Source organism: Rhizobacter sp. Root1238, assembly GCF_001425825.1.
Taxonomy (GTDB): Bacteria; Pseudomonadota; Gammaproteobacteria; order Burkholderiales; family Burkholderiaceae_C; genus Rhizobacter.
This window is the reverse complement of sequence record NZ_LMDM01000050.1, coordinates 1-179,056: the sequence shown is the minus strand read 5'-3', so window position 1 is coordinate 179,056 and position 179,056 is coordinate 1. Positions and strand designations below refer to the sequence as shown.

The 179,056-nt window shown below is 69.4% G+C and carries 172 protein-coding genes, 2 tRNA genes, 1 pseudogene and 1 riboswitch; of the genes and pseudogenes, 81 read left to right on the top strand and 94 right to left on the bottom strand.

Annotated elements, in window-relative coordinates; translation table 11 throughout:
• Window positions 1-132 precede the first annotated feature (132 nt).
• The 4 genes from argJ to ASC98_RS29125 all read right to left on the bottom strand — a co-directional run bounded on the left by argJ (window position 133) and on the right by ASC98_RS29125 (window position 6,048).
• A complete protein-coding gene (argJ, locus tag ASC98_RS29140) occupies window positions 133-1,362 on the bottom strand; it encodes a bifunctional glutamate N-acetyltransferase/amino-acid acetyltransferase ArgJ (protein ID WP_056805940.1) in 1,230 nt (409 codons plus the stop codon).
• Between the two features lie 9 nt (window positions 1,363-1,371).
• The gene (locus tag ASC98_RS29135; protein ID WP_056805937.1) at window positions 1,372-1,974 is read right to left on the bottom strand and encodes a GNAT family N-acetyltransferase; all 603 of its coding nucleotides are present in this window, start codon (window positions 1,972-1,974) and stop codon (window positions 1,372-1,374) included.
• A 150-nt stretch (window positions 1,975-2,124) separates the two neighbouring features.
• The gene (gene secA / locus ASC98_RS29130) at window positions 2,125-4,881 is read right to left on the bottom strand and encodes a preprotein translocase subunit SecA (RefSeq protein ID WP_056820629.1); all 2,757 of its coding nucleotides are present in this window, start codon (window positions 4,879-4,881) and stop codon (window positions 2,125-2,127) included.
• Between the two features lie 204 nt (window positions 4,882-5,085).
• Window positions 5,086-6,048 carry a M23 family metallopeptidase gene (locus tag ASC98_RS29125; protein WP_082542102.1) on the bottom strand — a complete coding sequence of 321 codons (963 nt, stop codon included), beginning with the start codon at window positions 6,046-6,048 and terminating at the stop codon, window positions 5,086-5,088.
• A gap of 16 nt (window positions 6,049-6,064) precedes the next feature.
• Here ASC98_RS29125 and ASC98_RS29960 point away from each other — a divergent pair, with 16 nt between their 5' ends.
• Window positions 6,065-6,382, top strand: coding sequence for a DciA family protein (locus tag ASC98_RS29960; RefSeq protein WP_156151584.1), 318 nt, complete (start codon window positions 6,065-6,067; stop codon window positions 6,380-6,382).
• 69 nt (window positions 6,383-6,451) lie between these two features.
• Here ASC98_RS29960 and ASC98_RS29120 read toward each other — a convergent pair.
• From ASC98_RS29120 to petA, 6 genes are all read right to left on the bottom strand, one after another.
• A tRNA-Thr gene (locus ASC98_RS29120) sits at window positions 6,452-6,527 on the bottom strand.
• Between the two features lie 13 nt (window positions 6,528-6,540).
• Window positions 6,541-7,083, bottom strand: a complete 543-nt coding sequence (locus tag ASC98_RS29115) for a ClpXP protease specificity-enhancing factor (protein ID WP_056805927.1) — start codon at window positions 7,081-7,083, stop codon at window positions 6,541-6,543.
• Between the two features lie 21 nt (window positions 7,084-7,104).
• Complete coding sequence (locus ASC98_RS29110) at window positions 7,105-7,716, bottom strand: glutathione S-transferase N-terminal domain-containing protein (protein WP_047500858.1); 612 nt, start codon at window positions 7,714-7,716, stop codon at window positions 7,105-7,107.
• Window positions 7,717-7,835: 119 nt separating this feature from the next.
• Entirely contained in the window at window positions 7,836-8,609 is a 774-nt protein-coding gene (locus ASC98_RS29105) for a cytochrome c1 (protein ID WP_056805924.1), read from the bottom strand.
• Between the two features lie 19 nt (window positions 8,610-8,628).
• The gene (locus tag ASC98_RS29100; protein WP_056805920.1) at window positions 8,629-10,029 is read right to left on the bottom strand and encodes a cytochrome bc complex cytochrome b subunit; all 1,401 of its coding nucleotides are present in this window, start codon (window positions 10,027-10,029) and stop codon (window positions 8,629-8,631) included.
• A 27-nt stretch (window positions 10,030-10,056) separates the two neighbouring features.
• Window positions 10,057-10,719 carry a ubiquinol-cytochrome c reductase iron-sulfur subunit gene (gene petA / locus ASC98_RS29095; RefSeq protein ID WP_082542103.1) on the bottom strand — a complete coding sequence of 221 codons (663 nt, stop codon included), beginning with the start codon at window positions 10,717-10,719 and terminating at the stop codon, window positions 10,057-10,059.
• Between the two features lie 187 nt (window positions 10,720-10,906).
• Here petA and mscL point away from each other — a divergent pair, with 187 nt between their 5' ends.
• Window positions 10,907-11,335, top strand: a complete 429-nt coding sequence (gene mscL, locus ASC98_RS29090; RefSeq protein WP_056805912.1) for a large conductance mechanosensitive channel protein MscL — start codon at window positions 10,907-10,909, stop codon at window positions 11,333-11,335.
• Window positions 11,336-11,496: 161 nt separating this feature from the next.
• Window positions 11,497-14,163, top strand: a complete 2,667-nt coding sequence (locus ASC98_RS29085) for a DUF1631 family protein (protein ID WP_056805909.1) — start codon at window positions 11,497-11,499, stop codon at window positions 14,161-14,163.
• Between the two features lie 60 nt (window positions 14,164-14,223).
• On the opposite strand, the gene pdxA is transcribed toward ASC98_RS29085, so the two are convergent.
• Entirely contained in the window at window positions 14,224-15,225 is a 1,002-nt protein-coding gene (gene pdxA, locus ASC98_RS29080) for a 4-hydroxythreonine-4-phosphate dehydrogenase PdxA (protein ID WP_056805906.1), read from the bottom strand.
• Window positions 15,226-15,251: 26 nt separating this feature from the next.
• Window positions 15,252-16,019, bottom strand: coding sequence for a Crp/Fnr family transcriptional regulator (locus tag ASC98_RS29075; RefSeq protein ID WP_056805904.1), 768 nt, complete (start codon window positions 16,017-16,019; stop codon window positions 15,252-15,254).
• Between ASC98_RS29075 and ASC98_RS29070 the strand changes: the two genes are divergently transcribed.
• Both ASC98_RS29070 and ASC98_RS29065 read left to right on the top strand, forming a co-directional pair.
• Window positions 16,020-16,490: a BLUF domain-containing protein gene (locus ASC98_RS29070; RefSeq protein ID WP_082542104.1), complete on the top strand. Its 471-nt coding sequence runs from the start codon at window positions 16,020-16,022 to the stop codon at window positions 16,488-16,490. It abuts the gene before it with no gap.
• Between the two features lie 192 nt (window positions 16,491-16,682).
• Complete coding sequence (locus tag ASC98_RS29065) at window positions 16,683-19,631, top strand: GH92 family glycosyl hydrolase (RefSeq protein ID WP_157598092.1); 2,949 nt, start codon at window positions 16,683-16,685, stop codon at window positions 19,629-19,631.
• Here the strand turns inward: ASC98_RS29065 and ASC98_RS29060 are convergent, their stop codons facing one another.
• Complete coding sequence (locus ASC98_RS29060; RefSeq protein WP_056805895.1) at window positions 19,632-20,393, bottom strand: Nif3-like dinuclear metal center hexameric protein; 762 nt, start codon at window positions 20,391-20,393, stop codon at window positions 19,632-19,634.
• Between the two features lie 17 nt (window positions 20,394-20,410).
• Here ASC98_RS29060 and ASC98_RS29055 point away from each other — a divergent pair, with 17 nt between their 5' ends.
• Window positions 20,411-21,586, top strand: coding sequence for a trypsin-like peptidase domain-containing protein (locus tag ASC98_RS29055; protein ID WP_056805891.1), 1,176 nt, complete (start codon window positions 20,411-20,413; stop codon window positions 21,584-21,586).
• Here the strand turns inward: ASC98_RS29055 and ASC98_RS29050 are convergent.
• From ASC98_RS29050 to ASC98_RS28975, 16 genes are all read right to left on the bottom strand, one after another.
• On the bottom strand, window positions 21,570-22,559 hold the full coding sequence (locus ASC98_RS29050) for a hypothetical protein (protein ID WP_056805888.1): 990 nt from the start codon (window positions 22,557-22,559) through the stop codon (window positions 21,570-21,572). The two genes, ASC98_RS29055 and ASC98_RS29050, sit on opposite strands and share 17 nt — an antisense overlap.
• 18 nt (window positions 22,560-22,577) lie before the next feature.
• Entirely contained in the window at window positions 22,578-23,366 is a 789-nt protein-coding gene (gene tatC, locus ASC98_RS29045) for a twin-arginine translocase subunit TatC (protein ID WP_056820627.1), read from the bottom strand.
• Window positions 23,367-23,412: 46 nt separating this feature from the next.
• Entirely contained in the window at window positions 23,413-23,901 is a 489-nt protein-coding gene (tatB, locus tag ASC98_RS29040; RefSeq protein WP_056805881.1) for a Sec-independent protein translocase protein TatB, read from the bottom strand.
• Window positions 23,902-23,947: 46 nt separating this feature from the next.
• Entirely contained in the window at window positions 23,948-24,190 is a 243-nt protein-coding gene (tatA, locus tag ASC98_RS29035) for a Sec-independent protein translocase subunit TatA (protein ID WP_056805879.1), read from the bottom strand.
• A gap of 45 nt (window positions 24,191-24,235) precedes the next feature.
• Entirely contained in the window at window positions 24,236-24,586 is a 351-nt protein-coding gene (locus ASC98_RS29030; protein WP_056805876.1) for a histidine triad nucleotide-binding protein, read from the bottom strand.
• Window positions 24,583-24,972 carry a hypothetical protein gene (locus ASC98_RS29025; protein ID WP_056805873.1) on the bottom strand — a complete coding sequence of 130 codons (390 nt, stop codon included), beginning with the start codon at window positions 24,970-24,972 and terminating at the stop codon, window positions 24,583-24,585. Before ASC98_RS29025 ends, ASC98_RS29030 begins: the two co-directional genes overlap by 4 nt.
• Window positions 24,969-25,349: a phosphoribosyl-ATP diphosphatase gene (locus tag ASC98_RS29020; RefSeq protein WP_369820467.1), complete on the bottom strand. Its 381-nt coding sequence runs from the start codon at window positions 25,347-25,349 to the stop codon at window positions 24,969-24,971. Before ASC98_RS29020 ends, ASC98_RS29025 begins: the two co-directional genes overlap by 4 nt.
• Entirely contained in the window at window positions 25,346-25,735 is a 390-nt protein-coding gene (gene hisI / locus ASC98_RS29015; RefSeq protein ID WP_056805870.1) for a phosphoribosyl-AMP cyclohydrolase, read from the bottom strand. The genes ASC98_RS29020 and hisI overlap by 4 nt, the downstream gene beginning before the upstream one ends.
• Window positions 25,732-26,181, bottom strand: a complete 450-nt coding sequence (locus ASC98_RS29010; RefSeq protein WP_056805867.1) for an NUDIX domain-containing protein — start codon at window positions 26,179-26,181, stop codon at window positions 25,732-25,734. The genes hisI and ASC98_RS29010 overlap by 4 nt, the downstream gene beginning before the upstream one ends.
• On the bottom strand, window positions 26,178-27,056 hold the full coding sequence (locus ASC98_RS29005) for an ATP-binding protein (protein ID WP_056805865.1): 879 nt from the start codon (window positions 27,054-27,056) through the stop codon (window positions 26,178-26,180). Before ASC98_RS29005 ends, ASC98_RS29010 begins: the two co-directional genes overlap by 4 nt.
• A gap of 74 nt (window positions 27,057-27,130) precedes the next feature.
• Window positions 27,131-29,956: a PAS domain-containing protein gene (locus tag ASC98_RS29000; protein WP_056820624.1), complete on the bottom strand. Its 2,826-nt coding sequence runs from the start codon at window positions 29,954-29,956 to the stop codon at window positions 27,131-27,133.
• Window positions 29,957-30,007: 51 nt separating this feature from the next.
• Entirely contained in the window at window positions 30,008-30,685 is a 678-nt protein-coding gene (gene pdeM, locus ASC98_RS28995) for a ligase-associated DNA damage response endonuclease PdeM (RefSeq protein ID WP_056805858.1), read from the bottom strand.
• Window positions 30,686-30,717: 32 nt separating this feature from the next.
• Window positions 30,718-31,374 (bottom strand): nucleoid occlusion factor SlmA, encoded by a 657-nt coding sequence (gene slmA, locus ASC98_RS28990; RefSeq protein WP_056805974.1) that lies wholly within the window; start codon window positions 31,372-31,374, stop codon window positions 30,718-30,720.
• Between the two features lie 17 nt (window positions 31,375-31,391).
• The gene (locus tag ASC98_RS28985) at window positions 31,392-32,093 is read right to left on the bottom strand and encodes a pyrimidine 5'-nucleotidase (RefSeq protein WP_056805855.1); all 702 of its coding nucleotides are present in this window, start codon (window positions 32,091-32,093) and stop codon (window positions 31,392-31,394) included.
• Entirely contained in the window at window positions 32,090-32,476 is a 387-nt protein-coding gene (gene cueR / locus ASC98_RS28980; RefSeq protein WP_056805852.1) for a Cu(I)-responsive transcriptional regulator, read from the bottom strand. Before cueR ends, ASC98_RS28985 begins: the two co-directional genes overlap by 4 nt.
• Window positions 32,473-34,653 carry a cation-translocating P-type ATPase gene (locus ASC98_RS28975; RefSeq protein ID WP_056805848.1) on the bottom strand — a complete coding sequence of 727 codons (2,181 nt, stop codon included), beginning with the start codon at window positions 34,651-34,653 and terminating at the stop codon, window positions 32,473-32,475. The genes cueR and ASC98_RS28975 overlap by 4 nt, the downstream gene beginning before the upstream one ends.
• Window positions 34,654-34,783: 130 nt before the next feature.
• On the opposite strand from ASC98_RS28975, the gene ASC98_RS28970 reads away from it, so the two are divergent.
• Window positions 34,784-34,975 (top strand): heavy-metal-associated domain-containing protein, encoded by a 192-nt coding sequence (locus tag ASC98_RS28970; RefSeq protein WP_056805845.1) that lies wholly within the window; start codon window positions 34,784-34,786, stop codon window positions 34,973-34,975.
• A 21-nt stretch (window positions 34,976-34,996) separates the two neighbouring features.
• Here ASC98_RS28970 and argB read toward each other — a convergent pair whose 3' ends face one another.
• Window positions 34,997-35,929: an acetylglutamate kinase gene (argB, locus tag ASC98_RS28965; protein WP_056805842.1), complete on the bottom strand. Its 933-nt coding sequence runs from the start codon at window positions 35,927-35,929 to the stop codon at window positions 34,997-34,999.
• 61 nt (window positions 35,930-35,990) lie between these two features.
• Entirely contained in the window at window positions 35,991-36,428 is a 438-nt protein-coding gene (locus ASC98_RS28960) for a Cd(II)/Pb(II)-responsive transcriptional regulator (RefSeq protein ID WP_056805839.1), read from the bottom strand.
• Window positions 36,429-36,501: 73 nt separating this feature from the next.
• On the opposite strand from ASC98_RS28960, the gene ASC98_RS28955 reads away from it, so the two are divergent.
• Both ASC98_RS28955 and ASC98_RS28950 read left to right on the top strand, forming a co-directional pair.
• A complete protein-coding gene (locus ASC98_RS28955) occupies window positions 36,502-37,212 on the top strand; it encodes a cation transporter (protein WP_056805836.1) in 711 nt (236 codons plus the stop codon).
• Window positions 37,213-37,288: 76 nt separating this feature from the next.
• Window positions 37,289-38,134 carry a tetratricopeptide repeat protein gene (locus tag ASC98_RS28950; protein WP_157598094.1) on the top strand — a complete coding sequence of 282 codons (846 nt, stop codon included), beginning with the start codon at window positions 37,289-37,291 and terminating at the stop codon, window positions 38,132-38,134.
• A 21-nt stretch (window positions 38,135-38,155) separates the two neighbouring features.
• Here the strand turns inward: ASC98_RS28950 and ASC98_RS28945 are convergent, their stop codons facing one another.
• The 3 genes from ASC98_RS28945 to ASC98_RS28935 all read right to left on the bottom strand — a co-directional run bounded on the left by ASC98_RS28945 (window position 38,156) and on the right by ASC98_RS28935 (window position 42,399).
• On the bottom strand, window positions 38,156-38,890 hold the full coding sequence (locus ASC98_RS28945) for a class I SAM-dependent methyltransferase (protein ID WP_056805830.1): 735 nt from the start codon (window positions 38,888-38,890) through the stop codon (window positions 38,156-38,158).
• Window positions 38,891-38,975: 85 nt separating this feature from the next.
• Window positions 38,976-41,558, bottom strand: coding sequence for a CHASE domain-containing protein (locus ASC98_RS28940; protein WP_056805827.1), 2,583 nt, complete (start codon window positions 41,556-41,558; stop codon window positions 38,976-38,978).
• A 37-nt stretch (window positions 41,559-41,595) separates the two neighbouring features.
• A complete protein-coding gene (locus ASC98_RS28935) occupies window positions 41,596-42,399 on the bottom strand; it encodes an ABC transporter substrate-binding protein (protein ID WP_056805824.1) in 804 nt (267 codons plus the stop codon).
• A gap of 162 nt (window positions 42,400-42,561) precedes the next feature.
• Between ASC98_RS28935 and ASC98_RS32030 the strand changes: the two genes are divergently transcribed.
• Both ASC98_RS32030 and ASC98_RS28925 read left to right on the top strand, forming a co-directional pair.
• Complete coding sequence (locus ASC98_RS32030) at window positions 42,562-43,740, top strand: acyltransferase (protein WP_056805972.1); 1,179 nt, start codon at window positions 42,562-42,564, stop codon at window positions 43,738-43,740.
• Window positions 43,737-44,960: a cytochrome-c peroxidase gene (locus ASC98_RS28925; protein ID WP_056805821.1), complete on the top strand. Its 1,224-nt coding sequence runs from the start codon at window positions 43,737-43,739 to the stop codon at window positions 44,958-44,960. The genes ASC98_RS32030 and ASC98_RS28925 overlap by 4 nt, the downstream gene beginning before the upstream one ends.
• A 2-nt stretch (window positions 44,961-44,962) precedes the next feature.
• Here ASC98_RS28925 and acpA read toward each other — a convergent pair whose 3' ends face one another.
• Window positions 44,963-46,603 carry an acid phosphatase gene (acpA, locus tag ASC98_RS28920; protein WP_056805819.1) on the bottom strand — a complete coding sequence of 547 codons (1,641 nt, stop codon included), beginning with the start codon at window positions 46,601-46,603 and terminating at the stop codon, window positions 44,963-44,965.
• A gap of 43 nt (window positions 46,604-46,646) precedes the next feature.
• Window positions 46,647-48,041, bottom strand: coding sequence for an FAD-containing oxidoreductase (locus ASC98_RS28915; protein ID WP_056820621.1), 1,395 nt, complete (start codon window positions 48,039-48,041; stop codon window positions 46,647-46,649).
• 306 nt (window positions 48,042-48,347) lie between these two features.
• Between ASC98_RS28915 and ASC98_RS28910 the strand changes: the two genes are divergently transcribed.
• From ASC98_RS28910 to ASC98_RS28885, 6 genes are all read left to right on the top strand, one after another.
• Entirely contained in the window at window positions 48,348-49,490 is a 1,143-nt protein-coding gene (locus ASC98_RS28910) for a hypothetical protein (protein ID WP_056805813.1), read from the top strand.
• A gap of 13 nt (window positions 49,491-49,503) precedes the next feature.
• Window positions 49,504-50,505, top strand: coding sequence for a hypothetical protein (locus ASC98_RS28905; RefSeq protein ID WP_056805811.1), 1,002 nt, complete (start codon window positions 49,504-49,506; stop codon window positions 50,503-50,505).
• Entirely contained in the window at window positions 50,498-51,298 is an 801-nt protein-coding gene (locus ASC98_RS28900) for an SDR family oxidoreductase (RefSeq protein WP_056805808.1), read from the top strand. Before ASC98_RS28905 ends, ASC98_RS28900 begins: the two co-directional genes overlap by 8 nt.
• A 68-nt stretch (window positions 51,299-51,366) precedes the next feature.
• Window positions 51,367-52,467, top strand: coding sequence for a phosphotransferase family protein (locus tag ASC98_RS30950; RefSeq protein WP_056805806.1), 1,101 nt, complete (start codon window positions 51,367-51,369; stop codon window positions 52,465-52,467).
• The gene (locus ASC98_RS28890; RefSeq protein ID WP_056805803.1) at window positions 52,464-53,798 is read left to right on the top strand and encodes an MFS transporter; all 1,335 of its coding nucleotides are present in this window, start codon (window positions 52,464-52,466) and stop codon (window positions 53,796-53,798) included. Before ASC98_RS30950 ends, ASC98_RS28890 begins: the two co-directional genes overlap by 4 nt.
• 64 nt (window positions 53,799-53,862) lie before the next feature.
• Complete coding sequence (locus ASC98_RS28885) at window positions 53,863-54,786, top strand: nucleotidyltransferase domain-containing protein (protein ID WP_056805800.1); 924 nt, start codon at window positions 53,863-53,865, stop codon at window positions 54,784-54,786.
• On the opposite strand, the gene ASC98_RS28880 is transcribed toward ASC98_RS28885, so the two are convergent.
• A complete protein-coding gene (locus tag ASC98_RS28880; protein ID WP_056805798.1) occupies window positions 54,736-56,733 on the bottom strand; it encodes an SDR family oxidoreductase in 1,998 nt (665 codons plus the stop codon). The genes ASC98_RS28885 and ASC98_RS28880 overlap by 51 nt on opposite strands.
• 216 nt (window positions 56,734-56,949) lie before the next feature.
• Here ASC98_RS28880 and ASC98_RS28875 point away from each other — a divergent pair, with 216 nt between their 5' ends.
• Window positions 56,950-57,489, top strand: coding sequence for a phasin family protein (locus tag ASC98_RS28875; protein WP_056805795.1), 540 nt, complete (start codon window positions 56,950-56,952; stop codon window positions 57,487-57,489).
• A gap of 50 nt (window positions 57,490-57,539) precedes the next feature.
• Here the strand turns inward: ASC98_RS28875 and ASC98_RS28870 are convergent, their stop codons facing one another.
• Window positions 57,540-58,202 carry a hypothetical protein gene (locus ASC98_RS28870; protein ID WP_157598098.1) on the bottom strand — a complete coding sequence of 221 codons (663 nt, stop codon included), beginning with the start codon at window positions 58,200-58,202 and terminating at the stop codon, window positions 57,540-57,542.
• 284 nt (window positions 58,203-58,486) lie between these two features.
• Complete coding sequence (locus ASC98_RS28860) at window positions 58,487-58,969, bottom strand: YqaA family protein (protein WP_056805785.1); 483 nt, start codon at window positions 58,967-58,969, stop codon at window positions 58,487-58,489.
• A gap of 65 nt (window positions 58,970-59,034) precedes the next feature.
• On the opposite strand from ASC98_RS28860, the gene dusB reads away from it, so the two are divergent.
• The 8 genes from dusB (at window position 59,035) to ASC98_RS28820 (ending at window position 66,207) form a co-directional block, all read left to right on the top strand.
• Complete coding sequence (dusB, locus tag ASC98_RS28855) at window positions 59,035-60,093, top strand: tRNA dihydrouridine synthase DusB (RefSeq protein ID WP_056805782.1); 1,059 nt, start codon at window positions 59,035-59,037, stop codon at window positions 60,091-60,093.
• Window positions 60,090-60,326: a Fis family transcriptional regulator gene (locus tag ASC98_RS28850; protein WP_047500781.1), complete on the top strand. Its 237-nt coding sequence runs from the start codon at window positions 60,090-60,092 to the stop codon at window positions 60,324-60,326. Before dusB ends, ASC98_RS28850 begins: the two co-directional genes overlap by 4 nt.
• A gap of 22 nt (window positions 60,327-60,348) precedes the next feature.
• Window positions 60,349-61,932, top strand: a complete 1,584-nt coding sequence (purH, locus tag ASC98_RS28845; RefSeq protein ID WP_056820619.1) for a bifunctional phosphoribosylaminoimidazolecarboxamide formyltransferase/IMP cyclohydrolase — start codon at window positions 60,349-60,351, stop codon at window positions 61,930-61,932.
• Window positions 61,933-62,035: 103 nt separating this feature from the next.
• On the top strand, window positions 62,036-62,656 hold the full coding sequence (locus ASC98_RS28840; protein WP_056805776.1) for a 1-acyl-sn-glycerol-3-phosphate acyltransferase: 621 nt from the start codon (window positions 62,036-62,038) through the stop codon (window positions 62,654-62,656).
• On the top strand, window positions 62,656-63,624 hold the full coding sequence (locus ASC98_RS28835; protein WP_056805773.1) for a phosphatidate cytidylyltransferase: 969 nt from the start codon (window positions 62,656-62,658) through the stop codon (window positions 63,622-63,624). The genes ASC98_RS28840 and ASC98_RS28835 overlap by 1 nt, the downstream gene beginning before the upstream one ends.
• Window positions 63,625-63,636: 12 nt before the next feature.
• On the top strand, window positions 63,637-64,185 hold the full coding sequence (ruvC, locus tag ASC98_RS28830) for a crossover junction endodeoxyribonuclease RuvC (protein ID WP_056805769.1): 549 nt from the start codon (window positions 63,637-63,639) through the stop codon (window positions 64,183-64,185).
• A gap of 11 nt (window positions 64,186-64,196) precedes the next feature.
• Window positions 64,197-65,429, top strand: a complete 1,233-nt coding sequence (locus tag ASC98_RS28825; RefSeq protein ID WP_157604871.1) for an alpha/beta fold hydrolase — start codon at window positions 64,197-64,199, stop codon at window positions 65,427-65,429.
• Window positions 65,430-65,477: 48 nt separating this feature from the next.
• Window positions 65,478-65,647, top strand: a riboswitch (FMN riboswitch).
• A gap of 80 nt (window positions 65,648-65,727) precedes the next feature.
• A complete protein-coding gene (locus ASC98_RS28820; protein ID WP_056805763.1) occupies window positions 65,728-66,207 on the top strand; it encodes a 6,7-dimethyl-8-ribityllumazine synthase in 480 nt (159 codons plus the stop codon).
• Window positions 66,208-66,213: 6 nt separating this feature from the next.
• Here the strand turns inward: ASC98_RS28820 and ASC98_RS28815 are convergent, their stop codons facing one another.
• Together ASC98_RS28815 and ASC98_RS28810 are read right to left on the bottom strand one after the other, a co-directional pair.
• Complete coding sequence (locus ASC98_RS28815) at window positions 66,214-66,552, bottom strand: hypothetical protein (RefSeq protein ID WP_056805759.1); 339 nt, start codon at window positions 66,550-66,552, stop codon at window positions 66,214-66,216.
• Between the two features lie 11 nt (window positions 66,553-66,563).
• Entirely contained in the window at window positions 66,564-67,082 is a 519-nt protein-coding gene (locus ASC98_RS28810) for a hypothetical protein (RefSeq protein ID WP_056805756.1), read from the bottom strand.
• 230 nt (window positions 67,083-67,312) lie between these two features.
• Here ASC98_RS28810 and ASC98_RS28805 point away from each other — a divergent pair, with 230 nt between their 5' ends.
• Window positions 67,313-68,755, top strand: a complete 1,443-nt coding sequence (locus tag ASC98_RS28805; protein WP_056805971.1) for a DHA2 family efflux MFS transporter permease subunit — start codon at window positions 67,313-67,315, stop codon at window positions 68,753-68,755.
• Between the two features lie 35 nt (window positions 68,756-68,790).
• On the opposite strand, the gene ASC98_RS28800 is transcribed toward ASC98_RS28805, so the two are convergent.
• From ASC98_RS28800 to ASC98_RS28780, 5 genes are all read right to left on the bottom strand, one after another.
• On the bottom strand, window positions 68,791-69,237 hold the full coding sequence (locus tag ASC98_RS28800) for a hypothetical protein (protein ID WP_056805753.1): 447 nt from the start codon (window positions 69,235-69,237) through the stop codon (window positions 68,791-68,793).
• Between the two features lie 160 nt (window positions 69,238-69,397).
• Entirely contained in the window at window positions 69,398-70,738 is a 1,341-nt protein-coding gene (gene argG, locus ASC98_RS28795; RefSeq protein WP_056805750.1) for an argininosuccinate synthase, read from the bottom strand.
• Window positions 70,739-70,849: 111 nt separating this feature from the next.
• Entirely contained in the window at window positions 70,850-71,203 is a 354-nt protein-coding gene (locus ASC98_RS28790) for a DUF4288 domain-containing protein (protein ID WP_082542107.1), read from the bottom strand.
• Window positions 71,181-72,161, bottom strand: coding sequence for an RHS repeat domain-containing protein (locus tag ASC98_RS28785; RefSeq protein ID WP_056805743.1), 981 nt, complete (start codon window positions 72,159-72,161; stop codon window positions 71,181-71,183). Before ASC98_RS28785 ends, ASC98_RS28790 begins: the two co-directional genes overlap by 23 nt.
• 123 nt (window positions 72,162-72,284) lie before the next feature.
• On the bottom strand, window positions 72,285-73,307 hold the full coding sequence (locus tag ASC98_RS28780; RefSeq protein ID WP_056805739.1) for a methionine synthase: 1,023 nt from the start codon (window positions 73,305-73,307) through the stop codon (window positions 72,285-72,287).
• A 164-nt stretch (window positions 73,308-73,471) separates the two neighbouring features.
• On the opposite strand from ASC98_RS28780, the gene ASC98_RS28775 reads away from it, so the two are divergent.
• The 3 genes from ASC98_RS28775 (at window position 73,472) to ASC98_RS28765 (ending at window position 77,327) form a co-directional block, all read left to right on the top strand.
• Window positions 73,472-75,949, top strand: a complete 2,478-nt coding sequence (locus ASC98_RS28775; protein ID WP_056805965.1) for a membrane-bound PQQ-dependent dehydrogenase, glucose/quinate/shikimate family — start codon at window positions 73,472-73,474, stop codon at window positions 75,947-75,949.
• Between the two features lie 23 nt (window positions 75,950-75,972).
• Window positions 75,973-76,326, top strand: coding sequence for an FKBP-type peptidyl-prolyl cis-trans isomerase (locus ASC98_RS28770; protein WP_157598134.1), 354 nt, complete (start codon window positions 75,973-75,975; stop codon window positions 76,324-76,326).
• 86 nt (window positions 76,327-76,412) lie between these two features.
• A complete protein-coding gene (locus ASC98_RS28765; protein WP_056805733.1) occupies window positions 76,413-77,327 on the top strand; it encodes a transglutaminase family protein in 915 nt (304 codons plus the stop codon).
• Window positions 77,328-77,345: 18 nt separating this feature from the next.
• Here ASC98_RS28765 and ASC98_RS28760 read toward each other — a convergent pair whose 3' ends face one another.
• From ASC98_RS28760 to ASC98_RS32075, 3 genes are read right to left on the bottom strand one after another with little or no spacing between them, the layout of a single operon-like run.
• On the bottom strand, window positions 77,346-77,930 hold the full coding sequence (locus ASC98_RS28760) for a hemerythrin domain-containing protein (protein WP_082542109.1): 585 nt from the start codon (window positions 77,928-77,930) through the stop codon (window positions 77,346-77,348).
• A 44-nt stretch (window positions 77,931-77,974) separates the two neighbouring features.
• Window positions 77,975-86,788: a GH36-type glycosyl hydrolase domain-containing protein gene (locus ASC98_RS28755; protein WP_056805730.1), complete on the bottom strand. Its 8,814-nt coding sequence runs from the start codon at window positions 86,786-86,788 to the stop codon at window positions 77,975-77,977.
• A 34-nt stretch (window positions 86,789-86,822) separates the two neighbouring features.
• Window positions 86,823-86,945: a hypothetical protein gene (locus ASC98_RS32075; RefSeq protein ID WP_255358684.1), complete on the bottom strand. Its 123-nt coding sequence runs from the start codon at window positions 86,943-86,945 to the stop codon at window positions 86,823-86,825.
• Between the two features lie 383 nt (window positions 86,946-87,328).
• Here ASC98_RS32075 and ASC98_RS28750 point away from each other — a divergent pair, with 383 nt between their 5' ends.
• Complete coding sequence (locus ASC98_RS28750) at window positions 87,329-87,730, top strand: response regulator transcription factor (RefSeq protein ID WP_047584703.1); 402 nt, start codon at window positions 87,329-87,331, stop codon at window positions 87,728-87,730.
• Window positions 87,731-87,837: 107 nt separating this feature from the next.
• Here the strand turns inward: ASC98_RS28750 and ASC98_RS28745 are convergent, their stop codons facing one another.
• The gene (locus ASC98_RS28745; protein WP_056805727.1) at window positions 87,838-88,470 is read right to left on the bottom strand and encodes a response regulator transcription factor; all 633 of its coding nucleotides are present in this window, start codon (window positions 88,468-88,470) and stop codon (window positions 87,838-87,840) included.
• A gap of 59 nt (window positions 88,471-88,529) precedes the next feature.
• On the opposite strand from ASC98_RS28745, the gene ASC98_RS28740 reads away from it, so the two are divergent.
• From ASC98_RS28740 to ASC98_RS28705, 9 genes are all read left to right on the top strand, one after another.
• On the top strand, window positions 88,530-89,873 hold the full coding sequence (locus ASC98_RS28740; protein ID WP_056805723.1) for a CHASE3 domain-containing protein: 1,344 nt from the start codon (window positions 88,530-88,532) through the stop codon (window positions 89,871-89,873).
• Between the two features lie 134 nt (window positions 89,874-90,007).
• On the top strand, window positions 90,008-90,175 hold the full coding sequence (locus tag ASC98_RS29955) for a DUF1328 domain-containing protein (protein WP_047500752.1): 168 nt from the start codon (window positions 90,008-90,010) through the stop codon (window positions 90,173-90,175).
• Window positions 90,176-90,255: 80 nt separating this feature from the next.
• Window positions 90,256-90,654 carry a DUF883 family protein gene (locus ASC98_RS28735; protein ID WP_056805720.1) on the top strand — a complete coding sequence of 133 codons (399 nt, stop codon included), beginning with the start codon at window positions 90,256-90,258 and terminating at the stop codon, window positions 90,652-90,654.
• Between the two features lie 107 nt (window positions 90,655-90,761).
• Window positions 90,762-91,145 carry a hypothetical protein gene (locus ASC98_RS28730; RefSeq protein WP_056805717.1) on the top strand — a complete coding sequence of 128 codons (384 nt, stop codon included), beginning with the start codon at window positions 90,762-90,764 and terminating at the stop codon, window positions 91,143-91,145.
• A complete protein-coding gene (locus tag ASC98_RS31415) occupies window positions 91,142-91,762 on the top strand; it encodes a hypothetical protein (protein WP_056805713.1) in 621 nt (206 codons plus the stop codon). Before ASC98_RS28730 ends, ASC98_RS31415 begins: the two co-directional genes overlap by 4 nt.
• Window positions 91,763-91,954: 192 nt before the next feature.
• On the top strand, window positions 91,955-92,134 hold the full coding sequence (locus ASC98_RS28720; protein ID WP_047584709.1) for a DUF1328 family protein: 180 nt from the start codon (window positions 91,955-91,957) through the stop codon (window positions 92,132-92,134).
• 109 nt (window positions 92,135-92,243) lie between these two features.
• A complete protein-coding gene (locus ASC98_RS28715) occupies window positions 92,244-92,558 on the top strand; it encodes a BON domain-containing protein (protein ID WP_056805712.1) in 315 nt (104 codons plus the stop codon).
• A 108-nt stretch (window positions 92,559-92,666) separates the two neighbouring features.
• Entirely contained in the window at window positions 92,667-93,896 is a 1,230-nt protein-coding gene (locus ASC98_RS28710) for an AI-2E family transporter (RefSeq protein ID WP_056805709.1), read from the top strand.
• Window positions 93,897-93,901: 5 nt separating this feature from the next.
• The gene (locus ASC98_RS28705; protein WP_056805707.1) at window positions 93,902-94,864 is read left to right on the top strand and encodes a YihY/virulence factor BrkB family protein; all 963 of its coding nucleotides are present in this window, start codon (window positions 93,902-93,904) and stop codon (window positions 94,862-94,864) included.
• Here ASC98_RS28705 and ASC98_RS29950 read toward each other — a convergent pair.
• The 4 genes from ASC98_RS29950 to orn all read right to left on the bottom strand — a co-directional run bounded on the left by ASC98_RS29950 (window position 94,777) and on the right by orn (window position 98,704).
• Window positions 94,777-95,226 (bottom strand): hypothetical protein, encoded by a 450-nt coding sequence (locus ASC98_RS29950; protein WP_082552792.1) that lies wholly within the window; start codon window positions 95,224-95,226, stop codon window positions 94,777-94,779. The genes ASC98_RS28705 and ASC98_RS29950 overlap by 88 nt on opposite strands.
• Window positions 95,217-95,558 carry a hypothetical protein gene (locus ASC98_RS28700; protein WP_157604848.1) on the bottom strand — a complete coding sequence of 114 codons (342 nt, stop codon included), beginning with the start codon at window positions 95,556-95,558 and terminating at the stop codon, window positions 95,217-95,219. Before ASC98_RS28700 ends, ASC98_RS29950 begins: the two co-directional genes overlap by 10 nt.
• 577 nt (window positions 95,559-96,135) lie before the next feature.
• Window positions 96,136-97,734: a DEAD/DEAH box helicase gene (locus ASC98_RS28695; RefSeq protein ID WP_056805698.1), complete on the bottom strand. Its 1,599-nt coding sequence runs from the start codon at window positions 97,732-97,734 to the stop codon at window positions 96,136-96,138.
• A gap of 403 nt (window positions 97,735-98,137) precedes the next feature.
• Window positions 98,138-98,704: an oligoribonuclease gene (gene orn / locus ASC98_RS28690; protein ID WP_056805695.1), complete on the bottom strand. Its 567-nt coding sequence runs from the start codon at window positions 98,702-98,704 to the stop codon at window positions 98,138-98,140.
• A 53-nt stretch (window positions 98,705-98,757) separates the two neighbouring features.
• Here orn and ASC98_RS28685 point away from each other — a divergent pair, with 53 nt between their 5' ends.
• Genes ASC98_RS28685 through rsgA form a run of 3 tightly spaced genes read left to right on the top strand, consistent with a single transcriptional unit; the run spans window position 98,758 to window position 101,267 of the window.
• Window positions 98,758-100,029 carry a M48 family metallopeptidase gene (locus ASC98_RS28685; RefSeq protein ID WP_056805692.1) on the top strand — a complete coding sequence of 424 codons (1,272 nt, stop codon included), beginning with the start codon at window positions 98,758-98,760 and terminating at the stop codon, window positions 100,027-100,029.
• Window positions 100,030-100,032: 3 nt separating this feature from the next.
• The gene (locus ASC98_RS28680; RefSeq protein WP_056805688.1) at window positions 100,033-100,365 is read left to right on the top strand and encodes a 4a-hydroxytetrahydrobiopterin dehydratase; all 333 of its coding nucleotides are present in this window, start codon (window positions 100,033-100,035) and stop codon (window positions 100,363-100,365) included.
• Complete coding sequence (gene rsgA, locus ASC98_RS28675; protein WP_056805686.1) at window positions 100,362-101,267, top strand: ribosome small subunit-dependent GTPase A; 906 nt, start codon at window positions 100,362-100,364, stop codon at window positions 101,265-101,267. The genes ASC98_RS28680 and rsgA overlap by 4 nt, the downstream gene beginning before the upstream one ends.
• Before the next feature lie 11 nt (window positions 101,268-101,278).
• Here the strand turns inward: rsgA and ASC98_RS28670 are convergent, their stop codons facing one another.
• The 6 genes from ASC98_RS28670 to rpsP all read right to left on the bottom strand — a co-directional run bounded on the left by ASC98_RS28670 (window position 101,279) and on the right by rpsP (window position 105,299).
• A complete protein-coding gene (locus ASC98_RS28670) occupies window positions 101,279-102,268 on the bottom strand; it encodes a CobD/CbiB family protein (RefSeq protein ID WP_056805683.1) in 990 nt (329 codons plus the stop codon).
• Window positions 102,269-102,293: 25 nt separating this feature from the next.
• Window positions 102,294-102,977, bottom strand: a complete 684-nt coding sequence (locus tag ASC98_RS28665) for a CoA pyrophosphatase (RefSeq protein WP_157598100.1) — start codon at window positions 102,975-102,977, stop codon at window positions 102,294-102,296.
• A 220-nt stretch (window positions 102,978-103,197) separates the two neighbouring features.
• Window positions 103,198-103,551, bottom strand: coding sequence for a 50S ribosomal protein L19 (gene rplS / locus ASC98_RS28660; protein ID WP_047584729.1), 354 nt, complete (start codon window positions 103,549-103,551; stop codon window positions 103,198-103,200).
• A 97-nt stretch (window positions 103,552-103,648) separates the two neighbouring features.
• Complete coding sequence (gene trmD, locus ASC98_RS28655; protein WP_056805676.1) at window positions 103,649-104,407, bottom strand: tRNA (guanosine(37)-N1)-methyltransferase TrmD; 759 nt, start codon at window positions 104,405-104,407, stop codon at window positions 103,649-103,651.
• A 9-nt stretch (window positions 104,408-104,416) separates the two neighbouring features.
• On the bottom strand, window positions 104,417-104,980 hold the full coding sequence (rimM, locus tag ASC98_RS28650; RefSeq protein WP_200953075.1) for a ribosome maturation factor RimM: 564 nt from the start codon (window positions 104,978-104,980) through the stop codon (window positions 104,417-104,419).
• Window positions 104,981-105,029: 49 nt separating this feature from the next.
• Window positions 105,030-105,299: a 30S ribosomal protein S16 gene (rpsP, locus tag ASC98_RS28645; RefSeq protein ID WP_056805674.1), complete on the bottom strand. Its 270-nt coding sequence runs from the start codon at window positions 105,297-105,299 to the stop codon at window positions 105,030-105,032.
• A gap of 154 nt (window positions 105,300-105,453) precedes the next feature.
• Here rpsP and ASC98_RS28640 point away from each other — a divergent pair, with 154 nt between their 5' ends.
• The gene (locus tag ASC98_RS28640) at window positions 105,454-105,996 is read left to right on the top strand and encodes a GNAT family N-acetyltransferase (RefSeq protein ID WP_056805671.1); all 543 of its coding nucleotides are present in this window, start codon (window positions 105,454-105,456) and stop codon (window positions 105,994-105,996) included.
• A complete protein-coding gene (locus tag ASC98_RS28635) occupies window positions 105,993-106,436 on the top strand; it encodes an NINE protein (RefSeq protein WP_056805668.1) in 444 nt (147 codons plus the stop codon). The genes ASC98_RS28640 and ASC98_RS28635 overlap by 4 nt, the downstream gene beginning before the upstream one ends.
• A 9-nt stretch (window positions 106,437-106,445) precedes the next feature.
• Here the strand turns inward: ASC98_RS28635 and ASC98_RS28630 are convergent, their stop codons facing one another.
• The 11 genes from ASC98_RS28630 to murJ all read right to left on the bottom strand — a co-directional run bounded on the left by ASC98_RS28630 (window position 106,446) and on the right by murJ (window position 116,325).
• Window positions 106,446-107,462, bottom strand: coding sequence for an inorganic phosphate transporter (locus tag ASC98_RS28630; RefSeq protein WP_056805666.1), 1,017 nt, complete (start codon window positions 107,460-107,462; stop codon window positions 106,446-106,448).
• Between the two features lie 16 nt (window positions 107,463-107,478).
• Window positions 107,479-108,126, bottom strand: coding sequence for a DUF47 domain-containing protein (locus ASC98_RS28625; protein ID WP_056805661.1), 648 nt, complete (start codon window positions 108,124-108,126; stop codon window positions 107,479-107,481).
• Between the two features lie 78 nt (window positions 108,127-108,204).
• On the bottom strand, window positions 108,205-108,879 hold the full coding sequence (locus tag ASC98_RS28620) for a deoxynucleoside kinase (RefSeq protein ID WP_235581435.1): 675 nt from the start codon (window positions 108,877-108,879) through the stop codon (window positions 108,205-108,207).
• A complete protein-coding gene (locus ASC98_RS28615; RefSeq protein WP_056805658.1) occupies window positions 108,876-109,229 on the bottom strand; it encodes a DMT family protein in 354 nt (117 codons plus the stop codon). Before ASC98_RS28615 ends, ASC98_RS28620 begins: the two co-directional genes overlap by 4 nt.
• On the bottom strand, window positions 109,226-109,726 hold the full coding sequence (folK, locus tag ASC98_RS28610) for a 2-amino-4-hydroxy-6-hydroxymethyldihydropteridine diphosphokinase (RefSeq protein ID WP_056805956.1): 501 nt from the start codon (window positions 109,724-109,726) through the stop codon (window positions 109,226-109,228). Before folK ends, ASC98_RS28615 begins: the two co-directional genes overlap by 4 nt.
• Entirely contained in the window at window positions 109,713-111,323 is a 1,611-nt protein-coding gene (gene pcnB / locus ASC98_RS28605; protein ID WP_056805655.1) for a polynucleotide adenylyltransferase PcnB, read from the bottom strand. The genes folK and pcnB overlap by 14 nt, the downstream gene beginning before the upstream one ends.
• Window positions 111,320-111,991 (bottom strand): HAD family phosphatase, encoded by a 672-nt coding sequence (locus ASC98_RS28600; RefSeq protein ID WP_056805652.1) that lies wholly within the window; start codon window positions 111,989-111,991, stop codon window positions 111,320-111,322. Before ASC98_RS28600 ends, pcnB begins: the two co-directional genes overlap by 4 nt.
• Entirely contained in the window at window positions 111,988-112,662 is a 675-nt protein-coding gene (hda, locus tag ASC98_RS28595) for a DnaA regulatory inactivator Hda (RefSeq protein ID WP_056805649.1), read from the bottom strand. Before hda ends, ASC98_RS28600 begins: the two co-directional genes overlap by 4 nt.
• 7 nt (window positions 112,663-112,669) lie before the next feature.
• Complete coding sequence (locus ASC98_RS28590) at window positions 112,670-113,731, bottom strand: AI-2E family transporter (protein ID WP_056805647.1); 1,062 nt, start codon at window positions 113,729-113,731, stop codon at window positions 112,670-112,672.
• A 135-nt stretch (window positions 113,732-113,866) separates the two neighbouring features.
• Window positions 113,867-114,736, bottom strand: coding sequence for a SirB1 family protein (locus ASC98_RS28585; protein ID WP_056820614.1), 870 nt, complete (start codon window positions 114,734-114,736; stop codon window positions 113,867-113,869).
• Between the two features lie 32 nt (window positions 114,737-114,768).
• On the bottom strand, window positions 114,769-116,325 hold the full coding sequence (gene murJ / locus ASC98_RS28580; protein ID WP_056820611.1) for a murein biosynthesis integral membrane protein MurJ: 1,557 nt from the start codon (window positions 116,323-116,325) through the stop codon (window positions 114,769-114,771).
• A gap of 125 nt (window positions 116,326-116,450) precedes the next feature.
• On the opposite strand from murJ, the gene rpsT reads away from it, so the two are divergent.
• Complete coding sequence (gene rpsT, locus ASC98_RS28575) at window positions 116,451-116,744, top strand: 30S ribosomal protein S20 (protein WP_047500675.1); 294 nt, start codon at window positions 116,451-116,453, stop codon at window positions 116,742-116,744.
• A gap of 91 nt (window positions 116,745-116,835) precedes the next feature.
• Here rpsT and ASC98_RS28570 read toward each other — a convergent pair whose 3' ends face one another.
• On the bottom strand, window positions 116,836-117,189 hold the full coding sequence (locus ASC98_RS28570; protein WP_056805635.1) for a DUF3579 domain-containing protein: 354 nt from the start codon (window positions 117,187-117,189) through the stop codon (window positions 116,836-116,838).
• A 222-nt stretch (window positions 117,190-117,411) separates the two neighbouring features.
• Here ASC98_RS28570 and ASC98_RS28565 point away from each other — a divergent pair, with 222 nt between their 5' ends.
• From ASC98_RS28565 to ASC98_RS28535, 7 genes and pseudogenes are all read left to right on the top strand, one after another.
• Complete coding sequence (locus tag ASC98_RS28565; RefSeq protein WP_056805632.1) at window positions 117,412-118,632, top strand: aspartate aminotransferase family protein; 1,221 nt, start codon at window positions 117,412-117,414, stop codon at window positions 118,630-118,632.
• A complete protein-coding gene (gene argF / locus ASC98_RS28560; protein WP_056805629.1) occupies window positions 118,629-119,561 on the top strand; it encodes an ornithine carbamoyltransferase in 933 nt (310 codons plus the stop codon). The genes ASC98_RS28565 and argF overlap by 4 nt, the downstream gene beginning before the upstream one ends.
• 28 nt (window positions 119,562-119,589) lie before the next feature.
• A complete protein-coding gene (locus tag ASC98_RS28555) occupies window positions 119,590-120,333 on the top strand; it encodes a metallophosphoesterase (protein WP_056805625.1) in 744 nt (247 codons plus the stop codon).
• On the top strand, window positions 120,323-121,798 hold the full coding sequence (locus ASC98_RS28550; RefSeq protein ID WP_056805621.1) for a bifunctional serine/threonine-protein kinase/universal stress protein: 1,476 nt from the start codon (window positions 120,323-120,325) through the stop codon (window positions 121,796-121,798). Before ASC98_RS28555 ends, ASC98_RS28550 begins: the two co-directional genes overlap by 11 nt.
• Complete coding sequence (locus tag ASC98_RS28545) at window positions 121,795-122,703, top strand: polysaccharide deacetylase family protein (protein WP_056805619.1); 909 nt, start codon at window positions 121,795-121,797, stop codon at window positions 122,701-122,703. The genes ASC98_RS28550 and ASC98_RS28545 overlap by 4 nt, the downstream gene beginning before the upstream one ends.
• 61 nt (window positions 122,704-122,764) lie before the next feature.
• Window positions 122,765-122,937 (top strand): annotated as a pseudogene (locus ASC98_RS32025) (Fic family protein); the annotation flags it as partial.
• 284 nt (window positions 122,938-123,221) lie between these two features.
• The gene (locus tag ASC98_RS28535; protein ID WP_056805614.1) at window positions 123,222-125,030 is read left to right on the top strand and encodes a hypothetical protein; all 1,809 of its coding nucleotides are present in this window, start codon (window positions 123,222-123,224) and stop codon (window positions 125,028-125,030) included.
• 12 nt (window positions 125,031-125,042) lie between these two features.
• On the opposite strand, the gene ASC98_RS28530 is transcribed toward ASC98_RS28535, so the two are convergent.
• A complete protein-coding gene (locus ASC98_RS28530; RefSeq protein ID WP_056805612.1) occupies window positions 125,043-126,674 on the bottom strand; it encodes an MFS transporter in 1,632 nt (543 codons plus the stop codon).
• Between the two features lie 103 nt (window positions 126,675-126,777).
• On the opposite strand from ASC98_RS28530, the gene ASC98_RS28525 reads away from it, so the two are divergent.
• A complete protein-coding gene (locus ASC98_RS28525) occupies window positions 126,778-129,675 on the top strand; it encodes a C1 family peptidase (RefSeq protein WP_056805609.1) in 2,898 nt (965 codons plus the stop codon).
• Between the two features lie 87 nt (window positions 129,676-129,762).
• The gene (locus tag ASC98_RS28520) at window positions 129,763-130,857 is read left to right on the top strand and encodes a catalase family protein (RefSeq protein WP_056805952.1); all 1,095 of its coding nucleotides are present in this window, start codon (window positions 129,763-129,765) and stop codon (window positions 130,855-130,857) included.
• Between the two features lie 15 nt (window positions 130,858-130,872).
• On the opposite strand, the gene ASC98_RS28515 is transcribed toward ASC98_RS28520, so the two are convergent.
• The 7 genes from ASC98_RS28515 to ASC98_RS28485 are packed head-to-tail and all read right to left on the bottom strand — an operon-like array spanning window position 130,873 to window position 138,622.
• Window positions 130,873-131,268, bottom strand: a complete 396-nt coding sequence (locus tag ASC98_RS28515) for a RidA family protein (protein WP_056805607.1) — start codon at window positions 131,266-131,268, stop codon at window positions 130,873-130,875.
• Window positions 131,265-132,872 (bottom strand): AMP-binding protein, encoded by a 1,608-nt coding sequence (locus ASC98_RS28510; protein ID WP_056805604.1) that lies wholly within the window; start codon window positions 132,870-132,872, stop codon window positions 131,265-131,267. Before ASC98_RS28510 ends, ASC98_RS28515 begins: the two co-directional genes overlap by 4 nt.
• Window positions 132,873-134,015 (bottom strand): acyl-CoA dehydrogenase family protein, encoded by a 1,143-nt coding sequence (locus tag ASC98_RS28505; protein ID WP_056805601.1) that lies wholly within the window; start codon window positions 134,013-134,015, stop codon window positions 132,873-132,875. It lies immediately after the preceding gene.
• Window positions 134,015-134,866 carry an enoyl-CoA hydratase family protein gene (locus tag ASC98_RS28500; RefSeq protein WP_056805598.1) on the bottom strand — a complete coding sequence of 284 codons (852 nt, stop codon included), beginning with the start codon at window positions 134,864-134,866 and terminating at the stop codon, window positions 134,015-134,017. The genes ASC98_RS28505 and ASC98_RS28500 overlap by 1 nt, the downstream gene beginning before the upstream one ends.
• A complete protein-coding gene (locus ASC98_RS28495) occupies window positions 134,863-135,426 on the bottom strand; it encodes a MarR family winged helix-turn-helix transcriptional regulator (RefSeq protein ID WP_056805595.1) in 564 nt (187 codons plus the stop codon). Before ASC98_RS28495 ends, ASC98_RS28500 begins: the two co-directional genes overlap by 4 nt.
• A complete protein-coding gene (locus tag ASC98_RS28490) occupies window positions 135,426-136,262 on the bottom strand; it encodes an SDR family NAD(P)-dependent oxidoreductase (protein ID WP_056805592.1) in 837 nt (278 codons plus the stop codon). The genes ASC98_RS28495 and ASC98_RS28490 overlap by 1 nt, the downstream gene beginning before the upstream one ends.
• A 5-nt stretch (window positions 136,263-136,267) precedes the next feature.
• Complete coding sequence (locus tag ASC98_RS28485) at window positions 136,268-138,622, bottom strand: bifunctional salicylyl-CoA 5-hydroxylase/oxidoreductase (protein ID WP_056820608.1); 2,355 nt, start codon at window positions 138,620-138,622, stop codon at window positions 136,268-136,270.
• A 151-nt stretch (window positions 138,623-138,773) separates the two neighbouring features.
• On the opposite strand from ASC98_RS28485, the gene kynB reads away from it, so the two are divergent.
• Genes kynB through ASC98_RS28465 form a run of 4 tightly spaced genes read left to right on the top strand, consistent with a single transcriptional unit; the run spans window position 138,774 to window position 142,046 of the window.
• Complete coding sequence (gene kynB / locus ASC98_RS28480; RefSeq protein ID WP_056805586.1) at window positions 138,774-139,397, top strand: arylformamidase; 624 nt, start codon at window positions 138,774-138,776, stop codon at window positions 139,395-139,397.
• Between the two features lie 11 nt (window positions 139,398-139,408).
• Entirely contained in the window at window positions 139,409-140,695 is a 1,287-nt protein-coding gene (kynU, locus tag ASC98_RS28475; RefSeq protein ID WP_056805582.1) for a kynureninase, read from the top strand.
• Window positions 140,692-141,570, top strand: a complete 879-nt coding sequence (gene kynA / locus ASC98_RS28470; RefSeq protein ID WP_056805579.1) for a tryptophan 2,3-dioxygenase — start codon at window positions 140,692-140,694, stop codon at window positions 141,568-141,570. The genes kynU and kynA overlap by 4 nt, the downstream gene beginning before the upstream one ends.
• A 20-nt stretch (window positions 141,571-141,590) precedes the next feature.
• Window positions 141,591-142,046: a VOC family protein gene (locus ASC98_RS28465; protein ID WP_056805950.1), complete on the top strand. Its 456-nt coding sequence runs from the start codon at window positions 141,591-141,593 to the stop codon at window positions 142,044-142,046.
• Between the two features lie 12 nt (window positions 142,047-142,058).
• Here the strand turns inward: ASC98_RS28465 and ASC98_RS28460 are convergent, their stop codons facing one another.
• Window positions 142,059-142,505 (bottom strand): hypothetical protein, encoded by a 447-nt coding sequence (locus ASC98_RS28460; RefSeq protein WP_056805576.1) that lies wholly within the window; start codon window positions 142,503-142,505, stop codon window positions 142,059-142,061.
• Between the two features lie 326 nt (window positions 142,506-142,831).
• Here ASC98_RS28460 and ASC98_RS29945 point away from each other — a divergent pair, with 326 nt between their 5' ends.
• Entirely contained in the window at window positions 142,832-143,773 is a 942-nt protein-coding gene (locus tag ASC98_RS29945; protein ID WP_082542111.1) for an RHS repeat-associated core domain-containing protein, read from the top strand.
• Window positions 143,774-143,781: 8 nt separating this feature from the next.
• Complete coding sequence (locus ASC98_RS29940; protein ID WP_082542112.1) at window positions 143,782-144,354, top strand: ankyrin repeat domain-containing protein; 573 nt, start codon at window positions 143,782-143,784, stop codon at window positions 144,352-144,354.
• Window positions 144,355-144,545: 191 nt separating this feature from the next.
• On the opposite strand, the gene ASC98_RS28450 is transcribed toward ASC98_RS29940, so the two are convergent.
• The 3 genes from ASC98_RS28450 to hmgA form a co-directional block, all read right to left on the bottom strand.
• Window positions 144,546-146,045 carry a Do family serine endopeptidase gene (locus ASC98_RS28450; protein WP_056805570.1) on the bottom strand — a complete coding sequence of 500 codons (1,500 nt, stop codon included), beginning with the start codon at window positions 146,043-146,045 and terminating at the stop codon, window positions 144,546-144,548.
• A gap of 96 nt (window positions 146,046-146,141) precedes the next feature.
• A complete protein-coding gene (gene fahA / locus ASC98_RS28445; RefSeq protein WP_056805567.1) occupies window positions 146,142-147,470 on the bottom strand; it encodes a fumarylacetoacetase in 1,329 nt (442 codons plus the stop codon).
• Window positions 147,467-148,768, bottom strand: a complete 1,302-nt coding sequence (hmgA, locus tag ASC98_RS28440) for a homogentisate 1,2-dioxygenase (RefSeq protein WP_056805564.1) — start codon at window positions 148,766-148,768, stop codon at window positions 147,467-147,469. The genes fahA and hmgA overlap by 4 nt, the downstream gene beginning before the upstream one ends.
• 84 nt (window positions 148,769-148,852) lie before the next feature.
• Here hmgA and ASC98_RS28435 point away from each other — a divergent pair, with 84 nt between their 5' ends.
• Both ASC98_RS28435 and ASC98_RS28430 read left to right on the top strand, forming a co-directional pair.
• Window positions 148,853-149,620 carry an IclR family transcriptional regulator gene (locus ASC98_RS28435; RefSeq protein ID WP_157598101.1) on the top strand — a complete coding sequence of 256 codons (768 nt, stop codon included), beginning with the start codon at window positions 148,853-148,855 and terminating at the stop codon, window positions 149,618-149,620.
• 31 nt (window positions 149,621-149,651) lie between these two features.
• Window positions 149,652-151,187 (top strand): S41 family peptidase, encoded by a 1,536-nt coding sequence (locus ASC98_RS28430; protein ID WP_082542113.1) that lies wholly within the window; start codon window positions 149,652-149,654, stop codon window positions 151,185-151,187.
• On the opposite strand, the gene ASC98_RS28425 is transcribed toward ASC98_RS28430, so the two are convergent.
• From ASC98_RS28425 to ASC98_RS28410, 4 genes are read right to left on the bottom strand one after another with little or no spacing between them, the layout of a single operon-like run.
• Complete coding sequence (locus ASC98_RS28425; RefSeq protein WP_056805555.1) at window positions 151,171-152,379, bottom strand: alpha/beta fold hydrolase; 1,209 nt, start codon at window positions 152,377-152,379, stop codon at window positions 151,171-151,173. The two genes, ASC98_RS28430 and ASC98_RS28425, sit on opposite strands and share 17 nt — an antisense overlap.
• Before the next feature lie 23 nt (window positions 152,380-152,402).
• Entirely contained in the window at window positions 152,403-153,815 is a 1,413-nt protein-coding gene (gene pcaB / locus ASC98_RS28420; protein WP_056805552.1) for a 3-carboxy-cis,cis-muconate cycloisomerase, read from the bottom strand.
• Between the two features lie 13 nt (window positions 153,816-153,828).
• A complete protein-coding gene (locus ASC98_RS28415) occupies window positions 153,829-154,590 on the bottom strand; it encodes a SapC family protein (protein WP_056805549.1) in 762 nt (253 codons plus the stop codon).
• Entirely contained in the window at window positions 154,587-155,888 is a 1,302-nt protein-coding gene (locus tag ASC98_RS28410) for a hemolysin family protein (RefSeq protein ID WP_056805547.1), read from the bottom strand. The genes ASC98_RS28415 and ASC98_RS28410 overlap by 4 nt, the downstream gene beginning before the upstream one ends.
• Window positions 155,889-155,998: 110 nt before the next feature.
• Between ASC98_RS28410 and ASC98_RS28405 the strand changes: the two genes are divergently transcribed.
• The 3 genes from ASC98_RS28405 (at window position 155,999) to ASC98_RS28395 (ending at window position 157,340) form a co-directional block, all read left to right on the top strand.
• Window positions 155,999-156,844: a symmetrical bis(5'-nucleosyl)-tetraphosphatase gene (locus tag ASC98_RS28405; RefSeq protein ID WP_056805545.1), complete on the top strand. Its 846-nt coding sequence runs from the start codon at window positions 155,999-156,001 to the stop codon at window positions 156,842-156,844.
• A gap of 42 nt (window positions 156,845-156,886) precedes the next feature.
• A tRNA-Ser gene (locus tag ASC98_RS28400) sits at window positions 156,887-156,974 on the top strand.
• Window positions 156,975-157,025: 51 nt separating this feature from the next.
• The gene (locus tag ASC98_RS28395; protein ID WP_056805541.1) at window positions 157,026-157,340 is read left to right on the top strand and encodes a hypothetical protein; all 315 of its coding nucleotides are present in this window, start codon (window positions 157,026-157,028) and stop codon (window positions 157,338-157,340) included.
• Between the two features lie 22 nt (window positions 157,341-157,362).
• Here ASC98_RS28395 and ASC98_RS28390 read toward each other — a convergent pair whose 3' ends face one another.
• Complete coding sequence (locus tag ASC98_RS28390) at window positions 157,363-157,722, bottom strand: hypothetical protein (RefSeq protein ID WP_056805538.1); 360 nt, start codon at window positions 157,720-157,722, stop codon at window positions 157,363-157,365.
• A gap of 185 nt (window positions 157,723-157,907) precedes the next feature.
• On the opposite strand from ASC98_RS28390, the gene ASC98_RS28385 reads away from it, so the two are divergent.
• On the top strand, window positions 157,908-158,246 hold the full coding sequence (locus tag ASC98_RS28385) for a hypothetical protein (protein ID WP_056805535.1): 339 nt from the start codon (window positions 157,908-157,910) through the stop codon (window positions 158,244-158,246).
• A gap of 12 nt (window positions 158,247-158,258) precedes the next feature.
• Here the strand turns inward: ASC98_RS28385 and ASC98_RS28380 are convergent, their stop codons facing one another.
• The 5 genes from ASC98_RS28380 to ASC98_RS28360 form a co-directional block, all read right to left on the bottom strand.
• The gene (locus ASC98_RS28380) at window positions 158,259-159,323 is read right to left on the bottom strand and encodes a sugar-binding protein (RefSeq protein ID WP_056820605.1); all 1,065 of its coding nucleotides are present in this window, start codon (window positions 159,321-159,323) and stop codon (window positions 158,259-158,261) included.
• Window positions 159,324-159,540: 217 nt separating this feature from the next.
• On the bottom strand, window positions 159,541-160,125 hold the full coding sequence (locus ASC98_RS28375; protein ID WP_056805527.1) for an outer membrane beta-barrel protein: 585 nt from the start codon (window positions 160,123-160,125) through the stop codon (window positions 159,541-159,543).
• Between the two features lie 43 nt (window positions 160,126-160,168).
• Window positions 160,169-160,744 carry a chlorite dismutase family protein gene (locus ASC98_RS28370; protein ID WP_369820468.1) on the bottom strand — a complete coding sequence of 192 codons (576 nt, stop codon included), beginning with the start codon at window positions 160,742-160,744 and terminating at the stop codon, window positions 160,169-160,171.
• Window positions 160,741-161,013: a hypothetical protein gene (locus tag ASC98_RS28365; protein ID WP_056805524.1), complete on the bottom strand. Its 273-nt coding sequence runs from the start codon at window positions 161,011-161,013 to the stop codon at window positions 160,741-160,743. Before ASC98_RS28365 ends, ASC98_RS28370 begins: the two co-directional genes overlap by 4 nt.
• Window positions 161,014-161,115: 102 nt before the next feature.
• Window positions 161,116-161,565, bottom strand: coding sequence for a DUF2726 domain-containing protein (locus ASC98_RS28360; RefSeq protein WP_056805520.1), 450 nt, complete (start codon window positions 161,563-161,565; stop codon window positions 161,116-161,118).
• 262 nt (window positions 161,566-161,827) lie between these two features.
• On the opposite strand from ASC98_RS28360, the gene ASC98_RS28355 reads away from it, so the two are divergent.
• Genes ASC98_RS28355 through ASC98_RS28290 form a run of 14 tightly spaced genes read left to right on the top strand, consistent with a single transcriptional unit; the run spans window position 161,828 to window position 178,880 of the window.
• Window positions 161,828-162,829 (top strand): EpsD family peptidyl-prolyl cis-trans isomerase, encoded by a 1,002-nt coding sequence (locus tag ASC98_RS28355; RefSeq protein WP_082542116.1) that lies wholly within the window; start codon window positions 161,828-161,830, stop codon window positions 162,827-162,829.
• Window positions 162,830-162,849: 20 nt separating this feature from the next.
• Window positions 162,850-163,749, top strand: coding sequence for a polysaccharide export protein EpsE (gene epsE, locus ASC98_RS28350; protein ID WP_082542150.1), 900 nt, complete (start codon window positions 162,850-162,852; stop codon window positions 163,747-163,749).
• A gap of 39 nt (window positions 163,750-163,788) precedes the next feature.
• Window positions 163,789-165,246 carry a chain length determinant protein EpsF gene (epsF, locus tag ASC98_RS28345; RefSeq protein WP_056805516.1) on the top strand — a complete coding sequence of 486 codons (1,458 nt, stop codon included), beginning with the start codon at window positions 163,789-163,791 and terminating at the stop codon, window positions 165,244-165,246.
• Between the two features lie 12 nt (window positions 165,247-165,258).
• Window positions 165,259-166,206: a polysaccharide biosynthesis tyrosine autokinase gene (locus ASC98_RS28340; RefSeq protein WP_235581433.1), complete on the top strand. Its 948-nt coding sequence runs from the start codon at window positions 165,259-165,261 to the stop codon at window positions 166,204-166,206.
• Window position 166,207: 1 nt separating this feature from the next.
• A complete protein-coding gene (gene xrtB / locus ASC98_RS28335) occupies window positions 166,208-167,134 on the top strand; it encodes an exosortase B (protein ID WP_235581432.1) in 927 nt (308 codons plus the stop codon).
• A 56-nt stretch (window positions 167,135-167,190) separates the two neighbouring features.
• Complete coding sequence (epsI, locus tag ASC98_RS28330; protein ID WP_162249318.1) at window positions 167,191-167,931, top strand: exosortase-associated protein EpsI, B-type; 741 nt, start codon at window positions 167,191-167,193, stop codon at window positions 167,929-167,931.
• A gap of 32 nt (window positions 167,932-167,963) precedes the next feature.
• Window positions 167,964-168,929 (top strand): glycosyltransferase family 2 protein, encoded by a 966-nt coding sequence (locus ASC98_RS28325; protein WP_056805505.1) that lies wholly within the window; start codon window positions 167,964-167,966, stop codon window positions 168,927-168,929.
• A 10-nt stretch (window positions 168,930-168,939) separates the two neighbouring features.
• Window positions 168,940-170,274, top strand: a complete 1,335-nt coding sequence (locus ASC98_RS28320) for a hypothetical protein (protein ID WP_056820604.1) — start codon at window positions 168,940-168,942, stop codon at window positions 170,272-170,274.
• Window positions 170,261-171,589 (top strand): glycosyltransferase family 4 protein, encoded by a 1,329-nt coding sequence (locus ASC98_RS28315; protein WP_162249319.1) that lies wholly within the window; start codon window positions 170,261-170,263, stop codon window positions 171,587-171,589. The genes ASC98_RS28320 and ASC98_RS28315 overlap by 14 nt, the downstream gene beginning before the upstream one ends.
• Window positions 171,590-171,618: 29 nt before the next feature.
• Entirely contained in the window at window positions 171,619-174,318 is a 2,700-nt protein-coding gene (locus ASC98_RS28310) for an oligosaccharide flippase family protein (RefSeq protein ID WP_162252911.1), read from the top strand.
• 3 nt (window positions 174,319-174,321) lie between these two features.
• On the top strand, window positions 174,322-175,416 hold the full coding sequence (locus ASC98_RS28305) for a glycoside hydrolase family 99-like domain-containing protein (RefSeq protein WP_056805494.1): 1,095 nt from the start codon (window positions 174,322-174,324) through the stop codon (window positions 175,414-175,416).
• Window positions 175,400-176,563: a glycosyltransferase gene (locus ASC98_RS28300; RefSeq protein ID WP_082542118.1), complete on the top strand. Its 1,164-nt coding sequence runs from the start codon at window positions 175,400-175,402 to the stop codon at window positions 176,561-176,563. The genes ASC98_RS28305 and ASC98_RS28300 overlap by 17 nt, the downstream gene beginning before the upstream one ends.
• Window positions 176,563-177,744, top strand: a complete 1,182-nt coding sequence (locus ASC98_RS28295; protein WP_082542119.1) for a glycosyltransferase family 1 protein — start codon at window positions 176,563-176,565, stop codon at window positions 177,742-177,744. Before ASC98_RS28300 ends, ASC98_RS28295 begins: the two co-directional genes overlap by 1 nt.
• A complete protein-coding gene (locus ASC98_RS28290) occupies window positions 177,741-178,880 on the top strand; it encodes a DUF1972 domain-containing protein (RefSeq protein WP_056805485.1) in 1,140 nt (379 codons plus the stop codon). Before ASC98_RS28295 ends, ASC98_RS28290 begins: the two co-directional genes overlap by 4 nt.
• The last annotated feature ends 176 nt before the right edge of the window (window positions 178,881-179,056 follow it).

Below are 179,056 nucleotides of genomic sequence, written 5' to 3'. Positions count from 1 at the left end.
TTCGGCGACGGGCCATGAAGCCAGCCAGCGGAGGGAAGTCCTCGGCCCCCGGGGGGCCGAGGACCGCCCCCGACGGCGCGCCACAGCCTCCCCACCCGTGCCTTTGCCCCAAGCAAGAAACCCGAAGCCAAATCAACTTCTGTAGTCGGCGTTGATCTTCACGTAGTCGTAGCTCAGGTCGCAGGTCCACACCGTCGCCGAAGCCACCCCGCGGTTCAGCACCACCCGCACGTCGATCTCGCTCTGCTTCATCACGCGCTGGCCGTCTTCCTCGCGGTAGCTCGGGTTGCGCCCGCCCTGCTTCGCGACGTGCACGTCGTCGAGGAACAGGTCGATCTTGGTCTGGTCGAGATCGGCGATGCCGGCATAGCCCACCGCCGCGAGAATGCGCCCCAGGTTCGGGTCGCTCGCGAAGAACGCCGTCTTGACCAGCGGCGAGTGCGCGATCGCATACGCCACCTGCTGGCACTCGGCCTCGCTGCCGCCGGCATCGACCTGCACCGTGATGAACTTGGTCGCGCCCTCGCCGTCGCGCACGATCGCCTGCGCGAGCTGCTGCGCCACGCTGACCAGCGCCTCGCGCAAGGCCGCGCCTTCCGCGCTGTCGACGCTCGTGATCGGCGCATGCCCGGCCTGCCCGGTCGCGACGACGACGAATGAATCGTTGGTCGACGTGTCGCCGTCGATCGTGATGCGGTTGAACGACAGGTCGGCCGCTTCGCGCACCAGCGACTGCATCAGCGTCGGCGCGATCACGGCGTCGGTCGCGACGAAGCTCAGCATCGTCGCCATGTTCGGACGGATCATCCCGGCACCCTTGCTGATGCCGGTCACGGTGACCGTCTTGCCGCCAATCTGCAGCTGGCGCGACGCCGCCTTCGGCAGCGTGTCGGTCGTCATGATGGCCTCCGCCGCGACGCCCCAGTTGTCTTCCTTCAGGTCGGCCAGCGCCGCCGGCAACCCGGCCTCGATGCGGTCGTTCGGCAGCGGCTCCATGATCACGCCGGTCGAGAACGGCAGCACCTGCTCGGGCGCCAGCTCCAGGTGGCGCGCCAAGGCCACGCAGGTCGAGAACGCACGCACCAGGCCGTCTTCGCCGGTGCCCGCATTCGCGTTGCCGGTGTTGATCACGATCGCGCGCGGGCCGGTGCCGCTCGCCAGGTGCTTGCGGCACAGCTGCACCGGCGCGGCACAGAAACGATTGCTGGTGAAGACACCGGCCACCTGCGAGCCCTCGGCCAGCGTGATCACGCTGAGGTCGCGGCGGTTGGCCTTGCGCACGCCCGCCATCGTGATGCCGAGCTTGACGCCGGGAACGGGGTGCAGGGTCTTCGGATCGGGGGCGCTCAGGTTGACAGGCATGGCAGTCTTTCAGTCGGGCAGCGGGTGAGGGAATGCATTGTAGAAAGAGGCGATGTCGTCATGAAGTCTCGCCAGCACGACCTGGTCGCACAGCGCGCCGCTTTCGTCGCGCTCATAGGCACGCAGCAGGCCCTCGCGCTTCATGCCCAGGCGCTCGGCCAGCGCGATCGAGCGGCGGTTGCGCGCGTCGCACCAGGCCTCGATGCGCATCACGCCCAGGTCGAACGCCAGCTGCATCAGCGCCGCGCCGGCTTCGTGCATCAGCCCACGCCCGGCCTGGCGCGAATCGGCCACGTAGCCGATCTGGCAGCGCGGCACGTCGAACTCGAAACTGTGCAGGTCGAGGTTGCCGACCAATGCACCGGTGCTGCGGTCGAACGCGAAGTAGATCAGGCACTCGCCGGCCGCGACGCGCTCCGCATTGCGCCTGCAGAAGCGCTCGGCCGTGGCCGCGGTGAACGCCACCTGGCCCCACGCGATGTAGCGCAGCTCGCCGAGCGACGCATTGACGCTCTCCATCACGACGGCCGCATGCGCCTCGCGCGGATGCTCCAGCCGCAGCCGCGGGGTGAACAGCTCCTTCGGCGCGCCTTGCAGCGTGCTTTCATTCATCAACAGAACCCCAAAACAAGAACGGAGCCCGAAGGCTCCGCTCATCGCATCAAACGGTCAAGACCCAGCGGCCGCCGTGGAACCGGCTTGGCCGGGCCACCGGCGGCGCCCCCTCGATGGGGAGGCGCGCAGCGCCTCGGGGGTGGGCCCTCAGGCCAGCTTGCCGTGGCACAGCTTGTACTTCTTGCCGCTGCCGCACGGGCACGGGTCGTTGCGGCCGACCGGCGGGATGCCGTTCGCCACCATCTGCGCGAAGCGCGTGGCATCGGGCTCCTGCGACACGCTGCCGTCTTCGTTCGGGTGCGTGTAGGTCACGTTGCTGATCGCCTCGGCGCGCTCCTCGATCGCCTCGGCCGCCTGCGCGACCTGCTCCTGCGTCTGCACGCGCACCGTCATCAGGATGCGGGTCACGTCCATCTTGACGATGTCGAGCAGCTGGCTGAACAGCTCGAAGGCCTCGCGCTTGTACTCCTGCTTCGGGTTCTTCTGCGCGTAGCCGCGCAGGTGGATGCCCTGGCGCAGGTAGTCGAGCGCCGCCAGGTGCTCGCGCCAGTGCTGGTCGATCTGCTGCAGCAGGATCATCCGTTCGAACGGGATGAACTGCTCGGCACCGACGATCGCGAGCTTGGCCGCGAACGACTCGTGGCCGGCCTTCACCACCATCTCGACGATCTCGTCGTCGGTGATCGCCTGGCTTTTCTCGACATGCGCCTTCAACGGCACCTCGAGCTGCCATTCGTCGCGCAGCGTCTTCTCGAGCGCATCGAGGTCCCACTGCTCCTCGACGCTCTCGGCCGGCACGTAGGTGCGCACCACGTCGGTCAGCGTGCTTTCGCGCAGGCTGGCCACCTGCGCGTCGAGCTGCGGCGCCTCGAGGATGTCGTTGCGCTGCTGGTAGATCACCTTGCGCTGGTCGTTCGACACGTCGTCGTACTCCAGCAGCTGCTTGCGCACGTCGAAGTTGCGCGCCTCGACCTTGCGCTGCGCGCTCTCGATGCTGCGCGTGACGATACCGGCCTCGATCGCCTCGCCCTCGGGCATCTTCAGGCGGTCCATGATCGCGCGCACGCGGTCGCCGGCGAAGATGCGCATCAGCGGGTCTTCGAGCGACAGGTAGAAGCGCGACGAACCCGGGTCGCCCTGGCGGCCCGAACGGCCGCGCAGCTGGTTGTCGATGCGCCGCGATTCATGCCGCTCGGTCGCGATGATGCGCAGGCCGCCAGCCGCCTTGACCTGGTCGTGCAGGCCCTGCCATTCGCTCTTCAGCGTTTCCGCGCGCGCAAGCTTGTCGGCTTCGGCGACGCCCTCGTCGGCTTCGATCAGCTGGATCTGCTTCTCGACGCTGCCGCCCAGCACGATGTCGGTGCCGCGGCCGGCCATGTTGGTCGCGATCGTGATCACGCCCGGACGCCCGGCCTGCGCGACGATCTCGGCTTCCTTCGCGTGCTGCTTGGCGTTCAGCACCTGGTGCGGCAACTGCGCCTTCTGCAGCAGGCCGGAGATCAGCTCCGAGTTCTCGATCGAGGTCGTGCCCACCAGCACCGGCTGGCCGCGCTTGACGCAGTCGCGGATGTCGTCGATGACGGCGTTGAACTTCTCCTTGTTGGTCTTGTAGACCAGGTCGAGTTCGTCCTTGCGCACCGTCGGCTTGTTCGGCGGGACGATCACCGTTTCCAGGTTGTAGATCTCCTGGAATTCGTAGGCCTCGGTGTCGGCCGTGCCGGTCATGCCCGACAGCTTGCCGTACATGCGGAAGTAGTTCTGGAAGGTGATCGACGCGAGCGTCTGGTTCTCGCTCTGGATGTCGACACCTTCCTTGGCCTCGACCGCCTGGTGCAGGCCGTCGGACCAGCGGCGGCCCGTCATCAGCCGGCCGGTGAACTCGTCGACGATGATCACCTCGCCGTCCTGCACCACGTAGTGCTGGTCGCGGTTGTACAGGTGGCGCGCGCGCAATGCGGCGTACACGTGGTGCATCAGCGTGATGTTCTGCGGGTCGTACAGGCTCGCGCCCTCGACCAGCAGGCCGGCCTCGCGCAGGATGCGCTCGGCATTCTCGTGGCCGTCTTCGGTCAGGAAGACCTGGTGGGTCTTCTCGTCGACGGTGAAGTCGCCCGGCTCGATCACGCCTTCGCCGGTGCGCAGGTCGAGCTCGCCGATCTGCTTCTTCAGCTGCGGCACGACGGCGTTGATGCGCACGTAGAGCTCGGTGTGGTCTTCGGCCTGGCCGCTGATGATCAGCGGCGTGCGCGCTTCGTCGATCAGGATCGAATCCACTTCGTCGACGATGGCATACGACAGGCCGCGCTGCACGCGGTCGGCCGTCTCGTAGACCATGTTGTCGCGCAGGTAGTCGAAGCCGTATTCGTTGTTGGTGCCGTAGGTGACGTCGGCCGCGTAGGCGGCCTGCTTCTCTTCGCGCGACATCTGCGGCAGGTTGATGCCGACCGAGAGGCCGAGGAAGTTGTACAGCCGGCCCATCCATTCGGCGTCGCGGCGGGCCAGGTAGTCGTTCACCGTCACCAGGTGCACGCCCTTGCCGGTCAGCGCATTCAGGTAGACCGGCAGCGTCGCCATCAGCGTCTTGCCTTCGCCGGTGCGCATTTCGGCGATCTTGCCGTTGTGCAGCGACATGCCGCCGATCAGCTGCACGTCGAAGTGGCGCATCTTCAGCACCCGCTTGCCGCCTTCGCGGGCGACCGCAAAGGCCTCGGGCAGCAGCGCGTCGAGCGTTTCGCCCTTCGCGTGGCGTTCCTTGAACTCGACCGTCTTGGCCTTCAGCGCCTCGTCGCTGAGCTGCTCGAACTGCGGCTCCAGCGCATTGATCTGCTGCACAACCTGCCGGTACTGCTTGAGCAGTCGGTCGTTGCGGCTACCGAAAATCTGGGTGAGAAGCTTGGGCAACATGCAGCGTCAGGGGTTGGTACGGGAAGGCAGCCGCGGCCTCTCGCGATACCTTGCGATCGGGCCGACTTCTTGGATGCTGGGGTGAGCTGAGGGTGCGGCCCGCGTTTGCAAGTTCACAAACCTGCAAGCCCGGCGCACGATCAGCGAAAGCGGCGGATTTTACGGCAAGCGGCCGTCGGCAGCGTGGCCGGAGTGCTTGCCGCCTCAGCGCCGGGCAGCGCCCTTCGCAGCCGCCGTGGTGCCGGCCCGCGCCCCGCCGGCCAGGAATTTCGCCGGGTCCTGCGGCACGCCCTCGACCAGCACCTCGAAGTGCAGGTGCGGGCCGGTCGAGCGGCCGGTGGTGCCGACGTAGGCCACGACCTGGCCGCGCCGGACCAGGTCGCCGGTCTTGACCGCGATGCGCGAGGTGTGCGCGTAGCGGGTCACCAGCCCGTTGCCGTGGTCGATCTCGAGCAGGTTGCCGTAGGCCGGGTGGACGTCGGTGGAGCGCACCACGCCGCCGGCGGCCGCCATGATGGGAGTTCCGACGTCGGTCGGGAAATCGAGGCCGGTGTGCAGCGCGGCACGCCCGGTGAACGGGTCGGTGCGGAAGCCGAAGCCCGAGCCGACCTGCACGTCGATCGGGCGGCTGTTGGGCACCATCAGCTGCTGCATGCGCTGCTCGAACAGCCGCGACTCGACCATCGTGAACAGGTCGGTGCTCTGCTCGGCCGCCTCGTCGAGCGACGACACCATGCCGTTCAACTGGTCGAACGACGGGGTGCGGGCCGGCACGAAGGGTCCGCCCTGCCCACCGGACACCGCGGCCGGCACGATCTGTTTCAACTCTTCCGGTTTCATACCGGCCAGGCCCGAGACCCGCTCGCCCATCGCTTCGAGCTTGATCAGCTTGGCCTGCATCTCGCCGACCTTCTGCGCCATCGCGTCGAGGTTCTCGCGGACGAAGCGGTCGCGCTGCGCGAATTCGTCGCGCACCACCAGCCGGACGATCTGGCTGACCACCGGCCAGCCTTCGCGGGCGGCCTTCAGGAACACCACGTGGTAGATGGTGCCGGACAACAGCATCAGCACGATGGCCAGCCCCAGCAGGGCACCGAAGGCCTGGAACCGGTTGAAGCGCAACACACGCGTTCGGGCCAGGGTGCCGTGCGTGATCAGGATCTGCATCGCTAAACTCCTTGCGGTGAAACCGAAGACATCCCCGGTCACCCCCAACGCCTTGCGCATCGAAGAGGCCCTGAGCCGAAGTGCGCCTCTGGCTCACTTGCAGCGCTTGCTGCAGGAGTCGAATGCACGCTTCGATGCGGTACGAAACTGTTTGCCACCCACACTGGCCCTGCATGTGAAGCCCGGACCGGTCGACGATGAGGGCTGGTCGCTGCTTGCGGCCAACTCTGCGGTCGCCTCGAAGCTGCGCCAGCTGCAACCCCGGATGGAGCAAGCGCTCCAGGCCCGGGGCTGGCAGGTTACTGCAATACGTGTGAAGGTTCAATCAACCTGAGGCCCGACGTGTGTCAGGGGGTTGATGAAGAAATGTGTCTGGCCTAGACCACTCGGGCCAGATCGATGGTGGTGCCCCCGGCAGGAATCGAACCCGCGACCTTCGGTTTACAAAACCGCTGCTCTACCAGCTGAGCTACAAGGGCTGAGGCGGGGATTCTATTTGATGCGCTTGAGCGCCGGACGCGGCCCGCCACCGCCGGCCGGCGGTTCGGGCGGTTTGTCTTCCTCGGACTCGCCCGCCGGTGCCGCAGCCGCCGGCTCGGCCGTGCCTTCGGTGGTGGCCAGGCGCAGCCCGCCACCCGCCGGGCGATCGGCCGGTGCGGCGTCATCCGACGCGCCGGCCGTCTCGGACGCCGATTCGCTGGGCATCGGGAAGGCCATGCCCTGCCCGTTCTCGCGCGCATAGATCGCGATCACATGGTCCACCGGCACCGCGATCTCGCGTGCGATGCCGCCGAAACGCGCCTTGAACTCGATCAGCTCGTTGCCCAGCTTCAGGGCCGTGGTGGCCTCGAAGCTGACGTTGAGCACGATCTCGTTGTTCTTCACGTACTCGGCCGGCACGTGCACGCCCCGGTCGACGAACACCGCGAGGTACGGGGTGAACCCGTTGTCGGTGCACCAGTCGTGCAGCGCACGGATCAGGTACGGGCGGGTCGATGAGCCGGCGTTGCCCGGTGCCATGGGAGTGGAGGCCATGCTGAGCGTTCAGTCACGCAATCACTTGCGCATCACCTTCTCGGACGGCGTCAGCGCCTCGATGTAGGCCGGGCGCGAGAAGATGCGCTCGGCGTACTTCAGCAGCGGCACCGCGTTCTTCGACATGTCGATGCCATAGTAGTCCAGGCGCCACAGCAGCGGTGCGATGGCCACGTCGAGCATCGAGAAGTCGTCGCCCAGCATGTACTTGTTCTTCAGGAAGATCGGCGCGAGCTGCGTCAGGCGGTCGCGGATCTGCGCGCGCGCCTTCTCCAGCTGCTTGTCGTTCGGCTTCAGGCCGCGCGACTCGAGCACGTTGACGTGCGCGAACAGCTCCTTCTCGAAGTTCAGCAGGAACAGCCGCACGCGGGCGCGCGCGACCGGATCGCCCGGCATCAGCTGCGGGTGCGGGAAGCGCTCGTCGATGTACTCGTTGATGATGTGCGACTCGTACAGGATGAGGTCGCGTTCGACGAGGATCGGCACCTCGTTGTACGGATTCATCAGCGCGATGTCTTCGGGCTTGGCGAAGAGATCGACGTCGCGAATCTCGAAATCCATGCCCTTTTCGAACAGGACGAAACGGCAACGATGCGAGTAAGGGCAGGTCGTTCCGGAGTAAAGCACCATCATGGTGGTGGCTCCTTGAAGCAGAGGTCAAACAAAACACAAGACGCAGCAGGCACGCCGTCGGGCTGCCGCTGCGTCGTCGACCCGGGCCGTCGTGCAGCCCGGGGCGCGAAATCACATCGTTATTTCACGTCTTTCCAGTAAACCGCGTTCAGGCGCCAGGCGATGACGACGAACACGGAGAGGAACAGCAGCACCCAGACGCCGACGCGAATGCGCTGGCCCTGGGCTGGCTCTCCCATCCACTGAAGGTAGGCGACGAGGTCGGCGACGGCCTCGTCGTAATCGTTGGCGCTCAGCTTGCCGGGCGTCACCTGCTCGAAGCCGGCGAAGCGATGCGTCGACCTCGCCTCGTCGTGCGGGTCTTTCTCTTCGACGAACTTCGCGACCCGCTGGCCCTGCAATTCCCACAGCGCATGCGGCATCGCGACGCTCGGGAAGGCCAGGTTGTTCCAGCCGGTCGCCTTGGTGTCGTCGCGGTAGTAGCTGCGCAGGTAGGTGTACAGGTAGTCGGCGCCCGAGCCCTTGCCGATGTCGGCGCGCGAACGGGCGATCACCGACAGGTCGGGCGGCAGCGCGCCGAACCAGTCCTTGGCCTGCTTCGGGTCGAGCGAGGTCTTCATCGTGTCGCCGACCTTGTCGGTCGCGAACAGCAGGTTGGCCTTGATCTGCGCTTCGGTCAGCCCGATGTCGCGCATGCGGTTGTAGCGCATGAACGCCGCCGAATGGCAGTTCAGGCAGTAGTTGACGAACAGCTTCGCGCCGTTCTGCAGCGCCGCCAGGTCGGTCGTCTTGGCCACCGGGAACTGGTCCCAGGCCACACCGCCTTCGGAAGCGCGCGCCGCCCCGCCCGCCAGGGCCAGGCTCGCCAGCAGCGTGAGAAGGAGTTTCTTCATGGTGTTGTCTCCAGGTCTCTCAGTGGGCGTGGAAGGTCACGCGGTCGGGCACGGGCTTGAAGGTGCCCAGCTGGCTCCACCACGGCATCAGCAGGAAGAAGCCGAAGTACAGCAGCGTGCCCACCTGCGACACGTAGTTGCCGACTTCCGACGGCGGCTGCACCCCCAGGTAGCCCAGGATCAGGAAGAACACGACGAAGACGCCGTAGACGATCTTGTGCCAATCGGGGCGGTAGCGGATCGACTTCACCGGGCTGTGGTCCAGCCACGGCAGGAAGAACAGGATGATGACCGCACCGCCCATCACGACGACACCCCAGAACTTGGCATCGAACACGTTCAGCAGCGCCACCGCGATGACCGCCGCGACCACCATCGCCAGCTTGGCCGCACCGCCGAACTTGCCTTTCAGCAGGGCCGCGACGGTGGCCACCGCGATGATGCCGGACAGCACCTGCACCATCAGCGTCGTGGTGGCGCGCAGCATCGAGTAGAACGGCGTGAAGTACCAGACCGGGGCGATGTGCGCCGGCGTCTTCAGCGGGTCGGCCGGGATGAAGTTGTTGTACTCGAGGAAGTAGCCGCCGAATTCGGGCGCGAAGAACACCACCGCGCTGAAGATCAGCAGGAAGCCGGCGACGCCGAAGATGTCGTGCACCGAGTAGTACGGGTGCGACGGGATGCCGTCCAGCGGATGGCCGTCGGGGCCGCGCTTGGCCTTGATCTCGATGCCGTCGGGATTGTTCGAACCCACTTCGTGCAGCGCGATCAGGTGGGCCGCCACCAGGCCGAGCAGCACCAGCGGCACCGCGATCACGTGGAAGCTGAAGAAGCGGTTCAGCGTCGCGTCGCTGACGACGTAGTCGCCGCGGATCAGCAGCGCCAGGTCGGGGCCGACGAAGGGCACGGCGGCGAACAGGTTCACGATGACCTGCGCGCCCCAGTACGACATCTGGCCCCACGGCAGCAGGTAGCCCATGAAGGCCTCGGCCATCAGGCACAGGAAGATCGCGCAACCGAAGATCCAGACCAGCTCGCGCGGCTTGCGGTAGCTGCCGTACATCAGCCCGCGGAACATGTGCAGGTAGACGACGATGAAGAACGCCGAGGCACCGGTGGAGTGCATGTAGCGGATCAGCCAGCCCCACGGCACGTCGCGCATGATGTACTCGACCGATGCGAAGGCAAGCGCCGCATCGGGCTTGTAGTGCATCACGAGGAAGATGCCGGTGACGATCTGGATCACCAGGACCAGCATCGCGAGCGAGCCGAAGAAGTACCAGAAGTTGAAGTTCTTCGGCGCGTAGTACTGCCCCCACTGCTCGTTCCACATCTTCGTGGCGGGGAAGCGGTTGTCGACCCAGGTCATGAGCTTGACGCCCACGGACGCATTGGCGGGCGCTTGCTTGAATTCAGCCATGTCGTTGTTCTCCGGGGTGCTCGGGGCTCAGGCCTTCTTGTCTTCGCCGATCAACAGCCTGGCGTCGGACAAGTACATGTGCGGCGGCACTTCGAGGTTGTCGGGTGCGGGCTTGTTCTTGTAGACGCGGCCGGCCATGTCGAAGGTCGACCCGTGGCACGGGCACAGGAAGCCGCCGGTCCAGTCGGCGGGCAGCGACGGCTGGGCGCCGGCCTGGAACTTGTCGCTCGGCGAGCAGCCGAGGTGCGAGCAGATGCCCACCACCACCAGCACCTCGGGCTTGCGCGAGCGGGCCTCGTTGCGGGCGTACTCGGGGGTCAGCTCGTCGGGCTTGCGCTGCGAATTCGGGTCGGCAAGCTGTGCGTCGTTCTTCGGCAGCATGGCAAGCTGCTCGGACGTGCGGCGGACGATCCACACCGGCTTGCCGCGCCATTCGACGGTCTTCTTCTCGCCCGGCTTCAGGTCGCTGATGTCGACCTCGACGGCCGCGCCGGCGGCACGTGCCCGCTCGGACGGCTGGAAGGTGCTGACGAACGGGACGGCGGCTGCGACGCCCCCGACCGCGCCGGCGCCACAGGCGATGGCCACCCAGGTGCGACGGCCTTGATCGACCTGGTGCTCACCATGGTGTGAAGCACCTTGCTGGCCACTTTGCTCACTGCTCTCTGAACGACCTTGCTTGTCACTCATTGGGGGTCCTCGGCTTGCGACTTCTAGTCACGGGCAACCGAGAATTCTAGCGGACGTGTCAACCCCCTCGCCCGGCGGCGCGGGGTCTGCGCCACTGCGGGCGGACCCTCATTGACGCCGGTTTCGGCTTGACATCCGGCATTGCTGGTCAATACTCCCGCGCAATACCGAAAAACAGGAGCACCCCATGGGATTCGCCACCGAATTCAAGGCTTTCGCGATGAAGGGCAATGTCGTCGACCTCGCGGTCGGCGTCATCATCGGCGCGGCCTTCGGCAAGATCGTCGATTCCATCGTCAAGGACCTGATCATGCCGGTGATCGGCCGACTGATCGGCGGGCTCGATTTTTCGAACTATTTCCTGATGCTGGCCAATCCGCCGGCCGACTTCAAGGGCCCGCAGACTTACGAGGCGCTGACAAAGGCCGGCGTTCCGTTGTTCGCCTACGGCAATTTCATCACCGTCGCGCTCAACTTCCTGATCCTGGCCGTGATCATCTTCGTGATGGTCAAGCAGATCAACCGCCTGAAGCACGAAGCCCCGGCGGCGGCGCCGGCAGCCGTGCCCGAAGACGTGCAGCTGCTGCGCGAGATCCGCGATGCGCTGAAGAAGTGAACGTTCGCGCCGCGGGGCGTGAAATGCTCCCCGCCGGCCAACGTCGCCACGCCGCAACGCGGCGCGTGCCCCCTTCGTTTGGGCTCATACTTGGCGGTATCTCCGTCCGGACCACCCGTCCGGCGGTTTCGCCCCGGTCCGCCCATCGGCCCTGTCCGTAGATGAATCCGATCGATCCACGTTCGCAAGCGGCGTTCGACGCCGCCATCAGCCACCTGAAGACGACCACCGCGGCGGTGGCGGACCGCGTGTCGACCCACCTGGGCACGCTGGCTTCGGCGGCGATGCGGATCTACGAACGCGACATCCTGATCACCGCGCAGCTCGACCTGCGCCGCCACATGAGCACCTTCGTGCTGGTGTTCGGCGACACCCTCAGCAAGCGCGTGACGCGCGAGCTGAGCCCGAACCGCGAGAGCGGCCGCAGTCTCGCCGAGACCGACTGGATGTCGCTCAGCATCGTCGGCGACGCCGAGATGGAAGAGCAGATGTCGGCCGACCGCATCAGCCAGGCCATCACCCACGCCTGCGAATGGGAGCTGCGCGACATGGCGGCCTACACCGGTTCGCTGCTGGGCATCGGCCGCGCCGACCAGGAGCGCAACCCGCTGCGCGGCGAAGTGATGGGCGCCGCGGTGTTCCGCGCGATCGAATCGGTGTCGAACGAGCGCGAGACGCGCAAGGTGCTGGCGCGCGAGATGAGCCTCGCGCTCGCGCGCGCGATGCCCACCTGCTACGGAGACATCCTGAAGGACTTCCGCGCCCGCGGCGTGCAGCCGGTCAGCCTGTCGGTGCGCGGCGTCGAAGGCCCCGGCAACGAGCTGGCGCGCGACCGCGTCAACTCCGGCTACGCAACGCTGCGCGACACCGGCTCGTCCGGCAGCGGCAACCTGTACAGCCCGACCACGATGACCGGCGACTTCGACAGCGGCCAGGGCGGCCTGCCCGGCCGCGGTCCGGGCGGCGGCTCGGGTGGCGGCTCGACGCGCGGCGGCTTCGGCGGACCGGGTGCCGGCGGTGGTGGGCCCCATGCCGGTGTCGGCACCGTCGGCCGCCCCGGCACCGGCACGCTCGGCCGCGATGCCGCCGGCCGCGGCAGCCAGAGCTTCGGCAACCCGAACGCCGGTGCCGGCCGCTTCACGCCGCGCCCCGGCGTCAGCGCGCAGGCCGATGCCGAGCTGATGTCGCTGATCCGCCGGCTGACCTTCCTGGCGACCCGCCCGGGCGACCTGGGCGGGCCGACCGGCGGCGGCCTGCACACCGGCTCGCCGGGGCTCGGACGCGCGAGCGCGCTCGGCAGCCTGAGCGGCGCCGCCACCGGCAGCGGCGGCCTGAACGAGGGCTTGTCGGGCCTGATGGCGGTCAACGTGATCCGCCAGCACCGCGACGAGCTGCGCCAGGCCTCGACCGGCTCGCTCGATCACATGGTGATCGACGTGGTCGGCAGCCTGTTCGACCAGATCCTGTCCGACCCGCGCGTGCCGCCGCAGATGGCGCGCCAGATCGCCCGCCTGCAGTTGCCGGTGCTGCGCGTCGCGCTGGCCGACCCGAGCTTCTTCTCGTCGCGCAAGCACCCGGTGCGCCGCTTCGTGAACCGCATCGCGTCGCTCGCGGTCGCGTTCGACGACCTCGACGACGGCGCCGGCAAGCAGTTCATGGCCCGGGTGCGCGACCTGGTGCAGGAGATCGTGCAGGGCGACTTCGACCAGATCGACCTGTACACCGCCAAGCTCGGCGCGCTCGAGACCTTCATCGCGCAGCAGGCCAAGGAAGAGGTGCAGGCGAATGCGTCGGCGGTGACGCTGGTCGACGCGAAGGAATCCGACCTGCGCGTGCAACAGCGCTACATGCTGCAGCTGCAGGCCGCGCTGAACCCGATGGCCTTGCCGGACTACCTGCGCAACTTCCTGGCCCAGGTGTGGAGCCAGGCGCTCGCGCAGGCCACCAAGTCGCACGGCGCCAACTCAGAGCTGGTGCAGCGCCTGAAGCGCGCCGGCCGCGACCTGGTGATGAGCGTGCAGCCGAAGGGCTCGCCGGCGATGCGCAAGAAGTTCCTGATGCAGCTGCCGCCGCTGATGAAGGACCTCAACGAAGGCATGGCGCTGATCGGCTGGCCTGACGCGGCGCAGAAGGAGTTCTTCAGCAAGCTGCTGCCGGCGCATGCCGATTCGCTGAAGGGCCAGCCGCTGACGGAGCTCGAATACAACCTGCTGGCCAAGCAGCTCGAAGGCGTGTTCAACACCGCGCTGCCGGAGCCCGACGGCCTGCTGCGCGACGTGCCGATGTCCAGCATGGGCGCCGCGCCGATCGAACCGCACTTCTCGCCGGACGAAGCCAAGCGCATCGGCCTGGTGCAGGAGAGCGCGATCGACTGGTCGGGCAGCGTCGACATCGACCTCTCCGCCGACACCGGTCCGGACACCGAGCCGGGCGCCGGCGGCGGCGACACGCAGCCGGGGCCGCTGCACGTCGGCGGCGTCGACATCGACCTCGACCTGTCGTCCGAGCCGGCCGAGCCGTCGCAGGGCGTGCAGCTGATGGACCATGTGAAGCTCGGCTTCGCGTACCAGATGCACCTGAACGACCAGTGGCAGAAGGTGCGGCTGAGCTACGTGAGCCCGGGGCGTGCGTTCTTCGTGTTCACCCGCGGCAAGCGCCATCACGAGACGGTGTCGCTGACCTCGCGAATGCTCGCGCGCATGTGCGAGACCGGGCGCTTCAAGGCCTTCGAGCAGGCCTACCTGATGGAGCGCGCGACCGCGCGGGCGCGCAAGCAGCTGGCGGCGCTGTCGGCTTCGTCTTCCGGGGCGCCGACCACGCGGCATTGACGTAGCCCGGATGCCAATCCGGGATCGCGTCAGCACCATCGACCCGGATTGGCATCCGGGCTACGAGAGTCGGCGCGCCATCTGCAACGCGGCCAGCAGGCTCGATGCATCGGCCCGGCCGGTGCCGGCGATGTCGAATGCCGTGCCGTGATCGGGGCTGGTGCGCACGAACGGCAGCCCGAGCGTCACGTTGACGCCTTGTTCGACACCGAGGTACTTGACCGGGATCAATCCGTGGTCGTGCGTCATCGCGATCACCAGGTCGAACTCGCCGCGGCGCGCGCGCATGAACACCGTGTCGGGCGCGAACGGGCCGCTCGCGTCGATGCCTTCGGCGCGCGCCGCGTCGATGGCCGGGCGGATGATGCGGATCTCTTCATCGCCAAACAGGCCGCCCTCCCCCGCATGCGGATTCAGCCCGGCCACCGCGATGCGCGGCGACGACAGGCCCCAGCGTGCAGCAGCCTGCTGCGAGATGCGCAGCGTCTGCAGCACCGCGTCGAAGGTCACCGCATCGATCGCGCGCCGCAGCGACAGGTGGATGGTCACCAGCACCGTTCGCAGCTCTTCGTTGGCCAGCATCATGCGCACCGGCGGCAGCGGCGCGCCAGCCTCGACCGACAGCGCCTGCAGCATCTCGGTGTGCCCCGGGAACGCGACGCCGGCGGCCGACAGCGCCTCCTTGTGGATCGGCGCGGTGACGATGGCCGCGATCTCCGCGCCGCGCGCCAGCCGCACCGCGTGCTCGATGCAGCGCGCCGCCGCCGCGCCGGCGCGCGCATCGACCTGCCCGATCGGTGCCGCCATCAGGTCGGCCGGCAGCCCGGGCGGCAGCAGCACCGGGATGCAGCCCGGCGGCGCCTCGAGCGCATCGGCGGCACGCTCGATCACCGCCACCGCCAGCCCGCCGCCAGTCGACGCGACCGCACGGCGCTGCACCGCCACGTCGCCGATCACGAAGCAGCCGGCCGCCTGCGGCAGGCGAAACAGCTTCGCGATGATCTCGGGGCCGATGCCGCAGGCATCGCCCTGCGTCAATGCGATCGGTGCACGGGTCGTCATTCCGAGGTGCCTTTCAGGTCAGCGATTCAGATCAGCGGCCGCGGCGACAGCTTGCCATCGCCGTACAGGTCGGCGAGGCGCTCCAGCGCCCGCACGTCGGTCAGGAACAGCTGCCCATTCTCGATGCGGTGCAGCCCCTGGCGCTGCAGCTTGCGCAAGGTCTTGTTGGTGTGCACCAGCGACAGCCCGAGTGCATCGGCGACATGCTGCTGCGTCAGCGGAAACGGCACGCCGTTGACCCCGGCGTCCGGCATCAGCGCGGCCGCACGACGGAACAGGTGCACCAGCAGCGTCGCGACGCGCTCGGCCGCGCTGCGACGGCCGACCGACAGCAGGTTGTCGTCGACCAGCGCCTCTTCGTGCGCGGCCAGCCAGGTGACCGCGAAGCCGAGCCGCGGCGTGTGCTGGTGCAGCGACCACAGCGCATCGCGCTCGAACACGCACAGCCACGCTTCGCCCAGCGCCTCGACGCCGTGCACCGCGGCATCGGTCATCTTCTGCTGCACGCCGATGAAGTCGCCCGGCAGCAGGAAGTTCAGGATCTGCCGGCGGCCGTCGCTCAGCGTCTTGTAGCGGAAGGCCCAGCCGGAAAACAGCGTGAACAGCGGCGCGTCGGTCGACCCCTCGTCGATGATGCTGGCACCGCTGTCGCGCCGCAGCTCGCGGTGCTTCAACGACTGGATCAGTGCCAGTTCGTCGGGCGCCGCCGCCACGAACAGCGGCAGCACGCGCAACGGGCAATCGCTGCACGGAACACGCACCGCACTGCGCTGCAGTGCTGTGTCAATTGACATGTGTGTGGCCCTCCGCGGCCGCTAGATTGGAGGCTTTGGCCTCTTGTGATCGCTATCGCCCCGTCGTCCGCCCCGTCGTCCGTGTACCGCGTCCTCTACCTCAGCCATCTCGCGCCCGGTCGGGACTTCTCGGTGGTTGCACGGATTCTGCACGTGTCCCGTGAACGCAACCAGCAGCTCGGCATCAGCGGCGTGCTGGTGTTCGATGGCGCGCGCTTCTGCCAGCTGATCGAAGGTCCGCGCCCGCAGATCGTCTCGCTGGCGCAACGCATCCAGGCCGATCCGCGCCACACCGGCTACCGCGTGCTGTTCGAAGGCGAGGACGGCAGCGCGCGCCTGCTGCCGCGCTGGCGCACCGGCTACTGCGAACCCGACGCGCTCGACGTGTTCGAGGACGACGAGCGCCTCGGTGCCGGCCGGGCCCTGGGCACGTTCATGCAATGCGTGCCGGGCTGGGACCTGGTGTCCTGAATCGAGGGCCTGTTTCGCTCGCTGCGCTGACTCCTGCGCGGGAATCTCCCGTCGGGCCGTCGCGGGCCTGCCCCTACGCTGCACAGCCAGGGTGCCTCCAGAGCAAGAAGTAGACGTGTGGCAGTTTCGTGCGGACGTCGTCGCACGCCAGGCTCGCTGTGCATCGGTCCCCGCGCGACTGAGGAGACAAGAGTGCAACACGATCGTTCAACACCGCGGCGGCGCTTCGCCCTGCGGTCGGGATGGCTTGCCGCCCTGCTGGTGGCAGGCTGCGGCGGTGGCGGTGGCAACAGCGGCGGGCATGACGATGCCGCGATGACGGCGGCGCGGGCCCCGACGGAAGCCGCTCAGGCGGCCGACGTCAACCTGCTGCCGCTGGTCAACCCGTTCGTCGGCACGAAGATCGGCAACCCGAACCCGGACAACCAGGGCACCGGCGGCGCGGTCGGCAACACCTTCCCCGGCGCGACGCTGCCCTTCGGCATGGTGCAGTACAGCCCCGACACCGGCTACGGCGAGTTCTACGGCTTCGGCGGCTACAACTACGACAAGGGCGTGATCCAGGGCATCAGCCTGATCCACTCCAGCGGCACCGGCTGCTCGATCCAGCAGGACATCTCGATGCTGCCCATCGTCGGCAACATCGCGAGTTCGCCGGGCACGCACATCGAGAACTACCAGGTCGGCTTCTCGCATGCCAACGAGCAGGCGGTGCCGGGCTCGTACCGCGTCGGGCTGAACAACGGCGTCAATGCCGAGCTCACCGTCACGAAGCGCACCGGTGCCGGCCGCTTCACCTGGCCCGCCACCAACGACGCGACGATGATCCTGAACATCGGCCGCAACGGCGTCGGCGCGCGCAGTGCGCAGCTGGAGATCGTCGGCACCGACTCGGTCCAGGGCTTCGTCGAGACCGGCGGCGTGTGCGGCGGCGGCGGCTACTTCGTCTACTTCCACGGCCAGTTCGACAAGCCCTTCGCCAGCTTCGGCACCTACCAGGGCGACACCGTGACGCCCGGCTCGCGCACCGCGGCGCGCGCGCAGAACAACGGCGGCTGGGTCAAGTTCGCCGGCGGCGGGCAGGTGAAGCTGCGCATCGGCGTCTCGTACGTCAGCACCGCGAACGCGAAGCTGAACATGCAGACCGAGAACCCCGCCTGGGACTTCGACGGGCTCAAGAGCGCGGCGCAGGCGACCTGGAACGCGACGCTGAACAAGGTGCAGGTCACCGGCGGCTCGACCGACGACCGCACCAAGTTCTACAGCGCGCTGTACCACTCGCTGCTGCACCCCAACCTGTTCAGCGACGTCAACGGCCAGTACATCGGCTTCGACAACAAGACCTACACCGCGACCGGCTGGGACAAGTACGCCACCTTCTCCGGCTGGGACATCTACCGCTCGCAGGTGCAGCTGATCGGCTGGCTCGCGCCGAAGGAGGCGAGCGACATGGCGCAGTCGATGGTGGTCGACGCCGAGAAGGGCGGGGGCGGCTATCCGAAGTGGCCGACCGCGAACGACGACACCTGCGTGATGGTGGGCGATGCCGGCGCGGTGATCGTCGCCAACCTGTACGCCTTCGGCGGCCGCAGCTTCGACACCGCCGCCGCGCTGCGCTACATGGAGCAGGGCGCGACGCAGCCCGGCACCCGTTCGCGCAACTGCGAGACGCGCCCGGGGCTGGCCGACTACCTGGGCCATGGCTACATCCCGATCGAGACGCCGAACCTGTGGGGCGCAGCTGCGTCGGCCGAAGAGTACGCGCTGGCCGATTCGGCGATCGCGCAGTTCGCCGGCGCGCTCGGCGACACCGCCAGGCGCGACAAGTACCTCACGCAGGCGCAGATGTGGAAGCCGCTGTACTCCAAGGTCAGCGGCTACATCCACCCGCGCACCGCGGGCGGCAGCTTCAAGAGCGGGTTCACGCGCACCGACGGCGCCGGCTTCGTCGAAGGCGACTCGGCGCAATACACCTGGATGGTGCCGCAGAACTACCGCGGGCTGTTCGACCGCATGGGCGGCAACGCGGCCGCCATCGCGCGGCTGGACGAGCACTTCACGCAACTCGATTCGGGGCCGAACAGCCCGTACGCCTTCATGGGCAACGAGCCGGAACACGGCACGCCGTGGGCCTATGCCTTCGCCGGCGCGCCGTACAAGTCGCAGGCGGTGGTGCGGCGCATCCTGAACGACCTGTACAAGACCGGCCCGGACGGCCTGACCGGCAACGACGACCTGGGCGCCACCTCGGCCTGGTACGTGTGGGGCGCGCTCGGGCTGTACCCGGAGATCCCGGGCCTCGGCGGCTTCGTGCTCGGCAGCCCGCTGTTCCCGAGCACCGCGGTGCGCATGGGCAACGGCCGCACGCTGACGATCAACGCGTCGAACGCCGGCGCGAACGGCACCTACGTGCAGAGCCTGAAGGTGAACGGCGCCACGTCGACGCGCACCTGGCTGGCGCTGTCGCAGCTGGACGCCGACACCACGCTGGACTATGTGCTGGGCGCCAGCGCCAACACCGCGTGGGGCAGCGCCGCGGCCGATGCGCCGCCGTCGTTCGACGCGCCACGCACCACGACCAACGCGAGCGGCTTCTTCTCGGACTTCGAAGCCGGCATCGCGCAGCCCGACTGGAACGACACCGCCGACTTCCAGGCCAACGTCGGCGGCTTCTGCTGCGGGCTGGCCGGGATGGAGACCTCGACGCGGCGCGAGAACATCGCGCACAGCGGCAGCACGGCGCTGATGTACTCGGGCAACGACACCGACGCGACGCGCTCGTTCTCGTACAACAAGGTGTTCGACGTGCGGATCCCGGTGACCGCCAGCACGACGCTGTCGTACTGGATCTATCCGCAGGGCTCGGCGCCCAACAGCGCGTTCGTCGCGGTCGACCTGATCTTCACCGACGGCAGCAGCCTGCGCGATTCGGGCGCGACCGACCAGAACGGCGTGCGGGTGCATCCGGAGTTCCAGGGCCGTGGCGGCCGGCTCGCCGGCAACACCTGGAACGAGGTGCGCTCGAACATCGGCCAGTGGGCGGCGGGGCGCACGATCGCACGCATCCTGGTGGCCTACGACCGCCCCGACGCGACCGGCACGTTCCGCGGTTTCGTCGACGACCTCCGCGTCGCGCCCTGATCAGGCGGGGTTGTCGATCTCGATGAACTCGTGCGCGAGGCCGAATTTCTCGGCCACGTGCGCGGCCAGCGCAGGCGCTCCAAAGCGCTCGCTGGCGTGGTGCCCGCAGGCGAAGAAGGCGACGCCGGTCTCGCGTGCCAGGTGCGCCTGCGGTTCCGAGATCTCGCCGGTGACGTAGGCATCGGCGCCGGCGGCGATCGCGGCTTCGAAATAGCCCTGGGCGCCGCCGGTGCACCACGCGACGCGCCGGATCGGGCGGCCTCCTCCAGAGACGCCCGGGTCGACGACCACCGGCGCGCGGTTCAATCGCAGCGAGAGCAGCGCGGTCAGCGCCGGCACCGTCAGCGGCTGCGCCGGGCTGCCGATCCAGCCCAGGTCCTGGTCGCCGAAGCGGCCGTCGGCCATGAAGTTCAGCCGCACGCCGAACTGCGCGTTGTTGCCGAACTGCGGGTGCGCGTCCAGCGGCAGGTGGTAGGCCAGCAGGTTGACCTGGGCCGCCAGCAGCCGCTCGATGCGTGCCTTCAGCCAGCCGGTGATGCGGCCGTCATGGCCCTTCCAGAACAGCCCGTGGTGCACCAGCAGCGCATCGGCGCCACGCTCGATCGCCGCCTCGATGAAGGCCCGGCTCGCGGTGACGCCCGACACCAGCTTGCGCACCTCGGGTTTGCCCTCGATCTGCAGACCGTTCGGCCCATAATCGCGGAAGCGGCCCACGTCCAGCAGCGTGTTCAGGTAGGACTCGATTTCGGAGCGTGCGGCCATGACACAGGACCCTGTTGATGCGCAAGACGTGGCTGATTTTCTCCCAGGCCGTGACGGTGGCCGTGGCCGTGCTGTTCGTGGTCGCGACGCTGAAGCCGGACTGGGTGCGCCGCCAGCCCGGCAACGGCATGCCGAGCATCGTGTCGATCAGCCAGGCGCCGGCGCTCCAGAACGTGTCGCTGCCGCCCGGCGGCGTCCCCAGCTACAGCGGCGCGGCACGGCGCGCGTCGCCGGCCGTCGTCAGCATCACCGCCAGCAAGGCGCCGGCGCGCAACCCGCATGGCGAGGACCCGTGGTTCAAGTTCTTCTTCGGTGAGGGCGCGCAACAGCGCGAACAGCCGCAGGTCGGCCTCGGCTCCGGCGTGATCGTGTCGCCCGAGGGCTACCTGCTGACCAACAACCATGTCGTCGAAGGCGCCGACGACATCGAGGTGCAGCTGGTCGACGCGCGCCGCGCGAAGGCCAAGGTGGTCGGCAGCGATCCCGACACCGACGTCGCGGTGCTGAAGATCACGCTCGACAAGCTGCCGGTGATCGCGTTCGGCAGCGCCGAGACACTGCAGGTCGGCGACGTGGTGCTGGCCATCGGCAACCCGTTCGGCGTCGGCCAGACGGTCACGTCGGGCATCGTCAGCGCGCTCGGCCGCAACCAGCTCGGCATCAACACCTTCGAGAACTTCATCCAGACCGATGCGGCGATCAACCCCGGCAACTCGGGCGGTGCACTGGTCGACACCAACGGCAACCTGCTGGGCATCAACACCGCGATCTACTCGCGCAGCGGCGGCAGCCTGGGCATCGGCTTCGCGATCCCCGAGACGACCGCGCGCCAGGTGATGGAAGGCCTGATCCGCGACGGCCAGGTCACTCGCGGCTGGATCGGCGTCGAGCCGCGCGACCTGACGCCCGAGATCGCCGAGACCTTCAACCTGCCGATCAAGGAAGGCGTGCTGATCACCGGCGTGCTGCAGAACGGCCCGGCCGCGACCGGCGGCCTGCGCCCTGGCGACGTGGTCGTCAAGGTGGCCGAGACGCCGGTGAGCAACACGGTGCAGCTGCTGGCCGCGGTGGCCGCGCTGAAGCCGAAGGAAACCGCGCAGATCGGCGTGCAGCGCGGCGACAAGGCGCTCGAGATCAGCGTGATGGTGGCGCAGCGGCCGCGCGGCAGGGCACAGGTCAGGCGCGAAGAATGATCGCTGTCCGGGGCTGCTCAACACCGGGTGACCAGTTGCTCCAGTCGGTCGAGTGGACCCCCGCGCCGAACGCCGGAAACTGCGCACCGCGCCGGCGTTGCTCGACCCGGCGTCCGCGATCCGCCTGAAAAGGCTCCCGCGACACCGGCACGATGGTCGGGATGGTCCTGCGCAGTGCCCAGTAGCTCTCCAACACGGTTTCATCCTGTGTTTCGAGGTACTGCACCTTCAGTGAATCGCACCGATGCAAGTCAGCACGCTTCGACTCATCGGAGCAGAACATGCGGTCCACCCGGTGCCCCTCGCTCAGGTCGATCGACCCCACGCGGAACTCCGGCCGGTCCAGGAGCAGGCACGCCAGGCGTTCCTGCAAGAAGATCTTCAGCGCGACCGGCCGTCCGCCCCGTGCCGGGTAGGTCGTCGCGGCGTTCAAGTCGGCCGCGAGCTGATTGGCGTCGTCTTCGCAGCACTTCCACAGTTGCTGCGCAAGCTCCAGCCACTTGCGCCAGAACACGGGCTTCGCGATGAAGTAGTTCGAGAAAACCGTGTGGCGCGACCTGACGACCCGTGTTCTCAGGTCGATGCCCAGGCCGATGCTGTCGACAAACCGTTGACTCGCATCCAGCAGGCCCGCACAGGTCGCGTCGCCCTGCTCGAACGCGTTCAGGAAAAACGCACCATGGTCCCAGAAAGGCGAAAGGAGCATGACGTCCTCGGCATCGCCCACCACGTTGAGCAACTCGATGACCTGCTGGCCGTTGACGCCAGTCTTCTCGGCAAAACGTGGCGACAGGAATCCGTACCACGCACCTTCCTGCAGTGTGTTCGACTGAAGGAATTTGAGAATGGGCCAGAACTCCAGCCAATCCGGCCGCTCGCTCGCGGTGTTGTCCAGCGGAATGAACTCAGGCTCGACCCGACGTCGGGAAGCCTCGTCGTAATGGATCTGGTAGACGAACGCAGTCCGGCTCATCGATGTCAAGTTCCCGACCTAGGCCTTGGAGGTCGTCTCGTCCTCGGGCGCCCGCGTGTGCTTGATGAAGATCACCGAGGCCCAGATGCCGACCTCGTACAGGATGCACATCGGAATCGCGAGCGCGAGTTGCGAGACGATGTCCGGCGGCGTCACGACGGCTGCGACGATGAAGGCCAGCACGATGAAGTAGGCACGGAAGGCCTTCAACTTCTCGAGCGACACGATGCCCATGCGGGCCAGCACGACGACGACGATCGGCACCTCGAACGCAGCGCCGAACGCGACGAACATCGTCAGCACGAAGCTCAGGTAGGCCTCGATGTCCGGTGCCGCTGTGATGCTCTTCGGCGCGAAGCTCTGGATGAACGCGAACACCTTGCCGAACACGAAGAAGTAGCAGAACGCGACGCCGAAGAAGAACAGCAGCGTGCTCGAGATCACCAGCGGCAGCACCAGCTTCTTCTCGTGCGTGTACAGCCCCGGCGCGACGAAGGCCCACACCTGGTACAGCACCACCGGCAGCGCCACCAGGAAGGCCGCCATCAGCGTGATCTTCAGCGGCACCAGGAACGGCGAGATCACGTTGGTCGCGATCAGCTTGCCGCCGGCCGGCAGCGCCATCACCAGCGGATGCGCCAGCAGGTCGTACAGCGCCGCCGGGCCGGGGTAGACCGCGAGGATGCCGAAGCACACGCCGATCGCGATCACCGCGCGGATCAGGCGGTCGCGCAGTTCGATCAGGTGCGTGACGAAGGGCTGCTCGGTGCCTTCCAGCTCATCGCGGCCGTCGCTGTTCAACTTCATGGGAGGGATTCAGGTTCGCGGGCCGAGGGAGTTCAGGCCGCAGGGTTCAGGCCGACGAGCGCGGCGGGCGGAAGCGTGCGACACGCGCCGCACCCGACTGCGCCTTGTTGCGCACGCCAGTGCGCTGCTTGTACCACTGCGGCGTCGCGCCGCGCTTCAGGCGCCAGTTCTTCTTCGGGTGCTTGTACTGCGGTGGCGGCGGTTCCCAGCCGAGGTGCTGGCCGCTGTCCGGCGTCGAAGCCGCATCGCCGGGGGCATCCCAGGCGCTGGCCATGTCGGCGCGCGTCTGGTGGATCTCGTTCGAGACCGTCTGCTCGACGTTGCGGGCCGCGTCCTCGAACTCGCCCTTCATCTTCTTGAGCTCTTCGAGCTCGATCGAGCGGTTGACCTCGGCCTTGACGTCGGCCACATACCGCTGCGCCTTGCCGAGCAGGTGGCCGACGGTGCGGGCGACCTTCGGCAGCCGCTCGGGCCCGATGACGATCAGCGCCACGGCGCCGATCAGCGCGATCTTGTCGAAACCGAAATCGATCATGCGGTCGTCATCCGACGGGCCAGCCCGAGCCGGCCTCGGATGCTCATCACGATTTGGTCTTCGCTTCGACGTCGACGGTGTTCGGATCGACGGCCTTCTGGCCGACCTGTTGCGATGGCGGCACGACCTCGCCATTGGCGCTGGTCGTCGAACCGTCCTTCATGCCGTCCTTGAAGCCCTTGACGGCGCCACCCAGGTCGCTGCCGATGTTCTTGAGCTTCTTGGTGCCGAACACCAGGACCACGATCACCAGCACGATGAGCCAGTGCCAGATGCTGAACGAACCCATGAGTCTTCTCCTGCGGGAAATAGCGGATTCTAGGGGGTCGGGGGATCACCCTTTGGCCCACGGCCTGGGTCCGCCGACGACATGCATGTGCAAATGTGGCACTTCCTGCCCGCCATCGACGCCGGTGTTGATCACGGTGCGAAAACCGTTGACGGCGCCCTGCTCGCGCGCGAGCTTCGGGGCCAGCGCGAGCATCTTGCCGAGCAGCGCCTGGTGCTGCTCGGGCACGGTGTCGTACAGCGATGCCAGGTGCGCCTTCGGCACGATCAGGAAGTGGACCGGCGCCCACGGCGCGATGTCGTGGAAGGCGATCAGTTCATCGTCTTCGAAGACCCTGCGGCTCGGAATCTGCCCGGCCGAGATCTTGCAGAAGATGCAGTTCGGGTCATGGCTCATGGCGCGGGCACCGGCATCGGCGTGTTCGAGTTCAGGTTCACCCAGCCGCGCACGACGCGGTACAGGAACCAGATCGAGATGATGGCCCAGGCGATCCATCCGGGGACCAGGAACAGGAACCACAGCGGCAGCGTGACGACGTACAGCACGGCGGCCCAGATCACCGAGCGGATGCGCCAGCGGAAGTGCGATTCCTGCCAGCTGCCGGCGGCTTCGTCCTTCTTCACCAGGTCGAGGATGAAGGCGACGATCAGCAGCACCGGCGTGACCTGCGCGCCGGGCAGCACGGCGGCCACCGCGACGATCGCATGCAGCGCGTAGCTGATGTGGCCGATGTTCTTCAGCGAGCGCTGGCTGTCGGAAAGCTGGGTCACGACATCGTTCATGTTCCGTCCGCCTCTCGGGTTTGCAACTTGCGCGCGGCGAATTCCTCCAGGCCCGACAGGCCTTCGCGCCGCTCCAGCTCGGCCAGCACGTCGGCGGGCGTCAGCCCGAACGCGCTGAGCGCGAGCATCGAATGGAACCACAGGTCGGCGACCTCGTAGACGATCTTCTGGCGGTCGCCGTCCTTGGCGGCCATCACCGTCTCGGTGGCCTCTTCGCCGATCTTCTTCAGGATCGCATCGGTGCCCTTGTGGAACAGCCGGGCGACGTAGCTCTTGTCCGGATCGCCCTGGCGGCGCGACTCGATCACCGCCGCCAGGCGGGCGAGCGTGTCGTTGCCGTTGCGCGCGGCGTTCACCTCGGTCTTCACGTCCGTCATTTGTAGATGGTCCCCGGGTCTTTCAAGACCGGCTCGACGGTCTGCCAGGCGCCGTCCTTGTAAAGCTGGAAGAAGCAGCTGTGACGGCCGGTGTGGCAGGCGATGCCGGGGGTGTGGCCCTGCTGCGTCACCTTCAGCAGCAGCACGTCGTTGTCGCAATCGAGGCGCATCTCGTGCACCTGCTGCACATGCCCGCTTTCCTCGCCCTTGTGCCACAGCCGCTGGCGCGAGCGGCTGTAATAGACCGCCTCGCCGAGCTCGGCGGTGCGGGCCAGCGCCTCGCGGTTCATGAACGCGAACATCAGCACGTCGTTGCTGCCGACCTCCTGCGCGATCACCGGCAGCAGGCCCTGGGCATCCCACTTGATCTCGTCGAGCCAGCTCATCGGGCGAGTGTATCTGTGGCGCAAGTCGGTCCGGAGAAACCGCGTTCCTCGGCGAACCAGGCCAACACCGGCACGGTGCCGGGCAGCACCGGCTGCACCTGCACCGGCAGGTCCTGCCAGGCCATCTGCTGGCGCTCGCGCATCTCGAACTCGCCGGTCCACGCGAAGACCTTGCAGAAGTGCAGCCGCACGCGCGCATGCGGGTAGTCCATCAGCTCGATCTTCCACGGCTGCACCGGCCCGATCGTGATGCCGATCTCTTCATGCAACTCGCGGCGCAGCGCCTGTTCGACGCTCTCGCCGGCTTCCAGCTTGCCGCCGGGAAATTCCCAGTAGCCCGCATACACCTTGCCCTCGGGCCGGCTGGTCAGCAGGAAGCGGCCGTCGGCATCGATCAGCACGCCAACGGCAACGTCGACCGGCGTGCGCTCGTCTGCGCCGCTCATGAAGCGTGCCGCCCGGCGTAGTCTTTCGCGAACTGGAACGCGACGCGCCCCGAGCGCGACCCGCGTTCCAGCGCCCACACCAGCGAAGGCTGCCGAGCCGCGGCGATCTCGTCTTCGCCGACGCCGAAGCCACGCAGCCACTGCGCGACGATCGCGAGGTACTCGTCCTGGCTGAACGGATAGAAGCTGACCCACAGCCCGAAGCGTTCGCTGAGCGAGATCTTCTCTTCGATCACCTCGCCGGGATGGACCTCGCCGTCCTCGGTGTGCTGGTACGTGAGGTTCTCCTTCATGTACTCGGGCAGCAGGTGGCGGCGGTTGCTGGTCGCGTAGATCAGCAGGTTGTCCGATGCCTGCGAGACCGAGCCGTCGAGGATGGACTTGAGCGCCTTGTAGCCGGGCTCGCCTTCGTCGAAGCTGAGGTCGTCGCAGAACACGACGAAGCGTTCGGGCCGCTCGGCGACCAGGTCGACGATGTCGGGCAGGTCGACGAGGTCCGCCTTGTCGACCTCGATCAAGCGGAGTCCGCGATCGGAAAATTCGTTCAGGCAGGCCTTGATCAGCGAGCTCTTGCCGGTGCCGCGCGCCCCGGTCAGCAGCACGTTGTTGGCGGCATGCCCGGCCACGAACTGCGCGGTGTTGCGCAGCAGCCGCTCCTTCTGCGGCTCGACCTCGACCAGCTCCGACAGGCGCACCTGCGCCACGTGCCGAACCGGCAGCAACTGCCCGGAGGCGCCGCGCCGGCGGTAGCGGAACGCGATCGACGCCGACCAGTCGGGCGCAACCAGCGGCTGCGGCAGCACCGACTCCAGCCGGGTGAGCAGCGCATCGGCGCGTTGGATCAATTGCAGCAACGTGTCGGGAGCGAAAGACATGCAAGACCGCCGGGTCTACCGGCACCAAGGCTGGAACGGGCCGCCAGTGTAGCGGTCGCGTTTTGGCGCCCGGATCAGCCCCGCCCGGCAACCACGGCGGAACGCGGCGCACACCGGTACGTCCCTCGCCCGGCCGACTTGGCCTCGTACAAGGCCTTGTCCGCCAGCGCCATCAGCGCCCCCTCGGTGCTGTCGTCGCCTTCGTAGAACGAGATGCCGATGCTCGTCGTGACACTCAGCGAATGCCCCAGCACCTGCTGCTCCGCCGCGATCGCCGCGAGGATCTTGCGGGCCAGGAAGTGCGGCTCGTCCACCGTGTTCAGCCCTTCGAGGATCACGACGAACTCGTCGCCGGCCAGCCGCGCCACCGTGTCGGTCTTGCGGACGCTGGCCAGGAGCCGCTGCCCGAAGGTCTTCAGCACCTCGTCGCCACCGGCATGGCCCAGCGTGTCGTTGATGCCCTTGAACTTGTCGATGTCCATGAACATCAGCGCCATCGGCCGTCCGCTGCGGCGGCAGCGCGACATCGCCTCCGAAAAGCGTTCCTCGAACTGCCGCCGGTTGGCCAGTCCCGTCAGCGCATCGACCCGCGCCAGCGTCTGCAGCTTGCGCTCGAGTTCCTTCTGCGCCGACACGTCGTTCGTCAGGCTGTACACGCCGATCACCCGGCCCTGCTCGTCGCGGTGCGGCAAATAGTTGACCTGGAAGTGCCGCGGCCCCTGCCCCAGCACCGCCACCGTCTCGAACTGCACCGTCTCGCCGCGCAGCGCGCGCTCGATCTGGCGCTGCCGCAGGGCCATCACCTTCGGCGGCAGCACGTCCTGCATGCGCCGGCCCATCGCGGCGGCCACCGGGATGCCGGTCCAGGCCTCGAACACCGGGTTGCAGAACTGGAAGCGCAGGTCGGTGTCGACATACGTGATCAACGCCGGCACGTTGTCGGTGATCGTGCGCAGCCGCGCCTCGCTCGCGGCCAGTTGCGCCTGCGCCTGGTGGCGCTCGGTGATGTCCATCACCATGCCGTAGACACCGGCGACGCTGCCGTCCGGCCGCCGCTCGGGCACGTACTCGACCAGGTGATGGTGCTCGCCGCCGAGCCAGGGACCGTGCCGCTCGTAGCGCACGCGCTCGCCGCGCAGCGCGGCCGCGATGTGCTCTGCAATGACACCGAACGCGTCCGCGCCCAGCACGTCCTGCATGCGCTCGCCGATCATCGCCTTCGGGTCGAGGCCGGCCATCGGCAGGTAGCGGGCATTGGCGAACTGGTAGCGCAGGTCGGCGTCGACATGGAACACCAGCGCCGGCAGGTTGTCCGACACCATCTGCAGCCGGCGCTCGCTGCGCGCCAGGCGCTGCGCCAGCGGCAGCACATGCGAGCGCAACAGCCAGGCGCCCACCAGCACCAGCGCCGCCAGCAGGCCCGTCAGCAGGTGCAGCCGCGAGCGGATGTAGCTGAACAGCTCGCCGCTGTCGGTCTTGACCACCAGGCCCAGGTTGAGGCCTCGCAGCGGCGCATAGCCGGCCTGCACCGGCACGTCGCGCAGGTCCTTCACCGAATCGGTTCCGGTCATGCCGAGCAGGGCCTTCGAGATCGGCAGATAGGGCTGGCCGTCCTGCCGGTACATCGCGATGTGGCGGCCCGCCTCGTAGAAGCGGCTCGGCAGGCAGACCGCGTCGTCCTCGATGCGTGCGCACAGCAGCGCGTCGGTCGAATCGTCGTGGTGCTGCAGGTCGTACAGCAGCCCGGTCAGCACGCCCAGCCGGCGCTCCAGCACCAGGCCGCCGACGCGCGCTCCGTTGCGCTCGACCGGCAGTTCGCTGTGCAGCACCAGCCCGTCGTCCCACAGCAGCGTCGAATGGCCGTCGCCCAGCGGCAGCGCCACCGGCGCCTCGCGCAGCCGCGCCGAACCCGCCTCCAGCAACGCCTCGCCTCGCCCGTTCTGCACGCGCAAGGCGCTGAAATCCTGGCCCAGCACGCTGGCCGCCAGCTCGCGCAGGTCGTCGAAGGCCAGCGCATCGGTCGGCTTCACCGCCAGCTGCGCGAGCGAGCGCTGCAGCGCGAGCTGCCGCGACACGCTTTCGGCGATCTCCATCTCCTGCTTCAGGCTGTGCGCGAACGCGCCGGCATGGCCGCGTGCCGCGGTCTCGAGGCCCTCGGCCACCGTCATCTTGTAGGCGCGCTGCATCAGCGCGAAACCGGCCACGCCGGACACCACGGCGACGATGCCGAGCACGCCGACCGCGGTGCGGGTGATGCGATCCTCGGGTCGCTCGGCCACGGCGTCGGCCGCGTCGCCGGCCAGCAGGCTCGACCACAGCGCCGCGCCCAGCACCACCAGCATCGCCATCACCGCCGCCGACATGCTGTTGAACGACAGCAGCTTGTACATCGCCTCCAGGTCGAGCACGTAGCCGGTGAGCGCCGACAGGCCGACCGCGAGCGTGCCGTACACGCTGCACGACACCAGCAGGCCGCGCCAGCGCACGCCTGGCCTGTGCTGCAGCCACAGCGCCAGGCCGGCGAACAGGAAGCCGAGGCAGGAGTTCGGCGCCAGGCGTCCGGGGTGCGATGAGGCCGGCTGCAGCGCGCGGTGCAGCGCCGGCATGTCGATGCCGAGGTCGATGCCGCCCAGTTGCTCGGCCATCACCAGCACGGGCAGCAGCATCAGCAACGCGGCACACCACGCCAGCCGGCGCGACGGCACGCGCGGGCCGCTCCACAGCGCGACCGCCGCCACCAGGCCGAGCAGGCCGGCGTTGAAGCTGGCCGGCACCGCGTTCACGAACAGGCGAGCCAGCTCGACGCGACCGCTGAGCACGCCGGCCATCACGCACAGGCCGACGCCCGCCAGCCACAGGGCGGCGAGACGATGGAACGGCACCCGGGGAAGGATCGGCATGGCGGCAACGATGCGCCGCCCGATGCGGAGCTTTGCCGGATATCGGCCGACTCAGCCGGGTTCTTGAGCGGCCGGCGGTTGCGGCGGCAGCGGCAGCACGGCCTGCTCGGCCACCGCGAAGACCCGCTCGCCGGGCGCCGGCCGGATCGTCTTCAGCCCGGTGAACGCACCGAAGGCCGGCAGCACGCCGACCCGCTCGCCGAACCAGAAGCACGGCAGCCGCACATGGTCGCGGGGCCGTCCGCCGAGCACGATGCCCGGGTGCAGGTGACCGGCCAGCACGTAGCCGTCGTCGCGCGCAACGGGGTGGTGGCACAGTGCCAGCCCGCCGAGCCGCAGCGGCTCGTCGACGACGTCGATCCGGGCCCAGGCAGGCGGATCGCCGGCGTGGGCATCGTGGTTGCCGCGCACCAGCGTCAGATGCAGATCCGCATGCCGCTCGCGCCAGCGCGCGAGCGCCTCCAGCGTCGAGGCCGCGTGCGCATGCACGGAGTGCAGGAAATCGCCGAGGAACACGATGCGCCGCGCGCCGTGCTGCTCGACCAGTCCGGTCAGCCGCGACAGCGTTTCGCCGGTCGTGGCCTCCGGCACCGGCACGCCGAGCCTTCGGAACGACACCGCCTTGCCGAGGTGGGCATCGGCCACCAGCAGCGCGTGCTGCGCCGGCCACCAGGCGGCCTTCTGCGGCAGCAATGCGAGGCGCTGGCCGCCGACATCGGTCGTGACCATCGATCAGGGAAGGAAGAGGGAAAAGGCCGGCGTCAGCCGACCAGCAGGCGCAGCGCGGCGTCCAGGTGCTCGGTCGGCACGCGCTTGAAGCCGGAGCGCGCATAGCGCTGCAGGCGGCCGACCGCGAAGCCGGTCAGCACCGAGGACTGCGCATTCGCGTCGACGGTCGGCGTCGACGAGCCGGCCGCTTCGGCGGCGCTGCGCAGGCTCTGGCGCAGCTGCGATTCGATGCGGTCGAAGAACTGGTTCATGCGGGCGACGAGGCGCTCGTTCTCGAACACCAGCGCATCGCCGACCATCACGCGCGTCATGCCGGGGTTCTTCTCGCCGAACTGCAGCAGCACCGTGAGGATCTTCTGGGCCTGCACCTGGCCGCTCGTCTCGCGCTCGGTGATCTGGTTGACCAGCGTGAACACGCTCTGTTCGATGAACTCGATCAGGCCTTCGAACATCTGCGCCTTGCTCGCGAAATGGCGGTACAGCGCCGCTTCGGAGACATCGAGCTTGCCGGCCAGCGCGGCCGTCGTGATGCGGTCGGCGCCCGGCTGTTCGAGCATGTGGGCCAGCGTCTGCAGGATCTGCACGCGGCGCTCGCCGGGCTTCGGGCGCTTGCGGCCCGCCGGTTCGGCCACCGCGTCGGCTGCCACCTCGGGACTGGTGTCTTCGGGGATGGCAGGGGTGTCGGTCATCGCGGCGGTCGGAGTTGTCACAGGGAGAGGAGCTTGTTCAGCGATTGAATTCTTGCATACACATAGGGGGGCTTTCGGCAAGGGTGAACGCCAACTTCTGTGCTGTTGTTCGCAACTTTGGCCGTCTTCAGGTAGCGCTGCATCCAGACCGCGCGCATGCCGATGCGGTGTGCCGCCTTCTGGTGGGCCAGCGTGTCCTCGACCAGCACGCAGCGCCGCGGCGCCACCTTCAGCCGCACCGCGACGCGCCGCAGCATGCGCGCATCCGGTTTCGGCCGCAGGTCGCCGAACATCGTCATCTCGTCGATGCTGACCAGGCCATCGAAGCAGTCCGCGAGGCCGAGCGCCCGCAGCACGCGCAACGCGTAGGACCGTGGCGCGTTCGTCAGCAGGACCTTGCGGCCGCGCAGCCGGCGCAGCGCGGCGCGGTCGTGCGCATGGGTGCGCAGGCGGTCCTCGAGGCCTGGCAGCCGGTGCGTCTCCTCGAGAAAGTGGCTCGCGTTCACGCCGTGGTGGCGCACCAGGCCGAGCAGCGTGGCGCCGTAGCGGTCCCAGTACTGCTGGCGCAGCGCCGAGGCCTCGCCCGGCGCCAGCCCGAGGTGCGACACGATGTAGTCGTTCATCGCCTGGTTGGTCGGGCCGAACGCTGCGTGGGACGCGTCATGCAGCGTGTTGTCGAGATCGAACAACCACACCCGCGCCGATCGGCGTCCGCTCATTCGGCCAGCTCGTCGAGGATCGGGCAATCGGGCCGCTGGTCGCCGTGGCAGCAGCTCGCCAGGCTCGACAGCGTGCGCTTCATCGCCTCCATCTCGGCGATGCGGCGGTCGAGGTCGGCCATGTGGTCCAGCGCGATGCGCTTCACGTCGCCGCTCGCACGCCGGCGGTTCTGCCACAGCTTCAGCAGCTCGCCGATCTCGGCCATGCCGAAGCCGAGGTCGCGGGCGCGCCGGATGAAGCGCAGCGTGTGCACCTCCTTGTCGCCGTACTGCCGGTAGCCGGCATCGGTGCGGCCGACCTGCGGCAACAGCCCCAGCGATTCGTAGTGCCGCACCATCTTCGCCGACACGCCCGAGCGTTGTGCCGCTTCACCGATGTTCATCGTGCCACTCCCTTCCAGCGCCGCAACAGCAGCGCATTGCCGACCACGCTGACGCTGCTGAACGCCATCGCCGCGCCGGCGATCACCGGGTTCAGCAGCCCGAAGGCGGCCAGCGGGATGCCGACCACGTTGTAGATGAAGGCCCAGAACAGGTTCTGGCGGATCTTGCGTTGCGTCAGCCGCGCGATCTCGAGCGCATCGGCGACCAGGCGCGCATCGCCGCGCATCAGCGTGATGCCGGCCGCCTGCATCGCGACGTCGGTGCCGCTGCCCATCGCGATGCCGACGTCGGCCGCCGCCAGCGCCGGCGCATCGTTGATGCCGTCGCCGACCATCGCGACGCGTGCACCGCCGCGGCGCAGCGCCTCGACCAGCGCGGCCTTGTCCTGCGGCAGCAGCGCGGCATGCACGTCGGCCGCGTCGATGCCGAGTTCGCGCGCCAGCTTCGCCGCCGCGCCGGCGCTGTCGCCGGTCAGCAGCAGGCAGCGCACGTCGAGCGACTGCAGCTGGCGCACCGCGTCGGTCGCGCTCGGCTTCGCGGCGTCGCCGAACGCCAGCAGGCCGCGCAGCCGCGGCACCGGCGCGGCCTCGGCCAGCCACGAGACGGTGCGGCCGTCGAGCTGCAGCGCGTCGGCCCGGGCCTGCAGCGGCGAGACGTCGATGCCGCGCTCGCCCATGAAGCGGCTGCTGCCGAGCAGCAGCGTGCGCCCGCCGACCTCACCCGACAGCCCGCGGCCGGCGACGCTGCGCACGCCGCTGGCCGGCGCGATGGCCAGCCCGTCGTGCCGCGCCGCCGCGAGCACGGCCGCAGCCAGCGTGTGCTCGCTGCCGGCCTGCAGCGCCGCGCTGTCGGCGAGCAGTGCGCGCGCATCGCCATCGGCCGGCTCGCAGGCGACCAGCGCCGGGCGGCCTTCGGTCAGCGTGCCGGTCTTGTCGAACGCGACGATGTCGACCTGGCGTGCGCGCTCCAACGCCTCGGCATCCTTGATCAGGATGCCGCGCCGTGCCGCGACGCCAGTGCCGGCCATCAACGCGGCCGGCGTCGCGAGGCCGAGCGCGCACGGGCAGGCGATCACCAGCACCGCGACGGCGTTCAGCACCGCCGGCTCCCACGCCCCGGTCGCCAGGCCCCAGCCGAGCAGCGTGACGGCCGCCAGCACCAGCACCACCGGCACGAACACCGCACTGACCCGGTCGACCAGCTGCTGGATCGGCGCCTTCTTCGCCTGCGCCGACTCGACCAGGTGGACGATGCGCGACAACGCCGATTCGGCACCGAGCGTGGTCGCCCGCAGCAGCAGCAGGCCTTCGCCGTTGACCGACCCGCCGATCACCCGCCCGCCCGGCTGGCGCAGCACCGGCAGGGCCTCGCCGGTGATCAGCGATTCGTCGACATGGCTCTCGCCTTCGAGCAGCTCGCCGTCGACCGGCACGCGTTCGCCGGCCCGCACGACGACGAGGTCGCCGACCCGCAGCTGCGCGATCGGCAGGTCGCTTTCGGTGCCGTCGCGGCGCACGCGCGCCGTCTGCGGCCGCAGTGCGTTCAGGGCCCGGATCGCATCGGTGGCCTGCCGCTTGGCACGCTGCTCCAGCCACTTGCCGAGCAGCACCAGCGTGATCACCACCGCCGACGCCTCGAAATACAGGTGCCCGTGTCCGCCGTGCGCCCACAGCTGCTGCAGGCTGAGGCCGAACGCCGCCGAGGTGCCGAGCGCCACCAGCAGGTCCATGTTGCCGGTGCGCGCGCGCAGTGCCTTCCAGCCGGCGCGGTAGAAGCGCGCGCCGAGCACGAACTGCACCGGCGCGGCCAGCAGCAGCTGCAGCAGGCCGGGCAGCATCGCGTCGATGCCGGCGAGCGACAGCAGCATCGGCAGCACCAGGGGCAGCGACAACATGGCGGCGGCGATCACCGGCCAGGCCGGTACCGCGGCGGCCGGCGCTTCGTCTTCCTCGTGCACGTGGGCCGCATAGCCCGCCTTCTCGACCGCCGCCAGCAGCACCGCGGCATCGTCGACGCTGGTCTGCACCTCGGCGCGCTCGGTCGCCAGGTTGACGGTGGCCGACACGACGCCGGGCACGCGCTGCAGCGCTTTCTCGACACGCGCGACGCACGACGCGCAGGTCATGCCGTCGATGCCGAGGGACAGGGAATGGGGGGCGATGCCGGTCGTGTTCATGACGCGACTGTCAACCTTACCATCATGGTAATGTCAAGGCCTTGCCGGCCGTGGGGCTTCGCGGTGCGGCTTGACCTTGCCACGGTGGCAAGCTTCACAGTGAATCCATCAAACCACCACGGAGAACCCCATGATCGAGTTCCAGGTCGACGGCATGAGTTGCGGCCATTGCGTCAAGGCGGTGACGCAGGCGCTGAAGGACGCCGATCCCCATGCGCTGGTGGTGGTGAACCTCGCGGAGCACACCGTCGAGGTCGAATCGGCATCGGACCGGTCGCTGCTCGCGGCGGCGCTGACCGAGGCGGGCTACCCGCCCAAGTAGCCTCCATTCCGCGCCACGAACTCAGTGGCTCCGGATCATCGTGCCGTAGGCCTGCTCGGTCAGGATTTCCAGCAGCATCGCGTGCGGCACGCGGCCGTCGATGATGTGCACGGTGTTGACGCCGTTCTTCGCCGCGTCGAGGGCCGACGCGATCTTCGGCAGCATGCCGCCGCTGATGGTGCCGTCGGCGAACAGCTCGTCGATCTCGCGCGCCGACAGGTTGGTCAGCAGCTTGCCCTGCTTGTCGAGCACGCCGGGGATGTTGGTCAGCATCAGCAGCTTCTCGGCCTTCAGCACCTCGGCCAGCTTGCCGGCGACCACGTCGGCATTGATGTTGTAGTTCTCGTTCTCCGAGCCGAAGCCGAGCGGCGAGATCACCGGGATGAACTGGTCGTCCTGCAGCGCCTTGACGACCGACGGGTCGATCGACTCGATCTCGCCGACCTGGCCGACGTCGTGCACCTTGGTCGGGTCGTCGCGGTCGACCATCTTCAGCTTGTGCGCGCGGATCAGCCCGCCGTCGCGCCCGGTCAGGCCGACGGCCTTGCCGCCGACCGCATTGATCAGCCCGACGATGTCCTGCTGCACCTGGCCGGCCAGCACCCACTCGACCACTTCCATGGTCTCCTCGTCGGTGACGCGCATGCCCTGGATGAAGGTGCCCTTCTTGCCGATCTTGGCCAGCGCATCCTCGATCTGCGGCCCGCCGCCGTGCACCACCACCGGGTTGATGCCGACCAGCTTCAGCAGCACCACGTCTTCGGCGAAATCCTGCTGCAGCGCCGGATCGGTCATCGCGTTGCCGCCGTACTTGATGACCATGGTCTTGCCATGGAACTTCTGGATGTACGGCAGCGCCTGGGCCAGGATCTCCGCCTTGTCGCGCGGGGCGATGTGCGTCAGATCGGGGTTGGCGTGGCCTTGGGGCTTGTTGGCAGGGGGCTCGTTGTTCATGGAGGGCCTTCGTGGAGACGACCGCCACGGGTCGTCGCGGCGCGAATTGTAGGGGTCATCACTAGGTCGTGTGCACGCCGCGCCCGGTCGGCGGCACACCGCCCGGCGCGTCCTTCGACAAGGCCATCACGATGCCGCACAGCTCGTGCATGCGCTGCGGGCCGCACACCTGCGTCAGCAGTTCCAACTGGCGCTCCAGCACCTGCAGGCTGGCCAGCCGTTCGCGCACATGCGCCAGGTGGCCTTCGATCACCGCGTCGACCTTCGAGCAATCGGCCTGCGGGTGGTCGAGGAACTCCAGCAGCGGCCGCACCTCGTCCAGGCTCATGTCCAGCGACCGGCAGTTGCGAATGAAGCGCAGCCGTTGCACTTCGGCCTCGGTGTAGCGCCGGTAGTTGTTGCCACCGCGCGCCGGCGCGGGCAGCAGGCCGGCCTTCTCGTAGTGCCGGATCGTGTCGACCGGCACGCCGGTGGCTTCAGATACATCCTTGATGCGCATGGGGACTTGACCTTGGAGGGACTCCAGGCTTTCGACTGTGCCACAGCGCTTTCGCTCGGCCTCCCCATTTCCCATGTCACGACATTGCTGCGACCACGACCACGCGCATGCGCATGCCCATGCCCCCTCCGACGACGCGGGCCACGGCCACGGCCATTCCCACGACCACCTGCCCACCGGCCCGGTGTCGGCCGCCTACCGCCGCGTGCTGTGGGTCGCGCTGGTGCTGAATGCCGGCATGGCGGTGCTGGAGATCGGCGGCGGCCTGCATGCCGATTCGGCCTCGCTGCTGGCCGATGCGGCCGACTTCTTCGGCGATGCCGTCAACTACGGTCTGAGCCTGGTCGCGCTCGGCATGGCGGCCATCTGGCGCCCGCGCGTCGCCTGGTTCAAGGGCTCGACGATGGCGGTCTACGGCGCCGCCGTGCTGGGGCTGGCGCTGTGGCACGCATGGCATGGCGCGTCGCCGGCGCCGGCCACGATGGGCTGGATCGGCGCGCTGGCGCTGGCGGTGAACCTGGGCGTCGCGCTGCTGCTCTACCGCTTCCGCGAGGGCGACGCCAACATGCGCTCGGTGTGGCTGTGCAGCCGCAACGATGCGATCGGCAATGCCGCGGTGCTGCTGGCCGCCGTCGGCGTGTTCGGCACCGGCACGATGTGGCCCGATGTCGTGGTCGCGCTGCTGATGGCCGGCCTCGGGCTGCAAAGCGGCATCGCGGTGATGCGGCATGCCCGGGTCGAGCTGCGGCACGCCGACCGGGCGTTGCCGAAACAGGCCTTGTGACCCGCCGCATCGACCCCCATCTACCGGCCGCAAGCCTCTTTACCGAGGTCCTCTTGAAAGAGAAAGGCAAACGGACATGAAACGACTTCTTGCCATGCTGGCCTTCGTGGCCATGGGTCTGGCGTCGGCCGCGGCGTTCGCGCTGCCGACCGTCACCGAGGTGCAGGCCGAGGTGCAGAAGGGCAACTACGCCCAGGCCGAGACGCTGATGCGCGACGTCGTGGCCGCCAAGCCCGGCAGCGCGAAGGCGCACTACGTCTACGCCGAGATCCTCGCGCACAACAAGCGCTACGAGTTCGCGCTGCAGGAGGCGCGCCTCGCGCAGCAGCTCGACCCGGCGATCGGCTTCACGCAGCCGGACAAGTTCAGGAGCTTCGAGCAGCTGCTGGAGCGCGAACAGCGCGGCACCACCGCGGCCGGCGGCGGCAATTCGGCGGGCACCGCGGTACAGGCGCCGCGCCAGGCGCCGGCTCCGCGCGCCGCCGAACGCAGCAGCGGCCTCCCCGGCTGGATCTGGGGCGCCGGCTTCGCGGTGATCGCGGTGCTGCTGTGGCGCATGTTCAGCGCCCGCCGCGCGCAGCCGATGTCGCCCGCCTACGCCGGCGGCATGCCGACCGGCGGCTACGGCCCGAACTACAGCCCGATGGGCGGCGGCACCGGCAGCGGCATGCTGGGCACCGGCCTGGCAGCGGCCGGCGGTTTCGCGGCCGGCATGCTGGCCGAGAAGATGCTCGACGGCCACCGCGACGGCGGCTCGTCGTCGTCGAACGCCGCGTCGGACGGCGGCCTGTCGCCGGGCTACTTCGACAACGGCGCGGCCGATGAACTGTCGAACCGCTCGGTCGACTTCGGCTCCGGCGGGGATTGGGACAGCGGTGGTGGTGGCGGAGGCTCCGACGGCGGCGGGTCCGACGGCTGGTGATGAGCCGTGGCCGTCACCCCGTCATCTGGCGGGCTTGACGAAGCGCAGCGCGAACCGGTCGGCCGGCTCTTTCATGTCGAAGAAGGCCTGATCGCGCGGATCGGCCGGGTTGCGCAGGAAATCGCTGTCGGCTTCGAACACGAAGCCGGCCGCCTCGATCTCCTGCCGCACCAGCTGCTCGTCGATGCGGTGCAGGCGCTTCGCGTCGGCCACGCCGGTGCCGGCCTTCGCCGCATGGTCGACCAGCACCAGGTGGCCGCCCGGCTTCAGCGCGTCGAACATCGCGCGGTTCAGCCGGGGCCGGTCGACCGGCGAGTACGCGATGTCGTGGTACGACAGCACCAGCGTCACCAGGTCGACCCGCGGCGCATCGGCGGGGAACAGGTCTTCGAAGGGCCGCACCAGCACGCCGACCTGCGGCTGCGGATGCGCGGCCAGCCGCTTGTCGAGCACCGGCCGGGACTGCGTCACCTGCGACCAGACCTTGCCCTGCGGTCCGACCGCCAAGGCCATCAGCTGCGTCGTGTAGCCACCACCGGCCGACACGTCCAGCACCGACATGCCCGGCTTCGCCTGCGCGAAACGCAGCAGGCCGATCGGCTGGCGGCCGGCGTCCGCCTTGCGGTCGTCGTCGGTGCGCAGCGGGCTGGCGAGCAGCGCCTGCAGGTCCGCATCCGTCTGGGCCGAGGCCGGCCAGGGAGAGAGCAGCGCGAGCGCCGTGGCCAGCACAGCACCGCGAATCCAGTCGTGACGCATCGGACGCTCCTTCGAATGAGGACTGCATTCTGGCGTCGCCGGCCGGGCCGCACCGGCGAGGGGGCATGCCCCGCGTGCGGCGGCGTCAGCCCTCCACCGGGTTCAGCACCGCATGCACGATGCCGCCCAGCTGCTCCAGCGTGTACTCCTTCTGCATCAGCCCCTTGATTCCAGCCTGCTGCGCCGCGCTGCGCATCTCGTCGGAGATGAAGCCCGAGCTGATGACCACCGGCAGGTCGGCGCGGATGCGCCCGATCTCGGCCGCGAGCTCCATGCCGGTCAGCTCCGGCATGTTGTAGTCGGTCACCACCAGGTCGTAGGCCACGGGATCGCGCTGCAGCAGCGCCGCCGCCTCGCGCGGCTGGTCGATGCCGGTCACGCGGTAGCCGGCCCGCTGCAGCAGGCTCTCGACCATCAGCAGCATCGCCGGGTCGTCGTCGACCACCAGCACGTGCTGCCCTCGCCCGACCGGCACCGGCGCCGGCGCGCCGGCCGCATCGACCCGCTGCGGCCGGTGCGGCAACAGCGGGAAGTAGAGATGGAAGGTGCTGCCGCGCCCCGGCTCGCTCTCGACGTCGATCGCGCCGGCATGCGCCGTCATGATGCCGTGCACCACCGACAGCCCGAGGCCGGTGCCCTGCCCGACCCGCTTGGTGGTGAAGAACGGCTCGAACACCCGCGCCCGCGTGGCCTCGTCCATGCCGACGCCGTTGTCGGACACCCACAGGTGCGCACAAGGCCCCGGCGCCAGGTCGCCCAGGCGTTGCGCCTCGTCGGCATCGATGCGGCGTTCGTCCAGCCCGATCGTGATGCGCCCGCTGCTGCCCTGCAGCGCATGCCAGGCGTTGGTGCACAGGTTCAGCAGGATCTGCTGCACGTGCGTGGCATCGGCGCTGACGAACAGCGGCCGCTCCTCCAGCGCCAGCGCCAGCTCCACGGTGGCCGGCAGCGTCGAGCGCAGCAGCGCGATCGACTCCTCGATCATCGGCCGCATCGGCTGGCTCACCAGCTCGTGCGGCTGCATGCGGCTGAACGCGAGGATCTTCTGCACCAGGCTGCGCGCGCGCACGCCGGCCATCTCGATCTGCTTCAGCGGCGGCGTCGCGCCATGGGTGTCGTCGAGCCGGTCGCGCGCCAGCGAGACGTTGCCGAGGATCGCCGCGAGGATGTTGTTGAAGTCGTGCGCGATGCCGCCGGCCAGCGTGCCGATGGCCTCCATCTTCTGCGACTCGCGCAGCTGCGCCTCGAGCAGCACGCGCTTCGCCTCGGCCTGCTTGTGCTCGCTGATGTCGGTCACCATGCCGAGCGAGCCGACATAGTGGTCGGCCTCGTCGAACACCGGCGTGATCGACATCGACACCCACAGCGGCTGCCCTTCGCTGCGGTGCATGCGCAGCTCCACCGTCTCGACGGTGCCGGGCGGCCGGCTCGCCAGCGCCTCGGGCGCCAGCCGCGCGGCCGGGTCGTCGACGAATTCGGCGAGCGGCCGGTCGAGCATGTCGGTGGCGCCTTGCCCGAGCAGGCGCAGCAGCTTCGGGTTGACGAAGGACAGGCGGCCCGGCGCATCGATGAGCCAGATGCCTTCGTTCGCCGTCTCGACGATGCGGCGGTAGCGCCGTTCGCTGTCGCGCAGCTCGCGCGTCATCACGCGGGCCACGCTGTAGGCGCGCATGCGCCCGGTGGTCAGCTGCCAGGTCAGCGCGGCCAGCAGCAGGCTCAGCCCGATGCCGGCCACCGCGATGATGCGGGCCGACTCGCGGTGGTGGCGTGCCTCGAACTCCGGCGTGCTGCGCACCTGCACCGTCCAGCTCTGGCCGGCCACGCCGATGTACTCCTGCGCTTCGAAGCGCGCCGGCTGCCGGTCGGCCTCCGCGCCGACCGAGCGGTACATCAGCGCATCGTCGCGCGGCTCGACGCCGTCGTAGACGCGCAGGTCCAGCCCCGGCGTCGACTCGCCGTACAGGCTGGACATCAGGTCGCCGATGCGAAAGCCGGCCCACACCCAGGCCACGACGCTGCGCCGCCGCGCGGCCACGCTGTCTGCAGGCTGCCCGGGCGCGTACAGCGGCAGCAGCATCAGGAAGCCGTACTGCGGCGCGTGGTCGGGCTCGGTCACCAGCCGGATGCGGCCGGTGATCGCGACGCTGCCGGAATCGCGCGCCTTGTCGAGCGCGGCGCGGCGCGACGGGTCGGTGGAGATGTCGTAGCCGAGCGCGGACAGGCTGCGGCCGTCCGCCGGCGCGATGAACGTGACCGGCACATAGCTCGCGCGCGGTCCGGGCGGGCGGACCTCGTAGAACGGGATGCCGGACCGGCGCTGCGCCGTTTCGTGCGCCGCGAGGTCGGGGCCTTGCACCAGCGGCCCGTAGGCGATCGCCTGCAGGCCGTTGAAGTCGACGCCGACCAGCAGCGCGTCGACATAGCGGTCGAAGCGAGCGCGGTCGACCGAGCCGCTCGCGAGGAACAGGCCCTGCACGCCGCGCAGCATCTGCTCGAAGGCGGCCATGCGCTGCTCGATGCGGCTGGTGGCCTGGCGCAACCCGAAGTCGAAGCTCGCGCGCAATGCGGCGGCCTCGGACGCGCGCTCATGGCGCCATGCCAGCGCGGTGACCGTCAGCGAGACGGCCGCGACCAGCAGCGACATCAGCAGCGGAAAGGCTCTCTTCACGCCGGGTCCGAACGAAGTGACGTGGAGGCCGTCATTTCTAGAAGTGCGTCATCGTGCGCGCCAACTCGGCCGGGAAGTACTTCTCGAAGATGCGCTGCATGCTGCCGTCGGCGCGCATCTCGTCGACCAGCGCGCGCCAGGCCTGCTGCTGCGCCGGCGACAGCGACCGCTTCGACATGATCAACCCGTGCGGCACCGCCGGATCGTCGAACTCGACGATGCGCGTCTGCGCGCGGATCGTGCCCTGCTGCACCGTCGGGTAGTCGAAGGGCTCGATGATCATCGCCTGCACGCGGTTGTCGAGCAGCACCTGGTACAGCGGCTCGAGGCTGGACGCATGGTTCACGCGGCCCTGCGCATCGAGCGCGTCGACCAGGCGGTTGGCGGTCGGGCTGTAGCGGAAGCTGCGGATCACGCCGAGCCTGAGCTTCGGGTCGCGCTCGAAATCGGCCAGCGCGGCGACGTTCGCATCCCGGCGCACCAGCAGGTAGTACTTGTTCGACACGTACCACGCGAAGGCGGCGAACTGCTCGCGCGCCGGGTTGGTGATGCCCGACAGGCTGAAGTCGAGCGCGCCGCCTTCGATCAGCTGCCAGATGCGGGCGCGCGGCAGCACCGAGACGCTGAACTTGCAGCCGCTGCGGCGCGCCAGTTCGTCGGCGATGTCCTTGTCGATGCCCTCGCCGGTGACGCCCGAATAGAGCAGGCCGTGCTCGTGCAGCGCGAGGCTCATCGGGCGCAGGCATTCGGGCTTGTCGGCGGCAACGGCCGGCAAGGCCGCCCCGAGGGCGACCGCCAGGGTCCAGGCTTGCGCGCGCAGCCATGTCGACAACTTCAGCATGCGGTGAAACCCCCTGGGGGCGCAGCATAGCCCGGCATCGCGGTGCCCGGTCCGGGGAGTTGCCGCCAGGCCCGGGAAAATCCCACACTGGGGATGCCGTCGGCGCCGCGGCAGCGGCAGAATCGCCGGCGTCCGACGCACACGCCCCCGCTCGCCTTCCGCATGACCGCCACCGTTTCCACTTCGCCGCACCCCACCCGCCAGCCCGGTCTCGACACGCTGCGGGCGCTGGCCATCCTGCTGGTCTTCGCGTACCACTACCGCGTGTTCGTCAGCGGCCATAACACCTTCGGCTGGGCGAGTGCGGTCGGCTGGACCGGCGTCGACCTGTTCTTCGTGCTCAGCGGCTACCTGATCGCCAGCCAGCTGATGGGCGGCATGCTGCACGGGCGAACGTTGTCGCTCGGCGCGTTCTACCTGCGACGCGCGCTGCGCACGCTGCCGGCTTTCTGGGTCGTGCTGGGGCTGTACTTCCTGTTCCCGGCCGTGATGGGTGGACGCGAGCCGCCGCCGCTGTGGCGCTTCCTGACGTTCACGCAGAACTTCGACCTGCAGCCGGGCACCGCGTTCTCGCATGCGTGGTCGCTGTGCATCGAAGAGCAGTTCTACCTGGTGCTGCCGCTGGCGCTGCTCGGGCTGATGCGCCGGCGGCAGCGGCTCGCACTCGCCTGGGCCCTGCTGGCCTCGCTGGTCGTCGCGGCGATCGCATGGCGCAGCGTGCTGTGGCTGCAGTACGGGCGCGAGGCCGGCGGCGCGATCGAGGGCTACTACCCGAACGTCTACTACGCGACGCTGTGCCGCTTCGACGAATTCCTGCCGGGCGTCGCGCTGGCGCTGCTGAAGCACGGGCACCCGGCCACCTGGGCCCGGCTGATGCCGCATGGCCGGGCGCTGTTCGCGGTGGGCGCCACGGCGACGCTGGCGGTGCTGTGGGCGGCGCTGAACTTCTACGAGATCCCCGGCTACGGCTACGGCTACGCGATGAGCGGCTTCGGCTACTCGCTGGTGGCGATGGCGTTTGCGCTGCTGCTGCTCGGCGCGCTGGCCGACGGCTCGCCGCTGCAGCGGCTGCGCATCCCCGGGGCGGCGCCGCTCGCGCTGTGGTCGTATGCGCTGTACCTGACGCACAAGCCGATCGCGGTGATCGTGAACCGGCTGATCAAGCCCTGGGGTCTGCCCGAGCCGCTGCACGTGGCGCTGGTCGCGCTGGCCTGCCTGGCGGGCGGCTGGCTGCTGTACCGCGCAGTCGAAACCCCGTTCATGCGCTGGCGCGATCGGCGCTGGCCGCGGCATTTCGATGTCGCGCCGCGCGCCACGGCGGCGCTGCCGAGCACGCCATGACGCTGCAGCGCCTCGGCCTCGCGCTGCTGCTGGCCGCCGCCGTGCCGCCCGGCCTGCCCCCGGCGCAAGCCGCCGAGGCCTACGCGATGCAGGCCGCGCGCCAACCCGATTTCGGGCAGATGCAGCGGCTCGGCCGCACGATGTTCTTCGACCCCGCGCTGTCGGCGTCGGGCGAACAGAGCTGCGCAAGCTGCCACGACCCGGCCTCGGCCTATGGCCCGCCGAACGGCAAGCCGGTGCAGCCGGGCGGGCGCGACGGGCAGGCGCTGGGTTTTCGCGCGACGCCGTCGCTGCGCTACCTGCAGAACGTGCCGCCGTTCACCGAGCATCGCTTCGACGACGACGTCGACGAGAGCGTTGACCAGGGCCCGGCCGGCGGCCACGACTGGGACGGCCGCGCGGCCACGGTGCACGAGCAATCGGGCCTCGCGCTGCTGTCGCCGAACGAGATGGCGAATGCGGATGCCGCGGCGGTGGTCGAGCGGTTGCGGCGCGCGCCGTACGCCGGCGAATTCCGCGCGACCTTCGGCGCCGATGCGCTCGACGCGGTGGAGCCGGCCTTTCAATGGGCGCTGCTGGCACTGGAGATGTTCCAGCAGGACGCGGCGCAGTTCCATCCGTACAGCAGCAAGTACGACGCGGTGCTGCGCGGCCGCGCGCGCCTGACGCCGCAGGAGGCGCGCGGCCTCGCGCTGTTCAACGACGAGGCCAAGGGCAACTGCGCGTCATGCCACCCGAGCGCGGTCAGCGCGACGACCGGCGCGTTCCCGGCCTTCACCGACCACGGCCACATCGTCGTCGGCGTGCCGCGCAACCGCGACCTGCCGGCGAACCGCGACCCGGCGTTCTTCGATCTCGGTTTGTGCGGGCCGGAGCGGCACGACCTGGCGGCAAGCCGCGAGCACTGCGGCGCGTTCCGCACGCCGACGCTGCGCAACGTGGCGCTGCGGCAGGCCTTCTTCCACAACGGTGTGCTGCACTCGCTGGACGAGGTGATGCGCTTCTACGTGACGCGCGACCTGGAACCGCAACGCTGGTTCGGCCGCGGCGCGGGCGGCCAGGTCGAGCCGTACGACGACCTGCCGGGCGCGCTGAAGGAGAACGTCAACACCGATCCGCCGTTCGATCGGGTCGCCGGGGACAAGCCGGCGCTCGATGCGCAGGAGATCGCGGACGTGATCGCGTTCCTGAAGACATTGACGGACGGATATGCGCCCTGACGTCAGTCCAGCTTCAACGCCCCTGTCAGGTCCCCCATCGCCGCCGACCCGTTCTTCGCGAGCCCCTCGTCGCGCATCTTCAACCCCGGCAGCGTCTCCAGCTGCCAGCGCCGCGTGATGAAGCGCAGGATCGAGCCGGTGTCGTATGGCGTGTGGTCGACGAAGCCCTTCTTCGCCCACGGCGACACGATGATCGCCGGGATGCGCGAGCCCGGGCCCCAGAGGTCGCCCTTCGGCACCGGCGCGTGGTCCCAGAAGCCGCCGTTCTCGTCGTAGGTCACGACCACCAGCATGTGCTTCCACTGCGGGCTCTGCTGCAGCTGGCCGATCAGGTCGGCGATGTGCTGGTCGCCCGAGGCCACATCGGCATACCCCGCGTGCTGGTTCAGGTTGCCCTGCGGCTTGTAGAACGTCACCGGCGGCAGCGTGCCCGCCGCCGCATCCTTCAGGAAGCTCTCGTCGAAATCCTTCAGGTGCGCGCGTCGGTAGGCGGCCCTCGCCGGATCGGTCGGGTCGACCGTCGCGTAGTAGTTGAACGGCTGGTGGTGCGTCTGGAAGCCGATCGGCGGTGCATAGATGATCTTGCGCGCCACCGCCGCCGGCTGGCGGCCTTCGGCGGTCGCCGCATTCCACGCGCCGCCGTACCAGGCCCAGTCGACGCCCTTGCGGTCGAGCATGTCGCCGATCGTCAACTGCGTCTGCGGCGGCAAGGTGTTGGCCTTGCCGGCATCGGCCAGCAGGTCGCTGCCGGTTGCGGCGGGCGGCACGCCGCTCGGCTGGTAGGCCGGTTGCATCGTGTTGACGGCGTAGTACTGGCCGTCGCCCGCGTAGTTGGCCGGCGTCAGGTTGCTGCTGTTGACGTACTTCGGCGGCCCGGCGATCGCCGACGACGGCGAATCCGGCCGCGTCGTCAGCTTCGCGCTCCAGCGGCCATCGGGAAGCCGGTCCACCACCGAGATCGAGCCCTTGGCCGGCGACTGTTCGGCCCCCGGGTACACCGGCACGCAGGCGCACACCAGGTACTGGTGGTTCAGGAACGAGCCTCCGAACGCGCCCATGTAGAAGCGGTCGGCCAGCACGTACTGCTGCGCGATCTGCCACAGCCGCATGCGGCTGCCGTCGTAGTAGCCCATCGCGAGCCCGCCGCCATCGGCCCAGGCGGCGAACTTGTCGTTGCGCCCGCCGTTGATCTGCATCTGGTTCTCGAAGAAGCGGTGGTACAGGTCGCGCGTGATCACGTCCTGGCCGACCTTCACGCCGCTGCCCTGGTAGCCGGCCTCGGCATCGATCTGGAACGGCTTGTTGTCCTGGTTCGCCGTCGCGCCCTGCGCCAGCGTCACCGCCTGGCCGGCGGCGGTGACGCCGCCCCAGGTCTGCGGCAGCTTCGGCAGCGCCAGGTCGCTGTCGCGCTCGGTCTGCGGCTGCCACGCGCTGCGCGACGACGGATTGACGCCGGGGATGCCGTCGGCGCCGGGGTACAGGCCGTACAAGGTGTCGAACGCGCGGTTCTCCGCAAAGATCACGACCACCGTGCGGATGCTGTCCTGCAGCTTCGCTTCGGCGGCGGGGCTGCCCGCCGGGGGCTGGGTGCCGCAGGCGGCCAGCGATGCCGCCAGGGCGATGACGGTGGCTCGGATCTTCATCGGTCGCTCTCCTGGTTGTTCTTCGAGGGAGCGCCATCATCCGTCATTTCTCGAGCGGCTTCAGCTGCTGCAACAAGGTCGGGATCAGCTCGCTGACGGTCGGGTGGATGTGCACCGCGCGCGCGATCACCGTGTACGGCGCATTGGCCGCCATCACGTCGAGCAGCGAATGCACGATCTCGTCGCCGTCGATGCACAACAGCGACGTGCCGAGGATGCGTTCGGTCTGCGCATCCACCAGCACCTTCATGAAGCCCTGCGTCTCGCCGCGCTCCTTCGCACGGCCGACGCGCGTCATCGGCATCGTGCCGACCAGCGCCTCGCGGCCGCTCGCCCGCACCTCGGCCTCGGTCAGGCCGACCCGACCGAGCGGCGGATCGATGAACAGCGCATAGGCCGGGATGCGGTCGCTGACGCGGCGCGGGTCGTCGTCCAGCAGGTTGGCGGCGACGATCTCGTGGTCGTTGTACGAGGTGTGCGTGAACGCGCCGCGGCCGTTGCAGTCGCCCATCGCCCAGATGCCCGGCACGCTGGTGCGCAGCTGGTCGTCGACCTCGATGAAGCCGCGCGCATCGCAGGCCACGCCGGCCTGTTCGAGCCCGAGGTCGTCGGTGTTCGGCCTGCGGCCCACCGCCACCAGCAGGTGGCTGCCGTTCAGTTCGCGCGGACGGCCGTCCTGCGTGATGCCGAGCCGGATGCCGCCGTCGGCCGCGCGGGCCAGCGTGAAATCGCGCGCCATCGTCAGCACCTCGATGCCCTCGCGTTCGAGGATCGCGCGGATCTCGGCCGACACCTCCGGGTCCTCGCGCGACACCAGGCGCCCGCCGTGCTCCAGCACCGTGACGCGTGCGCCGAAGCGGCGGTGCATCTGCGCGAACTCCAGCCCGATGTAGCTGCCGCCGATCACCAGCAGGTGCTCCGGCACCACGTCGAGCGCCATCATCGAGGTGTTGGTCAGCACCGGCACCTCGCCGATGCCGGGCCAGTCGGGCAGCGACGCGCGCCCGCCGGTGTTGATGAAGATCTTCGGCGCCTCGAGCACGTCGTCGCCGACCTGGACGCGGTGCGGCGCGACGAAGCGCGCATGGCCCCACAGCAGCGTCAGGTTCTCCATGCCGCCGAGCCACGACGACAGCGACGCGACCGACTGCGCGACGATCGCGTCCTTGCGCGCCTTCACCGCCTTCATGTCGACGCGCACCGGGCCGTCGATCACGACGCCGTAGTCGGCCGCGCGCCGCGCGACATGGGCGGTGCGCGCGCTCGCCACCAGCGTCTTGGTCGGGATGCAGCCGTCGTTGACGCAGGTGCCGCCGAGGTGCTCGCGCTCGACCAGCGCCGTCTTCATGCCGGCGGCACACAGCTTCGCGGCGAGGAACGGGCCGGCCTGGCCGCTGCCGATCACGATGGCATCGAATGGGCGTGCAGTGCGTGTCATGGGGGTTCTCCGGGACGGTGGACATCAGCGTGCCGCGCATCATGCGCCGGCATCGAAGCAGCAGCGACTGAGTCGGGTTCGCGACAGCAAACTGACAGCCCTTTTCTCGGCAGGGCGCTTGACCCGTCATGGCCGGCTCCTTAGACTTCGCGGCCCAGGGACCGAAAGAATTCTTTCGACCCACGCCAGCCGGCCGCCTGTCTTGCGGCACACGACTCCCACTCGGAGACGCTTCCCCTCTCGCTCCCCTTCAACCGGGCCTCGGCTGCCCTTGCCGCCGAGGAACATTGCGTCTTCGAGGCCTGCGTGGACACGAGTCGTCATCGGCTGCTCGACAGCCAGTTCCAGCTTCACAGCGCGTTCGGCGATGCGTGGTTCTTCGACCGCATCGCGCGCTCGTACGAACCCGCGCCGATCGAGCCCTGCGCCACGCCGGCGCTCGACATCCGCGTGCACCACGCGAGCGCGGCCGAACTGGTCGACGCGGCGGCCGACTGGCCGGGGCAAGCGCGCTTCCACCGCTCGCTGAACTACCCGCACTGGAACCTCGAAGGCCCGGCCGATCCAGGGGCCCGTCACGGGACCAGTCACGGGACCGGCGCGATCCACCTGCCCGGCGAAGGCATGCTGTTCCGCCACGACGCGCAGCGCGCCTGCCTCGACGTGCACATCGACCCGATGCACGCGCTGCGCTCCAGCGAGCTGATCTTCCATGCCGCGCGCAACCTGACGCTGTGGCGGCGCGGGCCGCGCTTCGCACCGATGCTGCACGCGAGCGCGGTGGTGCTCGACGGCGCGGCCTGGCTGTTCCTCGGCGGCAAGGGGGCCGGCAAGTCGACGCTGTTCATCGACATGGTGCTGCGGCACGGCGCGCGGCCACTGGCGAACGACCGGGTGCTGCTCGACGCCGACGACGGCCGCAGCGTGTGGTCGTGGCCCAGCTACCTGTCGTACTGCGAGGGCACCATCGTCGACTACCCCGAGCTGCGGCGCATCTTCGACGCCGGGCTGCGCGACCTGCAGCGCCGCCACCTCGACGCCGGCCAGACCTGCGACCGCGCGCTGTACCGGCGCAGCTACGAGCAGCAGCACAAGCGCATCGTCGCACCCTGCCTGCTGGCCGAGGTGCTGGGCACGCTCTATGTGCCGCGCGCGCCGCTGGCCGGCGTGGTGCGGGCCACGCTCGAACCCGGCCATGCCGCGGGCATCACGCTGCATTCGGTGGGCAGCACCGCCGGCCTGCAGCAGGCCGACATCGCCGATGCGCTGTTCCCGGCCGACGACCCCGACTTCCCGTGCTGGCACGGCGACACCCACGGCCTCGCGCAACGGCCCGAACCGGCCGCCGCGGCGCTCGGCTGGCTGCGTGCCGCCGGCGTGCCCTGGCTCGAACTCACGCTCGACCCGGTCTGCGGCAAGCCGGGGCTGCGAAAACTTCTCGATCGATGAAAGGGAACACGACATGACCTGCAGAGAGCTGCCCGTGGATTTCAGCTTCACCGACACCGAGCGCAGCGCGCTGGTGCGGCGGCTCGAATCGATCCGCGTCAACCCGTACAAGGCCTACGAGGCCTTCCGCCACGAGATCTGCATGCTGGTCGCGAGCGACCCCCATGTCGCGCGCTTCCGCGATTTCATGGAGGCGCGGCGGCGCGTGTCGGCCTACGAGCGGCCGTTCGTGTTCGTCGCGAACTGCCCTATCGACAGCGTGCTGCCCGAGCTCGGCAACGTCGATCCGGTGGCCGACAAGCACGCGAAGAAGCGCAGCTTCGTCGCCGAAGGCTTCCTGCAGCTGCATGCCGACGTGGCCGGCGAGCACCCGATCTCGTACCTCAACGTCAACGACGGCGATGTCTTCCAGGACATCTTCCCGAAGGCGTCGCTGAGCGACTCGCAATCGCAGAAGGCGCTCGGCCCGATCCATTTCCACAAGGACCTGGCGAACCATTTCGTGCGCCCCGACCTGGTCAACATCCTGTCGCTGCGCAGTTGCGACGACAACGAGATCTGGACCACCTTCGTCGCCAACCGCGATGTCCTCGCCGCGCTCGACAGGAACACGCTCGCGGTGCTGCGCGAGGGCGCGTTCTACACCCCGTTCGACGACCTGTCGATGATGGGCGGCAACGTGGCGCTGGGCAGGGCCGCCGACCATGCGGTGCTGACGCGCGAGGTCGAGCTGCGCTTCTTCGAGAAGCGCACCGAAGGCCTGACCGATTCGGCGACCCGCGCGGTGCAGCGGCTGACCGAGACGCTGCATGCGGTGAAGCGCCGCGTGCAGATGCGGCCCGGCGATTTCGTGTCGATCGCGAACAACCTGTCCCTGCACGGCAAGGAGATCGGCATCGTGCGCAACGAAGCCGCGCAACGCCAGCGCTGGAGCATCAAGACGGTCAACGTCCATGCCATCGCGCCGCATGTGCCCCACCTGGTCCCCGGCAGCTCGTACCTGATCAATGGATGAACACCGCCCCCCGCGCTGGTGCGCCGTCACCGGCGCCAGCCGTGGCATCGGACGCGCGGTCGCGCAGGGCCTGCTCGCGAGCGGGTTCGGCGTCATCGGCATCGCCCGCCATGCCGCGCGGCTGGCCGAGATCGAGCGCGACTGGCCGCGGCGCTTCATCGCGTTGCCGCACGATGTCGCGCAGCCCGGCCTGCGCACCGCCTTCGATCGGCTTGCCGCGAGCGAACGCCTGCGGCTGCACGACATCGAACTCGCGGTGCACTGCGCCGGCTGCGCGTTCCAGGGCGCGCCGCTCACCGAGATGAGCGATGCCGACCTGCACGCCACCATCGACACCAACGTGCTCGGCACCACGCTGGTCGTGCGCGACATCGCGCGCCTGCTGCAGCAGCGCGGCGGCGGCACGCTGATCGTGCTCGGCTCGATCGCCGGCCACGACGCCGCCCCGGCGATGGCCGCCTATGCCGCGAGCAAGGCGTACACGCAGCAGCTGCTGCGCTGCGTGCGCGCCGACCTGCACGGCTCGGGTGTGCGCGTGAGCTGCGTGCAGCCCGGCACCACCCGCACCGGCCTGCTCGACGGCCAACCCGGCCTCGGCGCCGCCGAACGCTTCGAGGGCTTCGCACCGCTCGAAGCGCAGGACCTCGCCCGCACCATCGAATGGATCCACCGGCAGCCTGCGCACGTCAACGTGCAGGAGATCAGCCTCTTTCCGGTCGCGCAAAGCCTGTATGTGCGCGGCATCCATCGGCAGCCGATCCCGGCCTGCGGCCGGGCGGCATCGCCGAGTTGACCCTGCCTTCCCGCCACCACAGGCACGCCACCATGCCCTACCCTGCATCCACCTCCCTCGCCACTCCCTTGGCCACTCCCCTGGCGACCACCGCCCCCGTCAGCCTGCCGCTGCCCGCGGCACCGGCCGACAGCGCCGGCGTCGACAGCGAAATGATCCAGGTCGCCCGGCTGCTGTGGCCGGGCCCGCAGTCGGTCGAGCCCGTCGCCGGCGGCCTGTTCAACCGGGTGTTGAAGGTCAGCTCGCCGGCCGGCACGCACTACCTGAAGCGCTTCACCGAAGTCGCGTTGTCGGGCGACTTCCCGCCGCTGCCGACCCGCGCCGCCCAGCGCTGCCTCGTCGCCTGCAGCTGGCACGACCTGGCGTCTCGCGCCTGCGTGATGCCGCCCCCCGCGCAGCCCCCCGGGCAGCCCCCCCGGCAGGCCGCCATCCGGCAACCCACCGCCAGGCCGCTGACCGTGCCGGCGCTGATCGCGATCCAGAGCGAGTACGACATCGTTGCAATGGACGCCGCGGCCGGCGCGCCGCTGCACGAGCGGCTGACGTCCGGGCCCGGTGACAAGGCGGTCGACGCGGCCGCCCTCGAGCTGCCGCTGCGCTCGATCGCGCGCTGGCTGGGTCGGTTGCATGCCTTGCCGCTGCAGCCGCGCAACGCCCTGCTCGCCGCGAGCCGGCCGTTCAAGGCCTTCAAGATCGAGCTGCAGTACGTCCGGCTGCTCGACGAATTGCCGCCGCGTTTGCACCGTGCGGCGCGCGCCTTCATCGACGACTACCTGGCGCTCGAAGCCGAGCCGGTGCACGGCGACCTGAACTCGCGCAACTTGCTCGTCGACGCCGACCACCGGGTGTCGGTGATCGACTTCGAGCAAGGCCACTTCGGCGAAGGCAGCTACGACCTGGCCTACCTGCTCAGCGAGTACGCGATCCGCGCACTGAACCACGACCGCGACCCGCTGCCGATCGTCGCCCGCGCCTGGGACCACTACGGCAGCACCCGGCTGCCGGCCGATCCGTCGGCCTGGCAGCGGCGCCTGCACCTGCACCTGGCCTTCCAGTGCCTGTACCGGCTGGTCGGGCCGACGCGCGCCGTCTGGACCGGCCACCTCGACGAGCCCGCCGGCCGGCGCGTGCGCGACTGGAGCCTCGGCATGCTGGAGCGGCTGCTGTGAGCCGGTCCTGGCGGGAGTGGCGGGACTGGCGAGAGTGGCACCACTGGCGCGACCGGCAAGGCCTGCACCTGGCGCTCGCCTACGTCGGCTTCTTCCTGCCGAGCGGCGTGCTGCTCGGCTACCTGCCGCCCTTCCTGCGCGACAAGGGGCTCGCGCCCGACGAGGTCGCCTGGGTCTTCAGCACGGTGTTCGGCGTCAAGCTGCTGACCGGGCCGCTGCTCGCGTGGTGGGCCGATGCATCGCGGCGCCAGTCGAGCCTGCTGTGGGCGGCGGCCTGGGCCGGCTGCGCCGCGGTCTGGCTGCTCGGCTGCTCGACGCATTTCGGCGGGCTGCTGATCGCCGTGGTCGCCATCGCCGCGTGCCGCAACTATTTCCAGAGCCTGCTGGAGGCGCTCGCGACCCGGCTCAAGGATGCCGGCGGCGGCGCGCGCTATGGCTCGATGCGGGCGCTCGGCTCGGCTTCGGTGTGCGCCGGGGTGGTGCTGTTCGGCGGGCTGTGGTCGGCCGGGCCGGCGTGGCAGCGGGCCGCGTTGCCGATGCTGGTGCTGGTGTCGGCGCTGGTGCTGCTGGTCAGCCTGCGTGGGATGCAATCGGCCGTGCAGGCGATGGTGCAAGCCGGACGATCGGGACACACGGGACGCATGGGACGCACGGAAAAAGCGGGAACAACGAGCCCGGCAGGGGCCGAGGTGCACCCGCCCGGCGCCGAGCATCATGCGGCGGCGATGTCCCGGCGCACGCCACCATCGCTCGCGACCGGCAGCGGCCTGCTGCTGCTGGCAGGCGCCACGTTGCTGATCGGCGCCAACGGCGTGTTCTACAGCAGCGCGACGCTGCTGCTGCAACAGCGCGGTGTCGGCGGGCCGGCCATCGCCGCGCTGTGGTGCGCCGCCTTCGGCGTCGAGGCGCTCGGCTTCGCCGCGTTCGACCGCCTGCGCGCCCGCTGCGGCAACGCCCGGGTGTTCGGCGTGATCGTGATGCTGTCGCTGCTGCGCTGGTCGCTGCTCGCCGCCGATGGCGCCCTGCCCTGGCTGCTGCTCGGCTTCGTGCTGCACGTCGCGTCGTTCTCGTGGATGCACGCGCTGTGCGCGCTGTGGGTCCGCGACCTGAGCCCGAGCCGCTATGCGATCACCGGCCAGGCGGTCTACACGGCCTGCGCGCACGGCATCGGCCTGGCCGGCGCCGCCTGGTTTGCCAGCCGCGCACTGCCGACCTGGGGCGCCGGCGTGTACGGGTTGGCGGCCACGATGACCGCCGCCGGCGCGCTGGCGATCGCGGCACGCGCGGCGCTGGCCGAACGGGCGCGCGTCGGCGCGGCGCTGCAGGCCTGACAGGCCGCGGCCCTTGTCCGTCGCCGCAGCGGCCCCACGCGTCCACTCCGACAAGAAAGCCCCCATGAGAGATTGCTCGCTACTCGCTTCGCGGCTGTCGCAGGCCACGCTCCAGCACTGCCCGCATGCGCTGGCGGTCGCGCTCGGCGGCTCGCAGGCCAGCGGCCGGCACGACGACCAGTCCGACCTCGACCTCGTCGTGCTGCTCGCCGAGGGCGCCCTGATCGACGGCGCCCGGCAGGTCGCCGCCGCGCTGCTGCCGCTGGTCACCGAGCCGGTGCAACTGGTCGGCGGCCCGACCTGGAAAGAAGGCTTCGGCTGCCGCACCTCGGTGCTGTACGCCGACGGCTTCAAGCTCGAGCTGTTCGTCGTGACCCCCGACACGCTGCCGGTCGTCGAGCGCGTGCTGCGCTGGCAGCCGCTGTGGGGATCCCGCCACCTGATGCCGCTGCAGGCCGCGGTGGCCCGCCAGCTGACCAACGACCGCATTGCGGCACGCGCCCAGTTCGACGTCGGCTATGCGCACATGTCGATCTGCCGCCACCTGTCGCGCGGCGAGCTGTTCGCGGCGCGTCACGTGCTGTCCAGCCTGATCGCGATCGCGCTCGCGCTGCGCCTGTTCCAGCTGGGCCGCGCCTACGACCCGGTCGCGAGCGTCAAGCGCATCGTGCGCGAAGGCCTCGACAGCGACCGCGTGGTGCGCGAGATCGAGGCCGCATCGACCCTGCTCGGCGGCAACGCCCTGCAACTGGCCGCGGCACTGCACGCGCTGCGGCGCGTCTGCTGGGCGGTGCTGCGCGACCTGCCGGAGCGCAGCAAGGGCACCTGCACGGCGCAGCAGCACCTGGAGCAGATCGCCTCGGCCCCCGAGCGCTGGATGGAAGCATGCGCCGGCGCGGTCGCGGCGCGCGAGTACGTCTCGGAACCCGCCCCGCTCTCAGAAGTGAATGCCCCGCATCATCTGCTGCAAGGCCATCGCCTCGGGTGACAGCGTCGGCTTGCCGGTTTTGTCCCCCTTGGCCGCCGAACTGTCCGGGAACATCCGGAAGCTGGTGTTCATCACGATCTGCGCAATGCGCGGCACCAGCGCATGCAGCACCTCGCCGGCAATGCCCAGCCGCGTCGCGATGCGCACCGGCTTGTAGACGCAGGCCTGCGCGATCATGTCGGCCGCCTCCTCGGGCGCGAGCGTCGGCACGTTGTTGTAGATCTTGGTCGGCGCGATCATCGGCGTGCGCACCAGCGGCATGTTGATGGTCGTGAAGGTGATGCCGGTGTCGGCGTACTCGCTCGACGCACAGCGGGTCCAGGCATCGAGTGCCGCCTTGCTGGCCACGTAGGCCGAGAAGCGCGGCGCATTCGTCAGCACGCCGATCGAGCTGATGTTGACGATGTGGCCCTTCTTCTTCGCGACCATGCCCGGCAACAGGCCCATCGTCACGCGCAGGCAGCCGAAGTAGTTCAGCTGCATCGTGCGCTCGAAGTCGTGGAAGCGGTCGTAGCTGCTCTCGATCGCGCGGCGGATCGAGCGGCCGGCGTTGTTCACCAGGAAGTCGACGCCGCCGAAGTTCGCGTTGATCCAGTCGATCAGGTCGCGGCAGCTGGCTTCGTCGGCGATGTCGGACGAGAAGGTCTCGACGCGCGCGTCCTTGCCGGCGGCCAGCAGGATCTCCTTGCGGGCCTCGGCCAGCTTGGCTTCGTCGCGTGCGCAGATCAGCGTGATCGCGCCGGCCTCGGCGAACTTGATCGCGGCCGCCAGGCCGATGCCCGACGAGCCGCCGGTCACCAGCACCACCTTGCCGCCCACCGTGCCGCGCAGCGAGCGGTCGATCAGCAGCGCCGGGTCGAGATGGCGCTCCCAGTAGTCCCACAGCCGCCAGGCGTAGTCGCGCAGGTCCGGGCACGCGATGCCCGAGCCCTTCAGCGCGGCCAGCGTGTCGCGGCAGTCGAATCGCGTCGGGTAGTTGATGAAGGTGAAGATGTCTTCCGGCAGGCCGAGGTCCTTCATCACCGCGGCGCGCACCCGGCGCACCGGCGCGAGCGCCATCAGGCCCTTCTTGACGCTGCGCGGAATGAAGCCGAGCAGCGCGGCGTTGATGAACAGGTTCATCTTCGGCGCATGCGCGGCCTTGCTGAAGATGTCGAGCACGTCGCCGACGCGGTAGCCCTGCGGGTCGACGAGGTGGAAGCACCTCCCGCCGAGCTCCGCCTTCGCGTGGCTGATGTGGTCGAGCGCCGCGACGACGAAGTCGACCGGCACGATGTTGACCCGCCCGCCCTCGAGGCCGACGCTCGGCATCCACGGCGGCAGGATCTGCCGCATGCGCTGGATCAGCTTGAAGAAGTAGTACGGGCCGTCGATCTTGTCCATCTCGCCGGTCTGCGAATCGCCGGCCACCATCGCCGGGCGGTACACCGTCCACGGGACCTTGCACTCCTTGCGCACGATCTTCTCGCTCTCGTGCTTGGTCATGAAGTATGGGTGGTCGAGGCCCTCGGCCTCGTCGAACATGTCCTCGCGGAACACGCCCTCGTACAGACCGGCGGCGGCGATCGAGCTGACGTGGTGCAGGTGGCCGGCGTCGATGGCGCGCACGAACTCGACGACGTTGCGCGTGCCTTCGACGTTCACCCGCACCTGGCTTTCTTCGTCGGCCGCGAGGTCGTAGACGGCGGCCAGGTGGTAGGCGTGGTCGATCCTGCCCTTCAGCGCCTTCAGCGCATCGGCCGCGACGCCGAGCTTCTTCGCGGTGAGGTCGCCGTAGACCGGAACGGCGCGTGCCTTCGTGACGCCCCAGTACTGCAGCAGTTCGTCGACCTTCCCCTCGCTCTCGGGCCGCAGCAGGAAGTGCACCGTCGCGCCGCGGCGCTGCAGCAGGGTCTTGACGAGGCGCTTGCCGATGAAGCCGGTGGCGCCGGTGACGAAATACTGCATGCAGTCCTCCTGGGGGCGATCCGATCAATCTGGCGATCGGGTTGATTTCGTTCGATTCTTGACCAAACCCGTGCGCACGCTGCTGCGCGATTACCCGAGCCCGCCGCTGGCCGCACCCGCCGCGCATAGAGGCCGCGCCCTAGAGAAAGCGGATGCCGCACGCGAGGGGCGCTCCTATAGTCGCGCGGCGACGTTCAACAACCGACAGAGGAAGACATGGTCAAGAAACTCCAGAAGATGGCCGAGAAGAAGAGCGCCTCGGCGGCCGGGCTGCTCGACAGCGCGTTCGCCGGCACGGTGAAGGATTCGGCGCAGCAGATCTGGCTGGCCGGCCTGGGCGCCTTCTCGAAGGCCCAGGAAGAAGGCAGCAAGGTGTTCGACGCGCTGGTCAAGGAAGGCGTGAGCCTGCAGCGCAAGACCCAGGCAGTGGCCGAGGAGAAGATCGGCGAGGTCACCAACCGGATGAGCGGCATGGCCGGCGACGTGAGCGCCAAGGCCGGTCAGCACTGGGACAAGCTGGAAACGATCTTCGAGGAACGCACCGCGAAGGCGCTGGCCAAGCTGGGCGTGCCGAGCGCGAAGGACGTGGCCGCGCTGACGAAGCGCATCGACGAGCTGAACGCGAAGGTCGCCGGCCTGAACGGCGCGGCGCCGGCCAAGGCGGCACGCAAGGCTGCCGCCAGGACCACCAGCACGGCAGCCGCGAAAACAAGCACGAAGGCGCCCGCCAAACGGGCCGCGCGCAAGGCGGCCTGACCGGGCGCGGCCCGGCGGGGCCGCTCGTCAGCGTGCTGCGGCGCAGTCGCTCAGGGCCGTTCGGGCGTGAAGGCGGCCTTCTTCGGGAGCGCCGCTGCGGGCTTGCCGCTCACCGAGCGCTCTTCCCACTCCTGCTCGGCCTCCATGAAGGTCGTGACGCTCGCTTCGCGCACCTGCACATGCGTCGTGTCGCCGAAGTCGGGCTGGCGCGTGCCGGCGGTGATGCGCGTGCGCGCCAGCGTTCCGGAGGCGCGTGCGCGCAGCAGCGTCAGGCCGCGCGCCGACCAGTCCATCACCAGCGTGTCGAGCTGGGCCATCGCCTTGCGCAGCAACTCGGCCGGCAGGTCCTCGAAGGCCTTCATGCCCTTGGTCTTCAGTGCACGCTCCAGCATGTTGAGGTGCACCAGCACGCTGCGCGAACGCGGATCGCGGTCGAGCACCGCGGCCAGTTCAAGGCGCATCGCCTGCACGTCGGCGGTGTCCGACGGCGTCATCTTCAGGCCGTCCATCGACGTGTCGCCGAAGCGGGTCGCCGGGTCGTCGAGCACCAGCTTGAAATCCAGGCCCTGGCGCTTCAGGCGGACCGGCCGGCGGAACAATCGCTTCAGCCAGCGCACCGGGTTCTTCAGGAAGGCGTTCGGGTCGGCGGCCGGCTTCACTGCCTGGGTGGCCTTGGCCCCCTTCGAAGCCTTCGAAGCCTTGGCGGTCGACATCGGGGGCGCGGCAGGCTTTTCGCCGGGCCTGGCAGCGCTCCTGGATGCGCTTGAGGGTGCGCTCTTGGGCAGGCTCTTCGCCGCCCCCTTCGCGGAGGCGGGCTTGGTCTCGGGCTTGGATTGGGTCGGAAACTTCATGGATGCCTTGTCAGCCCGCCGGGCGCAACGAGGATCGTGCCACGAGGGGCCATGGCGCCGTCATCGCAATTCGCCGTCAATTGCTGCCAGCAGGCAATCCATCACGGTTTGATTGCGCACCGATGCGGTGCCCGATGGACCCGGCATCATCCTGCAAACCACCCTGGAAACAACCACAGCGCACCCGCCGTCATCACGAGGTAGCGTGCGAACTTGCCGATCGCCATGAATCCGACGCAGGGCCAGAACGGCAATTTCAGCCAACCGGCCACCGCGCACAACGGATCGCCGACGATCGGCAGCCACGACAGCAGGCAGGCCTTCGCGCCGAAACGTTGCAGCCAGCGCAGCACGCGCACCTCGTGCGGCTTGTGCTTCACATGCTCGTAGGCCTTCTCGGCGCCGTAGCCCATCCACCAGGTGATCGCACCGCCCAGCGTGTTGCCGGCGGTCGCGACCAGCACCGCGGGCCAGAACATCGTGGCGTTCAGCTTGACGATGCCCAGCACCATCGGCTCGGAGCCCATCGGCAGCAGCGTCGCGGAGATCAGCGCGACGACGAAGACGGAGGAAAGTCCGAATTTCGGCAGCGCCAGCAGCGCGATGAGGGAGTCGATCCATGCATCCATCCGCGGGCATTATGCGCAGACCCCAAGGGCTATACTCTGCCTCCTTTTTTGGCACTCCCCCCATCATGCCCACCGGCCCCGTCATCGGCAACATCGTGCTGCCGAACCGCTTGTTCGCCGCGCCGATGGCAGGGGTCACCGACCGGCCGTTCCGCCAGCTGTGCAAGCGGCTGGGCGCGGGCTATGCGGTGAGCGAGATGGTGACCTCGCGGCGCGAGCTGTGGAACAGCCTGAAGACCTCGCGGCGCGCCAACCACGACGGCGAGGTCGCGCCGATCGCGGTGCAGATCGCCGGCACCGAGCCGCAGATGATGGCCGAGGCCGCCGCCTACAACATCGACCGCGGCGCGCAGGTCATCGACATCAACATGGGCTGCCCGGCGAAGAAGGTCTGCACCAAGTGGGCCGGCTCGGCGCTGATGCAGGACGAGCCGCTCGCGCTGGCGATCATCGAGGCGGTGGTCGCCGCCTGTGCACCGCGCCATGTGCCGGTGACGCTGAAGATGCGCACCGGCTGGTGCCAGGCCGAACGCAATGCGCTCGCGATCGCGCGCGCCGCCGAATCGGCCGGCATCGCGATGGTGACGGTGCACGGCCGCACGCGCGAACAGGGCTACGGCGGCCATGCCGAGTACGACACCATCGCCGCGGTGAAGGCCGCGCTGCGCATCCCGGTGGTGGCCAACGGCGACATCGACTCGCCCGAGAAGGCCCGCGAGGTGCTGGCCGCGACCGGCGCCGACGCGCTGATGATCGGCCGCGCGGCGCAGGGCCGGCCGTGGATCTTCCGCGAGATCGCGCACTTCCTCGACACCGGCGAGCACCTGCCGGCGCCGGAGGTGCTGCAGGCCAAGGGCTGGCTGCTGGAGCACCTGCACGAACACTACGGCCTGTATGGCGACTACGCCGGCGTGCGCACTGCACGCAAGCACATCGGCTGGGCGGTGCGCGCGCTGCCCGGCGGCGAGGGTTTTCGCGCCCGCATGAACACGCTGGACACCTGCGAGGAGCAGGTCCGCGCCGTGACGGACTGGTTCGATCAACTGGCCGACACGCACCATCGGCTGCCCGCGGCCCACCCCGGCGGCGCAGCCAACCACGATCTCATCGAACAACAAGCATGAGCAAGAAGCACATCGAAGAATGCATCCGTGACAGCCTCGAGACCTATTTCAAGGACCTGCGCGGCGTCGAGCCGAACGCCATGTACGACATGATCCTGAAGGTCGTCGAGAAGCCGCTGCTCGACGTCGTGATGAAGCATGCCGACGGCAACCAGAGCCGGGCCGCCGAATGGCTGGGCATCAACCGCAACACGCTGCGGCGCAAGCTGCTCGACCACAAGCTCACCAAATAATCGAGACCCTCCGGGACACCTTATGCAAGCCCTGCTTTCCGTTTCCGACAAGACCGGCGTGCTCGATCTCGCACGCGAACTGCACGCCCTCGGCTGCAAGCTGCTCTCCACCGGCGGCACCGCGAAGCTGCTGGCCGACGCCGGCCTGCCGGTGACCGAGGTCGCCGACCACACCGGCTTCCCCGAGATGCTCGACGGCCGCGTGAAGACGCTGCACCCCACCGTGCACGGCGGCCTGCTGGCCCGGCGCGACCTGCCGGAGCACATGGCGGCGCTGAAGGAACACGGCATCACGACGATCGACCTGCTGGTCGTCAACCTGTACCCGTTCGAGGCCACGGTGGCCAAGCCCGGCTGCACGCTCGAAGACGCGATCGAGAAGATCGACATCGGCGGGCCGGCGATGGTGCGCTCGGCCGCGAAGAACTGGAAGGACGTCGCGGTGCTGACCGACGCGTCGCAGTACGCCGGCGTCGTTGCCGAGCTGAAGGCGAGCGGCAGCGTCAGCCGCGAAACGAAGTTCAGGCTGTCGGTGGCGGCGTTCAACCGCATCGCCGACTACGACGGCGCGATCAGCGACTACCTGTCGTCGCTGCAGGCCGACGGCAGCCGCAGCGCCTTCCCGGCGCAGAGCAACGGCCGCTTCGTGAAGTTGCAGGACCTGCGCTACGGCGAGAACCCGCACCAGGCGGCCGCGTACTACCGCGACCTGAACCCGGCGCCGGGCTCGCTCGTCACCGGCCTGCAGCTGCAGGGCAAGGAGCTGTCGTACAACAACATCGCCGATGCCGATGCGGCCTGGGAATGCGTCAAGTCCTTCGGCCCCGCCGACGCGCCGGCCGCCTGCGTGATCGTCAAGCATGCGAACCCGTGCGGTGTCGCGATCGGCGCCGATGCCGCGCAGGCCTACAGCAAGGCACTGCACACCGACCCGAGCTCGGCCTTCGGCGGCATCATCGCGTTCAACGTCGAACTCGACGGCGCGGCCGCGGCGCTGGTCGTCAAGCAGTTCTCCGAAGTGGTGATCGCGCCGTCGTTCAGCGCCGACGCGCTGGCGGCTTTCAAGGGCAAGCCGAACGTGCGGCTGCTGCAGATCGCGCTGCCGCCGGGCGGTGCCACGCCGTGGTTGCAGGGCCGCAATGCGCAGGACGTGAAGCGCGTCGGCTCGGGGCTGCTGATCCAGACCGCCGACCTGCATGAGCTCGCGCTCGCCGACCTGAAGGTCGTCACCGTCAAGCAGCCGACGCAGCAGCAGATGCTCGACCTGCTGTTCGCGTGGAAGGTCGCGAAGTACGTCAAGAGCAATGCGATCGTGTTCTGCGCGAACGGCATGACGCTCGGCGTCGGCGCCGGGCAGATGAGCCGCGTCGATTCATCGCGCATCGCGAGCATCAAGGCCGAGAACGCCAAGCTGTCGCTGAAGGATTCGGCGGTCGCGAGCGATGCGTTCTTCCCGTTCCGCGACGGGCTGGACGTGGTGGTCGATGCCGGCGCGAGCTGCGTGATCCACCCGGGCGGCAGCATGCGCGACGACGAGGTGATCGCCGCCGCGAACGAGCGCGGCATCGCGATGGTGCTCACGGGCATCCGCCACTTCAGGCACTGATGACGACCGCGAGCGATCAAGCGGCCTCCGTGGAACCGGCTTTGCCGGGCCACTGGAGGCGCCCCCTTGAGGGGGAGGCGCGCAGCGCCTCGGGGGTGGGCCGATGACCCGTCCCGAGCTCGTCGGACTGCTGCTGTCGTCCATCGCCCGCCTGATCACCGGTGCCCAGGGGCACTGGTACGGCAGCCCGCCGAAGGCCGAGCAGCGCATCTACTTCGCCAACCACCAGAGCCACTTCGACTGGGTGCTGATCTGGGCGTCGCTGCCGCACGACCTGCGGGCGCAGACGCGGCCGATCGCCGCGCGCGACTACTGGACCTCGTCGCCGCTGAAGCACTGGATCACGCGCGAGGTGTTCAACGCGGTCTACGTGAGCCGCGTCCGCACCGAAGACGAAGACCCGCTGGAGCCGCTGGTCGACGCACTGCGCAACGGCGACTCGCTGGTGATCTTTCCCGAAGGCACGCGCGGCAACAAGGGCGAGCCGCAGGCCTTCAAGGCGGGCCTGTACCACCTCGCCGAGCAGTTCCCCGACGTGCACCTGATCCCCACCTGGATCGACAACGTGCAGCGCGTGATGCCCAAGGGCGAAGTGGTTCCGGTGCCGATCCTGTGCTCGGTGACCTTCGGCGCGCCGATGACGCTGGCGGTCGGTGAAGACAAGCGCGTCTTCCTCGACCGCGCGCGCTCGGCGGTGATGGCGCTCAGCAAGGTGGCCGCCTGATGGGTGCGCTGCGCCAATTGACGGTGACCCAGCAGGTCGGCCTGCTGTTCGTGATCATCTTCGGGCTGCTGGCCATCGTGACCGGCCTCGCGTTCGCGCGCTCGCTGCGCGAGCTGTCGCCCGAGATGGCCGAGCTGACCGAGCGCTTCCGGCGCGAGCTGCGCGCGGTGTGGATCGGCACGGTGCTGTTCTGGGTCGCCTGGGCGTCGGGCGCGTTCATCGCGACGCTGCTGTTCGCGCTGATGAGCTTCCTCGCGCTGCGCGAGTTCATCACGCTGACGCACACCCGGCGCGGCGACCACCGCGCACTGCTGGCCGCCTTCTTCGTCGTGCTGCCGGCGCAGTACTTCCTGGCGGGCACGCGCCACTTCGACCTGTTCACCGTGTTCATCCCGGTCTATGCGTTCGCGGCGCTGCCGATCCTCGCGGCGCTCGGCAACGACGCGACGCGCTTTCTCGAGCGCACGGCGAAGATCCAGTGGGGCACGATGGTCTGCATCTACGGCATGAGCCACGCACCGGCGCTGCTGCTGCTCGACTTCGAGGGCTACCAGGAGCGCGGCGCCTTCCTGGTGCTGTACCTGGTGCTGGTGGTGGCCTGTGCGCAGGGCGTGCAGGCGCTGGCGAGCCGGCGCGTGCGAGCCCTGCCGGTGGCCCGGCACATCGATCGCCAGTTCTCGTGGCGCGCGTTCATCATCGGCGCGCTCGGCGGCGGCCTGGTTGGCGGGCTGCTGTACTGGATCACGCCGTTCAAGCCGGCGCAGGCGCTGCTGATCGGCTTCATCGCATCGGGCTGCGGCACGCTCGGCTCGCTGGTGATGCAGGCGCTGAAGCGCGATGCCGGCGTGCGGCGCTGGGGCAACCGGGCGTCGGTGACCGGCGCGGTCGGGCTGCTCGACCGCGTCGCGCCGCTCGCGTTCGCCGCGCCGGTGTTCTTCCATTCGGTGCGCTGGTATTTCGACGCATGAGAGACGCCTGACATGCGCATCCTCGGCATCGACCCTGGCCTGCGGACCACCGGCTTCGGCGTCGTCGACGTCGACGGGCAGCACCTGCACTACGTCGCGAGCGGCACCATCAAGACCGATGCCGCCGACATCGGCCACCTGCCGGCGCGGCTGAAGATCATCTTCGACGGCGTGCGCGAGGTCGCGGCCCGCTACGAGCCGCATTGCGCGTCGGTCGAGATCGTCTTCGTCAACGTCAATCCGCAGAGCACGCTGCTGCTCGGCCAGGCGCGCGGCGCGGCGCTGACGGCGCTGGTGTCGGGCAACCTCGACGTCGCCGAATACACCGCGCTGCAGATGAAGAAGGCCATCGTCGGCCACGGCCAGGCGCGCAAGGAGCAGGTGCAGGAGATGATCATGCGGCTGCTGAAGCTGCCCGGCCTGCCGGGCAAGGACGCGGCCGATGCGCTGGGCCTGGCGGTGTGCCATGCGCACGCCGCGAAGTCGTTCGCCGCGATCGAGCGGGCGACGCAGCGCACGCGCACGACGCGGGCGCAGTTCAAGGCGGGGCGCACCTACTGATGATCGACACGATGTGGCAAGCCGCGCGGCGGTGCCTGGCGGCCGGGGTGCTCGCCGCGACCGCGGCCGCGGCAGGGTCGCTCCACGCCCAGGAGACGGCCTCGTTCCCGCCGCTGGAAGCCTCCGGCGCCGCGCCCTACGTCATCGGCACCGAGGCCGACCTGGCCGCGTCGCCGAGCTGGACCGACCTCGAAGCCCTCGCGCTGAAGGAGGCCACGCTGACGCGCGGCTCCTTCACCGGCGTCGACGGCGTCAAGATCCACTACCGGCTGTACCAGCACCGCGCCGAGACGCGTGGCGGCGTCGTGATCTCCACCGGCCGCACCGAAGGCCTGGCGCTCTACCAGGAAACGGTGCGCGACCTGGTGCGCAGCGGCTACTCGGTCTACATCCACGACCACCGCGGCCAGGGCTTCTCGCAGCGGCTGCTGCCGCAGGACGACTCGATCGGTCACGTCGAGAACTTCGACGACTACGTGAACGACCTGGCCAGCTTCGTCGACGGCCCGGTGCGCGCCGCGCGCGTCGGCCGGCCGCGGCCGCTGTTCCTGCTGGCGCATTCGATGGGCGGCGCCGCGGCCGCGTTGTTCCTCGAAGCCTCGCCGTCCGCGCGCATCGCCGCGCTGGCCCTCGTCACGCCGATGATGGCGCCGTGGGCCACCGGCGCCAGCAATGCCGGCGTGACGGCGCAGCTCGCCGACTACCTGTGCGACGGCGGCACGATGCAGCTGTCGGGCCTCGCGTGGCTGATGCCGAAGAGCTATGCCGAGGGCACGCCGTTCGACCCCGCCTACGAACTGATCCGGCAACGCGCCCCCGACGCGCCGAACGCGCTGACGCACAGCGCCGCGCGCTTCAAGCGCCACTGGGACATGCGCGCGCAGGCGCGCTGCGACGGGCCGGACTGCGGCTCGCCGCATGCCAAGGTGGGCGGCGTCTCGTACCGCTGGTTCCAGCAATCCTGCGGCGCCGCCGAGCGGGTGCGCGGCGAGGCGGCAGGGCACATCCGCCAGCCGGTGCTGCTGCTGCAGGGCGAGCAGGACGTGGTCGTGAAGCCATCGGCGCAGAAGACCTTCTGCGACACCCTGAACGCGGCGCACGGCGCCGGCTACTGCATCGGCCGCACGGTGATGCAGGGCAAGCACTCGCTGCTGATCGAGGCCGACCCGTACCGCATCCCGGTGCTGCACCGGGTGCTCGGCTTCTTCGACTGCGTGGGCAGCGGCGCGGCGCGCTGCGAGTGAACGGCGGTCGCCCCACCTAGAATCGCCGCGTCCGCCTTGATCGGCGGACAGCGTTCTCAGGGCGGGGTGGAATTCCCCACCGGCGGTATCCGTGAGCGATCACGGGAGCCCGCGAGCGCCCGTTCATGCAGCGGCCAACACCGGTGCGAGAACGGGGTCAGCAGACCTGGTGCGATGCCAGGGCCGACGGTCACAGTCCGGATGAAAGAGAAACGCGAGTACCACGGGTGCAGCAGCTTCGGTTGCGGCGCCCGCGTTGTCGCGCGCCCTGATTCTGGCCATCCAACTCGAGGAACCCATGAATCAGACCACCACCACTCCCTCCCCTGCCGACCCGCCGCGCATTGCGGTCGTCTGCGCCTCGTGGCACCGCGAGATCGTCGAACAGGCCCGCCGCGGGCTGCTCGACGAATTCGAACGACGACGGATTTCCACCGACGGCATCGATGCGTTCGACGTTCCCGGCGCCTTCGAGATCCCGCTGCATGCGCAGAAGCTCGCGCGCAGCGGCCGCTACGACGCGATCGTCGGTTGCGCGCTCGTCGTCGACGGCGGCATCTACCGTCACGAGTTCGTCAGTGCGGCGGTGATCGACGGTTTGATGCGCGTGCAGCTGGACACCGGCGTGCCGGTGTTCTCGGCCGTGCTGACGCCGCGGCACTTTCATGAGCATGCGGAGCACCGGCAGTTCTTCAGCGAGCACTTCGTCAAGAAGGGCGCCGAAGTCGCCGGTGCCTGCCTCGCGACGCTGGAAGCGCTCAGGGCGCTGCCGGCATGACGCCGCTCAGTGGTTCCTGACGTAGAACCACAGTCCGACGCCGATCAGCGCCAGCACCGAGATCCCGAACGGGAACTCGGTGTGCCGCCGGTCTTCGAACCGGAACAGCAAGGTGATGACCTCGCCGAGCAGCGTGCCGACGACCGGGCCGAACAGGAAGCCGATCAGGCCGAAGCCGAACGCGCTGCCGCCGATCCAGCGGACGAACACCGGCCGCAGGTCGGCCACGTCGATCGCCGCGTGGTACACGCCCAGCCACCAGGCCACCGCTGCGCCGATCACGGCACCGACCACCGCGCCGACAAAGCCCGACGCGAGTCGATCCCCGAAGTCCAGTTGCGCCATCGTGGTGGTCTTCAGTGCTTGCGGCGGTCGAGGCTCGAATGGCCTTCGATCGCCGGAGAGGGGCGCAGGCGTTGCGGCGACAGCTCGTCGCGCGCCCGCTGCTCGAACGACATCAGCCGGCCGAACTCGAACAGCACCAGCCCGATCAGCCCGATGCCGCCGGCCATCGCCAGCACCTGTGCCGCCAGCAGCGCATCGGCCGCATGCAGCCACGGGCCCGCCACCAGGCTTGCCAGCCCGACCACCGCGCCGGCGTGCAGGCCGGCCGAACCGACGCGCTGCAGTGCATCGGCCAGGCCGACGGCCGGCCAGGCGTCCAGCGTGCCGGGCAGGCGCACGACGAGGCCGATGCGGTACAGGCCCGCGAGCACCAGCACCAGCGCAATCAACCCGGAGAACAGCGCGGCGGCGGCCGTGGTGGCATCCTCGAAGAGCGGCAGGCTGCCGAGCCGCGCCAACGCGAGCGGCACCAACAGCCCGAACAGGTTCAGGCAGTAACAAAGCTTGAGCAGGAACGTGGCCCGTTTCATGTGGTCTGAGTCTTCTGAAGTGAAACGCCTCCCCGGCGCATGAACGGCGCAGTCTAGCGAGCGCGCGGGCGCGCGTCGCGCACGGGGCGCCCCCCTGTTGGGGGGGCTGTCGGCCGGCGGCGACAACCGTCGTGAGCAACGGTGTCGCGAGCGCCCCGTCGCGGCCGGGCTGGACGGCGTGCCGGTGCCATGGAGAATGGCGCCTTTTGCCGCCGCCGGAGGATTTCCCGATGCCCCACCGCCACCTCGACACCCGCAAGCGCTGGCTCGCACTGGCCGTGCTGTGCCTGGGCGTGCTGATGATCGTGCTCGACACGACCATCGTCAACGTCGCGCTGCCGTCGATCCGCAGCGACCTCGGTTTCTCGGAGACCTCGCTGGTGTGGGTGGTCAATGCCTACATGCTGACCTTTGGCGGCTTCCTGCTGCTGGGCGGGCGGCTCGGCGACCTGTACGGCCAGCGGCGGCTGTTCCTGCTCGGCATCGCCGGCTTCACGATCGCGTCGCTCGGCTGCGGGCTGGCGCAGTCGCAGGGCGTGCTGATCGTCGCGCGCGCGGTGCAGGGGCTGGCTGGCGCGGTGGTGTCGGCGATCTCGCTCTCGCTGATCATGAACCTCTTCACCGAGCCGGCCGAGCGCGCGAAGGCGATGGGCGTCTACGGCTTCGTCTGCGCCGGCGGCGGCAGCATCGGCGTGCTGCTGGGCGGGCTGCTGACCGGCGCGCTGAGCTGGCACTGGATCTTCCTGGTCAACCTGCCGATCGGCATCGCAGTGGCGGCGCTGTGCCTGGTGCTGCTGCCGGCGACGCCGCCGGTGGCCGGCGGCACGCGGCTCGACGTGGCCGGTGCAGCCACCGTCACCGGCGCACTGATGCTGGCGGTCTATGCGATCGTCAACGGCAACGAGGCCGGCTGGCTGTCGCTGCAGACGCTCGGGCTGCTCGGTGCCGCCGTCGTGCTGATGGGCGCCTTCCTCGCGGTCGAGGCACGCGTGGCGTCGCCGCTGGTGCCGCTGTCGCTGTTCCGGCTGCGCAACCTGTCGACGGCCAACATCGTCGGCGTGCTGTGGGCGGCGGGCATGTTCGCGTGGTTCTTCATCTCGGCGCTGTACCTGCAGCTGGTGCTGGCTTACACGCCGATGCAGGTGGGGCTGGCGTTCCTGCCGTCCAACCTGATCATGGCGGCGTTCTCGCTCGGGCTGTCGGCCAAGCTGGTGATGCGCTTCGGGCTGAAGAAGCCGCTGGCCGGCGGGCTGCTGGTGGCCGCGCTCGGGCTGGCGCTGTTGGCGCGCGCGCCGGTCGACGGCAACTTCTGGATCGACGTGCTGCCGAGCATGCTGCTGCTCGGCGTGGGCGCCGGCGTCGCGTTCAACCCGCTGCTGCTGGCGGCGATGAGCGAGGTGCAGCCGCAGGATTCAGGGCTGGCCTCGGGCATCGTCAACACCGCATTCATGATGGGCGGCGCGCTGGGACTGGCGGTGCTGGCCAGCCTGGCGGCGGCGCGCACCGGCGGGCTGGTCGGCACCGGGGTCGACGCGAAGGAAGCACTGACCGCGGGCTACCACCTCGCGTTCCTGATCGGTGCGGTGTTCGCGGCGACCGGCGGCTTGCTCGGGGCGGCGCGTTTCACCACGGTGGCCGCGCCGGCCGATGGATCCGCGGCGCCTGCGGCGTGAGTCGCAGGCCGCGTCCCGGATTGGCCTGGGCTACGTCAACTGCACTCGAGCTGCAGCGACTGGATCGAGCCGCCGACGCCGAGCTTCGTGATCAGCCCGCCTTCGCGGCTGTTCGGGCCGAAGGCGATGGAGCGGTCCTTGAACATCGCGTGTTCGTAGACGCGCAGCGTGGCCTTGGAGCCGGTCACCAGGCTGTCGATGTTCTTCTTCAGCTGCCGGCCGTTCATCTTGTCGGCGCTGTCGAGCGAGACCGGCCCCACCAGCGTCGCGACCTCGCCCTTGAAATTGCGGTCGCTGTAGAACTGGACCCAGCAGCCGGATTCCAGCTGCGGCGCCGTCAACTCGACGGGCACCTGCACGATGACCGGCTGCGGGCGCGTGTCGCCGGTGTCCGTCTGCAGGTTGCTGGGGGTGGAGCTGCAACCGGCGGCGAGCAATGCGGCGAGTGCGGCCAGCGACAAGGACGTGGTGGTGCTTTTCATTCGACTCCTCGTGAAGGTGGAGCGGCCTCCGAGGCGGCGACCGGTCTTCGCGGATGGTCGATGCGGCACGTCGGGCCGTCGATCAGACGGCGGCCTTTCGCGATGTAGGCGGGCATCACCTTGCGGGGCCGACCCGGATGGGCGTCCGGGACCCCGTCCTTCACTTGTCGGCGTCGCTCTTCAACTGCGGCAACGCCGCTCCCCCCGCCGACGTCAGCAGCCCTGCCTGCGAGTACACCATCAGCTTCTCGCGGGTGTCGGCGATGTCGAGGTTGCGCATCGTCAGCTGGCCGATGCGGTCCAGCGGCGAGAACGGCGCGTTCTCGACCTTCTCCATCGACAACCGCTCCGGCGCGTAGGTCAGGTTCGGGCTGTCGGTGTTCAGGATCGAGTAGTCGTTGCCGCGGCGCAGTTCCACCGTGACCTCGCCGGTGATCGCGCGCGCCACCCAGCGCTGCGCGGTCTCGCGCAGCATGATGGCCTGCGGGTCGAACCAGCGGCCCTGGTACAGCAGGCGGCCGAGCTTCAGGCCGTTCATGCGGTACTGCTCGATCGTGTCTTCGTTGTGGATGCCGGTCACGAGGCGCTCGTACGCGATGTGCAGCAGCGCGAGGCCCGGGGCTTCGTAGATGCCGCGGCTCTTGGCCTCGATGATGCGGTTCTCGATCTGGTCGCTCATGCCCAGGCCGTGGCGCCCGCCGATGCGGTTGGCTTCGAGGAACAGCTCCACCGGGCTCGCGAAGGTCTGGCCGTTCAGCGCGACCGGCCGGCCTTCTTCGAAACGCACCGTGACCTCTTCGGCCTTCACCGCCACGTCGTCGCGCCAGAAGGCCACGCCCATGATCGGGTTGACGATGCGGATGCCGCTGTTCAGGTGCTCCAGGTCCTTGGCCTCGTGCGTGGCGCCGAGCATGTTGGAGTCGGTGGAGTAGGCCTTCTCGGCCGACATCTTGTAGCCGAAGCCGGCCTTCGTCATGAAGGCCGACATCTCGGCGCGGCCGCCGAGTTCGTCGATGAAGAGCTGGTCGAGCCAGGGCTTGTAGATCTTCAGGCCCGGGTTGGTCAGCAGACCGTAGCGGTAGAAGCGCTCGATGTCGTTGCCCTTGAAGGTGCTGCCGTCGCCCCAGATGTTGACGTCGTCTTCCTTCATCGCCGCGACCAGCATCGTGCCGGTGACGGCGCGGCCGAGCGGCGTGGTGTTGAAGTAGGTGATGCCGGCGGTGGAGATGTGGAAGGCGCCGGCCTGCAGTGCGGCGATGCCTTCGTTGGCCAGTTGCAGCCGGCAGTCGACCAGGCGTGCCTTCTCGGCGCCGTACTGCATCGCCTTGCGCGGGATCTCGTCGTAGTCCGGCTCGTCGGGCTGGCCGAGGTTGGCGGTGTAGGCATAGGGCACGGCGCCCTTGAGCTTCATCCAGTGCAGCGCGGCGCTGGTGTCCAGGCCGCCGGAGAAGGCGATGCCGACTTTCTGCCCGAGGGGCAGGTTCTGGAGGATGGTGGCCATCTGGGGTCTTCGAGAGGAGGGGAGAAACGATCCGACGAGCGGGCGGGCCGCTATTTTCGGTCCTTTTTCGTCCGGTCCCGCCCACATTCCTTTCCCGCGATCCGGCGAAGCTCAGAGGTTGGGGGGACCGTCGAATGGCACCAGCATGCTTTGGACCTCGGAATGCCGCAGGTGCCGGGAGAACAACTCGGATCCATCGCACAGGGGCGTGTCGAGGATTTCGAACACCCGCTCGACCTTGAAGAAGACCCAGTCGACATGGGCACCGTCCATCGCAACATACGAAGACTGCCTTGTGAGAGCGAGCGCCGCCGCCTTCTCTTCAGCCTCTTCGGCGCTCCCGCCCGCCACGAGGATGAGCGACTCTTCCCACAGATTTCCGTCATCGAACACGCCTTCGCGAGATGAGCGGAACAGCAGGTTGGCGGCGAACAGCAGATCGCTATTTCTTGAATCGGTTGTCATTGATGAGCTTCCATGCCTTCTTGGCCGCACTGTCACCGGCCTTGGCCTGATCGAGTATTTCCTTCAGTGTGCGGTCCCTGAACTGTCCTGGGAACTCTCGATGGATGGATCCCTGGCAATTCTTTCCAATCCAGTCGCCGGCTCGGGACGAGAATTTTTCGATGACGCTCCTGGCAAGGGTCTGCTCTTGCGGGGCCAGCGCCTCCATCAAGGTTTCAAGCTGCCGAACGTCGCCCCGGGCAATCGCTGAATTCAGCGTCGCGTTCGGACTGTCCAGACTCTGAAGACCGTGCGGATCAACATACGACAGCGGATTGCCATGCACATAGGGATAGGGCGACACACTGCCGGCCGCGAGCCCGATCGGGTCTGGCTGCGTGTAGCGCCCATCCTCTGAGCTGTAGTAGCGGAAGTAGTTGTAGAACAGCCCCGATTCCTGGTCCGCATACTGGCCCGGAAACCGCAGATTGAACGTGAAGTGGCCCAGCCCGCTCGGGTTCGTTTCCGGCGCGGTCGTTCCGAACGGCTCCGACATCCATCGCCAGCGAACGACGTTGTTCTTGTCGATCACGACGCGCGGCGTATCCAGATGATCGGTGTGGATGTAGTACACCAGCGGCTCGCCCGTCGGGTTCGCCGCATCGGGCATGAACATCGCCATCGGCGTGTCGTGCAGCCACACGTATTCACGCAGGGCCGCACCGTTCTGGTCGTACTCGCCCAGCAAGTGCCCTGCCCGGTCATACGCGAAGATCACGGTGCTCTGCGGCCCCGTGCTGCTGACCTTGCGCACCCGCCGTCCCTCCGCGTCGTAGGTGTAGGTCGTCGTGACGCCAGCTTTCGTGAGCGTGGCCATCTGGCCCCGCAGGTTGTAGGTCGCTGTGTAGCCGGCGGCGACGGCGGCCTGAGACACCGCCAGCACCGCCATCGTGATGAGTTTCTTGAGGTTGAGGGTCATGGTCCTTCCTGTTCCATCGAGTTCTGATGGCAGGAAGCCTCGGCCCACATCTTGAAGAAACTTTGCACAAGACCTCGCCGGCAGCGGAAGCCGGTCAGTGAAAACGAAGTCTCGGCGGGTCTGCTAGCCCCCGCTGCGCCGCCTCGCCAACGCCGCCCCCTCCCCCAACGCCTTCAGCTTCGCCTCCGCCACCGCCCGGCTCATCGGCGCGAGTCCGCAGTTCGTGCACGGGATCAGCCGCTCCTTCGGCACGAACTGCAGCGCGCGGCCGATGGTGTCGGCCACCTCCTCGGGCGTCTCGATGGTGTCGCTCGCGACGTCGATCACGCCGACCATCACGTCCTTGCCGGCCAGCAGCGCCATCAGGTCGGGCGGCACGTGCGAATGGATGCACTCCAGGCTCACCTGGTCGATGCGGCTCGCAGCCAGCGCCGGGAACACCTTCTCGTACTGGCGCCACTCGTCGCCCAGCGTGTTCTTCCAGTCGATGTTCGCCTGGATGCCGTAGCCGTAGCAGATGTGCACCGCGGTCGTGCAACGCAGCCCTTCGGCCGCGCGCTCCAGCGCCTTCACGCCCCACTCGGCCGCCTCTTCCATGTAGACGTTGAAGGCCGGCTCGTCGAACTGCACGATGTCGACGCCGTCGGCCTCCAGCGCCCGCGCCTCCTGGTTCAGCAGCTCGGCGAACGCGAAGGCCATCTTCACGCGGTCGCCGTAGAAGCGGTCGGCCACGGTGTCGACGATGGTCATCGGGCCGGGCAGCGTGAACTTGATCCTGCGCTGCGTGTGCGCGCGCAGGAAGCGCGCCTCGGTCTCGTGCACCCGGCCGGTCAGGCTCAGCGGCCCCACCACCTGCGGCACCATCGCCTTGTAGCGGTCGCGCCGGATGCCCATCTCGACCTTGTGCTCGAAGTCGATGCCGGCCACGCGCTCCAGGAAGCCGTGCACGAAATGCTGGCGCGACTGCTCGCCATCGCCGATCACCGACAGCCCGGCGTCTTCCTGCGTCTTGATCCACAGCAGCGTCGCATCGAGCTTGGCCTGCGCCAGCGCGGCGCCCTCGGCTTGCCAGGTGGGCCACAGCTTGCCGGTCTCGGCGAGCCAGGCGGGTTTCGGCAGGCTGCCGGCGAGGGTGGCTTCGAACATTCGGACATCTCCTGTCATCGGGTGCAACGAGGGGTGCGCAAGGCATGGCGTCCTACGACTCTGCGCGCGGACGGCCGACACGGCGGCGCGCCACGGCCCGCTACCTTGAACGATCCGCGCGATTGTCCGCCGCCTCCCGGAGATTCCCCGTGTCGACTTCCCCTATCCCCCGCGCCGCGGATTCGACCCCGCCGCGTTCCGCGCTCGCCTCGGTGCTGGCCGTCCTGCTGATCCTGTCCGGCCTCGCGCTCGCGGGCGGCGGCGCCTGGCTGATCGCGCTGGGCGGCAGCCCGTACTACCTCGTGGCCGGCATCGCGGCCCTCGCCTGCGGCGTGCTGCTGTGGCAGCAACGCGCCGCGGCCCTGTGGGTGTTCAGCGGCCTGCTGCTCGCGTCGCTGGGCTGGGCGCTGTGGGAATCGGGGCTCGACTGGTGGCCGCTCGCGGCCCGCCTCGACGTGCTGTTCGTGCTCGGGCTGCTGCTGGTGCTGCCGCCGGTCGCGCGTTCGCTGCGCCTGCGCGGCTGGAGCAGCGCGCGCGGCGTGCTGGCGCTGCTGCTGGTGGCCTCGGCGGGCGTCGCGGTCGCCTCGTGGACGGTCGACCGCCACGACCAGCGGGGCAGCCTTCCGGCGGCGGCCGTGCAGGCCGCGTCCGATGCCGCCTCGGGCGTGCCGATCGGCGAATGGCATGCCTACGGCCGCAGCGGGCTCGGCCAGCGCTGGTCGCCGCTGTCGCAGATCACGCCGGACAACGTCGGCTCGCTGCAGCTGGCCTGGCAGTTCCGCACCGGCGACCTGCGCGGCCGGCCCGGCGATCCGCAGGAAACCACCTTCGAGGTGACGCCGCTGAAGATCGGCAACCGGCTCTACCTGTGCACGCCGCACCAGTCGGTGATCGCGCTCGACGCCACCACCGGCGCGCAGGTCTGGCGCTACGACCCTCAGATCCAGGGCGAGCTCGCGCTGCAGCACCTGACCTGCCGCGGCCTGTCGTACCAGCCGCCGCGCGCCGAAGCGGCCGGTGGCGCTGCGTCGTCCGCGGCGCCGTCGACGGCCACCGACACCTCGCCGCTGCGCGCCGGCGCGCTGGTCGCCGCCACCGGCGCCGGCGTGAAGGCCGTCGACCAGTGCCCCGCCAAGCTGTTCATGCCGACCGCCGACGGCCGGTTGATCGCGCTTGACCCCGAGACCGGCGCGGTCTGCCGCAGCTTCGGCGGCGGGCGCGGCCAGATCGACCTGTGGGCCCACATGCCGAACCTGAAGCCGGGCTCGTACTACGCCACCTCGCCGCCGGTGGTCACGCAGAAGCTGGTGATCGTCGGCGGCACGGTGCTCGACAACTTCTCGACCCAGGAGCAATCGGGCGTGATCCGCGCGTTCGACATCGACACCGGCGCACTGGTCTGGAACTGGGATTCGGGCAACCCGGAGGCCACCGCGCCGCTCGCGGCCGGCCAGACCTACACGCCGAACTCGCCGAACAGCTGGTCGATCTCGAGCGTCGACGAGGCCCTCGGCATGGTCTACGTGCCGATGGGCAACCAGCCGCCCGACCAGTGGGGCGGCCGGCGCAGCCCGGCGGTCGAGCAGTTCTCGTCGTCCGTGGTCGCGCTCGACCTGGCCACCGGCCGCGCGCGCTGGGTGTTCCAGACGGTGCACCACGACCTGTGGGACTACGACGTGCCGGCGCAACCCAGCCTGGTCGACCTGACGGTCAACGACGCGTCGGTGCCGGCGCTGGTGCAGCCGACCAAGCACGGCGAGCTGTTCGTGCTCGATCGCCGCAGCGGCCAGCCGATCCTGCCGGTCACCGAAGTGCCGTCGCCGCAGGGCGCGGCCACCGGCGACCACACCGCGCCGACGCAGCCGCGCTCGGCGCTGTCGTTCGAGCCGAAGCCGCTGACCGGCGACCAGATGTGGGGCGCGACGATGTTCGACCAGCTCGGCTGCCGCATCGCCTTCCACCGGCTGCGCTACGAGGGACGCTTCACGCCGCCGTCCGAAGGCGGCTCGCTGGTCTACCCCGGCAACTTCGGCGTCTTCAACTGGGGCGGCATCGCGGTCGACCCGGTGCGCCAGATCGCGTTCACGACGCCCACCTACCTCGCCTTCGTGTCGAAGCTGGTGCCGCGGCCGGACGACCGCGCACTGATGGTGCAGGGCAAGGGCGACCCGAAGGGCCCGCTGCCGGCGCTGAACGAGAACTTCGGCGCGCCGTTCGCCGCGAAGATGAATGCCTTCACGTCGCCGTTCGGCCTGCCGTGCCAGCAGCCGCCGTGGGGCTTCGTGGCCGGCGCCGACCTGCGCACCGGCCAGGTGGCGTGGAAGCACCGCAACGGCACGGTGCGCGACCTGTCGCCATTGCCGCTGCCGTTCCGCATGGGCGTGCCCAACATCGGCGGGCCGGTGCTGACGGCCGGCGGCGTGGCCTTCCTGTCGGGCACGCTGGACGACTACGTGCGCGGCTACGACGCGACCACCGGGCGCGAGCTGTGGACGCAGCGCCTGCCGGCCGGCGGCCAGGCGACGCCGATGACCTATGCAGGCGCCGACGGGCGGCAATACCTGCTGGTGATGGCCGGCGGCCACGGCTCGACCGGCACGCGGCCTGGAGACTACGTCCTCGCCTACACTCTGCCGCGGTGATCGACACCAGGACTCCCCAGGACATTCCCATGCAAACCACCGCCTCCGGCCTCCAATACGAAGACACCGTTCCCGGCACCGGCGCCGAAGCGCAAGCCGGCCAGCACGTCAGCGTGCATTACACCGGCTGGCTCTACAACAACGGCGTCAAGGGCGCCAAGTTCGACAGCAGCAAGGACCGCAACGACCCGTTCGAGTTCGGCCTCGGCGCCGGCATGGTGATCAAGGGCTGGGACGAAGGCGTGCAGGGCATGAAGGTCGGCGGCACGCGCGTGCTGGTGATCCCGCCGCAGCTCGGCTACGGCGCGCGCGGCGCCGGCGGCGTGATCCCGCCGAACGCGACGCTGATGTTCGAGGTGGAACTGCTGGGCGTCTGAGCCCTCTCCGTTCGCCCTGAGCCTGTCGAAGGGCCTGCTCGCATGGCACGAAGGCTTCGACAAGCTCAGCCCGAACGGGTGTTGCCATGACCATCCGCTACGACATCACGCACACGACGACGTACCGCTACTCGAAGCCGGTGCGCTTCGGCGAGCACCGCGTGATGTTCCGCCCGCGCGACAGCCACGACCTGCGCGTGCTCGCGACCGACCTGAAGGTCAGTCCCGACGCGAGCGTGCGCATGATCCAGGACCCGTACTCGAACTCGATCGCGCTGGTGCAGCCGCTCGGCGAAGCTGCCGAGTTGCGCTTCGTCTGCTCGTTCACGATCGAGCATGCAAGCAGCCACAACCTCGAACTGCCGCTGTCGCCGTCGGCCGAGTTCTTTCCGTTCTCGTACTCGGTCGACGAGCGCTTCGACCTCGAGCACTACCTGCGCCCGCACCACGACGACCCGCAGGGCAAGCTCACCGCGTGGGCCCGCCAGTTCATCCGCACCGACGGCCCGACCGGCACCCGCGACATGCTGGTGCGCATGAACCAGCACATCCGCGACCACTTCACCTACGCCGACCGCGACGAGGAAGGCACGCAGGACCCGCTGAAGACGCTGGCGTTGAACACCGGCAGCTGCCGCGACTTCGCGCTGCTGATGATGGAGGCGGTGCGGCGGCTCGGTGTCGCGGCACGTTTCGTGTCGGGCTACCTCTATGACCCGGCGCTCGACCCGGCCGGGGCACCACGCGATGGCGCCGACGGCAACGACACGGTTCCCACCACCGGTGCCGGCGCCACGCACGCCTGGCTGCAGGCCTACCTGCCCGGCGCAGGCTGGCTGCCGTTCGACCCGACGAACAACCTGCTCGGCGGCTCGCAGCTGGTGCGCGTCGGTGTCGTGCGCGATCCGAAGCAGGCCGCACCGATCTCGGGCAGCTGGTTCGGCGATGCCGATGCCTACATCGGCCTGCAGGTCGACGTGAAGGTCACGCGGACCGGCTGAATCCCCTCGAAGACGGTCTCACGCCCTGGACACCGGCCGGTGCCCGTGCTCGAAAGGCGGACGGCCGACCGGATCGTCGCTCTCGTCCTCCTGCGGCTCGCCGCCACGGGCCATCGCGTGGTACTCCTCCATCAGCTTGGCCTTGCGCGACGCGAGCCGCGTGCCGACCGACTTCAGGTCGACCTTGGCCTTCTTCGCCTTCGGGAAGATCTTGCTGTGCTCTTCCTCGACGTGCGCATCGATGTGCTTGCCGAGCACGATGACCTTGGCATCGAACTGGTCGTCGGCCGGCTTCATCGCCGAGATCTCGGCGATCAGCTCGCGCGCACTCGCATGCTCGACCTCGGCCTGGTCGACCAGCGCGTCGTCGCCGATCGCCGCGCGCACTGCCGGGTAGAAGATCTCTTCCTCGATCTGGCCGTGCACCGTCAGCTCGGTGCAGATGCGCTCGGCCACCGCGCGCCGTTCGCCTTCGGTGTTGCTGCGGTCACTCAGTTGATGGAACGCGATGAACAGCTTCTTGATCGCGATGTGGTCGGCTTTCAGCATCTCGATGGCGTCGAATCGCGATGGCTTCGCGCGGGGACGGGGAGCGGCTGGCATGGTGATCTCCTTTCAATGCGACTGCAAGGTTGGATTGACTGCATTCAGGCGAGCGTGGCCACAACCCGGTGCCGTGCACCGTCATCGACAAAGGGCACGCCGCTCTCGGGGGAAACAGGGTTCCCGTCGTGCTGCAGCGACCAGGTGCCCTGGCCCTGCTCGCGCTTCGACGGGTTGCTGACTTCGACCTCGTAGACGGTCTTGCCGCGCCGCAGCGTGACGCTGAAGCCCGGCCAGGCGGCCGGCACCACCGGCGCGACGTGCAGCACGCCGCCGCGCACGCGCACGCCCAGCAGCTCCTCGATGCCGATGCGCCAGTACCAGCCGGCGGCGCCGGTGTACCAGGTCCAGCCGCCCTTGCCGGTGTGCGGCGATTCGCCGTAGATGTCGGCCGGCATCACATAGGGCTCGACACGGTAGCGCTGCACCGCGAGCCGCGAATCGCTCTTGCCGATCGGGTTCAGCATCGCGTACAGCGGGTACGCGCGCCGGGCATCGCCGAGCCGCGCAAAGGCCATCGCGGTCCACACCGCGGCGTGCGTGTACTGCCCGCCGTTCTCGCGGATGCCGGGCACGTAGCCCTTGATGTAGCCAGGGTCGTGCGCGGTCTTGTCGAAGCTCGGCGTGAACAGGCGGATCAGCTGCGACTCGCGGTCGACCAGCATCTCGTCGACCTTCTCCATCGCGTCGCGCGCGCGCTGCGGGTCGGCGCCGCCTGCGATCACCGCCCAGCTCTGCGACAGCGAATCGATGCGGCATTCGTCGTTCGACGCCGAGCCGAGCGGCGTGCCGTCGTCGAAGTAGGCACGCCGGTACCACTGGCCGTCCCAGGCGTTCGCGTCGACCGCGGTCATCAGCTCCTGCGACAACAGCGTCCATTCGGAGACCAGGTCGGCGCGCTCGCGGCGCATCGCGATCGGCATGAACTCGTCGAGCACCGACTTCAGGAACCAGGCCATCCAGACGCTCTCGCCCTGGCCCTTCCAGCCGACCCGGTTCATGCCGTCGTTCCAGTCGCCGCAGCCCATCAGCGGCAGCCCGTGCACGCCGCGCCCGCGGCTCACCTGGATCGCGCGCACGCAGTGCTCGAACAGGCTCGCGCTCTCGTGCGAGACCGTCGGCTCGAAGTACTGGCTCTCTTCGTGCGGCGGCAGCTGCGGGCCTTCGAGGAAGGACACCGTCTGGTCGAGCACCGCATCGTCGCCAGTCACCGACACGTAGTACGCCACCGCATACGGCAGCCACAGCCGGTCGTCCGAGAAGGTGGTGCGCACGCCCTTGCCGCTCGGCGGGTGCCACCAGTGCTGCGCATCGCCCTCGACGAACTGCTGCGCCGCCGCGCGCAGCAGGTGGTCGCGCGCGAAGCCGGGCCACGCATGCACCAGCGCCATCACGTCCTGCAGCTGGTCGCGGAAGCCGTAGGCGCCGCCCGCCTGGTAGAAGCCGCAGCGGCCCATGCAGCGGCTGCTCAGCACCTGGTACAGCAGCCAGCGGTTCAGCATCAGGTCGAGCGAGCGGTCGGGCGTGCGCACTTCCACAGCACTGAGCAGCTCGTCCCACTGCGCCTTCACGTTCGCCAGCGCCTGGTCGGCGTCGCGCGTGGTCATGCGCACCAGCTCGTCGGCGCCGGCGAGGCTCGCTGCCTGGCCGAACGAGAACACCACCGTGTCGGACTCGCCCGGCTCCAGCTTCAGCTCGACCTGCATCACCCAGCACGGGTCGGGGCCGACGCCGGCGGCCTGGCGCAGCGTGCGCTGCGACTCGAGCGCCTGCGGCGCGCCGAGCCCCTGGCCGATGCCAATGAACTCGGCACGGTCGCAGGTCCAGCCGCTGACCGGGTGCGAGCTGCCGAGCCACGCGATGTCGCGCCCGAAGTCGGCGTTCATCGGGTTGCGCGCATACAGCGTGGTCGACGCATTGCGGCCGGCCCAGGTCGACAGCAGGTCGACCTTGCCGCTGCGGTTGTCGCCCAGGCACAGGTTGACATACAGCGTCAGCGTCAGCGTGCGGCGGCGCGCGCTGCGGTTGGCCACCCGCAGGCGCATCAGCTTGGCCGGCCGGTCCCACGCGACGAAGTGCGTCAACTCCGATTCGATCCCTTCGGCCTGCGTCGTGTAGCGGCTGTAGCCGGCGCCGTGCGCGCATTCGTGCGTCGCGCCGGGTGCGCTGCGCGGCTGCGCGGTCGGCGTCCAGTAGGCGCCGGTCGCGCGGTCCTGCAGGTACAGGATTTCCGACGACGGATCGACCAGCGCATCGTTGGACCATGGCGTCAGCTGGTTCTCGCGCGCATTGATGCGCCAGGTGAAGGCCGAGCCGCTCTCGGACACCAGCGTGCCGATCTGCGGGCTCGCCATCACGTTGACCCACGGCGCCGGCGTGGTGCGGCCTGGCGGCAGCACGATGCGGTACTCCTTGCCGTCGGGCGTGAAACCGCCGGTGCCGTTGAAGAACTGCAGTTCCGCGGTGGCGGTCGGCTCGACCGGCGCACCGCCTTGCGCCAGCGGCGCGCGCAGCGGCATCGTCTGCGGCAGCGGCGGCGCCTCGCGCGGTGCGCGCCGGCGCAGTTGGTCGCCCAGCAGGCCCTGGCCGCCGCGCAGCAGCACGCGGCACAGCGTCATCAGCAGGCGGCGCTCGTCGTCGGGCAGGCGGTCGCCGCGCAGCACGTAGATGCGGCCGCCGGCGGCCGGCGCATCCGGGCCGGCGCCGGCCTGGCGCACCATGTTCTCGATCGCATGCTGCATGTCGTCGGAGTACGAGGTGGCGCGGTCGTTCAGCACCACGATGTCGACCTCGAACGAACGCGCCTTCCAGAAATGGTGGCCGCGCACCATCTGCTGCACCAGCGGCAGGTCGTCGTTGGAATCGATGGTGACCAGCAGGATCGGCCGGTCGCCCGAGATGCCGTAGCGCCACAGCGCCCGCTGCGACAGCTGGTTGCCGCGCATGAACTCGGTGCCGGGGCGGAACGTGGTGTCGGAGAACATCAGGTAGGCCGACAGCGCCTGGAAGTGCGTCGCCTCCTCGCTGCCGACGCCCAGCTGGTGCAGCTTGGCCTGCGCATACACCCACGAGCGCGAGATCTCGCGCTGCAGCGCGCTGAACGAGCCGAGCCGTTGCCACGTGCGGCTCGCGCTCTCGCGGTCGGTGCCGAAGGCCAGCACGAACGCGACGCGTGCCGACTGGCCCGGCTTCAGCTCGAGGGTCTGGCGCAGGCAGAGCACCGGGTCGAGCACCGCGCCGGTCGTCATCGCGAGGCCGCCCTGCTCGGTCATCGCGATCGGCTCGCGCTTGCCGCGGCCGCGCCCGATCACCGTGCGGCGGTCGGTGTCGTACGACAGCGGCCCGGCCTGCGTGCCCTCGACCACCGCGCCGAGGATCGCGGTCGGCGCCGACTCGTGCGACGCGCGCGGGCGCCGCGTGGCCAGCAGCGCGCCGCGCGCCGCGTCGTACTCGGTCGTGATGAACAGGTTCGAGAAGGCCGGGTGCGCCATGTCGGCATTGCGCTGGTTCAGCACCACCTCGCCGAGTGCGCTGACCTCGATGCGGCGCAGGCCGTGGCCTTCGTTGGTCAGCTTCAGCGTGCGGATCTCGGCGTCTTCCTGCTGCGCGACCACCACCTCCAGGCTGCTGCGGATGCCGTGCTGGCGCAGGTCGAACTGCGCGCGCGCCTCGGCGAACTCGACCGACTGGTGATCCGGCTCGCTGAAGGTCGGCGCGAGCGTGGCCGACCACAGCACGCCCGAATCGGCATCGCGCAGGTAGATGAAGAGGCCGCAGTCGTCGAGCACGCGGTCCTCGCGCCAGCGCGTGATGTCGAGGTCGGCGCATTCGCTGTAGCCCGAGCCGCTGGCGGTCAGCGCGGTCGCGTAGCGTCCGTTCGACATCAGGTGCACCGCCGGGCGGCGCACATCGGTGGCCTGCACGCGGCGCACGCGCTGCGTCGAATGCCGGGCCAGCTTGTCGTGGCGCTCCGGCACCGCGGTGCTGTCGCGGGCGATCACCACCGAACCGGCCACCTGCTCCTGCAGCAGCAGGTCGAAGGCGTTCATCTCGGGCTCGCGGTGGAAGCGGTCGGCCAGGCTGTCCGGCGTCAGCAGCGCGGTCAGCGCGAGCAGGCTCATCGCCTGGTGGTGCGCCATGTGGCTCTTGACGATCGCGCACTTCTCGTCCTCGCCGAGGCGCTCGGCGGTGAAGTCGATCGCCTCGTAGAAGCCGTGCGGCCCGAGCGCGCCGAGCCTGTCCAGCGCAGCGAAGTTCTGCCGCACCTCGGCCGGCGCGAACGGCGCGGCCAGCGCGGTCGCATAGGGCGCCACCACCAGCTGACGGTCCATGCCGCGCTTCAGGCTCAACGCCGGCGCGCCGGACGGGCCGTACTGGTAGGTCAGCTCGACGTCGCGCACGTTGACGCCGGATTCGGAGATGCCCCAGGGCACGTTCTGCTCGCGGCCGTAGCGGATCTGCTCGGCGATCGCGTTGTGGCAGGTCTGGTGCAGCAGGCTGCCGGGCGGCGTCTTCATCACCAGCGCCGGCATCAGGTACTCGAACATCGAGCCCGACCACGAGATCAGCACCGGGCCGGCGGCCACCAGGCCCATGTGCCGGCCGAGCCGGAACCAGTGGTCGACCGGCACGTCGCCCTTGGCCGCGGCGAGGTAGCTGCCGAGCCGCGATTCGGACGCCAGCAGGTCGTAGCGCCCTTCGTCGAGCTGGTGCTCGGCGACGCGGTAGCCGATCGAGAACAGCTTGCGCCGTGCATCGAACAGGAAGCCGAACTGCATGCCGCGCCACGCGGCCTCGGCCTGCGCCGCGCAGGCGTCCAGGTCGGCCAGCCACACCGCGGTCGCGATGCGCGCTTCGGCGCAGGCCTTCAGCGCGGCGGCCAGCAGCATCGCCGTGGCCGGCGCCTGGCCGTCGCGCTGCTGCGCGGCCTTCAGGGCCGACTCGACCTCGGTCAGGTGCACCGGCAGGTCGCCGACGCAGGGCACCCGCGCGAGCAGTTGGGCGAGCGTGCCGCTGAACACCTCGGGCGCCTGCTGCTGCAAGGTGCCGAACGCCGCCTCGACCGCCCACGGGCAGTGGCGCTGCAGGTCGTCGAGGTGCGCCGCCAGTGCATGGCACAGCCGCGCTGCCTCGTCGACGACCGGCTTCAGCGCGCCGGCGGCGCCTTGCGTGGCACCGTCGGCGCTGCCGAAGGCATACGCCTCGAGCAGCTCCTTCAGGTGCAGCGCGAGCTGCGCCGCCCCGGCCAGCGCACGGCCGGCGTCGGCCGGCGTGGCCGGGTCGGCCTGCAGCAGCTTGGTGCCCAGGTCGGCCACCGCCCGGTCGATCTCGGCCGGGCTGACGTTGCCGCGCGGCGCGCCCTTGTCGCCCCGCGGGCTGCCGGCGCGCAGGTTGCGCCACGCCGACTGCAACTCGAGGAAGCTGTCGCGCGGCCCGGCCAGCCGCTCGGGCCCGACCACCGGGCGTTCGCGCTCTTCCTGCAGCGCACGCGCCACGACGACCAGGTGGGCCGCGAGGTTGCCGCTGTCGACCGACGACACGTAGCGCGGCTCCAGCGGCCGCAGGTACTGGGTCTCGTACCAGTTCAGCAGGTGGCCGTTGTAGGTCTCCAGCTTCGCCATGCTGCCGAGCGTGGCCTTCATGCGCGCGAGGAAATCGCCGCCGGCCAGCCAGCCGAGGTCGCGCGCCCGCGTCAGCGCCAGCAGGTACAGCCCGATGTTGGTCGGCGAGGTGCGGTGCGCGACCACCTCTTCCGGTTCGAACTGCACGTTGTCCGGCGGCAGGTGGTTGTCGGCCGGGCCGACGTAGTCCTCGAAGAAGCGCCAGGTGCGGCGCGCAATGCGGCGGAACTCGCGCAGGTCCTGGTCGCCGGCTAGCCGGCCGGCCAGCAGCACCGGCGAGCTGATCGCGACCGCGATCACCGGCGCCAGCCACCACGCGGCGAGCAGCGGCGCGGCCGCGACGATCGCATCGCGGTTGAACAGCAGGATCAGCGCGCTCGACGCGATCAGCGGCAGCGTCGCGCTGCTGATGGCCCAGCTGAACTGCCGCAACTGCCCGCCCGCCGCCGCCTTGGCCTGCGCCGCGGTGCGCCATTCGAGCATCTTGCGTTGCGAGACGAAGGTGCGCCACACCGCCCGCGCGATCGCGTCGGCCATCACGCAGGCGCTCTGTGCCAGCAGCACCAGCTCGATCAGCGCATGGCCGGCGACATGGCCGAGCTCGCGCGTCAGCTGGATCGGCCGGTTGCTGCGCACGCCCTTCGGCACCGGCGCGAACAGCGCCGAGAACCAGCCGAGCAGCCCGGGCAGGCTGATCGACGCCAGCACCAGCGCGAGCCACGCGAGCGGTTGCGCGGCCGGGTCGATGAAGGCCACGATGACCAGCGCGAACGACGCGATCGGCAGCAGCGAGCGCCGCAGGTTGTCGAGCATCTTCCAGCGGTTCAGCGGCGACAGCGGCTCGGCGCGCACGCCCAGCAGCCACGGCAGCAGCTGCCAGTCGCCGCGCACCCAGCGGTGCGAGCGGGCCGCGGCGACCTCGGAATGCGACGGCGAATCCTCGAAGAACGCGACGTCGCTGACCAGCGCGCAGCGTGCGAACGCGCTCTCGAACAGGTCGTGGCTGAGCAGCGCGTTCTCGGGCACCCGGCCCGACAGCGCGGTGTGGAAGGCCTGCAGGTCGTACAGCCCCTTGCCGGTGTAGGTGGCTTCGCCGAAGGTGTCCTGGTAGGTGTCGGAGATCGCGGCCGCGTAGGGGTCGACACCGGCGCCGCTGGAGAAGATCCAGCGGAACACCGAATGGTCCTCGGCCTGCGGCAGCAGGAACGAGATGCGCGGCTGGAACAGTGCGTAGCCGCGCTCGACGCGGCCGGTCTGCGGGTCGATCTGCGGCCGGTTCAGCGGATGGGCGGCGGTGCCGACCAGCCGGGCCACCGAACCGACCGGCATGCGCGTGTCGGCATCGAGCGTGATCACGTAGCGCACGCCGCGCGGCACGCGCTCGGCGCTGCCGTCCTCGAACACGTACGAGGTGCCGGGTTCGCCGATCAGCAGGCGGTTGAATTCGTCGAGCTTGCCGCGTTTGCGCTCCCAGCCCATCCAGGCGCCTTCGTTCTCGTTCCAGCAGCGCGAGCGGTGGAACAGGTAGAAGCGGTCTTCGACGCGGCCGTCGGTGGCCGTGCCGTTGGCGGTGCCGGCCTGCAGCGGGTAGCGCAGGTTCAGCAGCGCCACCGCCTCGCGCGCCTTCGCGAGCAACGCGGCATCGGTCTCGAGCGACTGGTCGGGCGCGTCGCGCCAGTCGGTCAGCAGCCCGAAGCGCAGCTGGTCGTCGCGGTTCGACAGGTAGTGGCGCTCCAGCTCGCCGACCTGGTGATCGACCTGGTCGAGCTGGGTCAGCATCGTCGGCACCACCACCATCGTCTTGCACTGCGGTGGCAACCCGTGCGAGAACTCCAGGCGCGGCAACTGCGCCGGCCTGAACACGCGGCCGAGGATGCGGTTGATCAGCAGCACCGCGATCTCGGAGGCCGGCCAGACCGCCAGCAGGAAGATCACGAAGGCCGGCAGCGACACATGCTCCTCGCCGTAGCCGGCCCGGAAGGCCAGCGCGGTGAACGCGAAGGTCAGCGACAGCACCAGCGCGGCGTACAGCACCAGGCGGGTGTGGGGCACGGCGTCTTCGATGCGGCGCAGCGGGTTCGGCGTCAGGCCGATGCTGCGCTCCAGCTCGGGCCGGCGGTCGGACAGCAGCCAGCGGCCGATGTCGGTGTCCTCGCCGTCCTGGCCGGCATCGCTGCCCGCCTCGGTGCCGCGAGCGCGCCCGCGGCCGAAGCGGTCGACCACCAGCTCGGCAAGATCGGGCTCCGGCAGCCCGCTGCGCAGGCTCAGCCGCTCCAGCTCCAGCCGGTACAAGGCCTTCGAATGCGGGTCCATGCGCGCGTAGACGCTGTTGCGCTGCAGCGCGCGGTCGACCAGCGAGGTCTTCGCGAAGATGTCGACCCAGTCGCTCAGCTCGATCGCCTTCACGCTGCGGAAGATGTTGCGCACCCGCACGTCGAGCATCGTGCGCACGACCAGGTCGTCTTCGATCGCGCCGGCCTGGTGGACGATGCCGACGCCTTCGGCATGCGCGCCGCCGGCCATGCTGGCCGGGTCGTCGTAGCGGCGGCGCTGCGCCAGCTGGCCGAGGTAGGCCTGGCGGAACACCGGCGACGCGTTCTTCAGGTCGGGCACCGCCGATGCGGCCTTCTGCGTCGGCCCGCGCGACGACGAGGTCAACGCCGCATCGGCCACCAGGTCGGCCGCATGCGCGCCCCGGTGGATCTCGAGGATCTGCTCGGCACAGGCCCGCAGCTGGCGGATCAGCAGGAAGTTCAGGATCGGCGCGAGCAGCGCCAGCTCGCGCAGCATCAGCGGGTGCACCTTCTGGTACTCGACCAGCACGTGCACCAGCTCGTCGGCCTCGAAGTCGAAATCGCAGGCCTCGAGGTAGAAGTGCGAGAACAGCTCGACGCGCGCGCGCGACGGATGGCCGCCGGTCTGGTAGGCCGGCAGGCCGCGCACCGCCTTGTCGGTCAATTGCTGGCTCAGCGCGGTCTGGATGCGCTCGATGACGTAGAAGTTGTCGACCAGCCACTGCGCCGCCTGCGACAGCGAGCGCTGCTCGTCGGTGAAGGTCTCGATCTGCCGCACGCAGGCGCGCAATTCCTCGATCGCGCGCGTCAGCTCGCTCTTGAAACGGGCGCGGCGCACCGAGCGCGACGGCGCATCCCAGCGCGAGAACGCGCCGGCGAATTCCTCGATCGCCGCAGGCAGTGCGAAATCGAAACCCTCGTAGACCGTGATCGAGGGATTCATCGGCCCACCCCCGAGGGCGCCCCGCCGCGCACCGTCAATGTCGTTGCGACCACGACAGGCTCGCGACCTGCGTGGACAGCCCGTCGCTGAATGACATCATGACCATGCTGATCACCAGGAACGGCACACCCACAGCCCACATCAACAGTCTTTTCATTCGCCACTCCCGTCGGCAATTCGTGAATCCGGAACACCCTTGAATCCGGACAACCTGGAGGACGAGTCTAGGGAGAGGCCCCCGCCGACACAGCCGGACGACAGGGCCTTCGTCTGTCGGTGCTGTCCTACGCCGCCGGCCTTGGCGCCGCTGTAGGCTGGCTCCTACACGCGCTCCCGCGCTCTTCCGTCAGCACCGGCGTTGCCCGATTCATACAATCAGGCGCATGTCTGTCGGCATCCTCGCGGCCCATCTCGTCACGTTTCCGGCGGAAATGGCAAGATCCATGACCTTTGCAGACCGTGTTGTCGCGTGGACTGTCGTGAACCCGGGTCCTCGTTGCGCGTGCCTCGCCTGTTGAAGAAAAATCCAGAAGTCGGGACATGCTGAAAACCTACATCGTCGAAGACAGCCCGGTGATCCGCGAGAACCTGATCGCGGCGCTCGAGGAGCTGGTGGCCGTCGAAGTCGTCGGCACCGCCGACAACGAGGCCGCCGCGCTGTACTGGCTGAAGCAGCCGCGCAACGGCTGCGACCTGGTGATCGTCGACATCTTCCTGAAGAGCGGATCGGGTCTCGGCGTGCTGTCGGCCAGTGCCGACCTGCCGGACGCGACCAAGCTGGTCGTGCTCAGCAACTACGCGACACCCGACATGCGGCGCAAGTGCCTGGAGCTCGGTGCGGACAAGGTGTTCGACAAGTCGAACGAGATCGATGCGCTGATCGGTTATTGCCAGCGACTGGCCTCGGGCGAGGCCGCCAATTCGAGTTCGGGAAGCCTGTAGCGCGCGCTTCATGTGAAGCAGCGCGGGCAGCGGCAGGATGCGGATGGGCCCCGCGCGGCCCTCCCGGGCGGCGCAAGGCCGGAGGCGCCGGCCCGCTGTCGGACGAGTTACTGGATCAGGCCGTTCTTCAGCGCGTAGTAGGTCAGGTCGCTGTTCGACTCGAGCTTCATCTTCTCCATCACGCGGGTGCGGTAGGTGCTGACGGTCTTGACGCTCAGCGACAGGCTGTCGGCCATGTGGCCGATGGTCTCGCCCTTGGACAGGCGCAGGAAGACCTGGAACTCGCGCTCGGAAAGCTGCTCATGCAACGGACGGTTCGCATTGCCGCCGAGGTTGTTGGCCAGCAGCTCGGCGACGGCCGGGGTGATGTACTTGCGGCCGCGGGCGACCGTGCGGATCGCGGTGACGATCTCTTCGGGATCGCACTCCTTGTTCAGGTAACCGCTCGCGCCCTGGCGCAGCAAGGTGGTGGCGTAGTGCTCTTCAGGGAAACCGCTGAGGATGAGGATGGGCAGGTCGGGCTCGCGGGCGCGGATCGCGGCCAGCGCGTCGACGCCGCTTTGCTGCGGCATCGACAGGTCCATGACCAGCACGTCGATCTGTTCCTTGCGCACGATGTCGAGGGCTTCGCGGCCGTTGGAGGCTTCGGCAACGACCTGCAGATCGACCTGCTCCGCGAGATACTGACGCAGACCGGCGCGCACGAGCGCGTGGTCGTCAACGATGGCAATCTTGATCATGAGCGACTGTCCCCTGTGGTTGGACTCCAATCGATTCTAGAGGCACACAGAAAAATCGCATGAAGAACTTCTTTCACCGATTCAAGCGCAGTGCCTTCACGTTTCCGCTCGCGGTGGTGACCGCGCTGACGCTGATGGGCATCAGCGAGACCGCGTACCGCACCTCGGTGGAAGCGCTCGACCGGCTGGGCGAGATGGGCGTCGCCCGCACCAACAACATGGTGCTGCTGCGCCAGGTGCTCGATGCCGAGAACGGGCAGCGCGGCTACCTGATCACCGGCCGCCCCGAGTACCTGAAGCCCTACCGTTCGTCGATGGCGAACATCGGCGAGACGCTGCGCACGCTCGGCGAGTACTACGCGCACGAGCCCGACCGCGTCGCCGACTTCACCGTGCTCGCGACGCTGGTCAGCCGCAAGGTCTCCGAGATGGACACCACGGTGCAGTTGCGCGCCGACGGCCGCGACGAGGCCTGGCGCGCGGTCATCGAGACCGACATCGGGCGCGAGCAGATGGAGAGCATCCGCCTCGCGTCGGAGCGGCTGGTGACGCGCGAATCGGCGCTGATCGCGGCGCGGCGCGACGAGGTCTACCAGACGCTGCTGCTGAGCCGGCTCGGCGTCAGCACGATGACGGCGCTCAGCGTGCTGGCCTTCTTCATGTACCTGCGCCAGTCGAACACGCTCGAGAAGGAGCGGGTGCACAAGAAGGAGGCGCTGCAGGCCGAGCGCGACCTGCTGGAGGTGCAGGTGACGGCGCGCACCGCGCAGCTGACCGAGCTGGCGCAGCACCTGCAGACCGCCCGCGAGGACGAGCGCAGCCGGCTCGCGCGCGACCTGCACGACGAACTGGGCGCGCTGCTCACCGCGGCCAAGCTCGACGTCGCGCGGCTCAAGTCGCGCATCACGATCCATACGCCCGACATCACCGAGCGGCTGGTGCACCTGAACGACACGCTGAACGAAGGCATCGCGCTGAAGCGCCGCATCATCGAAGACCTGAGGCCGTCGTCGCTGAGCAACCTCGGGCTGCTGGCGGCGCTGGAGATCCTCGGCCGCGAGTTCGCCGAGCGCTCGGGCGTCAAGGTGGTCAGCGATCTCGCGCCGGTGTCGCTGAAGCCGTCGGGCGAGCTGACGGTGTACCGCCTGGTGCAGGAGGCGCTGACCAACGTCGCGAAGTACGCGCAGGCACGGCAGGTGGTCATCACGCTGAAGCCGCGCGGCACGCTGGCCGAGGTCGACGTGCACGACAACGGCACCGGCTTCGACACGCAGATCGCCAGGCCGTCGAGCCACGGGCTGCTGGGCATGCGCTACCGCGTCGAGGCCGAGGGCGGGCGCATGGCCATCCAGTCGACGCCCGGCGCCGGTACGCGCATCCAGGCGACTCTGCCGCAGGTCTGAACGGTGCAGGGGAGCCCGGCGGACGTCGTCGGCTCCCTCCTACAGCGCATCGGCTCGCCGTCCCATTCCTCGGGGCAGGCCATGCTCCTAAAGTGGTTCCATCGTCAACCACCCACACCGAAGGAGCCAGGACCATGCTGTATTACGCCGTCGTGTTCTTCATCATCGCGCTGATCGCCGCCCTGTTCGGCTTCGGCGGGATCGCAGCCAGCGCTGCAGGCATCGCGAAGATCCTCTTCATCATCTTCGCGATCATGGCCGTGGCCGCCTTCCTGTTCGGCCTCATCAAGCGCGGCACCTAGCCAGCCCCAGCAGCCTTGCGGCGAGGCCGCGCCTCGCCTAACTTAGATATCCCACACGCACACAACCCGAGGAAACAGCCATGAGCAGCTCCACCTTCAAGACCGACAACCTCAGCACGCAGGCGAGCGACACCGTCAACCGCCTGGCCGACACGGCCGACAGCGCGGTCAAGAGCACGCGCCGCGTCGCGAATACCGCGCTGGACAGCGCCGAAAGCGCGATCGGCGAAGCCCGCGACACGGCCGAACCGACGATCGCCCGCCTGGCCGGCCAGGCCGAAGCGCTGGCAAAGCGCGGCGTCGACGCCGTCAAGGACACCGCATCCCAGGTGCGCGAGCGCGCCGCATCGGTCGGCGATGCCACCGTGCGCTACGTGAGGGACGAACCCGTCAAGTCGGTGCTGATCGCCGCGGCGACCGGTGCCGCGCTGATGGGCCTGCTTGCGCTGATCCAGAGCGCGCGCCGCAACAACCAGTGATCCCCGCCGTGGGCGCCGGGCAACCCGGCCGTACGGCGCTCGACGCCGCGGCCGGGTTTGTCGCGTCCACATCCCGTCGTCCGCTGTAGCTCTCTTCCGGTGCTGCCATGATCCATCCGCTGATCAAGCTCGTCGCGACCCGGCCCGAACTCGTTGCCGATCACCTGAGCGCTTATGCCGCGCTGATCGGCAGCGAAGCGCGCCAGGCGCAGAGCCGCTGGACCGTCCGCCTGCTGCTCACCGCGTTGGCGCTGTGCTGCGTCGGCGTGACGGCGGTGCTTGCCGGCGTCGCGCTGATGTTGTGGGCGGTGACGCCGTCGCTGCAGGCCGACACGGTGTGGGCGCTGTGGGCCGCGCCAGCCGTACCGGCGGTGGTGGCGGTGGTGGCCGGCCTGCTTGCACGGCGACCCGCGGCCGAACCCGCCTTCGCTGCGGTGCAACAGCAGTTCGAGGCCGACGCGCGCATGCTCGGCGAGGTGGGCGCGACATGACCCACGTCGAAGAAGGACAGCTCGACCCCGGCCTGCCGGCGGTTGCGCCGACGACGGCGCTGAGCCCGAAGGAGCGGCTCGCGGCGTCGCGCGAATCGATCCGCCATGCGCTCGTGAAGGCCAGCGCTCCGCGCGATCCACAGGCCGCAATGGCGCCGCAGGAGCCCGGTTGGCTGGGCACACTGGGCGATGCGTTGTCCGATCTGCCGGCCGCCGCGATCGCGGTGCGCTGGCTGCGTCGCTGGTGGGCCGGCCATCCGTGGCGCACCACGTTCGAATTCGCGCGCGATGCGGGCCAGGAACTGGCCGGGCCGCTTGCGAAGAAGCACCCATGGTGGCTGCTCGCCGGCGCGTTCGTGGGCGGCATGCTGCTGACGCGTGCGAAGCCATGGCGCTGGCTGTCGGGCGGTGCGCTGCTGGCCGGGTTGCTGCCGCGCTTCGACCTGACCTCGATCATCAGCTGGGTCAACCTCGCGATCGCCGATTTCACGCGGTCGACGGCGCCCGCAGCGCCCGCGGCACCGATGGCATCCCCTGCAGCGCCGCCCGCCGCTGCCCCGGCGGCGGCGCCGATGCAGACGCCGCCCGCACCAGGCACCGACTACACCGTGCACTGACAGCTTCCGCATTCATCGCGAAGCGCGCTCTAGTGCGCGCTTTCTTTTTTGCCGATCCATCCGATGCGTGGGGACCGCTCCACCGGCAAAGCATTCCGTCCTACATGCGCTCACGCCAGCGTCCGATGGTTCGCGCCAGGGGCCGCTCATAGAGTTGCCTCATCGATTCCACACCGCACCAAGGAGAACGACATGCTGAAGTGGGCCATCATCTTTGCAGCCATCGCGCTCGTCGCGGGCGTGTTCGGATTCACCGGCATCGCCGCCGGTGCGGCAGGCATCGCGAAGTTCCTCTTCGTGCTGTTCCTGGTGCTGTTCGTCGCCGTCGTCCTGATCGGACTGCTGGGCGCCAAGGCGATCAGCAACAAGTGATGTTCTATTGATGAATGCCACGACGCGGGCCCGCACGGGTGGGGGTCCGATGTCCATCTTCCTGATGACCACCTGGATCACAACGCTTCCACACTGAAGGAGAACCACCATGTTTGTCCGCAACACCCTCGCCGCCGTCGTGTCCGCCGTCGCCCTGCTGTCCGCCACCGGCTGCGCCGTGACGCGCGACCAGTCGTCGGTCGGCCAGTACGTCGACGACTCCGCCATCACCACCGCGGTGAAGGCCAAGTTCGTCGGCAACAAGGAAGTCGATGCCTCGTCGATCAGCGTCGAGACGCTGAACGGCACCGTGCAGTTGTCGGGCTTCGCGAAGAGCGCCGGCGAGAAGAGCACCGCTGAATCGATCGCCCGCAACGTCAACGGCGTGAAGTCGGTCAAGAACGACATCATGATCCGCCCGTAATCCGCGGGACTCTCCCACGGCTCGGCCGTGTGAAGGCGCACCACCCTCCAGGGTCGTGCGCCTTGCGGCGTTGAAGACAGGGCGCTCGGTGCGCCGTCTTCGCACACGATGTCCCTCTCCGGCACCCTGACGCCCGCGGCCCAATCTCCGCTCGAGGCCGCGCACGCCGTCGTCGCATCGCATGCCGGCGACGACGCGCCGACGCTCGACGAGGGGCACCCCGGCCCGCTGCCGCGCTCTGCCCCGTCGGCGACGGTGATCGCGACGGTCGCGGTGATCGGCGCGCTGTGGTGGGGCCAGCGCTTCCTGGTCCCGGTGATCGCGGGCCTGATGCTGGCGATGCTGGTCGCGCCGGTGGTCAGCGGCCTGCGCCAGTTGCTGCGCAGCCAGATCCTCGCAGTGCTGTTGTCGCTGGTGCTGTTCCTCGCGCTCGCCGCGTTCGCTTCGATGGCGTTCGGCGGCAAGCTGCTGCGCATGGTGGACCGCAGCCCCGAGATCATCCGCATGGTGGCCGAGCGCATCGCGCCGACCGAGCCCGATGAAGACTCGGTGCTGAAACGCTCGCGCGATGCGCTGCAGGAGCTCGACCGCGCTGCGCAAGGCATGGCCAACGGCGCGCCGCCGCCGAAGCCGTCGCGGCAGAAGCTGATCCCGGCGGCGCCGGCGCACACGCTGACCGAGACCGTCACGCTGTGGATGCGCGACACCGCGCTGAACGGCTCGACCATCCTGATGAAGTTCGCCGGCGACCTGACCATCATCGTGTTCGTCGCGTTCTTCGTGCTGAGCGGCGGCAGCCCGCTCGCCAGCCGCTTCATCGACCTGTGGGGCGGTCGCTCGCAGTCGCGCATCCGGGCCTGTCGCGCGCTGCACGAATGCTCGCGCCAGATCCGGATCTACGTCGGCGTGCTGCTGGTCACCAACGTGCTGATCGGCTTCGCGGTGTGGGCCGCGTTCGCGTGGGCCGAGATCCCCGATGCGGTGATGTGGGGCGTCACCGCGGCGGTGCTGCACGTCGTGCCGTATGTGGGCATGGGCATCCTGACGGCGTTCGGCGCGGCCGAGGCCTTCCTCGCGCACGGCACGGCCGGCGCGGCGCTCGGCACCGCGGCCTACCTGGTGGTGGTGTCGACGCTGATCGGCACCGCGGTCGCCGCGTGGCTGCAGAGCCGCGCCGCGCGGATGAATGCGGCCGCGGTGTTCATCGGCCTGGTGTTCTGGGGCGCGCTGTGGGGCGTGTGGGGGCTGTTCCTCGGCCCCGGACTGATCGTCGCGATGAAGGTCGTGGCCGAGCATTCGCGTTCCGCGACACGACTCGCACGCCTGATGGAGGGCTGAGCGGCATGGCGAAGGGCGAGGCCGCCGACACGCCGGGGCTCGCCGCCCGCGCCTGGCACCGGATGGTCGCGAGCGCACCGGGCCGGGCCGCCTCGCTGGGCGTTCGCACCATCAATCGCTTCATCGAATGCCACGGCGCGCGCCAAGGCGCGGCGGTCGCGTTCTACGCGGCGTTCTCGATGGCGCCGCTGCTCGTCGTCGTCACCAGCCTGCTGGTGTGGCTGCTCGGCGACCAGAGCGCGAACGCGGCGATCGTCGATGCGGTCGGCCGGTTGCTGGGTCCGAGCGAGGCCCGCACGCTGGCCGACCTGCTGGCCAGCGCACCGACGGCCGCGACGCGGCTGCTGTCGCGCGAACGCGCCGGCGGGTTCGCGGTGGCGGCCCCGGTGATTGCGGTGGTGACGATGCTGATCGGCGCGGTCGGCGTGTTCGTCGAGCTGCGCGCGTCGCTGCAGGAGATGCTCGGTGCACCGCCCGAGCGTGGCTCGCTGTGGCGGCTGGTGCAGATCCGGCTGCTGTCGATGGGCGTGCTGCTCGGCTGCGGCTTCCTGCTGGCGGTGGCGATGGTGCTGCAGGCGGTCGCATTGCTGGCAATCCGCTGGGTGGTCGACCAGACCGATGCGCTCGGCCCGGCGCTCGGGCCGCTGCTGCAGTCGGTGGAGCTGCTGTGGTCGTGGCTGGTGATGACGACGCTGTTCTCGCTGCTGATGGTGTGGCTGCCGGATGCGCACCTGCGTGCGCGGCATGCGGTCATCGGCGCGGCGGTCGCGTCAGTGCTGTTTCTGGCCGGGCGCTACGGCATCAACGCATACATCGCCGGCACCGCACTGCGCTCGACGCTGGGCGCCGCGGGGTCGTTTGCGGCGCTGCTGGTGTGGATCTACTGGTCGTGCCAGATCTTCTTGCTGGGGGCGGCGCTGGCCGTGGAGATCGGGGCGCATGAGCGGGTGCCTGCGGCAGTCGAGTGAATGTCGGCCGACGTGACCTGGATCAGGTCCTGGGCCGTCTCGACCCTCACGTCACGAGGCAGATTGCGCTCCTTCAAGGCCAGCATGAGTGTTTTCACTCGCCATCGATCCGCTTCGGCTTTCTCCGCCCGACGTCGCTGGTTGTCGAGGAGCTGTTTCCGGATGGCATCGCGCCGGATGTCGAACCACTCGACCTGCGGCGCCTCGTCGCTGAAGGGCGGAAGGTGGCAGAGGCGCAATGTCTCATGCATCTGGTACAGGCACTCGACCACCCTGTCATCCTCACACACGGCATGAGGCAATACGAGCATCAGCAGCGACTCGTTCTGCGCGAGGCCTTTCAGGAATGCCTTCAGTTCCACCTGGGCGCCGGGCGAATGGACAGATCGCAGGCATCGCCCCTCCGCCGATTTCGATCAAACCGGTTCTGCGCCAGCTTCATTCGCACGTCGAAGGCTCTCGACGAGTTGGCCTCCCGCGGCTCGCCAGGGGTGTCGTAAGGCTCCAGTTCGGTCAGCGTCGTGTTTGTTTCGAGCATGCGCAGACCCCACGCGTCGAAATCGTCCGGCATCGTGCCGGGGCGAGGCAGCACCAGGTGCGTCAATGACCGATTCGCCGAAAGAGCAGCCATGAACTCGTCAGCGATCCGATCGGTCCAACAGAAGTCGTTGTCGCCGAGCCCGAGGTACGTCAACTTCCCGTGAGCCTGCAGTGCCGCCGTGAGAAGGCCCAGCTGCGGGTTGCCCAAATGGGTGCCGCCAAGATCGAGAATCTCGTTGCGACCCAGGGTCGAACAGCATGCGCGAGCAACGCTTTGAGCGCCATTCCGCGCCGTCCACCGAGTCGCTGGCCACGAAGGTCCAGGCAGGTGATGTTGTCCCGCGAGAACAGTGCCAGAAGCGCGGCAACGGCCTTGTCGGGCCCTTGACCCAGCGTCCAGAGAATCCTTGACGTGAAGGTCCCCGCCGACAGCACAGGGATATCTCGTCGGCGAGGATGAGGTTTGAGCTCGCCTCGCCTGGGAACGGAGGTTTTTTCCATGGAAGATTCGACGAGAAGAATGAGGGAGCTTTGTCACCGCTCGACCTCGATCGTTCCCGCCCTGCCCGAGGAACCGCGCGCCACGCAGGACGACCTGCAGCGATCCATGCCGCTGTCGCACCCCGACGAACCGGCAGCGGAAGGTCACCGGCGATCGGGCGAAATCACACCCATCAGATCAAAAAAAAGGGCCCGCAATGCGGGCCCTCCTCGATGCGCGTGGCGCTGGATCAGCGGCTGAAGCCACCCTGGCGCGGACGCTGCGGCTTGCCGAAGCCGCCCTTGTTGGCACCCGGGCCGCCCGGCTTGCGCGGCGCGAAGCCGGCGTTGTTGCCACGGTCGGCCGGCGCGCGGTCGAATGCGTGGCGCGGTGCACCTTCGTGCGGCGGACGGTTCGCGAACGGGTTGTCGCGACGTTCCGGGGCCGGGCGATCGAACGAACCACGCGGCGCGAAGCCGTCCGGACCGCGGGTCGAGAAGCCTTCGCCACGCGGTGCGAAACCTTCGTTGCGCGGCGCAAAACCTTCACCGCGCGGTGCCGGCCGGCCGAAGCTCTTGCCGCCTTGATGACCACCGTGACCGCCGCGGCCATGGCCGAACGGCTTGCCGCCGAACTTGCCTTCCGGACGGGCCGCGAACATGCGCGGTTCCGGCGACTTCGGCTCGAGGCCGACGATCGTCTTCACCGGGATGTTCTGCGTCGTGAAGGCCTGGATGCGGCGGATCATGCCGGTGTCCATGCGCTCGGCCAGCGTCACCGCCAGGCCATTGCGGCCGGCACGGCCGGTGCGGCCGATGCGGTGCACGTAGTCCTCGGCCTTCATCGGCAGGCCGTAGTTGATCACGTGGCTGATGGTCGGCACGTCGATGCCGCGCGCGGCGACGTCGGTGGCGACCAGCACGCGCAGTTCCTTGTTGCGCAGGCCCTGCAGCACGCGGGTGCGGCGGCCTTGCGGCATGCCGCCGTGCAGCGACGCGACGGCGTGGCCCATGTCGGCCAGGCGATCGGCCAGCCAGTCGGCGTCGCGTTGCGTGCTGGTGAACACCACCGCCTGCTCCATCTCGCGCTCGGTCAGGATGTGGTCCAGCAGCGCGTTCTTGTGCGCGCCGTTGTCGGCCCAGTGCAGGCGCTGTTCGATGTTCTCGTGCGTGTCGGTGTGCGAGGTGACCTCGATGCGCTGCGGATCGCGCAGCAGATCTTGCGCGAGGCGGCCCACGTGGCCGGCGAAGGTCGCGCTGTACATCACCGTCTGGCGCGCTTCGGGCAGCTGGTCGGCGATCGTGCGGATGTCGTCGATGAAGCCCATGTCGAGCATGCGGTCGGCTTCGTCGAGCACCAGCATCTCGACGTTCTCGAGGATGGCCTTGCCGCTGTTCAGGTGGTCGAGCAGGCGGCCGGGGGTCGCGATCAGGATGTCGAGCGGGCCGCGCAGCGCCTTCAGCTGCGCGCCGTACGGCACGCCGCCGACGACGGTGGTCACGCGCAGGCCTTGCACGTGCTTGCCGTAGACGGTGGCCGCCTTGTCGACCTGCATCGCCAGTTCGCGGGTGGGGGCCAGCACGAGGATGCGCGGGCCGTAGACCATGCCTTTTTCGCGGCGCTTGTTGTTGTCGCCGCGGGCGGCGAGGATGCGTTGCAGGCCGGGCAGCACGAACGACGCGGTCTTGCCGCTGCCGGTGCTCGAGGCGACCATCAGGTCCTTGCCCTCGATGGCCGGCGGGATCGCGCGGGCCTGCACGTCGGTCGGGGTGTCGTAGCCGGAATCCTTGACGGCTTGCAGCAGGGCGGCGTGGAGGCCCAGGGCCTCGAAATTGTTCTCGGAACTCATCGATTTCTTTCTCGAACACGGTGCCGCCGGCCCCCAAGGGCACAGCAGGACACCAGCGTGCAGGAAGCGCACGCGGATCAGTCGCTGGGGAGAAAGTCCGAACCCAGATCGGCGAGAACACTCGCGCCGGTGCCGGGGAACATGGGAACAGTCAAAGCGACGGCATCGCCGCCAACCATTCCCTGGCGAGCCCCCTGTCGGGCAGCGTCGCTTCGGATTTCGATCAGGCCGCACCGTGGTTGGAAACCACCGTGGGAAGACTCGATGAGGTCAGAGGGGATGAACGAAACGCCCCGGCGGTGTCGTAAGGACAAAACTGGGGCGAAGCGCGGATTGTAGGGGGGCTCGGGTTTCCCCGCAAGCGGCAATGCCCTTCGGCCTTCGGAGGGCTCTGCAGCGGGGCCTACTTCGCCAGGAAGTGCTCGCGGTAGTAGGCCAGCTCGTCGATCGATTCGTGGATGTCGGCCAGCGCGGTGTGCGCCTGCGCCTTCTTGAAGCCGGCGAGGATCTCCGGCTTCCAGCGCTTGGCCAGCTCCTTCAGCGTGCTGACGTCGAGGTTGCGGTAGTGGAAGAAGGCCTCCAGCTTCGGCATCGTGCGCGCGAGGAAGCGGCGGTCCTGGCAGATGCTGTTGCCGCACATCGGCGAGGTGCTCTTGCCGACGTAGCGCTTCAGGAAATCGATCACCTGCGCCTCGGCCGAGGCCTCGTCGATGGTCGACGCCTTCACGCGGTCGATCAGGCCGCTGCGGCCGTGCGTGCCCTTGTTCCAGGCGTCCATCGCATCGAGCGCCGCGTCGCTCTGGTGGATCGCGAACACCGGGCCTTCGACGCGCTGCGTCAGCTGGGCATCGGTGACGACGACCGCGATCTCGATGATGCGGTCGGTGTCCGGGTACAGCCCGGTCATCTCGAGGTCGATCCAGACCAGGTTCTGGTCGCTCTGCTGCAGCGGGCTTGCGATGTCGCTCATGGGTTTTCTCCTTGCAGGCATTCTCGCCGACCCGCGCCCTACACTTGCAGCCCATGCAAGCCTTTCACCTGACCCTGCTGTTCGCCGTCGCACTGCTCGCCTCGCTGGGCCTGCGCCTGTGGCTGTCGACGCGCCAGATGCGCCATGTCGCGGCCCACCGCGGCGCCGTGCCGGCCGCCTTCGTCGGCAAGGTGTCGCTGGAGGCGCACCAGAAGGCCGCCGACTACACGCTCGCGAAGGGCCGCTTCGGGCTGGTGTCGATGGCCTTCGGCACCGTCGTGCTGCTCGGCTGGACGCTGCTCGGCGGGCTCGACGCATTGAACGACGTGCTGCGCGACGCCATCGCGCCGCGCTTCGGCGGGCTCGCGTACCAGCTGGCGCTGGTGCTGGCGTTCTCGGTGATCGGCGCGGTGCTCGAGCTGCCGTTCGAGCTGTATGCCACCTTCCGCCTCGAGGCGCGCTTCGGCTTCAACCGCATGACCTGGCAGCTGTTCGTGCGCGACCTGGTCACCAACACGCTGGTCGGCATCGTGCTCGGCCTGCCGATCGTCGCGCTGATCCTGTGGCTGATGGGCGCGGCCGGCGCGTACTGGTGGTTCTGGGCCTGGCTCGCGTGGACGGCCTTCGGCCTGTTCGTCCAGGTGGTGTACCCGCTGGTCGTGATGCCGCTGTACAACAAGTTCGAGCCGCTGCCCGACGGCACGCTGAAGGAGCAGGCGCTCGCGCTGATGGCGCGCTGCGGCTTCACCGCCCAGGGCTTCTACGTGATGGACGGCAGCAAGCGCTCGGCGCACGCGAACGCGATGTTCACCGGCCTCGGCAAATCCAAGCGCGTGATCTTCTACGACACGCTGATCAACAAGCTGAGCCCGCCCGAGATGGAAGCGGTGCTGGCGCACGAGCTCGGCCACTTCAAGCTGCGCCACCTGCTGAAGCGCAGCCTGACGATGACGGTGCTGAGCCTGCTCGCCTTCGCGCTGCTGGGTTGGCTGTCGAACCAGGCCTGGTTCTTCGTCGGGCTGGGCGTGCAGCCGTCGCTCGCGGCACCGAACGATGCGCTGGCGCTGATCCTGCTGCTGCTCGCGATGCCGGTGTTCGGCGTGTTCGCCGGGCCGCTGGCGGCGCGCGTCTCCCGCAAGCACGAGTTCGAGGCCGATGCCTACGCCTGCTCGCAGGCGAACGGCCAAGACCTTGCTGCGGCCCTGCTGAAGCTGCATGAGGACAATTCCACGACGCTGACGCCGGACCCGGTGTACGCGAGCTTCTATTACTCCCATCCGCCGGCCACCGAGCGCCTGGCGGCCCTTCACACGCAAACGAGCTGAACCATGAGCAACCTGCTGCACCTGAAATGCAAGGCGCTGGAAGGCGCCGACGCGATGGGCCCGAACGAAATCCACAGCCACCTGGCGCAGGTCAGCGGCTGGCACCTGAACAACGGCGCCATCGAGAAGACCTTCAGCTTCAAGAACTACCACGAGACGATCGCGTTCGTGAACGCGCTGGCGTGGATCGCGCACGCCGAGGACCACCACCCCGAGCTGGCCGTCAGCTACGACCGCTGCGTCGCGCGCTTCAACACGCACTCGGTCGGCGGCATCTCGCAGAACGACTTCATCTGCGCGGCCAAGGCGGACGCGCTCGTCGCCTTCCTCGCTTGAGCCTCGCGGTCGCGCTCGACAGCGGGCTGGTGGTCGCGGGCCACGGACGGCACTACATCGTCGAGACGTCCGACGGCAAGCGCATCGTCTGCCACCCGCGGGGCAAGAAGAGCGCCTGCGTGGTCGGCGACCGCGTGCGCTGGCAGGTCACCGGCGACGAAGGCGTGATCGAGCAGGTCGAGCCGCGGCGCAACCTGCTGTTCCGCCAGGACGAATGGAAGACCAAGTCGTTCGCCGCCAACCTCGACCAGCTGCTGGTGCTGGTGGCGGCCGACCCGGTGTTCAGCGAATCGCAGCTCGCGCGCGCGCTGATCGCGGCCGAGAGCGCGGGCATCCCGACGCGCATCATCCTGAACAAGGCCGACCTGCCGCAGATCGCCGCAGCGCGCGAGCGCCTGAAGCCCTACAGCGCGATGGGCGCCGACGTGATCGAGCTGGCGCTGAAGACGCGGCCGCAGGAGGCACGCGACCGCCTCGGCCCGCTGCTCGCCGGGCGCGCGACGCTGGTGCTGGGGCCGAGCGGCACCGGCAAGAGCACGCTGATCAACCTGCTGGCGCCCGATGCGCGCGCGCAGGTGGGCGACATCTCGGTGGCGCTGAATTCAGGCCGCCACACGACGACCTCGACGCAGTGGTACTGGCTCGATGCCGAACGCACGACGGGGCTGATCGACTCGCCGGGGTTCCAGGAATTCGGCCTGCGGCAGATCGAGGCGGCGCAGCTGGCGATGCTGATGCCGGACATCCGCGCCGCGGCCACCGACTGCAAGTTCTACAACTGCACCCACCAGCACGAGCCCGGCTGCGGTGTGCTGGCCGCGCTGGCGCGGGGCGAGATCAGCGAGTCGCGGCACCGCATCTATGGCGAGATCCGCGACGAGCTGAGCCGGCAGCGCTTTTGAGCGCTTGCTGATCAGCCGATCAGGTTGGCCAGCGACAACAGCGCCAGCAGCAGCATCCACAGCACCACCGAGCGCCACACCAGCCCGACGATGCTGCGCAGGTGGCCGACCTGCGGCGGCGCCCCCGGCGTCGAGCCTTCGGCATTCGACAGCTCGTCCGGCGCGCCGCTGTCGAAGGTCTTCGAGCGGTCGGGCGTCACGCCCGGCGCGGCGCTGCCGCCGAGCTGCACCCCCACCGCTCCCGCGGCCGCCGACAGGATGATTCCTTCGTTGGCATGCTTCCACAGCCCGGCATCGCGGCGCCAGCACGACACCGCCTCCTCGAAGTTGCCGACCACCGCGAAACCGAAGGCGGTCATCCGCGCCGGCAGGTGGTCGATCAGCCCGAACAGGCGCTGCGACAGCGCCAGCAGCCGCTCGTTGACCGGGGCGCCGACGGTGCGGCTCTTGAAGGCCCAGTAGCGGCTGGCGAACTCGGCCATGCGGTAGAACACCGCGCCGGCCGGCCCGAGGCCGAGCGACGACAGCACGACGAACCAGAAGAAGACGCCGAACACATGGCGGTGCGCGGCCAGCAGCGAATGCTCGATCACGTGGCGCAGCAGCTCGGCGCGCGGCAGCTCGCTGGCGTCGAGGTGGCGCCATTCGGCCAGCAGCCGGCGCGCGGTGAGCTCGTCGCCGCGCTCGAGCGCATCGCGGATGTCAGTGAAGTAGTGGCTGAACTGGCGGAAGCCCATCGTCAGGTACAGCACGACGACGTTCCAGGCCAGCGCCGCGACCAGGCTGAAGTGCACGACGACGGCGAACACCCCCCAGGCCAGCAGCGCCGGCACCAGCGTCGTCACGCACCAGACGACCCACGCGTGGTGGTCCTGCCCGGCATCGAAGTTGCGGCCGGTCCAGCGCATCCAGCCGGTCAGGCCGTCGTGCACGAAGTTCCGGCGCGGCAGCGGCTTCAGTTGCTCGATCAGCAGCGCGAACAGGACGGCGAAGAAACTCATGGCCCGCGATGATAGCGGCGAGGCATCATGCGGCGAGGAATCGGTACAGGTTGCGCAGCATCGCCGCGGTCGCGCCCCAGATGAAGTACTGGCGCGGCCGGCCATCGGCGGCGACGCCGGTCCACGGCATCGACAGGAATTCGCGCTTCACGCCACCGACCTCGACGCTGTGCCGGCGGTGGTTGGCCGGGCTCATCAGGAACGCGAGCGGGACCTCGAACACCTCGGCCACCTCGAACGGATCGGCCTGCATCGTGAAGCCGTCGCGCAGCAGGCCCACCACCGGCGTCACGATGAAGCCGGTGCCGGTGGTGTAGAGGGGCAGGCTGCCGAGCACGTCGACATACTCGCGCGCAAGGCCGATTTCTTCGGTCGCCTCGCGCAGCGCGGTGTCGACGGCGTCGGCGTCGTAGCTTTCGGCACGGCCGCCGGGGAAACTGATCTGGCCGGGATGGTCGGTCAAGTGGTCGGTGCGCTGGGTCAGCACGACGCACAGGACCTCGCGCTGCACCAGCGGCACCAGCACCGACGCATGTGCCGGCGCGCGGGTACCGAAGGCGCGCTCGGCGGAAACCTCGGGCGACCACGCCGGCGGCGCGAGGAAGCGGCGGCGCAAGGCCTCGGGCGAGAGCTGCGGCAGCGCAACGGCGGGAAGGTGGTCGTCGATGCCCTCGACGGGCAGTTCCAGCGGGTTGAAGCTCAGCGGCATGGAGCGATTGGACAAGAAAAAAGCCGCCTCGTGTGAGGCGGCTTTTTTGCCGGGGTGCCGGCCAGCTTTTGCGCTGCGCGCGAAAGTTGGACTGACCCCGTCAGCCAGCTTTTGCGCTGCGCGCGAAAGTTGGACTGACCCCGTCAGCCAGCTTTTGCGCTGCGCGCGAAAGCTCGCTTTGCCGCTTCGCGGCAGACCGACTGCGTCGGCCCTGACTTCGTCAGGCGAGCTTTTCCTTGATCCGGGCCGACTTGCCCGAACGGTCGCGCAGGTAGTACAGCTTGGCGCGGCGCACATCGCCGCGGCGCTTGACTTCGATCGTCGCGATCAGCGGGCTGTACAGCTGGAACGTACGCTCCACACCTTCGCCGCTCGAGATCTTGCGCACGATGAAGCTGGAGTTCAGGCCGCGGTTGCGCTTGGCAATCACGACGCCTTCGTAGGCCTGCAGCCGCTTGCGCGTGCCTTCGACGACGTTGACGCTGACGATCACCGTGTCGCCGGGAGCGAAGGGGGGAATGGTCTTGTTGAGGCGAGCAATTTCTTCTTGCTCGAGGGTCTGGATCAGATCCATGGGGTTCTCCTGTGATCTTGCCGGCGCGGTTTGCAGATTTGTGTGGCCGCTCAAGAAGAAGGCGACCACGCCCGGTAGAGGATCGAAAAGCCTGCGATTATAGCCCGAGGCCGCCGAGGAACTTCTCGTCGAGTTTGCTGAGTTCGCCACGCTCGCGGGCGGCAGCGATCAATTCGGGGCGGCGCCGGGCGGTGATCTCGAGCGAACGGTCGCGCCGCCAGCGGGCGATCTCGGCATGGTGCCCCGACAGCAGCACCGGCGGCACCGCGTCCGGGCCGTCCGCCGCGTCGAGAACTTCGGGCCGGCTGTAGTGCGGGCAGTCGAGCAGGCCGTCGGAGAAGCTGTCCTGCTGGTGCGATTGCGCATCGCCCAGCACGCCGTCCTGCAACCGGGCGACGCCGTCGAGCAGCGCCAGCGCCGGCAGTTCGCCGCCGGACAGCACGAAATCGCCCAGGCTCAGCTCCAACGTGACGTGGCGGTCGATGAAGCGCTGGTCGATGCCCTCGTAGCGGCCGCACAGCAGCACCGCGCCGGGGCCGGCCGCGAACTCGCGCATCACGGCCTGGTCGATGCGACGCCCGGTCGGTGTGAAATGCACGACCGGCACCGCGGCGCCATCGCCCCGCTCGCTGCGGATGGTGGCGAGCGCACGCTCCAGCGGCTCGACCAGCATCACCATGCCGGGTCCGCCGCCATACGGGCGGTCATCGACACGGCGGTAGTTGTCGTCGGCGAAATCTCGCAGCGGCCACAGCCGCACGTCGACCTGTGCCGATTCGAACGCGCGGCGCGTCACACCCACGGTGAGGTGGGGCGAGAACAACTCCGGGAACAGCGTGACGACGTCGAAGCGCATCGCGCGGGATCAGTAGTCGAGGCCCCAGTCGACGGTGATGCGGCGCTGGTCCATGCTGACATCGTCGACGTAGGCGCCGACGAACGGGATCAGCCGCTCCTCGGCCGGCGTCGCGGCGGCGAGCCGCAGCACGCTGTGCGGGCCGGTGTCGATCAGGCCGGCGACCGTGCCGAGGGTCTGGCCCTCGCGGTTCACGACCGTCATGCCGATCAGGTCGACCCAGTAGTACTCGTCCTTCGCGGCGGTCGGGAAGCTCGCGCGGCTGACGAACAGGCGCGCACCGCGCAAGGCCTCGGCCCCGTTGCGGTCACCGACGTCCTGCACCTGGGCGACGACGCCGTCGCCGTGCTCCTTGACCTGCACGACCTTCAGCAAGGACGGAAAGGCGGCTGCGGCAGTCGCCGGCAGCTTGATGCCCTGAGGCTCCGGCGGTTTCACGAACCACCGGCGCGAAGAAAACAGAGCCTGGGGATCGGAGGCGAAAGGCTGGACGCGAACCCAGCCTTTCACACCCCAGGCATCGAGGATCCTGCCGATCTCCACCGCATCCTCGGGCCAGGCGGGATCTGTCATCCCGGCAGGCACCGGCGCGGCGGTCGTCGACACGTCCTCAAGCCCGGCTTCAGGCCGCGGCAGCGGCGACCGGGGTCGCGGCCTTGGCCTGGGCGACCAGGCGTTCGACCGTCGGCGACAGCTGGGCGCCGACCGAAGCCCAGTGCTCGATGCGGTCGAATGCCACGCGCAGCGGCTGTTCGCCACCGGACGCCACCGGGTTGTAGAAGCCGACGCGTTCGATGAAGCGGCCGTCACGGCGGACGCGCGAATCAGCGACGACGATGTTGTAGAACGGACGCTTCTTGGCGCCACCACGTGCGAGTCGAATCACGACCATGTTGTTTCCTTGAGATTGTCGAAAACATCCACCGCACCAGGAGACACTCAGGGCAAGCAGATCGGGGGCCGGTGCCGTAGATACGCCGACCCTCCGGGTCGACCGTCACCGAAACCCGACATTATAAACTCCTCCGACCAACTCGCCACCCGCCATGTCCGAGAGCCCCATCACGATCCGCGCCAGCACGGCTGCCGACCTTCCCGCCATCACCGCCGTCTATGGCTGGAATGTCCTGCACGGCACCGGCACCTTCGAGCTTGAGGCGCCGGACCTCGCCGAGATGACCCGCCGGCGCGACGACGTGCTGTCCAAGGGCCTGCCCTGGCTGGTGGCCGAACGCGGCGGCGACGTGCTCGGCTATGCCTACGCGAATCACTTCCGGCCGCGCCGCGCCTACCGCTTCTGCCTCGAAGACTCGATCTACCTGTCGGACGCGGCCCGCGGACAAGGCGCCGGCAAGGCGCTGCTGGCCGCGTTGATGGCGCAGTGCGAGGCATTGGGCGCACGCCAGATGCTCGCGGTGATCGGCGATTCGGCCAACGCCGGCTCGATCGGCGTGCACCGCAGCCTCGGCTTCGAGCACACCGGGCTGATGAAGTCCGCCGGCTGGAAGTTCGATCGCTGGCTCGACGTGGTGCTGATGCAGCGGGCCCTCGGCAGCGGCGACGCCGTGCCGCCGGCGGCGGGCCAATGAGCATGGCGAAGTCGAAGACGCTCGCGACCTGGATCGCGCTGGTCGGCGGCAGCCTCGGGCTGCACCGCTTCTACCTGCACGGCCCGCGCGACGTGTGGGGCTGGCTGTGGCCGGTGCCGACGCTGATCGGCGCCTATGGCGTGCTGCGGGTGATCCGCATCGGCCAGGACGACCCGCTGTCGTGGGCGCTGATCCCGCTGCTGGGCATCGCGGTCGCCGCGGCGATGCTGGCCGCCATCGTCTACGGGCTGATGCCCGACGAGAAATGGAGCCTGCGCTTCAACGCCGGCGAGCCGGTCGCGCCGGCCGGCTGGGCGGCGGTGATCGGCGTCGTGATCGCGCTGCTGCTGGGCGCCACCGTGCTGATGGCGACGATCGCCTTCGGCGGCCAGCGCTACTTCGAGTACCAGGTCGAGGAAGCCCGGAAGATCAGCCAGTGAGTCGAACCGTCACGGGAACATCGTGAAGCTCGCCCAGTAGGCGATCGCCGCGACGAACGCGGCCGCCGGGATCGTGAAGACCCAGGCCCACACGATGTTGCCGGCCACGCCCCAGCGCACCGCCGAGGCGCGCCGCACCGAGCCGACGCCGACGATCGCGCCGGTGATGGTGTGCGTGGTCGACACCGGGATGCCGAGCGCGGTCGCGAGGAACAGCGTCATCGCGCCGCCGGTCTCGGCGCAGAAGCCGCCGACCGGCTTCAGCTTCGTGATCTTCTGGCCCATCGTCAGCACGATGCGCCAGCCGCCGAACATCGTGCCCAGGCCGATCGCCAGGTAGCAGCTGCCGATGACCCAGCCGGGCGGCGCCTTCGAGTCGGCCGCCGCATAACCGGTGGCGATCAGCAGCATCCAGATGATGCCGATGGTCTTCTGCGCGTCGTTGCCGCCGTGGCCCAGGCTGTACAGGCCGGCCGACAGCAGCTGCAGCCGGCGGAACCAGTTGTCGACCCGCAGCGGCGAGCTGCGCCGGCAGATCCAGGCCACCGCCACCATCGCCAGCGAGCCGAGCAGGAAGCCGAGTGCCGGCGAGATGAAGATGAAGGCGACGATCCACAGCAGGCCGCCGCCGACCAGCACGCCGACGCCGGCCTTCGCGATCGCCGCGCCGCAGATGCCGCCGATCAGTGCGTGCGACGAGCTCGACGGGATGCCGTACCACCAGGTCACGACGTTCCAGACGATCGCGCCGATCAGCGCGCCGAACACCACGTGGTGGTCGACGACGCCCGGCACGATGATGCCCTTGCCGACGGTGGCCGCCACCGTGAGGTTGTGGAACACCGAGATCGCCAGCACGTTGAAGAAAGCCGCGAACACGACCGCCTGCTGCGGCTTCAGCACGCCGGTGGACACCACGGTGGCGATGGAGTTCGCCGCGTCGTGGAAGCCGTTCATGAAATCGAAGACGATGGCCAGCGCGACCAGCAGCGCCACCACCCAGAAGGCGACCTGGACCGATTGCATCCGCAGCCCCGGCCGGTCAGGAGTTCTCGAGGACCACGCCCTCGATCAGGTTGGCGACGTCCTCGCAACGGTCGGAGATCGATTCGAGCTGCTCGTAGATGGCCTTCAGCTTGATCAGCTCGCGCACGTCCTTCTCTTCGCGGAACAGCTTGGACATCGCGGCGCGCATCACCCGGTCGGCGTCGGATTCGAGCTTGTCGATCTCCTCGCAGGTCTTGATCGCGGCCTCGCTCGCGTCGTGCTGGTTCAGCCGGGGCAGCAGCGACACCGCGTGCTGCACGCGCTCGCAGCACTTGGCGCTCAGGTCGCCCAGGCGCAGCACCTCTTCGGTCATCGCGCGCACGTCGTACAGCTGCATGGTCTCGGTGGCGTCCTGCAGCAGGTCGACGATGTCGTCCATCGCGTTGATCAGCCCGTGGATCTGCTCGCGGTCGATCGGCGTGATGAAGGTCTTGTGCAGCAGCCGGTTGACCTCGGCGGTGATGCGGTCGGCGGCGCGCTCGGCGGCCACCACCTCGTTCGCATGCTTCTCGCGCAGGTTGAGGTCGCCGTAGTTCTCGATCATCAGGATGAAGGCGCGCGCGCCTTCGACGATGAACGCAGCGTGCTGGTTGAACAGTTCAAAGAAATTGCCTTCACGCGGCAACAGCTTGCCAAACAGCATCGGGGGTCTCCTGGGGATCGGCCGCGCCGCCATCGCGCTGTCGCCAATTTTTCACACGGCGCAGTGTAGCCGGGCGGTTCACGTCAACCGGGGCTGCGCCCAGGGGTCGAAGAACTCGCGCGGGCCGCGGAAGCCGCCGAGCCGGTCGAGCAACGCGTGCCAGTCGGCATCGCGCTCGATCGGGTTGAAGTGCTCGGTGTTGATGGCCAGCACCGGCGCCGCGTCGAAGCCCTCGAAATAGCCGGCGTAGGCGTCGGCGAGGCGCTGCAGGTAGTCGGCGCCGATGCGCTGCTCCATCGCGATCGCGCGGCGCTGGATGCGCTGCAGCAGCGTCGCGGTCGGCGCCTGCAGCCAGATCACCAGGTCGGGCTGCGGCACCTGCGACGCGACCTGGCTATACATCTGGCTGTACAGCCCGTATTCCTCGTCGCTCAGGTTCAGCCTCGCGAAGATCGCATCCTTCGCGAACACGAAATCGCTGACGACGGCCTGCGAGAACATGCCTGGCTGCGCCAGCGAGCGCACCTGGCGCAGCCGCTGGAACAGGAAGAACACCTGCGTCTGGAACGCATAGCCGGGCTGGTCGGCGTAGAAGCGCTCGAGGAACGGGTTCTCGCCGGCCTGCTCCATCATCGACTCCGCACCGAGATGGGCCGCCAGCCGGCGCGCGAGCGAACTCTTGCCGACGCCGATCGGCCCTTCGATCGCGATGTGGCGGAAGCGCTCCAGCCCCGTGACCACGGCAGCGCTCACGACCGGAAGATGAAGAACACCGCGCCGACCAGGCACAGTCCGGCCCACACGTAGTCGAGCTTGAACGGCTGGCCCATGTAGATCATCGCGAACGGCACGAACACGCCCAGCGTGATGACCTCCTGCGTGATCTTCAGCTGTGCGAGCGAGAAGCCGCCGGCATAGCCGATGCGGTTGGCCGGCACCTGCAGCAGGTACTCGAACAGCGCGATGCCCCAGCTGATCAACGCGGCGACGAACCACGGCTTGTCGGCCAGGCTCTTCAGGTGGCCGTACCACGCGACCGTCATGAAGACGTTCGACGCGATCAGCAGCAGGACGGTCTGCACCGAGACGGGGATGGCATTCATGGGTCGATCCGGGAGAGGGGTTGGGAGTCGAGTCCGGCCAGCAGCGCCGCGACACCGCCGCGGCCGGGCAACTGCAGGTCGGGGGCCAGGTCGGCCAGCGGCGCGAGCACGAAGGCCCGCAGGTGCATGCGCGGGTGCGGCACGATCAGCGTGGGCTCGTCGATCGCCTGGTCGCCATACAGCAGCAGGTCGAGGTCGAGCGTGCGCGGCGCGTTGCGGTACGGCCGCTCGCGGCCATGGGCGGCCTCGACGGCCTGCAGGCCGGCCAGCAGCGCCAGCGGCGCCAGCGTGGTGCGCAGTCGCGCGACGGCGTTGACGAAGTCGGGGCCTTGCGCATCGACCGGCTTGCTGCGGTACAGCGGCGAGGCCTGCAGTGCCTCGACGCCGGGCAATGCGGCCACGTCGTCGAGCGCGCGGATCAGCGTTGCGCGGGCATCACCCAGGTTCGCGCCCAGGCCGATGAAGGCCCATTCGGCGTGGGCCTCATTCGCCGGCATCGCCACCGGCGGCAGGAGCGCCACCGCTGTCACCGCCACCCGGCTTGCGACGGCGACGGCGGCGCTTGCGGGCCGGTTCGGCCGACAGGTCGCCGTCCACCGCGTCGGTCGCATCGTCCGCCTCGGCGGCGTCACCTGCCTTCGCCGGCGCCGGGTCGCGCGTCGCGGCCGCTGCGCGCGGGCCCGACGAACGCCGCGGGGCCTCGCGAGGACCATCGCGCGACCCGTCGCGCTTGCCCTGCATCAGCCGGTGCCGCTCGTCCGGATCGGCCAGCGAGAAGTCTTCCCACCAGCGCGCCAGCTCGGCGTCGATCTCGCCGGCATCGGCGCGCAGCCGCAGGAAGTCGAACGCGGCGCGGAAGCGCGGCTGCTCGACCAGCGTGAACGGCCCGTTGCCGGTGCGGCGCTCGAAGCGCGGCTGCATCAGCCAGATCTCGCGCATGTCGCCGGCCAGCTTGCCGCGGCCGGAGATGTCGCCGATGCGCGCATCGAACACCGCATCGATCGCCTGCTGCAGCGCCGGGAACGGCGCCTCGCCGCCCTTCTTCAGGCGCAGCCAGCGGTCGAGCACCTCGTGCCACAGCATGCAGGCCAGCATGAAGCTCGGCGCCACCGGCTTGCTTTCGGCGACGCGGCGGTCGGTGTCGGCCAGCGCGAGCTGCACGAACTTCTGGCGTGCCGGGTGCTTCTGCGCATCGTCGAGCATCACGTCGAGGATCGGGAACAGCCCGCGCGCCGCGCCGGCCAGGCCCTGCTTGTGCAGCTCTTCGATGCTGGCCAGCGCATGGCCGGTCTGCAGCAGCTTGATCATCTCATCGAAGGTGCGCGAGGCCGGCACGCTGTCGAGCAGCGCGGCCAGTTCGCGGATCGGCGCGCGCGTCTTCGGGTCGATCGTGAAGCCGAGCTTGGCCGCGAAGCGCACGACGCGGATGATGCGCACCGGGTCTTCGCGGTAGCGGGTGACCGGGTCGCCGATGATGCGCAGCACCTTCTTCTTCGCGTCCTTGATGCCGCCGTGGTAGTCGACGACGATCTGGCGCTGCGGGTCGTAGTACATCGCATTGACCGTGAAGTCGCGGCGCGCCGCATCTTCGATCTGCGGGCCCCAGACGTTGTCGCGCAGCACGCGGCCGCTCGCATCGACCGCATGGGTCTTGCCGGCCAGCTCGCTCTTCGAGGTCTTCTCGTTGCCGCTGACCTGCTCGGAGGCCGCGGCGTCCATCATCGCGCGGAAGGTCGAGACCTCGATCACCTCGTGCTCGCGCCCGCGGCCGAACACCACGTGCACGATGCGAAAGCGCCGGCCGATGATGAAGGCGCGCCGGAACAGGCCCTTGACCTGCTCGGGCGTCGCGTTGGTGGCGACGTCGAAATCCTTCGGCCGCAGCCCGACCAGCAGGTCGCGCACCGCGCCGCCGACGATGTAGGCCTCGTAGCCGGCATCGGCCAGGGTCTGCACGACGCGGACCGCGTTCTCGTCAACCAGCGCCGGGTCGATGCCGTGCTCGCTGGCCGGGACTTCGACCCGCTTGCCCTTGGGCACCGCGATCGGGGTGCTGGTCTTGCCCAGCAGCTTGTCAATGAACTTCTTGATCATTGGGTGAATAGTTGTAGTACACGCCAGCCTCGCTCACGCGCCAGGGATTCCAGCGTCGGCGAGGGGTTGGTTGCCACCGGATCGGTGGCGCATTCCAGCAGCGGCAGGTCGTTCGGCGAATCGCTGTAGACGCTGATGCGTTCGAAATCCTGCAGCCGGTGCCCCAGGCCTGCCAGCCATTCGCGGGTGCGGGTTGTCTTGCCGTCTCGAAACGAAGGTGTTCCGTGGATCCGGCCCGTGATGTTACCCGCCGGGCCGCGCTCCAGCTCCACCGCGAGCAGGTGGGGCACGTCGAAGGCCCGGGCGATCGGCGCCGTGACGAACTCGTTGGTCGCGGTGACGATGGCCACCAGGTCGCCGCGCGCCTGGTGGTCGCGCACCAGCGCGACCGCGGCCGGCAGCATCGCCGGCACGATCACCTCGCGCATGAAGCCGGCCTGCGCAGCGGCCAGTTCGGCGGCCGCACGGCCGCGCCAGGCGCGGGTCGCGAACTCGATGTACTCGTGGATGTCGAGCGTGCCGGCCTGGTACTGCACGTAGAAGGCGTCGTTGGCGCGGCGGAATTCGTCGGTCTCGACCCAGCCGAGGCGAAGCATGTGCTCGCCCCAGGCGTGGTCGGAATCCAGCGGGATCAGCGTGTGGTCGAGGTCGAACAGGCAGAGGTTCATGTCGGCGCGCCCTCCTCGCTGAGCATCTGCTTCAGCAGCGGCACCGTGATGGCTCGCTTGTGCGCGAGCGCGAATTCGTCGAGGCGGTCGAGCAGCTTCATCAGGTGCTTCAGGTCGCGCGAGAAGCGCGTCAGCAGGTAGTCCATCACGTCGTCGGACAGGAAGATGCCGCGCCGGTCGGCCTCGCGGCGCAGCGCGGCGCGGGCTTCGGCCTCGCCGAGCGGCTCGATCGCGAAGATGTGGCCCCAGCCGAGCCGGGTGCGCAGGTCTTCGCGCAGCGGCAGGTCGATCGGCGGCACGCGGGCGGCGGCGGCCACCGGGATGCCGTGCGTCGTGGCCTGCACGAACAGCGCGAAGGCGGCGTGCTGGCCGGCCTCGTCGAGTGCATCGCAGTCGTCCAGCACGATCAGCATGTCGCCCTCGTCGAATGACCATGGCAGGTCGTCGCCGGCGGTGAACCAGCTGACGCGGCCGCCCTGCTGCTGCACCGAGCTTGCGAGCGCGCGCAGCAGGTGCGTCTTGCCGGCGCCCGAAGGCCCCCACAGCAGCACCGGCGCGGCCTGGCGCGTCAGGCCGCGCAGGTGGGCCAGCGCCAGCGCATTGCCGGCGCCGACGAAGGTCTCGAAGGTGTGCGCCGGGTCGCTGGCAATCAACAGGGGCAGTTGGCGCATGGCCCGGTCACCCGCGGAACAGCTTGCTGTCGAGGTAGGCGAGGCGCACGCGCCCGGCCGCCACCGCCATCACCGCGCTGAGCGGCAGCGCGATCAGCACGCCGACGAATCCGAACAGCTGGCCGAACGCCAGCAGCGCGAAGATCACCGTCAGCGGGCTCAGCCCGATGCGCTCGCCGACCAGGCGCGGCGTCAGGTACACGCTCTCGAGCACCTGCCCGGCACCGTAGACCACCGCGACCGCGATCAGCCCGTAGGCGCTCGCGAACTGCAGCGTGCCGGCCAGCAGCGCCAGCACCAGCCCGAGCCCGAAGCCGAGGTAGGGAATGAAGACCGCCAGCCCGGTGAACACGCCGACCGGCACCGCCAGGTCGAAGCCGAACAGCGCCAGGCCGACGCTGTAGCAGACCGCCAGGATGCCCATCACCAGCAACTGGCCGCGCAGGTACTGGCCGAGCACCGCATCGCATTCGGCCATGAAGCTGCGCACGCCCGGCTGCAGGCGCGGCGGGATCAAGGTCTCCAGGCGGTTCACCTGGTGCGGCCAGTCCATCAGCAGGTAGAACAGCACGACCGGGATCAGCACCGCATTCCCGACGATCGCCAGCAGGAAGCTGCCGCCGATGCGCGCCGAGCTGAGCACGGTGCCCATCCACTCCTCCATGTTGTCGCCCAGGCGCTGGACGACGAATTCCTTGATGCTTGCGGTGTCGAGCTGCGCGTGGATGCCCAGCTGCGCGAGCCACGGCGTGGCCCACAGGCTGAAGCGATCGATCAGCAGCGGCACCTGCTGGCGCAGCAGCGGCAGCTCCTTCGACAGGATCGGCACGATCAGCAGCAGCACCGTCAGCACCAGCAGCAGGGCCAGCACCTCGACGCCCAGCACCGCCAGCACGCGCGGCACGCCGCGCGCGGCCAGGCGCTCGACCGGCGGGTGCAGCGCATAGGCCAGCACCGCGCCGACGATGAACGGCGTCAGCACCGGCGCCAGCAGCCACACCAGCACCAGCAGCACCAGGGCGATGGCCAGCCACGAAAGGGATTGACGCTGCGCGGGAGAGAGTTGCATCGACGGGGTCGGTGATGCCGGCGTGCTCAGTTTTGAAAGCGAGACCCAGGGTGGGCGGTGCCGGCAGGAAGCGGCAAATTCTAAGGGCCGGTGGCGCCGGGCCGGAAAACGGCTGAAACCGGTGTCAGCACCGCTTCAATGCAAGCGCCGCGGTCCGGCACTGCGCAGCCGGGCAACGCGGGCGCGGATCGCCGACTGGTCTTCGGCGGCCCGGGCGTGGGCCAGGTACATGTCCAGGTCGTGCAGCGCCTCGCCGGTCATGCCGAGCTCGGCGTAGGCCAGGCCGCGGTCGCGCCGCTCTTCCCAGGCATCGGGCAGCAGCACCACCAGCCGGTTCAGCACCTGCACCAGGCGCGGCCAGTCTTCGCCGGTGAGGTGGATTTCCTTCAGGTTGCGCAGGATGCGGGCGAGCACGTCGCGCGCCGGCGCGGCCTGCAGCAACAGCCCGAGCGGCACGTCGAAATCGCCCACCAGGCCGTGGCTCTGGCGGTACGGCAGCAGCAGCTCGTCGAGATCGTCGCGCGACAGCGAATGGCCGGTGAACGGATCGATCACGACCTCGCCCTGCGGCATGTGCAGCTTGACGAGGAAGTGCCCGGGGAACGAGACGCCGCGCGCCTGCAGCCCGATCTGCGTGGCCAGCTCGATGTACAGCACCGCCAGCGTGATCGGGATGCCGCGCCGCGTGCGCAGCACCGTGCCCAGGTGGCTGTTGCCGGGGTCGTAGTAGTCGTTGACGTTGCCGGCGAAGCCGAGGTCGTTGAAGAAGAAGTGGTTCAGCCGGCGCAGCCGCTGCAGCGGCACCGCATCGGCCGGGACGCGCTGCTTCAGGCGCAGCGCCAGCTGGTCGATCTCGGCCAGCACCGCCTGGGCATCGAGCCCGGGATCGTCGTCCTGCCCGATCGCGACGGCAGCTTCAGTCAGCGACAGGCTGGCGTCATCGGCCACCAGCGACGCGAAATACTCCAGGGCGGTGGGCGCTTCGAACTGCAACGGACGGGCCATCGGGGAAGTTTAGCGGGCCGAGGGTGGTCACCCTAGCCGCGCCGGGCAAATTGCCTGAGGTTCAGCCCGGTGGCAAACAGCGTGCCGAAGTAAACGACCGCCGCGCCGCCCAGGCAGGCGGCCAGCCACACCACCCGCGCGCCGTCCTGCTGGCCGAGCGCGATCCAGTCGAGCTTCAGCGACACGAAGCCGAGCAGGCCGCCGAGCAGCGTGGTCGCCAGCAGCACCCGCCAGGTGAAGGCGGCCCAGCCGGGCGACGGCGTGTAGCTGCCGGCGCGGCGCAGGCCGACGAACAGCCAGCCGGCATTGACCAGCGCGCCCAGGCCGATCGACAGCGCGAGGCCCGCATGGCCCAGCTGCGGCACGAACAGCAGATTCATCAGCTGCGTCAGCACCAGCACGACCACCGCGATCTTCACCGGCGTGCGGATGTCCTGCCGGGCGTAGAAGCCGGGCGCCAGGATCTTCACGCCGATCAGCCCCATCAGGCCGACGCCGTAGCCGCGCAGCGCGAGCACGGTCTGCGCGACGTCCTCGGCGCGGAAGGCCCCGCGGTGGTAGAGCGACGCGACCAGCGGCGTCGTGAACACCAGCAGCGCCACCGCGCACGGCAGCGCCAGCAGCAGCACCAGCCGCAGGCCCCAGTCGAGCAGGCCGGAATAGGCCTCGGCATCGGCGCGCGCCTGGGCGGACGACAGCTGCGGGATCAGCACCACGCCGAGCGCGACGCCGAGCAGCGCGGTCGGGAACTCCATCAGCCGGTCGGCATAGGTCAGCCACGACACCGCGCCGACCCCGACGTGCGACGCGATCTGCGTGTTGATCAGCAGCGACAGCTGCGCCACCGACACGCCCAGCAGCGCCGGCGCCATCTGGCGCAGCACGCGGTGCACGCCGGGGTGGTGCCAGGCCGCGGCGATGCGCGCCGGCGTCATGCCGATGCGCGGCAGCTGGCCGATGCGCGCGAGCGCCGGCAGCTGCACCGCGAGCTGCAGCACGCCGCCGACCATCACGCCGACGGCCATCGCGTAGATCGGCTCGATCCCCCAGCGCCGGAACACCGGCGCCAGGCCCCAGCCGGCGCCGATCACGGCCAGGTTCAGCAGCACCGGCGACGCGGCGGGCACCGCGAACTGCTTCCAGGTGTTGAGCACGCCGGCCGCCAGCGCGACCAGCGAGATGAAGCCGATGTAGGGGAACATCCAGCGCGTCATCACGACCGCGCCGTCGAACTGCGCGAGGCCGGAGGCCATCAGCCAGACGATCACCGGGGCAGCCACCATGCCGACCACGCAGGTGACGAGCAGCGCCCAGAACAGCACGGTGGCGACGGCATTGACCAGCAGGTGCGTGACCTCGTCGCCCTCGCGGGTGCGGGTCTCGCCGAGGATCGGGACGAAGGCCTGCGCGAAGGCGCCTTCGGCGAACAGCCGGCGCAGCATGTTGGGGATGCGGAACGCGGCCTGGAAGGCGTCGGTCCACGCGCCGGCGCCGAACATCGCGGCCACCATCAGCTCGCGGCCCAGCCCGGTGATGCGCGACGCCAGGGTCAGCAGGGAGACGACGGAGGCAGCACGCAGCAGGTTCATGGGGCGGGGGCAGGAAGGCGGGCGGATTATAGGTAGCGCATGCTCACGTCCGGCTGCCGCGTTTGCCGTGACTGGATTGTGAATGCTATACTCGCGGTCTTTGCCCCACCTGGATTCAGCTAAACATGGCTACCTCCTCCAAAGTCAAGAAGACGGTCCGCATCGCGTCGGGCCGCAAGCGCGTGCGTCAAGACGTGAAGCTCAACGCCGCCAACACCGCGCTGCGTTCGAAGTTCCGCACCGTCGTCAAGAACGTTCAAAAGGCCGTTGTCGCCGGCGACAAGGCCAAGGCTGCCGAAATCTTCAAGACCGCCCAGGGCGTGATCGATTCCGTGGCCGACAAGGGCCTGTTCCACAAGAACAAGGCCGCTCGCCACAAGAGCCGCCTGTCGGCCAAGATCAAGGCTCTCGCGGCCTGATCGAAAAGATTCCAGGTGGTAAGTGAAAAGGCCCGCTCAGCGGGCCTTTTTCATTGGGCGCCCGGATCGCGGGGTTGGATGGGAAGAGGGATCAGGCGGCCTGCTGGGCCGGCGGCGGCACCGGCGCCAGCTGCCCGTTCGGCAGCAGGCAGGCTTCGACGACCTGCAGGTCGTTGTCGCGCGCGAAGTTCATCACGAAGTCCCAGGCCATCGGCTCCAGCGCCTTCAGCTCCTCGCTGACGATCACGCACTTCACGCCGTTGATCACGCGCGGCACGCAGTACGGCGAATAGCCGATGAACGACCCGATGCCGCCCGCCGAACCGCCCGGCCGGAAGCTCGACATCGCCCCCGCCAGCCGCTCCGCCCAATCGCTGGGGCGGAAGGTCTTGCCATCCTTGGTGAGGCCTTGGATGAACACTTCGCGGGGCAAGGGTGAGGTCATGCGTGCTGCGGGCGTGGGTCGAACGGAGGGCGGGTCGGCCGGCGGCTATTGTGCCGCGAATATGCTGCGCCGCAGCAGATTGCCAGGGCCCCGAAGGGTTGGCGCCTGTGCCTTTATCGGCGCGTCAGACCCGACCCTTAGAATCCAAGGCCCCAGGCGGCGCCCGGCTGCCCTGTATTTCGCACTTCCGCGCACTTCGCGCGCCTACGGAGCCTTGCCGCAATGAATGCGACCACCACCCCCGCCGTCCAGCCGATGCCCCACGTGATGCCGACCTATGGTCGCCTGCCGTTCGCGCTGTCGCATGGCCGAGGCTGCTGGGTGTGGGACACCGACGGCAAGAAATACCTCGACGGCCTGGGCGGCATCGCCGTCAACACCGTCGGCCATGCGCACCCGAAGCTGGTCGCCGCGCTGCAGGACCAGGTCGGCAAGCTGATCCACAGCTCCAACTACTACCAGGTGCCGCTGCAGGAACAGCTCGCCGCGAAGCTGACCGAGGTGTCCGGCCTCACCAACGCCTTCTTCTGCAGCACCGGCCTCGAGGCCAACGAAGGCGCGCTGAAGATCGCCCGCAAGTTCGGCCACGACAAGGGCATCGAGCGCCCGGAGATCATCGTCTACGAGAAGGCCTTCCACGGCCGCTCGATCGCGACGCTCTCGGCCACCGGCAACACCAAGGTGCAGGCCGGCTTCGGCCCGCTGGTCGAAGGCTTCGTGCGTGTGCCGCTGAATGACCTGGCCGCGGTGCGCCAGGTGGCGGCCGAGAACCCGAACGTGGTCGCGGTGTTCCTGGAGGTGATCCAGGGCGAAGGCGGCATCAACGTCTCCACCATCGACTACCTGCAGGGCATCCGCAAGATCTGCGACGAGCGCGGCTGGCTGCTGATGCTCGACGAGGTGCAATGCGGCCTCGGCCGCACCGGCAAATGGTTCGCGCACCAGTGGGCTGGCATCAAGCCGGACGTGATGCCGCTGGCCAAGGGCCTGGGCTCCGGCGTGCCGGTCGGCGCGATCGTCTGCGGCCCGAAGGCGGCCAACGTGTTCGGCCCCGGCAACCACGGCAGCACCTTCGGCGGCAACCCGCTCGCGATGCGCGCCGGCGTCGAGACGCTGCGCATCATGGAAGAAGAGAAGCTGCTCGAGAACGCCGCCACCGTCGGCGCCGCGCTGAAGGCCGGCATCGAGAGAGAGCTGTCGGGCGTGCCGGGCTTCGTCGAGGTGCGCGGCCAGGGCCTGATGCTCGGCATCGAGCTCGACCGCCCGTGCGGCGTGCTGCTGAACCGCGCGGCCGAGGCCGGCCTGCTGCTGAGCGTCACCGCCGACCGCGTGATCCGGCTCGTGCCGTCGCTGATCCTCACCGCCGACGAAGCGGCGCAGATCGTGGCCATCCTGTGCCCGCTGGTCAAGCGCTTCCTGTCCGAAACCCCAGCCAAGCCATGAAGCCCGGCATGAGCCTCATCAAGCACTACCTGCAGTTCAAGGACTTCCGGGCCGAGGAATACGCCTACCTGTTCGAGCGCTCGGCCATCATCAAGAAGCGCTTCAAGAACTACGAGAAGTACACGCCGCTGGTCGACCGCACGCTGGCGATGATCTTCGAGAAGGCCTCCACCCGCACCCGCGTCAGCTTCGAGGCCGGCATGTACCAGATGGGCGGCTCGGTGGTGAACCTGACCACCGGCGACAGCCAGCTGGGCCGCGCCGAACCGATCGAAGACAGCGCGCGCGTGATCAGCCGCATGGTCGACGTGGTGATGATCCGCACCTACGAGCAGACCAAGCTCGAGGCCTTCGCGGCGAACTCGCGCGTGCCGGTGATCAACGGGCTGACCAACGAATACCACCCGTGCCAGATCCTGGCCGACATCTTCACCTTCATCGAACACCGCGGCAGCATCGCGGGCAAGGTGGTCGCGTGGGTCGGCGACGGCAACAACATGGCCAGCACCTGGCTGCAGGCGGCGAGCATCCTCGGCTTCACGCTGCACGTCAGCACGCCGTCGGGCTACGAGGTCGACGCGAAGGCGGCCGGCGTCAGCGACACCGGCTGCATCAAGGTCTTCAAGGACCCGCTCGAAGCCTGCGCCGGCGCGCACCTGGTGACCACCGACGTGTGGACCAGCATGGGCTACGAGGCCGAGAACGAGGCCCGCATGAAGGCCTTCGCCGACTGGTGCGTCGACCGCGAGATGATGGCCGCGGCGCAGCCCGACGCCCTCTTCATGCACTGCCTGCCGGCGCACCGCGGCGAGGAGGTCGAGGCCGACGTGATCGACGGCCCGCAATCCGTCGTCTGGGACGAGGCCGAGAACCGCATGCACGTCCAGAAGGCCTTGATGGAATACCTGCTGCTGGGCCGCATCGGTTGAATCCGGTCGATCCGTGGCGCGAGACCGCATGAAGCTTGCCCTCGTCACCGACCTGCATGCCAACCGCGAGGCCGTCGAGGCCGTGCTCGCGCATGCGCAGTCGCAGGGCGTGCAGCAGCACGTGTTCCTCGGCGACTACGTCGGCTACGGCGCCGAGCCGCGCTGGGTGGTCGACTGCGTGCAGGCCCATGTGGCCGGCGGCGCGATCGCGGTGCTGGGCAACCACGATGCGGCCGCGGTGGAGGGCCCTCAGTCGACCATGGTGCCCGACGCGCGCGACGCCGCGGCGTGGACGCACGAGCGCCTGACGCCGGCGCAGCTCGACTTCCTGTCGAAGCTGCCGCTGACCGCGCGCGACGCCGACCGCCTCTACGTGCATGCCAACGCCCACGCGCCGGCCGCCTGGGGCTACGTCACCGGCCGGCTCGACGCGGTGCGCAGCCTGCACGCCACCGATGCGCGCATCACCTTCTGCGGCCACGTGCACGAGCCGCTGCTGTTCCACCTGTCGGGCACCGGCAAGGTCGGCGATTTCACGCCGGTGCCGGGCGTGCCGATCCCGCTGTCGCCGCAGCGCCAGTGGCTGGTGATCCCCGGCTCGACCGGCCAGCCGCGCGACGGCAATCCGGCGGCCGCCTACGCGACCTTCGACACCGTCAGCGGCGACCTCACCTACCACCGCGTGCCCTACGACCACGAGGCCGCGAGCGCCAAGGTGCTGGCCGCCGGCCTGCCCGCACGCCTGGCGCAGCGCCTGATCGATGGACACTGAGGCCGGGCCGGCGAAGTCCCCGTGGCGCCTGGCCGCCGGCCAGGTCATCGACGGCTTCCGGCTCGATGCCCACCTGCACCAGGGCGGCATGGCCAACCTGTGGGCGGTGACGCGGCTCGACAGCGACGACCCGATGCCGCTGATCATGAAGGTGCCGCGCATCAAGGGCGGCGAGGACCCGACCAGCATCGTCGGCTTCGAGGTCGAGCAGATGATCCTGCCGTCGATCAGCGGCCTGCATGTGCCGAAGTTCATCGCGAAAGGCGACTTCACCGGGCAGCCGTTCATCGTGATGGAGCGGCTGTCGGGCGACTCGCTGCGCAAGCGCTTCGACGACGCGCCGTTGCCGATCGACGAGGTGGTGCGCTGCGGCGCGCTGATCGCGACGGCGCTGCACGACCTGCACCGCCAGCACGTGGTGCACCTCGACGTGAAGCCGAGCAACATCATGTTCCGCAAGGCACCGGACGGTTCGCGCAGCGATGCGGTGCTGGTCGACTTCGGCCTGTCGCGCCACGACTTCCTGCCCGACCTGCTCGACGAGGAATTCGAGCTGCCGATGGGCACCGGCCCGTACATGTCGCCGGAGCAGGTGCAGTTCATCCGCAACGACCCGCGCAGCGACCTGTTCGCGCTTGGCGTGCTGCTGTACCACCTGCTGACCGGCGAGCGCCCGTTCGGCGCGCCGACCAGCGTGCGCGGGCTGAGGCAACGGCTCTACCAGGACCCGCTGCCGCCGCTCGCGTGGCGGCCCGACTGCCCGCCGTGGCTGCAGGAGCTGGTGCTGCGCTGCCTGGAGGTGCAGCCCGACAAGCGGCACCAGAGCGCGGCGCAGCTCGCGTTCGAGCTGCAGAACCCGGAGCAGGTGGTGCTGACCGAGCGAGCGACGCGGCGTGCACGCAGCGGCCGCGTGCAGACGCTGCGGCGCTGGTTCGCAGCACTCGGTGCCGAGCCGGCCGAGCGTGGCAATGCGGCCGGGCAGGCGGCGCGCAGCCCGATCCTGCTGGCGGCGGTCGACGTCGCCAACGCCGACCCGGCGCTGCTCGAAGCCGTGCGCGACACCGTGCAGCGGCTGCTGCACACCGAGCCCGGCGCGCGCCTCGCGTGCCTGGCGGTGCTGAAGATCAACCGCATCGGCATGGACGAGCTGCTCGACAAGGACGGCGGCAGCAAGCACGTCGGCCTGCTGGTGCAGCTGAAGCACTGGGCGCGCCCACTGCTGCAGGACCTGGAGGCCACGCGCCCCGAGCAGGCCGGGCGCGTGACCTTCCACGTGCTCGAGGCGCCCGATGCGGCGACCGCGATCGTCGACTACGCGCGCAAGAACCAGGTCGACCACATCGTGATGGGCGCGCGCAGCAGCGGCGGGCTGCGACGCTACCTGGGCAGCGTGTCGGCCGAGGTGGTCGCGCAGTCGGACTGCACGGTGACGGTGGTGCGCAGCTTGCTTCGCCCCGGGGCATGAGCCACCCGCCGCCCGATCCCCGCTTCGGCCCGCTGCGCACGCACGGCCGCTTCGACTACTCGCCGATCACGCAGCGCCCGGATTTCCGCTGGCCCAACGGGCAGCGGCTGGCGGTGTACCTCGGCTTCAACCTCGAGGATTTCGCGTTCGGCGAAGGGCTGGGCGCGTCGCTCGGGCCGGCGTCGCCGCACCCGGACGTGCTCAACCACAGCTGGCGCGAATACGGCAACCGCGTCGGCGCGTGGCGCTGCCTGGAGCTGTTCGACCAGATCGCGATGCCGGCCGGCGTGATCCTGAACACCGCGCTGTACGAATTGAGCGCGCCGCTGGTCGATGCCTTCGTGCAGCGCGGCGACGAGATGATCGCGCACGGCCACACCAATTCGGTCCGGCAGGGATCGTTGCCCGAGGCCGACGAGCGCGCGCTGATCGAGCACTGCCGCGACACGATGACGCGCCGCCATGCGCTCGCGCCGCGCGGCTGGCTGTCGCCGTGGATCTCGGAAAGCCACGTCACGCCCGACCTGCTGGCCGAGGCCGGCTTCCACTACACGCTGAACTGGTGCCACGACGACCAGCCGGTGCGCATGCGCACCCGCGGCGGCGGCTCGCTGTGGGCGGTGCCCTACCCGCAGGAGCTGAACGACATCCCGATGATCATCGCGCGGCAGATGGACGCGAAGGACTTCGCGCAGATGATCGTCGACCAGTTCGACGAGATGCTGGAGCAGTCGCAGCGCCAGCCGCTGGTGATGGGCATCGCGCTGCATCCGTACATCGTCGGGCAGCCGTACCGGCTGCGCCACCTGCGGCGCGCGCTGCAGCACGTGATGGACCACCACCGCGAGATCTGGGTCACGACGCCGGGGGCGATCGTGTCGGCGATGGAGGAGATGGCGCGATAAATGGATTTCGCGCCACTTCAGATGGCGCAATACTGGCGCGATTCCTTCCGGGTCTTCGGACCAGGCGCCGGAAGGCACGTTTGCGAAGGACATCCTCGCGCGGCTGCTGATCGACCTGTCATGGGCTTCCTCCCGGCTGGAAGGCAACACCTACAGCCGCCTCGACACCGAGCGGCTGATTGCGTCGGCCAGGCCGCCGAAGGCAAGGATGCGCTGGAAACCCAGATGATCATCAAGAAGTCATCGCGGCCATCGTGCGCGGCGGCGATGCGGTTACCGCGTCAACGGTGCGGGCCAGGATCCCTCCGACAGTCGACGCGAGCGACAGTGATCACTTCGTCGAGCTGGTCCTCGGCGAGTTCAAGTCCCTGCATGCAGGCAATGCCGTTCGCTTCGGCCTCAGGCCGCTGGAGTTTGCGGCCTGGCAGGAGAGGAACCAGGGTCACGCCTGAGCGCGTCGACGGTTGAACCATTTCGACGTGGCTGTCACTCACCCTTCTCATGAACCGAGGGGCGCCATGGAGATCACCCGGAAATCACGCCAGCACAAGGTCTCTCCATCGCCAGACCACACGGCGCCAGCCTCCTGCGACGAAGGCAAGGCGCTCATCGAGACGCTGGGGCGCGAGCTTGGAATCGACATCTCCCAGGCCGACAAGGCAACCCAAGCCAAATACAAGGACAAGGCGTTCACCAGGCACCCGCCGTTCATGCATCCCGCTTGCGCGCTGTGGTTCGCCAGGCAGTGCCTGGCCCTCGGCGAAAAGCATCTCTTTCGCGAGGTCGTGAACACATTCCAGCTCAAGCGCCTGCAAGGCATCGTCGAGGGTGCTGGCATCGTCACGAGTTCCTTGAAGCATCTGCCGCAGGTCCATCAGGTCGAGTTCGCTGCGGGATGTGAACTCACCACGGAATGCATCGTCGAGTTGGGCGATGTGCTGAAGGAAAGGCGCACGGCACCGTTCGAGTTGGACTTGCACGGTTGCATCACCTGTTGCGACGCCCTGCTGTCACTCGCCTGGGCATTGCCTGGCTTGCGCGGCTTGGCCATGCTGAGCATCTCGAGCCCTCAGGTGTGCGATGACGGCGATTGGATCACCGCACTCGCGGCGGGCCTCGTCCACAACACCGAGCTGGTCGCCTTCAGGCTCGGCGTGCCCGACTTGACACAGCAACAAGCCGAGGCGATGGGCGAAGGATGTCGGTCACTGACTGAACTCCACTTCGAGTGCAGGAACCTGAACTCGCTGGCTCATCTGCTGAAAGCCTTGGGCGAAAAGGCACCACAGGATCCGGACAGCCCCGGAACGGCGGCACGGCCACTCGCTGCCCTGAGCATCATCGGGCGAACGGGCTCAGCGCAGGCATTCTTTCCCACAGGATCTGTCGGGTGCCTGCGCGAACTCATCGCCCGCTGCCCTTCGCTGAAATGCGTTCGCATTTCACCGTTGCTGCAAGTGCAGGGCATCCCGGAATTCGAAGACATGATGGCTCTCTGCGATTCAGAGTGGAAGGGAATCAAGATCGACATCAACTTCGGCCTGGCCCAGGGGTCCTCCGAAAGCCAGCCCGGCGGAGTCGAGGAGCTCGACACACTCGACACAGGTCGAGCCCTCAAGCCGACGCTCGCCTACCTGCGACGAAAAGACGCATCTCACCACCTCCTGCCCAGGAGGGAGATTCAAGGCCAGGTGCATCGACTCCTCGCTGCCGCACTGCAACGCAACCTGCCGGGGGACGTCCTGCATGAGATCACCTGCAAGCTGGTGGCCGATCGCTCGCCACCCGCCAGGCTCCTCGTGATCTTGAACAAGCTGTCTCGCATCAACAAGACAGCCGCCGCTCTGGATTCAGCTGCGGGACTGCGCAGAGCACACGTCGAGCGCTTGAAGGGCTTGCTGAGCTTTTCAGCCTTTGCCTTCGGAACCCACGAGCTGGCGGATCCGCTGTGCATGGCGATGGTCGGATGGCCTTTGAAAGGGAGGCTCCTGAAGAAGGAGGATGAGAAGGCCTTGAAGTCATTGATCCTGGCCGGCCGGCCCGACAGCGACGCGCTGAAAGAAGCCATCCGGAGGGCCGAAGCTCATCGATGGCAGGTGCAGAAGTGTCAAGCGCACCACCTGCTGAGCCGTGGCTTCGAGGATGAATTTATCGCAGAGCAAGGGATCAGGCATGAACTTCGTGAGTGGCATCGGGACGAGTTCAATGTCGATTTCACGGACCTGGACATGCAGCTGCTGGATGCTTCCTATCGTGTCGGTCTGAAAAAGGCGGCCAGGCGTGCTGCCCAGACCGTCTCGAACTTCTTCCAGAGTTTCATCAGATGATGGCGAAAACGACTACGACCCCAAGCCCTGCGCCACATACCGCGACACCTTCGGCGGCGACTGCTCCACATGGAAACCCAGCCGCCGCTCGCGCAGCTCCATGTCGAACACCGTCATCCGCTCAAAGTGACGCAGGTGCTCGGCCCATGATTCGTTGACGAACTGTTCGACGTAGAGCGCCGGGTCCGAGGTGTCGCGGAACAGGCTCCACGACAGCACGCCACGGCGCAGGCAGCTGCTGCGCCGCTCCTGCATCATCTGCAGGAAGTCGCCGGCGCGCACCGGGTCGATCCGGTACTCGATCGCGATCAGCACCGGCCCGTCGTGCGGGTCCAGCGGCAGCGCCGTCACCGGCGGCTTCAGCGTGTTGGCCGGCGTCAGGTCCTCCTCGCCCACCGCCGACAACCGCACCCGCCGCGTCAGCAGCAGCGCCACGCAGCCCATCGCGGCCGCGCCCATCAGGCTGCTGCGCACGTCGGTCATCGCCGCCACCTGGCCCCACAGCGCCGCACCGGCTGCGCTGCTGCCCATCAGTGCCATCTGGTAGATCGACATGCCGCGTGCGCGCACCCAGTCGGGCAGCGCGAGCTGCGCCGACACCGTCAGCGAATTGGCCACCGAGATCCAGGCCGCACCGGCCGCCACCATCGCGATGGCCGCCACCGCCACGCTCGGCGCCAGCGCCACCACCACCATCGCGAGCGCCTGCACGAACGAGCCCCAGCGCACCAGCTCGTCCGAGCCCAGCCGCCGGCGGATGCGCGGCAGGTTCAGCGCCGCGGCGATCGCCCCCGCACCCATCGACGCCAGCAGCAGCGTGAAGGTGCCCGCGCCGCCGGCATGCAGCCGCTTGGCCACCAGCGGCAGCAGCGCAAGCAGCGCGGTCGACTGCAGGAAGAAGATCGACACCCGCAGCAGCACCACGTGCATGCGCGCCGACTGGCCCACGTACTGCACGCCGACGCGGATCGCGCCGAGGAAGCGCTCGCCCGGCAGCGTGCTCGCCTTCTGCTCGCGCTTCCAGCGGCTGATGGTGAACGCCGCACCGATCGACAGCAGCGCGTTCAGCACGAACACCCACGCGCTGCCGGCGCTCGCGATGATCGCGCCGGCGACGATCGGCCCGATGATGCGCGACGCGTTCATCGCGATGCCGTTCAGCGCCAGCGCTGACGGCAGCTGCGATCGCGGCACCAGTTCGGGCACGATGGCCGCGAACACCGGCCAGCGCATCGCGAGGCCGATGCCGTTCGCGAAGGTCAGCACCAGCAGCAGCGGCGCATTCATCGCGTCGAACGCGATCGTCGCGCAGGTCACCACCGCCACCGCGGCCACCCACACCTGCGTCAGCATGAAGTAGCGGCGGCGGTCGAGGATGTCGGCCATCGCGCCGCTCGGCAGCCCGAGCAGGAACACCGGCAGCGTCGACGCCGACTGCACCAGCGCCACCAGCACCGGCGAGGTCGTCAGCGAGGTCATCAGCCACGCGGCCGCGACGTCGTTCATCCACATGCAGACGTTGGCCGCCACCCAGGTGCCCCACAGCATGCGGAACACCGGCAGCGAGAGCGGTGCCCAGGCCGACGTGGAAGGCACGACCGGTGGCGGAACGGCGGGGGGCGGAACGACGGGCGTGCTCGACATCCCGCAACGGTAGCACCGCCTCCACGTCATTCACATGTGGGATGGACGTAGACCCGCGGCGCCCGATACTGGCCGCGCAGTCTCAACCACCACGGAGGAGCCCATGAAGCTCTTGATCTCCAAGGGTGCGTCCGGTCCGGACGTGGCTCGCCTCGCGCAGGCGCTCGCCGCAGAGCTCGGCCCCGATGCCGCGGATTTCCCGGTGCTCGCCGCCGCCGATCCGGCCATCGACGACGGCTTCGACGCCGCGATCCGCCGCTGGCAGGCCGGCATCGGCATCATTGCCGACGGCATCGTCGGGCCGCGCTGCCAGATGCTGCTGAAGCTCGCCGACGAAGGCCCGGCCACCGAACCGGTGCTGACCGTCGGGCTCGTCAGCCAGCTGTTCCCCGCGACCAAGCCGGCCAACATCGCGCGCTACCTGCCGTATGTCGAGGCGGCGTTGCGCGCGGCCGGGCTGGTCGACCGGCCGATGGTGCTGGGCGCGCTCGGCACCATCCGTGCCGAGACCGAAGGCTTCGTGCCGATCGCCGAATTCCAGTCGCGCTTCAACACGCCGCCCGGCGGCGCGCCGTTCAGCAGCTACGACCTGCGCCGCGACCTCGGCAACGGCGCAGCCGGCGATGGCGCGCGCTACAAGGGCCGCGGCTTCGTGCAGCTGACCGGCCGCGCCAACTACAAGCACTACGGCGAGGTGATCGGCCTCGCGCTCGATGCCGACCCGGACAAGGCGAACGCGCCCGAGGTGGCCGCGGTGGTGCTGGCGCAGTTCCTGTTCGACAAGGCCGACAAGTTCCGCGCCGCGATCGGCAAGGGCGATTTCGCGGCAGCCCGCAAGCTGGTCAACGGCGGCGCGCACGGGCTGGACGCGTTCCGCAGCGTGTTCGAGCTCGCAGCCGCGGCGCAGCCACCGCAGGCCGCCGGTGCCGGTGCGGCGCGGGCCGCTGCCGCCACGACCCGCCGCCCGGCCGGCAGCACGCACCGCGTGTCGCGCACGAAGAAGGACACCGCCGACCTGCGCGACCGCCAGTACATGCCGGCGGCGCTGACGCTGCCCGACGAGTTCCCGAGTGCCGAGGTCGTGCAGCGCTTCCTGCCCGGCTACGCGAAGGCCGGGCTGATCCTGAACCAGGGCAGCGAAGGCGCCTGCACCGGCTTCGGCCTGGGCTGCGTCATCAACTACCTGCGCTGGCTGAAGGCGAAGACGCCGGCCCGCTTCGAATCCGTCAGCCCGCGCATGCTCTACACGCTGGCACGCCGCCACGACGAATACGAAGGCGAGAACTACGAAGGCTCGAGCTGCCGCGGCGCGCTGAAGGGCTGGTTCAACAACGGCGTGTGCCTGGAGACGGACTGGCCCTACCAGGCCGACAAGTCCGACACCGCGCGCTACGGCTTCGCGACGCGCGCGACGCAGACCACGCTGGGCGTCTACTACCGCGTCGACACGCAGTCGATCACCGACATGCAGGCTGCCATCGCGCAGCACGGCGCCGTCTTCGTCTCGGCCTTCACGCACGACGGCTGGGACGGCGTGCCCGATGTCGCCGAAGAGGTGCGCGGCCATGCCGACCTGCCGCTGATCGCGTTCGACGGTCGGCCGTCGAAGGACGGCGGCCATGCGTTCGCGCTGGTCGGCTTCAACGAGCGCGGCTTCGTGCTGCAGAACTCCTGGGGCCGCGACTGGGGCGCCGGCGGTTTCGCGACGCTGTCCTACCTCGACTGGCTGGCCAACGGCATGGACGCCTGGGTGGTCGCGCTCGGCGTGCCGGGCGTGGTCGCCGGGCGGCTTGCGGTGTCGCAACAGGCGGCCCGCGGCAGCACCACGACGCGCGGCGACGCGGTGCGCAACGGCTGGTGGGACGCCGCCCTCGCCTACCGGCACAGCGTGGTGCTCGGCAACGACGGCCGCGTGAGCCGCTACCTGACCGAGGACGAGCAGCCGCGCAAGCTGCAGCAGCAGGCCTACGCGCTGCCCGACCAGTGGTTCCGCAGCCAGCCCGACGCGCCGGGGCCGAAGCGCCTGCTGCTCTACGTGCACGGCGGCCTGAACAGCGAGGCCGATGCGGTCAAGCGGGCCAGCGCGATGGGCCGCTACCTGCTCGGCAACGGCTGCTACCCGCTGTTCCTGGTGTGGAAGACCGGCATGCTCGAATCGATCGGCGACATCCTGTCGGACGCCTTCCACCGCGAACCGGCGCGCGCCGGCGCCGGCGAATGGCTGACCGACAAGACGGACCTGTTGATCGAGAAGACCATCGGCCGCCCGCTCGCGAAGCCGATCTGGAGCGAGATGAAGGAGAACGCGCAGCTGGCCTTCTCGCCGCGCCATGGCGGCGAGCTGCTGCTGGACGCGATCCAGTCGCTGGCCGCCACCTGGGGCGCGCAGTTCGAGCTGCACCTGGTCGGCCATTCGGCCGGCTCGATCGCGCTCGGCCACTTCCTCACCGCGCTCGCGGCGCGCCAGCACGCCGGTCGCGACGACGGCCTGGCGCAGCGCCTCGCGTCGGTCAACCTGTACGCGCCGGCCTGCACCGTCGCGTTCGCGAACCAGCACTATGCCGGCGACCCGCAGGTGATGGAGCGGCTGCACCTGGACGTGCTGTCCGACAAGGTCGAGCGCGACGACAACGTCGCGTCGATCTACCGCAAGTCGCTGCTGTACCTGGTGTCGAACGCGCTGGAGACCGACCTGCGCACGCCGATCCTCGGGCTCGATGCGGTCAACGACGCGGCCTTCGCCGGCTGGGACGGCTCGTCCGACACCGGCGAGGCGCTGGCGACATGGCGCGCCGCGGCGGCGGAGTCGAAGCTCGCGGCGCGCACGCAGCGCGTCACCAGCGACCGCATCGAGACGGCCATCGGCACCGACGGCCAGCCGGTGCTGCAGCGCGCGTCGCACGGCGGCTTCGACAACGATGTCGAGGTCATCACGCGCACGCTGAAGCGCATCCGCGGCGGCGAGCTCGCGCTGCCGGTCGACGACCTGCGGGGCTACTGAACGGCTGCGGAACGAAGGCCTGCTCCTACAGGCATTCAGTTCCGCGTCCGACGCGTGCGGCGCGCGATGGCGCTCATCATCGGCGCCATGAACATCACGCCGATCCCGTACGACTCGTCGTTCGAACACGCCGAAGAGGACGAATCCGAGACCTGCGAAGAGATCATCAGGACCATGCGCGGCATCGCGCAGACCACCTGGGCGCATTCGGGCCATGGCCTGCGCGGCGTGCACGCGAAGAGCCACGGCCTGCTGCGCGGCGAGTTGCGCGTGCCGCCCGGGCTGCCGCCGGCGTATGCGCAGGGGGCGTTCGCGCAGCCCGGCGAATGGCCGCTGGTGATGCGGCTGTCGACGATCCCCGGCGACATCCTCGACGATGCGGTGTCCACGCCGCGCGGCATGGCGATCAAGCTGATCGGCATCGACGGCGTGCGGCTGCCGGGCAGCGAAGGGCAGTTCACGCAGGACTTCGTGCTGGTCGACGGCCCGGTGTTCGGCTCGGCCGGGCCGAAGCAGTTCCTGGCCGGGCTGAAGCTGCTGGCCGCCACCACCGACCGCGTGCCGACGCTGAAGAAGGCGGTCTCGGCGGTGCTGCGCGGGGCCGAGAAGGCGATCGAGCAGGTCGGGCTCGAAAGCGGCACGCTGAAGGCATTCGGCGGTCATGCGCAGACCCACCCGCTGGGCGACACCTACTTCAGCCAGGTGCCGATGCTGTGGGGGCCGTACATGGCCAAGCTGCAGGTGGTGCCGGTGTCGGCCGAACTGCAGGCGCTGGCCGGCGCGCCCGTCGAGACGCACGACCGCCCTCAGGCCTTGCGCGATGCGGTGCTGTCGCACTTCGCTCGGGCCGGCGCCGAATGGGATGTCCGCGTGCAGCTGTGCACCGACCTGCAGGCGATGCCGATCGAGGATGCATCGGTGCGCTGGCCGGAGGACCAGAGCCCGTTCGTCACGGTCGGCCGGATCGCGATGCGGCCACAGCTCGCCTGGACCGAGACGCGTTCGGCCGCGATCGACGACGGCATGTCGTTCAGCCCGTGGCACGGCCTCGCGGCGCACCGGCCGCTCGGCGCGGTGATGCGGGTGCGCAAGCGGGTCTACGAGATGTCGGCGCGTTTCCGGGCCGAGCACAACGGCCTGCGGATGGCGCAGCCGCACACCGCGGACGAGTTGCCGCCCTGAGCGGGCGCGTGCCGATCAGGGCCGCGGCACGACCGCGGTGACCTCGATCTCGACGCGGGCGCGCGGCTCCATCAGCGCACTGACCTGCACCGCGCTCATCGCGATCGAGTAGCTGCCGACCAGCTCGCGGAACACCGCACCGACCTCGCGGCCGCGCGACAGGTACTCGGCGCGGTCGAGCACATACCAGGTCATGCGCACGATGTGCTGCGGCGTCGCGCCGCCTTCGGCCAGCACCGCGCAGACGTTGCGCAGCGCCTGCCGCACCTGGTCGACGAAATCGTCGCTCTCGAACTCGCCCCTTGCGTTCCAGCCGATCTGGCCGGCGACGAACACCAGCGTGCCTTCGGCGGCGACGCCGTTCGCGTAGCCGCGCGGCGGCAGCCAGCCTGGGGGTTGCAACACCTTCATCCTCGACTCCTCAACCTGAAGCGCTGCAGCTTGCCCGTCTCGGTGCGCGGCAGCGCATCGCGGAACTCCACCGCCCGCGGGTACTTGTACGGCGCGATCGCCTGCTTGGTGAAGTCCTGCAGCGCCTTCGCCATCGCCGCATCGCCGGCGTGTCCGGCGCGCAGCACGACGAAGGCCTTGACGACCTGGCCGCGCTCTTCGTCGGGCACGCCGACCACGCCGCATTCGGCGACCGCCGGGTGCAGCAGCAATGCCGCCTCCACCTCCGGCCCGGCGATGTTGTAGCCGCCCGAGATGATCATGTCGTCGGTGCGCGCCTGGTAGACGAAGTAGCCGTCCTCGGTCTGCAGGTAGGCATCGCCGGTCAGGTTCCAGCCGCCGCTGACGTACTGGCGCTGGCGGTCGTCGGCCAGGTAGCGGCAGCCGGTCGGCCCCTTGATCGCGAGCCGCCCCACCTGCCCCGGCGGCAGCGGCCGGCCATCATCGTCGAGCACGCAGGCGCGGTAGCCCGGCACCACCGTGCCGGTTGCACCCGGCCGCGCATGCGATTCGTCGTGCGAGATGAAGATGTGCAGCAGCTCGGTCGACCCGATGCCGTCGATGATCTCGATGCCGCTCGCATCCTTCCACAGCTGGCGCGTCGCGGCCGGCAGCGCCTCGCCGGCCGACACGCACTGGCGCAGCGACGACAGGTCGTGCGCGGCCAGCTGGCCGGCCATGGCGCGGTAGGCGGTCGGCGAGGTCACCAGCGTGGTCGCGCGGTACTGCGCGATCGCGGCCGGCAGCGCATCCGGCCCGGGCCGCTCGACCAGCACCGTCGACGCGCCGACCGACAGCGGGAACAGCAGCAGCCCGCCCAACCCGAAGGTGAACGCGAGCGGCGGGCTGCCGATGAACACATCGTCGGCGGTCGGCCGCAGCACGTGGCGCGGCCAGCAGGCGCAGGCGGCCATCACGTCGCGGTGGAAATGCAGCGTCGCCTTCGGCGCGCCGGTGGTGCCGGAGGTGAACGCCATCAGGCAGGTGTCGTCGGCCGCGGTGCGCACGGTGTCGAACTGCGCCGGCTTGCCCGCCGCGCGCGCCTCGAGCCCGCCGTCGCGCCCGGTCATGAAGTGCAGCACATGCACGAGCGTCGGGCACTGCGGGCCGGCCAGCGCGAGCTCGTCGGCCAGGCGCACGTCGCACAGCGCATGGCTGATCTCGGCCTTGTGGACGATCTGCACCAGCTCCTTCGCGCGCAGCAGCGGCATGCTGCCGACCGCGATGCCGCCGGCCTTCACGACGCCGAACCAGCAGGCGGCCAGCATCGGCGAGTTCGGCCCGCGCAGCAGCACGCGGTTGCCGGGCACGAGGCCGAGGTCGTCGACCAGCACGCGGGCGATGCGGTTGGCCTGCGCCTGCAGGTCGGCATAGGTCCAGCGCACGCCCTGGCCCTGCACGCAGAGACGGTCGCCGTGGCCTTCCTCGACCCAGCGGTCCAGCAGCTCGTGCGCACAGTTCAGCTCGGCCGGGAACTGCAGCTCCGGCAGGTCGAACACCAGCTCGGGCCACTGGTCGGGCGGCGGCAGGTGATCGCGGGCGAAGGTGTCGACGTGCGCAGTCATTCAGGCCCCCTTCAACAGCTCGCGGGCGATGATCAGTTGCTGGACTTCGGTCGCGCCTTCGTAGATGCGCAGCGCGCGGATCTCGCGGTACAGCGTCTCCACCGTGTTGCCGCTGACGACGCCGGCGCCACCCCACAGCTGCACCGCGGCGTCGATCACCTGCTGCGCGCCCTCGGTGGCGGCCAGCTTGGCCATCGCGGCCTCGCGCGTCACGTTGCGGCCCTGGTCGCGCTGCCACGCGGCGCGGTAGGTCAGCAGCGCCGCGCCGTCGACGGTGGTCGCCATCTGCGCGAGCTTCGCCTGCGTGATCTGGAAGTCGGCCAGCGTCTGGCCGAACATCCGGCGGGTCGTCGCGCGCTGCAGCGCCTCGTCGAGCGCGCGCCGCGCAAAGCCGAGCGCGGCCGCCGCGACCGAGGTGCGGAAGATGTCGAGCGTGCGCATCGCGAGCTTGAAGCCCTGCCCCGCGTCGCCGAGCCGCTGCGTCTTCGGCACGCGGCAGCCGTTGAAGCGCAGCCGCGCGAGCGGGTGCGGCGCGATCAGCTCGATGCGCTCGGCGATCTGCAGGCCTGGCGTGTCGGCATCGACGATCAGCGCGGTGATGCCGCGCGAGCCGGGTGCCTCGCCGGTGCGCACGAACAGCACGTAGAAATCGGCGATGCCGCCGTTCGAGATCCAGGTCTTCTCGCCGTCGAGCACGTAGGCATCGCCGTCGTCGCGCGCCGCGCAGGCCAGCGCGGCCACGTCGGAGCCGGCCTCGGGTTCGGACAGCGCGAACGCCGCGATCGCCTCGCCACGGGCCACCCGCGGCAGGTAGCGCTCGCGCTGCGCGGCCGTGCCGTCGAGCGAGATCGCGCCGGCGCCGAGGCCTTGCATCGCGAACGCGAAATCGGCCAGGCCGTGGTGGCGCGCCAGCGTTTCGCGCAGCAGGCAGATCGCGCGGGTGTCGATCGCGTCGCCGGGTTTCTCGGCGATGGCGTGGTGCAGCCAGCCGGCGTCGCCGAGCTGCTTCACCAGGCGGCGGCAGGTGGCGTCCACGTCGTCGTGCGGCACGTCGGCGAGGTGCTCGGCGCACCAGCGCGCGAGTTCCTGTTCCAGCGCAACATGCCGCGCTTCGAAGAACGGCCAGTCGAGGTGCGTGCTCATCAATCGCCCTCGAACACCGGCTTCGCCTTCGCGGCGAACGCCTCGTAGGCCCGGTGGAAGTCCTGCGTCATCATGCAGATCGCCTGCGCCTGGGCCTCGGATTCGATCGCCTCGTCGACGCCCATCGCCCACTCCTGGTGCAGCATGCGCTTCGTCATCGCATGCGCGAACCCCGGCCCGGCCGCGATCTCGGTCGCCCAGGCGAGCGCGTCGGCCTGCAGCGCCTGCGGATCGCTGATGCGGTTCAGGAAACCCCATTGCAGCGCCTCGTCGCCGCCCAGCGAGCGGCCGGTGTACAGCAGCTCCGACGCCCGCCCCTGCCCGACGATGCGCGGCAGCAGCGCGCAGGCGCCCATGTCGCAGCCGGCCAGCCCGACGCGCGAGAACAGGAAGGCCGTCTTGCTGCGCGAGGTGCCGATGCGCAGGTCGGACGCCATCGCGATGATCGCGCCGGCGCCGGCACACACGCCGTCGATCGCCGAGACGATCGGCTGCGGGCAGGCGCGCATCGCCTTCACGAAATCGCCGGTCATGCGGGTGAAGGCCAGCAGGTCCGGCATCGTCATCTTCGTCAGCGGGCCGATGATCTCGTGCACGTCGCCGCCGGAGCAGAAGTTGTCGCCGGCGCCCTGCACCACGATCGCCCGCACCTCGTCGACCTGCGCCAGCGTGCGGAACAGGTCGCGCAGCTCGGCATACGACTCGAAGGTCAGCGGGTTCTTGCGCTCGGGCCGGTTCAGCGTGATCACGCCGACGCGGCCGTGCAGCGCCCAGCCGACGTGCCGCGGCGCGATCGCGGCCGCGGCCTGGCGGTTGCCGGCCGCGAGGTGGGAATCCATCGCACGCGTCATGGGGTCTTCTCCTTCGTTCGTGTCTTCTTCGACGGTTTGGCCGGCAGCGCGCTGTCGACGCCGGCCAGGTGGCGCTTCAGCACCGAGAGCAGGTCCTGCACCTGCGTCTTCTCGTCGGCCGACCAGCCGGCGAACAGCTCGACCACCCACTGCTCGTGCGTCGCCGCCATGCGGCGGAACTGGCGGCGGCCGGCCGGTGTCAGCTGCACCGCGAATGCGCGCCGGTCGCCGGGCTGCGGCGCGCGGCGTACCAGGCCTTCGGCCTCGAGCTGGTCGGTGATGCCGGTCACGTTGCCGCCGGTCACCATCAGGCGCTGCGACAGCTCGCCCATCGTCAACCCGGCCGGCTCGCGCTCCAGCTGCGCCAGCAGGTCGAAGCGCGGCAGCGTGGTCGCGAACTCGCTGCGCAGCCGGTTGCGCACCACCGCTTCGATGCGGTTGGTGCACGACAGCAAGCGCAGCCACAGCTTCAGGGCCTGGTGGTGATCGTCGATGACGCGGGACTCGAGGTCGCTGACTTCAGCGAGCTCGGCGTGGGTGTCGAGCGGCGCCGCCGGCATCACATCACCTCCCCGCCGGCCACCGCGATCGCCTGGCCGGTGATGCTGGACGATTCGCGGCGGCACAGCCACAGCACCGCCTGCGCGACCTCGTCGGGCTGCACCAGGCGGCCTTGCGGGTTCGCGGCGGCGAGTGCATCGCGCGCTTCGTCGGCGCTGCGCTGCGTCTTGCCGGCGATCTGCGCGACCGCGCGGGCGACGATGTCGGTGTCGGTGTAGCCGGGGCAGACGGCGTTGACGGTGATGCCCTTGCGCGCGACTTCGAGCGCGAGCGCGCGGGTGAGCCCGAGCACGCCGTGCTTGGCCGCGCAGTACGCGGCGACGTAGGCATAGCCCTTCAGCGCCGCGGTGCTCGCGATGTTGACGATGCGGCCGAAGCCGCGTTCGGTCATGCCGGGCAGCACCTGCTGCGTGCACAGGAAGCTGCCGGTCAGGTTGACCTGCAGCAGGCGGTTCCATTGGTCGAGCGAGGTGCGGGCGAACGGCTGGCTCTCGACCTGGCCGGCGTTGTTGATCAGCAGGTCGATGGGGCCGACGGATTGGAAGGCGCGTTCGACGCTCGCCGGGTCGGTGATGTCGACGGAGCGCACGTGAATCGCGGGCAGGGCTTCGACAAGCTCAGCCCGAACGGATCCTCCCCCGTTCGCCCTGAGCTTGTCGAAGGGTCGGGCTGAGCCTGTCGAAGCCCTGCCCGCCAAGCGCTCCCGTGCCTGCAGCAAGCGGGCCTCGCTGCGCCCCATCAGCGTGACGCTCGCGCCCTCGCGCCACAACGTCGTCGCAATCGCCTCGCCGATCCCGCTGCCACCGCCCGTCACCACCGCATGCAACCCGTTCATCGCGCTCACACCCCCTGCGCCAGGTTCGCCTGCTCTTGCGCCGACAGCCCCGCCGTCTGCGCCGCCATCGCGCGCTCGCGCTCCAGGTTGCGTTCCAGCTGCGACTTGCCCGGCCGGTACTGCCGCGGCCAGTCCGCACCGACGCCGTTGACGTGGCCGATCTTCGCGGCCTCCAGCAGCGTCCACGCCGGGTTCGCCAGGTGCGGCCGCGCGATCGCGCACAGGTCGGCGCGGCCGGCCGCGATGATGCCGTTCACATGGTCGGCCTCGAAGATCGCGCCGACCGCCATCGTCGCGATGCCGGCCTCGTTGCGGATCGCCTCGGCGAACGGCGTCTGGTACATGCGCCCGTACACCGGCCGCTGCTGCGGGCTGACCTGCCCCGACGACACGTCGACCAGGTCGGCACCCGCCGCCTTGAAGGCCCGCGCGATGGCCACCGCGTCGTCCGGCGTCGTGCCGCCCGGCACCCAGTCGTGCGCCGAGATGCGCACCGACAGCGGCTTGTCCGCCGGCCACGCGGCGCGCATCGCCGCCAGCACCTCCAGCGGATAGCGCAGCCGGTTCGCCAGCTCGCCGCCGTAGACATCGGTGCGCAGGTTGGTCAGCGGCGACAGGAACGAAGACAGCAGGTAGCCGTGCGCGCAATGCAGTTCGAGCCAGTCGAAGCCGGCCTGCGCGGCGCGCTTCGTCGCGGCGACGAAATCGGCGGTGACGCGGTCCATGTCGTCGCGCGTCATCGCCCGCGACCAGGCGCTGACGCCATCGAGGTACTGCTGCGGCGAGGCCGACAGCAGCGGCCAGTTGCCGTCGTGCAGCGGCAGATCTTCGCCATCCCACGGCGCGCGGGTCGAACCCTTCGCGCCGGCATGGCCGAGCTGCATCGCGATCTTCGCGCTGCTGCCCTGGTGCACGAAATCGACGATGCGCTTCCAGGCCAGCATCTGCGCATCGGTGTACAGCCCGGGGCAGCCCGGCGTGATGCGCGCATCGGGCGAGGTGCAGGTCATCTCGGCGAACACCAGGCCGGCGCCGCCCAGCGCGCGTGCGCCCAGGTGCACCAGGTGGTGGTCGCCCGGCACGCCGTCGACCGCGCTGTACTGCGCCATCGGCGAGACCACGACGCGGTTCTTCAGCGTCACGCCGCGCAGCGTGAACGGCGTGAACATCGGCGGCACCGCGTGCGTGCCGTCCAGCCCGGCCCGCGCGGCCAGCCATTGCTCGTAGCCGCCGACGTAGGCCGCATCGCGCAGCCGCAGGTTCTCGTGCGAGATGCGCTGCGAACGCGTCAGCAGCGAATAGGCGAACTGCGGTGCATCGAGCCGCGCATGGCGCTCGACGTTCTCGAACCATTCGGTCGAGTTGCGCGCCGCGTTCTGGATCTTCAGCACCTCGATGCTGCGCTGCGCCTCGTAGGCCGACAGCGCCTGGTCGAGCACGCCCGGGTGCGCGGCGATCGCGGCCGCCAGGTCGATCGCATCCTCGAGCGCGAGCTTGGTGCCCGAGCCGATCGAGAAATGCGCGGTGTGCGCCGCATCGCCCATCAGCACGACCGGCGCGCGGCCGTTGTGGTGAACCCAGCGCTTGCAGACCACGCGCGGAAAGCGGATCCACTGCGCCGAGCCGCGCAGGTGAGCCGCATTCGACATCAGCGGCTGGCCGTCCAGCAGCTTCGCGAACAGCTTCTCGCAGAACGCGATGCTCTCTTCCTTGCCCATGTCGGCCAGGCCCGCGGCGCGCCACACCGGCTCGGGCGCCTCGACGATGAAGGTGGAGGTGTCCGCATCGAAGCGGTAGGCATGCACCTGGAACCAGCCCCATTCGGTGCGCTCGAACGCGAACGTGAACGCATCGAAGCGCTTGTGCGTGCCGAGCCACACGAAGCGGCACAGCCGGGTGTCGACATCGGGCTCGTAGGTGGCGGCGTAGCGGCTGCGGATGCGGCTGTTCAGGCCGTCGCAGGCGATCACCAGGTCGGCGTCGAGCGCGGTGTCGTCGGCGCACTCGGTCTCGAAGCGCAGCTGCACCCCTTCTGCGGTGCAGCGGTCCTGCAGGATGTTCAGCAGCTTGCGCCGGCCGATGCCGCAGAAGCCGTGGCCGGACGAGCGGATCAGCTCGCCCTTGAAATGCACCTCGATGTCGTCCCAGTGGTTGAAGGCGTCGAGGATCTGCGCGGCGCTTTTCGGGTCGGTGCGCTGCACCGCGCCCAGCGTCTGGTCGGAGAACACGACGCCCCAGCCGAAGGTGTCGTCGGCGCGGTTGCGCTCGATCACGGTGACCTCGTGCGACGGGTCCTGCTTCTTCATCAGCAACGCGAAGTACAGGCCCGCCGGGCCGCCGCCGATGCAGGCGATGCGCATGGTCGTGTGAGCTCCGGAGTGCCGCGGCGGGGATCGCCGCGCTGGCGCAATTTAGACCTTGATATTTCAGGTGTCAAGTATCTGCGGGCAGTGACGGGCTGTCTGAAATTACCGACACCACGGGGCCGGCGGCGGTGCTACTGTTCCGGCCGTGAAAAAGCTCTGGGACATCTCCCCCCCCATCGCGCCCGACTCGCCGCTGTTCCCCGGCGACGAGGCGTATTCGCAGGCCTGGACCGCGCGCATCGGCCCGGGCTGTCCGGTCAACCTGAGCGCGATCACGATGTCGCCGCACATCGGCGCGCATGCCGATGCGCCGCTGCACTACGGCGACGGCGCGCCGGCGATCGGCGCGGTCGACCTGGCGCCGTACCTGGGCCGCTGCCGCGTGATCCACGCGATCGGCATCGGCGCGCTGGTGCGGCCGGAACACCTGGCCCCGTTCTCTGCCGACCTGCCGCCGCGCGTGCTGGTGCGCAGCGTGCTGAAGGCGCCGACCGCCTGGTCGCCGGAGTTCACCTCGTTCGCGCCCGAGACCATCGGCTGGCTGGCCGACCGCGGCGTGCGGCTGGTGGGCATCGACAGCCAGTCGGTCGACCCGGCCGACAGCAAGACGCTGGACAGCCACCACCAGCTGCTGGCGCTCGACCTGCGCGTGCTCGAGAACCTGGTGCTCGACGACGTGCCGGCCGGCGACTACGAGCTGATCGCTCTGCCGCTGAAGCTGATGCTGGCCTGTGCTTCTCCCGTCCGCGCGGTGCTGCGCGAACTCTGAAAGACCCTTCGATGACGACACGACAAGATTGCCTCGGGCTCGACGCCCGCGACGAACTCGCACCGCTGCGCGAGCTGTTCGACCTGCCCGACGGCACGATCTACCTCGACGGCAATTCGCTCGGCGCGTTGCCGCGCGCCACCGCGGCACGCGTGCAGCAGGTGGCCGCCGCCGAATGGGGCCGCGACCTGATCAAGAGCTGGAACACCGCCGGCTGGATCGACCTGCCGCAGCGCATCGGCGACAAGATCGCGTTGCTGCTGGGCGCCGGGCCTGGCGAGCTGATCGTCGCCGACTCGACCTCGGTGAACCTGTTCAAGGCGCTGTCGGCCGCACTCGACCTGGCGCAGCGCGACACGCCGGGGCGCAAGCGCATCGTCTCGGAGCGCTTCAACTTCCCGACCGACCTGTACATCGCCGAAAGCCTGGCGCGGCAGCGCGGCTTCGAGCTGGTGCTGGCCGACGCCGACGACATCCCGGCGCTGATCGACGACCGCCTCGCGGTGCTGATGCTGACGCATGTGAACTACCGCACCGGCCGCATGCATCGCATGGAAGAGACCAACCTCGCGGTGCATGCCGCCGGCGCGCTGGTGGTCTGGGACCTGGCGCATTCGGCCGGCGCGGTGCCGGTGAACCTGAAGGGCAGCGGTCCGCGCGCCGGCGCGGCCGACTTTGCGGTCGGCTGCGGCTACAAGTACCTGAACGGCGGCCCGGGAGCGCCGGCCTTCGTCTGGATGCACCCGATGATCGCCGCCCGCATGGACGCCGAGCAGCTGTGGCAGCCGCTGTCGGGCTGGCTCGGCCATGCGGCGCCGTTCATGTTCACGCCCGACTACCACCCGGCGGCCGGCATCCACCGGTTCATCTGCGGCACGCCGCCGGTGCTGTCGCTGGCCGCGCTGGAATGCGGCGTCGACACGATGCTCGCGGCCGAGGCGCACGGCGGCCAGCCGGCGCTGCGCCGCAAGTCGATCGCACTGAGCGAGCTGTTCATCGCGCTGGTGGAGGCGCGCTGCGCCGGCCACGGCCTCGCGCTGCAGACACCGCGCGATGCCGCACAGCGCGGCAGCCAGGCGAGCTTCGCGCGCGCCGACGGCGGCTACGCGATCATGCAGGCGCTGATCGCGCGCGGTGTGATCGGCGACTTCCGCGCGCCCGACATCCTGCGCTTCGGCTTCACGCCGCTGTACACGCGGTTCATCGACGTGTGGGACGCGGTCGAACACCTGGTGCAGGTGCTGCAGACGGGTGAGTGGCAACAGGCGCGCTTCAACCAGCGCGCGGCGGTGACATGAGCTGTCCGCACCACGACTCCGGCGACTCGACCGATGGCGGCGCCGGCGAGCGCATCGTCCGCGAGGAAGGGGCGCAGCTCGATTTCTCGCGCGACATGAGTTATGGCGACTACCTGCACCTCGACGAGGTCTTGAACGCGCAGCACCCGCTGTCGCCCGAGCACAACGAGATGCTGTTCATCGTGCAGCACCAGACCAGCGAGCTGTGGATGAAGCTGATGCTGCACGAACTGGGGGCCGCGGTGCAGCGCGTCGCGAACGACGACCTCGGCACCGCGTTCAAGATGCTGGCGCGGGTGAGCCGCATCATGGAGCAGCTGGTGCACGCCTGGGACGTGCTCGCGACGATGACGCCGCCGGAGTACTCGGCGATCCGGCCCTACCTGAGCAACAGCAGCGGCTTCCAGAGCTGGCAGTACCGCTGCATCGAGTTCATGCTGGGCAACAAGAACGCCGCGATGCTGAAGCCGCATGCGCACACGCCGGAGGTGCTGGTGCGCGTCGAGGCGGCGTACCGCGCGCCGTCGCTGTACGACGAGGCGCTGCGGCTGCTGGCGCGGCGCGGCTTGCCGGTGCCGGCCTCGCATGTGGAGCGCGACTGGTCGCAGCCCTACGTGGCCGACGACGGTGTCGAGCAGGCCTGGCTGGTGGCCTACCGGGCGCCGCAGCAGCATTGGGACCTGTACCAGCTCGGCGAGGAACTGACCGACCTGGAGGATGCGTTCCGGCTGTGGCGCTTCCGCCATGTGACGACGGTGGAGCGGGTGATCGGCTTCAAGCGCGGCACCGGCGGCACCAGCGGCGTCGGCTACCTGCGCAAGATGCTCGACGTGGTGCTGTTCCCCGAGATCTGGCGGTTGCGCACGAATCTGTAGCCCGATGCCGAGGAGACCCCATCATGATCCATGAAGTCTTTGCCTACCTGCGCGTGCGCGACACCGCCGCCGCGATGACGTTCTACGCGCAGGCCTTCGGCGCGAAGGAAGTGTTTCGGTTGACGGAACCCTCGGGGCGCATCGGCCACGCCGAGATGCAACTCGGTCCTTCGGTGCTGATGCTGTCGGACGCGTTTCCCGAATACGGCATCGAGGCACCGCCGGTCGGCGGCAGCACCAGCTATGCCAGCGTCCACCTGCACGTCGACAACGCCGACGTCGTGCTCGCCCAGGCGGTGGCGGCCGGCGCCACCGTGCTGATGCCGCCGACCGACCAGTTCTATGGCGAACGCAGCTGCAAGCTGCGTGACCCGTTCGGCCACGAGTGGCTGATCGGGCACAGCATCGAGCAGCTCACGCACGAGGAAATGCAGCGCCGCTACACCGCGCTGATGACGGATCCGTCGGCGCAGTGAGCGGCACGGGGGTCAGTCGGTGCCCTGTGGGAACACCACCACCGGGTTGGCGGTGCCGCGCGCATTCACGGTGACCTGTTTCGTGACGGTCTTGCCGTTCAGCGTGGCTTCCATCTTGTACTGCCCCGGCGGCGCCTTCACCAGCATGTAGGGGCCGTCGGCCTGCGCGTCGAACACGACGTCGCCTTCCCTGTCCATCAGCTTGACCTGCGTGTCGGCGGTGAACTGGTTCTTCGAGCCGGCCTTCTCGTAGATCTCGATCGCGAGCGGGTAGTCGCGCTTGGCGTCCTTGAACGCCGGCACCTCTTCATAGGCCACGCCGCCGGTCACGTAGGTGATGTCGCCGGCCTGCTTGGCAGCAGGCAATGGGGCGCGGTCGTCCTGGGCCCAGGCGGCGGTGCCGGACGCGATGGCGAGGGCGGCGGCGAGCGGGGCGAGCAGAGACTTGTGGCTGTTCATGGTGGAGTCCTTTCTTGTCGTGAAAGTGAACTTCATTGGACTGCACGAGATGCGTCGCGTGCCTGGGACGAGGCCGATGCTGTGGGACGGGCAGTGGAGCACGGGCGTGTCAGTCCAGAGGCCGTGAGGTGTAGGACCGCACTGGCCATCCAGTGGCCGCGTCGTCGATACAGATGTACTTGAAATCGTGATCTGCGGCCGACCCTCTTGGCACGTCGATCTGCTTCACGTGTAATCCGCCGGCCGCGTCGTCAAAGCAGTCGTCCTTGGTCGTAGAGAGGGTGGATGGCGCGGCCTGATCCACCACCCCACACGCGATCCACCCGATGAAGAAGACGACCCATGCAGGGGTCATTGCTGTTGCGACCTGCCTGCTTCTGCCCACGGCCCCTTGCCGCGCCGACATACCACCTCCGCTGGTGTCGGACGGCCAACTGCTGGACGAATACGACCAGACCGGCAAACCGGATCACCTGAGCGCACCGCGCATCGCCGTTGATCAGAATGGCGCACAGCGCTGGCGCTGGCCGACCGCGCCGTTCGGCACGACGGCACCGGAGATGAATCCCGACGGCCTCGGAACCTTCATACAGGACCTGCGATTCCCGGGGCAGTATGCGGGTGTGGAGAGTGGACCTTGGTACAACCATTTCCGCAGCTACGACACCTCGAAAGGCAGCTATGTGCAGGCAGACCCGATCGGGCTGGCTGGCGGAAGCTTCTCGGCATACAGCTACGTGGAAGGCAACCCGCTGGCCCTCGTCGATCCGGACGGACTTGACCCCTGGTACCGCGACCAGCCTTGGGAGAACCATCCGTTCTTTGCTTTCAACAAGCGGAGAGACGAGGTTGCCCGTCAAGCGGAGGCCAACATCAGGAGTCCGAACTGGGGGAAATTTCGTGCGAACCCGGCCTGGAATTTCATCGGTCGGTTCAAGTGCAACATCTTCGTGGACGACATGTTGAATCGCTCTGGAGCAGGTCCTGGACTGGCCTCCAATGGAAATCCATGGCTGGCGCAAGATTGGTGGAACGGTGTTGTTCCAGGTTATGAGCGAGTGCCACGATCCTTCGTTCAGCGTGGCGACATCGCGGTTCAACGCATGCTCGGAGGCCAAGGCTACAGTGGCCATGTAGGCATCGTCGTGAGTTCCAATGAGACGGTCTCGCAAAGTTCGTACACCAACGATGTCGATCGATCGCCTTGGGGCTTTCGACCGCATGAGCGCGATCAAGTGATCTTCTATCGCTGTGCTTGCACCAAATAGCTCGGAGGATGTCTGTGTTGAATCGTTGGTGTGCCGTGGTTCTGGCTGCAGTTCCGTTGCTTTCGAGCTGCGGCAGGCAGGAGCCCGTTACAGCCAGCACAAGCATCTTCCTGGCCGCGGCAGCAGGCCAGGTCGAGATACTCAAGCAACTTTCGACATCACAAGAGGTCGATGCGGTAGACGCTTCCGGCTACACACCGTTGATGCTGGCAGCCATCGGCGGCCACGCAGACGCAATGCGCTATCTCGTCTCAAGGGGAGCGAACGTGAATGCCAAGCATCGCCCTTCAGGGGCCGACCTCTTGATGCTGGTGACGGCATCGCCAAAGGGCTCTTCTGAAGAGGCCCTGAGTTACCTGCTTCAACAAGGTCTTTCGCCGAACTACAGCACTCCCTCGGGTGAGACAGCGCTCCAGTTCGCGACGGAGATGAAGAACGAGGTGGCAGTAGCCCGACTGCTTGATGCTGGCGCCGTTCCCACGGCCAGGGCGTTGCAGGTGGTCGATGCGGCGAGCTACCCCGATGCAGTCATCCGCGAGCGAGTCCGGGTTGCTGCTTCTCGCACGCTGGGATCTCGCTGACGACGACACATCGTTCAGTCGTCCCGACTGCGAACTGATCCGGTGCCCATCGAACTGATCGCCGATGAGATCGCCGAGTTGCAGAAGCGGCACGGCTACCTCACCAACCCCCAGGGCGATCGACGGGCTGCAGAGTCATGGAACTGAAAAAGCCGACCCGAAGGTCGGCTTTTGCGAGTTGCGCGAACCGGTCAGCCCAGGTTCACCGGCACGAAGATCCGCTCGCCGTCGCGCTCGACCAGCAGCGCCACGCTCTTCGGCTTGCCGGCCATCACGGCCCGCACCTGCTCGATCGACGTGACCGGCTTGCCGTTGATCGCCAGCAGCACGTCACCCGCCTCGATGCCGGCGCGTGCGGCCGGACCATCGGCGTTCTCGACCACCAGGCCCTGCTCCAGCTTGCTCTGGCGCTTTTCCTCGCGCGTCAGCTGGCGCAGCGACAGGCCCAGCTGCACGCCCTGCGAATCGCCGCCGTTGGCCGACGCCACATCCTCGTCCGGATCAGCACCGCCCAGCTTCACGTCGATCGAGCGCTCGGCCCGGTCGCGCCACACGCTCAGCTTCACCTTGTCGCCGGGCGCCGCCAATCCGATGCGGCTCGACAACGCACCCGAGCGCACGATCGGGTCGCCGTTCACCGCGGTGATCACGTCGCCCGGCTTCAGGCCGGCCTTCTCGGCGGCGCTGTCCTTGCTGACCTTCGCGACCAGCGCGCCATCGGGGCGCTTCATGCCGAAGGATTCGGCCAGGCTCTGGTTCACGTCCTGCACCGCGACGCCCAGGCGGCCGTGCGTCGCGCGGCCGGTCGCGACGATCTGGTCCTTCACCTTCAGCGCGACGTTGATCGGGATCGCGAAGCTCAGGCCCTGGAAGCCGCCGGTCTGCGAGTAGATCTGCGCATTGATGCCGATCACCGCGCCGCTGCCGTCGAACAGCGGGCCGCCGGAGTTGCCGGGGTTCACCGCCGCATCGGTCTGGATGAACGGCACGACAGCGTCGCCGGGCAGCGAGCGGCCCTTCGCGCTGATGATGCCGGTGGTCGCGGTCTGCTCGAAGCCGTACGGCGCGCCGATCGCCAGCACCGGGTCGCCGACCTCGATGTTCTGCGGATCGCCCAGGCGCACGATCGGCAGGTCCTTGGCCTGGATGCGCAGCACCGCGATGTCGGTGGCCGCATCGGAGCCCAGCACCTTGGCCGAGAACTCGCGGCGGTCGCTGAGCTTGACGGTCACTTCCTTCGCCTCGCGCACCACGTGGGCGTTGGTCAGGATCAGGCCGTCGGCGCTGATGATGAAGCCCGACCCCTGGCCGCGGAACGGCACCGACGGGTTGCCGCGCTGGCCGCGCTGCTGGAAGCCCGGCAGGCCGCGGAAGAACTGGAAGAACGGATCGTTCTCGGCGCCGGGCGGCAGGCCCTGCTGCTGTTGCTCTTCGGCCGAGGCCTTGTGCAGGCCGGCCACGGTGACGCCGACCACGGCCGGGCCGGACGTCGCGACGATCGCGCGGTAGTTGGGCACCTGCCCGGCGGCCGGCAGCATCGGCACCGGGGCCGGCGCGGTGCTGGTGACGGCCACCGGCTTCGCGTCGGATTTGCTCTTCAGCCACTCGGGCGTCAGGCTGAAGGCGCCGGCCGATCCGGCGGCCAGCACGCCGGCTGCAGCGAGCGCAGCGGTCAACGACTTCATCTTCATGTGATCTCCTGGGGACAAGCGTCGCGGGGGATTCCGCATGAGACGAAAGATAAGGGTGGGCGGTTAGAACTCGATTAGGGAATGGTGAGGCGAGGATTAAGACCGCGGCGCCAGCACCGTCGCGACACAGTCCCCGAACCCGATGCGCCGCTGCCCGTCGCGCTCGCAGAACGCCCGCAGCCCGACGCTGTCGCCATCCTGCAGGAAGCGCCGCGTCTCGCCATTCGGTAGAGTGATCGGCACCTTGCCGCCTTGCGTCAGCTCCAGCAGCGAACCGCCCTGCGCCGGCAACGGGCCCGATTGCGTGCCGCTGCCCAGCAGGTCGCCGGGCCGCAGGTTGCAGCCGTTGCTGCTGTGGTGCGCCACCAGCTGCGCGAGCGTCCAGTACGCGTCGCGGAAGTTCGACTGCATCAGCCGCACCGCGGCATCGCCGCGCTCGCGCATCGCCGGCGTCTGCAGCCACACCTCGAGCGCGATGTCGATCGCGCCCTGCGCGCGGTTGGCTTCGCCGTCGAGGTGGGGCAGCGGCTGCGGCCGGTCGGCGGCGCGCTCGAATGGCCGGCGGAACGGCTGCAGCGCCTCCATCGTGACGATCCACGGCGACAGCGTGGTCGCGAAGTTCTTCGCGAGGAAAGGCCCGAGCGGCTGGTACTCCCAGGCCTGCACGTCGCGCGCCGACCAGTCGTTCAGCAGCACCAGCCCGGCCAGGTGCTGTTCGGCCTGCGCCATCGGGATCGGCTCGCCCGGTGCATTGCCCGGGCCGACGATCGCGCCGAGTTCCAACTCGTAATCCAGCCGCTGGCACGGTCCGAACACCGGGACCGCGGCGTCGGCCTTGTACTGCCCGCGCGGCCGATGGAAGTCCTGCCCGCTGACCTGCAGCGACGAACTGCGGCCGTGGTAGCCGATCGGCACCCACTCGTAGTTCGGCAGCAGCGGCTGGTCGGGCCGGAACAGCTTGCCGACCGCCGTCGCATGGTGGATGCCGGTGAAGAAATCGGTGTAGTCGCCAACCTCGCACGGCAGCGCCATCTCGGCCTGCGCCTGCGGCACCAGGCACGGCTGCAGCCACCGCTCGCTGTCGGCGCCTTCGCGCAAGGCCAGCGACAGCGCGCTGCGCAGCGTGCGGCGCGCCTCGGCGCCGAGCGCGATGAACGCGTTCAGCTCGCCGCGCGCGAGCGGCTCGAGCAGCGGCGCCACCTGCGGCGACCACGGCCCGGCCTCGCGCGCGAGCCGCAGGTCGAGCACCGCCTCGCCGATCGCGATGCCGGCACGCAGCGGCTCGTCGCTGCCGCGACGCCGGAAGCGACCGAGCGGCAGGTTCTGCAGCGGAAAATCGCCCAGCGGGTCGTTGGCCGACGCCACCCAGCTGCGCAGCGCTGCGTCGTGCGTGGCATCGAGGCCGTCGGTGTCGAGGCCGCTCATTGGAAGCCGTCCTTCAGGTTGCGCCAGCAGTCCGCATAGGCGGCATCGAGCGCGCCGCCGTTCATCGCCCACTCGGTCGGACGGAAGCGGTAGCGGCTCTCGAACATGAAGGCCAGCGTGTTGTCGAGCTTGTGCGGCGCGAGCGGCGCGTTCGATGCGCGTTCGAACGCATCGGCATCCGGGCCGTGCGGCACCATGCAGTTGTGCAGGCTCGCGCCGCCGGGCCGGAAGCCTTCAGGCTTGGCGTCGTACTGGCCGTGCACCAGCCCCATGAACTCGCTCATCAGGTTGCGGTGGTACCAGGGCGGGCGGAAGGTGTCCTCGGCCACCAGCCAGCGTGGCGGGAAGATCACGAAGTCGCAGTTGGCCGTGCCCGGCGTGTCGCTCGGCGAGGTCAGCACCGTGAAGATCGACGGGTCCGGGTGGTCGAAGCTGATCGAGCCGATCGTCATGAAATGGGCGGTGTCGTACTTCAGCGGCACCAGGTTGCCGTGCCAGCCGACCACGTTGAACGGCGACGCCGTGCAGCGCGCCGCCCACAGCCGGCCGCCATATTTCTTGATCAGCTCGTGCGGCGCCGCGTCCTGCTCGAAGGCCGCGGCCGGCGCGAGGAAATCGCGCGGGTTCGCGAGGCCGTTGCTGCCGATCGGCCCGAGCTCCGGCAGCCGGAAGTGCGCGCCGTGGTTCTCGCACACATACACCCGCGACGGCCCGTCGACCGCCACCTTGAAGGCCATGCCACGCGGCAGCAGCGCGATCTCGCCGGGCGCCACCTGCAGCACGCCGAGTTCGGTCGTGATCCTCAACGCGCCCTGTTGCGGCACCAGCAGCATCTCGCCATCGGCGTTAACGAAGGCGCGCTGCGTCATCGAGCGGTTGACGAACGCGATGTGCGCGGCCATGCCGGTCTGCGCATCGACGTCGCCGTTGACGACGATGCTGCGCAGCCCGTCGACGAAATCCAGCGGCTCGGCGGCCGCGTCGGGCACCGGCGTCGGCGACCAGCGCAGCGGATCGGGCGGCGCATCGACCCCCTCGGCGGCGCCGCTCTTCCACCACGGCTGCGCATGCGGCGCGTAGCCGCCGACCACCACCGATGGCTGGCGGCGGTACATCCAGGTGCGGCGGTTCTCGGCGCGCGGCGCGGTGAACGCCGAGCCGCTCAGCAGCTCGGCATACAGGCCGTGCGCCGCCTTCTGCGGGCTGTTGCGGCCCGCGGGCAGCACGCCGGGCACCGCCTCGCTCGCGAACTGGTTGCCGAAGCCGCTCTGGTAGCGCAGGGGGTCGGGGGATGCCATCGGGTGTCTCCTTGAATCGCGGCTTGATCTTCGCCGGCATATTCGTTACTGTCTAATTCATTCTACATATCCAAATTCAGCCCGATGCCCGAAACCCCCAACACCCCCCGTGGCATCCAGAGCATCGAGGTCGGCGGCCAGCTGCTGCGTGCGCTCGCCCACCACGGCCGGCCGATGGCGCTGAAGGACCTGGCGCGCGAGGCCGGCATGGCGCCGGCGAAGGCGCACCCCTACCTCGTCAGCTTCGGCAAGCTCGGGCTGATCGCGCAGGACGCCGCGTCGGGCCGCTACGGCCTGGGCCCGCTCGCGATGGAGCTCGGGCTGATCAGCCTGCAGCAGTTCGACCCGCTGCGCCTGGCCACGCCGCTGCTGCCGGCACTGGCCGCGCAGGTCGGCCACACCGTCGCGATCGCGGTGTGGGGCAACCGCGGGCCGACCATCGTGCGCGTCGAGGAAGCGCCGTCCGCGGTGCACGTCAACATGCGCCACGGCACCGTGATGTCGATGCGCGGCACCGCGTCGGGCCTGCTGTTCGCCGCCCACCTGCCGCCGGCGCGGCTGCGCGAGGTGCTGGCGCAGGAACCGCACGGCGGCCGGCGCACGCTGGACGCCGCCTTCAGCGCGCAGCTGGCCACCATCCGCAGCGACGGCCTGAGCCGCGTCGTCGACGGCGCGGTGCCCGGCGTCAGCGCGATGGCGGCGCCGGTGTTCGACCTGCACGGCGACCTGGTGCTGAGCCTGGCCGCGATCGGCCCGAACGCCACCTTCGACACCCGGCCCGACGGCCCGCTCGCCCGCGCGCTGAAGGCCTGCGCCGCGCAGGTGTCGCGCCAGCTCGGGGCACCGGTATAGTCGCCGGCTGACAAATCAATCGGAGCGAGGGATGGGAGTTCAACGCCAACGGCAATCCGGCGCACGCGTGCGCGCATCCTGGGTCAGCCTGCTCGTCGCAGCGGCCACCCTCACCGCGTGCGGCGGCAGCTCCGACGAATCCGGCAACCGCCTCGCGTCGGCATCGCAGTACGCCCAGCAGTGCGCGCCGACCAACTCCGACGCGTCGGCGGCGAACCGCACCGGCAGCCTCGATACCGAAAAACTGTGGATGCGCGCCTACCTCGGCGACGCCTACCTCTGGTACGACGAGATCCCGAACATTGCTTCGAACGCAGCGCAGTTCAGCAACACCGCCGACGTCTACGGCTCGCTCGACAACTATTTCGAAGCGCTGAAGACGCCCAGCGTCACCGCCAGCGGTGCGCGCAAGGACCGGTTCAGCTTCCTGATCCCGACCGACACCTCCACCGCGCTGTTCGACTCCGGCGTCGAAGCCGGCACCGGTGTCAACTGGCGCATGCTGTCGTCGCGCGCGCCGCGCGGGCTGCGCGTGTCGTACGTGACGCCGGGCACCGAGGCCGCCACCAAGGGCGTGCTGCGCGGCGACACGCTGGTGACCGTCGACGGCGTGTCGGCCGACGACGAAACCGCGGCCGGCGTCGGCGTGCTCAATGCCGCGCTGTTTCCGGGCAACACCGGTGGCACGCACAGCTACGTCTTCAGCCGCGCAGGCGTCGGCCAGGTCACCGTCTCGATGACGACGGCCGCCATCACGACGAAGCCGGTGCTGAACTACAGCGTGATCGACACCGGTGCCGGCAAGGTCGGCAACATCGTGTTCACGTCGCACGTGGCGCCGGCCGAGGCGCAGCTGATCGAAGCGTTCGCGGCGCTGAAGGCGCAGGGCGCGACCGACCTGGTGCTCGACCTGCGCTACAACGGCGGCGGCTACCTCTACATCGCAAGCGAGCTGGCCTACATGATCGCCGGCCCGGCGCGCACCAGCGGCAAGACCTTCGAGAAGCTCAACTACAACGCGAAGCGCACGTCGGACAACGCCCGGGCGCCCTACCCGTTCGAGGCCACCAGCACCACCAACGCAGCGCTGCCGACGCTCGACCTGGCGCGCGTCTACGTGCTGACCACCAGCGAGACCTGCTCGGCCAGCGAATCGGTGATCAACGGCCTGCGCGGCGTCGATGTCGACGTGCGGCAGATCGGCAGCACGTCCTGCGGCAAGCCCTACGGCTTCGCGGCGCAGGACAACTGCGGCATCTCGTACTTCCCGATCGAGTTCAAGGGCGTCAACGCGAAAGGCTTCGGCGACTATGCCGACGGCTTCACGCCGAACGGCGCCGGCGCGACCGGCATCGCCGGCTGCACCGCTGCAGACGACTTCACGCAGCCGCTCGGCAGTGCGAACGAGGGCATGCTGAAGGCCGCGCTCGGCTACCGCGCGAACGGCACCTGCCCGGTGGCCGCCTCGCAGGAATCTCCGCAGGCACTGGGCGTCCTGGCGGGCCGCGGCGCCCCGCTGCGCGGCCGGCCGCTGCTCAGCAACCGCTTCCTCACGCCGTCGCGCTGACGAAACCCTCGACGAGCGCCGCGAACCGCTCCGGCTGCTCGACGACGCTGAGGTGCGAGGCCTCGGCCAGCACCTCGAGCCGCGCGCCGGCAATGCGTTCGGCGATCGCCTGCGACATCGCGACCGGCGCACCCACGTCCAGCTCGCCGGCGATCACCAGCGTTGGGCAGCGCACCTGCGGCAGCCGGTCGAGCCAGTCCACGTCGCGCACCGCGTGGCAGGTCGCGGCATAGCCGGCGGCCGAGGTTCGCAGCAGCGCGGCGCGAAATGCCGCCAGCGCCTGCGGCTGCCCGCTGCGGAAGCCGGCGTGGAAGTAGCGCTCCATCACCATGTCGGCAATCGCCGCCAGCCCGCCCTGTTCGACGGCCGCGATGCGCTGCGCCCAGGCGGCCTGCGCCGCCTCGGGGTAGCGCGCGGTGGTGTTGGCCAGCACCAGCGAGCGCACCAGGTCCGGATGGCGGATCGCGAGGCCCTGGCCGACCATGCCGCCGAGCGACAGCCCGACCCAGATCACCGGCCCGACGCCCCATTCGCGGATCACGCGGGCCGCGTCGTCGACCAGCTCGTCCATGCGGTAGGGCCCCGCCGGCACCGCCGAGCCGCCGTGGCCGCGGTGGTCGTAGCGCAGCACCTCGTGGCGTGGCGCGAGCGTGGCGGCGAGCGTGTCCCACATGCCCAGGTCGAGGCCGAGCGCATGGCTCAGCAGCACCGGCGACCCCCGGCCCTGCAGCGCGACCTTCAGCTGCGGCCGGCTGAAGGTGTGGTGGCTCGACGCGCGCACGCCGGCCGACAGCGGTGCCGGCGGCGGCAGCAGGCCTTCGTCGCGCAGGATCTGCGTGGTCAGCTTGAACGCGGTGTTGGCGGCCGGCACGCCGCAGTAGATCGCGCCCTGCATCAGGGTTTCGCGGATCTGCTCGACCGGCACGCCGCCGCGCACCGCGGCGCGGCAATGCAACTCGAATTCCTCCCAGCGCGCGAGGCCCATCGTCATGCCCAGCACCAGCAGCCGGCGCGTCGTGGTGTCGAGCCCCGGGCGGCCCCAGATGTCGTGCCACGCGTAGCGCGTGATCAGCGACTGGAAATCGGCGTTGAAGGCCGACGTGCCGTCGAGCGACTGGTCGACCCACGCATCGCCCAGCACCGCGCGGCGGTTCTTCAGGCCGCGGTCGAAATCATCCTGTTGCTCCGCCATGACGGCCCCTTTCGAGAATGGATTCAATGCGGCAACCAGGCCGACCACGGCGCGTCGGCGGCCAGTGCATCGGCGCGCTGCTGCCACAGCGCGAGCTGCGGGTCGGCCACGCGGCTCGCGTGCGCCGCGGCGAGGTCGGCATCGAACAGCGCGTCGACCTGCCCGGCGTCGAGCTGCGAGCGCAACGCGTCGTCCCGGGCCAGCGCCTGCAGCAGCACCTCGCGCAGCGACCGCGCGCCGGCCACCGCCTCGTGCGACCACGCCTCGAGCAGCGCATGCGCGCGCGCCTTGCCCAGTTGCAGCGCCAGCTGCATCGCGACCGCTTCGGCGAACACCAGCCCGTGCTGCGCATCGATGTGGTGGCGCATCCTCACGGCATCGACCTGCAGGCCCGGCGCGGCATCGGCCAGCGCCTTCAGCGCGCCATGCACGCCGAGGTAGAGCCCCGCGGTTTCGGCCAGCTCGGCCTGCCAGTTGCCGAGGCCGCGCTCATGCTCCTGCACCATCGCGGCCAGCAGCGCGGCCACGCGGTGCGGCGTGCGCAGCGCCCCGGCCAGCGCCGTCATCGCAGCCACCGGGTTGCGCTTGTGCGGCATCGTCGACGAGCCGCCGCGGCCGGCACCCGACGGCTCGGCCAGCTCGCCGAGTTCGCCCTGCGCCATCAGTGAAATGTCTTTCGCGATCTTGCCGAGCGCGCCGGCCAGCACGCCGAGCTCGCCGGCCAGCGAGGCCAGCTCGTCGCGCTGCGTGTGCCACGGGCCGGGCGGCAGCCGCAGGCCGAGCTCGTCGGCCACGCGCCGGGCGACGGCCGGGCCTCGCTCGCCCATCGCCGACAGCGTGCCGACCGCACCGCCCAGCTGCAGCTGCAGCGCCTGCAGCCCCGCGTCGCGCAGCCGCTGCCGGCAGCGCAGCAGCGGTGCGATCCAGGCCACCAGCTTGAAATCGACGCTGACCACCTGCGCCGGCTGCATCAGCGTGCGCGCCAGCACCGGCACGCCGCGGTGTTGCCGCGCCAGCGCCAGCAGCGCGGCGGCGAGCGCGCCCAGGTCGCGGTCGACCAGCGCCAGCGCACGGCGCGCCGTCAGCGCCATGCCGGTGTCGATGACGTCCTGGCTGGTGCTGCCCCAGTGAACGAAGCCGGCGGCGTCGGCATCGAACAGGCCGACCGCCTGCGTCAGCGCCTTGACCAGCGGGATCGCGAGGCTGCCGGCGCGGCCGCTCGCATCGACCAGGGCATCCAGGTCGTACAGCTCGGCCTTGCAGACGCCGGCGATGGCCTGCGCGGCCGCGGCCGGCACCAGGCCTTCGGCGGCCTGGGCACGCGCCAGCGCCGCCTCGAAGTCGAGCATGGCCTGCAGCACCGAGGGCGGCGAGAACACCGCCGACATCTCGGGCGTCGACAGGAAGCGCTCGAAAACCGATGGCCCCGTCGACATCGCCCGCCTCCGCTCAGGCGGCCGCAGCCTGCGTCTTCAGCTGCGTCTTGCGGTCGCTCAGGCGCTGCAGGCAGCTCAGCGACCCGAGGTGGGCGTAGATCAGCGCCAGCATGCCGTTGCGGTACAGCTCGAGCACCGCGGCATCGGGCAACGCGCGCAGCTTGTCTTCGTCGACCACCTGGAAGCCGTCGACCGAGAAGGTCTCGCCGTCGTTCAGCGTTCCTTCGGCGCGCATGCCCTTCAGCAGGTCGAGCTCGCGCAGGCGCTGGCAGAACAGCGGCGTGCGCTGCGCTTCCTGGTCGTACAGCTCGAGCAGCTTCATCGCGTTGGTCAGCGTCTCGGTCGGCTCGCCAGCGGCGGTGAGCAGCGGCACGCCCTCGGGGCCGTCGACCAACCCGGGGTAGCTTTCATCGACGACCACCGACAGCCCCTCGCCGGTGCCGTCGTCGCGCGCGGCCCGCGTCAGGCCCAGCGGGTAGCAGCGCAACGCGGCCGGCACGTAGCGGCCGAACCACTGGCTGCCTTGGACGAACAGGTTCTCGCCGGCCGACAGCCCCAGCAGCACGACCGGGTTCAGCTGCGGGCTGCCGTCTTCGTTGGTGCCGCTGTTGACGAACAGGATCGGGTATTCCTTGCCGGCCTCGACGAACTCGCCGAAGGTGCAGAACAGCGCGTTCATGCCGGCGGCCACCGACACGTCCAGCGGCAGCAGGTGCTTGCCGGCATGGCGCGTGCGGTCGAGCAGCGCGGGCTTCTTGTAGAGGGCAGTGATCATTGAACTTCAGCTCCAGGGGGCAAGGCGGTGGCCATCACCTTGTCGACGCGCTTGCCGTCCAGGTCGACCACCTCGAAACGCCAGCCTTCCCAATCCACCGTGTCGGCGGTCTTGGGCAGCCGGCCCAACAACAACATGATCATGCCGGCCAGCGTGTTGTAGCGGCCGCGGTCTTCCTCGGGCAGCTCCTTCAGCGCCAGCCGGTCCTTCAGTTCGGGCACCGGGATCAGGCCGTCGAACAACCAGCTCTCGTCGGCGCGCTGCACCGCCCAGGCCTCGCCGTCGGCCGGGGTCGTGAACTCGCCGGTGATCGCCTCCAGCACGTCGCGCACCGTGATGACGCCCTGCACCTCGCCGTACTCGTCGACCACGAAGACGAGCTGGGCCGACGACGCGCGGAACTGCTCCAGCAGCTCCATGCCCGACAGCGTCTCCGGCACGAACACCGGCGCCTGCAGGCCTTCGGTCAGCGCCAGCGGCCGGCCCTGCAACGACTGCTGCAGCAGCGTCTGCGCCGAGATCACGCCGACCACGTCGCTCAGGCTGCCGCGGCACACCGGGTAGCGCGAATGCTCCTGGTCGCCGATCACCTTCAGCACGTCGTTCAGGTCGGCCGCGGCGTCGAGCCAGGTGATTTCGGTGCGCGGGATCATCATCGAGCCGACCTGGCGGTCGTCGAGGCGGAACACGTTGCGCACCATCTGGTGCTCCTGCGCCTCGATCACGCCGGCGTCCAGGCCTTCCTCGAGGCTGGCGGCGATCTCTTCCTCGGTCACCGAGCGGCTCGGGCCGCCGCGGATGCCCAGCAGGCGCAGCGTGCCTTCGGTGCAGAACGACAGCAGCTTGACGAAGGGGCGCGCCGCCATCGACAGCCATTCCATCGGCTGCGCGACCAGCCGGGCCACGTTCTCGGGATACATCTGCCCGAGCCGCTTGGGCACGAGCTCGCCGAAGATGATCGTCAGGAAGGTGATGCACATCACCACCAGGGCGGTGGCGGTGATGCCGGAGGCCTTCTCGCGGATGTCGAACGTCAGATGGATCCACGCGGCGAGCGGTTCGGAGAACGCCGCCTCGCCGACGATGCCGTTGAGCACGCCGATCGACGTGATGCCGATCTGCACGGTGGACAGGAACTTGGTGGGGTTTTCGTGCAGGTCCATCGCGGCGCGGGCACCGTCGTCGCCGGTTTCCACCATGACTTGCAGGCGAGCCTTGCGGCTGGCGGTGAGCGCCATTTCCGACATGGCGAACAGACCGTTGAGGATGATCAGGAAAACGAGGAGCGCTATGTCCATGGAAGCACGCTGCCGGGGCCCGGCCCGGAACGCGCAAAACGACGAAGGCCGCAAGGGTAGCAGATGGCGCCGGCAGGGGCGTGACGGGGTGGGCGGGCAGAATCCCCGCGATGAACTACCTGATCGGTGACCTGCAGGGCTGCTGCGACCCGCTGGAGCGGCTGCTCGAGAAGATCGGCTTCTCCGCGTCGCGCGACCACGCCTGGCTGCTGGGCGACCTGGTGAACCGCGGCCCGGCCTCGCTGCGCACGCTGCGGCGGCTGCAGCAGCTGGGCTCGTCGGCGACCTGCCTGCTGGGCAACCACGACCTGCACCTGCTGGCGGTGGCGCATGGCGTGCGGCAGCCGGGGCGGCGCGACACGCTGGGCGAGATCCTGGCGGCGCCGGACCGCGCGGCGCTGGTCGACTGGCTGCGCTGGCAGCGCATGGCGGTGCACGCCCACGGCTGGCTGATGGTGCACGCCGGCGTGGCACCGCAGTGGGACCTGGCGACCACGCTGGCGCTGGCCGGCGAGGTGGAGCAGCGGCTGCGCAGCGACGACCTGCTGGGCTTCCTGCAGGTGATGTACGGCAACGAGCCTTCGCGCTGGGACGAAGGCCTGCAGGGCGCCGACCGGCTGCGTTTCGCGGTGAACGTGCTGACGCGCATCCGCTTCGTGGCCGCCGACGGCACGCTTGACATGTCGAGCAACGAGGGCGCCGATGCCGCGCCGCCGGGGCGGTTCGCCTGGTTCGACGCGCCGCAGCGCCGCACCGCCGGCGTGCCGATCGCGTTCGGCCACTGGTCGACGCTCGGGCTGACGCTGCGGCCCGACCTGATGGCGCTGGACACCGGCTGCGTGTGGGGCGGGCAGCTCACGGCGGTGCGGCTGGGTGACGGGAGCGCGCCGCCCGAGGGGAGCGCGCCGCCCGAGGTGGTCCAGGTGGACTGCGAGCAGGTGCAGAAGCCGGGCTGACGCGCGGGGCGGGACTACAATCCCGGCCTCTTGCCCGACAGCGGAGAGATGGCCGAGCGGTTTAAGGCACTGGTCTTGAAAACCAGCGACGGGCAACTGTCCGTGGGTTCGAATCCCACTCTCTCCGCCACCGTTGCCGTACGGTCGTCACACTGTTGCGCCTCATGAGCGTCCCCGCCCCATGCTCGGAAATGCACTCAAGCTGGCCGCCATCGCGGCGGTCCTCTTCGTCGGCTACAAGGGCCTGGAGGTCTACTCCGCCTTGAAGTTCGCCGATCACCTGAACGCCTGCACCAGCTCGCAGCAGCTGTGTCAGCTGGCGACAAGGCAGGCGTCCGCGGCCGAGATCGGGACGGCCATGCGAGAGACCTTCGCCTGCGTCAAGCAGAAGCAATCCTGGTTCGAGCCGCTCTTCTTTCCGATCAACAAGCAGCTGTCCGACCCGCCGGCCGGCAGCGTCGACTACCGCCAGCTCGACGGGCTGTGCAAACGGTAGCGCGAGACGCATCGCACCGGCATCAGGCCAGGCCGATGCTCCCGTCCTCATCGTCCGCCCGCAGCCACCCGATGGCCAGCGCGATCAGCACGCCGCCGATCACCCACGCGATCCACCGCCAGTGGCGCGTCGCTTCCACCACCTCGTCGTCGCGCGTCACGCGCACGCATTGGCGAAGCAGCCGCGTCGATTGCACGCGGATCGCGTCGCCATCCTTCAGCCGCTGGTAGGCCGCATACCCGACGGAGCAGCTCGCCACCTCGCCGCCCACCAGGTGCAGCGTGTAGCTGGTGTCGCCCGAGCGGTTGTCGCGGCGCGCGGACTCCTCACCGCGGCGGGTCGATCGGCTCGACCAGGTGAGCCCGGTTCGCCAGCGCCGCATACGGTTCGGGCCAAAACTCCACCAGCCGCGTGACCAGCCCGTCCTGCACCGACGTCTGAACGGTATCAACGGCAGAAAGAATCGGCATGCCGGCATTGTGCCGGCACGCCGGCTCCGTACCTCACAATCCACCGACCCGTCCGCGGCATGAACGGCCGCACCGCCCCCCCCCACACAAGGCGCACATGCCAACGAATCGAAGCGTCTGCAGGTTCATCTTCTGGCTGGCCACCGGCAGCCTCATCGCCTTCTGCCTCACCTTCGGGCTGCCCTTCGTCTCGACGATCGGTGCCGGCAAGATCGTCGAGATGGCCGGCTGCAGGCCGCCCTCCTTCGACATGCAGGCCGTCTGCCCGCCCGGCAGCTACGCCGAGCGCTTCATCCCGCTCAGCCACTGGTTCACGAGTGGCTTCGCGCCCTTCGTCCTGCTGAAGAACTTCGGCGGCCTGCTGGCGGCCTGGGGCGGCGGGTGCGCCGCCATCGGCTTCGCCTGCGCGATGCTCGAGGCGCGACGTTCGCGCTGACCGGCCGCGCCCTCAGATCTGGCTCTGCTGGTAGAACCCGCTCTCCACCAGCACCTGCTGCCAGTTGGTCTTGTTGACGAACACCGGCTTCAGCAGGTACGACGGCACCACCTTCACGCCGTTGTTGTAGGTCTTGGTGTCGTTGATGGTGGCCGGCTTGCCGCTCATGTACTCGTCGACCATCGAGGCCACGCGCACCGCCAGCTGCCGCGTGTCCTTGAACACCGTCGACGACTGCTCGCCGCGCTGGATCGAGCGCACCGAGTTCACTTCGGCATCCTGCCCCGTCACCACCGGCCACGGCTGCCCCGCGGTGCCGTAGCCGACGCCCTGCAGCGCCGTCAGCAGCTCGACGCTGGTGTTGTCGTTCGGCGAGAGGATCGCGTCGAGCCGGCGTTTCGCATACAGCGTCTTCAGCATCGCCTGCAACCGTGCCTTCGCGATCGCACCGCTCCATTGCGGCGTCGCCACCTCGGCCATCGCGACCTTGCCGGAGCCGACCGTCAGCGCGCCGGAGTCGATGTGCGGCTTCAGCACCGACATCGCGCCGTTGTAGAAGAAGTGCGAGTTGTTGTCGTCGGCCGCGCCGGCGAACAACTCGATCAGGCCCTTGCCGCCATCGCGCAGCTTCAGCCGCGTCTCGATGTCGCGGCCCTGCAGCACGCCGACCTCGAAGTTGTCGAAGGTGGCATACGCATCCACGTTGCCGCTGTCGCGGATCAGCCGGTCGTAGGCGATGACCTTCACGCCCTTCTTCGCGGCCTTGTCCAGCACCGCGGTGAACGCGCTGCTGTCGCTCGCGCCGATCACCACCACCTTCGCGCCGGCGTCCATCATCTTCTGGACCTGGCCGGGCTGGTCGCCGGCGTTGTTGATCGCGTACTGCAGGTCCACCGTGTAGTTCAGGCGGTTCAGCGTGCGCATCATGCTGAGCCCGTCGTCGACCCATCGTCGCGACGAGAAGGTCGGCATCGACACGCCGATCAGGCCCTTGTCGGCCACGGCCGCACGGGCCAGGCGGGAGGTGGCCAGCAAGGCCGGCGCAGACAGGGAAAGCAGGAGTCTTCTACGGTTCATGGCTTGTCTCGGTGGCTCCAGTCGAGGTGCTGGATGGCGCGCAAGTTAAGGCCGTACCCCCCTGTAACCGATCGATGCAAACCCTGAGACAACGCACTGCCGTGCAACGGATCGCACGCGCGCAGCGTTGCTGCGCGCTGTACTACGCAGCGCTACACGGCGTGACCCGATCCAGCGACCCGGCCTGGCGCCGAGACGGCGCGAGGAACCCAGGTCCTCAGAAGTAGTGCGTGAACATCAGCCCCACGTGATCGCCCTTGATCTTCGGGGCGCCATCGCTCGCCGGCGTGAAGTCCTCGCGCACGAAGCGCAGCTTCACCGCCGAATGCGGAGTGACCAGGAACTCGCCTTCGAGCACGCGGCCGGTGGCATGCCGGTAGCTCTGGCTCAGCCCGCCCGCATCGCCGCTGCCGTGCAGCTTGGCACCGAACACGAATTGCGCGCCGGCGCCGAAGCGCAGGTTGTTCGTCACCGCAAACAGCCCCATCAGCTCGAGCGGAAAGCGCTGGAAGCGCAGCGTGCCGCCGGCCGCCTTGCGGCGGTCGATCTGCAGGCCCAGGTTCATCTGCAGCGCGAACGGCTCGGCCACCCAGTATTCGGCACCGGCGAACAGCTGCAGGCCGCGGCCGGCGTCCATCTCGGCGCCCGAACCGGCCACCAGGTTGTCGCCACCGGAGGTGATACCGCCGCCCAGCGAGAACTTCAGCGGCCCGCCGCCATCGGCCGCGTGGGCGGCAGGGGCCGCCGCCAGCGTCAGGGCCATGGCCAGCGCGGCGGCGGCTGCCAATCGGAATTCGGTCATCGGAAGGTCCTGTGCAACTTCAAGAAAGAGGATCGGCGCGCCCTCAGGCATCGCGGCTCAGCCGCAGGTCCACCTCGCGGTCGACGAACGCCCATTCGGGCGAGGCCCGCAACGCCGCCACCAGCGCCTCGAAGGCCTCGGCATCGGCCGGCGCGTACTCGAACCAGGTCAGGAAATCGAAGGGCTGCGGCGTTTCCAGGTCGCGGCAATGGTGCAGGCGGCGTGCCACCGCGGGCAGGTAGTCCAGCCCGATCGCGATGTGGCGCGATTGCGCCTCGAAGATCGCGCGCCGCTCGTCCTGCGTCATCGCCCACCAGGCGGCGTTCTTGCGGATCGGGATCAGCGCGGCACGGCGAGCCTCGGCGCGGCCGAGTGCCGGCTGCTTCGCGAGCAGCTGCTGCTTCTCCGGGCGCTCCACGTAGCGCTCGTTGCTGGTGATGCCGCGCAACTGCCACGCCGCGCCCGGCTCGCCGGTCCCGGCGCCGCCTGCCGCTTCGGCAACCCGCAGCCGCGCCACGGCCGGCAGGCCGTCGCCGGTCACCGCGCCGATGCGCTCGACACGCCACGGTCCGTCCGCGCCGCCGATGAAGTCGAACAGTCGCGCTGGCACCGCCGTCACGGCGTGTCCCTGACGAACACCACCCCCATCGCGCCGACCGACAGCAGGTGCCCATCGACCGACGTGTATGACGCGACGCCTAGCGAGTGGTAGCTCGACACCAGCGCAGCCAGCGAGCCGAGGCCCAGCGCCTTGGCCAGCACGTTGCGTTCGCCGATCGCGGCCCGCACGCGGTCGCGGTGGCGCTCGGCCGACGGATTGAGCACGACGGCAAGCGCCAGCGTGGCGGCCACCAGGCCGAGGACGGTGAAAAAACGGCGTGACGTCATCGTGACAGGCAAGAGCGGAAAAATCGGGAAAGAAATTCAGCGTCGAATCGGCAAAAACGACCGGCGATTGTCGCCGCGACCGGCGGGCCCGTCAGCCCGCCATCAGCCCGCGGCCCGCATCACCGCCGTGCGCAGGTCGATCTCGCTCGGCACGCGCTTGAAACGCAACACCCGGTAACCGGCGGCCGCCAGCATGCCGTCGCGCGCCGCCACCTCGGCGGCATCGCGTGCGTGGCTCGCATCGTCGAGCTCGATCAGCGCCAGCACGTCGAACTCGCGGCTGCACACCGCGAAGTTCGCGAACTGCCGCTCGAAGCGGCTGCGTGTCGACCGGTGGTTCGCGGTCAGCAGCGCCGACAGCGACACCTGCGCCAGCACCACCTGGTCCGGGAACGCCTCGCACAGCCGGTGGAACATCGGTTGTTCCTGCTTGCCCAGCGGCCGCCGCGCCACCGGCGCCGCACCCGGCTCGCGCGCCGCACGGTTCTTCATCACCCCCAGCGCGGCCAGGCCGGCCAGCAGCAGCACGGTCATCACCAGCACGATCGTCATGCGCGAGCCCTTGCATCGTTTGCGATCGGGCGATTGTCGGGGAACCCCACCCATTCAAGGGGGTTGCCGGGGCGTCACGTCGTCACGCCGGGTGTAACCAAGCTCCGCAATTGCAACCGGGCACCGTGCACTGCGTCACACAGGCATCAGTCTTGCTCATACCGGTTTCTGTTTTTGTCATATTGGTGCCTTCCCTGAGTCGTGTTCAATCGATCACGACAACGGGCGGCACGCGAGGAGAAGTTACTTGCCAGGACCCCGCATGCCCATCCCGTTCCGACCCGTTCTGCGCACTGGCGTCGTGCTGTGCTGCGCACTCGTGATGGCTGCCTGCGGCAGCAAACGCGAGGGTGCGACGCAGGTGGCGGCGAAGGTCAACAAGGAAGAGATCTCGGTCCACCAGATCAACTTCCTGATGCAGCGTCAGGGCCCGCTGAAGCCGGAACAGGTCGAGGCCGCGAGCCGCAAGACGCTCGACGCGCTGATCGACCAGGAACTCGCGCTGCAGGCCGCCAACGAACAGCGCCTCGACCGCGATCCACGTGTCGTGCAGGCGATCGAGGCGTCGCGCCGCGACATCCTCGCGCGCGCCTATGCCGAGCGGCTGGCCGAGAGCGCCGCGGTGCCGACCGAGAAGGAGGTCAGCGACTACTACAGCGCGCACCCGGAGCTGTTCGCGCAGCGCCGCGTCTACACGCTGGTGGAAACCGCCGTCGAGGCGACGCCGGCACAGCAGCAGGCGCTGAAGCCGCAGATCGATGCCGCGAAGAATGCCGACGACGTGGCCGCCGCGCTGCGCGTCGCCGCGTTGCGCTTCGGCACGCGCCAGCTGACGCAGGGTGCCGACGCACTGCCGATGCAGGCGGCCGCGCCGATGGCCGCCCTGAAGGAAGGCCAGTCGCACGTGATCAACGGCCCGCTGGGCGCACGCATCCTGACCATCGTGTCGGTGAAGCCGGCGCCGCTGGCCGCCGCAGAAGCGAAGAACGCGATCCAGCAGTACCTGCTGGTCGACCGCAAGCGCCAGGTGGTGGACCAGCAGCTCAAGCAGCTGCGCGCCGCCGCCCGCATCGAATACCAGGGCAAGTTCGCGCAGGCCGCCGGCGAGCCGGCACCGACCGACGGCCCGGCGCCGGTGGTGGTCACGACACCGACCGCCGAGGTCTCCGCGACGAGCACCGCCGCCAGTGCGGCCAGCCCCGCCGCGTCGGGCACCGCGCTCGATGCATCGACCGTCAACAAGGGACTCTCCAACCTGAAGTGATGAAAAAACTGCCGACCGCCATGACGATCAAACGCCCTGCCCAACGCGCGACCGCAGCCGTCACCGCCGTCGCGCTCGCTGCACTTGCGCTGGCCGCCCCGCTCGCGCACGCGCAGACGGCGCCCGCGGCACCGGCCACCACCGCCGCCGTCGTGAGCGGCAACGCCCCGCCGGTGCCGCTGGACAACCGGCAGCGCGAGTACCTGATCGGTGCCGGCGACGTGCTGCGCGTCGCGGTGTACCAGAACCCCGACCTCGCGATCGAGACCCGCGTCTCCGACACCGGCCAGATCAGCTTTCCGCTGCTCGGCCAGGTGACGGTCGGCGGCCTCACGGTGCCGCAGGTCGAGAAGGCGCTGGCCGACGGCCTGCGCACCGGCAATTTCGTCAAGCAGCCGCAGGTGACGGTGCTGGTGACGCAGGTGCGCGGCAACCAGGCTTCGGCGCTCGGCATGGTGAATCGCCCGGGCCGCTTCCCGATCGACGTCAGCGGCATGCGCCTGAGCGAGCTGCTCGCGCAGGCCGGCGGCATTGCACCGGGGGGCAGCGATGTTGTCATCTTGACCGGTATCCGCAATGGCCAGCCGTACCGCCTTCAGGTCGATATTGCCGCACTATTTGCAAACGGCGCACAGAGCCAGGATCCGGTGGTGCTCAACGGCGACACGATCTACGTCGAGCGCATGCCCACCGTTTACATCTATGGCGAAGTGCAACGCCCCGGCGCGATCCGCCTCGAGAGCAACATGACGCTGATGCAGGCGCTCGCCAGTGGCGGCGGCCTGACCCAGCGCGGCACCACGCGCGGGCTGCGCGTGCACCGGCGCAACGGCGAAGGCCGCGTCGAGGAACTGCAGCCCGGGATGAACGACGCGCTGCAGAACGGCGACGTGATCTACATCCGCGAAAGCCTGTTCTGACCGGAACCCCATAACAACCTACCGCTGCGAGCCTCGCCCATGTCCTTCTCGCAATTCATGTCCATCCTGCGGGCCCGCTGGAAAGCGGCGCTCGCGATGCTGTTGCTGACCCTCGGCACCGCGCTGGCGCTGAGCCTGCTGCTGCCGAAGAAGTACACCGCCAGCGCTGCGCTGGTGATCGACGTCAAGTCGCCCGACCCGATCGCCGGCATGGTGCTGGCCGGCATGATGACGCCGGGCTACATGTCGACCCAGGTCGACATCATCACCAGCGACCGCGTGGCCCAGCGCGTGGTGCGCGACATGAAGCTGAACCAGAACGCCGAGAGCCGCGCGAAGTGGCTCGATGCCACCGACGGTGCCGGCGAGTTCGAGGCCTGGCTGGCCGAGGCGCTGCAGAAGCACCTCGACGTGAAGCCCTCGCGCGAGAGCAACGTGCTGAACGTCAGCTACACCTCGCCCGATCCGAAGTTCAGCGCCGCGCTGGCCAACGCCTTCGTGCAGGCCTACATCGACACCAACCTCGACCTGCGCGTCGACCCGGCCAAGCAGTACAGCAGCTTCTTCGACAGCCGCGCGAAGGAACTGCGCGAATCGCTCGAGAAGGCGCAGGCCAGGCTGTCGACCTACCAGAAGGAAAAGGGCCTGGTGTCGACCGACGAGCGCTTCGACGTCGAGAACGCGAAGCTGAACGACCTGTCGACGCAGCTGATCACGATGCAGGCGCTGAGCGCCGAATCGACCAGCCGCCAGCAGCAGGCCGCGATATCGCCGAACCAGCTGCCCGACGTGATCAACAACCCGGTGGTGGCCGGGCTGCGGGCCGACCTGTCGCGCCAGGAAGCCCAGCTGCAGCAGCTCGGTACGCGCCTCGGCGATGCCAACCCGCAGGTGCTGGAGCTGAAGGCCAACATCAACGAGCTGCGCTCGCGCTACGACGCCGAGGTGCGCCGCGTCAGCAGCAGCATGGGCGTCAACAACAACATCAACAAGGCGCGCGAGGCCGATGTGCGCGCCGCGCTCGAAGCCCAGCGCACCAAGGTGCTGAGGCTGAAGGACCAGCGCGACGAATCGCAGGTGCTGCAGCGCGACCTCGAGGCCGCGCAGCGCGCCTACGACGCCGTCGGCGCGCGCCTGACGCAGACCAGCCTGGAGAGCCAGAACAACCAGACCAACATCTCGATCCTGACGCGCGCGTCGGAGCCGGCCCGGCCTTCGTCGCCGCGGCTGCTGCTGAACATGCTGGTCGCGGTGTTCCTCGGCGGCATGCTGGCGGTGGGCATCGCGCTGCTGCGCGAGCTGATCGACCGCCGCGTGCGCAGCCCGGAAGACCTGGTGCGCACGATCGGCCTGCCGGTGATCGGCAGCATTCCGCAGCCGATGCGCCGTCGGCTGCTCGGCGGCAAGCAGCGCTTCGTGCTGCCGAAACGGGTGCTGGCGCGGCTGCCGGGAGCCTCTTCGAAACTGGCCGTCGCCAACGGCACGCGGGGGCGCTGAACCATGGCCAACATGAGAGACGGAATGGCCGGCTTCGGCGGCGGCGCGCGCGGCGCGAACGGCCTCAACGGCAACGGCAGCGCGGAGGCCGTCGACGGCGCCTACCAGGGCGGCGGCCAGCAACTGCACGACCGCAGCATCGGCGACATCATTGCCGACCTGAAGAACCTGTCGTCGCAGCAGGTCGAGACGGTGCTGGCCTACCAGCGCCAGCACCGGCTGCGCTTCGGCGAGGCGGCGGTGGCGCTCGGCTTCGCGAGCGACGACGACGTGCTGTATGCGCTGTCGCAGCAGTTCCACTACCCCTATGCGCCCGAGGAACGGCGCGACCTGAGCCGCGAGCTCGTCGCCGCGGTGCAGCCGTTCAGCCAGCAGGCCGAATCGTTCCGCGCGATCCGCAGCCAGCTGATGATGCGGCTGTTCTCGGCCAACGAGCCGAAGCGCGCGCTGGCCGTCGTCAGCCCCGAGGCGGGCGACGGCAAGACCTTCTTCGCGGCCAACCTGGCGGTCACGCTGGCGCAGCTGGGCGGGCGCACGCTGCTGGTCGATGCCGACATGCGCGGCCCGCGCCAGCACGAGGTGTTCGCGGTGCCCAACGGCGCCGGCCTGTCGAACGTGCTGAGCGGCCGCAAGGAAACCAACGTCATCCACCAGGTGCCCGACCTGCCCAGCCTGTTCCTGCTGCCGGTCGGCGTGACGCCGCCGAACCCGCTGGAGCTGGTCGAGCGGCCGGCCTTCAAGCTGCTGCTGCGCGAGCTGCTGTCGAAGTTCGACCATGTGCTGGTCGACACGCCGGCCGCGTCGTACGGCGCCGACGCCGGCGTGATCGCGGCGCGCTGCGGCTCGGCGCTGGCGATCGCGCGCAAGAACCAGTGCCACATGAACGGCCTGCAGGACCTGGTCACCAGCCTCGCCGAGAGCCCCGCCAAGCTCGCCGGCGTCGTCCTCAACGATTATTGACATGACCCCCCCGAAGCGCTTCGCGCCTCCCTCCGAGGGGGCGCCGCCAGTGGCCCGGCAAAGCCGGTTCCACGGCGGCCGCTCGATGGCAGCCTGGCTGACGCCATGGCTGTTGCCGGCGGCGGGCCTGGTGGCGATGTACGGCCCGAGCTTCTTCGACCTGCTGAACGGCATCTGGCGCACCGACGAGCAGGGCCACGGCCCGATCGTGCTCGGCATCTCGATCTGGCTGCTGGTGCGCGCCTGGCCGGCCGCGATGTCGATGCCCGGCGACCGCCCGCGGCCGCTCATCGCCTGGCCGCTGCTCGCGGTGGGCACGCTGTCGTATGCGCTCGGCCGCTCGCAGGGCATCCTGATCCTCGAGATCGGCTCGCTGCTGTGGATGCTGGTCGGCCTGGTGCTGCTGCTGCGCGGCCCCGGTGCGCTGAAGCGGATGTGGTTCCCGCTCTTCTTCATGCTGTTCATGATCCCGCTGCCGGGCACGGTGGTCGATGCGCTGACGCAGCCGATGAAGCTCGCGGTGTCGTACGTCGCCGAGAACATCCTGTACCGCATCGGCTACCCGATCAGCCGCACCGGCGTGATCCTGCAGATCGGCCAGTACCAGCTGCTGGTGGCCGATGCCTGCGCCGGGCTGCACACCTTGTTCACGCTCGAGGCGCTCGGGCTGCTGTACCTGAACCTGGTGCGGCATGCCTCGGTGTTCCGCAACGTGGCGCTCGCGATCCTGATCGTGCCGATCAGCTTCTGCGCCAACGTGATCCGCGTGATGGTGCTGACGCTGATCACCTACCACTTCGGCGACGAGGCCGGCCAGGGCTTCCTGCACGGCTTCGCCGGGCTGGTGCTGTTCATGGCCGCGCTGCTGCTGATCACCGGCGCCGATTCGCTGCTGCGGCTCGGCGTGCGGCACAAGGCGGCGGCATGAGCCCGCCGGACCGCTCCAAGGGCGAATACCGCCGTGCGCAGCACGCAGGTACTCCAGTGAGCACGACATTCGTCCCGAGTTGGAGGCGGGCCGCCGCGGTGCTGGTGCTGATGCTGGGCGCCGTGGTGCTGGCACAGGCTGTCACGCCGCGCGCACGGCTGGCCGCGCTCAGCAGCGACCTGAAGCTCGAGACCGCGATCCCGCGCGCGTTCGCCGGCTGGCGGGTCGACAACGGCACGGTCGCGCAGGTCATCAACCCGCAGCAGGTCGCGCTGCTGAACACGCTGTATGCGCAGACGCTGACGCGCACCTACATCGGCCCGACCGGCGAACGGGTGATGCTGTCGATCGCCTACGGTGCGGCGCAGGCCGGCGAGCTCGAACTGCACCGCCCCGAGGTCTGCTACGTGGCGCAGGGCTTCCAGATCCGCGGCGGCGGCCATGCCGCGCTCCAGGCCGACGCGACCCGCGTGCCGGTGCAGCGGCTGCTCGCCAGCCTCGGCGCGCGCAGCGAGCCCATCAGCTACTGGATGCGCGTCGGCGACGACGTGATCCCGTCCGGCATGCAGCAGCAGGTCTCGCGCCTGAAGCAGGGCCTGCGCGGCTGGATCCCGGACGGCCTGCTGTTCCGCGTGTCGACCATCGCGACCGACACCGCCCCGGCCTACCAGATGCAGGAGCGCTTCATGGCCGACCTGCTGCAGTCGGTCGACCCGCGCACGCGGCGCTTCCTGATCGGCCCGGTGAGCCCGTCGCAGAGCCCGGCCGACGCCAGCGTCGCCGCCACGGCGCCCTGAACCGATCCCGGCCGAACCTGCCTGCGACCGCCATGAACCCGCCCGACGTTTCCGTCGTCATCGTCAACTACAACGGCCTGCGCTTCCTGCCCGAATGCCTGGACACCGTGCGCGCGGCCTTCGTGCGCCACAGCGTCGAGGTGATCGTGATCGACAACGCGTCGGTCGACGGCAGCCAGGCCTTCCTGCGCACGCGGCCCGACATCCGCTACATCGAATCGACCGAGAACCTCGGCTTCACCGGCGGCAACAACCGCGCCGCGCGCGAGGCCCGCGGCCAGGTCCTGCTGCTGCTGAACAACGACACCCGCTGCGACGGCAACCTCGACGGCCTCGTCGACGAGGCGCTGCAGCCGGAAGTCGGCGTCGCCGGCTGCCACATGGTGTACGGCGACGGGCGCCTGCAGTTCTCGGTCGGCTTCGAACACACGCCGGTGCGCATCGCGCTGTCGTGGCTCGGGCTCGAGAAGCAATGGCGCACGCCCGACGTGTTTCGCCGCGTGCAGACCCGGCCCGGCTTCTACGCGCTGTCGAACCCGTCGGTCGACTGGGTGTCGGGCGCCTGCCTGGCCACGCGGCGCGAGGTGTGGGAACGGCTGGGCGGCCTCGACGACGCCTTCTTCATGTACTGCGAAGACGTCGACTACGGCCGCCGCGTGCGCCAGCTCGGGCTGCGCGCCAGCTACCGCGCCGACGTGACGGTCACGCACTACGAAGGCGCCGGCAAGGCCTGGGCCGGCCGCGCGACGGTGCTGCGCACGCTGCGCTCGTACCTGCTGTTCGTCACCAAGCATTTCGGGCGCGGCGCGGCCTCGAGGCTGGCGCTGTCGCTCGGCCTGGTGTTCTCGGCCAAGGCGCTGGCGCACGCCGGCCGTGCGGTGGTGTCGGGCAACCCCGAGCGCCGCGCACTGCAGCGCGACAAGCGCAACGGCTATTTCCAGGCCGCGCGGCAGTCGTTCGCCGCGTGGTGGAAGCAGACGCCGGTGGTGGCGCGATGAGGGGCGAACCATGAGAGCGGCCGGCCGCCTCCTCTGCCTGATTGCGTTTGTCTCGCTGCTGTCGCAGTTCGGCAAGACGCTGCTGAGCATGGCCCACGTGCCCAACCTGATCCCGCCGCTGCGCGACGGGCTGCTGCTGCTGCTGGTGCTGTTCGCGATCAGCCGCACCGATGTCTTCAAGGCACGCGGCTTCTACCTGTGGGCGCTGCTGTGCATCGCGGCGATCTCGGCGACGGTGTTCGTCGCCGCGTTCGACGACCGCCACATCCCCGGCCTGTACTACGCCCGCATCTACCTGCTGCCGCTGCTGTTCGCGGTGGCGCTCGAAGGCATCGTGCTGCGCGCGAGCGACGACGACGTGCGCGCGCTGCTGCGCATGAGCTTCTGGTGCGGCCTGCTGGTGGTGTTCACCGCGTTCGGCATCTTCGCCGCGGTCGAACTCAGCCCGCGGCTGCTGCGCACGCTGATGGGCGACGACACCGGCACCGGCCCGCTCGCGAGCGCCTGGTACATCGCCGGCGGCACCTGGCTGCGCATGGGCCTGCCGGCCACCGGGCCGAACTCGCTCGGCCTCGCGCTCGGGCTGTATGCGCTGCTGGTCGGCGGCGTGCTGTTCTCGCGCAAGCCGCGGCCGCTGCCGAGCGTCGTGGTGGTGGCCGCGCTGGTGTTCGCGCTGCTGGCGGTCGCCCTCACCTTCTCGCGCAGCAGCTGGCTCGCGATCATGCTGGGCACCGCCGCGCTGGTGCTCGCCTGCGTGCCGGGCAGCGTGCTGTTCAGCCCGGCCAACCTGACGCGCATGGTGCTGGCCGGCGCGGTCTCGATCGCGCTGATGGGCGTCGCGCTGCTGCTGCTCGACAGCTACAGCGACGGCGCCGTCACCCGCTGGGCGCTGCTCAACGCCAGCGGCACCGACCCATCGATGGTCGGCCACCACAAGTCCTTCGTGATGGCGATCGAATCGCTGAACGACTATGCCTGGCTCGGCTACCCGAAGGGCACGGTCGGCGCGCGCGCGGCGCTGTTCGGCGGCACGCTCTACAACGTCGAGAACAGCTTCCTCGCGCTGTTCTTCGACATGGGGCTGCCGATCGGCACCGTCTTCCTGGTGTCGATCGCCGGCATGCTGTCGGGGCTGTGGGTGCACCGCAGCCAGTGGTCGGTGCTGATCGGCTTCACCGTCTGCGCGTTCTTCCTGCCGTACAACTTCGAGCCCGACATCGTCGTGTTCTTCCTGTTCGTCTTCACGCTGCTCGGCCGTTTCATGCACGGCCATGCCGCCGCCTTCGCGCCACCGCGCGCGCCCTCGCTGTACCAGTCCACCCTCGCCACGCATGAACTTGCCTGAATCGCCGGCCCCCGCGGCGACGGTCGCATCGACCCCGCGCGTGCTGCTGCTCGCGCCCTTCCTCTACGGTGAAGGCTCCGCCAACGGCGGCGCGGCGCTCTGCTGGGCCCAGCTGAAGGAGCTGGCCGGCGTCGCGACGGTCGCGTTCCTCGGCTACCGCGGCGCCGAGCCCGACGACACCGACCGCCGCGCGCTCGCGAGCCTGCAGGCGCATTGCGCGCAGGTCGACAGCGTGCCGCTGCAGATCGCGCGCAGCGCGGTGCTGCGTGCGCGCCTCGGCTCGTTCGCGTTCGGCGAACCGGAACTGGCGCGGCTGTGCCGCACGCCGGCGATGGACACCGCGCTGCGCGCGATGCTGGAGCGCTTCCGCCCGGACATCGTGTGGATCCAGTTCCCGCAGATGGCGCAGTACGTCGCGCTGTGCGACGGCATCCCGTGCGTGATGGACGTGCAGGACGCCTACAGCCTGTCGGGCTTCCGCCAGGCGCAGCGTGCGCCCGGCCCGCGCAACTGGCTGAACTGGGTCGCGTGGGCGCGCTACGAGGCGCGCCACTACCCGCGCTTCGCCGCGGCGCTGACCTTGTCCGAGCAGGACGCGCAGGTGCTGCAGGCGCTGAACCCGGCCACGCGCGCGCTGTCGATGGGCCTGCCGCTGGCCGACGACCAGGTGCTGCAGCGCGCCCACGGCGCGGCGGTGGCCGGCCGGGTCGGCTTCGCCGGCAGCTTCGGCCACCAGCCGAACCTCGAAGGCATGGCCTGGTTCCTGCGCGACATCTGGCCGCGCGTGCGCGAGCGCATGCCGCAAGCGCGCTTCGTCGTCGCCGGCCGCAACCCGCCGGCGGCGCTCGTCGCGCAGGCCGATGGCGGCAGCGGCATCGAGTTCAGCGGCTTCGTGCCCGACATCCATGCGTTCTACGCCAGCAACGCCGTCACCGTGGTGCCGCTGGTCAGCGGCGGCGGCGTGAAGATCAAGACGGTCGAGGCGATGCTCGCCGGCTCGGCGGTGGTGTCGACGCGCATCGGCGTCGAAGGCACCGGCGCGCTCGACGGCTGCCATGCGATGGTGGCCGACGAGGCGCAGGCCTTCGCCGACCACACCGTGCGGGTGCTGTCGGACGATGCGCTGCGCGCCCGCCTGTCGGAGGCGGCCCGCCAGCATGCCGGCGTCGCGTTCTCGGCCCGTTCGTGGCGCGAGCGGGTGATGGCCACGGTGAACGAAGCGGCAGGCGGGGCGAGCGCCGGGCCGCTCCCAAGCCGGCCCGCCCTCCCCTCGCGGGAGTGGCCGGCGTACTCGCCGGCCGAGGGGTCGTCATGAGCAACGTGCCGATGGACTCGCAACACAAGATGTCCGCCGCTCGCGGAACCATGTGGGCCTACGTGCAGAACTGGGCGGCGCGCGGCATCACCTTCATCGTGTTCTTCGCGCTCGCGCGGCTGCTCGGTCCGACCGAGTTCGGCGCCTTCGCGGTCGCGATGGTGTTCCTGACGCTCGGCGAGATCTTCGTCGAGCAGCTGTTCGGCCATGCGCTGGTGCAGCGCGCGACGCTGAGCCCGGAGCACATCAACGCCGCGTTCTGGACCACGATGGCCTGCGGCATCGTGCTCGCGTCGCTGGCGCTGACCTGTGCGCCCTGGTTCGCGCACACCTTCGACAGCGACGGCATCCAGCCGGTGATCATGGCGCTGTCGCCGGTGTTCCTGCTGATGGCGCTGTCGGCGGTGCCAGCCGGCCTGCTGCGCCGCTCGCTCGACTACCGCACGCTCGCGCGCCGCACCGCCACCGCCAACCTGCTGAGCGGCGCGGTCGCGATCGTCGCGGCGCTGATGGGGCTGGGCGTCTGGTCCTTCGTGCTGCAGCAGCTGTGCTTCCACGTCACCGGCACCGTGATCCTGTGGCGCCACGAGAGCTGGCGCCCGCGCTGGGCCTTCGACCGCCGCGCGCTGCACGACCTGTCGGGTTTCTCGGCGCGCATCACCTTCGTCAAGCTGCTCGACCTGGCCGAGACCCGCGTGATCGAGCTGGTCGTCGGCCGCCAGATGGGCCTGGCGCTGCTCGGCAACTACGCGCTCGCCGCGCGCGCGCAGCTGGCCGCGACGCAGCTGCTGGCCGCGCCGCTGTGGGATTCGTCGATCTCGGTGTTCGCCCGCGCGCAGGTCAACCGCGAGGCGCTGCTCGACGCGATCGCCACGCGCTCGCTGATGGCCGCCACGTTCATCGTGCCGGCCTTCCTGCTGGCCGCCGGTTCGGGCGAGGTGCTGGTGCCGGCGGTGTTCGGCAGCCAGTGGCACGACGCGGTCGCGCCGTTCCAGATCCTGTGCCTGTTGGGTGCATTGCGCACCATCGCCTTGCTGTATTCGTCGGCAGTGCAAGCGACCGGTGCAGCCGGCGCGATGGTGCAGGTCGGCATCGTGCGCTGCGCCTGCAGTTTCCTGGTATTGCCCTTGCTGTTGCCCTTCGGTCCCGCAGGCGTTGCCGCCAGCCTGTTGTTCGGCCAGATGGCGGCGGTGCCCATCATCTTCCGCGTCATCCGTCTCTCCCTGGAGATCCAAGCCATGCCCATCCTCCGTCAGATCGCCAAGCCGGTGCTGGCTGCCGTCCTCGCCGCTGCCGTCGGCTTCGCCGTCGCGAACTTCGCGCAGACCCGCGTCAATGCCGTGGTCGGATCGGCACTGAGCCTGGGCATCAGCGCGGCGCTGTATGCGCTGCTGATCGTCGCGCTGATGCCGCGCGTGCTGCTGCGCCATGTGTCGCGCCTGCCCGGCGCCGTCGGTGCCGCCGGCGTGCGGCTGCTCGAAGGCGTGGTGCGGCTCAACGACGGCATGCTGGTGCGCGCCTACCGCGTGCTGATGTCGCTCGCGCGGCCGTTCGCGGCCCAGCCGGCCCGGCCTGGCGAGGTGGTGATCGTGATCGCCGATGCGTACTCGATGATCGGCTCGGTCGGCGACCAGGCACTGGTCGGCGGGCTGACCGCGCTGCTGAAGCAGGCCGGCATCAAGTCGGCCCGCGTGCTGTGCCGGCCCGGCGTCGAGATGCCGGTCGGCGGCGACGTGGCCTTCAGCGCGATGCCGCTGTGGGGCCGGCTCGGCCAGGCCGGCGCGGTCGCCAACGAACTCGCGAAGGCGCGTGCGCTGATCGTCATCGGTGCCGACGTGCTCGACGGCTTCTACTCGCGATTCGAATCGATGCTGCGGCTCGAGGTGGCCGGTTTCGCGGCGCGCCGCGGCGTGCCTGCGATGGTGTGCAGCTTCAGCTTCAACGACCGGCCCGATCCGGCGATGGCCGGCGCGTTCCGCCAGCTGCCGCAGGGCGTCACGCTGCTGTGCCGCGATGCGGTGTCGCGCGAGCGGGTCGCGCAACTGGTCGGCGAGCGGGTGAGGCTGACCGCCGACCTCGGCTTCCTGCTGGAGCCGTCGGCAGCAGGCGAACTCGAGCGCAGCGTGGCCGCGTGGCTGAAGGAAGGCCCGCAGGCCGGCGGCCCGGTGATCGCGTGGAACCTGTCGCCGCATTCGCTGAAGCTGTTGTCGGCCGCGCAGCGCGACCAGGCGGTGTCGGCGTCGGCCACCGCGATCGCGCGCCTCGTGAAAGAGCGCGATGCGCGCGTCGTGCTGGTGCCGCACGATTTCCGCCCGCACGCGAGCGACCCCGAGATGCTGGCCGACGTGTTCTCGCGCCTGCCGGCCGACGTGCAGCCGCGCGTGCTGCTCGCGCAGGGCCCGTACACCGCGGCCGACGTGAAGCAGTGCTGCCAGCATTTCGACCTGGTGCTGACCGGCCGCATGCACCTGATGATCGCGACGCTCGGCCGCGACATCCCGGTGGTGGCCGTCGAGTACCAGGGCAAGTTCGCCGGCGCGCTGCGCCATTTCGGGCTCGGCGCCGAATCGCTGCTGAGCCCGCTCGAGGTCTGCGATCCCGACAGCCTGGTCCGCTGCGTCTGCGCACGCCTCGATGCCCTGGCCGAGACGCGCGCGCAGATCCGCTCGCGCCGCCCGGCGGTCGAGCAACTCGCGTCGGCGGCACTCGCCGCCCAACTGGGAGCATGAACCATGAACCTGGCCCTGCGCAGCCTCCTTCTCCGCACCGCCCTCGCCCTGGCCTGCGTCGTCGCGCCGTGGGCAGCCGTCGCGGCCAGCACGCCCTACCAGCTGGGGATCTACTACTACCCCGGCTGGTCGCCCGGCGTGAAGGGCCCGTCCGAGCCTGACACCTGGTCGTCGATCAAGCCGTATGCGAAGGACCGCGAGCCGATGCTCGGCTGGTACCGGGACGACAAGGCCGTCACGCTGGACCGCCAGCTCGGCTGGATGTCCGACGCCGGCATCTCGTTCGTGATCTTCGACTGGTACTGGGAGAACGCGAAGCCGGCCACCCAGACCGCGGTGCTCGCCTACCTGGCCGCGGCGCAGCGCACGAAGGTGAAGTACTCGCTGATGTGGGCCAACCACACGGCCGAGCCGAAGACGCTGGCCGAATGGGATGCGCTGGTCGACTTCTGGATCGCCAACCACTTCAAGCGGCCGGAGTACCTGCGCATCGACAACAAGCCGGTGATGTTCGTGTTCTCGCCCGACGTGCTGCGCGGCCAGGCGACCGCGATGAAGACGACGACCGCCGCGATGCTGACCCGCGCGCGCGCCCGGGCCAGCGCCGCCGGCGTGCCCGGCATCTACTTCGTGCTCGGCGTGGTGGCCTCGCAGTTCTGGGTGCGGGACTTCGCGTTCAACAGCGGCTTCGACGCGCTGTCGGCCTACAACTACCACTTCGGCATCGCCGGCGAGGACTCGACGCGCACGCCGTACTCGAAGAGCTACGACGAACTCGACCAGTACTACCGCATGCAGTGGAACTGGATCGTCAAGTACAGCAAGCTGCCGTACTTCGTGCCGATGACGGCCGGCTGGGACCGCACGCCGTGGGGCGGCAGCTCGCAGCCGGGGCATGACGACTCGGTGTCGACGCCGGCCACCTTCGAGGCCCACCTGCGCGCCGGCAAGGCGCTGATGGACGCCAACCCCGACAAGACCAAGCGCATCGGCGTGCTGTGCTGCTGGAACGAATACGGCGAAGGCTCGATCATCGAGCCGACGAAGAAATTCGGCATGCAGTACCTCGAGAGGATCCAGGATGTCTTCGTCCCCTGAGGCCGCACGCGCCGAGCTGCGCGTGACGGTGCTGCTGCCGCGGCACCTGGACGTGGCCGCCTGGGCGCAGCGCCATGCGCGCGGCGAGGTGCCCGACGCGACGCCCTACGGCTACCACCACGCGCTGCAGCAGGGCTGCCGCCTGAGCTTCTCGCGCGCGACGCCGCCATGGCCGGGCGCACTCGGCCAGCTCGACCGCGTGCTGCGCAAGCTGCTCGGCTTCGAGCTGCGGCATGTGTGGGCGAACCGCGCGCTGCTGCACCCAAACCGCGCCGACGTGATCTGGACGCACACCGAGTACGAGCACCTGGGCGTCGGGCTGTTGCGCCGCCTGGGCGTCGCGACCGCGCCGATCGTCGCGCAGTCGATCTGGCTGGTCGATGAATGGGCGCGCTGGTCGGGCCTGCGGCGAGGCCTGGTGCGCTGGCTGATGCGCGATGCCGAGGCCGCCACCTTCCATTCGCCGCTGAACATGGTGCGCGCCCGCGAACTCGACCTGGGCGAGCGGCAGGTGATCGTCGATTTCGGCATCTCGCTGGACAGCTACCCGATCGCGACCGAACGCCCGCAGGCCGAGCTCGACGGCACGCGGCCGCTGCACGTGCTGGCGCTCGGCAACGACCGCCACCGCGACTGGGAGACGCTCGCGCAGGCGCTGGGCGGCCGTGCCGGCGTCGAGCTGCGCGTCGGCTCCAGCCACTTTCCGGCACGCCTGGCGCAGCCCAACATCAGCGCGCACCCGATGACGCAGGCCGAGGTGGTCGCGAACTACGGCTGGGCCGACTGCGTCGTGGTGCCGCTGCACGAGAACCTGCATGCGTCCGGCCTGACCGCGGTGCTCGAAGCGACCGCGCGCGGCGTGCCGGTGGTGGCCACGCGCGCCGGCGGGCTGGACCACTACTTCGACGACGACGGCATCGCGTTCTGCACGCCGCACGACGCGGCCGACCTGTGGCGCGCGATCGATGCGCTGGTGACGACGCCGGGGCGCCGTGCCGCGCAGGTCGCGCACGCGCAGCAGCGGTTGTTGTCGCGCCGCTTCAGTTCCGAAGGTTTCGCGCTGCGCCATGTCGAATTGAGCCGACGCCTCGTCGGTGCGGGCCACGAGCCTGCACCGGTTTCCGCCACGCCGCTGGGCACCCGCTGATGACCACGACACCTGTTCGCCGACCCCGCCTCGGCGTGGATTTCCACACCTGGGACGGCATCTTCCAGGGCTCGCGCAGCCACATCCTCGGGCTGTACCGCGAGGCCATCCGGCTCGCGCCGGAGATCGACTTCGTGTTCCTGCTCGACGGCATCGACAGCCTGCGGGATGCGCATCCCGAGTTCCGTGCACCGAACGTCGAGCTGGTGCGCATGGCGCACCAGCGCGCGCCGGTCCGTCTCGGATTGCAACTGCCGTGGCTGCAGTGGAAGCACCGCATCGACCTGCTGCACATGCAGTACCGGCTGCCGTTCGTGCGCACAGGCGCCTGCGCCTGCACCATCCACGACCTGCTGTTCGAGACCCATCCGCAGTTCTTCCCGCGCAGCTTCGTGCTGCAGTCGAAGCTGACCTTCCGGCATGCGGCGCGGCGCGCGAAGCTGCTGTTCGCGGTGAGCCAGTTCTCGAAGGGCGAGATCGCGCGGCTGTACGGCGTGCCGGCCGACGACATCGCGATCACCTACAACGGCGTCGACCCGCAGCGGTTCAGGCCCGGCCCCGAGGGGGCCGATGCGGTGCGCGAGCTCGGCCTGGAACCCGGCGGCTACCTGCTGACGGTGGGCCGGCTGGAGCCGCGCAAGAACCACGAGACGCTGATCCATGCGTATGCCGAGCTGGGTGCCGATGCGCCGCCGCTGGTGATCGTCGGCCAGCGCGACTTCAGCTACGAGCAGATCGACCGGGCGGTGGTGAAGCACGGCCTGCAGCAGCGCGTGCGCTTCCTGTCGAGCGTGGGCGACCAGGCCTTGCCGGCGGTGATGCGGCATGCGCTCGCGTTCGCGTACCCGGCCTTCGCCGAAGGCTTCGGCATGCCGGTGGCCGAGGCGATGGCCAGCGGCGTGCCGGTGATCACGTCGAACACCACCTCGCTGCCGGAGGTGGGCGGCACGGCGGCGCTGTATGCCGACCCGGAGTCCAGCGCCCAGCTGGCCGCCGCGCTGCGGCAGGTGCTGGGCGATGCGGCCTTGCGCGAGCGCATGCGCGCGCAGGGCCTGGAGCAGGTGCGCAAGTTCGACTGGCAGCAATCGGCGCAGGTGCTGGTGCACGGCGTGCGACGCTTCTTCGAACCCACGCCGTCGAGCCCGGCCGCCTACAACCCTTCCTCCAGAGCTGACCGATGACCAAGACCCTCCGCATCCTCGGCACGCGCGGCGTTCCGGCCGCCCACGGCGGTTTCGAGACCTTTGCCGAGCACCTGGCGCTGTACCTGGTGGAGCGCGGCTGGCGCGTGATCGTGTACTGCCAGGAGGACGGCACCGGCCCGGTGTTCGAAGACACCTGGCGCGGCGTCGAGCGGGTGCGCATGCCGGTGGACGCGCCGGGGCCGAAGGGCACGATCCTGTTCGACTGGCAGGCCACGCGCCACGCCGCGAAGCACCGCGACCTGTGCCTGACGCTCGGCTACAACACGGCGGTGTTCTGCACGCTGCTGCGCCTGAAGGGCGTGCCGAACCTGATCAACATGGACGGCATCGAGTGGTCGCGCGCCAAGTGGGGCGGGGTCGCGAAGACCTGGTTCTGGATGAACGACTGGGCCGGCTGCTGGCTCGGCAACCACCTGGTGGCCGACCACCCGGAGATCAAGCAGCACCTGAGCACGCGCGTGAACGCGAACAAGGTGACGACCATCGCCTATGGTGCCGACCCGCTGCGCGACATGCCGACCGCGCCGGTGCACGGCCTGGGCCTGGAGCCCGGCCGCTACCTGACGCTGGTGGCCCGGCCCGAGCCGGAGAACTCGATCCTGGAGGTGGTGCAGGGCTTCTCGCGCGCGCCGCGCGGCGTGACGCTGACGGTGCTCGGCAACTACTCGGCGGACAACGCGTACCACCGCGCGGTGAAGGAAGCGGCGAGCCCCGAGGTGAAATTCGTCGGCGCGATCTACGACAAGCCGACGGTGCAGGCGCTGCGCTTCCACAGCATGGCGTACGTGCACGGCCACCAGGTGGGCGGCACCAACCCGTCGCTGGTGGAGGCGCTCGGTGCGGGCAACGCGGTGATCGCGCACGACAACCGCTTCAACCGCTGGGTGGCCGGGCCGCAGGCGGGCTATTTCAACGGGGCCGACGGCTTCGCGACGACGCTGGAGGCGGTGCTGAAGGATCCGGCGCGGCTGACCGCGATGCAACAGGCGAGCCGCAGCCGCTTCGAGGAATGCTTCACCTGGAACCACATCCTGGCGCAGTACGAGCAACTGCTGCTGCAATGGCTGCCGGTGGCTTCCAGTGCTGCGGCGCGTGAGGGACGTGTTTCTTGAACTGCCGCTTTTTTTCGTGCAAAGGCGCGGGTGGGGAGGCTGCGGCGCGCCGTCGGGGGCGGTCCTCGGCCCCTGGGGGCCGAGGACTTCCCTCCGCTGACTGGCTTCATGGCCCGTCGCCGAAACTCCCTCCACTCACTTCGTTCGTTGTGGTCAAACAGTCGGCGACAGTCAGT

Coding starts and splice junctions, on each gene's coding strand:
- ASC98_RS28535 (WP_056805614.1), top strand. CDS start 123,222: ATGGAGATCACCCGGAAATCACGCCAGCACAAGGTCTCTCCATCGCCA.
- secA (WP_056820629.1), bottom strand. CDS start 4,881: ATGTTGCCCAAGCTTCTCACCCAGATTTTCGGTAGCCGCAACGACCGA.
- ASC98_RS28805 (WP_056805971.1), top strand. CDS start 67,313: ATGCCCCACCGCCACCTCGACACCCGCAAGCGCTGGCTCGCACTGGCC.
- ASC98_RS32075 (WP_255358684.1), bottom strand. CDS start 86,945: ATGAAAAGACTGTTGATGTGGGCTGTGGGTGTGCCGTTCCTGGTGATC.
- ASC98_RS29050 (WP_056805888.1), bottom strand. CDS start 22,559: ATGAGCCGGACTGCGTTCGTCTACCAGATCCATTACGACGAGGCTTCC.
- ASC98_RS28635 (WP_056805668.1), top strand. CDS start 105,993: ATGAGCATGGCGAAGTCGAAGACGCTCGCGACCTGGATCGCGCTGGTC.
- ASC98_RS28820 (WP_056805763.1), top strand. CDS start 65,728: ATGAATCAGACCACCACCACTCCCTCCCCTGCCGACCCGCCGCGCATT.
- ASC98_RS28545 (WP_056805619.1), top strand. CDS start 121,795: ATGAGCCACCCGCCGCCCGATCCCCGCTTCGGCCCGCTGCGCACGCAC.
- ASC98_RS28945 (WP_056805830.1), bottom strand. CDS start 38,890: ATGCGTCACGACTGGATTCGCGGTGCTGTGCTGGCCACGGCGCTCGCG.
- ASC98_RS28550 (WP_056805621.1), top strand. CDS start 120,323: ATGGACACTGAGGCCGGGCCGGCGAAGTCCCCGTGGCGCCTGGCCGCC.
- ASC98_RS28305 (WP_056805494.1), top strand. CDS start 174,322: ATGAACCTGGCCCTGCGCAGCCTCCTTCTCCGCACCGCCCTCGCCCTG.
- ASC98_RS28975 (WP_056805848.1), bottom strand. CDS start 34,653: ATGAACACGACCGGCATCGCCCCCCATTCCCTGTCCCTCGGCATCGAC.
- pcaB (WP_056805552.1), bottom strand. CDS start 153,815: ATGTCGACGGGGCCATCGGTTTTCGAGCGCTTCCTGTCGACGCCCGAG.
- rpsP (WP_056805674.1), bottom strand. CDS start 105,299: ATGGTCGTGATTCGACTCGCACGTGGTGGCGCCAAGAAGCGTCCGTTC.
- ASC98_RS28740 (WP_056805723.1), top strand. CDS start 88,530: ATGAAGAACTTCTTTCACCGATTCAAGCGCAGTGCCTTCACGTTTCCG.
- ASC98_RS28290 (WP_056805485.1), top strand. CDS start 177,741: ATGACCAAGACCCTCCGCATCCTCGGCACGCGCGGCGTTCCGGCCGCC.
- murJ (WP_056820611.1), bottom strand. CDS start 116,325: ATGAACCTGCTGCGTGCTGCCTCCGTCGTCTCCCTGCTGACCCTGGCG.
- ASC98_RS28310 (WP_162252911.1), top strand. CDS start 171,619: ATGTCCGCCGCTCGCGGAACCATGTGGGCCTACGTGCAGAACTGGGCG.
- ASC98_RS28570 (WP_056805635.1), bottom strand. CDS start 117,189: ATGACCTCACCCTTGCCCCGCGAAGTGTTCATCCAAGGCCTCACCAAG.
- ASC98_RS29005 (WP_056805865.1), bottom strand. CDS start 27,056: ATGTCTTTCGCTCCCGACACGTTGCTGCAATTGATCCAACGCGCCGAT.
- pcnB (WP_056805655.1), bottom strand. CDS start 111,323: ATGATCAAGAAGTTCATTGACAAGCTGCTGGGCAAGACCAGCACCCCG.
- ASC98_RS28760 (WP_082542109.1), bottom strand. CDS start 77,930: ATGCCAGCCGCTCCCCGTCCCCGCGCGAAGCCATCGCGATTCGACGCC.
- ASC98_RS28325 (WP_056805505.1), top strand. CDS start 167,964: ATGAACCCGCCCGACGTTTCCGTCGTCATCGTCAACTACAACGGCCTG.
- ASC98_RS28435 (WP_157598101.1), top strand. CDS start 148,853: ATGCCCGAAACCCCCAACACCCCCCGTGGCATCCAGAGCATCGAGGTC.
- tatB (WP_056805881.1), bottom strand. CDS start 23,901: ATGATCGATTTCGGTTTCGACAAGATCGCGCTGATCGGCGCCGTGGCG.
- ASC98_RS28565 (WP_056805632.1), top strand. CDS start 117,412: ATGAATGCGACCACCACCCCCGCCGTCCAGCCGATGCCCCACGTGATG.
- ASC98_RS28410 (WP_056805547.1), bottom strand. CDS start 155,888: ATGGACATAGCGCTCCTCGTTTTCCTGATCATCCTCAACGGTCTGTTC.
- slmA (WP_056805974.1), bottom strand. CDS start 31,374: ATGACCGACACCCCTGCCATCCCCGAAGACACCAGTCCCGAGGTGGCA.
- ASC98_RS28800 (WP_056805753.1), bottom strand. CDS start 69,237: ATGAAAAGCACCACCACGTCCTTGTCGCTGGCCGCACTCGCCGCATTG.
- ASC98_RS28870 (WP_157598098.1), bottom strand. CDS start 58,202: ATGTCGACCGCCAAGGCTTCGAAGGCTTCGAAGGGGGCCAAGGCCACC.
- ASC98_RS28355 (WP_082542116.1), top strand. CDS start 161,828: ATGCCCATCCCGTTCCGACCCGTTCTGCGCACTGGCGTCGTGCTGTGC.
- ASC98_RS28530 (WP_056805612.1), bottom strand. CDS start 126,674: ATGTCGAGCACGCCCGTCGTTCCGCCCCCCGCCGTTCCGCCACCGGTC.
- ASC98_RS28615 (WP_056805658.1), bottom strand. CDS start 109,229: ATGAATGCCATCCCCGTCTCGGTGCAGACCGTCCTGCTGCTGATCGCG.
- argB (WP_056805842.1), bottom strand. CDS start 35,929: ATGAACAACGAGCCCCCTGCCAACAAGCCCCAAGGCCACGCCAACCCC.
- ASC98_RS28950 (WP_157598094.1), top strand. CDS start 37,289: ATGAAACGACTTCTTGCCATGCTGGCCTTCGTGGCCATGGGTCTGGCG.
- ASC98_RS28520 (WP_056805952.1), top strand. CDS start 129,763: ATGAACATCACGCCGATCCCGTACGACTCGTCGTTCGAACACGCCGAA.
- ASC98_RS28555 (WP_056805625.1), top strand. CDS start 119,590: ATGAAGCTTGCCCTCGTCACCGACCTGCATGCCAACCGCGAGGCCGTC.
- ASC98_RS28900 (WP_056805808.1), top strand. CDS start 50,498: ATGGATGAACACCGCCCCCCGCGCTGGTGCGCCGTCACCGGCGCCAGC.
- ASC98_RS28585 (WP_056820614.1), bottom strand. CDS start 114,736: ATGGCCCGTCCGTTGCAGTTCGAAGCGCCCACCGCCCTGGAGTATTTC.
- ASC98_RS28460 (WP_056805576.1), bottom strand. CDS start 142,505: ATGAACAGCCACAAGTCTCTGCTCGCCCCGCTCGCCGCCGCCCTCGCC.
- cueR (WP_056805852.1), bottom strand. CDS start 32,476: ATGAACATCGGTGAAGCGGCACAACGCTCGGGCGTGTCGGCGAAGATG.
- ASC98_RS28315 (WP_162249319.1), top strand. CDS start 170,261: ATGAACTTGCCTGAATCGCCGGCCCCCGCGGCGACGGTCGCATCGACC.
- ASC98_RS29125 (WP_082542102.1), bottom strand. CDS start 6,048: ATGCAGATCCTGATCACGCACGGCACCCTGGCCCGAACGCGTGTGTTG.
- ASC98_RS28960 (WP_056805839.1), bottom strand. CDS start 36,428: ATGCGCATCAAGGATGTATCTGAAGCCACCGGCGTGCCGGTCGACACG.
- ASC98_RS28450 (WP_056805570.1), bottom strand. CDS start 146,045: ATGAAGATGAAGTCGTTGACCGCTGCGCTCGCTGCAGCCGGCGTGCTG.
- ASC98_RS28750 (WP_047584703.1), top strand. CDS start 87,329: ATGCTGAAAACCTACATCGTCGAAGACAGCCCGGTGATCCGCGAGAAC.
- dusB (WP_056805782.1), top strand. CDS start 59,035: ATGCCCACCGGCCCCGTCATCGGCAACATCGTGCTGCCGAACCGCTTG.
- ASC98_RS28360 (WP_056805520.1), bottom strand. CDS start 161,565: ATGACGATCGTGCTGGTGATGACCGTGCTGCTGCTGGCCGGCCTGGCC.
- ASC98_RS29085 (WP_056805909.1), top strand. CDS start 11,497: ATGAATCCGATCGATCCACGTTCGCAAGCGGCGTTCGACGCCGCCATC.
- ASC98_RS28395 (WP_056805541.1), top strand. CDS start 157,026: ATGCTCGGAAATGCACTCAAGCTGGCCGCCATCGCGGCGGTCCTCTTC.
- ASC98_RS28430 (WP_082542113.1), top strand. CDS start 149,652: ATGGGAGTTCAACGCCAACGGCAATCCGGCGCACGCGTGCGCGCATCC.
- ASC98_RS28705 (WP_056805707.1), top strand. CDS start 93,902: ATGGCGAAGGGCGAGGCCGCCGACACGCCGGGGCTCGCCGCCCGCGCC.
- ASC98_RS28405 (WP_056805545.1), top strand. CDS start 155,999: ATGAACTACCTGATCGGTGACCTGCAGGGCTGCTGCGACCCGCTGGAG.
- ASC98_RS28485 (WP_056820608.1), bottom strand. CDS start 138,622: ATGCGCATCGCCTGCATCGGCGGCGGCCCGGCGGGCCTGTACTTCGCG.
- ASC98_RS28835 (WP_056805773.1), top strand. CDS start 62,656: ATGGGTGCGCTGCGCCAATTGACGGTGACCCAGCAGGTCGGCCTGCTG.
- argG (WP_056805750.1), bottom strand. CDS start 70,738: ATGGCCACCATCCTCCAGAACCTGCCCCTCGGGCAGAAAGTCGGCATC.
- xrtB (WP_235581432.1), top strand. CDS start 166,208: ATGACCCCCCCGAAGCGCTTCGCGCCTCCCTCCGAGGGGGCGCCGCCA.
- ASC98_RS28340 (WP_235581433.1), top strand. CDS start 165,259: ATGAGAGACGGAATGGCCGGCTTCGGCGGCGGCGCGCGCGGCGCGAAC.
- ASC98_RS28780 (WP_056805739.1), bottom strand. CDS start 73,307: ATGTTCGAAGCCACCCTCGCCGGCAGCCTGCCGAAACCCGCCTGGCTC.
- ASC98_RS29060 (WP_056805895.1), bottom strand. CDS start 20,393: ATGGCCGCACGCTCCGAAATCGAGTCCTACCTGAACACGCTGCTGGAC.
- ASC98_RS29075 (WP_056805904.1), bottom strand. CDS start 16,019: ATGTCAATTGACACAGCACTGCAGCGCAGTGCGGTGCGTGTTCCGTGC.
- ASC98_RS28670 (WP_056805683.1), bottom strand. CDS start 102,268: ATGAGTTTCTTCGCCGTCCTGTTCGCGCTGCTGATCGAGCAACTGAAG.
- ASC98_RS28935 (WP_056805824.1), bottom strand. CDS start 42,399: ATGCTGAAGTTGTCGACATGGCTGCGCGCGCAAGCCTGGACCCTGGCG.
- ASC98_RS28715 (WP_056805712.1), top strand. CDS start 92,244: ATGTTTGTCCGCAACACCCTCGCCGCCGTCGTGTCCGCCGTCGCCCTG.
- ASC98_RS28295 (WP_082542119.1), top strand. CDS start 176,563: ATGACCACGACACCTGTTCGCCGACCCCGCCTCGGCGTGGATTTCCAC.
- ASC98_RS29945 (WP_082542111.1), top strand. CDS start 142,832: ATGAAGAAGACGACCCATGCAGGGGTCATTGCTGTTGCGACCTGCCTG.
- ASC98_RS28730 (WP_056805717.1), top strand. CDS start 90,762: ATGATCCATCCGCTGATCAAGCTCGTCGCGACCCGGCCCGAACTCGTT.
- ASC98_RS28925 (WP_056805821.1), top strand. CDS start 43,737: ATGACGCTGCAGCGCCTCGGCCTCGCGCTGCTGCTGGCCGCCGCCGTG.
- ASC98_RS28300 (WP_082542118.1), top strand. CDS start 175,400: ATGTCTTCGTCCCCTGAGGCCGCACGCGCCGAGCTGCGCGTGACGGTG.
- ASC98_RS29025 (WP_056805873.1), bottom strand. CDS start 24,972: ATGAACGATGTCGTGACCCAGCTTTCCGACAGCCAGCGCTCGCTGAAG.
- ASC98_RS28815 (WP_056805759.1), bottom strand. CDS start 66,552: ATGGCGCAACTGGACTTCGGGGATCGACTCGCGTCGGGCTTTGTCGGC.
- ASC98_RS29940 (WP_082542112.1), top strand. CDS start 143,782: ATGTCTGTGTTGAATCGTTGGTGTGCCGTGGTTCTGGCTGCAGTTCCG.
- ASC98_RS28825 (WP_157604871.1), top strand. CDS start 64,197: ATGTGGCAAGCCGCGCGGCGGTGCCTGGCGGCCGGGGTGCTCGCCGCG.
- tatA (WP_056805879.1), bottom strand. CDS start 24,190: ATGGGTTCGTTCAGCATCTGGCACTGGCTCATCGTGCTGGTGATCGTG.
- ruvC (WP_056805769.1), top strand. CDS start 63,637: ATGCGCATCCTCGGCATCGACCCTGGCCTGCGGACCACCGGCTTCGGC.
- kynU (WP_056805582.1), top strand. CDS start 139,409: ATGACGACACGACAAGATTGCCTCGGGCTCGACGCCCGCGACGAACTC.
- ASC98_RS28375 (WP_056805527.1), bottom strand. CDS start 160,125: ATGACCGAATTCCGATTGGCAGCCGCCGCCGCGCTGGCCATGGCCCTG.
- ASC98_RS29000 (WP_056820624.1), bottom strand. CDS start 29,956: ATGCCGATCCTTCCCCGGGTGCCGTTCCATCGTCTCGCCGCCCTGTGG.
- ASC98_RS29955 (WP_047500752.1), top strand. CDS start 90,008: ATGCTGTATTACGCCGTCGTGTTCTTCATCATCGCGCTGATCGCCGCC.
- pdeM (WP_056805858.1), bottom strand. CDS start 30,685: ATGGTCACGACCGATGTCGGCGGCCAGCGCCTCGCATTGCTGCCGCAG.
- ASC98_RS29135 (WP_056805937.1), bottom strand. CDS start 1,974: ATGAATGAAAGCACGCTGCAAGGCGCGCCGAAGGAGCTGTTCACCCCG.
- ASC98_RS28720 (WP_047584709.1), top strand. CDS start 91,955: ATGCTGAAGTGGGCCATCATCTTTGCAGCCATCGCGCTCGTCGCGGGC.
- ASC98_RS28320 (WP_056820604.1), top strand. CDS start 168,940: ATGAGAGCGGCCGGCCGCCTCCTCTGCCTGATTGCGTTTGTCTCGCTG.
- ASC98_RS29115 (WP_056805927.1), bottom strand. CDS start 7,083: ATGGCCTCCACTCCCATGGCACCGGGCAACGCCGGCTCATCGACCCGC.
- ASC98_RS29100 (WP_056805920.1), bottom strand. CDS start 10,029: ATGGCTGAATTCAAGCAAGCGCCCGCCAATGCGTCCGTGGGCGTCAAG.
- ASC98_RS28600 (WP_056805652.1), bottom strand. CDS start 111,991: ATGAACCTCTGCCTGTTCGACCTCGACCACACGCTGATCCCGCTGGAT.
- ASC98_RS28590 (WP_056805647.1), bottom strand. CDS start 113,731: ATGCAACTCTCTCCCGCGCAGCGTCAATCCCTTTCGTGGCTGGCCATC.
- ASC98_RS29010 (WP_056805867.1), bottom strand. CDS start 26,181: ATGAGCGGCGCAGACGAGCGCACGCCGGTCGACGTTGCCGTTGGCGTG.
- orn (WP_056805695.1), bottom strand. CDS start 98,704: ATGAGCGACATCGCAAGCCCGCTGCAGCAGAGCGACCAGAACCTGGTC.
- ASC98_RS28710 (WP_056805709.1), top strand. CDS start 92,667: ATGTCCCTCTCCGGCACCCTGACGCCCGCGGCCCAATCTCCGCTCGAG.
- ASC98_RS28955 (WP_056805836.1), top strand. CDS start 36,502: ATGTCACGACATTGCTGCGACCACGACCACGCGCATGCGCATGCCCAT.
- hda (WP_056805649.1), bottom strand. CDS start 112,662: ATGCGCCAACTGCCCCTGTTGATTGCCAGCGACCCGGCGCACACCTTC.
- ASC98_RS28505 (WP_056805601.1), bottom strand. CDS start 134,015: ATGAGCACGCACCTCGACTGGCCGTTCTTCGAAGCGCGGCATGTTGCG.
- fahA (WP_056805567.1), bottom strand. CDS start 147,470: ATGAGCGGCCTCGACACCGACGGCCTCGATGCCACGCACGACGCAGCG.
- ASC98_RS28850 (WP_047500781.1), top strand. CDS start 60,090: ATGAGCAAGAAGCACATCGAAGAATGCATCCGTGACAGCCTCGAGACC.
- rplS (WP_047584729.1), bottom strand. CDS start 103,551: ATGGATCTGATCCAGACCCTCGAGCAAGAAGAAATTGCTCGCCTCAAC.
- ASC98_RS28790 (WP_082542107.1), bottom strand. CDS start 71,203: ATGACAACCGATTCAAGAAATAGCGATCTGCTGTTCGCCGCCAACCTG.
- epsE (WP_082542150.1), top strand. CDS start 162,850: ATGACGATCAAACGCCCTGCCCAACGCGCGACCGCAGCCGTCACCGCC.
- rpsT (WP_047500675.1), top strand. CDS start 116,451: ATGGCTACCTCCTCCAAAGTCAAGAAGACGGTCCGCATCGCGTCGGGC.
- hisI (WP_056805870.1), bottom strand. CDS start 25,735: ATGAGCTGGCTCGACGAGATCAAGTGGGATGCCCAGGGCCTGCTGCCG.
- ASC98_RS28365 (WP_056805524.1), bottom strand. CDS start 161,013: ATGACGTCACGCCGTTTTTTCACCGTCCTCGGCCTGGTGGCCGCCACG.
- purH (WP_056820619.1), top strand. CDS start 60,349: ATGCAAGCCCTGCTTTCCGTTTCCGACAAGACCGGCGTGCTCGATCTC.
- ASC98_RS28385 (WP_056805535.1), top strand. CDS start 157,908: ATGCCAACGAATCGAAGCGTCTGCAGGTTCATCTTCTGGCTGGCCACC.
- argF (WP_056805629.1), top strand. CDS start 118,629: ATGAAGCCCGGCATGAGCCTCATCAAGCACTACCTGCAGTTCAAGGAC.
- ASC98_RS28510 (WP_056805604.1), bottom strand. CDS start 132,872: ATGACTGCGCACGTCGACACCTTCGCCCGCGATCACCTGCCGCCGCCC.
- ASC98_RS28425 (WP_056805555.1), bottom strand. CDS start 152,379: ATGGCGGAGCAACAGGATGATTTCGACCGCGGCCTGAAGAACCGCCGC.
- ASC98_RS28380 (WP_056820605.1), bottom strand. CDS start 159,323: ATGAACCGTAGAAGACTCCTGCTTTCCCTGTCTGCGCCGGCCTTGCTG.
- ASC98_RS28495 (WP_056805595.1), bottom strand. CDS start 135,426: ATGCCGGCGGCGCCGCTCGACACCCACGCCGAGCTCGCTGAAGTCAGC.
- ASC98_RS28415 (WP_056805549.1), bottom strand. CDS start 154,590: ATGATCACTGCCCTCTACAAGAAGCCCGCGCTGCTCGACCGCACGCGC.
- ASC98_RS28985 (WP_056805855.1), bottom strand. CDS start 32,093: ATGAGCGGACGCCGATCGGCGCGGGTGTGGTTGTTCGATCTCGACAAC.
- ASC98_RS29110 (WP_047500858.1), bottom strand. CDS start 7,716: ATGATGGTGCTTTACTCCGGAACGACCTGCCCTTACTCGCATCGTTGC.
- mscL (WP_056805912.1), top strand. CDS start 10,907: ATGGGATTCGCCACCGAATTCAAGGCTTTCGCGATGAAGGGCAATGTC.
- ASC98_RS31415 (WP_056805713.1), top strand. CDS start 91,142: ATGACCCACGTCGAAGAAGGACAGCTCGACCCCGGCCTGCCGGCGGTT.
- ASC98_RS28630 (WP_056805666.1), bottom strand. CDS start 107,462: ATGCAATCGGTCCAGGTCGCCTTCTGGGTGGTGGCGCTGCTGGTCGCG.
- ASC98_RS29055 (WP_056805891.1), top strand. CDS start 20,411: ATGCGCAAGACGTGGCTGATTTTCTCCCAGGCCGTGACGGTGGCCGTG.
- ASC98_RS28840 (WP_056805776.1), top strand. CDS start 62,036: ATGACCCGTCCCGAGCTCGTCGGACTGCTGCTGTCGTCCATCGCCCGC.
- ASC98_RS28810 (WP_056805756.1), bottom strand. CDS start 67,082: ATGAAACGGGCCACGTTCCTGCTCAAGCTTTGTTACTGCCTGAACCTG.
- ASC98_RS28755 (WP_056805730.1), bottom strand. CDS start 86,788: ATGAATCCCTCGATCACGGTCTACGAGGGTTTCGATTTCGCACTGCCT.
- ASC98_RS28885 (WP_056805800.1), top strand. CDS start 53,863: ATGAGAGATTGCTCGCTACTCGCTTCGCGGCTGTCGCAGGCCACGCTC.
- ASC98_RS28490 (WP_056805592.1), bottom strand. CDS start 136,262: ATGAACGGGTTGCATGCGGTGGTGACGGGCGGTGGCAGCGGGATCGGC.
- ASC98_RS28970 (WP_056805845.1), top strand. CDS start 34,784: ATGATCGAGTTCCAGGTCGACGGCATGAGTTGCGGCCATTGCGTCAAG.
- trmD (WP_056805676.1), bottom strand. CDS start 104,407: ATGCGCTTCGACGTCGTCACGCTGTTCCCGGAGTTGTTCTCGCCCCAC.
- ASC98_RS29020 (WP_369820467.1), bottom strand. CDS start 25,349: ATGACGGACGTGAAGACCGAGGTGAACGCCGCGCGCAACGGCAACGAC.
- petA (WP_082542103.1), bottom strand. CDS start 10,719: ATGAGTGACAAGCAAGGTCGTTCAGAGAGCAGTGAGCAAAGTGGCCAG.
- ASC98_RS28515 (WP_056805607.1), bottom strand. CDS start 131,268: ATGAAGGTGTTGCAACCCCCAGGCTGGCTGCCGCCGCGCGGCTACGCG.
- tatC (WP_056820627.1), bottom strand. CDS start 23,366: ATGAAGTTGAACAGCGACGGCCGCGATGAGCTGGAAGGCACCGAGCAG.
- ASC98_RS28905 (WP_056805811.1), top strand. CDS start 49,504: ATGACCTGCAGAGAGCTGCCCGTGGATTTCAGCTTCACCGACACCGAG.
- argJ (WP_056805940.1), bottom strand. CDS start 1,362: ATGCCTGTCAACCTGAGCGCCCCCGATCCGAAGACCCTGCACCCCGTT.
- ASC98_RS29030 (WP_056805876.1), bottom strand. CDS start 24,586: ATGAGCCATGACCCGAACTGCATCTTCTGCAAGATCTCGGCCGGGCAG.
- ASC98_RS28525 (WP_056805609.1), top strand. CDS start 126,778: ATGAAGCTCTTGATCTCCAAGGGTGCGTCCGGTCCGGACGTGGCTCGC.
- ASC98_RS28915 (WP_056820621.1), bottom strand. CDS start 48,041: ATGACACGCACTGCACGCCCATTCGATGCCATCGTGATCGGCAGCGGC.
- hmgA (WP_056805564.1), bottom strand. CDS start 148,768: ATGGCATCCCCCGACCCCCTGCGCTACCAGAGCGGCTTCGGCAACCAG.
- ASC98_RS28695 (WP_056805698.1), bottom strand. CDS start 97,734: ATGAGTTCCGAGAACAATTTCGAGGCCCTGGGCCTCCACGCCGCCCTG.
- ASC98_RS28390 (WP_056805538.1), bottom strand. CDS start 157,722: ATGCGGCGCTGGCGAACCGGGCTCACCTGGTCGAGCCGATCGACCCGC.
- ASC98_RS28500 (WP_056805598.1), bottom strand. CDS start 134,866: ATGACGCGTGCGATGGATTCCCACCTCGCGGCCGGCAACCGCCAGGCC.
- ASC98_RS28665 (WP_157598100.1), bottom strand. CDS start 102,977: ATGCCGCTGAGCTTCAACCCGCTGGAACTGCCCGTCGAGGGCATCGAC.
- ASC98_RS28745 (WP_056805727.1), bottom strand. CDS start 88,470: ATGATCAAGATTGCCATCGTTGACGACCACGCGCTCGTGCGCGCCGGT.
- epsF (WP_056805516.1), top strand. CDS start 163,789: ATGTCCTTCTCGCAATTCATGTCCATCCTGCGGGCCCGCTGGAAAGCG.
- folK (WP_056805956.1), bottom strand. CDS start 109,726: ATGCCGGCGAATGAGGCCCACGCCGAATGGGCCTTCATCGGCCTGGGC.
- ASC98_RS28785 (WP_056805743.1), bottom strand. CDS start 72,161: ATGACCCTCAACCTCAAGAAACTCATCACGATGGCGGTGCTGGCGGTG.
- ASC98_RS28875 (WP_056805795.1), top strand. CDS start 56,950: ATGGTCAAGAAACTCCAGAAGATGGCCGAGAAGAAGAGCGCCTCGGCG.
- ASC98_RS28680 (WP_056805688.1), top strand. CDS start 100,033: ATGAGCAACCTGCTGCACCTGAAATGCAAGGCGCTGGAAGGCGCCGAC.
- ASC98_RS28765 (WP_056805733.1), top strand. CDS start 76,413: ATGACCATCCGCTACGACATCACGCACACGACGACGTACCGCTACTCG.
- kynA (WP_056805579.1), top strand. CDS start 140,692: ATGAGCTGTCCGCACCACGACTCCGGCGACTCGACCGATGGCGGCGCC.
- pdxA (WP_056805906.1), bottom strand. CDS start 15,225: ATGACGACCCGTGCACCGATCGCATTGACGCAGGGCGATGCCTGCGGC.
- rimM (WP_200953075.1), bottom strand. CDS start 104,980: ATGACAGATCCCGCCTGGCCCGAGGATGCGGTGGAGATCGGCAGGATC.
- ASC98_RS32030 (WP_056805972.1), top strand. CDS start 42,562: ATGACCGCCACCGTTTCCACTTCGCCGCACCCCACCCGCCAGCCCGGT.
- acpA (WP_056805819.1), bottom strand. CDS start 46,603: ATGAAGATCCGAGCCACCGTCATCGCCCTGGCGGCATCGCTGGCCGCC.
- ASC98_RS28735 (WP_056805720.1), top strand. CDS start 90,256: ATGAGCAGCTCCACCTTCAAGACCGACAACCTCAGCACGCAGGCGAGC.
- ASC98_RS28625 (WP_056805661.1), bottom strand. CDS start 108,126: ATGCTGTTTGGCAAGCTGTTGCCGCGTGAAGGCAATTTCTTTGAACTG.
- ASC98_RS28860 (WP_056805785.1), bottom strand. CDS start 58,969: ATGGATGCATGGATCGACTCCCTCATCGCGCTGCTGGCGCTGCCGAAA.
- ASC98_RS28640 (WP_056805671.1), top strand. CDS start 105,454: ATGTCCGAGAGCCCCATCACGATCCGCGCCAGCACGGCTGCCGACCTT.
- ASC98_RS28880 (WP_056805798.1), bottom strand. CDS start 56,733: ATGCAGTATTTCGTCACCGGCGCCACCGGCTTCATCGGCAAGCGCCTC.
- ASC98_RS28685 (WP_056805692.1), top strand. CDS start 98,758: ATGCAAGCCTTTCACCTGACCCTGCTGTTCGCCGTCGCACTGCTCGCC.
- ASC98_RS29105 (WP_056805924.1), bottom strand. CDS start 8,609: ATGAAGAAACTCCTTCTCACGCTGCTGGCGAGCCTGGCCCTGGCGGGC.